General features: G+C 62.3%; 170 protein-coding genes, 4 tRNA genes and 1 pseudogene (1 of these 175 cut by a window edge). 101 read left to right on the top strand and 74 right to left on the bottom strand.

Features of this window, described 5'->3' with window-relative positions:
* The 4 genes from ACOY6C_RS16260 to ACOY6C_RS16245 form a co-directional block, all read left to right on the top strand.
* Positions 1-1,097, top strand: the 3' portion of a protein-coding gene (locus ACOY6C_RS16260; RefSeq protein WP_420906569.1) for a type II secretion system F family protein. It extends 124 nt beyond the left edge of the window; 1,097 of the gene's 1,221 nt are visible here — the last part of the coding sequence; its start codon lies beyond the left edge, outside the window; it ends in the stop codon at positions 1,095-1,097.
* Between the two features lie 5 nt (positions 1,098-1,102).
* A complete protein-coding gene (locus tag ACOY6C_RS16255) occupies positions 1,103-2,041 on the top strand; it encodes a prepilin-type N-terminal cleavage/methylation domain-containing protein (RefSeq protein WP_420906568.1) in 939 nt (312 codons plus the stop codon).
* 49 nt (positions 2,042-2,090) lie between these two features.
* On the top strand, positions 2,091-3,101 hold the full coding sequence (locus ACOY6C_RS16250) for a hypothetical protein (protein ID WP_420906567.1): 1,011 nt from the start codon (positions 2,091-2,093) through the stop codon (positions 3,099-3,101).
* A gap of 315 nt (positions 3,102-3,416) precedes the next feature.
* A tRNA-Gln gene (locus tag ACOY6C_RS16245) sits at positions 3,417-3,491 on the top strand.
* A gap of 265 nt (positions 3,492-3,756) precedes the next feature.
* Here ACOY6C_RS16245 and ACOY6C_RS16240 read toward each other — a convergent pair.
* Both ACOY6C_RS16240 and ACOY6C_RS16235 read right to left on the bottom strand, forming a co-directional pair.
* Positions 3,757-5,739, bottom strand: coding sequence for an ATP-binding protein (locus tag ACOY6C_RS16240; RefSeq protein WP_420906566.1), 1,983 nt, complete (start codon positions 5,737-5,739; stop codon positions 3,757-3,759).
* On the bottom strand, positions 5,726-6,139 hold the full coding sequence (locus ACOY6C_RS16235) for a hypothetical protein (protein ID WP_420906565.1): 414 nt from the start codon (positions 6,137-6,139) through the stop codon (positions 5,726-5,728). The genes ACOY6C_RS16240 and ACOY6C_RS16235 overlap by 14 nt, the downstream gene beginning before the upstream one ends.
* A gap of 32 nt (positions 6,140-6,171) precedes the next feature.
* Between ACOY6C_RS16235 and ACOY6C_RS16230 the strand changes: the two genes are divergently transcribed.
* Positions 6,172-7,062 carry a transglutaminase-like cysteine peptidase gene (locus ACOY6C_RS16230; RefSeq protein WP_420906564.1) on the top strand — a complete coding sequence of 297 codons (891 nt, stop codon included), beginning with the start codon at positions 6,172-6,174 and terminating at the stop codon, positions 7,060-7,062.
* 541 nt (positions 7,063-7,603) lie between these two features.
* Positions 7,604-8,317: an SDR family NAD(P)-dependent oxidoreductase gene (locus ACOY6C_RS16225; protein ID WP_420906563.1), complete on the top strand. Its 714-nt coding sequence runs from the start codon at positions 7,604-7,606 to the stop codon at positions 8,315-8,317.
* Between the two features lie 376 nt (positions 8,318-8,693).
* Here the strand turns inward: ACOY6C_RS16225 and ACOY6C_RS16220 are convergent, their stop codons facing one another.
* From ACOY6C_RS16220 to groES, 6 genes are all read right to left on the bottom strand, one after another.
* On the bottom strand, positions 8,694-9,446 hold the full coding sequence (locus ACOY6C_RS16220; RefSeq protein WP_420906562.1) for a methyltransferase: 753 nt from the start codon (positions 9,444-9,446) through the stop codon (positions 8,694-8,696).
* Positions 9,443-10,123: an alpha/beta fold hydrolase gene (locus ACOY6C_RS16215; protein WP_420906561.1), complete on the bottom strand. Its 681-nt coding sequence runs from the start codon at positions 10,121-10,123 to the stop codon at positions 9,443-9,445. The genes ACOY6C_RS16220 and ACOY6C_RS16215 overlap by 4 nt, the downstream gene beginning before the upstream one ends.
* A gap of 1 nt (position 10,124) precedes the next feature.
* Positions 10,125-11,276 carry a M24 family metallopeptidase gene (locus ACOY6C_RS16210; RefSeq protein ID WP_420906560.1) on the bottom strand — a complete coding sequence of 384 codons (1,152 nt, stop codon included), beginning with the start codon at positions 11,274-11,276 and terminating at the stop codon, positions 10,125-10,127.
* 5 nt (positions 11,277-11,281) lie between these two features.
* Positions 11,282-11,452, bottom strand: coding sequence for a hypothetical protein (locus ACOY6C_RS16205; RefSeq protein ID WP_420906559.1), 171 nt, complete (start codon positions 11,450-11,452; stop codon positions 11,282-11,284).
* 209 nt (positions 11,453-11,661) lie between these two features.
* Complete coding sequence (gene groL / locus ACOY6C_RS16200; protein ID WP_420906558.1) at positions 11,662-13,308, bottom strand: chaperonin GroEL; 1,647 nt, start codon at positions 13,306-13,308, stop codon at positions 11,662-11,664.
* Positions 13,309-13,383: 75 nt separating this feature from the next.
* On the bottom strand, positions 13,384-13,680 hold the full coding sequence (gene groES / locus ACOY6C_RS16195) for a co-chaperone GroES (protein ID WP_420906557.1): 297 nt from the start codon (positions 13,678-13,680) through the stop codon (positions 13,384-13,386).
* Positions 13,681-13,992: 312 nt separating this feature from the next.
* Here groES and ACOY6C_RS16190 point away from each other — a divergent pair, with 312 nt between their 5' ends.
* Complete coding sequence (locus tag ACOY6C_RS16190; protein WP_420906556.1) at positions 13,993-14,187, top strand: hypothetical protein; 195 nt, start codon at positions 13,993-13,995, stop codon at positions 14,185-14,187.
* Here the strand turns inward: ACOY6C_RS16190 and larE are convergent.
* Positions 14,112-15,014: an ATP-dependent sacrificial sulfur transferase LarE gene (gene larE, locus ACOY6C_RS16185; protein WP_420906555.1), complete on the bottom strand. Its 903-nt coding sequence runs from the start codon at positions 15,012-15,014 to the stop codon at positions 14,112-14,114. The two genes, ACOY6C_RS16190 and larE, sit on opposite strands and share 76 nt — an antisense overlap.
* A 328-nt stretch (positions 15,015-15,342) precedes the next feature.
* Here larE and ACOY6C_RS16180 point away from each other — a divergent pair, with 328 nt between their 5' ends.
* The 15 genes from ACOY6C_RS16180 (at position 15,343) to ACOY6C_RS16110 (ending at position 32,196) form a co-directional block, all read left to right on the top strand.
* Entirely contained in the window at positions 15,343-16,170 is an 828-nt protein-coding gene (locus ACOY6C_RS16180; RefSeq protein WP_420906554.1) for a TorF family putative porin, read from the top strand.
* 254 nt (positions 16,171-16,424) lie between these two features.
* Positions 16,425-17,495, top strand: coding sequence for a flagellar biosynthesis protein FlhB (flhB, locus tag ACOY6C_RS16175; RefSeq protein WP_420906553.1), 1,071 nt, complete (start codon positions 16,425-16,427; stop codon positions 17,493-17,495).
* Complete coding sequence (locus tag ACOY6C_RS16170; protein ID WP_420906552.1) at positions 17,492-18,019, top strand: regulatory protein RecX; 528 nt, start codon at positions 17,492-17,494, stop codon at positions 18,017-18,019. The genes flhB and ACOY6C_RS16170 overlap by 4 nt, the downstream gene beginning before the upstream one ends.
* 91 nt (positions 18,020-18,110) lie before the next feature.
* Positions 18,111-20,765, top strand: a complete 2,655-nt coding sequence (gene alaS / locus ACOY6C_RS16165; RefSeq protein ID WP_420906551.1) for an alanine--tRNA ligase — start codon at positions 18,111-18,113, stop codon at positions 20,763-20,765.
* Positions 20,762-21,064: a hypothetical protein gene (locus ACOY6C_RS16160; RefSeq protein WP_420906550.1), complete on the top strand. Its 303-nt coding sequence runs from the start codon at positions 20,762-20,764 to the stop codon at positions 21,062-21,064. The genes alaS and ACOY6C_RS16160 overlap by 4 nt, the downstream gene beginning before the upstream one ends.
* Before the next feature lie 235 nt (positions 21,065-21,299).
* Complete coding sequence (locus ACOY6C_RS16155) at positions 21,300-21,656, top strand: STAS-like domain-containing protein (protein WP_420906549.1); 357 nt, start codon at positions 21,300-21,302, stop codon at positions 21,654-21,656.
* A 152-nt stretch (positions 21,657-21,808) separates the two neighbouring features.
* Entirely contained in the window at positions 21,809-23,089 is a 1,281-nt protein-coding gene (gene purD, locus ACOY6C_RS16150; RefSeq protein ID WP_420906701.1) for a phosphoribosylamine--glycine ligase, read from the top strand.
* Positions 23,090-23,106: 17 nt separating this feature from the next.
* Entirely contained in the window at positions 23,107-23,625 is a 519-nt protein-coding gene (gene purE, locus ACOY6C_RS16145; RefSeq protein ID WP_420906548.1) for a 5-(carboxyamino)imidazole ribonucleotide mutase, read from the top strand.
* Between the two features lie 327 nt (positions 23,626-23,952).
* The gene (locus ACOY6C_RS16140; RefSeq protein ID WP_420906547.1) at positions 23,953-27,450 is read left to right on the top strand and encodes a PhnD/SsuA/transferrin family substrate-binding protein; all 3,498 of its coding nucleotides are present in this window, start codon (positions 23,953-23,955) and stop codon (positions 27,448-27,450) included.
* Entirely contained in the window at positions 27,447-27,842 is a 396-nt protein-coding gene (locus tag ACOY6C_RS16135; RefSeq protein WP_420906546.1) for a response regulator, read from the top strand. Before ACOY6C_RS16140 ends, ACOY6C_RS16135 begins: the two co-directional genes overlap by 4 nt.
* A 29-nt stretch (positions 27,843-27,871) precedes the next feature.
* Complete coding sequence (locus ACOY6C_RS16130) at positions 27,872-28,270, top strand: response regulator (RefSeq protein WP_420906545.1); 399 nt, start codon at positions 27,872-27,874, stop codon at positions 28,268-28,270.
* Between the two features lie 146 nt (positions 28,271-28,416).
* Complete coding sequence (locus ACOY6C_RS16125) at positions 28,417-28,602, top strand: DUF4351 domain-containing protein (protein WP_420906700.1); 186 nt, start codon at positions 28,417-28,419, stop codon at positions 28,600-28,602.
* A 44-nt stretch (positions 28,603-28,646) separates the two neighbouring features.
* On the top strand, positions 28,647-31,238 hold the full coding sequence (leuS, locus tag ACOY6C_RS16120) for a leucine--tRNA ligase (RefSeq protein WP_420906544.1): 2,592 nt from the start codon (positions 28,647-28,649) through the stop codon (positions 31,236-31,238).
* Positions 31,239-31,288: 50 nt separating this feature from the next.
* On the top strand, positions 31,289-31,867 hold the full coding sequence (locus tag ACOY6C_RS16115) for a hypothetical protein (protein WP_420906543.1): 579 nt from the start codon (positions 31,289-31,291) through the stop codon (positions 31,865-31,867).
* A 104-nt stretch (positions 31,868-31,971) separates the two neighbouring features.
* Positions 31,972-32,196: a PP0621 family protein gene (locus tag ACOY6C_RS16110; protein ID WP_420906542.1), complete on the top strand. Its 225-nt coding sequence runs from the start codon at positions 31,972-31,974 to the stop codon at positions 32,194-32,196.
* A 624-nt stretch (positions 32,197-32,820) separates the two neighbouring features.
* On the opposite strand, the gene ACOY6C_RS16105 is transcribed toward ACOY6C_RS16110, so the two are convergent.
* On the bottom strand, positions 32,821-33,312 hold the full coding sequence (locus tag ACOY6C_RS16105) for an RT0821/Lpp0805 family surface protein (protein ID WP_420906541.1): 492 nt from the start codon (positions 33,310-33,312) through the stop codon (positions 32,821-32,823).
* 212 nt (positions 33,313-33,524) lie between these two features.
* Here ACOY6C_RS16105 and ACOY6C_RS16100 point away from each other — a divergent pair, with 212 nt between their 5' ends.
* The 8 genes from ACOY6C_RS16100 to secB all read left to right on the top strand — a co-directional run bounded on the left by ACOY6C_RS16100 (position 33,525) and on the right by secB (position 43,255).
* On the top strand, positions 33,525-36,227 hold the full coding sequence (locus ACOY6C_RS16100) for a two-component system response regulator (RefSeq protein WP_420906540.1): 2,703 nt from the start codon (positions 33,525-33,527) through the stop codon (positions 36,225-36,227).
* 226 nt (positions 36,228-36,453) lie between these two features.
* Positions 36,454-36,879, top strand: a complete 426-nt coding sequence (locus ACOY6C_RS16095) for a c-type cytochrome domain-containing protein (RefSeq protein ID WP_420906539.1) — start codon at positions 36,454-36,456, stop codon at positions 36,877-36,879.
* Positions 36,879-37,787, top strand: coding sequence for a UTP--glucose-1-phosphate uridylyltransferase GalU (gene galU / locus ACOY6C_RS16090; RefSeq protein ID WP_420906538.1), 909 nt, complete (start codon positions 36,879-36,881; stop codon positions 37,785-37,787). Before ACOY6C_RS16095 ends, galU begins: the two co-directional genes overlap by 1 nt.
* Before the next feature lie 35 nt (positions 37,788-37,822).
* Positions 37,823-39,145 (top strand): UDP-glucose dehydrogenase family protein, encoded by a 1,323-nt coding sequence (locus tag ACOY6C_RS16085; RefSeq protein ID WP_420906537.1) that lies wholly within the window; start codon positions 37,823-37,825, stop codon positions 39,143-39,145.
* A gap of 6 nt (positions 39,146-39,151) precedes the next feature.
* Entirely contained in the window at positions 39,152-40,546 is a 1,395-nt protein-coding gene (locus tag ACOY6C_RS16080) for a phosphomannomutase/phosphoglucomutase (protein ID WP_420906536.1), read from the top strand.
* A gap of 144 nt (positions 40,547-40,690) precedes the next feature.
* Positions 40,691-41,617: a dihydroorotate dehydrogenase gene (locus tag ACOY6C_RS16075; protein ID WP_420906535.1), complete on the top strand. Its 927-nt coding sequence runs from the start codon at positions 40,691-40,693 to the stop codon at positions 41,615-41,617.
* Positions 41,618-41,755: 138 nt separating this feature from the next.
* Positions 41,756-42,691 carry a 4-hydroxy-3-methylbut-2-enyl diphosphate reductase gene (ispH, locus tag ACOY6C_RS16070; protein WP_420906534.1) on the top strand — a complete coding sequence of 312 codons (936 nt, stop codon included), beginning with the start codon at positions 41,756-41,758 and terminating at the stop codon, positions 42,689-42,691.
* A gap of 102 nt (positions 42,692-42,793) precedes the next feature.
* Complete coding sequence (gene secB / locus ACOY6C_RS16065; protein WP_420906533.1) at positions 42,794-43,255, top strand: protein-export chaperone SecB; 462 nt, start codon at positions 42,794-42,796, stop codon at positions 43,253-43,255.
* Positions 43,256-43,331: 76 nt separating this feature from the next.
* Here secB and queF read toward each other — a convergent pair whose 3' ends face one another.
* The gene (queF, locus tag ACOY6C_RS16060; protein ID WP_420906532.1) at positions 43,332-43,685 is read right to left on the bottom strand and encodes a preQ(1) synthase; all 354 of its coding nucleotides are present in this window, start codon (positions 43,683-43,685) and stop codon (positions 43,332-43,334) included.
* A 208-nt stretch (positions 43,686-43,893) separates the two neighbouring features.
* On the opposite strand from queF, the gene ACOY6C_RS16055 reads away from it, so the two are divergent.
* The 3 genes from ACOY6C_RS16055 to mutS all read left to right on the top strand — a co-directional run bounded on the left by ACOY6C_RS16055 (position 43,894) and on the right by mutS (position 48,626).
* Entirely contained in the window at positions 43,894-45,189 is a 1,296-nt protein-coding gene (locus ACOY6C_RS16055; protein ID WP_420906531.1) for a PEGA domain-containing protein, read from the top strand.
* A gap of 138 nt (positions 45,190-45,327) precedes the next feature.
* Entirely contained in the window at positions 45,328-45,978 is a 651-nt protein-coding gene (locus ACOY6C_RS16050; RefSeq protein WP_420906530.1) for a hypothetical protein, read from the top strand.
* The gene (gene mutS / locus ACOY6C_RS16045) at positions 45,975-48,626 is read left to right on the top strand and encodes a DNA mismatch repair protein MutS (RefSeq protein ID WP_420906529.1); all 2,652 of its coding nucleotides are present in this window, start codon (positions 45,975-45,977) and stop codon (positions 48,624-48,626) included. The genes ACOY6C_RS16050 and mutS overlap by 4 nt, the downstream gene beginning before the upstream one ends.
* A gap of 263 nt (positions 48,627-48,889) precedes the next feature.
* On the opposite strand, the gene ACOY6C_RS16040 is transcribed toward mutS, so the two are convergent.
* From ACOY6C_RS16040 to fliJ, 14 genes are all read right to left on the bottom strand, one after another.
* Positions 48,890-49,288 carry a flagellar protein FlaG gene (locus ACOY6C_RS16040; RefSeq protein WP_420906528.1) on the bottom strand — a complete coding sequence of 133 codons (399 nt, stop codon included), beginning with the start codon at positions 49,286-49,288 and terminating at the stop codon, positions 48,890-48,892.
* 15 nt (positions 49,289-49,303) lie between these two features.
* Positions 49,304-50,146, bottom strand: a complete 843-nt coding sequence (locus ACOY6C_RS16035; RefSeq protein ID WP_420906527.1) for a flagellin N-terminal helical domain-containing protein — start codon at positions 50,144-50,146, stop codon at positions 49,304-49,306.
* 379 nt (positions 50,147-50,525) lie between these two features.
* A complete protein-coding gene (locus tag ACOY6C_RS16030) occupies positions 50,526-51,368 on the bottom strand; it encodes a flagellin N-terminal helical domain-containing protein (protein WP_420906525.1) in 843 nt (280 codons plus the stop codon).
* Positions 51,369-51,502: 134 nt separating this feature from the next.
* The gene (locus ACOY6C_RS16025; protein ID WP_420906524.1) at positions 51,503-52,348 is read right to left on the bottom strand and encodes a flagellin N-terminal helical domain-containing protein; all 846 of its coding nucleotides are present in this window, start codon (positions 52,346-52,348) and stop codon (positions 51,503-51,505) included.
* Between the two features lie 877 nt (positions 52,349-53,225).
* Positions 53,226-54,068, bottom strand: a complete 843-nt coding sequence (locus tag ACOY6C_RS16020; protein ID WP_420906526.1) for a flagellin N-terminal helical domain-containing protein — start codon at positions 54,066-54,068, stop codon at positions 53,226-53,228.
* Positions 54,069-54,472: 404 nt separating this feature from the next.
* Positions 54,473-55,315 (bottom strand): flagellin N-terminal helical domain-containing protein, encoded by an 843-nt coding sequence (locus ACOY6C_RS16015; protein ID WP_420906525.1) that lies wholly within the window; start codon positions 55,313-55,315, stop codon positions 54,473-54,475.
* 134 nt (positions 55,316-55,449) lie between these two features.
* The gene (locus ACOY6C_RS16010; protein WP_420906524.1) at positions 55,450-56,295 is read right to left on the bottom strand and encodes a flagellin N-terminal helical domain-containing protein; all 846 of its coding nucleotides are present in this window, start codon (positions 56,293-56,295) and stop codon (positions 55,450-55,452) included.
* 667 nt (positions 56,296-56,962) lie between these two features.
* The gene (locus tag ACOY6C_RS16005; protein WP_420906523.1) at positions 56,963-57,139 is read right to left on the bottom strand and encodes a thioredoxin domain-containing protein; all 177 of its coding nucleotides are present in this window, start codon (positions 57,137-57,139) and stop codon (positions 56,963-56,965) included.
* Positions 57,140-57,306: 167 nt separating this feature from the next.
* Complete coding sequence (locus tag ACOY6C_RS16000; protein WP_420906522.1) at positions 57,307-58,149, bottom strand: flagellin N-terminal helical domain-containing protein; 843 nt, start codon at positions 58,147-58,149, stop codon at positions 57,307-57,309.
* Between the two features lie 165 nt (positions 58,150-58,314).
* Positions 58,315-59,157, bottom strand: coding sequence for a flagellin N-terminal helical domain-containing protein (locus ACOY6C_RS15995; protein WP_420906521.1), 843 nt, complete (start codon positions 59,155-59,157; stop codon positions 58,315-58,317).
* Between the two features lie 115 nt (positions 59,158-59,272).
* Positions 59,273-59,761, bottom strand: a complete 489-nt coding sequence (locus ACOY6C_RS15990) for a hypothetical protein (protein ID WP_420906520.1) — start codon at positions 59,759-59,761, stop codon at positions 59,273-59,275.
* 9 nt (positions 59,762-59,770) lie between these two features.
* Positions 59,771-60,613 carry a flagellin N-terminal helical domain-containing protein gene (locus ACOY6C_RS15985; protein ID WP_420906519.1) on the bottom strand — a complete coding sequence of 281 codons (843 nt, stop codon included), beginning with the start codon at positions 60,611-60,613 and terminating at the stop codon, positions 59,771-59,773.
* Positions 60,614-61,392: 779 nt separating this feature from the next.
* On the bottom strand, positions 61,393-62,091 hold the full coding sequence (locus ACOY6C_RS15980) for a MotE family protein (RefSeq protein ID WP_420906518.1): 699 nt from the start codon (positions 62,089-62,091) through the stop codon (positions 61,393-61,395).
* Positions 62,092-62,093: 2 nt separating this feature from the next.
* Positions 62,094-62,564, bottom strand: coding sequence for a flagellar export protein FliJ (fliJ, locus tag ACOY6C_RS15975; RefSeq protein ID WP_420906517.1), 471 nt, complete (start codon positions 62,562-62,564; stop codon positions 62,094-62,096).
* 179 nt (positions 62,565-62,743) lie between these two features.
* Here fliJ and ACOY6C_RS15970 point away from each other — a divergent pair, with 179 nt between their 5' ends.
* The gene (locus ACOY6C_RS15970) at positions 62,744-64,150 is read left to right on the top strand and encodes a M48 family metalloprotease (protein WP_420906516.1); all 1,407 of its coding nucleotides are present in this window, start codon (positions 62,744-62,746) and stop codon (positions 64,148-64,150) included.
* 522 nt (positions 64,151-64,672) lie between these two features.
* Here ACOY6C_RS15970 and panD read toward each other — a convergent pair.
* From panD to ACOY6C_RS15945, 5 genes are all read right to left on the bottom strand, one after another.
* Positions 64,673-65,050 (bottom strand): aspartate 1-decarboxylase, encoded by a 378-nt coding sequence (panD, locus tag ACOY6C_RS15965; protein WP_420906515.1) that lies wholly within the window; start codon positions 65,048-65,050, stop codon positions 64,673-64,675.
* A 32-nt stretch (positions 65,051-65,082) separates the two neighbouring features.
* A complete protein-coding gene (gene panC / locus ACOY6C_RS15960; protein WP_420906514.1) occupies positions 65,083-65,946 on the bottom strand; it encodes a pantoate--beta-alanine ligase in 864 nt (287 codons plus the stop codon).
* A 10-nt stretch (positions 65,947-65,956) separates the two neighbouring features.
* Entirely contained in the window at positions 65,957-66,760 is an 804-nt protein-coding gene (gene panB / locus ACOY6C_RS15955; RefSeq protein WP_420906513.1) for a 3-methyl-2-oxobutanoate hydroxymethyltransferase, read from the bottom strand.
* 205 nt (positions 66,761-66,965) lie between these two features.
* Positions 66,966-67,550, bottom strand: coding sequence for a 2-amino-4-hydroxy-6-hydroxymethyldihydropteridine diphosphokinase (gene folK, locus ACOY6C_RS15950; RefSeq protein WP_420906512.1), 585 nt, complete (start codon positions 67,548-67,550; stop codon positions 66,966-66,968).
* A gap of 38 nt (positions 67,551-67,588) precedes the next feature.
* Positions 67,589-68,491, bottom strand: a complete 903-nt coding sequence (locus tag ACOY6C_RS15945; protein ID WP_420906511.1) for a D-alanyl-D-alanine carboxypeptidase family protein — start codon at positions 68,489-68,491, stop codon at positions 67,589-67,591.
* Between the two features lie 325 nt (positions 68,492-68,816).
* Between ACOY6C_RS15945 and ACOY6C_RS15940 the strand changes: the two genes are divergently transcribed.
* The 3 genes from ACOY6C_RS15940 to dapD all read left to right on the top strand — a co-directional run bounded on the left by ACOY6C_RS15940 (position 68,817) and on the right by dapD (position 72,443).
* Entirely contained in the window at positions 68,817-69,899 is a 1,083-nt protein-coding gene (locus ACOY6C_RS15940) for a M14 family murein peptide amidase A (RefSeq protein WP_420906510.1), read from the top strand.
* The gene (gene dapC / locus ACOY6C_RS15935; protein WP_420906509.1) at positions 69,896-71,131 is read left to right on the top strand and encodes a succinyldiaminopimelate transaminase; all 1,236 of its coding nucleotides are present in this window, start codon (positions 69,896-69,898) and stop codon (positions 71,129-71,131) included. The genes ACOY6C_RS15940 and dapC overlap by 4 nt, the downstream gene beginning before the upstream one ends.
* A gap of 448 nt (positions 71,132-71,579) precedes the next feature.
* On the top strand, positions 71,580-72,443 hold the full coding sequence (gene dapD, locus ACOY6C_RS15930) for a 2,3,4,5-tetrahydropyridine-2,6-dicarboxylate N-succinyltransferase (protein WP_420906508.1): 864 nt from the start codon (positions 71,580-71,582) through the stop codon (positions 72,441-72,443).
* 290 nt (positions 72,444-72,733) lie between these two features.
* On the opposite strand, the gene ACOY6C_RS15925 is transcribed toward dapD, so the two are convergent.
* The 4 genes from ACOY6C_RS15925 to ACOY6C_RS15910 form a co-directional block, all read right to left on the bottom strand.
* Positions 72,734-74,017 (bottom strand): TRAP transporter large permease, encoded by a 1,284-nt coding sequence (locus tag ACOY6C_RS15925; protein WP_420906507.1) that lies wholly within the window; start codon positions 74,015-74,017, stop codon positions 72,734-72,736.
* Positions 74,014-74,565, bottom strand: coding sequence for a TRAP transporter small permease (locus tag ACOY6C_RS15920; protein WP_420906506.1), 552 nt, complete (start codon positions 74,563-74,565; stop codon positions 74,014-74,016). Before ACOY6C_RS15920 ends, ACOY6C_RS15925 begins: the two co-directional genes overlap by 4 nt.
* 16 nt (positions 74,566-74,581) lie before the next feature.
* Positions 74,582-75,595, bottom strand: coding sequence for a TRAP transporter substrate-binding protein (locus ACOY6C_RS15915; protein ID WP_420906505.1), 1,014 nt, complete (start codon positions 75,593-75,595; stop codon positions 74,582-74,584).
* A 93-nt stretch (positions 75,596-75,688) separates the two neighbouring features.
* Positions 75,689-76,618, bottom strand: coding sequence for an ATP-binding cassette domain-containing protein (locus ACOY6C_RS15910; RefSeq protein ID WP_420906504.1), 930 nt, complete (start codon positions 76,616-76,618; stop codon positions 75,689-75,691).
* A gap of 146 nt (positions 76,619-76,764) precedes the next feature.
* Between ACOY6C_RS15910 and ACOY6C_RS15905 the strand changes: the two genes are divergently transcribed.
* From ACOY6C_RS15905 to ACOY6C_RS15895, 3 genes are all read left to right on the top strand, one after another.
* Positions 76,765-78,342, top strand: coding sequence for an NAD(P)H-hydrate dehydratase (locus ACOY6C_RS15905; protein ID WP_420906503.1), 1,578 nt, complete (start codon positions 76,765-76,767; stop codon positions 78,340-78,342).
* Positions 78,343-78,346: 4 nt separating this feature from the next.
* A complete protein-coding gene (locus ACOY6C_RS15900; protein ID WP_420906502.1) occupies positions 78,347-79,504 on the top strand; it encodes an aldo/keto reductase in 1,158 nt (385 codons plus the stop codon).
* 68 nt (positions 79,505-79,572) lie between these two features.
* Positions 79,573-79,998, top strand: coding sequence for a hemerythrin domain-containing protein (locus ACOY6C_RS15895; RefSeq protein ID WP_420906501.1), 426 nt, complete (start codon positions 79,573-79,575; stop codon positions 79,996-79,998).
* An 81-nt stretch (positions 79,999-80,079) separates the two neighbouring features.
* Here ACOY6C_RS15895 and ACOY6C_RS15890 read toward each other — a convergent pair whose 3' ends face one another.
* Positions 80,080-80,982: a phytoene/squalene synthase family protein gene (locus ACOY6C_RS15890; protein WP_420906500.1), complete on the bottom strand. Its 903-nt coding sequence runs from the start codon at positions 80,980-80,982 to the stop codon at positions 80,080-80,082.
* Between the two features lie 127 nt (positions 80,983-81,109).
* On the opposite strand from ACOY6C_RS15890, the gene ACOY6C_RS15885 reads away from it, so the two are divergent.
* Positions 81,110-81,982, top strand: a complete 873-nt coding sequence (locus ACOY6C_RS15885; protein WP_420906499.1) for an outer membrane protein assembly factor BamD — start codon at positions 81,110-81,112, stop codon at positions 81,980-81,982.
* Between the two features lie 682 nt (positions 81,983-82,664).
* Here ACOY6C_RS15885 and ACOY6C_RS15880 read toward each other — a convergent pair.
* Complete coding sequence (locus ACOY6C_RS15880; protein ID WP_420906498.1) at positions 82,665-82,871, bottom strand: hypothetical protein; 207 nt, start codon at positions 82,869-82,871, stop codon at positions 82,665-82,667.
* Between the two features lie 84 nt (positions 82,872-82,955).
* A complete protein-coding gene (locus tag ACOY6C_RS15875) occupies positions 82,956-86,036 on the bottom strand; it encodes a hypothetical protein (protein WP_420906497.1) in 3,081 nt (1,026 codons plus the stop codon).
* Between ACOY6C_RS15875 and ACOY6C_RS15870 the strand changes: the two genes are divergently transcribed.
* A complete protein-coding gene (locus ACOY6C_RS15870; protein ID WP_420906496.1) occupies positions 85,969-89,766 on the top strand; it encodes a calcium-binding protein in 3,798 nt (1,265 codons plus the stop codon). The genes ACOY6C_RS15875 and ACOY6C_RS15870 overlap by 68 nt on opposite strands.
* A gap of 123 nt (positions 89,767-89,889) precedes the next feature.
* Entirely contained in the window at positions 89,890-91,596 is a 1,707-nt protein-coding gene (locus ACOY6C_RS15865) for a bifunctional serine/threonine-protein kinase/formylglycine-generating enzyme family protein (RefSeq protein ID WP_420906495.1), read from the top strand.
* Between the two features lie 31 nt (positions 91,597-91,627).
* On the opposite strand, the gene ACOY6C_RS15860 is transcribed toward ACOY6C_RS15865, so the two are convergent.
* Positions 91,628-92,527 (bottom strand): phytoene/squalene synthase family protein, encoded by a 900-nt coding sequence (locus ACOY6C_RS15860; protein WP_420906494.1) that lies wholly within the window; start codon positions 92,525-92,527, stop codon positions 91,628-91,630.
* Positions 92,528-92,555: 28 nt separating this feature from the next.
* The gene (prmB, locus tag ACOY6C_RS15855; protein WP_420906699.1) at positions 92,556-93,431 is read right to left on the bottom strand and encodes a 50S ribosomal protein L3 N(5)-glutamine methyltransferase; all 876 of its coding nucleotides are present in this window, start codon (positions 93,429-93,431) and stop codon (positions 92,556-92,558) included.
* 314 nt (positions 93,432-93,745) lie between these two features.
* Here prmB and ACOY6C_RS15850 point away from each other — a divergent pair, with 314 nt between their 5' ends.
* The 4 genes from ACOY6C_RS15850 to ACOY6C_RS15835 all read left to right on the top strand — a co-directional run bounded on the left by ACOY6C_RS15850 (position 93,746) and on the right by ACOY6C_RS15835 (position 100,007).
* Positions 93,746-94,918 (top strand): sigma-54 interaction domain-containing protein, encoded by a 1,173-nt coding sequence (locus tag ACOY6C_RS15850; RefSeq protein ID WP_420906493.1) that lies wholly within the window; start codon positions 93,746-93,748, stop codon positions 94,916-94,918.
* 131 nt (positions 94,919-95,049) lie between these two features.
* On the top strand, positions 95,050-98,016 hold the full coding sequence (locus ACOY6C_RS15845) for a tetratricopeptide repeat protein (protein WP_420906492.1): 2,967 nt from the start codon (positions 95,050-95,052) through the stop codon (positions 98,014-98,016).
* A gap of 19 nt (positions 98,017-98,035) precedes the next feature.
* The gene (locus ACOY6C_RS15840) at positions 98,036-99,460 is read left to right on the top strand and encodes a sigma-54 dependent transcriptional regulator (protein WP_420906491.1); all 1,425 of its coding nucleotides are present in this window, start codon (positions 98,036-98,038) and stop codon (positions 99,458-99,460) included.
* A gap of 127 nt (positions 99,461-99,587) precedes the next feature.
* Positions 99,588-100,007 (top strand): hypothetical protein, encoded by a 420-nt coding sequence (locus tag ACOY6C_RS15835; protein ID WP_420906490.1) that lies wholly within the window; start codon positions 99,588-99,590, stop codon positions 100,005-100,007.
* 526 nt (positions 100,008-100,533) lie between these two features.
* On the opposite strand, the gene ACOY6C_RS15830 is transcribed toward ACOY6C_RS15835, so the two are convergent.
* The 4 genes from ACOY6C_RS15830 to thiD form a co-directional block, all read right to left on the bottom strand.
* Entirely contained in the window at positions 100,534-104,487 is a 3,954-nt protein-coding gene (locus ACOY6C_RS15830; RefSeq protein WP_420906489.1) for a PAS domain S-box protein, read from the bottom strand.
* 396 nt (positions 104,488-104,883) lie between these two features.
* Positions 104,884-106,419, bottom strand: a complete 1,536-nt coding sequence (locus tag ACOY6C_RS15825; RefSeq protein WP_420906488.1) for a hypothetical protein — start codon at positions 106,417-106,419, stop codon at positions 104,884-104,886.
* Positions 106,420-106,425: 6 nt separating this feature from the next.
* Positions 106,426-107,823 (bottom strand): MBOAT family O-acyltransferase, encoded by a 1,398-nt coding sequence (locus tag ACOY6C_RS15820; RefSeq protein WP_420906487.1) that lies wholly within the window; start codon positions 107,821-107,823, stop codon positions 106,426-106,428.
* A 339-nt stretch (positions 107,824-108,162) separates the two neighbouring features.
* The gene (gene thiD, locus ACOY6C_RS15815; RefSeq protein ID WP_420906486.1) at positions 108,163-109,008 is read right to left on the bottom strand and encodes a bifunctional hydroxymethylpyrimidine kinase/phosphomethylpyrimidine kinase; all 846 of its coding nucleotides are present in this window, start codon (positions 109,006-109,008) and stop codon (positions 108,163-108,165) included.
* A 33-nt stretch (positions 109,009-109,041) separates the two neighbouring features.
* Here thiD and serA point away from each other — a divergent pair, with 33 nt between their 5' ends.
* From serA to lon, 11 genes are all read left to right on the top strand, one after another.
* Complete coding sequence (serA, locus tag ACOY6C_RS15810; protein ID WP_420906485.1) at positions 109,042-110,625, top strand: phosphoglycerate dehydrogenase; 1,584 nt, start codon at positions 109,042-109,044, stop codon at positions 110,623-110,625.
* A 150-nt stretch (positions 110,626-110,775) separates the two neighbouring features.
* Complete coding sequence (locus ACOY6C_RS15805; protein WP_420906484.1) at positions 110,776-111,573, top strand: hypothetical protein; 798 nt, start codon at positions 110,776-110,778, stop codon at positions 111,571-111,573.
* A 680-nt stretch (positions 111,574-112,253) separates the two neighbouring features.
* Complete coding sequence (locus ACOY6C_RS15800) at positions 112,254-113,105, top strand: 3'-5' exonuclease (protein WP_420906483.1); 852 nt, start codon at positions 112,254-112,256, stop codon at positions 113,103-113,105.
* 121 nt (positions 113,106-113,226) lie between these two features.
* Positions 113,227-114,825 carry an MORN repeat-containing protein gene (locus ACOY6C_RS15795; protein WP_420906482.1) on the top strand — a complete coding sequence of 533 codons (1,599 nt, stop codon included), beginning with the start codon at positions 113,227-113,229 and terminating at the stop codon, positions 114,823-114,825.
* 137 nt (positions 114,826-114,962) lie between these two features.
* Positions 114,963-115,916: an arsenosugar biosynthesis radical SAM (seleno)protein ArsS gene (arsS, locus tag ACOY6C_RS15790; protein ID WP_420906481.1), complete on the top strand. Its 954-nt coding sequence runs from the start codon at positions 114,963-114,965 to the stop codon at positions 115,914-115,916.
* A 14-nt stretch (positions 115,917-115,930) separates the two neighbouring features.
* A complete protein-coding gene (locus ACOY6C_RS15785) occupies positions 115,931-116,482 on the top strand; it encodes a hypothetical protein (RefSeq protein ID WP_420906480.1) in 552 nt (183 codons plus the stop codon).
* A 164-nt stretch (positions 116,483-116,646) separates the two neighbouring features.
* The gene (locus tag ACOY6C_RS15780; protein ID WP_420906479.1) at positions 116,647-117,381 is read left to right on the top strand and encodes a SapC family protein; all 735 of its coding nucleotides are present in this window, start codon (positions 116,647-116,649) and stop codon (positions 117,379-117,381) included.
* A gap of 216 nt (positions 117,382-117,597) precedes the next feature.
* The gene (gene tig / locus ACOY6C_RS15775; protein ID WP_420906478.1) at positions 117,598-118,923 is read left to right on the top strand and encodes a trigger factor; all 1,326 of its coding nucleotides are present in this window, start codon (positions 117,598-117,600) and stop codon (positions 118,921-118,923) included.
* A gap of 216 nt (positions 118,924-119,139) precedes the next feature.
* Positions 119,140-119,748, top strand: coding sequence for an ATP-dependent Clp endopeptidase proteolytic subunit ClpP (clpP, locus tag ACOY6C_RS15770; protein ID WP_420906477.1), 609 nt, complete (start codon positions 119,140-119,142; stop codon positions 119,746-119,748).
* A 162-nt stretch (positions 119,749-119,910) separates the two neighbouring features.
* Complete coding sequence (clpX, locus tag ACOY6C_RS15765) at positions 119,911-121,182, top strand: ATP-dependent Clp protease ATP-binding subunit ClpX (protein ID WP_420906476.1); 1,272 nt, start codon at positions 119,911-119,913, stop codon at positions 121,180-121,182.
* Positions 121,183-121,353: 171 nt separating this feature from the next.
* Positions 121,354-123,813 (top strand): endopeptidase La, encoded by a 2,460-nt coding sequence (gene lon, locus ACOY6C_RS15760; protein ID WP_420906475.1) that lies wholly within the window; start codon positions 121,354-121,356, stop codon positions 123,811-123,813.
* Between the two features lie 35 nt (positions 123,814-123,848).
* Here the strand turns inward: lon and ACOY6C_RS15755 are convergent, their stop codons facing one another.
* Entirely contained in the window at positions 123,849-124,190 is a 342-nt protein-coding gene (locus ACOY6C_RS15755) for a hypothetical protein (protein WP_420906474.1), read from the bottom strand.
* Between ACOY6C_RS15755 and ACOY6C_RS15750 the strand changes: the two are divergent.
* The 4 genes and pseudogenes from ACOY6C_RS15750 to ACOY6C_RS15735 form a co-directional block, all read left to right on the top strand.
* Positions 124,190-124,456, top strand: a pseudogene (locus ACOY6C_RS15750) (HU family DNA-binding protein); the annotation flags it as partial. The gene ACOY6C_RS15755 and the pseudogene ACOY6C_RS15750 sit on opposite strands and share 1 nt — an antisense overlap.
* Positions 124,457-124,819: 363 nt before the next feature.
* Positions 124,820-124,895, top strand: a tRNA-Val gene (locus ACOY6C_RS15745).
* A gap of 311 nt (positions 124,896-125,206) precedes the next feature.
* Positions 125,207-125,818, top strand: coding sequence for a fused MFS/spermidine synthase (locus ACOY6C_RS15740; RefSeq protein WP_420906473.1), 612 nt, complete (start codon positions 125,207-125,209; stop codon positions 125,816-125,818).
* 49 nt (positions 125,819-125,867) lie between these two features.
* Positions 125,868-126,707 carry a spermidine synthase gene (locus ACOY6C_RS15735; protein WP_420906472.1) on the top strand — a complete coding sequence of 280 codons (840 nt, stop codon included), beginning with the start codon at positions 125,868-125,870 and terminating at the stop codon, positions 126,705-126,707.
* Between the two features lie 70 nt (positions 126,708-126,777).
* Here the strand turns inward: ACOY6C_RS15735 and ACOY6C_RS15730 are convergent, their stop codons facing one another.
* Complete coding sequence (locus ACOY6C_RS15730) at positions 126,778-128,751, bottom strand: O-linked N-acetylglucosamine transferase, SPINDLY family protein (RefSeq protein ID WP_420906471.1); 1,974 nt, start codon at positions 128,749-128,751, stop codon at positions 126,778-126,780.
* A gap of 392 nt (positions 128,752-129,143) precedes the next feature.
* On the opposite strand from ACOY6C_RS15730, the gene ACOY6C_RS15725 reads away from it, so the two are divergent.
* The 4 genes from ACOY6C_RS15725 to ACOY6C_RS15710 all read left to right on the top strand — a co-directional run bounded on the left by ACOY6C_RS15725 (position 129,144) and on the right by ACOY6C_RS15710 (position 135,734).
* Positions 129,144-130,538 (top strand): SH3 domain-containing protein, encoded by a 1,395-nt coding sequence (locus ACOY6C_RS15725; RefSeq protein ID WP_420906470.1) that lies wholly within the window; start codon positions 129,144-129,146, stop codon positions 130,536-130,538.
* 69 nt (positions 130,539-130,607) lie between these two features.
* Positions 130,608-131,759, top strand: a complete 1,152-nt coding sequence (dapE, locus tag ACOY6C_RS15720; RefSeq protein WP_420906469.1) for a succinyl-diaminopimelate desuccinylase — start codon at positions 130,608-130,610, stop codon at positions 131,757-131,759.
* A gap of 57 nt (positions 131,760-131,816) precedes the next feature.
* Positions 131,817-133,664: a methyl-accepting chemotaxis protein gene (locus ACOY6C_RS15715; protein ID WP_420906468.1), complete on the top strand. Its 1,848-nt coding sequence runs from the start codon at positions 131,817-131,819 to the stop codon at positions 133,662-133,664.
* Positions 133,665-134,204: 540 nt separating this feature from the next.
* Positions 134,205-135,734, top strand: coding sequence for a hypothetical protein (locus tag ACOY6C_RS15710; protein ID WP_420906467.1), 1,530 nt, complete (start codon positions 134,205-134,207; stop codon positions 135,732-135,734).
* Positions 135,735-136,105: 371 nt separating this feature from the next.
* Here ACOY6C_RS15710 and hemC read toward each other — a convergent pair whose 3' ends face one another.
* A complete protein-coding gene (gene hemC / locus ACOY6C_RS15705) occupies positions 136,106-137,035 on the bottom strand; it encodes a hydroxymethylbilane synthase (RefSeq protein ID WP_420906466.1) in 930 nt (309 codons plus the stop codon).
* A 383-nt stretch (positions 137,036-137,418) separates the two neighbouring features.
* Between hemC and tsaD the strand changes: the two genes are divergently transcribed.
* From tsaD to ACOY6C_RS15680, 5 genes are all read left to right on the top strand, one after another.
* Positions 137,419-138,474, top strand: a complete 1,056-nt coding sequence (gene tsaD / locus ACOY6C_RS15700) for a tRNA (adenosine(37)-N6)-threonylcarbamoyltransferase complex transferase subunit TsaD (protein WP_420906465.1) — start codon at positions 137,419-137,421, stop codon at positions 138,472-138,474.
* A 63-nt stretch (positions 138,475-138,537) separates the two neighbouring features.
* The gene (locus tag ACOY6C_RS15695) at positions 138,538-139,560 is read left to right on the top strand and encodes an NAD(P)H-dependent glycerol-3-phosphate dehydrogenase (protein ID WP_420906464.1); all 1,023 of its coding nucleotides are present in this window, start codon (positions 138,538-138,540) and stop codon (positions 139,558-139,560) included.
* 5 nt (positions 139,561-139,565) lie between these two features.
* Positions 139,566-140,087: an ATP-dependent zinc protease family protein gene (locus ACOY6C_RS15690; RefSeq protein ID WP_420906463.1), complete on the top strand. Its 522-nt coding sequence runs from the start codon at positions 139,566-139,568 to the stop codon at positions 140,085-140,087.
* Entirely contained in the window at positions 140,084-140,986 is a 903-nt protein-coding gene (gene rimK / locus ACOY6C_RS15685) for a 30S ribosomal protein S6--L-glutamate ligase (protein ID WP_420906462.1), read from the top strand. The genes ACOY6C_RS15690 and rimK overlap by 4 nt, the downstream gene beginning before the upstream one ends.
* A gap of 18 nt (positions 140,987-141,004) precedes the next feature.
* Entirely contained in the window at positions 141,005-143,221 is a 2,217-nt protein-coding gene (locus ACOY6C_RS15680; protein ID WP_420906461.1) for a SulP family inorganic anion transporter, read from the top strand.
* A 303-nt stretch (positions 143,222-143,524) separates the two neighbouring features.
* On the opposite strand, the gene ACOY6C_RS15675 is transcribed toward ACOY6C_RS15680, so the two are convergent.
* Positions 143,525-143,671 carry a hypothetical protein gene (locus ACOY6C_RS15675; protein WP_420906460.1) on the bottom strand — a complete coding sequence of 49 codons (147 nt, stop codon included), beginning with the start codon at positions 143,669-143,671 and terminating at the stop codon, positions 143,525-143,527.
* A 314-nt stretch (positions 143,672-143,985) separates the two neighbouring features.
* On the opposite strand from ACOY6C_RS15675, the gene ACOY6C_RS15670 reads away from it, so the two are divergent.
* Together ACOY6C_RS15670 and ACOY6C_RS15665 are read left to right on the top strand one after the other, a co-directional pair.
* Positions 143,986-144,768 carry an OmpA family protein gene (locus tag ACOY6C_RS15670; protein ID WP_420906459.1) on the top strand — a complete coding sequence of 261 codons (783 nt, stop codon included), beginning with the start codon at positions 143,986-143,988 and terminating at the stop codon, positions 144,766-144,768.
* Positions 144,769-144,859: 91 nt separating this feature from the next.
* Positions 144,860-146,437, top strand: a complete 1,578-nt coding sequence (locus ACOY6C_RS15665) for an SPOR domain-containing protein (RefSeq protein ID WP_420906458.1) — start codon at positions 144,860-144,862, stop codon at positions 146,435-146,437.
* Between the two features lie 438 nt (positions 146,438-146,875).
* Here ACOY6C_RS15665 and ACOY6C_RS15660 read toward each other — a convergent pair whose 3' ends face one another.
* Together ACOY6C_RS15660 and ACOY6C_RS15655 are read right to left on the bottom strand one after the other, a co-directional pair.
* On the bottom strand, positions 146,876-147,511 hold the full coding sequence (locus ACOY6C_RS15660) for an MBL fold metallo-hydrolase (RefSeq protein WP_420906457.1): 636 nt from the start codon (positions 147,509-147,511) through the stop codon (positions 146,876-146,878).
* Positions 147,508-147,795: a WGR domain-containing protein gene (locus ACOY6C_RS15655; RefSeq protein WP_420906456.1), complete on the bottom strand. Its 288-nt coding sequence runs from the start codon at positions 147,793-147,795 to the stop codon at positions 147,508-147,510. Before ACOY6C_RS15655 ends, ACOY6C_RS15660 begins: the two co-directional genes overlap by 4 nt.
* Positions 147,796-147,993: 198 nt before the next feature.
* On the opposite strand from ACOY6C_RS15655, the gene ACOY6C_RS15650 reads away from it, so the two are divergent.
* Complete coding sequence (locus tag ACOY6C_RS15650; protein WP_420906455.1) at positions 147,994-148,395, top strand: M67 family metallopeptidase; 402 nt, start codon at positions 147,994-147,996, stop codon at positions 148,393-148,395.
* Positions 148,396-148,662: 267 nt separating this feature from the next.
* Positions 148,663-148,749: transfer RNA gene (locus ACOY6C_RS15645), tRNA-Leu, on the top strand.
* A gap of 415 nt (positions 148,750-149,164) precedes the next feature.
* Here ACOY6C_RS15645 and ACOY6C_RS15640 read toward each other — a convergent pair.
* The 6 genes from ACOY6C_RS15640 to ACOY6C_RS15615 form a co-directional block, all read right to left on the bottom strand.
* Positions 149,165-149,770: a DUF1318 domain-containing protein gene (locus ACOY6C_RS15640; RefSeq protein ID WP_420906454.1), complete on the bottom strand. Its 606-nt coding sequence runs from the start codon at positions 149,768-149,770 to the stop codon at positions 149,165-149,167.
* Complete coding sequence (locus ACOY6C_RS15635) at positions 149,751-153,473, bottom strand: AsmA family protein (RefSeq protein ID WP_420906453.1); 3,723 nt, start codon at positions 153,471-153,473, stop codon at positions 149,751-149,753. The genes ACOY6C_RS15640 and ACOY6C_RS15635 overlap by 20 nt, the downstream gene beginning before the upstream one ends.
* 67 nt (positions 153,474-153,540) lie before the next feature.
* The gene (locus ACOY6C_RS15630) at positions 153,541-153,765 is read right to left on the bottom strand and encodes a hypothetical protein (protein ID WP_420906452.1); all 225 of its coding nucleotides are present in this window, start codon (positions 153,763-153,765) and stop codon (positions 153,541-153,543) included.
* Positions 153,766-153,803: 38 nt separating this feature from the next.
* The gene (locus ACOY6C_RS15625) at positions 153,804-155,162 is read right to left on the bottom strand and encodes a cold shock domain-containing protein (protein WP_420906451.1); all 1,359 of its coding nucleotides are present in this window, start codon (positions 155,160-155,162) and stop codon (positions 153,804-153,806) included.
* On the bottom strand, positions 155,159-155,746 hold the full coding sequence (locus tag ACOY6C_RS15620; RefSeq protein ID WP_420906450.1) for a peptidylprolyl isomerase: 588 nt from the start codon (positions 155,744-155,746) through the stop codon (positions 155,159-155,161). Before ACOY6C_RS15620 ends, ACOY6C_RS15625 begins: the two co-directional genes overlap by 4 nt.
* A 160-nt stretch (positions 155,747-155,906) precedes the next feature.
* Positions 155,907-158,591, bottom strand: a complete 2,685-nt coding sequence (locus ACOY6C_RS15615) for an O-linked N-acetylglucosamine transferase, SPINDLY family protein (protein WP_420906449.1) — start codon at positions 158,589-158,591, stop codon at positions 155,907-155,909.
* Positions 158,592-159,031: 440 nt separating this feature from the next.
* Here ACOY6C_RS15615 and ACOY6C_RS15610 point away from each other — a divergent pair, with 440 nt between their 5' ends.
* Positions 159,032-159,571 carry a gamma carbonic anhydrase family protein gene (locus ACOY6C_RS15610; RefSeq protein ID WP_420906448.1) on the top strand — a complete coding sequence of 180 codons (540 nt, stop codon included), beginning with the start codon at positions 159,032-159,034 and terminating at the stop codon, positions 159,569-159,571.
* An 800-nt stretch (positions 159,572-160,371) separates the two neighbouring features.
* On the opposite strand, the gene ACOY6C_RS15605 is transcribed toward ACOY6C_RS15610, so the two are convergent.
* From ACOY6C_RS15605 to ACOY6C_RS15585, 5 genes are all read right to left on the bottom strand, one after another.
* Entirely contained in the window at positions 160,372-167,076 is a 6,705-nt protein-coding gene (locus ACOY6C_RS15605) for an ice nucleation protein (RefSeq protein ID WP_420906447.1), read from the bottom strand.
* Positions 167,077-167,584: 508 nt separating this feature from the next.
* A complete protein-coding gene (locus ACOY6C_RS15600; protein ID WP_420906446.1) occupies positions 167,585-169,054 on the bottom strand; it encodes an HlyD family type I secretion periplasmic adaptor subunit in 1,470 nt (489 codons plus the stop codon).
* A gap of 90 nt (positions 169,055-169,144) precedes the next feature.
* Complete coding sequence (locus tag ACOY6C_RS15595; RefSeq protein ID WP_420906698.1) at positions 169,145-171,295, bottom strand: peptidase domain-containing ABC transporter; 2,151 nt, start codon at positions 171,293-171,295, stop codon at positions 169,145-169,147.
* A 161-nt stretch (positions 171,296-171,456) separates the two neighbouring features.
* On the bottom strand, positions 171,457-171,645 hold the full coding sequence (locus tag ACOY6C_RS15590) for a type II toxin-antitoxin system HicB family antitoxin (RefSeq protein ID WP_420906445.1): 189 nt from the start codon (positions 171,643-171,645) through the stop codon (positions 171,457-171,459).
* An 82-nt stretch (positions 171,646-171,727) separates the two neighbouring features.
* Entirely contained in the window at positions 171,728-175,393 is a 3,666-nt protein-coding gene (locus tag ACOY6C_RS15585) for an ATP-binding protein (RefSeq protein WP_420906444.1), read from the bottom strand.
* A 706-nt stretch (positions 175,394-176,099) separates the two neighbouring features.
* On the opposite strand from ACOY6C_RS15585, the gene ACOY6C_RS15580 reads away from it, so the two are divergent.
* Together ACOY6C_RS15580 and ACOY6C_RS15575 are read left to right on the top strand one after the other, a co-directional pair.
* Positions 176,100-179,987: an O-linked N-acetylglucosamine transferase family protein gene (locus tag ACOY6C_RS15580; RefSeq protein ID WP_420906443.1), complete on the top strand. Its 3,888-nt coding sequence runs from the start codon at positions 176,100-176,102 to the stop codon at positions 179,985-179,987.
* 12 nt (positions 179,988-179,999) lie between these two features.
* A complete protein-coding gene (locus ACOY6C_RS15575; protein ID WP_420906442.1) occupies positions 180,000-181,496 on the top strand; it encodes a hypothetical protein in 1,497 nt (498 codons plus the stop codon).
* Between the two features lie 126 nt (positions 181,497-181,622).
* Here ACOY6C_RS15575 and ACOY6C_RS15570 read toward each other — a convergent pair whose 3' ends face one another.
* From ACOY6C_RS15570 to ACOY6C_RS15560, 3 genes are read right to left on the bottom strand one after another with little or no spacing between them, the layout of a single operon-like run.
* Positions 181,623-183,236 (bottom strand): Na/Pi symporter, encoded by a 1,614-nt coding sequence (locus ACOY6C_RS15570; protein WP_420906441.1) that lies wholly within the window; start codon positions 183,234-183,236, stop codon positions 181,623-181,625.
* Positions 183,233-184,882 carry an ABC transporter ATP-binding protein gene (locus ACOY6C_RS15565; protein WP_420906440.1) on the bottom strand — a complete coding sequence of 550 codons (1,650 nt, stop codon included), beginning with the start codon at positions 184,880-184,882 and terminating at the stop codon, positions 183,233-183,235. Before ACOY6C_RS15565 ends, ACOY6C_RS15570 begins: the two co-directional genes overlap by 4 nt.
* Positions 184,883-185,917, bottom strand: coding sequence for an ABC transporter permease (locus ACOY6C_RS15560; protein WP_420906439.1), 1,035 nt, complete (start codon positions 185,915-185,917; stop codon positions 184,883-184,885).
* A gap of 188 nt (positions 185,918-186,105) precedes the next feature.
* On the opposite strand from ACOY6C_RS15560, the gene ACOY6C_RS15555 reads away from it, so the two are divergent.
* The 5 genes from ACOY6C_RS15555 (at position 186,106) to ACOY6C_RS15535 (ending at position 190,343) form a co-directional block, all read left to right on the top strand.
* Positions 186,106-186,339 (top strand): hypothetical protein, encoded by a 234-nt coding sequence (locus tag ACOY6C_RS15555; protein ID WP_420906438.1) that lies wholly within the window; start codon positions 186,106-186,108, stop codon positions 186,337-186,339.
* Positions 186,340-186,429: 90 nt separating this feature from the next.
* The gene (gene rfbC / locus ACOY6C_RS15550; protein WP_420906437.1) at positions 186,430-186,984 is read left to right on the top strand and encodes a dTDP-4-dehydrorhamnose 3,5-epimerase; all 555 of its coding nucleotides are present in this window, start codon (positions 186,430-186,432) and stop codon (positions 186,982-186,984) included.
* A gap of 162 nt (positions 186,985-187,146) precedes the next feature.
* Complete coding sequence (locus ACOY6C_RS15545) at positions 187,147-188,283, top strand: GmrSD restriction endonuclease domain-containing protein (protein ID WP_420906436.1); 1,137 nt, start codon at positions 187,147-187,149, stop codon at positions 188,281-188,283.
* Positions 188,280-189,386 carry an AAA family ATPase gene (locus ACOY6C_RS15540; protein ID WP_420906435.1) on the top strand — a complete coding sequence of 369 codons (1,107 nt, stop codon included), beginning with the start codon at positions 188,280-188,282 and terminating at the stop codon, positions 189,384-189,386. Before ACOY6C_RS15545 ends, ACOY6C_RS15540 begins: the two co-directional genes overlap by 4 nt.
* 18 nt (positions 189,387-189,404) lie before the next feature.
* Positions 189,405-190,343 (top strand): hypothetical protein, encoded by a 939-nt coding sequence (locus ACOY6C_RS15535; RefSeq protein ID WP_420906434.1) that lies wholly within the window; start codon positions 189,405-189,407, stop codon positions 190,341-190,343.
* Positions 190,344-190,422: 79 nt separating this feature from the next.
* On the opposite strand, the gene ACOY6C_RS15530 is transcribed toward ACOY6C_RS15535, so the two are convergent.
* Entirely contained in the window at positions 190,423-191,313 is an 891-nt protein-coding gene (locus ACOY6C_RS15530; protein ID WP_420906433.1) for a cation diffusion facilitator family transporter, read from the bottom strand.
* 258 nt (positions 191,314-191,571) lie between these two features.
* Here ACOY6C_RS15530 and ACOY6C_RS15525 point away from each other — a divergent pair, with 258 nt between their 5' ends.
* The 5 genes from ACOY6C_RS15525 (at position 191,572) to ACOY6C_RS15505 (ending at position 197,301) form a co-directional block, all read left to right on the top strand.
* Positions 191,572-192,171 (top strand): LysE family translocator, encoded by a 600-nt coding sequence (locus ACOY6C_RS15525; RefSeq protein WP_420906432.1) that lies wholly within the window; start codon positions 191,572-191,574, stop codon positions 192,169-192,171.
* Between the two features lie 76 nt (positions 192,172-192,247).
* Positions 192,248-193,585 (top strand): class I SAM-dependent methyltransferase, encoded by a 1,338-nt coding sequence (locus ACOY6C_RS15520; protein ID WP_420906431.1) that lies wholly within the window; start codon positions 192,248-192,250, stop codon positions 193,583-193,585.
* Between the two features lie 152 nt (positions 193,586-193,737).
* Positions 193,738-195,354: a glycosyltransferase gene (locus ACOY6C_RS15515; RefSeq protein WP_420906430.1), complete on the top strand. Its 1,617-nt coding sequence runs from the start codon at positions 193,738-193,740 to the stop codon at positions 195,352-195,354.
* A gap of 28 nt (positions 195,355-195,382) precedes the next feature.
* Entirely contained in the window at positions 195,383-196,150 is a 768-nt protein-coding gene (locus ACOY6C_RS15510; protein WP_420906429.1) for a class I SAM-dependent methyltransferase, read from the top strand.
* Positions 196,147-197,301, top strand: coding sequence for a DegT/DnrJ/EryC1/StrS family aminotransferase (locus ACOY6C_RS15505; RefSeq protein WP_420906428.1), 1,155 nt, complete (start codon positions 196,147-196,149; stop codon positions 197,299-197,301). Before ACOY6C_RS15510 ends, ACOY6C_RS15505 begins: the two co-directional genes overlap by 4 nt.
* 520 nt (positions 197,302-197,821) lie before the next feature.
* Here the strand turns inward: ACOY6C_RS15505 and ACOY6C_RS15500 are convergent.
* The 5 genes from ACOY6C_RS15500 to ACOY6C_RS15480 all read right to left on the bottom strand — a co-directional run bounded on the left by ACOY6C_RS15500 (position 197,822) and on the right by ACOY6C_RS15480 (position 201,958).
* Positions 197,822-198,523 (bottom strand): DUF47 domain-containing protein, encoded by a 702-nt coding sequence (locus ACOY6C_RS15500; protein ID WP_420906427.1) that lies wholly within the window; start codon positions 198,521-198,523, stop codon positions 197,822-197,824.
* A 300-nt stretch (positions 198,524-198,823) separates the two neighbouring features.
* Positions 198,824-199,267 carry a GNAT family N-acetyltransferase gene (locus ACOY6C_RS15495; RefSeq protein WP_420906426.1) on the bottom strand — a complete coding sequence of 148 codons (444 nt, stop codon included), beginning with the start codon at positions 199,265-199,267 and terminating at the stop codon, positions 198,824-198,826.
* Complete coding sequence (locus ACOY6C_RS15490; protein WP_420906425.1) at positions 199,264-200,253, bottom strand: glycoside hydrolase family protein; 990 nt, start codon at positions 200,251-200,253, stop codon at positions 199,264-199,266. The genes ACOY6C_RS15495 and ACOY6C_RS15490 overlap by 4 nt, the downstream gene beginning before the upstream one ends.
* Entirely contained in the window at positions 200,246-201,211 is a 966-nt protein-coding gene (locus ACOY6C_RS15485; protein WP_420906424.1) for a glycoside hydrolase family protein, read from the bottom strand. The genes ACOY6C_RS15490 and ACOY6C_RS15485 overlap by 8 nt, the downstream gene beginning before the upstream one ends.
* A 48-nt stretch (positions 201,212-201,259) precedes the next feature.
* The gene (locus ACOY6C_RS15480) at positions 201,260-201,958 is read right to left on the bottom strand and encodes a WbqC family protein (protein ID WP_420906423.1); all 699 of its coding nucleotides are present in this window, start codon (positions 201,956-201,958) and stop codon (positions 201,260-201,262) included.
* Between the two features lie 262 nt (positions 201,959-202,220).
* Here ACOY6C_RS15480 and ACOY6C_RS15475 point away from each other — a divergent pair, with 262 nt between their 5' ends.
* Both ACOY6C_RS15475 and ACOY6C_RS15470 read left to right on the top strand, forming a co-directional pair.
* Positions 202,221-205,022: a PAS domain S-box protein gene (locus ACOY6C_RS15475; protein WP_420906422.1), complete on the top strand. Its 2,802-nt coding sequence runs from the start codon at positions 202,221-202,223 to the stop codon at positions 205,020-205,022.
* A 74-nt stretch (positions 205,023-205,096) separates the two neighbouring features.
* Positions 205,097-205,357: a hypothetical protein gene (locus ACOY6C_RS15470; RefSeq protein ID WP_420906421.1), complete on the top strand. Its 261-nt coding sequence runs from the start codon at positions 205,097-205,099 to the stop codon at positions 205,355-205,357.
* Between the two features lie 24 nt (positions 205,358-205,381).
* Here the strand turns inward: ACOY6C_RS15470 and ACOY6C_RS15465 are convergent, their stop codons facing one another.
* The 3 genes from ACOY6C_RS15465 to ACOY6C_RS15455 all read right to left on the bottom strand — a co-directional run bounded on the left by ACOY6C_RS15465 (position 205,382) and on the right by ACOY6C_RS15455 (position 209,767).
* Entirely contained in the window at positions 205,382-208,147 is a 2,766-nt protein-coding gene (locus ACOY6C_RS15465) for a CoA-binding protein (protein WP_420906420.1), read from the bottom strand.
* Between the two features lie 142 nt (positions 208,148-208,289).
* Complete coding sequence (locus ACOY6C_RS15460; RefSeq protein WP_420906419.1) at positions 208,290-209,561, bottom strand: ATP-grasp domain-containing protein; 1,272 nt, start codon at positions 209,559-209,561, stop codon at positions 208,290-208,292.
* A 129-nt stretch (positions 209,562-209,690) separates the two neighbouring features.
* Positions 209,691-209,767: transfer RNA gene (locus ACOY6C_RS15455), tRNA-Asp, on the bottom strand.
* A gap of 359 nt (positions 209,768-210,126) precedes the next feature.
* Here ACOY6C_RS15455 and ACOY6C_RS15450 point away from each other — a divergent pair.
* The gene (locus tag ACOY6C_RS15450) at positions 210,127-212,421 is read left to right on the top strand and encodes a methyltransferase domain-containing protein (protein ID WP_420906418.1); all 2,295 of its coding nucleotides are present in this window, start codon (positions 210,127-210,129) and stop codon (positions 212,419-212,421) included.
* Between the two features lie 190 nt (positions 212,422-212,611).
* On the opposite strand, the gene ACOY6C_RS15445 is transcribed toward ACOY6C_RS15450, so the two are convergent.
* A complete protein-coding gene (locus ACOY6C_RS15445) occupies positions 212,612-213,622 on the bottom strand; it encodes a bacteriohemerythrin (RefSeq protein ID WP_420906417.1) in 1,011 nt (336 codons plus the stop codon).
* A 612-nt stretch (positions 213,623-214,234) separates the two neighbouring features.
* On the opposite strand from ACOY6C_RS15445, the gene ACOY6C_RS15440 reads away from it, so the two are divergent.
* The 10 genes from ACOY6C_RS15440 to ACOY6C_RS15395 all read left to right on the top strand — a co-directional run bounded on the left by ACOY6C_RS15440 (position 214,235) and on the right by ACOY6C_RS15395 (position 221,289).
* A complete protein-coding gene (locus ACOY6C_RS15440; RefSeq protein ID WP_420906416.1) occupies positions 214,235-215,479 on the top strand; it encodes a tyrosine-type recombinase/integrase in 1,245 nt (414 codons plus the stop codon).
* A 30-nt stretch (positions 215,480-215,509) separates the two neighbouring features.
* The gene (locus ACOY6C_RS15435; RefSeq protein ID WP_420906415.1) at positions 215,510-215,698 is read left to right on the top strand and encodes a type II toxin-antitoxin system HicA family toxin; all 189 of its coding nucleotides are present in this window, start codon (positions 215,510-215,512) and stop codon (positions 215,696-215,698) included.
* Positions 215,699-215,702: 4 nt separating this feature from the next.
* Positions 215,703-216,095, top strand: a complete 393-nt coding sequence (locus ACOY6C_RS15430; RefSeq protein WP_420906414.1) for a type II toxin-antitoxin system HicB family antitoxin — start codon at positions 215,703-215,705, stop codon at positions 216,093-216,095.
* A 59-nt stretch (positions 216,096-216,154) separates the two neighbouring features.
* On the top strand, positions 216,155-216,445 hold the full coding sequence (locus tag ACOY6C_RS15425) for an XRE family transcriptional regulator (RefSeq protein ID WP_420906413.1): 291 nt from the start codon (positions 216,155-216,157) through the stop codon (positions 216,443-216,445).
* Between the two features lie 24 nt (positions 216,446-216,469).
* A complete protein-coding gene (locus tag ACOY6C_RS15420) occupies positions 216,470-216,679 on the top strand; it encodes a DUF2283 domain-containing protein (RefSeq protein WP_420906412.1) in 210 nt (69 codons plus the stop codon).
* Between the two features lie 77 nt (positions 216,680-216,756).
* Positions 216,757-217,023: a hypothetical protein gene (locus ACOY6C_RS15415; RefSeq protein ID WP_420906411.1), complete on the top strand. Its 267-nt coding sequence runs from the start codon at positions 216,757-216,759 to the stop codon at positions 217,021-217,023.
* 146 nt (positions 217,024-217,169) lie between these two features.
* Positions 217,170-217,661 (top strand): hypothetical protein, encoded by a 492-nt coding sequence (locus ACOY6C_RS15410; RefSeq protein ID WP_420906410.1) that lies wholly within the window; start codon positions 217,170-217,172, stop codon positions 217,659-217,661.
* Positions 217,662-217,801: 140 nt separating this feature from the next.
* On the top strand, positions 217,802-218,047 hold the full coding sequence (locus ACOY6C_RS15405; protein WP_420906409.1) for a helix-turn-helix transcriptional regulator: 246 nt from the start codon (positions 217,802-217,804) through the stop codon (positions 218,045-218,047).
* A 5-nt stretch (positions 218,048-218,052) separates the two neighbouring features.
* Positions 218,053-220,569, top strand: a complete 2,517-nt coding sequence (locus ACOY6C_RS15400; protein ID WP_420906408.1) for a hypothetical protein — start codon at positions 218,053-218,055, stop codon at positions 220,567-220,569.
* Between the two features lie 249 nt (positions 220,570-220,818).
* Positions 220,819-221,289, top strand: a complete 471-nt coding sequence (locus ACOY6C_RS15395; RefSeq protein ID WP_420906407.1) for a terminase small subunit-like protein — start codon at positions 220,819-220,821, stop codon at positions 221,287-221,289.
* 38 nt (positions 221,290-221,327) lie between these two features.
* Here the strand turns inward: ACOY6C_RS15395 and ACOY6C_RS15390 are convergent, their stop codons facing one another.
* Entirely contained in the window at positions 221,328-230,354 is a 9,027-nt protein-coding gene (locus ACOY6C_RS15390; protein WP_420906406.1) for a tandem-95 repeat protein, read from the bottom strand.
* Positions 230,355-230,686 lie beyond the last annotated feature (332 nt).

Below are 230,686 nucleotides of genomic sequence, written 5' to 3'. Positions count from 1 at the left end.
TCTTTGCCAATCCACTCCATCCATGGCTGGGAGCCACCTGGGGGGTGTTCGAACGGTTCTTCGAAACCCGGGTCAAGGTGTCCACCATGGCCGAGGCGTTGAACAACGCCTCCATCATGCTCAAAGGTGGCATCCCGGTGGTGGCGGCGATCCAGGATGCCCTGGCCGACCACGACAACCCCACCATCGCCATGGTGGGATGCGATCTGGTGAGCCGCATCCACGCCGGCTCCAGCCTTTCGGAAGCCGCCAGAAAATGGGATCGCCACTTTCCCGAAACCACGTTGTTTCTGATGCGCATCGGCGAGGAGACCGGCTCCCTGGACCGCACGATCCAGGATGCCGCCCGTCACATGATCAAGGTGGACAAAATCGTGCGCGAAACCAGGGGGGCCCTGCTCTATCCGGCCATCATGTTCACCGTGATCTTTCTGGCCATGGCCTTCTGGCTCTATGCGGTGGTGCCGATGGTGCTGCCGCTGCTCAAGGCTACCGGCAAGGAGCTGCCCGCCCTGACCCAAGGCATCATCGCCACCGCGAATTTCCTGCGCGATCATATCGGCACGCTTTTTCTCACCCTGTTTGGCCTGATCCTCGCCTTTCGCGGCGCCATGCGCCAGCTGCCGCCCTTCCGGCGCCAGATACACGCGCTGATGCTGAAACTGCCGATCATCGAAACGATCATCCATGCCTCGAATCTGGCCTTCATCACCGCCTATTTCAGCCTGCTGTTGAAAGCCGGCGTGGATGTGATCAAGAGCATCGATATTTTAAGCGCCTCGCTGTCGAACGAAATCTACCGGATGAAGATGCGCGAGGTGCGGGCCGGGCTGCTCAACGGTCTGGGACTGCGCGCCTCGTTTGCCGAGGCCAGGATCTTCCCCGCTTTCGTGGTGCGCCTGATCGGCATCGGCGAGGTGAGCGGCGCGTTGTCGGTGCAGCTTGATTTCGCCGCCGAAGAGTATGGCCGCCGCCTGGATGACGTGGTGAAAACCCTGGGAAAAAGCATCGAACCGATCGCCCTGGTGTTGGGTGGCGGACTGTTCGTGCTGCTGCTCGTTGGCATGTTCATGCCGCTCTACAGCATGGCAGGGTGAACGCGATGAAGAGCGCCACCCACACCGCCGAACGGTCCAGGAGCCTCCACCAGGCGGGATTCAGCCTGATCGAACTCTCCATCGTCATGATCATCATCGGGCTGATCATCGCCGGCGGGGTGGGCATCTACGAACCCTCGATGCGCCAGGCCCTGAAAAACAAGAACGAGACCATCGTCAGGCAGGCGGTCGAGACCCTGATCGGCTTTGCCGGAGCCCACAAGAGCCTGCCACGCGAGCTCCGTCACGCCGGGGTGGTGGGCGCAGTGCAGGATGCCCAGTTGAACCCGTTGCAATACGCCCTGGACGCCGCCCTGCTCGAGATGAACCAACTCTGTCGGCGCGATGACACCCCGTTGTCGGTCCAGGTGCTCAAAGCCGACGGGAGCGTGAACTTCGAGGTGATCAACGTCGCCTTCGTGGTGTGGAGCCGGGGCTACGACGGACGCACCGGCCCGGAGAAACCGACCGGGGCCATCGATGGCCAAACCCCCTACCCGGTGCCGCCGTATGCGGAGAACATGGCGGACGATCTGGTCGGTTGGGCCACCCTGGCGGAACTCCAGGCCGCCGCCGGCTGCGGCAGCCAGGGGTTGAAGATCCTGGTGAGCGCCCTGCCGGTGGCGCGCGTCGGCGCCCCTTACGGCACGGTGACCCTGACCCCGGAGGGTGGCAAGCCGCCGTATGGGTGGTGCGTGGCCTTTCCGGACCAGGAGCGCGCCGGCAAGCTCGCCTTCAAGGCCGATGGGGATCTGACCCCAGCCGACGCCTTCGATGGTTGCGGGGAGCGCCGGGTCGTCGGCGACACCCTGACCATGCACGGCCTGGCCCCCTTCGTGGCGACGGATCAAGGCGGACCGTATGATTTCGTGGTCCATCTGCAAGATGGCAATCGGCAGCCCCACCGGACCAGCAGGCGATTGAGCCTGTTCGTGCAGCCGTGAGAGGGGTGAGTTGCCCGGTCGTATCCCAACGGGGGAGAGCAGGCGCGCGATGCAGTCCGACAAATCCGCTGGTTTCAGCCTGATCAGCCTGGCGCTCTTTTTGATGGTGATCGGGGTGAGTCTCTCCACCCTGACCCTTTTGTGGCCCAATCTGGAGAGCGTGGGTCGCGAGAAGAGTGTGGCCGCGCTGCGGGCGGATCGCAACGCCCTGCTTGGTTTCGTGGCGGCCCAGGCCCGGCTCCCGGAGGCCGGCGAGATCGCCACACGGCTGCCCCGTCCGCTCGATGGCTTCCTCAATCCGATCCAATACGCCCATGATGCCGCTCTGACCGCGCCCAACGCCATCTGCGCGGCCACCACCACCCGCCTGGCGGTGGACAAACAGGCCAACATCGCCTTCACGCTCTGGAGTCACGGTCGCAATGGCCGGGTCAACCAGGTGGATGGCCAGCCGGACAAGCGACCCGGGGCCATCGAGGTGGCGACGCCCATCCCCAATCCCCCCTTTGACAATGGCGGCACGCCGGACGACATCACCGATGATCTGGATGATCTCCTGGAGTTCATGAGCCTGGATGCCCTGCGTGCCGTGGCCGGCTGTCAGGAGCGGGAGGGGTTCGAAGGGTTGTCCGTGGTGGTGGATCGGCTGCCGGCAGGATTCGAGGAGAGCGTTTACGGCAGTGTGACCTTTTTTGCGCACCAGGGCATCCCTCCCTATCGCTGGTGCGTGGAGAGCCGCGCCCTGGCGGCTGGCGGGGCGCTGAAGGACAAACTCCGGTTTGATCCCGACGGGATGGTGGGCGCTGGCTGCGACGGACCCTGGAGCAGCGAGCCGCGTCCGACGTTGACCCTGCGCGGGGAGGCGCCGTTCGTGCCCGGCGACGGGGCGGCCTGGGGACGTCGCCATCCCCTGCGCATCCATCTGGAGGATGGAAGCGGCGCGCGCGCCCAACGTCTCTTCGAGCTGGTGGTGTTGAGCCTGGAGACACCGGGCGCGGTGAAATTGAACGTCACCCCGCACTTGAGCAATCCCCCCGCCTCCCCGACGGAGAAGCGCTGACGCCTTCCGGTTGCAGGAAACCGCTCCACCCCGACAACCGGAAAAATGGCCCCTGCGCGCGGCTTCACCTCCCTTCCCCCTGAACCTGCCAGGCCAACGTGCCTGATGGGGGGAGAACCCCCTCACCCCCCGTACCGTGGACCTCCCTTCGGGAGTTCCACGGTAACTTGACAGGATGGGGGGAGAACCCCCTCACCCCCCGTACCGTGGACCTCCCTTCGGGAGTTCCACGGTAAAAAATTCCCCTCCCGTTCGCTCCAACGCACGTCCTCCCTTTTCCCGCGCGGTCGGATGGTGTAGGATGGCTTTCCATAATGGGCCGTCGCCAAGCGGTAAGGCCCCGGATTTTGATTCCGGTATCCCCAGGTTCGAATCCTGGCGGCCCAGCCACGCTTTTGTCTCTTCGCATGACGGGACACTCCCCCCAAAAAAACTCTGCGGATCCCCCCAAAAAAAATTCGTGTCCCCGTTCAGAACCCCCCTGCAATTTGGCGGGGTGGGCCCCTGCCCCCTGATGGAATCCAAGGGCAAAGCCTTTGGGACGCAAACATCCCATGCAATCGTGGGAAGCCTGAATCGTTACCAGGATGTCCGCTCATGCCATCACCGGCAACTGCCGGATCCAGGATGATTCAGAACTCGCCCGCTCCGTCAATCACCCCGCTCCCGCATTCGCGACCATCCAGCGTTCCAGCGCCTCCAGCGACCGTTTCGACAGGGCATCGAAGGCCGCGAGCCGCCCGCTTTGATCCTCGGGCATCCACTCCCCAAGCATCTCGATCCACGCTCCGGCATGCGCCACCAGCGCCTTCATGCCCAGATGGGCGGCACTGCCGCTGATCCGATGCAACACCCGACGCATGGCAGGCCAATCGGAGCGGGCCAGCGCCTCCGCCAACTCGATGCGTCCCCGCGCCTCGGTGTCGCCATACTGGACACAGATCGCCAGAAACCGCTCCCGACCCAGGGTTCGCGCTCCGGCATCGAGCAGGGCAGCATCCAACAAGACCGTCGGACACAACGGTGGATCCCCGCCGCCCGCCTGATCCGGCATCTTTTTCTGGATCCGCGCCAGGGCGGCACGCAGACCATCGGGAAGGAGCGGCTTGGTGAGCACCTCCCAGGCGCCCGCCTCCAGCGCCGCCTGATGCCGCTCCGGACGCGTATCGGCGGTCAACACCACGATCGGCACCCGCGCCAGCCGCGCATCCGGCAGGGCGCGCATGGCGCGGATGATCTCCACCCCATCCCGATCGTCCAGACGCAGATCGGTCAGCACCAGATCGATCGATTCTGCACCGAGCGCGGATAACGGATCCTGGCCGGAATCCCCGGACTCGACCACCCGATGCCCCTCGGCGACAAGCAGCTCACGCATGTAGGCGCGGCTCAGGCGATCATCCTCGATCAACAACAGGGTCATCGGCGCCACGACGAACGCCTCGGAGGACGGATCCGTCGCCCGGTCGGATCCGGACGCGATCGGACAGTCGAGGACAAAGGAGAAACAACTCCCCTCCCCCGGATGGCTGGTCACCTCGATCGCGCCGCCCATCGCCTCGACCAGGGCGCGGCTCAGGGCCAATCCCAACCCGTTGCCCCCCGTCGCGTCGCACCGACCTCCGGCACCCAGCACGAACGGTTCGAACAGGGTCTCCATCCGCTCGGCTGGAATGCCGCAACCGGTATCCTCCACCTGGAAACGCAACACCCGGCGCCCGGCATCCGCCGTCACCAGCTCAAGCGCAAGGGTGATCTCCCCCCGATCGGTGTGACGGTTGGCATTGGCCAGAAGGTTGAACAGCACCTGACGCAGACGCAACGGATCGGCCAGCACCGTGCCGATCCCCCCATCCACCCTCAGCTCCAGACGATTGCCCCGAACACGAGCCTCCGGCACGAACCAGATGGTCAGATCTTCCAGGAAACGGGCCGGTTCCAGCGGCTCGGGCCGGACCGTCACCAGACCCGCCTCGATGCGGGCCAGATCGAGCATCCGTTCCACCAGGCCGAACAGATGCTCGCCCGCCTCCTGGATGCGACGCAACTGACCCACCAGCGTATCGCGGTCGATCCCGGTCGCCTGCTCCCCGAGACGCTGACAAAGCCCGACCACCACATGCAACGGGGTGCGGATCTCGTGGCTGACATCGGCCAGAAAGCGGCTTTTGGCGCGATTGGCCTCGCGGGCGCGGCTTTCGGCGCGTTTGCGCAACGCGATCTCGGCGGTCAGGGACTGGTTCAGAGACCAGAGTTCACGCGCATGGGCGGCGATGCGTCGTTCGAAGGAGTCCCCGCGATCGGCCAGATGTTCCAGAAGGGCTGTCTGGGTCACCACGCCGATGAAACGTTCGCGTTCCACCACCGGCAGCACCGGCAGACGGTAACGCTTCATCAGTCCGAAAGCGCGTCGCAGCGACTCGCCGGGTCCAATGGTCGGCTTGGGACGCACACAGTCGATCACCAGGGTGTGACGCCACTCCAGAATGTCCTCGACCACGATCAGCCCCAGGAACGACGCGCCATCCATCACCACCAGAAAACCTTGCCGCAACAACAGCTCCTCCACGGCCTCGACCCCGGCGAAAGGTTCGACCACGCACGAATGGGAACGGATCAAGGGCTCAATGGTCGTCATCGGGCAGCAAGGTTCCCTCGATGCGGTAGTGACGCAGGCGAACATGAAAATCGATGCTCATGAGTTCGCCACGGGAGACGTAGGGAAAGACCCGGGCACGCAGAATATCGAGCACGGTTGACAAGGGCAGGCGTCTGGTGATCTGCTTGTTGATCAGGATCGCCTCGACCACCGGGTCTTCCACCTCGTGGAGTTCGAAGCCGTCCGGGGCGATCAGTCCCAGACACTTGCTGATGCCGATCATCCCCACCGGGCACTTCTTGGCCAGGATCAGGATATCCTTGAAGGGGGGCAGGGAGATCGCCTCGAACTCCAACGAGACGGTATAACCGAGCCCCACGCCCAGTTTCGGGCGTTGGGGTTCCGGGTGGAAGGTGACGGGTTGGGAATCGGCGCTCATCGCGAAAACCTCGGGTTCGGGTGGAGAATGCCATGGGGTGGCGTTCGGTCGTTTATGCACTTCTCATCGTCGCGGGTCTGCCGCTTCCCACATCCGAGGCGGGCGATCCGGAGAGGGGCTCATCGCTGATGCGGTTGTTCCAGGAGAGCGCCTCGCGCGCAGACGACAGCGGACGCAGCGAGAAATGGGCGCGGGTGTTCAACCGCCACGCCCAGGCCAAGCCCGCTTCGTGGGACGAGGATCTGGCCGAGGTGCGCGCCCTGCCCATGCCGGACCGCTTGCAGGCGGTTCAGGATCGGGTGAACCGCCGCATCCGTTATCAGGACGATCCGGAGAACATCTGGCTGGCCCCGGTCGATTCCTACCGCGACGGCGGGGACTGCGAGGATTACGCCATCGCCAAGATGTTGTTGCTCGACGAAAGCGGCTTTTCAGAAAAACATCTTCGCTTGGTGACACTGGCCCCCTCGCCCACCAACGCCGTTCATCATGTAATTTTGGTGGCCTGGTTGCAAGAGAAAATGGTTGTGCTGGACTCGCCGGGTCGCGTGGTCGGGGATCGGGTGGTGCGCTGGGAGGGGTATCGGGACGCGGGTCGTCCGTTGAACTGGGTCGGCTGGCGTGGTGGCGGGGTTTCGTCGGATGGCGGGGGAGAGCGGTTCGTCGGACAGGGGATCTGGGGTTCGGGCGGGAGAAAGATTCTCTCCTACCGGGAGTTCCCGATTCAGGAAAAGCTGGTGCGCATCGCCGCCGACTGGCTGGTGATCCATCCCTGGGAACCGCCGCTCACTCCGGCGGAGGTGGAGCGGTTGCGATTGCTGCGTGCCTACTACCACGATCCCACCCCGGAGAACGCCCGTTTGTTGTCGGCTTTCGAGGTGGGCAAACTCAACGAGTTGCGGCGCATTCGCAAGGCGTTGTGAGGCGCGCCCGGCGTGGCATGGCATGGGTTGCTTTCAAACCGCGCCCAGTTTGGAATGTGTTGTTTTTACCGTTAAAAAAAAAGAGAGAGTTTGGGAGATTCCTCTCCCAAGGTTTTGCTTTTTATCTTTAATCTTTTCGCTGTTGCTGTTGACTTTAAGCTTTTGGCGCGCTCTTCAAAAAAAGCGTTTTTTCGCGCTTTTTGCGAAAAAACGCTGCGCGCTGCCTTCGCCGCGGCAACGTTTCGCGCCTTTGGCGAAACGTTGCCGCGAACATGGCCCGGAATCAGGCCGACGGAGGCGACTCGTCTTCCGTGAGCGATTCGCCCCCTCCTTATGCCCTGGCGGGCATAAGGAGGGGGCACATGAGACCGCGCGCGTGCGCGATTTTTCGCAAACAACGCGAAAAAGCGCTTATCGTAAAAGCGCGCGCAAGGCAAAAGAAAAGTCCCAAGGGCTTTGCCCTTGGATCCCACCAGGGGCCATTGGCCCCTGGACCCCACCAGTTTGTGGGGATCCCGCGCTGTTGGAAGGGAGTCTTGAGATGTCGCTGGACAATCGCATCATCCTGATCACCGGGGCCGGATCCGGCCTGGGCCGGGCCGTCTCGATCGCCTGCGCGGGCGCCGGCGCGCGGGTTTTCCTGCTCGGCAGCCGCCAGAAACCGCTGAAACAAACCGACGATCTCATCCGCGCTGCGGGCGGCGAGGCCGGGATCGTCCCCCTGAACCTGGAAAGCGATCTGCATCGCGTGCCCGAAGTGGCCAAGGCGCTGTTCGAACGGTTCGGTCGGCTGGATGTGCTGATCAACGCGGCGGCCCAGATCGGACCGCGCACCCCCATGGAGCTGCACTGCCCGGCGGATTGGGAGACTGTGCTGCGGGTGAACGCCACCGCGCCGTTCTTCCTGACCCGCGAGATGATGCCCCTGCTCAAGAAGAGCGACGCCGGCGTGGTGATCCAGGTGATCTGTCGCGAGGCCACGGAGGCCACCCCGTTTCGCGGTTCGTATGCCGCCTCCAAGGCGGCCCTCTGGCAGATGACCCGTTGCTGGGCCGCCGAAACCCCCAACAGCCCGGTGCGCATGGTGGCGGTGGATCCCGGTCCCATGGCCACCGCGCTGCGCACCAAGGTCTTTCCCGGCGAAAACCCCGCCACACTCCCGACTCCGGAGAGCGTCACCGGGATTTTTCTCACCTTGTCCGCCGCCAACTCGCCTGCGGTCCACGGGGAGCTGTATCACGCCACGGCAACTTGAAATCCGGATAACTTGCCTGGGAGAATCCCCCCACCCCCGTACCATGGATCTCCCGAAAGGAGATCCATGGTAACGATTCAGGACCCTACTATTGCAGGGGACGGGGGACCGAAGGTCCCCGGCAGAGGTTCGGAGACGGAGTCTCCGAGGTTTGGCTTTTGACTGTGGCTTTTTAGCGCGCTCTTCAAAAAAAGCGTTTTTTCGCGTTTTTCGCGAAAAAACGCTGCGCGCCGCCTTGGCTGCGGCATCGTTTCGCGCCTTTGGCGAAACGATGCCACGAACATGGCCCGGAGTCATACCGCCCCGGAGGAGAAGCGAGCCATTGGCCCCTGGACCCCGCCAAATGCAGGGATCCTGAATCGTGACCCTATATTTATCAATACGATTGAATCAAAACATGCAGAAAATGATAACTTGACCGGAAACCGGCCTCTTGCCCGCGCAGCACCCGACGCAGGGCGCCAGCCGGGGCCGGTCGGTGGCCGCTGACCGGGGCCTGGGCGCCGATGGCGCGCAAGGCGCGCAGGAACGCCAGAGCGGAGGGATAGGTGGTGGGATGCCGCTCCTCGGTGATGAGGCATGGCGCGGGAAAACGGCTGCGCCACGCGGCCAGGCTCGGATAGTCGCGCAAACCGTGGGGCAGGCCGCGGACAGCGCAAAGAGCGCGCCACTCGGCGAAATTCGCCTCCCCGAGGGTGGAAAAAGCGAGCCATCCCCCCGGATTGAGCAAGGCCCGACAGCGCTCCACCGCCTCAAAGGGATCGAAAAACCACTGCCAGGCGAGATTGGCGGTGATCAGATCGAATCCACCACCTGCCGCGAGCCGCTCCCCATCCATGGCCGCAAAGGATATCCCCCCATGACCGGCCAGATTGGCGCGGGCCACGCGCAACATCGCCAGCGAACGGTCGGTGGCCAGAATCGTGGCCCTGGGGTCAAGACTCGCCAGGTGTCGGGTCAGAAATCCGGTCCCGCAGCCGATCTCCAGAATCCGCGGCGCCTCGGGCAAAGGGAGTTCCGACAGTCGCGCCGCCAGCCGCGCCGCCGCGTGGGCCTGGGGACCGGCATGCGCCTCATACCGGGAGGCCGCCGCGTCGAAGGCTCGGGTCACCGGACCGGCGCCGCTCATGACGCCCCATGGAGACGCGCGAAGGCATCGATGCGCGCGGCGATCCACTCGGGTCGGGTCAAGGGGAGCAGATGTCCACCCGCCTCGCACCACTCCAGGGTCGTGAACGCGCCGGGCTGAAACTGTTGCAGCACCATCTCCGGCGTCACCACCCGATCATCCCGGCTGGAGATCACCAGAAGCGGCTTGTTCCACGCCGGAAGCAGCGCGCGACTGTCCCACTCGGCCAACCAGGAGAGCCCCTGGGCCAGGGCGTGGGCATTCAGGGTGGCCGGCAGGTTCAGCGGGGTATCCAGCCCCCCCTGTCGTTGGAAATCGCTCAATACGGCCCGGGGATCGATCCCCAGACGAGAGACCATCCGTTCCAGGATACGCGGAGCCACACCCGCCGGAAAATCCAGGGAGCGCGCGAAGCGACAAAAACCATTGATCGCGATCAGACCACCACAGCGGGCGGCCAGATCCGGTTCGAGGAGCAGGTGTCGGGTCAGCCAGAGAAAACCCAGCGAATGGCCGATGGCGATGAAACCATCTTCAGTCGGGAACGCGGTCCGGGCCGGATGATAAAAGCCGAGATCCAGGGCGTGGGAGGAGCAGGCCTGGAGTCCGCGCCGCACCGGACGCCAGACCCCGGCACCGAAGCCCCAGCCGTGGACCAGAACGAGGGTCGAGGACAAATCAAACCTCGAGGAATTTTGGAAACCGCGTCAGATTGCGGCAGCCGTGGGCCTCGACCACCACCACATCCTCCAGCCGCGCCCCACCCAGATCCGGATAATAGAGCCCCGGCTCCACGGTGACCACATGACCGGTGAGCAGGGTTTGATCCTTGCCGCCGATGCGCGGGGCTTCGTGGATCTCCAACCCCAGACCGTGGCCGGTGCCATGAAAGAAACCGATCTGGCGTCCGGCCTCGTCGATGCCGGTGACGAAGCCGGCACGGGTCATCGAATCGGTCACCGCCTGATGTACGGCCAGACCCGAGACCTGATCGCCAATCCGCTCGAAAGCCAGCTCCTGGGCCGCCTTCACCGCGTCCCACAGGGCACGCAGCCGCTCCGGAGCCCGCCCCTTGCAGACCGTGCGGGTCATGTCGCCCCAGTAGCCGCTCTTCTCCATGCGCGGAAAGATGTCGAGGATGATCGATTGCGAGGCGCGCAACACCCCGTGTCCCTCCTCGTGGGGATCGGCCCCCTGGGGACCGCCAGCGACGATGGTGTGACGCGGCGAGGCCCCCTCGCGCACCAGCCGGGCATGGATCTCGCCACGCACCCGCTCGCTGGTCAGCGGCGCGCCGCCGGACCAGAGGATCCCGTCCGCGCCGATGGCCGCCCCGGCGATCATCTCGATGCCGGCCTGCATCCCCATCGCGGTCACCTCGAGGGCCGCCTCGATGTGGGCGATCTCCTCGGCGCTTTTGATGGCCCGTTCCGGCCAGAAGGGGCCGCTCTCCGGGATCAGTTCGATCCCGGCCTCGCGCAGCCGGTCGGCCATCAGCAAAGGGAAATCGTCGGGGGTGGCGAGCCGTTGGATGCCGAGTTCGGCCAGCAGGAACAGGGTCAGCGCCTCGGTGGTGGCGCTCTGGTCGGGATGCCGCTCCTGCCAGCGGGATTTGATCCGGCTCCACTCGTGGACCTGATCGACCCGCGCGGTGCGGCGGGCGCGATCCACCTCCAGGGCGGTGACCACGACGTGATCACGACCCGAAGGATCGCGCAGATAGAGAAACGGATCCGGAGCGAAGAACCGGGTGGCGTAATAGAGATCCGCCGACGATTCGCTGTCGGCGTAGATCATGCGGGCCGTGTCCATGGCGTGGGGAGTGGACACGCGGGTCACTTGAAGTTGGCGTTCGGAACCCCGAAGAAGTTGTGAAACTTCTTGCCGGTCTTGATCTTGACGGTCTGGAAATAGCGGTCCGTGGAGTCGTGCTTCATGCCGGCCCCGATGGCCTTGGCAAAGACCCAGACAACGAATCCGACGACGAGCAGATTGAAGATGGCCATCTTGAGGATTTCTCCGGTCAAGGGTGCTGGATACCCCGCGCGTCGCGCGTGGCGGTGCGTGGGGTTGGAAATGGGAACGGATAAAATAAAGCACCCCCGGCCAGGATGCAACCGGGGGTGCTTTATTTTTTGGCGGGGAACGCCCGGACGGACGTTCCCCGGAGATCCGCAGGGTACGGGGAGAACACCCCGCACCCGTCATGAACCCCTTACATCCCCATGTCACCCATACCGCCCATGCCACCGCCACCCGGCATGGCCGGCGCGGCATCCTTCTTGGGCAGCTCGGCGACCATCGCCTCGGTGGTGATCATCAGACCGGCCACGGAGGCCGCGGCTTGCAGGGCATGCCGGCTCACCTTGGTCGGATCGATCACGCCGCGGGCCACCAGATCGGTGTACTCATCCTTGGAGGCGTCGAAACCGAACGACGGACGATTGTTCTCCAGGATCTTGCTGACCACCACCGAACCCTCGGCACCGGCGTTCTCGGCGATGATGCGCACCGGCTCTTCCAGGGCGCGACGCACGATGGCCACACCCACCTTCTGATCGGCGTTGGCCACCTGGAGGTTCTCCAGGGCGGCGCGGGCGCGCAGCAGGGCCACGCCACCACCCGGCACGATCCCCTCTTCCACGGCGGCGCGGGTGGCATGCAGCGCATCCTCGACCCGATCCTTGCGCTCCTTCACCTCGACCTCGGTAGCGCCACCCACCTTCAACACCGCCACGCCACCGGCCAGCTTGGCCAGACGCTCTTGCAGCTTCTCGCGGTCGTAGTCGGAGGTGGTGTCTTCCATCTGGGCCTTGATCTGGCTGACACGGGCCTTGATATCCTGCTGGGAGCCGACGCCATCGACGATGGTGGTGTCATCCTTGGTGATGATGATCGACTTGGCGCTGCCCAGCATGTCCACGGAGACGTTCTCGAGCTTCACGCCCACATCCTCGGAGGCCACGGTGCCACCGGTGAGGATGGCGATATCCTCCAGCATCGCCTTGCGACGATCGCCGAAGCCGGGAGCCTTGACCGCGCACACTTTCAGGCCGCCGCGCAGCTTGTTGACCACCAGGGTGGCCAGGGCCTCGCCCTCGACATCCTCGGCGACGATCAAAAGCGGACGGGAGGATTGGACCACACCCTCGAGCACCGGGAGGATCTGTTGGAGATTGCTGACCTTCTTTTCGACCAGGAGGATGAGGGGATCTTCCATCTCCACCTGCATCTTCTCGGCGTTGGTGACGAAGTAGGGCGACAGGTAGCCGCGATCGAACTGCATCCCCTCGACCACCTCCAGGGTGGTTTCGAGCATCTTGTTCTCCTCGACGGTGATCACGCCCTGTTTGCCAACCTTGTCCATGGCCTCGGCGATCATCTTGCCGACTTCGACATCGTTGTTCGAGGAGATGGTGCCGACCTGGGCCACTTCCTCGGAGCTGGTGATCTCCTTGGAGGCATTCTTGAGCGCCACGACCACGGCCTCGACCGCCGCATCGATGCCGCGCTTGAGATCCATGGGGTTCATGCCCGCGGCCACGGCCTTCATCCCCTCGCGGATCAGGCTCTGGGCCAGGACGGTGGCGGTGGTGGTGCCGTCACCCGCCTCGTCGGAGGTCTTGGAGGCGACCTCCTTGAGCATCTGCGCGCCCATGTTCTCGAACTTGTCCTCGAGTTCGATCTCCTTGGCCACGCTCACGCCGTCCTTGGTGACGCGCGGGGCGCCCCAGGACTTGTCCAGCACCACGTTGCGGCCTTTGGGTCCGAGGGTCACCTTGACCGCGTTGGCCAGCACATTGACGCCGGCCAGAATTCTGGCACGGGCGTTTTCACCGAATTTCACATCTTTAGCCGCCATCTCTCGTTACCTTTCCAAAATAGGTGTGTCGTTGATGAAACTCGTTGGGTCGTCGAAATTCCGGGATCCCGAGGATCAACCGATGACGCCCATGATGTCGGTTTCGCGCATGATGAGAAGCTCTTCGCCATCGAGCTTCACCTCGGTACCGGCATACTTGGCGAACAGAACGATATCGCCCACCTTCACATCCATGGGACGATGCTTGCCGCTCTCCTGGATCGCACCCTTGCCCACGGCCAGGACTTCACCCTGGATCGGCTTTTCCTTGGCGGTATCCGGGATGATGATGCCACCGGCGGTTTTTTTCTCCTCTTCGGTGCGCTTGACGACGACGCGATCATGCAGCGGACGCAATTTCGATTTCAGCATGCTGATTTCTCCACAAAGACGTTATGACGGTTGTACCTTACGATAAATTTACAATAGCCGCGAGCATCCATCGACAAAGGCGCACGAGGCCGGGCTGAACAGCGCGGGGGAGTCCCGATCCTTGGCGAGATACGGTTTCGGTTCCTTCGGGATTCCGAGTGATATGTAAGCATTCGTCGGAAAGCGTCAAGAGGGCCAGGCAAAAAAAACTTCACATGCCGAGGTTGACAGGGTGCGCGTCTCCATGCTTAACCTTGCCCATGCGGAAACCATTCACGCACCGGACCGGCTTGAATTTCAGGAGAGAGAACCATGGGACATCTGCGGGTGCGTCACGTCGATGACGCGGTGGTGGAACGGTTGATGCGCCAGGCCGATGCCTTGGGCATGCCGGTCGAGGCGTATCTGTGCAAGGTGCTGACCGACGCGGCTCAGGAGCCGAACGACGAGGCGGCAGGCGGCGGGGCGGCGGAGTCCGGGGGCGACGACGACGCCTCCACGCGCTGAACGAGGGGGATCACCCGGTTGAGCTTGCCGCTCGAGAACCCCTCCAGATCCAGGGTGACGAACCCGAAGCCGCAACCGCGCACCAGACGGATCACCTCCTGGCGCGACGCCTCATCGAGCAGGCGCGGGATCTGGTCCACCGGCAGTTCGATGCGCGCGGTCTGTCCCTGTTTGCGCACCCGCAGGGTGGTGAATCCCAGGGTGCGCAGGCCATGCTCGGCGGTCTCCACCATGCGCAGGGACTCCGGAAGGATCGGCTCGCCGTAGGGGATGCGCGAGGAGAGGCACGGCGAGGCCGGCTTGTCCCAGGTGGGCAATCCCGCCGCGCGGGACAACGCCCGCACGTCCCCCTTGGAGAGACCGGCCTCCATGAGCGGACTGACCACGGCGTGGCGTTGTTTGGCCCGCATGCCGGGTCGGTAGTCGTTCAGATCGTCCAGGGTGCTGCCGTCCAGGACATGGGCAAACCCTTCCCGCACGGCCAGTTCGGTCAGGCGACCGAACAGATCGTTCTTGCAATGAAAGCAGCGGTCCGGCGCGTTGCGGGTGAACGCCGGGTCGTCCATCTCGCCGCTTTCGATCAGGCGGTGGCGCCAGCCGAACCGGCTCACCAGGGCCAGCGCATCCTCCAGGTCACGGGCCGGCATGGTGATCGAGTTGGCCGTGACCGCCACATAGGGGATCCCCGCCGCATGCACCGCCGCGACCAGATAGGCGCTGTCCACCCCGCCGGAGAAGGCCACCAGAACCCGTTCCAGACCGCGCAGCGCCTCGTCGAGCCGTTGCCGGCGGGCGAACAGATCGTCCGAAATGGGCAGGGAATTCATGTCGTCGCGATGCGCCTCCCGCGCAAACCTGGTGGCTCGGGTGGCTGATGCCTGGCCCGTTCGTTGTCTCGCGGTACATCCTAGCCTCTCCCCCTGCCTGAAGAAAACCTTTTTTTGCCACGGCCCGCCGCGCCGCCGCAACGCGCCACCGAAAAAATGACGGTTGTTTCCGTTCATGCCGATCTGGCATGGGCCATCCTGGCCCATGGATCGGAAAAAAACAGAACTGGCCCGAATTATGCATTTTCCAACACCAGACCATGCCCGGCCACTGCGCCGCAACGAATTTGGATCATCACTCTTTACCGTCATTCCAAGGAGATATCCCATGAACAACACATGGCTGCCCGTCCTGGGTGCCTGTCTGATGGTTGGCGCTGGATCCGCCGTGGCCGAGGAGCGAATCACCGCCCCCGGCAACGGCGCCCCCGCCGCCGAGGCGGAACCCTCCTCCACCGGCATCAAGCTCGGGTCGGGCCTGGTCCTGAACGCCAACGTGACGGCCTTGACCGACTATGTTTCCCGCGGGGTCTCCAACAACAAACACAATCCGGTCGTGCAAGCCACCGGCAAGATCACCCACGAGCCGAGCGGCATCTATGCCTCCCTGTTCGGAAGCAATGTCCGGTTCATCATGCCTCCCGGCACGGACAGCCCCTACATGGAACTCGACCCGGCCATCGGCTGGGCGCGCGCAATCCAGGGGGTCAACGTGGACCTGGGATTCGTCCACTACGCCTATCCGGGCGCGAACAAAAGCCTGAAACTCTACTACGACGAATACTATCTCGGCCTGGGATACACCCTCCCCGTCAAGCTGTCGCTCAACGGCAAGTACAGCTACTCGCCGAGCTTCGGCGGCTCCCTGCTGAGCAACTCCGCCTCCTACCTGGACCTCTCCGCCTCCTATCCGCTGCCATCTGATTTCAAGATCGCCGGACACTTCGGACGCTCCTGGGGCGATTATTTCGACAGCCCGGAGGGCGGATCGATCAAGTTCTACAACGATTACACCGTCTCCCTCTCCAAGGAGCTGCTCGGCATCAACGCCTCCCTGGCCTGGAGCACCTCCGATCACCGCGCCAAGGTGTGGCAGGCGGTCGATCCCGGACTGGCCCGCGACCAGGTTGTTCTCGGCCTGAGCAAGGATTTCTGATCCAGACCCCCGCGTGATCCCACGGGTTCAAGGCCGCGCCAGCCGGTCCTGAACCCGTGGTTGCCCCCATCGCCCCACCCCACCCCCCTTGATCGCCCACCCTTCCCAGACCAATCAATCCGGGTTACAATAATCCGTTGGTCGCGGTTTGTCCGCGGGCGCGCGACGGATGAATCCCACGGATCGATCCCGATGCCCGAATCCCCGAATCCCCGGCCAATCCTCGTCAAGCCTCCGTTCGGGAAGGGTCGTGCATGGCCGAAGACGCCGACAACGAATCAAAAACCGAAGACCCCACGGGCAAACGACTCGGCGATGCCCGCGACAAGGGCCAGGTGGCCAGCTCGCGCGAGGTCGGCACCGCCTTGCTGCTCCTGGGCGCCACCGGCGTTTTCTTTTTCCACGGCGAAACCCTCTGGAACGCCTTCCAGGAGAAGATGCGCTTCTTCCTGAGCGGCGCCATCAGCGACGATCTCACCCACCACGGACTCTCGGTGCTGCTCGATGGCGTACTGATCGGCATGCTGATCGATCTGGCCCCCTTCATGCTCGTTCTGGTGTTCATGGCCATCTTCGGCTCGCTGATCCAACACGGTTTTCTCTTCAGTTGGGAACCGTTGATGCCGAAATTCTCCAAGATCAACCCCTGGAGCGGCCTCAAGCGACTCTTCTCCAAACGCTCCCTGGTGGATCTGTTCAAATCCATCCTCAAGATGGGGGTGATCTCCCTGGTGGTCTATTATTCCATCAAGGGGAGCATGGAGGAGATCCTCGGCTGGTCCGCCACCTCCATCGAACAGATCACCTTTGCCCTGGGCAAGGAGTCCTTGTCGGTGCTGTGGAAGGTGTCGCTCGCCTTCCTGGCCTTCGCGCTGTTCGATTTCATGTATCAACGCTACGAACACATGAAATCCCTGCGCATGACCAAACAGGAGGTCAAGGACGAACTCAAGCAGATGGAAGGCGATCCGCTGGTCAAGAGCCGCATCCGGCAGATCCAGCGCGAAATGGCCCAGCGTCGCATGATGGCCGAAGTGCCCAAGGCGGATGTGGTGATCACCAACCCGACCCATGTGGCGGTGGCCCTGCTTTACCAGCAGGGCAAGATGGCCGCGCCCAAGGTGATCGCCAAGGGGCGCGGACACGTTGCCGAGCGGATCCGCGAAATGGCCAGGGGCCATCGGGTGCCGATCGTGGAGAACCCGCCGTTGGCCCGTTCGCTCTTCAAGGATGTGGATCTGGACCGGGTGATCCCCCATGATCTCTTCAAGGCCGTGGCCGAGGTGTTGGCCTATGTCTACGGCCTGCGCGGAATGCGGCGTTGAGCGGTGAGGAACCGGTTCGGGACGGGTGCGATGACGCGCCCTCTCCGGATGACGATCGAACAAGGTCCAGGCGCGGCGACGGGTATGGACTGGCCCTGAGGCTGCTGACCGGACGCTCTTACGGCACGATTGAACTCAGGCGCCGCCTGGAAAGAGAGGGGGTCGCGCCGGATGCCATCGAAACGACCCTGGCGCGCTGCCGCGATTTGGGGTATCTGGATGATCGGGCCTTCGCCGCTTCCCGCGCACGGGTGCGCCGCGAACGGGGTTGGGGCCCGTTGCGCATCCGCGCCGAACTGCACGGCCTGGGGGTGGAGGCCGAATGGATCGCGGCGGCGCTGCGCGATCCGGAGGAGCCGGACCGGGATCCGGTGGTCGAGGCCCGTCGGGTCATGGAGAAGAAATTCGGCGCGCAAACCGCATCAGACTGGCGCGACCGGCAAAAACGATACGCCTTTCTGCTGCGGCGCGGCTTCGAGCCGGAGGTGATCGCGGCAGCCCTGAACGAAGACGATCAAACATAGGTATGGCGCGCGCCCCTCGACAAAAAAGGGCGCGCTGATCATTTCATCAAGGATCATGCCGCCAGTTGGCATGGGATGGATCGAGGAAACCATGACGGCAGACGAAATTCGCGAGCGCTTCTTGGCGTTCTTTCAACGCAAGGGACACACGGTGGTGGCCTCCTCCAGCCTGCTGCCCGACAACGACCCGACCCTGTTGTTCACCAACGCCGGCATGAACCAGTTCAAGGCCACCTTTCTGGGCCAGGAACGGCGCGCCTACACGCGGGCGGTCAGCTCCCAGAAATGCGTGCGCGCCGGCGGCAAGCACAACGACCTGGAAAACGTCGGTCGCACCGCCCGTCACCACACCTTCTTCGAGATGCTCGGCAACTTCTCCTTCGGCGATTATTTCAAGGCGGAGGCGATCCCCCTGGCCTGGGAGTTCGTCACCGGCGAGCTGGGTCTGCCCCTCGAGCGGCTGCTGGTGACGGTCTACGCCGAAGACAACGAGGCGTATGCCATCTGGCACGAAAAACTCGGCCTGCCCGCGGAGCGGATCATCCGCATCGCCACCAGCGACAATTTCTGGTCCATGGGCCCGACCGGTCCCTGCGGCCCCTGCTCGGAGATCTTCTACGACCACGGCGACCACATTCCGGGCGGACCGCCCGGTTCGCCGGATCAGGATGGGGATCGCTTCGTGGAGATCTGGAATCTGGTCTTCATGCAGTTCGACCGGGCCGCGGACGGCACCATGACCCCCCTGCCCCGCCCCTGCATCGACACCGGGGCCGGGCTGGAGCGTCTGGCCGTGGTGATGCAGGGCCGGACCAACAACTACGATTCGGATCTGTTCCAACCCCTGATGCGGGCCGCGGCCACCCTCACCGGCCACCCGGTGGCCCCACCCGCCTCCGGGGGGGCGTCGGCCTGGTCGAAGGAGACCGTCTCGTTGCAGGTGATCGCGGACCACGTTCGCGCGGCGGGATTCCTGATCGCCGACGGGGTGTTGCCTTCCAACGAGGGACGCGGGTACGTCCTGCGCCGCATCATGCGCCGGGCGATGCGGCATGGTCGCCTGCTGGGCATGGAGGAGCCGTTCCTCCATCGCCTCGTCCCGGTCCTGGTGGAGCGGATGGGCACGATCTTCCCGGAGCTGAAGGCGCGCCGCGCGGCCATCGAGGCGGTGATCGAGAACGAGGAGCGGCGCTTCGTGTTGACCCTCGGTTCGGGGATGAAACTCCTGGATGGGGCCATGATCAACCTCTCAGCCGGCGACCGGCTCGACGGCGAGGTGGTCTTCACCCTCTACGACACCTACGGCTTCCCGGTGGATCTCACCGCCGACATCCTGCGCGATCGCGGCATCGAACTGGACATGGAGGGGTTCGAGGCGCGCATGGCGCGTCAGAAGGCCATGGCGCGGGCCGCCTGGGCCGGCTCCGGAGATGAAGGGGTGGCGGCGGTCTACCACGAGATCCTGGCCGACGGCGGCCCGGTGGATTTCGTCGGCCACGACCAGGAGAGCGCCTCGGGACGGATACGCGCCCTGGTGCGCGGCAAAGAACGGGTGTTGACCCTGGCAACCGGCGAAGAGGGGAGCGTGATCTGCGACGTCACCCCGTTCTACGGCGAGTCGGGCGGACAGACGGGGGATACCGGGGTGATCACGGTCGGCGAGTCGCGCGCTTCGGTCACCGACTGTCGCCGTCCGATTCCCGAACTGATCGTCCATGCCGCGCGGGTGGAGAGCGGCTCTCTGCATGTCGGCGATGCGGTCCATCTGGCCGTCGATGGCGCGCGCCGTCAGGCGACCCGCTGGCACCACTCGGCCACCCATCTGTTGCATCTGGCCCTGCGGCAGGTGCTCGGGGAGCACGTCAAGCAGGCCGGTTCGCTGGTGGGACCGGAACGGCTGCGCTTCGACTTCGCCCATTTCCAGGCCCTGACCAGCGACGAGATCGAACGGGTCGAGGGGCTGGTGAACGGCTGGATCCTGGCCAACGAGGCCGGCGTCACCGAGGTGATGAGTCCGGAGGAAGCGGTCGCCCAGGGAGCCACCGCCCTGTTCGGCGAAAAGTACGGCGATCGGGTGCGGGTGGTGCGGCTCGGCCCCTCGATGGAGCTGTGCGGCGGCACCCATGTGACCCGCACCGGAGATATCGGCCTGATGCGCATCGTCTCCGAGGCTGCGGTGGCTGCCGGGGTGCGGCGCATCGAGGCGGTGTGCGGCGCGGCGGCGCGGACGAGCTTCCAGTCCGATGCCCAGCTGCTGCGCAAGATCGCCAGCTTGTTGAAACTCCCACCCGGCGAGGCGTTGACCGGGGTCGAGAAACTCCTGGCCCGGCGCGCGGAGCTGGAACGGGAGCTGGAGAAATCCAAGGCCGCCCTGGCCGGCTCGACCGTGGACGAGCTGTTCGGCCAGGCCCGCGAGAAGAACGGCGTCCGCTATCTGGTGGCGCGGGTGAACGATGTGGATGCCAAGGGGTTGCGGGAGATGGCCGACCGGCTGCGCGACAAGCTCGGATCCGGCGCGCTCTTTCTGGGCCTGCCCGAAGAGGGCAAGGTGAGCCTGCTGGCCGGGGTGACCAAGGATCTGACCGGGCGGATCAAGGCCGGCGACTGGATGGGGGCGGTGGCGCCCAAGGTGGGTGGCAAGGGGGGAGGCCGTCCGGACATGGCGATGGGGGGCGGAACCCGCCCCGAAGCGCTCAACGAGGCCTTGGCATTCGCCACCGCCTGGATCGAGGAGAGAATCGGATGACCGCGGAAAGAAAAATCGGCCTGACCGCCTGCGACTGTCCCCACTGCGGGGTGGCGATGAAGAAATGGGCCGCTGCCGGCCATAATTTCTGTGGCGACGGCATGGGCTTCGTGAGCGACTTCATGTTCGTCTGCTTCAACGACGACTGCCCGATGTACGTCAAGGGGTGGAACAGTCTGTTCGAACGCTATGGCCGCGTCGGCTCGGTGCGCGCCTTCTACAACCCGGACGACGGCGAGGAGGGGGTGCTGCCCGTGGCCCACAAGATGGCCCTGCGCGGGGATATCCTCGAGGATTGATTCTTTACCGTGGCACTCCCGTCAGGGAGGTCCACGGTACGGGGGGTGAGGGGGCTCCCCCCATCATGCAAATTACAGGCGCGCCAGTTGGTTGGTTTCGGCAACCGGCGCACGGACCTTAGCATTATGACGGTTCCGAATCTTCCCGAATCTTTGTTCTTTCCGGAATCATTCTGTGGTCGATTTTGATTCCGTGCTCCATCATTTCAATTGGAATCTTCCCGAAGGTGATCCTTTGGTCGTTGATCACGCGCAAGAGCCTCGAGCACGCGGCGCCGGAGATGGCCAGAGCAACGCCTGCCACATCGTGATCAACAACGATTTTGGCCGCTACGCCGAAAACAAGCAGGAGGCGATCAACTTCAAGGATCGACGGCTGATGCCGGCGATTCACGAAGGCAAGGTGATCGTGTTCGATTTCGCGGATGTCGAATCCGCGCCGCACAGCTTTCTCAACGCCCTGCTGGCCGAGGGGGTGCGGGCGTTGGGACTCAAGGCCTTCAAGCGGCTCAAGTTCCGCAACACCACAACCAGCATCCGCGAAACGATCGACTACATCTTCGACGAGAACATCCCGGACACCGAAGGGTGATCCTCCCGTGCAATCCCCGCGCGTGAATGCTGGACTTCCAGCCCGGTTTTTGCGTTAATTCCGCTTTTCTCGTCTGGATGCCCGAAACCATCCGGGATCCGACCAGAAAAACCGGCACATTCCACAAATCGAAGCAGAGGCGCGACATGGGCATGAAGGTATTGCTGGTCGGGGGTGGCGGACGGGAACACGCCCTGGCGTGGAAGATCGCCCAATCCCCCCTGGTGGAGAAACTCTGGTGCGCGCCGGGCAATCCGGGCATCGCCCTGCACGCCGAATGCGTGCCGATCCAGGCCGAGGCGATCGACACCCTCACCGCCTTCGCCGTTGAGAAGGCCATCGACCTGGCGGTGATCGGTCCCGAAGCGCCCCTCACCCTGGGGCTCTCCGACCGGCTGCGCGAGCGTGGCATCGCGGTGTTCGGCCCGTCGATGGCCGCCGCCCGACTCGAGGGCTCCAAGGCTTTCATGAAGGATCTGCTCGACCGTCACGCCATCGCCACCGCCGCCTACCGCACCTTCCGCGACCCCGCCGAGGCCCATGCCTACGTGACGGCGCAGGGCGCGCCGATCGTGGTCAAGACCTCGGGTCTGGCCGCCGGCAAGGGGGCGATCGTCTGTTCGACCCTGGAGGAGGCCCACGCGGCCATCGACCGGATCATGGTGGAACGCGAATTCGGATCCGCGGGCGACGAGGTGGTGGTGGAGGGGTTCCTGAAGGGCGAGGAGGCATCGCTGCTGGCCTTCGTCGATGGGGAACGGGTGTTGCCGCTGGCCGGGGCCCAGGATCACAAGGCGATCTTCGATGGGGATCTCGGACCCAACACCGGCGGCATGGGGGCCTACTCCCCGGCGCCATGCCTGACCCCGGCCCTGGTGCGACGCGCGGTCGAAGAGATCATCCTGCCCACGGTGCGCGGCATGGCCGCCGAGGGGTATCCCTATCGCGGCATCCTCTACGCCGGCCTGATGATCGATGGGGATGATCTGCGCATCCTCGAATACAACGTTCGCTTCGGCGATCCGGAGTGTCAGCCGCTGCTGATGCGCATGCGCTCGGACATCATCCCGTATCTTCTGGCCTGCGCCAGCGGCTCCCTGGAGGGGATGTCCATCGACTGGGATCCGCGCGCCGCGTTGTGCGTGGTCATGGCGGCCCAGGGCTATCCCGGCGCCTATCCCAAGGGGGATGCGATCGCCGGACTCGACCGCGCCGCCGAGGTGACCGATACCATGGTGTTTCACGCCGGCACCCGCGGCCTGGAGGGACGGATCGTCACCGCCGGCGGACGGGTGCTGGGGGTGACCGCCCTGGGCGACGGGGTGGCCGCCGCCCAGCAGCGGGCCTACGAGGCGGTGACCCGGATCGACTGGTCCGGGGTGCAATACCGTCGTGACATCGGCTACCGCGCCGTGGCGCGGGAGCGTTCTTGAGGTTGAAGGATCACGCGATGATGCAGGACAACGCTCCCCTGGTGGGGATTCTCATGGGTTCGGACTCCGACTTCGAGGTGATGAAGGAGGCCGGCAAGGTGCTCAAGGAGTTCGGCATCAGCTTTGAGATGTCCGTCACTTCGGCCCATCGCACCCCGGCGCGCACCCACGATTACGCCCAGTCCGCCGCCGGACGCGGCCTCCGGGTGTTGATCGTCGGCGCGGGAGCCGCGGCCCATCTGGCCGGCGTGGTCGCCTCGATCACCGATCTGCCGGTGATCGGCGTGCCGTTGTCGGCCACCGAGTTGCAGGGCATGGATGCCTTGTTGGCCACGGTGCAGATGCCGGGCGGCATTCCGGTGGCCACCATGGCCATCGGCAAGGCCGGGGCCCGCAATGCGGCGTTGTTCGCGGCGCGGATTCTGGCCCTGGGGGATGCGGCGGTCGCGACCCGCTATCGGGCCCATGTGGCGCGGATGGCCGGCGAAGTGACCGCCAAGCACGAGGCGTTGCAGGTACGCCTGAAGGATTGGTGATCCCGCCCCAGCCCCTTGCCTGGACCAAGACCTTTCGCAAGCGCCTGGCCCGGCGCGCGTTGCACGCCACATCCCTCCATGTGTGGCGGACCGGATCGGCTTCCGATCCGAATGCAATTTCTATACCTCGTATCTTGCAAATTACGCCACCTTTCCCGAAAAATATGAAATAATCGCAATTGCACTTTGTTGGGATCTTGTCTATCCTCCTTTGACAATAGGGCTTATCATTCATATAAATAATAGACCCTATATTCGAACGTCCCTTTTCCGAATCGGACCGACCCCTGCCACCTTGAGCATGTCTCCCGACGCAATGGCCACATCATGGAAGGCAAGCAGACCCAACCATCCCGTTCTGCCCGTTCGATCGCCCAGCCACGCGCAACCGGTTGGGCCTGGCTGCTCCTGCTCATCCATCTGCTCGTCGGCTGCCAGACGGCCTGGGCCGACCGGCCCCTGACCATCGGCATCCTGGACCGGCGCTTCTCCTCGGGCGACTCGCACCCCTGGCAGCCCCTGGCCGACTATTTGACCACGCACGTCGGACTGTCCCAACCGATCGAGCTGGTGGTGGCCGATTACACGGAACTCAACCGACGCATTGCCGACGGCGCCCTGGACTTCCTGCTGACCAACCCTCTGCACTACATCCAACTCAGACAGCAATACACCCTCTCCAGCCCCCTGGCCACCCTGTCGGTCAAATCCCCACGCGGCGGCAGCAGCGCCCTGGGCGGCGTGATCCTGGCCCGCGCCGGACGAACCGATCTCAACACCCTGGCGGATCTGGCCGGAAAACGCATCGCCGCCCCCTTCCCGGAGTCCCTGGGTGGCTACATGGCCCCCATGTACGAACTCCACGAGGCCGGGATTCGCATCGATCCGGAACGTCAGATCCAGTTTGTGGGGGTCTATCCGGAACTGGGGATCACCCAGGTTCTGGAAGGGAAGGCCGATGTCGCCTTCACCCGCACCGGCATGCTGGAGGCCATGCTGAAGTCAGGAAAGCTGGCGGAGGGGCAACTCAAGGTGATCCATGGCCAGCAATGGCTCGAGGCGCCGTTCATCAGCTCCACGCGGCTCTATCCGGAATGGCCGTTCGTGGCCATTGCCCAACAGGAACAAAACCACCTGCACGAACAGATCGTCGCCGCCCTCCTGACGCTCGGCGAGCACCCGTTCCATCTCCCGGAAGGGGTGGCCGGCTTCGTGATGCCCGCGGATTATACCCTGGTCGATAAAGTGGCGCGCGTCCTGAAACTGCCGCCGTTCGAAAGCAACGGACCAATGAGCTGGAACGATCTGTGGAGCCAGTTTCACGGGATCATCATGACCACCATGCTGGCGGTGCTCGCCATCATCGCCCTGGCCATTCAGCTCTCCATCGCCAACCGCCGCCTGCGGCAGAGCGAAACCCGCTGGCATGCCCTGTTCAACCAGGCCCCGGATGCCATCTTCCTGGCCGATGCCAAGACCGGCCTCATCATCGATGCCAACCAGGCCGCCTGCCGGCTGATCGGCAAACCGCTGAAGGCGCTGCGCGGCGCCCATCATCGCCAGCTGCATCCAAACGACGAGAACAGCCAGACCATCTCGTGCGGCTTCGAAGAGCACGCACGCCAGACCGCCATCGACCCATTCCTGCCGATCAAGACCTGGATCGTGAATCAACAGGGCATGAACATCCCGGTCGAAGTCGCCGGCTGTCGCATCGATCTGGCCGGGCAGTCCATCGTGCAGGGGTTCTTCCGCGACATCTCCCACATCGAACGGATGCAACAGGAGATCCTCGCCCGCGAACACGCCTTCCGACAGGCGATCGAAACCACCCACGACGGCTATTGGGAGGTCGATCCGGCCACCGGGCGCCTGCTGGATGTGAACCACGCCTACGCCGAGCGTTCCGGCTACGATCGGGAGGAGCTGTTGCGCATGTCAATCCCGGATCTCGAGTCGCTGGAGGATGCCTGGGACGTTCGAACCCATATCGCCCGGATCGAACGGTACGGTAGGGACCGTTTCGAGACCTGGCACAAAACCAAGAACGGGAATCTCTGGCCGGTGGAGGTGTCGGTGAGCAGTTCGGGACCGGGTGGGCGCATGCTCTCCTTCGCCCGTGATCTCACCCTGCACAAGCGCGACGAGGCGATCATCCTGAAAGAAAAGGAGCTGCAAGAGATCCTGGCCGGATTGGGCAAGGAGCTGCTCGCCTTCCAGAAGATGACCATTCCATCGCTGGCCAAGAAGGTACTGGCCTTCTGTCTGGCGGTGACGCGCAGCTGCCAGGGGTACATCAACGAGGTCGATGCCCGGACCGGTCATGCCTGCAACCGCGCCATCATCTGGGATCTGCCGATCCTGTCCACCATGCGGCCACCGATTCTCTTCACCGAATACACCGACATCTGGGGCTGGGTGATCGAGCACCAGCGTCCCCTGCTGCTCAACACCCCCCAACGCACCTCCCACTTCTTTTCGCTGCCGATCGGACACGATCTGATCCTGGATCGATTCCTGGCCGTGCCGGTGATGCAGGGGGGCCGGGTGGTGGCCGAGATCGCAGTCGGCAACAGCGGACGGGACTACTCCCACGACGACATCACCGCCTTGGAACGGATCGCCGATCTGCTGGCCATCGCCCTGGATCGCGTGAAGCTGGAAGGACAGTTGCTGCATGCGAGCCGCATGGAGGCCATCGGCACCCTGGGCGCCGGCATCGCGCATGATTTCAACAACATCCTCGGCATCATCCTGGGATTCGCCGAACTCGGTCAAATCAAGAGCGCCGATCCGGCGGGGGTCTCCCACTGTCTGGGCGAGATCGCCATCGCCGGCAACCGTGCCAAGGGTCTGGTCGATCAACTGCTCACCTTCAGTCGGGGCAATCCGGTCGGTCGCGCCACCCTCAAACTGGCGCGCATCGTCCGCGAGGTCAGCCAGTTCCTGCGGATCTCCGTCCCCTCCTCCATCGCCATCATCACCGACATTCAAGCCGAGGAGATGATGATCCATGGCGATGGCAACCAGATCCACCAGATGCTGCTCAACCTCGGCACCAACGCCCGTCAGGCGATTCTCGGCGATCGGGGCCGGATCACCTTCACCCTCGACCAGGTTGATCTGACCGAAGGCCCCCTGCCGATCAAGGCGCTGACCCCCGGACACTACGCCCGGATCCAGGTGCGGGATACCGGCAACGGGATTCCCCAGGAGGTGATCGGACAGATCTTCGACCCTTTCTTCACCACCAAGGAGGTGGGCAAGGGAACCGGATTGGGACTGGCGGTGGTGCATGGGATCGCCACCAGCCACGGCGGCGCGGTGACCGTGGAGAGCGAATGGGGCAAGGGCTGTCTGTTTCAACTGTTTTTGCCGATGATCGACCCGGCGCGCGCCGAGCCGGAGTATCTGACGGAGATCCTGGTTCCCATCGCCGGTCGCGGCACCCTGTTGATCGTGGACGATGAACCGCAACTGCTGTCGCTTCTGGAGGGGATGCTCTCCGGGCTGGGGTATCGGGTGCAGCCGGAAACGGATCCGTACCAGGCCCTGGCCAACTTTGCCGCCCATGCGGACCGTTTCCAGGCCGTGATCACCGATTACGCCATGCCGGGCATGACCGGGGTGGAGCTGGCCACCCGCATCCGCGCCATTCGGCCCGATCTCCCGGTGATCCTCCTGACCGGCATGGACAGCGGCGCAATGCAGGAGGATCCGGAAAGACGGGTCATCGACCGGATCGTGTACAAACCAACCCCCATCCGTCCCTTGAGCGAAGCGCTCAACACCTTGATACGACCGCATTCGGGAGACAAACCATGAAACGCATTCTTGTGATCGACGACGATCCGCAATTTCTGCGTATGCTGACCGAAATGCTCGGCGAGGCGGGATACGCGATCCGCTCCGTGGACAACGGCGGGACGGCCCTGGAACTTTTGAAGAATCAGGGTCCCTGGGACATGGTGTTGTGTGATATCCTGATGCCACGACCCGACGGAATCGAGACCATCATCAAAATCCGCCAATGGAACCAGACCCAGAGCATCATCGCCATGACCGGCGGCGGTCGTTATCTGGATGCGGATCAGGTGCAACGCATGGTTCAGGATTTCGGCGTTCCGGAGGTGTTGCGCAAACCCTTTTCCATGGCGCAACTCATCGAGGCCATGGAACAATGCCCGACACCAGAGCCGCTCTCCAACCCCGAATGACCATTCCACCCCCCCCAAAGGAGCCCGCCATGCCCACCATTCTGGTCATCGAGGACGATCCACAGGTTCTCCGACTGCTCGAGGAGGTCTTGCGCTCTCTGGGCACCGTCCTCACCGCCCCGGATGGTCAGGTGGGGTATGAGATCATCCATCATCATCGCGGCATCGATCTGGTGATCACCGACGTTCTCATGCCCAACCGCGAGGGGTTGAGCGTGGTGCGGGATCTGCGGGAGTGGGATCCGCATGTCAAGATCATGGTGATCACCGGCGGGGACCGGGTCTTTCCAGCCGACATCCTGGTGGATGTGGCCAAGATCAGCGGCGCGGACATCACGCTCAAAAAGCCCTTCTCCATCGAGAAACTGCGCTCCGAGGTGACCCGCCTGCTCGACGAACGGCACAAGGAGATGGCCGGAAAGGGATAGGCTCGCCTTTCGGCCCCCAATCCTGCCAGAAACCTCTGGCCACCGGTCGCCCGCAAAAACAGGAGTCCGGAAATGCCGTTTGCCGCGACACGCCGATTCGTGATACCCTGGAAACCTGAAAATGTCGCTTTCCAGGACGTGTTGACCTGGGAAGGCAGCGAGTCTTCAGACAAGGGGCGGTCGCTCTGCCGCCGCGTCTGATGAAACGCCGCTTTGCTCCAATACCGGAGTGGGCGCGCGAGAAGATCGAACAAGCCGATCTGGAGCGTCTCGAACGGCTGAGCGAACGGCTCCTCGATGCCGGCTCGATCGGGAAACGCCTCGCCGATTGAGCGCCCGTGACGCCCCATTCATCTCCAATCGAAATCGAGAAGTCATGAAAAAGTACAATCCCCAGGCCGTGGAAGCCAAATGGCAGCGCATTTGGGAGGATGAACGGAGCTTTCGGGCCGACGAACGCGCGGAGCGGGAGAAGTATTACCTGCTGGTGATGTTCCCCTACCCGTCCGGACGGATCCACATGGGCCATGTGCGCAACTACGCCATCGGCGATGCGATGGCCCGTCACAAACGGCTGTCGGGTTGCGAGGTGCTGCAACCCATGGGATGGGATGCCTTCGGCATGCCGGCGGAAAACGCCGCCATCGCCCAGAAACGCCACCCCAAGGCCTGGACCCACGACAACATCGCCACCATGCGCAACGAGTTGAAATCCATGGGGCTGGCCTACGACTGGTCACGCGAGTTCGCCACCTGCGATCCGGATTACGCCCACTGGGAGCAGGTGCTGTTCCTCAAGCTGTACGAAAAAGGTCTGATCGATCGCAAGCTCTCCTTCGTCAACTGGGATCCGGTGGATCAGACGGTGCTGGCCAACGAGCAGGTGATCGACGGCAAGGGGTGGCGCAGCGGCGCGGTGGTGCAGCGCAAGGAGCTTTCCCAATGGTTTCTGCGCATCACCCGGTACGCGGATGAGCTGTTGGAGGGGATCGCCACCCTGCCCGGCTGGCCGGAGACCGTGCGCACCATGCAGACCAACTGGATCGGCAAGAGCCACGGGGTGGAGTTCGCCTTTGCCATCGACGGCGAGGAGGGTACCCTGCCGGTCTACACCACCCGTCCGGACACCATCATGGGGGTGACCTTCTGCTCCATCGCGCCGGAACACCCGCTGGCCGCGCGGGTGGCGGAACGGAATCCCCAGGCTGCGGCCTTCATCGCCGAGTGCCAGCAGACCGGCACCAGCGAGGAGGCCCTGGAGCGTCTCGAAAAGAAGGGGTTCTTCACCGGTCTGCATGCCATTCATCCGCTGACGGGTGAAAAAGTACCGATCTTCATCGCCAACTTCGTGCTGATGAGCTACGGCACCGGCGCGGTGATGGCGGTGCCGGCCCACGACCAGCGGGACTTCGAGTTCGCCCGCGCCCACGACGTGCCGATCCGGGTGGTGATCCAACCCGTGGGCGCCCCCCTCGATCCGGACACCATGACCGAAGCCTGGACCGGTCCCGGCTGGCTCGTCAACTCCGGCGAATTCACCGATCTCGAGAACGAAGTCGCCAAAAAAACGGTCGCCGAACGGTTCGAGGCGTTGGGAATCGGACGGGCCACGGTGCAATATCGGCTGCGCGACTGGGGCATCTCCCGACAACGCTACTGGGGCAATCCGATCCCCTTCATCCACTGCCCGTCGTGCGGCGTGGTGCCGGTGCCGGTCGCCGATCTGCCGGTGCCCCTGCCCGAGGATATCCTCGACCTCCTCGGCCAGCCGGGCAACCCCCTGGAGCGACACCCCACCTGGAAACAGGTCTCCTGTCCCACCTGCGGCCAGGCGGCGCGACGCGAAACCGACACCATGGACACCTTCATGGAGTCCTCCTGGTATTTTCTGCGCTACTGCTCCCCGGACCTCAAGACCGCCCCCCTGGATACCGCCCGCGTCAACCACTGGATGCCGGTGGATCAATACGTCGGCGGCGTGGAACACGCGGTGCTCCATCTCCTGTACGCCCGCTTCTTCCACAAGGCGCTGCGCGACGTGGGCGAGGTAGCCTGCGACGAACCCTTCACCCGCCTGCTCACCCAGGGGATGGTGCGCAAGGATACCCACCGCTGCCCGGAACACGGCTGGCGCTATCCGCGCGAGACCCTCGAACGCGAGGGTCGTCTGCTCTGCGCCGAATGCGAAGCGCCCATCGTCATCGGTCGCAACGAAAAGATGTCGAAAAGCAAGCACAACGTGGTCGATCCCAACGACCTCATCCAGGGGTACGGGGCCGATACCGCGCGGGTGTTCATGCTCTTCGCCGCCCCCCCGGAACAGGATCTGGAGTGGAACGACAGCGGCGTGGATGGAGCCTGGCGGTTCCTCAACCGCATCTGGCGCGTGGTGTGGCAGATCGTCGAACGGGCCCCCGGAGTCCCGCCGGCCCGCGCCATGCCCGAGGCTCCGGCGGCCCGCGCCCTGCGCGGCAAGATCCACGAGACCATCGACAAGGTGACCCGCGACATGGGACGCCATCAGTTCAACACCGCCATCGCCGCGGTGATGGAGTTGATCAATGCCGGCAGCCTGTTCCTCAACCAGGCCGGCGAAGGGGCCCTCTCCTCCGAGGAGGCCGCCACCCTGCGCGAGATGGCCGAAACCGTGGTGATCCTGATGAACCCCTTTGCCCCGCACCTCACCGCCGAGTTGTGGGAAGAGGCGTTGGCCATGCCGGGCCGGTTGCACGCGGCACGCTGGCCGATGGTCGATCCCGAGGCGCTGGTGCGCGAGACGGTCACCGTGGTGGTTCAGGTGAATGGCAAGCTGCGGGCCCGCATCGCCATGCCCGCCGACGCCCCGAGCGCCGAACAGGAGCGGCTCGCCCTGGCGGATCCCAACGTCCAACCCCATCTGGCGGACAAGACGGTGGTCAAGATGGTCACCCTGCCCGGCAAGCTGATCAACATCGTGGTCAAGCCATGAACCGGGATCACACCACGGACCCCATGGACACCCAGGGAGAGAACCCCAGCATGAACCGCCTGTCCCACGCCCGCGCCGGCCTGACCGCCGCGCTGCTCGCCCTCTCCCTGCTCGCCGGATGCGGCTACCGCTTTCCCGGCGAACGGCTCGCCAACACCGAACAGGGTCGCTGGACCCGGACCGTGCTGGTGGTGGAGGATGTCAGCCCCGCCAAAGACAAGGAGAAACTCAAGGTCAAATCCCGCTCCGACGCGGTTCTGACCCGCATCCTGCACGAAAACCTCACCACCCGCATGGGTCCGTTTGCCGCGGGATCCTCCAGCGCGGAGGGTTCCAAACGGTTGCGGGTGCAACTGGATGCGGTCAGCCGCGATCTGGTGCTCGAGGACAGTTCGGGTCGCGCCAATCAGTATCGGGTCATGATCACCGCCCACCCGGTCCTCGAGGTGGACGGCAAACCGAGCGAGCCGGGTTATCCGTCGGTCAAGGGGGTGGCCACCTACTACGAGCCAAGCTCCGGCACGGCCAGCCACGCGGCGCGCATGCGCGCCGAAACCGAGGCCATGAACCAGCTCGCCGACGCCCTGGTGGCGTTGCTGGCCGAGGATTTTCAACCAAAGAAACGCTAACCGCCCATGCCGAGCAGGTTCCAGGTTGTCCGTGTCATCCACTCCGCCCGCGACATCCCTCGGCGCGCCGGACCGTCTTATCCATTGAATTTCAAGGAGATCGCATGCTACTGCTCCGTTTTCTTCTGGCCATCGCCGCCGGTTACCTGATCTATCGACTGGTGCGTCGTTTCATCGCCCCGGCCAACGATACGCTCAACGCCCCGCCCGCAGGAAGCGGTTCGAAGCTGGTGCGCTGCGAACGCTGCGCCACCCTGATCCCGCCGGAAAACGCCCTGGTGCGCGGTGACCATCTCTTCTGCTCCGAGCAGTGTCGCACCGCTTCCTGACGGCGGATGCGACGGATGGGGAACGCTCCTTTCGTTTATTATATAAATTATGGAAATGGAGACAAAAAAACCGTATCACGCCGGAACGTGACACGGTTCTTCATGGATTCACCACGACCAGGGGAGGATGGTTCGGCGGGGGGGGTGAGGGGGATTCCCCCATCACAAACCCGCGAAAAATCGCGCAAGCGCGCGGTCTCAAGTGGGCCTCCTCCGGCGCCAGCCAATGGAGGCACTGGCTCGCGCGTCGCCTTCCGGTACTTGCCAACGGGGGGGCACTGGTTCGCGCGTCGCCTCCGGTGGCCTGATTCCGGGCCATGTTCGCGGCATCGTTTCGCCAAAGACGCGAAACGATGCCGCAGCCAAGGCAGCGCGCAGCGTTTTTTCGCAAAAGGCGCGAAAAAACGCTTTTTTTGAAGAGCGCGCTCAAAAGCTAAAGTCAAAAACAAAGTCAAAAGCAAAGACAGAACCTCGGAGGCTCTGCCTCCGAACCTCCGCCGGGGACCTTCGGTCCCCCGTCCCCTGCACTCGTGGGGGTCTGAACAGTTACCGTGGAACTCCCGCCAGGGGAGCTCCACGGTACGGGACGCGCGAAGGGTGCGGGGGGTCTCCCCCGCGGACGATTCAAATCTCCCAGCGACCATCCGGGCGACGGCAGGCGGTTTTGACGACCGTCTCGCGCTTGCCGTTGATCACCGAGGAGATCTCGGCCTGACGGCAGTCGCGGCCATCAACCTGATAAGGGGCCTGCGGAGTGACGGCGTATTCGGCGCGGGTATCCGGGTTGACCCAGGTGGTGGTCTGACGGGTGGGCATGGTCTCCAGGGCGTTGTTGAGACGGGCCTTGTCGTTCTTGTCCATTTCGTTGCCGACCGTGTAGCCGATGAGACCGCCAATGGCCGCGCCGATCAAGGCGTTCTGTTCCTTGTTCTTGGAGGGGCCGATCAGACTGCCGGCCAGACCGCCACCCAGCGCGCCGATTCCAGCTCCCTGCTGGGCACGGCTGTCCATGCAGCCAGACATCAGCGGCGCAACAAACAGCATGGCCGCCAGAGAGAGGATCCAGGGCCGACCGGCCCGCGCGACGCGACGCTTGACAGACGAAAAAACGGTCATAATGAGTTCCCCATTCCACAGATGATGTTCACACCGGTATCGCGCGATCGCCGATCGCCGGATTCTCGAAAGTATGAAAATTATCGAAAATGCTCGCGCATATACTTGCAAAAGTCAAATCAAATTTGTAAAAAATGGTATTTGGCCGTATACTCCGAATTGAGACCCGTTCCCAATTCGTGGAACTGTTCAGCCATGACCGATCGGCCTTCATGCAACACGTCGCGATCGAAAAAAATCGACCCGATTCACTGGGTGACAAGGCATTCATGACCGACCGGCATCCCATCGAGCTGTTGCTTTCCGACCCGACGAAGCATCCGACACCGGCCCCCTGTACCCAGGATCCCGGTCCGCGTCGCGCCCAGGGGCCATGGACGGTTCTGATCGTCGATGACGATACCGACATCCACGCCCTCACCCGCATGGTGCTGCGCGATCTGACCTTCGCCGGCGCGGGTCTGACCTTTGCCAGCGCCCACTCCGCCGCCGAGGCGATTCCGATTCTCGAAGCCAATCCGGAAATCGCGGTGATGCTGCTCGACGTGGTGATGGAGACCGATCAGGCCGGCCTCGATCTGGTGCGCCATGTGCGCGAGGTGATGAAAAACGGCTTCGTGCGCATCATCCTGCGCACCGGGCAGGCCGGACAGGCCCCGGAACCGCGGGTGATCACCGAGTACGACATCAACGACTACCGCGACAAAAGCGATCTGACCAGCCAAAAACTGATCACCGCGGTGACCGTGGCCCTGCGCGCCTGGCGCGATCTCAAAACCATCGAACATCTGGTCCATTCGCTGCGCCGCGAACGGGAGAGTCTGGCGCGGGCGCAACGCATCGCCCATCTGGGCAACTGGGAGTGGGACATCGCCCGCGACGCGATGATCTGCTCGGAGGAGGCGCGCCGCATCGTCGGCATTCCCTTGCACTCCGACATTCACGGCGTCCTGGAGACCTTTCTCTCCATCTCCCACCCCGAGGACCGGGCACGGGTCGAACAGACCATCCAACACGCGCTGCTTGAACTCACCCCCTTCGAGTTCGATCACCGGATCTTGCGTCCGAACGGCGAAATCCGCTGGGTCCACGAGATGGGCGAGGTGATCCGCGACGCCGACGGCAAGCCGATGCGCATGGCCGGCACCATGCACGACCGCACCGAGCAGCGCGAGGCCGAACAGCGTCTGAAAATCGCCGCCTCGGTCTTCGAGGGGGCGATGGAAGAGGCCGAATCCCACATGCTGCTCACCGCCAAGGTGTTCGAGAACGCGGTCGAGGGGGTGATGGTCACCGACCGGAGCGGACGGATCGTCTCGGTGAATCCGGCCTTTTCGGTGATCACCGGCTTCGACGCGGACGACGCGCTGGGCAACACCCCGGCCATGCTCCAATCCGGGATCCACGACGAACTCTTCTATTCCCGTCTGTGGCACGACCTGCTCGGCGAGACCAGCTCCTGGCGCGGCGAGATCTGGAACCGTCGCAAAAACGGCGAGGCCCATCCGGTATGGGAGACGATCACCGCCATCCGCGACCGCACCCAGACCATCACCCATTTCGTGGCCGTGTTCCAGGATCTGACCGCCATCAAGCGCAGCGAGGAGGCGTTGCACTTCCGCACCTACCACGACAGCCTCACCGGACTCCCCAATCGCGCCCTTTTCCACGACCGTCTGCGGCAGGCAATCGGCCAATCCGGGCGCAGCGACGACAAGGTGATGGTGCTGATCTTCGATCTGGATCTGTTCAAGAACCTCAACAACAGCCTGGGTCACACGGTCGGCGACCGTCTGCTCAAGGGGGTGGCCGAACGTCTGCGCCACTTCGTGCGCGAGGGGGACACGGTGAGCCGTCTGGCCGGGGACACCTTCGGCTTCATCCTGCGCGGCATCCGCAACTCCCAGGATGTGGGCGTGGTGGTGCGCAAGCTGGCCGACGCCCTGGCCAAACCCTTCTACATCGACGAGCAGGAACTGTTCGTCACCGCCAGCATGGGGGTCACCCTCTGTCCGGAAGATGGGGACGAGGCGGATCTTCTGATCCGCAACGCCGACATGGCGGTGGCCCGCGCCAAGACCGCCGGACGCGACAACTGTCAATACTACGCCCCGGCCATGGGCGCCGAGGCGGAACGGCGTCTGGCGCTCGAAAACAGCCTGCGCCAGGGTCTGGAACGGGACGAATTCCTGCTGCACTACCAACCCAAGGTCGATCTGCGCACCGAACGCATCTCCGGCATGGAGGCTCTGGTGCGCTGGCGTCACCCCAGGGATGGAATGATCTCGCCGGCGGAATTCATCCCCGTGGCCGAGGAGAGCGGGTTGATCCTGCCGTTGGGATCGCGGGTGCTCAAGCAGGCCTGCCTGCAAACCAAAAAATGGCACGATGCCGGCTTCGAACATCTGCGGGTGGCGGTGAATCTGTCGATCCGCCAGTTCCGGCAGGCCGATCTCCTGGACGACGTGCGCGCCGCCCTCGAAGAGAGCGGACTCCCTCCCGATGCCCTGGAACTCGAAGTGACCGAAACCCTGATGATGGAGAATCTCGACGACATCGTGGCCATTCTGACCCGTCTGAAGGCCCTGGGCCCGACCATCGCCGTGGACGACTTCGGGGTGGGTCACTCCTCTCTCACCTACCTGAAAAAACTCCCCATCGACGTGTTGAAGATCGACCAGTCGTTCGTGCGCGATCTGACCCTCGACTCCGACGACGCGGCCATCGTCACGGCGATCCTCGCCCTGGGTCGCAGCCTGCGGCTCAAGGTGGTGGCCGAGGGGGTCGAAACCCCGGAACAACTCGCCTTTCTGCGCAACGAGGGGTGCGATCAGTTCCAGGGGTATCTCTTCAGCCGTCCGCTCGAGATCGAGGCCTTTTCCTGCCGGCTCGCGGAGAGCTTTCCCGCCCCGTGACGCGCGGCCCAAGCCGCGAAAAACACCCTCCGGTCCGTACAAATGCCGTCGCGCGAACGCGCAAACCATGCTAGTATTTCACCCATGGATCACCACAGGGCGTTTCACGGATGGCGGTGAGTCGGGAGCCCCGCCATCGGGATCGACGAGATGCGGTCCCATGCAAGCCCCGTGCATCGATCGAAGCGGCATAGCCTTCAACCAAACCAATTGATAGGGGATTACCATGCGCACGCGTACTCGATTCACCCTCTGGTCGGTCGCCGCCCTGCTCGGCTTGGGCATGACCTTGGCCAATCCGTCCCAGGCGGCTGCTCCGGGTGGCGCGGCGGCCAACGCGCCGGGCGGGGGCGGTCGGGTCAGTTTCGCCGAGGATGTCTTCCCCATTCTCCAGAACCGCTGCCTGGAGTGCCACAAGGCCGGCGCGCCGGGTCTGGCTTTCTCGGGTCTCAACCTCGAAACCTACGAAGGGTTGATGCAGGGAACCCGCTTCGGACCCGTGGTGGTGCCGGGCAATGCCATGGTCAGCAACCTCAACGTCCTGGTCGAAGGACGGGCCGGCATCCGCATGCCCCACAACCGCAAACGACTCACCGCCTGCGAAATCGAGATCCTGCGCAACTGGGTCAATCAGGGAGCCAAGAACAACTGATGATGAAACTTCGTACCGTCGTGATTCCGGTGGCGGGCCTGGGAACCCGTTTTCTGCCCGCCACCAAGACCATGCCCAAGGAGATGCTCCCGGTCGTGGACAAGCCGTTGATCCAGTACGCGGTCGAGGAGGCCTGGGCCGCGGGCATGGAACGAATCGTCTTCATCACCGGTCGCGGCAAAAAAATCCTCGAGGATCACTTCGACCACTCCCCGGAACTGGAAGAGACCCTGACCGCACGCGGCAAGCTGGACCTGCTGGCCGAAGCCAAATCCACCATCCCCGCAGCGGCGGGCAACCTGCTCTTCACGCGCCAGAACCGTCCCCTGGGTCTGGGACACGCGGTGTGGTGCGGTCGCAACGTGGTCGGCGACGAGCCGTTCGCCGTGATCCTCCCGGACGACCTGATCGATGTCGCGGATGGCGAACCGGTGCTGCGGCAGATGGCCCGCCAGTTCGAACAGCGTCAATCCTCCATCGTGGCGGTGATGCCGGTCGATTCCGATCAAACCAACAAGTACGGCATCGTCGCGCCGCTCGACAAGGAGCTGGATACCCGTTCCGAGGCCAACCGCTGCTTCCAGGTGACCGGACTGGTGGAAAAACCCCTCGCCGCCGCCGCACCCTCCAACCTGGCGGTCATCGGACGCTACATCCTCACCCCGGAGATCTTCAACTACCTGGAGCGGCGCCATCAGGGGGTGGGCGGCGAAATCCAGCTCACCGACGCCATCGCCGGTCTTCTGGAGCAGCAATCCGTCTTCGCCTTCCGCTTCCGCGGCATCCGCTACGACTGCGGCGACAAGGTGGGCTTCCAAATGGCCAACACCGCCCTCTCCCTGCAATGTCCGCAACTGCGCGAACGGCTGCTGCCCTTCCTGCGCGATCTGGTCGCGAGTCAGGGGTGACACCTCTTCAAACCAAGCAAGGATCCTAAATCACCATGCGCATCACCATGATCGGCGCCGGATATGTGGGTTTGGTCTCCGGGGCCTGTTTTTCCGAATTCGGGGTACACGTCACCTGTGTCGATTCCGACGAAGGGAAGATCCAACGCCTGCGGGAAGGGACCATTCCGATCTTCGAACCCGGTCTCGACCGGCTGGTGCAACGCAACACCGTGGCAGGACGGTTGAGTTTCACCACCGACCTGGGCAAGGCGGTCGCGGAGAGCGAAGCGGTCTTCATCGCGGTGGGCACCCCGGAGCGGCGTGGCGACGGCGCGGCGGATCTTCAGTTCGTGTTCGCGGCGGCCAGGGAGATCGCCCGATACATCCAGGGGTTCACGGTGGTGGTGACCAAATCCACGGTGCCGGTGGGCACTGGCGCGCGCATCGCCGAGCTGATCCGTCAGGAGAACCCCGAGGCGGATTTCGCCATGGCCTCGAATCCGGAGTTTCTGCGCGAGGGGTCGGCCATCGAGGATTTCATGCGTCCGGACCGGGTGGTGATCGGTGTGGAGGACGAACGGGCGGTGGAGGTGCTCAAGAGTCTCTACCGTCCCTTGTACCTGATCGAAACGCCGATCCTGATCACCAACATCCCCACCGCCGAGTTGACCAAATACGCCTCGAACGCCTTTCTGGCCACCAAGATCATGTTCATCAACCAGATCGCCAACCTGTGCGAATCGGTGGGCGCGGATGTGCATCATGTGGCCAAGGGGATGGGTTTGGATCGCCGCATCGGCGGCAAGTTCCTGCATCCCGGACCAGGTTACGGCGGCTCCTGTTTTCCCAAGGACACCCAGGCCCTGGTGCGCACCGCCGCGGATCATCAGGAGCCGATGACCATCGTCGAGGCGGTGATCGAGGCCAACACCCAACAGAAGCATCGCATGGTGGACAAGGTGGTCAAGGCGGTGGACGGTGAGCTGGCCGGTCTGACCATCGGCGTGCTCGGTCTCACCTTCAAGCCCAACACCGACGACATGCGCGACTCCCCCTCGCGGGTGATCGTGCCGGAGCTGGCGCGACTGGGGGCGCAAATGGTCGCCTTTGATCCGGAGATCCGCGGCACCGCCGAGGAGAACTTCCCCGGTGGCAGGGTGCGTTTCGCGACCAGCGCCTACGCGGCCTGCCAGGGGGTGGATCTGGTGCTGATCCTGACCGAATGGAACCAGTTCCGCAACCTGGATCTCAACGCCATCCGCGCCGGGATGCGCGCCCGTCCGGACGGACGGTATCTGTTCTGTGATTTTCGCAACATCTACGATCCGTCCGCGATGCGTCGGGCGGGTTTCCATTACGTCTGCGTGGGACGCTAGGGCAACATGATCGTCGTCAATCCATTCATTTTTCGGGAGTATGACATTCGCGGCGTGATGGGCAAGGATCTGTCGCCCGAGCTGTTCCGCGATCTGGGTCGGACCTTTGCCGCGCATCTGCGCGCCGAGGGACGACAGGCCAATCTGACCGTCGCCGTGGGTCGGGACGGTCGAATCTCCTCGCCGGTTCTGGCCCAGGGGCTGATCGACGGGTTGGTGTTGGGCGGGATGCGGGTGATCGACGTGGGGCTGACCCCCACGCCGGGACTGTATTTCGCGGCGCACCATTTCAAGGCCGACGCCGGCATCATGATCACCGGCAGTCACAACCCGCCGGATCACAACGGCATCAAGATGATGCGCGCCGGACGTCCGGTCTACGGCGTGGAGATCCAGGCGCTCAAGCGTCGTCTGGAGGCGCGGGACTTTCCGGCCCTTCCCGGTGGTTCCTCCGAAAAGCAGGAGATCCTGGCCACCTATGTGGACCGGATCTGTCGGGATTTTCATCCCGGTCGCCCCTTGAAGGTGATCTTCGACTGTGGCAACGGCGCCACCGGCGTGGTGGCCGGCGAGATCCTGCGGCGTCTGCCGGGGATTCACGGCGAGGTGTTGTTCGCCGAGGTGGACGGCACCTTCCCGAACCACCATCCGGATCCGACCGAGCCGAAGAATCTGGAGATGATGGCCGCGCGCATGCGGGAGACCGGCGCGGAGCTGGGGATTGCCTTTGACGGCGACGGGGATCGCATTGGCGCCATGGATGCCCAGGGTCGTATTCTGTGGGGCGACATGTTGATGATTCTGTTTGCCAGGGACATTCTGGCCCGGGATCGGGGTGCGGCGGTGATTGGGGATGTGAAGTGTTCGCAGCGTCTGTTCGACGCCGTGGCCAAGGCGGGTGGCGAGCCGATCATGTGGAAGACCGGGCATTCGCTGATCAAGAGCAAGATGCGGGAGACGGGTGCGCCGTTGGCTGGCGAGATGAGCGGCCATCTCTTTTTCGCGGACCGTTATTATGGTTTTGACGACGCCTTGTATGCCGCGATGCGGTTGTTGGAGCTGGCGGTGGCGCGTGAGGGGTTGTTGTTGGAGGAGTTGAACGATCTGCCGGTCATGCATGCCTCGCCGGAGTTGCGCATTCCGTGTCCGGACGAGCAGAAGTTTGTGATCATGGAGCGTGTATTGACCCGTTTGCGGGATGCTGGCGCGGCCTTGTCGGACATGGATGGCGCGCGGGTGCGGGTGGCGGACGGATGGTGGTTGTTGCGGGTATCGAACACGCAACCGATTCTGGTGGCGCGTGCCGAGGCGACGAGTCAGGCGCGGCTGGAAGAAATTCTGGGAGATTTGGCGGTGTTGTTGAACAAGGAGGGGGTGGTGTTTCAGGTTGGGCACGGCTGAGGGTCGTGGGTCGGGGCGGAGCCCCGGAAAGGCCTGAAAACCGTTGCCGGGGAGCGGGGACGGGGAACCGAAGGTCCCCGGCTCCACCCCGCAACGTGATGCGATATCTCCTGTCCTGACCACGCCTTGCAACGAGGATCTTCCATGGAACCCACTCTCCAGGTCACCCTCGCCGGCATGACCCTCGCCAATCCGTTGCTGCTGCTCTCCGGCTGCGCCGGCTTCGGCGAAGAACTGACCCGCATCGACGGGTTCGACTTCACCTCGGTCGGCGCGATCTGCCTGAAAGGCACCACCCTGAACCCCAAGGAGGGCAACCCTCCCCCACGGGTGGCCGAAACCCCAGCCGGCATGCTCAACGCCATCGGCCTGCAAAACCCCGGCGCCCGCCACGTCGTGGATGCCATCCTGCCACGCATCCACAACCTCCCCACCCGCTTCATCGCCAACATCGCCGGCTCGACGGTGGAAGAGTACGCCGAAGTGGCCAGAATTTTCGACAACTCGCCCGTGGCCGCCATCGAAATCAACATCTCCTGCCCGAACGTCAAAGAGGGAGGCGTGGCCTTCGGCTCGGATGCAATCATGGCCGCACGGGTGGTCCAGGCCGTCCGCCAGGCGACCAGCAAACCGCTGATCACCAAACTCTCCCCCAACGTCACCGATATCCGCATCATCGCCCGCGCGGTGATCGACTCCGGCACCAACATGCTCTCGGCAGTCAACACCTACATGGGCATGGCCGTGGATTGGCACTCAGGCGAACCGATCCTCGGCAACGTGCAAGGGGGACTCTCCGGCCCGGCGATCAAACCGGCAGCCCTGCTGCAAGTGTGGCGGGTCCACGAAGTCGCGGCGCCGCACGCCATCCCGATCATCGGCCAGGGCGGGATCGCCTCGGCACGCGACGCGGTGGAGTTCATGCTGGTCGGCGCCTCGGCGGTCGGCGTGGGCACGGCCCTGTTCCACAAACCCCTGATCGCAGGCGAGATCATCGCGGGATTGAAGGATTACCTGGTCACCCGCGGACTCGACAACCCGTCCCGCCTGACCGGAAGGCTGAAAACATGAACGACGATCACGGGACAGAACCGCCGCCGCCCGAGCCTCGGAGGGTCGTCCAGGTGCCACGCACCCCGACTGCCCAACCCAATCCGCCACCCGTCAAAAGGTGATCCCCATGCCATCCACCGCTCGCGGATACCCCCCATGATCGTCCTGCTCGCCGAACCCCGCGGCTTCTGCGCCGGCGTGGAGAGGGCCATCGCCATCGTCGAGAAGGCGCTGGAGACCTTTTCGCCACCGATCTACGTACGCCACGAGATCGTCCATAACCGCTGGGTGGTGGAGTCCCTGCGGGCCAAGGGGGCGGTGTTCGTGCATGAACTCGACGAGATCCCGGATGGCGCGGTGGCGATCTTCTCCGCGCACGGGGTCTCCAAGGCGGTGGAGTCCGAGGGGAACCGTCGCCCGCTGCGCATCCTGGACGCCACCTGCCCCCTGGTCTCCAAGGTGCATCGCGAGGCGGAACGGCGCGACCACGAGGGACGACACGTCATCCTCATCGGTCACAAGGGCCATCCGGAGGTGGAAGGAACCCTGGGTCAAATCCCGGAGGGGCGGATGTCGGTGATCAGCCGCGTCGAGGAGATCGACGCCCTCCCCCTGGAACCGGCCACGCCCACGGCCTACGTCACCCAGACCACCCTGTCGATGGACGAAACCGCCGGGGTGATCGAAGCGCTCAAGAACCGCTTTCCGGACATTCTGGGACCAACCCGCGAAGATATCTGCTACGCCACCCAGAATCGTCAGAACGCGGTCAAATCCCTGGCCGAACGGTGCGACCTGATCCTGGTGCTGGGCGCGCCCAACAGCAGCAACTCCAACCGGCTGCGCGAGGTGGCGGAGCGGTGCGGCACGCGAGCGCATCTGATCGAATCGGTTCGGGACGTGCAAGAGGCGTGGCTGGAGGGGGTGGAACGGCTGGGGGTGACCGCCGGGGCCTCGGCCCCGGAGATTCTCATCGATGAACTGCTCGAACATTTGAAAGAACGCATCGACCGGGTGGAGACCCTGGCGGTCTCCCGCGAGCATCTCGCCTTTCCCCTGCCCAAGGAGCTTCAAGGTGCCGGGAACTCTTGACTTGCGATCATACGACGCTCATAAGTGGGGCCGGTTCTCAACCCAGTCGATCCCCAGACATCCCAAAGGATCCATCACCCCTAACGCAAGGCAGAAACATTCATGTCGGACGAATCCACCCAAACCCCGCCCGCCGGTCAACCGGTTTTTCGCGTCGAGAAGCTCTATCTGAAGGATCTCTCCTTCGAAAACCCCAACGCGCCGGAGAGCTTCCGCGACCCCGGCGAGCCGCGCACCGAGTACCAACTGGAGAGCAATGCCACCCAGAAGGGGCCGGAGCACTTCGAAGCGACCCTGCACATCACCGTCAAGGTGCTGGTGGGCGAGGTGACCCTGTTTCTGGTCGATGTCACCTATGCCGGTCTGTTCCTGATGCGCAACATCCCCCGTGAGCACATCGCTCCCATGCTGGGGATCGAGTGTCCCAACATCATCTTCCCGTTTGCGCGTCAGGTGGTGGCCAGCCTGGTGACCGAGGGAGGTTACACGCCGGTGGTGTTGGATCCGATCAACTTCATGGCGTTGTATCAGCAGCAGTTGCAGCAGCGCCAGCAGGAGGCGTGATCCGAACCCGCCCAGCCGTTTTTCAGGCACGAACGGGGAGCTGCGGCTCCCCGTTTTCTTGAACAACCCAAGGAGATCAGAACTGGAACGACCCCATGGACGCGCCGTGGTGGGCGGTGACCACGGTGGTGATGCCGCCGCGCACGTTGAAAGCGCCGGTGACGGTCATGGCGCGCGGAGCGACCGCAGCCACCAGATCATCCAGGATCCGATTGGTGACCGCTTCGTGGAAGGCTCCCTGATCCCGATAGCCCCACAGATAGATCTTCAAGGACTTCAACTCCACGCACAAAGCATCCGGGATGTAGGCGATGCGGATTTCGGCGAAATCCGGCTGACCGGTCTTGGGGCAGACGCAGGTGAACTCCGGACAGGTCATGTCGATCCGGTAGTCGCGTTGTGGGCAGGGATTGGGAAATGTATCGATCATTCTGGAAACCTTTTTTTCGACAATTGGCTCTGAATCTCCATGGAACCCATTCAAAATAGCCGATTATTGACACCCACGCCACGCCCCATGCGCGATTCTTTTTGAATTCATAAAAAATTTCCTGACATTTCATTGAAATCCCGTTATGTTAGACAGGATGGCACACCCTTGGCATGAGAGGTTCGATCAACAGGGGAAGGATCCAACCATGAACGCCATGATACGACGCATACTCACACTCTCTCTCGCGCGGTTATCGTTTGTGACCGGTTTGCGCGCGCGTCTGTTTTCGATGAGCGGCGGCGCGATGCTCGCCGCCATGACCCTGTGGCTGGCGGTCGCGACCCCTCCGATGGCGGCCCCCTCCTCCCCGTCCGACTCCCCCGTTGGCGCGGCCATGCCCATCGGCGCCGAAGCCGCCGTACCCATGGCGAATCTGCCCGCGCCTCCGTCTCCGGAAACCGAGGGCAACCCCTCCGAAACCCTGCTTCTGCGCATCGAAACCAAACCTCCCGGCGCCACCATCTTCCTCGACGGACAGAAACTTGGCACCACCCCGTTCACCGTGGGTCGCGTCAAGATCGGCATGCATGCCCTGCGCCTGGAAAAAGAGCATTTCAGCCCGGTCTCGTATGACCTGGAGCTTAACGAGGACACGGTGGTCGATCTGACCCTCGACAGCCTGCCCACGCCACCCCCACCTCCCACGGCTCTGCGCAAGGGCGCGGCGGCGGGCGAAAAAAGCGGCGTCACCGACGCGCAACCCGCCAGCAAGACACACGAACTGGTGGCCTCCCTGACCACCCACGTCACCTCGGACGTGGCGCCGTCGGAACGTCACGCCACGCCAACCCCGGCCAGGGATGCGGAATCAAGGGAGAGCCCCGTCAAGGAGCCCGAGTCCAAGTCAGTCGCCACCAGGGAGGCGAAATCCAGGGAGTCGGCAGTCAAGGAGGCGGATCCCAAGGAGCTGTCCGCCCTCGAGCGTCAGGCCAAGCGCGCCCAGTTGCAAAAACAGCGCGAGGAAAAAGAGTTGATGCGCGATGCCGAGGACCACTTCAAGGAGGATCGCCTGACCCGTCCCAAGGGGAGCAATGCCCTGGAGCTCTATCAAAAGCTCCTGCAATCCGAAACCCTGAACGCCGAGGCCGCCGCCCGGATCCGGCAGATCGTCGCCCGTCTTCTGGAGCTGGGGCGCGCGGATCTCGACGAATGGCGCCTGATCCAACCCAAGGAGGGCAACGCCCTGGGACGGTTCCGGGCGGTGCTGGAGATCGAGCCGGAGAATGCCGACGCCAAGGCGGGGCTGGAGGAGATCGTGGACCGGTTCCTGAGTCTGGCGAAACGTTTCGGCAACGATCCGGACAAGGCGCGGGAGTACATCCGTCAGGCCGAATCGATTCTGCCCGGTCGCCCGCACATCGCTGATGTGCGCGCCGCCCTGTTCCCCAAAGAAGCGGAGAAGGCCGACCCCCGCGACGCCTCCCGGACCGCCCGACCTTGAACGAACCGCCTTTTTGCGGGAGAGACTGGCAGTGCGGATCGGAAAGGATTAGATTATGGTCAACGGCGTGTCGCATTGTCCGCCGCGAACTTAAAGATTGATGGGTGGAGTTTCCTCTCCCCCACCCGTGGAACGACCATGCTGACGCTCCACGGCAACCCTGGTCAGGATGCCAACGTGAACCAACTGCGACTCCTGTTATTGACGGCCATGGCCGTTTTTCTCATCCTGGGACTGTTGAACCAGCGCGAGAGCGAGAATTTTACCTCGGACCTGCTCTTCACGCTGGCCTTCTTCGCCTACATCTGGCATGTGCTGCGCCGCAACCGTGGTGCCGCGCCACCAACGCAACCGCCGCCTGCCGATGCCCCCAGGGAACGAACCCCCGCGCCCCCGCCGGCAGCCTCGCCCGCACCACCAACCCAGGCCGCGCCGCCCAGACATCCCGCAACCCCGAAACCGCGTCCTCCGGCCAATCCGCAACCCGCGCCCGGAGCGCAACCCATGGCCGGTGAACCGGCCAAAACGCTCTTCTCCACCAAACCGGCCCGTCCGAATGGTCGCATCATCCTGCACAAACTCCCCTGGACGATCGTCGAACAGGGCAAACCGGTGGGGCAGTTCCGTCACGTCCCCATTCCGGCCTGGATCCGCACCCCGGACAACCGCTTTGCCGATTATGCCGGCATCGCCCTCACCCCGCCCCCCGAAGGGTGCGTCTGTCTGGAGATCCCCGACCAGGCCGAACTGATCCTGCCGCCCGGATTGATCTACGCCATCCGCACATGACCACCCCCCCGCACACGCCCGCGATGGCCCAATACTGGGCCATCAAGGCCGACTATCCGGATACCCTGCTCTTCTACCGGATGGGGGATTTTTACGAACTCTTCTACGACGACGCCAAAAAGGCCGCCCCCATCCTGGATGTGACGCTGACCCAGCGCGGGGTGTCGGCGGGAGAACCGATCCCCATGGCCGGCGTGCCGGCGCGGGCCGTGGACGACTACCTCAAAAAGGCGATCCTGGCCGGCTGCCGGGTGGCCATCTGCGAACAGATGGAACCCCCCGGCGCCAACAAGGGTCCGCTGCGGCGCGAAGTGGTGCGCGTGGTGACGCGCGGCACCCTCACCGAGGAGAATCTCCTCTCCCCGCGTCTGGACAATTTTCTGGTGGCCATCGCCCCAGCCGCGCCACGTCAAAAGGGCGGACCGGGCATCGCGGCCCTCGAACTCTCCACCGGTCAGTTCCAGGTGGGCGCGCCCGGCTCGTGGGATGCCGCGGCGGCGGCGCTCTCGGCCCTCGATCCGGCGGAGATCCTGCTGCCACGCGGCTGGGAGCCTCCCGAGGAGCTGAACCTGCCACCCGAACGGATCACCCGGCGCGCCGAATGGGAGTTCGAACCGTACCAGGCCGCCGATCTGCTGAAAGAACATTTCGGCACCCTCACCCTGGAAGGTTTCGGCATCGCCGACTCTCCGGTCTGCACCACGGCGGCGGGGGCGCTGATCCGCTACTGCCAGGAGACCCAGAAGGCCGCCCTGGCCCATGTCACCGGCCTGACCCGCACCCGCTCCGGGGAGCACATGATCCTGGACGACACCTGTCGCCGGAATCTCGAGATCATGGCCACCCTGCGCCACGGCGAGCGCCGCGGCAGTCTGATCGGCGCCCTCGACCAGACCGTGACCGCCATGGGGGGACGCCTGCTCGCCCAGTGGCTCAACCATCCGTTGCAGGATCCAACCCGCATCCGCGCCCGTCAGGCCGGGGTGACCTGGCTGATCGCCCGCGCCACCGCCCGCGAGGCGCTCCGCGATGAACTCAAGGGAATTTCCGATCTGGAGCGGCTGATCGGTCGGGTGGCCATGGGACGGGCATCCCCCCGCGATCTGGCGGCGTTGCGCGATTCGCTGGAACGCCTCCCCCGCTTGAGCGCCACCCTGCGCGATACCGCAGAGCCCCTTCCGCCCCGTCTGGCGGAGATCGCCCAGCGACTGGCCGGTCATGAGGCGCTCCTGAACCGCCTGACCACCACCTTAAGCGACGATCCGCCCCTGCGTCTCATCGATGGGGGGGTGATCCGCGCCGGGGTGCATGCCGAACTCGACGCCTGCCGCGCTTTGAGCGTGGATGCCAAGGGGGTGCTCGGGGAGATGGAACAGCGCGAGCGCGAACGGTTGGGCATCGGTTCGCTCAAGATCAAATACCATCAGAGTTTCGGCTACACCCTGGAAGTGCCGCGCACCCAGACCGCCAAAATCCCCTACGACTACCGCATCCAGCAGACCATGACCAACACGGTGCGTTACGTCACCCCGGAGTTGAAAGAGCTGGAGGAGCAGATCCTCAACGCCGAGGAGCGCGCCGTCTTTTTGGAGTCGGCGCTGTTCACCGAACTGCTGGGCTCGGTGGCTGCCGATACCCCGCACCTGCAACACACCGCCCAGGCCCTGGCCGCCCTCGACGTGCTGACCGCCTTCGCCGATCGGGCCGATCGCTTCGGCTACTGCTGTCCGGAGATCAACTCCGGCACCGGCATCCACATCCGTCGCGGTCGCCATCCGGTGATCGAGGGGCTGACCGGTCTGGACCGCTTCACCCCCAACGATACCGATCTGGAGGCCGAGGAGAACCGCCTCGCCCTGATCACCGGTCCCAACATGGGCGGCAAATCCACCTTCATGCGTCAGACCGCCCTGATCACCCTGTTGGCCCATGTCGGCGCGTTCGTGCCGGCGGACGAGGCGCGCATCGGTCTGACCGATCGCATCTTCACCCGGGTCGGCGCCGCCGACGATCTGGCCGCCGGACAATCCACCTTCATGGTGGAGATGACCGAAACCGCCTACATCCTCAACCACGCCACCGAACGGTCCCTGGTGATCCTGGACGAGATCGGACGGGGCACCTCGACCCGGGATGGTCTGGCGATCGCCCAGGCGGTGATCGAACGGCTGCACTCCGCCATCCGCTGTCGCGCCCTGTTCGCCACCCACTTCCATGAACTGACCGAGCTGGAACGGCCATTGACCGGACTGTTCAACCTGACCGTGACGGTCAAGGAGGAGAAGGGGGAGATCCTGTTTCTGCACGCCATCGCGCCGGGCGCGGCGGACCGCTCCTACGGCATCCACGTCGCCCAGCTGGCCGGTCTGCCCCGGTCGGTGACGCGACGCGCCACCGAGATCCTCACCCACCTCGAAGCCTCCCAGGAGGCTCCGGAAGGAGGAAACCCCGATGCGCGTGGCGCACCGGTCGCCAGCTCATCGACCCGCAAACGAACCCCGACCCGCACCCCCGAGCCGTCGCGTCAGTTGAGTCTGTTCGCCGAGACCGATCCGCCGGTCGTCGTCGAACTGCAAACCCTCGATGTCGATGCCCTGTCGCCGCGTCAGGCGCTGGAGATGTTGTACCGGTTGAAAAAGATGGTGTGATCCTGATAAGCCATACCATCTCCAGGGGATCCTGTTTTCATGGGATACCCAGAAAGAATTGAAAAATCAAAAAAATATCTTATCCCCTTCCGAAGGGCCTGCGAAACCTTTTTCGATCCGTTCCTGCACGCCGTAAAACCCTCACAAAAAAACACCGGCAACGCCAATTCCTTGGCCTTGCCGGTGCGTTCGGGCTCTTGCGGGGAACGCCCGACCGGCGTTCCCCGCACAAGGGGTGAGGAAGGCTCCCCCCGTCAGACGGATCAGACCGCGCCGCCGAAGAGCATCCCCTCCAGATCGCGCATCTGCTTGACCAGATCCACCATGCGGTCGCCCGGAATCTGCCGGACCACGTTGTCGGTGCCCTGATCGACCACCTTGACCACCACCTGCTTGAGATCCCGATCCATGCCGAATCTCAAGTTGTTGAATCCGGTCAAGGATTGGGTGATCTCCTCGGCAAGGCTCTTGAGAGAGACCTTGCGCGACTCTTCGGCACGCGGCTCGACTGCGGCGCGTGCCTGCTCCACCTCCTGGAGCGTTTTGTCGAACGACGCGCCGGACGCCCGGAAGCGACCGGGTGGCGCGGTGCCGGAACGCATTCCGCCCTCCACGCGCTCTCTTGACGTACCCACGTCAAGCAGGTTGACCACACTGTCCATGGCGCTCCCCCATCACTACTTGAGCAGTTGCAGGGCGATGGACGGCTGCTGATTGGCCTGGGCCAAAATCGCGGTGCCAGCCTGTTGCAGGATCGAGTTGCGGGTCAGGTTGGCCGATTCAGCCGCGATGTCCGCATCCATGATCCGCGAACGGGACGCCGAGGTGTTCTCGGAGACGTTCCCCAGGTTGGCGATCACCGCCTCGAAACGGTTCTGGAACGCACCCAGATTGGCACGGATGTCCGAAACCGAATCCAGGGCCCGGTCGATGCGCGCGATGGTGGCATTGGCGCTCGCCTGGGTGCTCACATTGATCGCGCCGGCGGCACCCACCGCGGTCATCGACAACAGCGAGGTCGTGGTGGTGCGATCCACGGTCATGCTGATCATCTGACCGGCTTCCGCGCCCACCTGAAACACCTTGGCCGTCTCCCAGCCACCGCTCAACAACACCTGATTGTTGAACTCGGTATGCACCGCGATGCGATCGATCTCATTCAGGAGCTGGTTGATCTCATCCTGAATCGCCAGACGATCCGCGCCCACCAGCGTGTCGTTGGCCGCCTGCACCGACAGTTCACGAATCCGTTGCAGGGCATTCGACGTCTCGTCCAGGGCTCCCTCGGCCACCTGCATCATCGAGATGCCATCGTTGGCGTTGCGCATCGCCTGGTTGATGCCGCGAATCTGCGCGGTCATGCGGGTGGCGATGGTCAAACCGGCGGCATCGTCCTTGGCGCTGTTGATCCGCAAACCGGAAGAAAGACGCTGGAACGTGGTGCTCAGAACGTTCGTGGTCCCGGTCAGCTTGCGTTGGGCGTTCAACGAGGCCAGATTGGTATTGATGCTCAAAGACATGGTTTCCTCCTTGGAAACGAAATCGCTTTCGTCCCCTTCCAAAAAAACATTCCACCATCCATGGCAAAACAGTGAGCCATTCGTTTAGGCGGATTGGCCCAATCCGCATGCCCGTTCATGGATCCATGCCCCTTTTGGGGAGGCACGCCCCTGCCATCGTCCGTGCGGACACGGGGTGGGAGTGGGAGCGCGACTGCCCGGCGGAGCGCGGAGCACGCTGAAAGGAGGTTATCCCGAGCGGATCTCGTGTGCCGCAGGGCGCACGGATCCGCAACCAGTTTTTTTCAACGGTTTGCCAGGCCGCATGGCCTTTCGCGCCGGGCCGGGGAGCCTCACCCTCGGGGCTCCCCGGCATGCGCCGGACCAGCGGCCACCGCGCCTACTTCAACAGTTGCAGCGCGATCGACGGCTGTTGGTTGGCCTGGGCCAGAATCGCCGTGCCAGCCTGTTGCAGGATCGAGTTGCGGGTCAGGTCCGCGCTCTCGGCGGCGATGTCGGCGTCCATGATCCGCGAACGGGCCGCCGAGGTGTTCTCCACCACGTTGGAGAGGTTCGCGATCACCATTTCAAACCGGTTCTGATAGGCGCCCAGGCTGGCGCGGATGTCCGACACCGAATCCAGGGCACGGTCCAGACGGGCCAGGGTGGCATTGGCGCTCGCCTGGGTGCTCACGTTGATGGCCCCGGCAGCCCCCACCGCGGTCATCGACAGCAACGAGGTGGTGGTGGTGCGATCCACATTCACCAGAATGGTCTGGTTCTGATCCGCGCCCACCTGGAACACCTTGTTGTTCTCCCAGCCGCCGCTCAACAACACCTGGTTGTTGAACTCGGTCTGGGTCGCGATCCGGTCGATCTCGGAGAGAAGTTGATTGATCTCTTTCTGCAACGCCGTCCGATCGGTCGCGGTCATCGTGTCGTTGGCCGCCTCGACCGACAGTTCACGGATCCGCTGCAACGCATTGGTGGTCTCGTCCAGCGCACCCTCGGCCACCTGCATCATCGAAATGCCATCGTTGGCATTGCGGATCGCCTGGTTCAAACCACGAATCTGCGCGGTCATCCGGGTCGAAATCGACATACCGGCGGCATCATCCTTGGCGCTGTTGATGCGCAACCCAGAGGAGAGACGCTGATAGGTGGTGCCCAGGGCGCTCGTGGACTTCATCAGGTTGCGTTGGGCGTTGATGGCGAAAAGATTGGTGGCGATCGAAAAGCTCATGGTCGTTCTCCTGTCCTTGGCGGGGGCCTTGCCGGCCCCCATTGATCTGAAATGGCCATCCCTGGCGAGACTTGGGTCACTCTTGCTTTCCGGGGCCGACCCGACCCCCATCCCTTGTCAAGAAGGGGGTGTCATCATTTGCCCAGCAGTTGCAGCGCGATCTGCGGTTGCTGATTGGCCTGCGCCAGCACTGCGGTACCGGCCTGCTGGAGAATCGCGTTGCGGGTCAGGTCCGCGCTCTCGGCGGCGATGTCCGCATCCACGATCCGCGAACGGGCCGCCGAGGTGTTCTCCACCACGTTGGAGAGGTTCGCGATCACCATTTCAAACCGGTTCTGATAGGCGCCCAGACTGGCGCGGATGTCCGACACCGAATCCAGGGCACGGTCCAGACGGGCCAGGGTGGCATTGGCGCTCGCCTGGGTGCTCACGTTGATGGCCCCGGCAGCCCCCACCGCGGTCATCGACAGCAACGAGGTGGTGGTGGTGCGATCCACATTCACCAGAATGGTCTGGTTCTGATCCGCGCCCACCTGGAACACCTTGTTGGTCTCCCAGCCGCCGCTCAACAACACCTGGTTGTTGAATTCGGTCTGGGTCGCGATCCGGTCGATCTCGGAGAGCAGTTGATCGATCTCTTTCTGCAACGCCAACCGGTCGGTCGGGTTCATCGTATCGTTGGCCGCCTCGACCGACAGTTCACGAATCCGCTGCAACGCATTGGTGGTCTCGTCCAGCGCACCCTCGGCCACCTGCATCATCGAAATGCCATCGTTGGCATTGCGGACCGCCTGGTTCAAACCACGAATCTGCGCGGTCATCCGGGTCGAAATCGACATACCGGCGGCATCATCCTTGGCGCTGTTGATGCGCAATCCCGAGGAGAGGCGCTTGTAGGTGGTTCCCAGGGCATTCGTCGAACGCATCAGGTTGCGTTGGGCGTTGATGGCGAAAAGATTGGTTGAGATAGAAAGAGACATGTTATAATCCTCCGTGAACGAATCTCATAGGTGAGATCCATAAAAATCATCCATCCCTGGTCACGACTGAACCGTTCGTTGGCAAGGCGGGTTGGTCCGAACCCGCCGGACGGGGCGTTCCATGAAGAAAATCCTTCCGGAACACCAAGGACCGTCCTTATGTAAAAATCACGCAATCAATGAGTTGGCTTTAAAGCAGGTATGTCGCGGCCTCCACGAGACCATCACGATCCCTGGGCGCAAGCATGGAATGAGTCGTTCCCGACCCGGTGAAACGAGGATTTGCAACGCGGTCGTACATGGTGAAGTAGCCTCCCGAATCCGTGGAGCCAACCGGCCCGACGTTTCGTGATCATCCTTGACTGGAGGTGGGTTGCTCGTTTTGAAGGGTCAACCCTACCCTTTCGAGGGTTCCGGACCATCGTGGCCTGGAACCGATCTCTTGAAGCCGACCACTCCGGGTGGGCTTGTTTATCTTATCGTCAGGATCGCGGAGAGAGTTGAGCACTTTTTTTCGGGTCACTCTCTTTTTTTCGAAAGGGGCACTCCCTGCCTCTCCCGTAACCGCATTTCACCGTGCGATGAGAAACTTATCGGCGCATCGTCGCTGGACTTGAAGAAAAAATCGCAGCAAAAACGGTAACCATCCAGAACCCCCAAGTTGGCGGGGTCCAAAGGCAAACTGGACCTCCCTTCGGGAGTTCCACGGTAAAGTCAAAAGCAAAGGCAAGGGCAAAGTTCCGGAGGCTCTGCCTCCAGATCTCCGCCGGGGACCTTCGGTCCCCCGTCCCTGCGACAGCGGAGGTCCTGAATGGGTACCATGGAACTCCCGAAGGAGCTCCATGGTACGGGGGTTAAGGGGGTTCTCCCTCCATCACTACTTGAGCAGTTGCAGGGCGATGGACGGCTGCTGATTGGCCTGGGCCAGAATCGCGGTGCCGGCCTGTTGCAGGATCGAGTTGCGGGTCAGGTTGGCCGATTCAGCCGCGATGTCCGCATCCATGATCCGCGAACGGGACGCCGAGGTGTTCTCGGAGACGCTCCCCAGGTTGGCGATCACCGCCTCGAAACGGTTCTGGAATGCACCCAGATTGGCACGGATGTCCGAAACCGAATCCAGGGCCCGGTCGATGCGCGCGATGGTGGCATTGGCGCTCGCCTGGGTGCTCACGTTGATCGCGCCGGCGGCACCCACCGCGGTCATCGACAACAGCGAGGTGGTGGTGGTGCGATCCACGGTCATGGTGATCATCTGACCGGCTTCCGCGCCCACCTGAAACACCTTGGCCGTCTCCCAGCCACCGCTCAACAACACCTGATTGTTGAACTCGGTATGCACCGAAATGCGATCGATCTCATTCAGGAGCTGGTTGATCTCCTTCTGGATCGCCGTGCGGTCCGCCGCCACCAGCGTGTCGTTGGCCGCCTGCACCGACAGTTCACGAATCCGTTGCAGGGCATTCGACGTCTCGTCCAGGGCGCCCTCGGCCACCTGCATCATCGAGATGCCGTCGTTGGCGTTGCGCATCGCCTGGTTGATGCCGCGAATCTGCGCGGTCATGCGGGTGGCGATGGTCAAACCGGCGGCATCGTCCTTGGCGCTGTTGATCCGCAAACCGGAAGAAAGACGCTGGAACGTGGTGCTCAGAGCGTTCGTGGTCCCGGTCAGCTTGCGTTGGGCGTTCAACGAGGCCAGATTGGTATTGATGCTCAAAGACATGGTTTCCTCCTTGGAAACGAAATCGCTTTCGTCCCCTTCCAAAAAAACATTCCACCATCCATGGCAAAACAGTGAGCCATTCGTTTAATCGGACCGGCCCAGTCCGCTTACCCGTGCGTCGTGATCCCCGCTCCATGGCGGAGATCTCGGCTCGGACGGGTGGTTCATCCGGAGCGATGTCTTTTCTCCCCGATCCGGAGAGACGTCCATCGACAGACCCGGTATGGTTGCTGCGCGGGCCATTGCCAACGCGCATCAAGGCACGATGTTCATCCCAGGCGGATCCGCCTTCTGTTCCTGTCACCCCGGTCGGGCGTGACCGGGATGGGATGGAAAAGCTCCCCCCATCCCGCTGCTTGGTCAGGCACATCGATCCGCAACCTGAATCCCCGGCTCGATCAGGCCTACTTCAACAGTTGCAGCGCGATCGACGGCTGTTGGTTGGCCTGGGCCAGGATCGCCGTGCCGGCCTGTTGCAGGATCGAGTTGCGGGTCAGGTCCGCGCTCTCGGCGGCGATGTCGGCATCCATGATCCGCGAACGGGCCGCCGAGGTGTTCTCCACCACGTTGGAGAGGTTCGCGATCACCATTTCGAACCGGTTCTGATAGGCGCCCAGGCTGGCGCGGATGTCCGACACCGAATCCAGGGCACGGTCCAGACGGGCCAGGGTGGCATTGGCGCTCGCCTGGGTGCTCACGTTGATGGCCCCGGCAGCCCCCACCGCGGTCATCGACAGCAACGAGGTGGTGGTGGTGCGATCCACATTCACCAGAATGGTCTGGTTCTGATCCGCGCCCACCTGGAACACCTTGTTGTTCTCCCAGCCGCCGCTCAACAACACCTGGTTGTTGAACTCGGTCTGGGTCGCGATCCGGTCGATCTCGGAGAGAAGTTGATTGATCTCTTTCTGCAACGCCGTCCGATCGGTCGCGGTCATCGTGTCGTTGGCCGCCTCGACCGACAGTTCACGGATCCGCTGCAACGCATTGGTGGTCTCGTCCAGCGCACCCTCGGCCACCTGCATCATCGAAATGCCATCGTTGGCATTGCGGATCGCCTGGTTCAAACCACGAATCTGCGCGGTCATCCGGGTCGAAATCGACATACCGGCGGCATCATCCTTGGCGCTGTTGATGCGCAACCCAGAGGAGAGACGCTGATAGGTGGTGCCCAGGGCGCTCGTGGACTTCATCAGGTTGCGTTGGGCGTTGATGGCGAAAAGATTGGTGGCGATCGAAAAGCTCATGGTCGTTCTCCTGTCCTTGGCGGGGGCCTTGCCGGCCCCCATTGATCTGAAATGGCCATCCCTGGCGAGACTTGGGTCACTCTTGCTTTCCGGGGCCGACCCGACCCCCATCCCTTGTCAAGAAGGGGGTGTCATCATTTGCCCAGCAGTTGCAGCGCGATCTGCGGTTGCTGATTGGCCTGCGCCAGCACTGCGGTACCGGCCTGCTGGAGAATCGCGTTGCGGGTCAGGTCCGCGCTCTCGGCGGCGATGTCCGCATCCACGATCCGCGAACGGGCCGCCGAGGTGTTCTCCACCACGTTGGAGAGGTTCGCGATCACCATTTCAAACCGGTTCTGATAGGCGCCCAGACTGGCGCGGATGTCCGACACCGAATCCAGGGCACGGTCCAGACGGGCCAGGGTGGCATTGGCGCTCGCCTGGGTGCTCACGTTGATGGCCCCGGCAGCCCCCACCGCGGTCATCGACAGCAACGAGGTGGTGGTGGTGCGATCCACATTCACCAGAATGGTCTGGTTCTGATCCGCGCCCACCTGGAACACCTTGTTGGTCTCCCAGCCGCCGCTCAACAACACCTGGTTGTTGAATTCGGTCTGGGTCGCGATCCGGTCGATCTCGGAGAGCAGTTGATCGATCTCTTTCTGCAACGCCAACCGGTCGGTCGGGTTCATCGTATCGTTGGCCGCCTCGACCGACAGTTCACGAATCCGCTGCAACGCATTGGTGGTCTCGTCCAGCGCACCCTCGGCCACCTGCATCATCGAAATGCCATCGTTGGCATTGCGGACCGCCTGGTTCAAACCACGAATCTGCGCGGTCATCCGGGTCGAAATCGACATACCGGCGGCATCATCCTTGGCGCTGTTGATGCGCAATCCCGAGGAGAGGCGCTTGTAGGTGGTTCCCAGGGCATTCGTCGAACGCATCAGGTTGCGTTGGGCGTTGATGGCGAAAAGATTGGTGGAGATAGAAAGAGACATGTTATAATCCTCCGTGAACGAATCTCATAGGTGAGATCCATAAAAATCATCCATCCCTGGTCACGACTGAACCGTTCGTTGGCAAGGCGGGTTGGTCCGAACCCGCCGGACGGCGCGTTCCATGAAGAAAATCCTTCCGGAACACCAAGGACCGTCCTTATGTAAAAATCACATAATCTATGATTCCAAGCTCAAGGCCTGGCGATGAGGCGTCCTCCGCGCCGGATGCGAATCCTGCGGGTACGCACTGGGGTCGAGTCGTTGCCGACCCGGTGAGATGAGGGGGTTTGACGCAGCTTGAACATGGTGAAGTAGCCTCCCGAATCCGTGGAGCCAACCGGCCCGACGTTTCGTGATCATCCTTGACTGGAGGTGGGTTGCTCGTTTTAAGGGTCGAACCCGAACCCTGATCCATCGCTTGTTGCCGATCCATCCATGATCAGCCAGTATGTGAATCTTATCGGTGCGGAGCTTGTGAATCTTGAGAACTTTTTCTTGGGGGAACGTGCGTTTGACCCGTATCACCCCTGCCCTGCACCTTCTCTCGAAGTTAAAAGAGGTATCGGGTCGAATGGGGTGCGGGTTGAGTGGTTTTTCATGCCGGGGAGACGGATTCCGCACTGGAATCCGCCCCCCCCGGACGCGATGAAACTTCCTTGCCGTGGTATCAACTCTTGTGGTTGTAGATCAAATTCTCAAGATCGTACATTTCTCCCATAAGATCAAACATATAATCCTTTGAAACCAGGCGGACGACCGTTTGGTTGTTGTTATCCAAACCTCCCATCGCGATCATCCTGCCCATGCGGTCGATCCCGAAACGCAGGCCGTTGAAGTCGGTCAAGGAGTGGATGGCATCCTCGGCTAGGGTCGTGAGTTTTGACTTGCGCGTATTCCTCCGCCTGAAACCCTTGTTCTTTGCCGCTTTATCCTTGACCGTACTCTCATCCCGCCTGTCGGTCGTGTCTGCCGCCGGGCGACTCTCCAGAGCATCACGTCCGTCCGACAGGCTTACTTCAAAAGCTGTAACGCGATCGACGGCTGCTGGTTGGCCTGGGCGAGTACTGCAGTCCCAGCCTGTTGCAGAATCGAATTGCGCGTCAGATCCGCCGATTCGGAGGCGATGTCGGCATCCACGATGCGCGAACGGGCCGCCGCCGTGTTCTCGGCGATGTTGCTCAGATTGGCGATCACCGCCTCGAACCGGTTCTGGAACGCGCCCAGATTGGCGCGGATGTCCGAAACCGACTCCAGGGCCCGGTCGAGACGCGCGATGGTGGCATTGGCGCTCGCCTGGGTGCTCACATTGATCGCGCCAGCCGCACCCACTGCGGTCATCGACAACAGCGAGGTGGTGGTGGTGCGATTCACGGTCATGCTGATCATCTGACCGGCTTCCGCGCCCACCTGAAACACTTTGGCCGTCTCCCAGCCACCGCTCAACAACACCTGATTGTTGAACTCGGTATGCACCGCGATGCGATCGATTTCATTCAGGAGTTGATCGATCTCCTTCTGAAGCGACAAGCGATCCGCGGCCACCAGCGTGTCGTTGGCCGCCTGCACCGACAATTCACGAATCCGTTGCAGGGCATTGGTGGTCTCGTCCAACGCCCCCTCGGCCACCTGCGCCATGGAGATGGCGTCGTTGGCATTGCGGGCCGCCTGGTTGAGGCCGCGAATCTGCGCGGTCATGCGGGTGGCGATGGCCAGGCCGGCAGCGTCATCCTTGGCGCTGTTGATCCGCAAACCTGAAGAGAGGCGTTGGAACGTCACGCTCAGGTCATTGGTGGTGCCGGCCAGCTTGCGCTGGGCATTCAAGGATGCAAGGTTGGTACTGATGCTTAAAGCCATGTTCAACTCTCCCTCGATGAAACGAAACGTTCGTTTCTCTCGACAGCATATCCATCCCTGGCGAAAACATGAGCCGATCCATTAGCCGGGCCGGCCCGGCCCGTGCGCTCGGGCGAGCCATGTGGCGGGGCTCTCCTGGGCCGCCGCCACATGGGGGACCTGGCGTTAACGCAACAGTTGCAGGGCAATCTGCGGCTGCTGATTGGCCTGGGCCAAAATCGCGGTGCCAGCCTGTTGCAGGATCGAGTTGCGGGTCAGGTTGGCCGATTCAGCCGCGATGTCCGCATCCATGATCCGCGAACGGGACGCCGAGGTGTTCTCGGAGACGTTCCCCAGGTTGGCGATCACCGCCTCGAAACGGTTCTGGAACGCACCCAGATTGGCACGGATGTCCGAAACCGAATCCAGGGCCCGGTCGATGCGCGCGATGGTGGCATTGGCGCTCGCCTGGGTGCTCACATTGATCGCGCCGGCGGCACCCACCGCGGTCATCGACAACAGCGAGGTCGTGGTGGTGCGATCCACGGTCATGCTGATCATCTGACCGGCTTCCGCGCCCACCTGAAACACCTTGGCCGTCTCCCAGCCACCGCTCAACAACACCTGATTGTTGAACTCGGTATGCACCGCGATGCGATCGATCTCATTCAGGAGCTGGTTGATCTCATCCTGAATCGCCAGACGATCCGCGCCCACCAGCGTGTCGTTGGCCGCCTGCACCGACAATTCACGAATCCGTTGCAGGGCATTCGACGTCTCGTCCAGGGCTCCCTCGGCCACCTGCATCATCGAGATGCCATCGTTGGCGTTGCGCATCGCCTGGTTGATGCCGCGAATCTGCGCGGTCATGCGGGTGGCGATGGTCAAACCGGCGGCATCGTCCTTGGCGCTGTTGATCCGCAAACCGGAAGAGAGACGCTGGAACGTGGTGCTCAGAACGTTCGTGGTCCCGGTCAGCTTGCGTTGGGCGTTCAACGAGGCCAGATTGGTATTGATGCTCAAAGACATGGTTTCCTCCTTGGAAACGAAATCGCTTTCGTCCCCTTCCAAAAAAACATTCCACCATCCATGGCAAAACAGTGAGCCATTCGTTTAGGCGGATTGGCCCAATCCGCATGCCCGTTCATGGATCCATGCCCCTTTTGGGGAGGCACGCCCCTGCCATCGTCCGTGCGGACACGGGGTGGGAGTGGGAGCGCGACTGCCCGGCGGAGCGCGGAGCACGCTGAAAGGAGGTTATCCCGAGCGGATCTCGTGTGCCGCAGGGCGCACGGATCCGCAACCAGTTTTTTTCAACGGTTTGCCAGGCCGCATGGCCTTTCGCGCCGGGCCGGGGAGCCTCACCCTCGGGGCTCCCCGGCATGCGCCGGACCAGCGGCCACCGCGCCTGCTTCAACAGTTGCAGCGCGATCGGCAATCCCCGCGCCTGCTTCAACAGTTGCAGCGCGATCGGCAATCCCCGCGCCTGCTTCAACAGTTGCAGCGCGATCGGCAATCCCCGCGCCTGCTTCAACAGTTGCAGCGCGATCGGCAATCCCCGCGCCTGCTTCAACAGTTGCAGCGCGATCGGCAATCCCCGCGCCTGCTTCAACAGTTGCAGCGCGATCGGCAATCCCCGCGCCTACTTCAACAGTTGCAGCGCGATCGACGGCTGTTGGTTGGCCTGGGCCAGGATCGCCGTGCCGGCCTGTTGCAGGATCGAATTGCGGGTCAGGTCCGCGCTCTCGGCGGCGATGTCCGCATCCACGATCCGCGAACGGGCCGCCGAGGTGTTCTCCACCACGTTGGAGAGGTTCGCGATCACCATCTCGAACCGGTTCTGATAGGCGCCCAGGCTGGCGCGGATGTCCGACACCGAATCCAGGGCACGGTCCAGACGGGCCAGGGTGGCATTGGCGCTCGCCTGGGTGCTCACGTTGATGGCCCCGGCAGCCCCCACCGCGGTCATCGACAGCAACGAGGTGGTGGTGGTGCGATCCACATTCACCAGAATGGTCTGGTTCTGATCCGCGCCCACCTGGAACACCTTGTTGTTCTCCCAGCCGCCGCTCAACAACACCTGGTTGTTGAACTCGGTCTGGGTCGCGATCCGGTCGATCTCGGAGAGAAGTTGATCGATCTCTTTCTGCAACGCCAACCGGTCGGTCGGGTTCATCGTGTCGTTGGCCGCCTCGACCGACAGTTCACGGATCCGCTGCAACGCATTGGTGGTCTCGTCCAGCGCACCCTCGGCCACCTGCATCATCGAAATGCCATCGTTGGCATTGCGGACCGCCTGGTTCAAACCACGAATCTGCGCGGTCATCCGGGTCGAAATCGACATACCGGCGGCATCATCCTTGGCGCTGTTGATGCGCAATCCCGAGGAGAGGCGCTTGTAGGTGGTTCCCAGGGCATTCGTCGAACGCATCAGGTTGCGTTGGGCGTTGATGGCGAAAAGATTGGTGGAGATAGAAAGAGACATGTTATAATCCTCCCTGAACCGATCCCAACAAGGGATCGCCTGATATCGTCACCCATCCCTGGTGTATTGTTGAACCGTTCATTCGCGAGCAGGCCGGTCCGAGCCTGACATTTCAATCCACCGCGACGGCTTCACCCACGAAGCGCCAACGGAGCAAGAAGCACGTTCTCTCCCCATCGCACCCTTCCGGTCGCAACCGAATGGGGGCAAGATTTCTCCACACCGCATCTCTCCGGTCCAGCCGGTGGCAGGATCATCCCGTATCACGCAAAGCGCGGCGGACGGATCCGGAGATCAGGATGGGTTGTCAGTCAGAACACGAGGTCTGGATGTATGATCCGGCCAGATGGCGGCCCAGGGAATGCGTGATGCAAGGCAGATGTGAGACATGATGCGTGGCCTCCTGACTCGGTACCATTCCTGGTTGCCGTATCGTGATCGTCCCTGACTGGAGATGGGTTGTTCATTTCAAGGGCCAACCCCGCCCTCTTGGCGACCTTAGTTTCCGAGTCGCCGACCGGTTCATCCTGAACCAGTTGCTTTACTGCATTGATCGGTTGTTCGCCTTGGGGAGTTTAATCTTTTTGCTTGATTTTTCTCTCCCCCGCCGTTCCATCGGCCCGGCGCGTCACCGCTTGAAGAGATGTATCGGCGGCCCGCGTGGAAGGGTTTAGTCCCTTTTTCGCGGGCCGGATCGAACTGGAACGGCGGAGGGTGGAATGGTCATGAACGGTTGCCGTGGCACGCCCCTCGGGACTCCGCGAGCCAGGTTCACGCCGTCAGAAGGCCTGCTGGATCGGGGTGCCCTGGGGCGGCGGGAGCTTGGCGTTTTTGACGCTCTTGTCGGGCATGGCCGGAGGCATGGGGGCGGACTCCTGGGCCTGGGGCGCGTCGGCGCCCCTGCCGGCGGATTGGGGTTGCGGAGCCTCGTCCTGCTCCACGCCGCGCCGGGCGGAAATCGGCACGCCGATCGCCTCGGAGAGCTGTACCGCGTCGGCGATGTCCATGCGGTTCAAGATCTTGGCGGCCACCTTCTCGGGCACCGCCTTGAGCGCCTTGACCGCGGTGTCGCGATCCATGGCCATCAGGCTCGAGGCGGCCTGCTTGGGTTTCATGCCGGAGTAGATCTTGGCGAGCCGCTTGATGTTGGCATCATCGGCCTCCTTTTCGCGATCCAGATCGGCGCGGATGGTATCGCGCAACTGCTCCAGGGCGGTGATGCGCTTCTGCATCTTCTCCTCGAGCCTCTTGAGATCGGCCTCGCGCAACTCCAGCATCTTCTCGCGCTCGTCCATGGCCAGACGCCGCTTCTCCAGCGACTCCAACAACGCGATCGGATCGCGAACCAGGCCGGAATCCGCCGCCTTGCTGCTCTTGGACTTCTCCTCGTGGTCCGCGACCCAGGCCGGAACCGCGCCGGCGATCAATACGACGAACAACGCCGCGATACTCACGATCCAACGGGTACGCCTGGTCATGTTCACGCCAAATTCCTCCTCGTTTGATACTGTCCTGCCGGATCACGCCCGACCCGGTTGATTGCCACCAAATCCATCTCCTTGAACTCCTGACGCTTCGCCTCGTGCTGCAAACGGGCGCCCTCCTTTTCGGCCAGCTTCTCCGACTGTTGCAAGCGCATGCGCGCTTCGTGCCAGGCCACGCGGGCCTGTTCGGAGTCGTGTCGGGCCCGTTGCAACATATGCTCCAATCTCTGCCGCCGCCACGCCTGACCGGCCAAAAACGACTGCATCAATCCTGCGTCGGTGCGTTCGGCGTCGGGATCGGCCAACGCTTCGATGGCGGCGCGCCGCTCCTCGGCGGTCTGCCGGTCCAGCTCGGCGATGTGACGCGTCAACTCCTCGATGCTCACCAGGGTGCGCGCGAAGGCCTGGCCCGCCGCCTCCTCCTGAAGACCACGCAGCTCCTCCAAACGCGAAAAGCGATTGCCCACCTTATTTGGACTCTCCTTGTCGAAGAATGTACCCGGCAACGGGCAAAGCCCGGCAAAAAAAAATCATGACAGCGCGTGATTGGGACTCGCCATTCGGGTCCGGTTATCGCAGACTGATGGCGTGGGTCGGTTATCACAACTCATCATACACCCTATCCGCAAGGATATCTGCAACTATCATGCCCACCATAACACTCTTGACACGCGCCCTGTTTTCGCTCCTCTCCCTTGTTGCGCTCCTCATCCTGGCCACGCCCGCCACCGCGCGCGAGAAGGATCTGATCGTCCTGGCCGTGGGTCCAGAGACCACCGAAATCCTGCGCCGTCTGGGCGAACCCCTGGCGCGCGCTGCGGATCTTCCTCCAGAGGAGGTTCGGTTCCATGTGGTGCTCAACCCGGCCCTCAACGCCTTTGCCCTGCCCAACCGCAACATCGTTTTCAACAGCGGTCTGATGCTGGCGGTGCGGGACCGCGACGAGTTGGCCGGGGTGATGGCGCACGAGATCGGCCATTTGAAGGCCGGTCATCACTTGCAGCTCGAGGCGCTCACCAAGCGGCTATCGATCCAGACCATGATTTCGGCTGCTGCGGGCATGATCGCCGCCATGGCCTCGCGCAACGGACAGGTCGGTCAGGCGGTGATCACCGGTGGGGCTGGTTCCGCGCAACTCGACATGCTCGAAGCGATCCGCAACAAGGAGTCCCAATCCGATCGGATCGCCGTCACGCTGCTGGCCAAGGCGGGGTTCAACCCCGAAGGATTGGCCAGTTTCATGAACCGACTGGTGCAGCAGCAGCGCATCTCCACCCTGCCGCCCCCCTATCTCCTGACGCATCCGATCTCCACCGAACGTCTGCTCGACTCCAAGCGCATGGCTGCCGAGGAGCCGCGTCCCACGCCACGCAAGGGGGATCAGGCGGACAATCTTTTGTTGGCACGGGCCAGGGCGGTACTCGAGGCCGAATCCAGCGAGTTCCCGGAGGAGAGCATCGTCCGGTTTCAATCCCGTTTGCGGCTCGAACCGGACGATCTGGCTTTGGAGCAGGGGTTGGCCGAGGCGCTGCGTGCCGCCGGGCGGCTGCCCGAAGCCGAGGCGCTCTGGAACAAGCTGATCAAGAATCATCCGGGGGATCCCCATTTGTTGCGCCATCGCGGGGTGACGCGCACCGAGTTGGGTCATTTCGCGGAAGCGGCCCAGGATCTCGAGGAGGCGAGCTTGCAACTGCCCGATCAGCCGGATCTTCGTTTTCGCCAGGCATTTGCCTTGAAGGAGTTGAAAAAGCCGCAAGAGGCGATTCGCATCCTGCGCAAGCTCGCCTCGAAGGAGCCAGACGAGCCGAGGTACTGGTATTTGCTGGGGCTGGTCGAGAGTGATGCCGGGCATGCTGGTGAGGGGCATCTGGCCATGGGGCGGTATCATGCTTTGATTCTGGAGCGCAACAACGCCCTGTGGCATTTTCAGGAGGCGATTCGTTTGTTGCCGAACGGATCCACCGGGCAATCGATCGCGCGGGAGGAGTTGAAGCAGGCGCGCAAGATCGAGGTCAAGCGGGAGCCGGAGGAGGGGGAGCGCAAGCGGCGCTGAGGGGGAGCGCCTGCCATCTCGAACAATCTGATTTGACTGTTAAAAAAAAAGAGAGAGTCTGGGAGATTCTTCTCCCAGGGTTCTATCCTTTGTCTTTAGATTCTTGTCTTTAATCCTTTGTCTTTAGCGCGCTCTACAAAAAAGCGATTTTTCGCGCCTTTTGCGAAAAATCGCTGCGCGCAGCCTTGGTTCCTGGTGACGTTTTGCGCCTTTGCAAAACGTCACCAGGAACCATCGCCAGAACTGGCAGCCGAAGGCGGCTTATGTGCCGACATGCCATTCGCCCCCTCCTTATGCCCTGACGGGCAACGGAGGGGGCACATGAGACGGCGCGCGCTTGCGCCTTTTTTCGCAAAAGACGCGAAAAAAGGCTTATCGTGAAAAGCGCGCGAAAGGAAAAAGTCATAAAGAACAAAAATCCAAACCTCAGGGCTTCGCCCCGAACCCCACCAGGGGCCATTGGCCCCTGGACCCCGCCGGTTTTCCTGCCGGTTTTCCCACCGGTTTTCCCGCCAGTCTCCCCTACCCCTGCACCGGAATCTCCCGACTCACCCGCACCACCCGGTTCCCTTCGCCCACATACACCAACGTCGGCGCAAACCGCCCGGCCTCTTCCGGAGTCATGGAGACAAACGCGGCAATGATCAGAATATCCCCGTTACTGGCCTTGTGGGCCGCCGAACCATTCACCGAAATCGTCCCACTGCCGCGCGCGGCGCGAATCGCATAGGTGGTCAACCTCTCACCGTTGGTCACGTTCCATAAATGGATCTGCTCGAACTCCCGCAATCCGGCGCTCTCCATCAGATCTTCGTCAATGGCACACGAACCCTCGTAATCCACCTGCGTCTCCGTGACCGTGGCCCGGTGCAGCTTGCACTTGAGAAGCGTGATCTCCATCCCCCTACCCTCGCCTGATTCCGAATGGTCCCCTACGCGCCATCCTCGCGTGACAACACCATGTTGTCAATCAAGCGGGCACTGCCCAGCCGCACCGCCAGCAACATCACCGGATCCTCGTCATCCGTGACCGTCGCGACTTTCAGCAAGGTTCGTGCCGCTCGTACCGCCACATACTCCACACGCTCAATACCCGCCGCGTGCAGTACCTCCCTGGCGACCCCCTCCAACAACTCCGGACTCCCCTCCCCCGCACGACGCAAATCCCGCGCAGCCAACAAAGCCCGATACAACGCCCCGGCACGCTGACGCTCCTCCGGGTTCAAATAACGGTTGCGACTCGACATGGCCAAACCATCCGACTCGCGCACCGTCGGCACGCCGACCACCCGCAAGGGCATGGCCAGATCGGTCACCAACCGCTCGATCAACAAAAACTGCTGATAATCCTTCAGACCGAAAAACGCCACATCCGGTTGCACCCGGTTCAACAAAATCGTCACCACCAGGGCCACGCCATCGAAATGACCAGGCCGCACCGCACCGCACAGCCCGGCAGAGATCTCCGGAAGCTGAATGCGAGTCTGGAACCCCTCGGGATAGATCTCCCTCACCTCCGGCAGATACAACGCATCGCAACCGGCAGCGGTCAACATGGCCTGATCGGCCTCCAGAGTGCGCGGATAGCGGGAGAAATCCTCGTTGGGTCCGAACTGGGTGGGATTGACGAAAATCGAGGCCACCACATGGGCACACTGCTGACGCGCGGCGTGGATCAGGGCGATGTGACCGGCATGCAGCGCTCCCATGGTCGGCACAAAGCCGATTCCACCCCCCGAGGCGCGACGTGCGCGACTCCAACGGGTCAGGGCCTGGGCATCGGTGAGCAACTCCATGGATTCCTCGTTACGGATCAAAGCCGTGCTCAGGGCCCGGAAAGGCTCCGGTACGCACCTCGTCGGCAAAACGGTTCACCGCCGAAACGATCGCCTGGCCACCCTCCAGATAGTGCTTGACAAACCGGGGGCGCACGCCGTCGAACATCCCAAGCAGGTCGTAACCCACCAAAACCTGGCCATCGCAGGCCGGACCCGCGCCGATGCCAATGGTGGGAATGGTCAGCCGTTCGGTGATCGCGGTGGCCAACGGGGTGGGCATCCCTTCGAGAATCACGGCAAAAGCGCCGGCCTCCTGCACGGCCAGGGCATCCTCAAGCACCCCAGCCGCCGCATCGCCCCGTCCCTGCACCTTGAATCCACCAAAGGCATGCACCGATTGCGGCGTGAGCCCCACATGGGCCATGACCGGGATGTGATGGTCGGCCAGATAACGGATGGTCTCGACCATGCGCCGTCCACCCTCAAGCTTCACCGCCTGACAGCCGCTCTCCTTGAGAATGCGTACCGCGGCATCCATGACCCGATCCCCGGCACCATGACAGACCCCGAAAGGCATGTCGCACACCACCAGGGCGCGACTCGAACCGCGCACCACCGCCGTGGCGTGGTGGATCATCTGATCCAGGGTGACGGGCAGGGTGGTGTCATGGCCGAGAATCACCATGCCCAGAGAGTCGCCCACCAGCAGGATATCCACGCCGGCGCTCTCGAACAAACGGGCGAAGGTGTAGTCGTAGGCGGTCACGCAGACGATCCGGCGACCCGATCGTTTCATGCGATCGAGTTCCGGCACGGTGACGCGAGCGCTCATGACCGTTTCCCGTCTCGTGGAAACGGCGCGCGCGAAAGGCTCGCCAGGATTGTCGTTTGGGGGAGATCGATTTGTTTCATGAATGTCCGTCCCGGTCCCCGCGAAGGTGATCCAGGCGTCCCAGTATGAGTTCGGGTTGACGGGATTGCCCGCGAACGGGGCCTGCCCGATGTTCATGCATCCTCATAAAGAATCCGGATTCGGGTCACGGCTCCCTGATCAGTCGCTCGGAGTCCACGCCCATCCGTCCCAGTCGGATGATCCGGGCGGTATCATCGACCTCATCGAGCAGTCTGTCAATGGTTTTGCCGCATGTCGGATGGATCCACCCCGGCGCGAGATCCGCCAGGGGGCGCAGCACAAAACGGCGTGCATGCAGACGCGGATGGGGCAAAATCAACGACCTGGAGCGAATCACCCGCCCGCCGAAGAACAGAAGATCCAAATCCAAAGGGCGCGGACCCCAATGGATTTCATGGCCACGATCCCGTCCCGCCTCCCGTTCGAGGCGTTGCAACAGGCGCAACAGAGCGCGCGGACCGCTCGTCCGGCAGGCCAGCGCGGCCACGCCGTTCCAGAACCACGGCTGATGCCGGATCGGTCCGACCGGCTCGGTGCGGTAGAGCGGGGAGAAAGCCAGAAGGGTCAGGCCGGCGTGTCGATCCAACCGGACCAGGGCGCGACGCATCCGCGACAGGGTATCCGGATGGTTCCCGCCCAGACCGATCCAGGCCAAACGCGTGGCGGAAACGGTGGAAAAGGGGTTGGCCTCCGGGTCGTGGGCGGTCATGCGGACGAATCGGGATGCATGGACGACCGGCTGGGGATCTAGATCCGTCCGACGCTGTCGGCCTGGAAATTGACCTTGATGTGCCAGGGTTCGAAACGGACGCCGAGCAGATTGTCGCGGGGATAGCGCAGCCGCAGGTAGCCCAGGTCGCGCAGGCGCTTGAAAACCGGCGTGGTGATGAACCGTTCGGTGAAATTGAAAGCGCCGTAACCGGCCTGCCCCACATCGAAATCGCTCACGCCGTGGTAGGAGTAGCCCGGCGGCGCCAGGGAACGGGAGGCACGGGAGAGATTGCCATCGCTCTCCGACACCTTGGTGAGGAAGAGCTGGAACTGCTTGATCACGCTGCGCACGCCGGAGGTGAGCACCACCTGATCGCCCAACTCCTTGCGCAGGTGCTGATAGATCGCCTCGGGCTGGCCGCGGAAAAGGTAATTGCCGGTTCCGGAGAGTTTGACCACCTCGTTGATCGGCACGCGATCGGTCAGATTGCGCAGCGGCTTGTCGCCGTAAAAGCCGTAATCCGAGGCGCTGGCGTAGAAAAGCTGTTCTAGGAAGTTGAGCTCCTCGACCGTGAAGGGTTCGATTTCGGTCTGGGTACGGGCCAGATAGACCGCCTGATCGAAATCGATCACGTAGAAGTTGCCGAAGCCGATCAGTTTCTGGATGCGGTTGAAACGCCGAAGCGCGGAGTTGAGCAGGTCGAGCTGCTCTTCCTTGAGGTAGACGTCATCCGGATGGTCTTCGTTGAAGTAACGGACCTTGTGGAGATAGCTGTCCAGATCGTCGTCCCGGGAGTCCTGGGAGACACGATTTTTTTTGGGCAAACCGGTGGCACGGCGTTCGGCGGACGCAGCCAGGGCTTCGGATCCGAACGGATTCGAGGCCATCACACCTGCGGCACCCGCAGTGATTATTTTCAGAAAACCCCGTCTGTTCATGGTTTTCTTCGTCCGATGTCCTGTCTAGTTGGAACCAGGGGGTTCCAGCCGATCATTACCCTCAGGATGGTATCGATCAAATCATAGCACGCATCCAGGCACGAATGCCATGGGTGAATGCAACCGACGTGCGACCCAGCCGTTGCATTCGTGATAAGCAATTCTTTTGCCAGTTTATGTACATTCGCATCGAAATCGAAATAAACGCACACTCTTACCGCTTCTTGCGCGTATTTCGCTTTGACGCGCCCTGGCCATTGGGGTACAAAGGACAGTTGCACTGGCCCAGGGCCGTCCCCGATTCCTCCAACGCTGCCACCGTTTCATGCCCGCGACGCCACCGCACCGCCAGCCCATCGACGCACAACCCGCGCGACCCGCGACCGGGACCGGCTGGCCCATGGTCGCGATCCGTCGCATCCGGTGCATTCTGACGCTGGGGGTGGGGGTGTTGCTGGGTCTGTCGCCATGGACCGCCTGGAGCGCAGATCCGTCGAATCTCTCTGCCCACGAGGCCCTGGAGGCGATCGCCCAGGATGCGGTTAAGGGAAATCATATACCTGGGGTCGATAAAAAAACAGAAAAATCGCCGCCTCAGCTCTCCATGCCCGAGATGTGCGCCAAAATTGGCGCCAAGCTGCGTAGCGTCGATCCCTTGACCTGCCAGAAATTCAACCTGCAACGCACGGGTGCCGCCTCGGTCAACGGTCTGCCCATTCTCCTCAAGGAGTACCCACCCCACCCCGATCGCCCACCCCAGGCGCGCATCCTGCTGTTGGGCGGCATCCACGGGGATGAGTACTCCTCGATCAGCATCGTCTTCAAGTGGCTGGAGATCCTCGAAGCGCACCACTCCGGGCTTTTCCACTGGCGGGTCGCCCCCCTGGTGAATCCGGATGGTCTCTTGCGCGACCGGTCCCAGCGCACCAACATCCACGGCGTGGATCTGAACCGCAACTTTCCCACCACCGACTGGCATCGGGAGAGTCGTGAATACTGGGTCAACAAAACCCACAGCGATCCGCGTCGTTTTCCCGGTCCCGCCCCCTTGAGCGAACCCGAATCCCGTTGGGTCGCCGAGGAGATCGAGCGGTTCCGACCCAATGTCGTCATCTCGGTGCATGCCCCATTCGGTCTGCTCGACTTTGACGGTCCTCCCACCACGCCACCCGAGCGCCTTGGCGCCCTTTACCTGACCCTGCTCGGCACCTATCCCGGTTCCCTGGGTCGTTACGCCGGCATTCAAAAAAAACTGCCGATCATCACCATCGAACTCCCCTTGTCGGGCGCTCTACCCAACACCACGGAAATCGCCACCATGTGGTCTGACATGGTACGCTGGATCCGTGGCAACGTGCGCGATCGGGGGCCCAAACGCACCTACCTGACGGAACGTCCACTGCCATGAATCCACGCCTGAACCATCTGGAGCCTTATCCGTTCGAAAAGTTGGCCACGCTGTTGGCCAACACCACCCCGGAGACCAGCCTCGTGCCGATCAATCTGTCGATCGGCGAGCCGAAACATCCGCCCGCGCCCTTTCTTTTGGATGCGATGCGCGATTCGCTCATCGAGGTCTCCAAATATCCCTCGACCGCCGGCATGCCGGAGTTGCGTCGCGCCGCCTGTCAGTGGGCCGAAAAACGCTACGGTCTGGATGCCGGGGCGCTCGATCCGGAACGCAATCTGCTGCCGGTCAACGGCACCCGCGAGGCGCTTTTTTCCATCGTGCAGGCCGTGGTCGATCCGGCGCCCAAGAATCGATCCAAGCCGGTGGTGCTGATGCCCAACCCCTTCTATCAGATCTATGAGGGTGCGGCGATCATGGCCCATGCCGAGCCGGTCTACATGAACGCCAGCGAGGTTGAGGGGTTCCTGCCCGATTTCGGCGCCCTGCCCCCCTCCCTGCTCGATCGGGTGCAGCTTCTGTATCTCTGCACCCCCTCCAATCCCACCGGCGCCGCCTTCTCGTTGGAGCGTCTCCAGACCTTGATCCAACTCGCGGACCGTCATGATTTCGTCATCATCTCGGATGAGTGTTACTCGGAAATCTGGTATCAAACCCCGCCTCCCGGCATTCTCGAGGCGGCCTGGCGCGCGGGTCGCCGGGACTTTTCCCGGTGTCTTTCGTTCCAGTCGCTCTCCAAGCGTTCCAACCTGCCTGGCGCGCGCAGCGGTTTCGTGGCCGGGGATGCCTCGATCCTGAAAAAATATCTGCAACTGCGCACCTATACCGGCTGTTCCACCCCGCCGTTCATCCAGCGCGCCGCCATCGCCGCCTGGCTTGACGAGTCCCATGTGGAGGACAATCGGGTGATTTACCGTCAGAAACTGGCCGAGGCGTTGGAGATCCTTTCCCCGGTGTTGCCGGTCAAGGCGCCGGATGCCGGATTTTATCTCTGGCTCAAGGTGCCATCGGGTGGAGAACGGTTTGCCCATCGGCTTTACGAGCGGTACAATGTGACGGTGTTGCCGGGGGCCTATTTGAGTCGCGCCAACGGGCTTGCCACCCATCCGTCCGCTGCCGGGAATCCGGGTGAGGCGTGTGTGCGGGTGGCGATGGTGGCGTCGGTGGAGGAAAATCGCGAGGCGATGCAGCGGATCGCGGCGTGTGCCAGGGAGTTGCAGGCGGGCAATTGACGGATAAAACAGACAGGATCCAGGGGCCACACCCTTGCAGGGGACGGGGACCGAAAAAGTCCCCGGCTTAAGTGCGGAGACAGAGCCTCCGAGGTTTTGTTTTTGACTTGGCTTTTGAGCGCGCTCTTCAAAAAACGTTTTGCGCGCTTTTTGCGAAAAAACGCGCCGCGCCGCCATGTTCGCGGCATCGTTTCGCGCCTTTGGCAAAACGATGCCGCGAACATGGCCCGGCGTCATACCGCCGGAGGCGACACGTCTTCCACAGTCTCATGAGACCGCGCGCTTGCGCCCGTTTTCGCAAAAGGTGCGAAAACGGGCGGATCGTGAAGCGTGCGCGAAAGACAAAAGACGACAGTCGCGGGGCTCCGCCCCGCCCCTGCCGGAGGCGATCATCGCCCCCGGACCCCCTGATCTTTTTTTCCACCCCCCACCCAAGGAGTCACCCACCGTGTCGGATCTTCGCCCCCTCATCGAAGAGGCCTGGCAAAATCGCGCCAACATCGGCCCGGATTGCGATCCCACCCTGCGCCAGGCCATCCTGCAAGTCATCGACGCCCTGGACGCAGGCCAACTGCGCGTGGCCGAACCGGTCCCGGCTGACGCCCCAATCCCGGACGACGCCACCCACGGCTGGATGGTCAATCAATGGGTCAAAAAAGCCGTGCTGCTGTTTTTCAAGATCCATGACAACGGACCCATGAACGCCGGCGAGGCCCGCTGGTTCGACAAAGTGCCGCTCAAGTTCTCGAAATGGAAGAAAAAACAGTTCCGTGAAGCCGGCATCCGCGTCGTTCCCTCGGCCATCGCCCGCAAAGGGAGCTACCTGGCCCCCAAAGTGGTGCTCATGCCCTCCTACGTCAACATCGGCGCCTACGTCGATTCCGGCACCATGGTCGATACCTGGTCCACCGTCGGCTCCTGCGCCCAGATCGGCAAAAACGTCCACCTCTCCGGCGGCGTCGGCATCGGCGGAGTGCTCGAACCGCTGCAAGCCAACCCGGTGATCATCGAGGATGAGTGTTTCATCGGCGCCCGCGCCGAAGTGGCCGAAGGGGTGATCGTCGGTCGCGGCTCGGTGATCTCCATGGGGGTCTATCTCGGCGCCTCGACCCGCATCGTCAACCGCGCCACGGGAGAAATTCACTTAGGTTATGTTCCGCCCTACTCGGTGGTGGTCTCCGGCACCATGCCCGGCAAACCCCTGCCCGACGGCCAGCCCGGTCCGAACCTCTACTGCGCGGTGATCGTGAAGACCGTGGACGAGCGCACCCGCTCCAAGACCGGCATCAACGAGCTGTTGCGGGAGTTCTGATCAACGCCTGACCCTGGAGGTCCGTGGTGAACATTCACCCACGGACCTCCGTCCCCATGACGCGCGCATCAGATCCCATGACGATGCGCGCTGACATACTCGCGCAAAAACAGTCCCGCACGCCGCTGCCAACCCACGCCCGTTGACTCGAAAATCCACCACTTCCGGATCCAGTTGCAACGACACGGGCGCCAGTACCGGCTCGATGGCCCCTGGTGGGATCCAAAGGCAAAGCCCCAACCCTTGGGACTTTGCCGTTCGGTCCCCGGACCGTGCGACAGTTTGCCCCCCTACAACATCCCCAGAACCCCCGGCAGCCACAGGGAGATGGCCGGCACGTAGGTGACCAGCAGCAGAAAAACCACCATGACCATCATCCACGGCAGACAGGCGACGGTCACCTCGGAGAGCCCCTTGTGGGTGATGCCGCTGGCGATATACAGGTTGAGCCCCACGGGCGGGGTCACCATGCCGATCTCCATGTTGACGGTGAGGATTATGCCGAAGTGGATCGGATGGATGCCCAGCCGCATGGCCACCGGATAGAGCAACGGAGCCATGATGAGGATGATGGACGAGGGTTCCATGAAATCCCCGGCCAGGATCAGCAGCAGGTTGACCGCCAGAAGGAACATGATCGGTCCGAAGCCCTGATCGAGCATCCAGGCGCTCAAGGTCTGGGGGATGTTCTCATAGGTCAAGAGGAACGAGAAAAGGATCGCGTTGGTGATGATGTAGAGCAGCATGGCGCTCATGTTGGCCGATTCGAGCAACACGCGCGGCACGTCGGAGAGTTTCAGGTCGCGGTAGACGAACACGGCGACGAAGAACGAATAGACCGCGCTGACGGCGGCGGCCTCGGTGGGGGTGAACAGCCCCGAGTAGATCCCCCCCATGACCACGACGATGAGCGACAACCCCCATACGCTGTCGCGGAAGGCGGCGCCGCGCTCGGCCCAGGAGGCCTTGGGTTGACGGGGATAATCGTGCCGCCAGGCGCGGAACCAGGTGAGCAGAGCGAGCAGGATCGCCAGCAGGATGCCCGGCACCACCCCGGCCATGAACATCGCCCCCACCGAAGTGCTGGTGGAAACCGAGTACATGACCATGACGATCGAGGGTGGAATGAGGATGCCCAACGCGCCGGAAGTGCTGATGACGCCGGTGCCGAACTCCCAGGGAAAGCCGGCGCGCACCATGGCCGGCATGAGGATCGAGCCGATGGCCACCACGGTGGCCGGCGAGGAGCCGGAGATGGCGGCGAACAGGGCGCAGGCGAGCACGGCGGAGAGGCCGAGGCCACCGGGAAGGTGCCCCACCATGTCGGTGGCGAAGCGGATCATGCGTCGGGCGACGCCGCCGTGGGTGAGGAAGCTGCCCGCCAGCACGAAGAACGGGATGGCCATGATCTCGAACCGTTCGATGCCGGTGAACAGCTTGAGCGCCACGGCTTCGATGGGCACGTTGGTCAGGGCGACCATGTAGAGAAGCACGGTCAAGCCGAGGGCGATGGAGATCGGCATGCCGGTGATCAGCAGCACGGCCAGCAGGCTGAAGATGATGATCGAGGTCATGCCTTGGCCTCCTCGGTCTCGATGCCGGCCACATGGGCATGATCGACATGCGGCATCCGCCCGGTTTTCTGATAGGCGAAGGCCACCTGCACGAACCGGAAGCACATGAGATAGGAGCCGAGGGGGATGCAGAGATAGATGATCCACATGGGGAGTTCCATGTCCGGGGAGGTCTGATCGGTGCGGCTCATCAGCAGGACGAAATGGGCGCCGAGGGTGCCGATGATCCCGGTGAAGGCGACGCCGCTCATCAGGCCGAAAATCACCACCTTGTGTTTGAGTCGCTCCTCGAGCCGGTTGACCAGCACGTCCACGCCGACGTGGATGCCGGTGCGCACCCCGTAGGCGGCGCCGAACTTGGCCATCCAGATGAACAGATAGATGCAGAGTTCCTGCGCCCAGCTGGTGCTGAATCCGGCCATGAAGTCGTGCAGGAACGAAACGCCCAGGGCATAGCGGTGGACCACCGCCACGAAGACGATCAGCGTGGCGGCGGCCATGAGGATGGTGATGATGGCCTCTTCGAGGTGATCGAGAAGTTTCAGCATGTCGCGGTCGATCCGCTCACGGCTTGGACGGATCGAAACCGGTGGCCATGTGGATCGACTGGATCAGCTCCGCGCCGATGCGGTTGGCCATCTCCTGATGGACCTTGACCAGCGCCTTTTTCCAGGCGGCGCGCTGCTCGTTGGTCAGCAGGACGACCTGGGTCTTGCCGGACTGGCGGACCGCCTCGATGGCGCCGTCATTCTCTTGTTTGGCGATCTGGTTGGCGTAGACCGTGGCATCGGCCAGGGCGCGATCGAGCTGGGTACGCACTTCGGGGGGCAGACCTTCCCAGAACGCCTTGTTGACGATCACCGCGTAGCCGAGGTAGCCGTGATCGGAGAGGGTCATGTGTTTCTGCACCTCGTGCATCTTCTGGGTGTAGAAGTTGGAGGCGGGATTTTCGGTGCCGTCCACGACGCCGGTCTGGAGCGCCTGATAGACTTCGGAGAAGGCCATGACCTGGGGATTGCCGCCCAGGGCGCGCATCTGGGCATCGAGCACCTTGGAGGATTGGATGCGCAGCTTGAGACCCTTGAAATCCTCGACGTTCTTCAAGGGCTTGTTGGCGCTCATCTGCTTGAAGCCGTTATCCCAATAGGTGAGACCCAGGATCCCCTTGGAGGAGAGCTTGGCGAGCAGGGCCTGACCGATCGGGCCGTAGGTGATTTTGTGGAGCTGTTCGTAGTTGTCGAACAGGAAGGGGAGGTCGAAGACCTCGAACTCCTTGACCCCCAGGGGACCGAATTTGGCCAGGGAGGGGGCGAGCATCTGCACCGTGCCCATCTGCACGGCTTCCAGCTCCTCTTTGTCCTTGAAGAGCTGACTGTTGGGGTAGACCTCGACCTTGACCCGATCCTTGGTGTAGCTGGCGGCGAGTTCCGCGAATTTGTCCGCGGCCTTGCCCTTGGGGGTATCCTTGGCCACGACGTGGCTGAATTTGATGGAGATTTGATCTCCGGCCCAAGCCGTTCCGCCCAGGACGACCCACGTCAAGGCCATGATCCCAATGCCGATGCGCCAAATTTTCATAGTGATGAGATCCTCGCGTCAGGGGAAGGGTAAAGATAAAATTCTACGTGGCCAGCATAAAGGAAAGCAAGCGCACGTCAAGGAAAGCGCGGCTCAATCCCGCAATTCCCGCCCGGTCAGGCGCAGAAAAACATCCTCCAGGCTGGCCGGTCGGGAGAGACAGACCAGCTCGTGGCGACCGCGCAGCCGGGAGATCACCTCCGCGCCATCGTCGCTGTGGCAGTGCAGCGCATCGCCCACCCGCTCCAGGCGTCCGGGCAGATGGGAGAAGGCGTCCGGATCCAGGGGCGCGCCGAGGCCGCGGATCTCCACCACCTCGGGTTCGACGTGAGCGCGGATCAGGGCAGCCGGTGAATCCATGGCCAGGATGCGCCCCTGATCGATGATCATCAGCCGGTCGCAGAGTCGGGCCGCCTCTTCCATGTAATGGGTGGTGAGAAAGAGGGTGGTGCCCTGATTCTTCAGCGCGGCGAGTCGCTGCCAGATCAGATGGCGCGCCTGGGGGTCGAGGCCGGTGGTCGGTTCGTCGAGGATGAGGAGTTCCGGTTCGTTCACCAGCGCACGCGCGATCACCAGACGGCGTTTCATCCCCCCGGAGAGGGTACGCACCGCATGATCGCGTCGTTCGGAGAGCTGGGCAACCTCCAGCAGAGGATTGATCCGCTCGCGGGCGGCACGGTCCGAAAGTCCGAAGTAGCGTCCATAGACCAGCAGATTTTCGGCCACGGTCAGATCGTCATCGAGGTTGTCCTCCTGGGGAACCACCCCGATGCGGCGATGGGCCTCGCCCCGATTTCGGTCGGCATGGGCCTCGAACAGAAACAGCTCACCCCCTTCCAGGGGGGTCAGGCCGGTGATCAGACGCAGGGTGGTGGTTTTGCCCGCGCCGTTGGGACCGAGCATGCCGAAACACTCCCCGGCGCGCACCTCGAAGTCGATCTCGGCGACCACGGCGCGGCCTTGATAGCTTTTTCGCAGATTTTTGGCTCGAATCAACGCCCGTACCATGGTTTGACGTTTCATCCTCGTTTGATTTATGGAAAAATGGCGCTGTCATCAGTCCATGAACGCCCATCCAGGCCGTTTTGCGGCTGGGAGGAGATCGCTCCTCCTCCATCCCGCCAATCTTCAGGTTCGAAAGTTATGCAACATCGCATGGGAGGCGTGCAATGGCCCACGACTTGGAACGCGTCGCTTCACACCGCTTGCTGACCAGCGCGCAAATGCGCGAGGCAGACCGCCGCACCATCGAAAACCTGGGTCTGCCTGGGGTGGTGCTGATGGAAAATGCCGGTGCCGCAGCCTGCCGGATCCTGAAAACCCGCATGCCGGAGTGGCGTGAACGGGTGGTGGTGATTCTGGCCGGCCAGGGCAACAACGGAGGCGACGGCTTCGTGGTGGGGCGATGGCTGCTGCAATCCGGTGGCCGGGTGGTGGTGTTGCTGCTTGGACGGGGGGCGGATCTGAAAGGGGATGCCCGCATCCATCACGGGGCGTTCGTGGGACAAGGAGGGGTGGTGCGGGAGCTTTTGCCCGGCGTGGAACTGGCCGACGTGCTCCATCCCCTGCTGCTCCATTGCAGCGTGGTGGTGGATGCGATCTTCGGCACCGGTCTGGCCCGCTCCGTCGAGGGGCTGGCCGCCGAGCTGATCCGCCTGGTGGCACGAAGCGGCAAACCGGTTCTGGCGGTGGACATCCCCTCCGGAGTGTGCGCGGATACGGGACGCATTCTGGGGTGCGCCCTGCCGGCACGCTGGACCGTCACCTTCGCGGCGGAAAAACGGGGCCATCGTCTGTATCCGGGCGCCGGGCTCGTCGGCGAACTGATCGTGGCGCCGATCGGCATTCCCGAGAGCTTTCTGAACATCCCCGAACATGACGTGGCCCTCAACGTCACGGAAGATCTGGTGATTCCCAAACGCTCCCCGGATGCCCACAAGGGGGATTGCGGTCGTCTGCTGGTCGTGGCCGGCGGGGTCGGCATGGAGGGCGCGGCGATCCTGGTGGCCCAGGGGGCGGCACGGGTGGGAGCGGGTCTGATCACCGTGGCCACCCCGGCAGCGGCGCAACCGGTGGTCACCGCCGGCCTGACCGAGGCCATGACCCTGCCGTTGCCGCTGCGCGCCTCGGGCGAACCTCTGTTGGACATCATTACCAAAGGCCGTTTTCAACCCGACGTGCTGGCCATCGGGCCGGGTCTGGGGGAGAACGAACAGACCTGGGAACTGGTCACCGCGATGATGGCCTGGAAAGAGCTTCCCACCCTGCTGGACGCGGATGCCTTGAACGTATTGGCCGGCCAGGGGGAACGAATCCGCCACTGGAGCATCGGACGACGCACACCGTTGATCCTCACCCCCCATCCCGGCGAAATGGCCCGGTTGTGGGGCATGGAGGTCAACGACGTGCGGGGGGACCGGCTGGCGATCGCGCGCCGCACTGCCCGTGACTGGGGGGTATGGGTGGTTCTCAAGGGGGCGGGCTCGGTGATCGCCGCGCCGGACGGACGCGCCTGGATCAACGCCACCGGCAATCCGGGTCTGGCCGCCGGCGGCAGCGGGGATCTTCTGACCGGCATCATCGCCGGCCTTCTGGCCCAGGACTGGCCGGTGGAGAGCGCGGTACGCGCCGGGGTGTGGCTGCACGGCGCGGCGGCGGATGCCTGCGCCGCCGAACAGGGCATGGTCGGCATGCTGGCCGGCGATCTGCTTCCCCATACCCGCCGACTGCGCAACGGCCTCGGCTAGCGCCATGGAACGACGTCGCTTCGGCAAGACCGGCCTGGATGTCTCGGTGTTGACCCTCGGGACCATGCGCCTGCCGCGCGGCTGGGAGACGCCCCACGATCATCTGCCGGAAGAGAGCCTGGAATCGACCTTCGCGATCGTCTCCACCGCCCTGTCCGCCGGGATCAACCTGATCGAAACCGCACGCGGCTACGGCAAGAGCGAACGACTGCTCGGCGCGGTGCTGCCCCGGGTCGGGGTGCCCCGCGAACGCTACCACATCATGACCAAAGCCCCGCCCGCCCCCACCGCGCGGGAGATGCGCCAGTGGATCGACGATTCCATCACCCGTCTGGGGTGTGATCGCATCGATCTGTTCGCCCTGCACGGCCTGAACCGCGAAACGCACCTTCAGGCCCTCGGCGCCAGAAACGGGGTGATGACCGCCCTTCATCAGGCCCGCGACGAAGGGTTGATCGGCGCCATCGGCTTCTCCGGCCACGCGGCGCCACCGCTGTTGCTGAGAATCCTCGCCACCGGCCATTTCGATTTCGTCAATCTCCACTATTACCGGTTCCGACGCGCCAACCACGCCGCCGTGGCCCTGGCCAACGCCCTGGGCATGGGAGTTCTGATCATCTCGCCCAACGACAAGGGCGGACGACTCTACGATCCGCCGGAACGGCTGCGTCTGTTGACCGCCCCCTTGCAGCCGGCGCAGTTCAACGAACGATGGCTGCTGGCCCAGAACGGAATCCACACCCTGAGCATCGGCCTGAGCGATCCGACCCAACTGCCCCTGCATCTGGACGGGTTGCGGCATGCGCCCGCCTGGGGAGATGCCGAACGGGAGATCGCCTGGCGTCTGGCGGCGGCGGAATCCCGCTCCGCGCTCAACGACTGCGGACAGGGGTGTTTCGCTTGCCTGCCCTGTCCCCAGGGGATCGAAATCCCGGAGATCCTGCGCATGGATCATTTGATTCACTGTTTTGACATGACGCATTTCGCCCGCTATCGTTACGACATGATGCGTCCCGGCGATCACTGGGTGCCTGGCGCCCGACTGGAAACCTGCGACCGCTGCGGCGACTGTCTGCCGCGCTGTCCGCGTGGCCTGCCGATTCCCGAGCTTCTGGCCGGGGCGCGTCGGCGCATGGACCCGGAGGGGGAGTCCTGCTCATGACCGACAAGATTCACGAGATACCCACTTCCGGGGTGCGTTCCATCGTGGCTCAACAAGGGAGAAAGGCCATGGCCGTAGTGATCCTCGCCCACAACAAAAAACTCACCTTCAAATGGCTGCGCTTTCCGGTGACCGGGATCGAGGGGTTGGACCGACAGCATCAGGAACTGTTGGATCAACTCAACGACTTGAAGGGGCTTTTGACCGAAGGGTGTGATCCGACCATCGTCGCCGAGCGGCTGCGGGGATTGCATGGCTGGTTCGACAGGCACTTCGAGGCGGAAAACCAGCTCATGCGGACACGCGACCTTTCCGACGCGGCGGCGCATATCGCCGCCCACCAGGCGTTGCTGGAGGGGCCGATGTTCCAGACCACCTTTGCCGCCGATGGTCAGGAGGGGTTCGACATCGACGCGCTCTTCACCTGGGAGGCCCAACACATCAACCATTTCGACCGTCCCCTGGCCGAGTTTCTCCTGACGCGGGAGTCGTGACCCGCGCAGCGATTCGACGCGGGCCGGGGCATCACGCGCCACCAGGCCCATCCAACGAGTCGGGCGAATCGTCCGGGGGGGTTACAAATACCGAAGAGGATTTTCGATCAACTGGAGGTGCAGCGCGCGGTATTTGTTGAGCAGGCGGTCGAGGATCCACCGCTCCAGGGTGCGCAACGGCAGACGGGCGATGGGGTCGAGTCCGGTGGCGAGCCGTTCCGACGCGCGGTCGGTCAGGGCGCGGATCAACGGGATCAGGGAGGCCTTGCGGTCGAGTCCGGCGGCCAGGGTATCGCGACCGAATCCGGCCTCGGCGAGCATCCCGGTGGGAATGGTGATCAACTGGCGGTCCTTGCGGGCATCCTTGGCCAGGTCACGGGCAATGTGGATCAGATAGCAGAAGATCGCCATGTCGCGCACCTGGTCGCGACAGAAGGGGTCGGGCCGGTTCAATCGATAGTGACCGTCCTGAACCTCGCAGGCGAGGATATAGGCGAAGGTGGCCGCCGGAGAGACGGTCGCCCCCTCACAGTAGGCGAGAAAATCCTCCCAGGTGACGATCTCCTGCTCGTGGACATCGTGACGCATGGCATCGGCCAGGGCATCCCAAGGCCAATCGCCCAGATCGCTCTGACCGATGGTCTCGTTGAGGGCAAGAAAAACATCCGGATGAAAGGAGTCCGCGCGCGGGGTGAAGGCGTGTCGGCTGGCGGCACGGGCCTGGAGACGCCAGGTTTCGATCTTCTCGAGAACCCGCTCCCGTTGGCCGGGACGCTGCTCCCTGGGGAGGGCGAGAAAATTCTCATCCACCAGATCATCGATCACCCGCATGGCGGCGTAGGCGCTGATGAACAGGCGCCGCTTGGCCCCTCCCAGCAGTCGCGACACCAGAAACAGCGGCGAACCGTTGCGTTGGGCGATGGCGTGGCAGACGGCATCGGGCGACGGGCGGTCCGGAGACGCGGTGGATGGGATCAGGATCATGATGGCTTTTTGAAAATATGCGGGTGGGTCGCGCGAGCGCTTTCGCGGGGAGACGCTTTTCCTTTATTCTGTCAAGATCGGTTGCGTGTCGCAACCCTTCCGTCCACTTGAATACTGGAATTTCATCATGGGTAATCGTTTTTGGATCGCTTGCGTGTTGTGGATGATGGTGCTGACGGGTGGCTGTTCCAGCGGACCGGAGATCGCGCCGACCAAACCACCGGAAGAGCTGTACCAGGAGGGGATGCTCGGACTGAAGAACGAGCGGTTCAAGGCGGCGGCGGACCGGTTCCAGCAGATCGATCAAAAACACCCCTTCTCCCCTTATGCCACGCGGGCACAGCTGAATCTGATCTATGCCCAATACAAGAACGGCGATTACGAGGAGACGGTGGGATCGGCCTTGCGGTTCATCCGTCTGCATCCGCGCCATCGGCATGTGGCGTATGCGTTCTACATGCGCGGATTGGCCCACTATCAACGCATCGCCGACTCCTATCGGGATCAGAACCGTACCCGCGAGGCGGTGACGGCGTTTCGCGAGCTGATCACCCGTTTTCCGAAGTCCGATTATGCCTTCGAGGCACAGCGGATGCTGCGGTTGTGCGTGAATCGTCTCGCCGAACAGGAGATGGTGGTGGCGCGGTTCTATCTGGACCGGGAGGAGTATATCGCGGCGGTCAACCGGTTCATACAGGTGGCCCACCATCCGGAATTCCAGACCACCCCGTTCGCCGAGGAGGCGTTGTTCAGTCTGGTCCTGGCCTCGCAGCGGCTGGGACTGCCCGAAGAGGCGCGCAACCATGCGGCGGTGCTGGGACATAACTTCCCCGAGGGCGCGTTCTACAAGGCGGCGGTACGCCTGTTGGACAAAAAGGGGGACGTGAGCCGATCGGAGCTGGCCGAGTTGCGGCGCGGCGTGGACGAGGGATCGGTTTTCAGTCGGTTTTTCCAAGGTTTGGCCCCCACCCTTCTGCCCACGCAAACCCAGTCTCGCTGACACCCCCCACGCGCGCCCGAACGGCATTCCGGGCGCGCGTCCCTCCTTGCCCAACGTTGGTATAGCCAATGGTATAGATCTGCATTTTTGCGCTATCCTGCCTCACGGCAAGGGGATATCGTATATCCACGTCGAAAATGTTGCTTTATGCCCGCATACGTTATCATGGAACGCTCGAAGGGAGGTCCATGGTACGGAGGGTGAGGGGAATCTCCCCCCATCATGCAAGTTACCGGGCAGACGACGTGGCAGCCAAAAACCGGTTGGATGCGGCGAGGCCAAGGCTGGCAGATTTTTTCTTTGCAATCATTTGAGTAAATTTTTCGCTTGATCGATTCATATTGGTTAAGAGTTCACCCCTGTTTCAACCCGCCTGATCGCACCGCGCAGGCCTTTTGACGAGGACGAAGACCATGGCCGAGGAGACCGAAAACCGCAATCCCGCTCCGGTGGTGGATGAGGAGGAGGAGTCCCGTCAAACATTGGACGACCTGACGGTGTTGCAGCAGACCCGGACCGTGGACATGTCCGCCGAGGCCTCGTCGTTCACCGATCAGGGGAACTCGAACGAAGATCTGCAAGCTCTGGGATCGATCCAGATGGGCAGTGGCCTGGAGATCAAGGATGGCCTGTCCGAGACCCAGGAGACCGAGGGAATTTTTGCCGAGGATGACAAGCCGGTTCAGGGTGACGTGACCCCTCCCCCATCTGGAGCGGAGAAGGCGGCGGCCCAAGCCCCGACCGAAGAGGTGACGCAACAGTCTGGAGCCGAGGAGCCGGCGCAGCCGGTGCCGAGCGCCGAGGATGCGCAGGTGGCGCCGGAGGAACCGGTGATCGACACCACGTCGCCGACCACGCCGACCACGCCGACCGCACCGACCACGGCCACAACGCCGACCAGCCCGACCGCGCCCGTGCAGGCCGCCGAGCCGGCAGCGCCAGCGATTCCCTCTGCTCCGACCCTGGCACAGATTCAGGCAACTGCCGGTGTGACGTCCCCAACGACGCCGACCACCGTGACGTCCCCGACCACGCCGACCACCGTGACGTCCCCGACCACGCCGACCACCGTGACGTCCCCAACGACGCCGACCACCGTGACGTCCCCAACGACGCCGACCACCGTGACGTCCCCAACGACGCCGACCACCGTGACGTCCCCAACGACGCCGACCACCGTGACGTCCCCAACGACGCCGACCACCGTGACGTCCCCAACGACGCCGACCACCGTGACGTCCCCAACGACGCCGACCACCGTGACCAGCGCCACAACGCCGACCACGGTGACCTCGGCCACAACGCCGACCACCGTGACCAGCGCCACAACGCCGACCACCGTCACCTCGGCCACAACGCCGACCACCGTGACGTCCCCAACGACGCCAACCACGGTCACCTCGGCCACAACGCCGACCACCGTGACCAGCGCCACAACGCCGACCACGGTCACCTCGGCCACAACGCCGACCACCGTGACCAGCGCCACAACGCCGACCACCGTCACCTCGGCCACAACGCCGACCACCGTGACGTCCCCGACCACGCCGACCACCGTGACCAGCGCCACAACGCCGACCACCGTCACCTCGGCCACAACGCCGACCACCGTGACCAGCGCCACAACGCCGACCACGGTCACCTCGGCCACAACGCCGACCACCGTGACCAGCGCGACCACACCGACCACGGTCACCTCGGCCACAACGCCGACCACCGTGACGTCCCCGACGACGCCGACCACCGTGACCAGCGCCACAACGCCGACCACCGTGACCAGCGCGACCACGCCAACCACGGTCACCTCGGCCACAACGCCGACCACCGTGACCAGCGCCACAACGCCGACCACCGTCACCTCGGCCACAACGCCGACCACCGTCACCTCGGCCACAACGCCGACCACCGTGACCAGCGCCACAACGCCGACCACCGTCACCTCGGCCACAACGCCGACCACCGTGACCAGCGCCACAACGCCGACCACCGTCACCTCGGCCACAACGCCGACCACCGTGACCAGCGCCACAACGCCGACCACCGTCACCTCGGCCACAACGCCGACCACCGTGACCAGCGCCACAACGCCGACCACCGTCACCTCGGCCACAACGCCGACCACCGTGACCAGCGCGACCACACCAACCACGGTCACCTCGGCCACAACGCCGACCACCGTGACGTCCCCGACCACGCCGACCACCGTGACCAGCGCCACAACGCCGACCACCGTGACCAGCGCGACCACGCCGACCACGGTCACCTCGGCCACAACGCCGACCACCGTGACGTCCCCGACCACGCCGACCACCGTGACCAGCGCCACAACGCCGACCACCGTCACCTCGGCCACAACGCCGACCACCGTCACCTCGGCCACAACGCCGACCACCGTGACCAGCGCCACAACGCCGACCACCGTCACCTCGGCCACAACGCCGACCACCGTCACCTCGGCCACAACGCCGACCACCGTGACGTCCCCGACCACGCCGACCACCGTGACCAGCGCCACAACGCCGACCACCGTCACCTCGGCCACAACGCCGACCACCGTCACCTCGGCCACAACGCCGACCACCGTGACCAGCGCCACAACGCCGACCACCGTCACCTCGGCCACAACGCCGACCACCGTGACCAGCGCCACAACGCCGACCACCGTCACCTCGGCCACAACGCCGACCACCGTGACCAGCGCCACAACGCCGACCACCGTGACCAGCGCGACCACACCGACCACCGTGACCAGCGCCACAACGCCGACCACGGTCACCTCGGCCACAACGCCGACCACCGTGACCAGCGCGACCACGCCGACCACGGTCACCTCGGCCACAACGCCGACCACCGTGACCAGCGCGACCACGCCGACCACGGTCACCTCGGCCACAACGCCGACCACCGTGACCAGCGCGACCACGCCGACCACGGTCACCTCGGCCACAACGCCGACCACCGTGACGTCCCCAACGACGCCGACCACCGTGACCAGCGCCACAACGCCGACCACCGTGACGTCCCCAACGACGCCGACCACCGTGACCAGCGCCACAACGCCGACCACCGTGACCAGCGCGACCACACCGACCACCGTGACCAGCGCCACAACGCCGACCACGGTCACCTCGGCCACAACGCCGACCACCGTGACCAGCGCCACAACGCCGACCACGGTCACCTCGGCCACAACGCCGACCACCGTGACCAGCGCGACCACACCGACCACGGTCACCTCGGCCACAACGCCGACCACCGTGACCAGCGCCACAACGCCGACCACGGTCACCTCGGCCACAACGCCGACCACCGTGACCAGCGCGACCACACCGACCACGGTCACCTCGGCCACAACGCCGACCACCGTGACCAGCGCCACAACGCCGACCACGGTCACCTCGGCCACAACGCCGACCACCGTGACCAGCGCGACCACACCGACCACGGTCACCTCGGCCACAACGCCGACCACCGTGACCAGCGCCACAACGCCGACCACGGTCACCTCGGCCACAACGCCGACCACCGTGACCAGCGCGACCACACCGACCACGGTCACCTCGGCCACAACGCCGACCACCGTGACCAGCGCCACAACGCCGACCACGGTCACCTCGGCCACAACGCCGACCACCGTGACCAGCGCCACAACGCCGACCACGGTCACCTCGGCCACAACGCCGACCACCGTGACCAGCGCCACAACGCCGACCACGGTCACCTCGGCCACAACGCCGACCACCGTGACCAGCGCCACAACGCCGACCACAGTCACCTCGGCCACAACGCCGACCACCGTGACCAGCGCCACAACGCCGACCACGGTCACCTCGGCCACAACGCCGACCACCGTGACCAGCGCCACAACGCCGACCACGGTCACCTCGGCCACAACGCCGACCACCGTGACGTCCCCAACGACGCCGACCACCGTGACCAGCGCCACAACGCCGACCACCGTGACGTCCCCAACGACGCCGACCACCGTGACCAGCGCCACAACGCCGACCACGGTGACCTCGGCCACAACGCCGACCACGGTGACCTCGCCCACCAGCCCGACGGCTCCAGAGCCGCCAGTGTTGGAAACGCCGGATGCGGCAGGCAACGAAGATCAACCCATTCCTCTGGAGATCAGTTTTGCCCTCCAGGATGACAACAGCTCGGAAACGTTGTCGGGCGACATCGTGCTCACGGATATTCCGGATGGCGCCATGCTGAACATCGGCAGCGCGGGTCCGGACAACACCTGGATCATCCCGCAGGAAGCCCTGCATGTGACCGAAACCAATGCGGCGGGCAACCCGGTTGCCTGGGAAGTTCCTGGTCTGACGATCACACCGCCGGCGAACAGTGATGCTGAATTCTCGGTGGGTGTGCGCGTCACCACGATGGAAGATGGTCAACCGTTGGTCACTGAAGGAACCATCGATGTCACGGTCGAGGCCGTGGCGGATGATATCTCCTTTACTACCAATTCCCACACCCCGGCTTCGGATGGCAACTCCAAGGGTGGCGGCTCCAAAGGCGGCGGATCCAAGGGTGGCGGATCCAAGGGTGGTTCGGGTAAAGAGCATGACGACAACGGCCACGGGAACGATCCGGGCAAGGTCGATCCGAGCAATCCAGGCGCTTCCAAGGACGGCGCTTCCAAGGGCGGCGCTTCCAAGGGCGGCGGCTCCAAGGGCGGCGGCTCCAAGGGCGGCGGCTCCAAGGGCGGCGGCTCCAAGGGCGGCGCTTCCAAGGGCGGCGCTTCCAAGGGCGGCGCTTCCAAGGGCGGCGCTTCCAAGGGCGGCGCTTCCAAGGGCGGCGCTTCCAAGGGCGGCGCTTCCAAGGGAGCAGGCGCTTCCAAGGGCGGCGGCTCCAAGGGCGGCGGTGGTTCGCATGGTGGCGGTGGTTCCAAGGGGGGTGGAAGCCACGGTGGAGCCTCGCAGGGTGGTCATGATGCCGGTTCGGGTGAACATGGCGAAGTGGTGCTGGAAATCGGTTTTGCCCTGCACGACACCGATGGCTCCGAGAAATTGGCGGGCGACATCGTATTGACGAACGTCCCCGAAGGAGCAACATTGAGTGTTGGCAGTGCTGGAGAACAACCAGGAACATGGATCATCCCGAAAGCCGATCTGGCTGAAACCGGGCATAATGCCGCTGGTCAACCGATTGCCTGGACCATCCCGAACCTGACGATCACCCCGCCGGAAGGAAGCACGGCTGATTTCAACCTCGGCATTCAGGTGACCACCGAGGATGATGGACACATGCACACGGCCAACGGTTCAATCACCGTGGATGTGGCAGAGTCTAAAGCGGCTTCCAAGGGCGGCGGCTCCAAGGATGCAAATCATGTGACCGGCGCTTCCAAGGGTGGCGGCGGCTCCAAGGGCGGCGGCTCCAAGGGTGCCGGCGCTTCCAAGGGTGGCGGTGCTTCCAAGGGTGGCGGCGGCTCCAAGGGCGGCGGCTCCAAGGGTGCCGGCGCTTCCAAGGGTGGCGGTGCTTCCAAGGGTGGCGGCGGCTCCAAGGGCGGCGGCTCCAAGGGTGCCGGCGCTTCCAAGGGTGGCGGTGCTTCCAAGGGCGGCGGCTCCAAGGGTGCCGGCGCTTCCAAGGGTGGTGCCAAGGAACATGACGACAATGGCCACGGGAACGATCCGGGCAAGGTCGATCCGAGCAATCCAGGTGCCTCCAAGGGTGGCTCCCAAGGCGGCGGCTCCAAGGGTGGCGGGGCCAAGGGCGGGTCGGCAGGCGGCGGTTCCAAGGGTGGCAGCGCCATGGTTGGCGGTGCCAAGGGCGGATCGGCGGGCGGCGGTTCCAAGGGCGGTGGCGCTTCCAAGAGTGGCGGCGCTTCCAAGGGCGGCGGCTCCAAGGGTGCCGGCGCTTCCAAGGGTGGTGCCAAGGAACATGACGACAATGGCCACGGGAACGATCCGGGCAAGGTCGATCCGAGCAATCCAGGTGCCTCCAAGGGTGGCTCCCAAGGCGGCGGCTCCAAGGGTGGCGGGGCCAAAGGCGGATCGGCGGGCGGCGGCTCCAAGGGTGGCAGCGCCATGGTTGGCGGGGCCAAGGGTGGGTCGGCGGGCGGCGGTTCCAAGGGTGGCAGCGCCATGGTTGGCGGGGCCAAGGGCGGATCGGCGGGCGGCGGCTCCAAGGGTGCCGGCGCTTCCAAGGGTGGCGGTGCTTCCAAGGGCGGTGCTTCCAAGGGCGGCGGCTCCAAGGGTGCCGGCGCTTCCAAGGGTGGTGCCAAGGAACATGACGACAATGGCCACGGGAACGATCCGGGCAAGGTCGATCCGAGCAATCCAGGTGCCTCCAAGGGTGGCTCCCAAGGCGGCGGCTCCAAGGGTGGCGGGGCCAAGGGCGGATCGGCGGGCGGCGGCTCCAAGGGTGGCAGCGCCATGGTTGGCGGGGCCAAGGGCGGGTCGGCGGGCGGCGGCTCCAAGGGTGGCAGCGCCATGGTTGGCGGGGCCAAGGGCGGGTCGGCGGGCGGCGGCTCCAAGGGTGGCAGCGCCATGGTTGGCGGGGCCAAGGGCGGGTCGGCAGGCGGCGGCTCCAAGGGTGGCAGCGCCATGGTTGGCGGGGCCAAGGGCGGGTCGGCGGGCGGCGGCTCCAAGGGTGGCAGCGCCATGGTTGGCGGGGCCAAGGGCGGGTCGGCGGGCGGCGGCTCCAAGGGTGGCAGCGCCATGGTTGGCGGGGCCAAGGGCGGGTCGGCGGGCGGCGGCTCCAAGGGTGGCAGCGCCATGGTGGGCGGGGCCAAGGGCGGATCGGCGGGCGGCGGTTCCAAGGGTGGCAGCGCCATGGTTGGCGGGGCCAAGGGCGGGTCGGCGGGCGGCGGCTCCAAGGGGGCAGGCGCTTCCAAGGGTGGTGCCAAGGAACATGACGACAATGGCCACGGGAACGATCCGGGCAAGGTCGATCCGAGCAATCCAGGTGCCTCCAAGGGTGGCTCCCAGGGCGGCGGCTCCAAGGGTGGCAGCGCCCAGGACGGTTCGGCGGACGGCGGCTCCAAGGGTGGCGGGGCCAAGGGCGGGTCGGCGGGTGGCGGCTCCAAGGGTGGCAGCGCCCAAAGTGGTTCGGCGGGCGATGGCGCCCAGGGCGATCACGACAAGGGCCACGGCAACGATGCCGACGGCGTGGATGACGACAATCCGGGCAAGGGGGGTGGTCAGCAAGAGGCCCAGCCGGCTCATCCCGACTACAGCGACATCAAGGGGACCCACGACTACACCGAGACCAAGGTCAGCTATGACAAGACCACCTCGGGCAGCAACAAAGCCGACGAATTGACCGGTACGAGCAAGAACGACCAGATGGACGGCGGCAAGGGCGATGACAAGCTCTCCGGCGGCGACGGCAATGACAAACTGCTCGGCGGCGACGGCAACGATACGCTCGACGGCGGCAAGGGGAACGACATCCTCGATGGTGGTGCCGGCAACGACACCATGGTCGGCGGCGATGGCAACGATGTCTTCCATGCCGGCGCCGGAAACGACACCATGGATGGCGGTTCGGGGAATGATCTCTTCCTCTTCGGCTCCAAGGATGGCGTGGATTCCGCCAACGGTGGCGTGGGTGGCGGCTGGACCGACACCATCAATCTGGAGGATGCGGGCGGTGGTCCATCCCACGCGCTCGAGCACACCGGGGATTGGACCTTGCAGACCGATGCCGAATACACGGTGCACAGCGATGGCAGCATCGACTTCACCGATGGCGATGCCTCCGGGACCATCACCCTGTACGATGGTTCGGTGCTGGAGTTCCACAACATGGAGCGCATCGAGTGGTAAGAATCGAACCGGATTCGTCCGGACGGACCGGATGACCGGCACGTTGTCACAGTAACCAGAAAAACCGTCTCTTCATTCGAGGAGGCGGTTTTTCTGCTTTGATCGGGGTTGATCGGGAAGACCATGGCATTGATGCTACAGGCCCGCGCGGTTGGGCCCTCCCTGCCGGCGCTCGGGACGGGGCGTTATCGGCTGATCGAGCGGATTGGTGCCGGTTCTTTCGCGGACGTTTATCTCGCGACTTCCCTGGAAAGCGCGGAGCGATTCGCCATCAAGCATGCCACGACGGAGGTGGGCAAGCGGGTGCTCGGCTGGGAGGAGGAGAATCTGCGCCGCATGGTGGAGTGTCCGTTCGTGTTGCCCATGCGTGACTACTGGATCGAAGCCGACGGGAGCGCCTGTCTGGTCACCCCGTATCTGGACGGTGGGGATCTGAAACATTTTGTGCGCGCCCGTGGTGGACTCCCCATGGACGAATCCCTGGCGATCCTGCACCGCGCGGTCCTGGCCATGATCCATGCCCACGCCCTGAGACCCCCTCTCGTGCATCGGGACATCAAGCCGGACAACATCCTTGGCCGTATCGAAGCCGATGGCGGACTGACCTGGTTGCTGGCCGACTGGGGGCTGGCCGAATCCTGGTTCGGGGAGCATGCCCCACGTTTTTCCGGCACCTCCCGTTACACGGCTCCGGAGGTGTGGAAAAAACGACGCTATCTGGTCTCGGATGTCTACTCCCTGGGCATGACCCTCTATTTCATGTTGTTCGGCCAGCCGGCCTACAACGGCGAATCGCTGAAGGTGGCGCGGGGACAGCGTTCTCCGGAGCCGGTCGTGATCCCCGAGGGGTGTCCGGAACCGTTGCGCGAACTTCTGACCGGCATGCTCGCCAAAAATCACGTCAAGCGTTGGCCATTGGCGCGGGTGTTGGAACGGCTGGAAGAGCGTCGCACGGGTCTGGCTTTGCTGGAAAATTCGACCCCCCCGCAGAGCTGGACCGCCCGTTACCGCGGGTTTGCCATGGCGTTCGTCTGGATCGAGCCGGGTGTATTTCACATGGGTATGGCCGAGGCCGGAGATGCCCATCCGGATCGGCTCCTGCAACCCTCGGACAAGCGCGCCACTCCGCGCCATCGGGTGCGGGTGGACGGATTCTGGATGGCCCGTTTTCCGGTGACGCGCGGGCAGTTCCGGTTTTTTCTGCGGGATTCGGGCTACAAGACCAGCGCGGATCGGGATGGTTGGGCCAATCCGTATATTCCGGAGTCGGGCCGCTTCGAGCGGCGCGACGGGAGCAACTGGGAGCGTCCCGGTTTTTCGCAAACCGATGACCATCCGGTGGTCAACGTCTCCCATGAGGATGCCATGGCATTTGCCGAGTGGTTATCCTGGCGATGTCATCGTCTGGTGCGTCTGCCCACCGAGGCCGAATGGGAGCGGGCCTGTCGGGCGGATGGGGAGAGTCGGTACGCGGGCGGGGACGAAATCACCCCGGATGAGGCCAATTACGCCCGGATGCGGGGTGGCACGGTTCCGGTGGGCTCCCATCCGCCCAACCGGTTCGGCCTGCATGACATGCACGGGCAGGTGCATGAGTGGGTGCGGGATTGGTTTCTCGCCGATTTCTACACGCGCTCCCCGGAGATCAATCCGTATTGCGACGCCGCCGAGAGTGGCGAGCGGGTGTTGCGGGGCGGGTCGTGGCACGCGTCCGAGGGACGCATCCGGAGCGCGGCGCGGGATCGTTATCATCCTGGGCGGTCGGATGGGGATATCGGCTTTCGTCTTTCCGCCCTGGCCTATCCCTGGGAGGGGCGGTGGGGAACATGATCCCCCACCCGTGATGGCGGAGAATCCCCCCTCAATTCGACACCCGCCCCATGGCCCGCCACAAGCAGATCATCCGCTCCCACTGACTCAGCGTCGGACGGTTGCGCAAGGTATTCCCACCCAGCTCTTCGATCCGCTCCAGCAGCAGCATCCCCCGCTCCACGGCATACGCCAACTCCATGCGCAGCGGACGATCCACCTCCTCGATCAACGGCGAACCGGCCAAAAAGCGCGCCCGCGTCTCCTCGATCAGATGCAGCATCAAACTCCCCACCATGGGGGTGAAGCGCCGCTGCAACACCATCTCCTCGGCCACCCCAAACGAACCCATTTCCATCTCGGGCAGATACAACGGCCCCTCCCCGCGCGAGTCGTAACCGAGGTCCCGCCAGAAGCCGGTCCACGACAAGGCGGTCCACAAGGCGTCGGAGTGACGCAACTTGTCGATCAGCCGCACGTCGGCGGACTCTTCCATCTCCTGATGGAGATGCAACAACAGATGACCCAACGGCGCCGAGGCGAACCGTCCATACTCGTCCAGCTCCTCGAGCGTACCGTGACGCCGATTGGTCACATCCATCCGGCAGGCGATCAACAGCGCATGCATCGGCGCTTCCGGCATGCCGGTCACCGCGAACAGATGGGCCATGGCGCGAAAGATGGGGTGATCCGGCTGTCCGGAGCGGGCCTGTTCCAGACGACGCGCCCAGTCGTCGATCAGTTGCAGCTTGAGGTCGTCGTCGCTGCCACGCAGCCGGGTGAAATCCCGCGCGGTCCAGAAGAAGGCGCAGATCACATACCAATAGGGTTTGAGCCGCCGCGTGAGAAACCGTCCCCCGAGGGGCGACTCCTCGGCGCGTGCCACGGCGATGTCGCGACAATAGGCGAAATCAGGGGCCAAATGGGCAGGGATGGAGTCGATGCGCTTCATGATGGATTACTGTAACCAAGAATGCGGCTCAAGGGAAGTGCTGCTGACACCACGTCGCAAGCAATTCCCGCGTGACGGCGAACACCCCGCTCCCCCCGAAATGGAACGGCAACCATTCGACCGGCAGATCCGGCCAACGTCGCATGAGGATCTCCTGCACGTCATCGCCGGTCTCGCAGATCAAAAGACCACCCGGATTCAGATGATCCGGGGCCTGTTCGAGGATCGGTCCGATCAACGCCAACCCATCCTCTCCGGCGACCAGGGCCATGGCCGGCTCGCGGTGATACTCGGGCGGCAGGGCGTCGAAGTCGGCCTGGGGCACGTAGGGGGGATTGGTGACGATCAGGTCGTAACGATCCCCTTTCAAGGCGGCGAAGAGATCCGAGGCGATCAGGCGCACCCGATCGCGCAGACCGAAGCGTTCCCGATTCAGTCGGGCGACCTCCAGGGCATCTCCGGAGAGATCGACCCCATCCACCTTGGCATGAGGCAGGAGCAGCGCCAGGGCGATGGCCAGACAGCCACTGCCGGTACACAGGTCGAGGATGCGGCGTGGCGGTCCCTTGGGGAACCAGGGCGAAAAGCCGCGCGGGTCATCGAGGATGTTTTCGATGCGCGAGCGGGGGATCAGCACCCGCGCATCGACGAGAAAGCGGTGTCCGGCGAAGAAGGCCTCGCCGGTGACATAGGGAGCGGGTTGGCGCTGGTGGACGCGCAACTCCAACAGACGCCGCACCCGCGCCTCGGCATCGGCGGGCGGTGACGGACGTTTGACGGGCCTGGTATCGAGCGGAATGGAAAAGGCATGCAAGACAAGGTACTCGGCTTCCAGGTATGGTTCTTGCATTCCATTGGCATGGCAGAGTTGCGCCGCCTCCAGCCGGCGTGCCACCCATCGAATCCACCCGGCGACGTCGTGCGGGCACGGATCAGGCGAAGGATCGCCATGCGGGCCACGCCTCCTGGATCGGCCAGGGGGCGTGGTATTTTTGTCGGAGTCAAGGATATGACCACTCATGGCAATGAAAAATTGGCGCTGAAGGTTGTGATGACTTGGCATCGGGCCCAAATTAACGTACTCTCTCGTTGGATTTTTGACGCATGACTCTCCGCGCTCCCCATGCATGGGATCCCAGGGGTCGGCGGATCCCTGGCGATCATTGTGAAAGCCTGACTCTGACCCGCGGCAACCCAAAAGATCGAGTTGACGATACCATGTACGGAATCATCGGAAAATCCTCGTGTATGCTGAAACTGTTCAAGATGATCGAACGGGTCGCCTCGGCCAATTCGACCATCCTGATCCAGGGCGAGAGCGGCACGGGCAAGGAGTTGATCGCACGGGCGGTGCATAACCTGTCGCCACGCAAGGATCAACCCCTGGTACCGGTCAACTGCGGGGCCATTCCCGAGGACCTGCTGGAGTCCGAACTCTTCGGCCATGTGCGCGGCGCCTTCACCGGCGCGGCCAACACCCGCGTCGGACGCTTCGAGCTGGCCAATGGCGGCACCCTGTTTCTGGACGAAATCGGCGACATGAGCCCCAAGCTCCAGGTCAAGATGCTGCGCGTCTTGCAAGAGAAGATCGTCGAACCGGTCGGCGCCGTCAAGCCGGTGCGTGTCGATGTACGGGTGATCGCCGCCACCCACAAGGATCTCGAAAAGGAGGTCGCGGAAAAACGGTTCCGCGAAGATCTTTTCTACCGTCTGAACGTGGTGCCCATCCACGTCCCGGCCCTGCGCGAGCGCCATGGCGACATTCCTCTGCTGGTCAACCACTTCCTGGAACGCTCCATCAAACTCCATGAACGCCCGCGCGTCAACGTGGAACGGGAGATCATGGAGATCTTTCAGCACTACCCCTGGCCAGGCAACGTGCGCGAACTGGAAAATCTCATCGAACGGCTGACCATCCTCTCGGATGGGAGTGTCCAATACGATGATCTGCCGCCCAAGATCCGTTCGTCCGTCCCCGCCGGCGCCGAAGCTCGGGGGCGCGAGGCGGACAAGGAGTTCCCGTTCCAGGAACGTCCCATCCTCACCCCTGCCCCGCTGCCGGAAACCGATGCCGACGCCGATCGCGATGGCGAGTCCGACGGCGATGGCGAAACCGATGGCGGTCTCGAGGCGGTCTCGCGCATGATCGCCGCCTCGACCCAGGATCTGAGCCAGAAGATCCTCCAGGGGCTCGACTTCAACGGGGCGGTGGCCTCGTTCGAAAATCAGCTCATCCTCTCGGCCCTCGACAGCACCGGCTGGAACAAGAACAAAGCGGCCCGGCTGCTCAATCTCAACCGCACCACCCTGGTGGAGAAGATCAAGAAAAAGGGACTGGAACGCCTGGAAAAGGCGGATCACGCCGAGATGGCGGAACGGATGGAGGAGTGAGCAACGTGGCCGGATCTAGCCTGCGTTCCGTTTGGACACACTTGCTTCCTGGGGGTGGAACCCCGACGTTTCCCAACCGCGCATCGCCCTTCGGGCGTTCCACGATCCTGCGATGGCCGGCATGGCTCGCGTTGTGTTGCGCCCTGATGCTGCTCGGCCTGCCCGGCGAGGCGCGCGCCTTCTTCACCACCCTCAAATACAAAACCGAGGATCAAGGCAAGCGGGAGATCCTCTCCTTCATGATCCCGCCCGGCGCGACGCGTCCGTCGGTGCGCATGCTCGACGCGGTGACCATGCGGGTGATCGTGCCCGGCGTGCTCGCCCTGCCGACCAACGAACTCAAACTGGACCGCTCCCGCTGGATCAAGGAGTTCCGGATGAACGACGTGCCGCGCGGCGAGGAGATGGGGTTGCAGCTCACCCTGGTCCTCAAGGACGCCAACGTCAACTTCCGCGACTCGGTGACCGAACGCGATCTGAACGAAGGTTCGCTCTATCAGCTCGAATTCGACCCCCCGGTGGCCCCTTCCGCCTCCGGACCGTCGCAACTGCTCGAAGGGCGGGTGCTGGCCGGTCGCGACGGCACCTTGCTTCTCATCAGCCACACCGGCAACAGCCAGGTTGAGACCAATCTCGACCTCGGCGCCCATGTGGCCAAGCTCGAATGGCAGGGCGCCACCTTGAGCCCGACCTGGCGCAACGTCTCTCCCGCCGGTCTGGCGGAAAAGGTCCATGCCTACGAGTTCAAGGGCAAGGTGGAGCTGGAGATCAATCTGCACGACTCCACCAGCCATGTGAATTTCCTCAACGACCCGGCAGCCGGACTCTACATCGTCTCCATCCGCGCCAAGGATGGGATCGGTCGTCAGGAAGAGGCGGAAAAGATCCTCACCCAACGCCGCAAACAGGTGGCGGACAAAAAAATCATTCCGCTGCGTCGCGTGGCCACCTCCCCCTACGAGCCGCAACCCGACGAGAAGATCCGTCTGAACGAAAAGGAGATCGACGAGTCCCATTATCTGGAAGGGGCCAAGGGGGCGGAACGGGATCGTCAATATCCGAGCGCGCGCGGCTGGATCGACCGGCTGTTCGAGCTGTTCCCGAAGACCAGGAACCGGGAGTTCCTCGATTTCTACAAGTTCGACCTGGCGCGCAAGATGGCGTGGAAAGCCGGGTGGCTCTTGACCGAACTGACCACCCTGATCGCCCGCTATCCCAACACCGCCGAGTATCCGGATCTGCGACTGACCCAGTTGGCGCTGCTCAACCGCTCCGGTCATTTCCAGGAGGCCTCGGCGATTCTCTGGGATCCCAACCTGCCCAAGGATGAGCATCGCACCTGGCTGGAACGGGCCCACACCGTGATCGGTCTGATCCAGTCGCGCATCAGCCCGGACGAGGCGAGCAGCCTCAAAGAGGGCGAAGCCTATCTGAAAAAGGTGATCGACATCACCCGCGACATGGGACCAGGCGCGGCGGAGGCCCATTTCCTGCTGGCCCAGCTGGCCAAGGTGGCGGGCAATCAGGACCAGGCGATCCGCATGCTCGACGCCATGACCCCGGAACAGATGGCCTTCGTGGCCAACAACCCGGAACAGCTCATGGAGACCGCGGACACCTATTACAAATACCGTCGCTATCCGGATGCGGTGAAGTACTACGCGCAGGTGTTGAGCCACTACCCCACCCATGCCACCATCGGACCCTGGGCGCTGTTGCGCGCCGCCGAGTCCCACCGTCAGCTCGGTCAGACCGCGGATGCCACCCGTCTGTTCGAGCGACTCAAGAAAAACCATCCGGAGTCCGACGCCACGGTCTGGGGTCGGATCTTCCTGATGCAGCTTGAAAAGAATCGTGACATCCAGGAGAGTCTCGAAGAGCTGGACAAGATCCTGCACGCCCTGAACCTCCCCAAGGAGCAGGCCGAATCCTTCAAGGAGCGGGTGCGCAAGCTGCTGGTGGAGACCAACCGTCATTGGGATGTCAAAAAGACCCTCGACGAACTGGCCGCCTTGAAAAAGGACTATCCGAAGATCTCCCCCGAGGTGTGGGAGCGGATTCCGGCGTTGCAGACCAAGATGGAGCAGAACTTCAAGGATCGCATCACCCGGCTGGATACGCTGATCCAGGAGATCGCCCTGCCCGAGGCCCTCGCCGAGGCCTACCTGACCAAGGCCGAGATGCTCGGCGAGGCGGGACGTCACAAGGAAGTCCTCGAAACCCTCAACAAGCTCATGACCATCAGCTCCCGCGAGAACATGGTGGCCCGCGCCAGAGAGATCAAACGGCTCTATCTGCTCGATGGCATGGCCAAGGCGTTGGAGAACGGTCGTCCGGAGTACGCGGCGATTCTCGCCGAGATCCACGGCGAGGACTGGCGTGACGATCCGTCCTTCATCCCGGCCAAGATCCATCTGGCCGAGGCGCTGATGCGCATGGGACTCCACGAGGATGCCCTGAAACTCCTCGACGGTCTGCGCCACGATTCGGCGGCGGCCTTGACCAAACTCGGAGCCGCCCTGTCGCGGGAGAGTCTCCTGGAACAGGGAACCGACGCCAAAGGGGCCGGCAAGGGGATCAAGGAGAGCGTCTCACCCGATGCGGCGCGGGTCCGGCTGGATGAGGCGGGACGCCTGGCGCGCAAACAGGATTGGGAAGGGGTGATGCTGCTGCTCGAGAACCTGCCGGAAAATCTGCTCACCCCCGGCGATCGGGTGGAACGGTGGCGGATCCTGGCCAAGGCCGAGGCCGGCCTGGAGCGCTTTCCGCAGGCGGTGCAGCACATGGAGGATCTGCTTTTCGGACGCCCGGTGGGTGACGGAATGGACTACTACTGGTATGCCAGCATCCTCCACAAGTGGAAGGGGGATGACAAGGCCCTGCCGGCCTTCAAGCGGGTGTCCAGCGAGGCGGGCAACAAGGAGATCCAGGCCTTGGCGCGGATCCGCGTGGGTGATATCCTGCAACGGCAAGGCAAGTTCAAGGAGGCCAAGGAGCTGTTCTCCGGGGTGCCGGCGCTCGCGCCCTCCACCCCCTGGTCGAAGATCTCGGCGGAGAACGCCTCCCAGTTGGGCATGTCCCTGGATGTACGACCCTGACCCTTTTTTCGAATGAGACATGACCACTCCCACGCCACGTCGTGAAGCGCTGTTGATCGGAGGTCGCCAGGATCCGGAACGGACCCGGTTCGTCGCGCAACTCAACGCCGCCGGACTGGATACCACCCGTGTATCGGGCATCGCCGAAGCCAAGGAGCAGCTGGCGCGCGCCCGGTTCAGTCTGGTGGTGGTGGCCATGGAAGGGAGCGAGGACGCCCTGGAGCGGATTCGCGAACTGACCTTCCTGTTTCGGGGTCTGCCGATTCTGGCCACGGCGATCCGGGGCAGTGTGAGCGAAGCCCGCGAGGTGATCGGAGCGGGCGCCGCCGATTATCTGCTCCTGCCGGTGGAAGACGACAAGATCACGACCCTGGTGCGCACCTTTGCGGACCAGTACTTCGACCCGGAACTCGGTCGCGGACGCCGTTTCATTACCGCCGACAACGGGATGCGCCGTCTGTTGCAACAGGTGCGGCGCGTGGCCCGTTCCATGGCCACGGTGCTCATTCAGGGCGAAAGCGGCACCGGCAAGGAGTTGATCGCCCGCTTCGTCCATCAGGTCTCGGATCGCAGCCAGGGCCCTTTCATCGCCATCAACTGTGCGGCCCTGCCGGAAAACCTCCTGGAGTCCGAACTCTTCGGACATGCCAAGGGGGCTTTCACCGGCGCCCTGGCCGATCGCAAGGGCAAATTCCAACAGGCCAACGGCGGCGCGATCTTTCTGGACGAGATCTCCGAGATGTCGTTGAACCTCCAGGCCAAACTGCTGCGTGTGCTCCAGGAACGGGAGGTCGATCCAGTGGGCGGTCGCTCGCCGATTCCGCTGGATGTGCGCGTGCTCGCCTCCACCAACCGCGATCTCAAGGCCTGGGCCGAATCGGGCCGGTTCCGCGAGGATCTCTATTACCGGTTGAACGTCTTCCCGGTGCGTCTGCCCACCTTGCGCCAGCGAACCAAGGATATCCCCCTGCTGGCCGAGCATTTCCGGGTCCGTTTCGTCGAGGAGTTGGGACGCAACGCCATCCCCTTCTCTTCCGCCGCGTTGTCCACCCTGGGCCGTTACGGCTGGCCGGGCAACGTTCGGGAGTTGGAGAACGTGATCCATCGCGCGCTGCTGGTGGCCGAGGGGGAGGAGATCGAGCCGTGGGATCTGATGATCGACGTTCCCCCCGCGCCTCCCGGCGCATCACCGGAGCCCGATGATCTGGCCGATGAAGACGAGGCGGACGAGGAGTCCTACTCCCACGCGGATCTCCCCAGGCCGGAGCTGGAGAACAGCGATCAGATCCGTCTGCCGGTGGGCACGACGGTGCGGCAGATGGAGGAGTTTTTGATCCACCGCACCCTCGACGAGGTGAAGGGGAACCGGACGCGCGCGGCGGAACTGCTGGGAATTTCCATCCGCACGCTGCGCAACAAGCTGAACGAGTATGCGGCCCGCTGACCTCACCTTCCCGACATGGCACCCACGCGACCGGGAGGTGAAAACGGCTGTCGCGGGGGATCGCTCCCCACGTCGCCAGGGCGGCGGGTTGCGCGGTTGGACGGACAGATGGCGGATCGCCTTGTGGATGATCCCGTTGCTGGTGTTGTGGGGCTGTTCGGAGAGCGCCACCGATCCGATGCTGGCGAATCTGACCGCCAAGGATGGCATGCTCGACACCCTGGAGCGGCTGGTTCGTCCCACGCGCTACTGGACACGCAAGGTGGCCGGGCTGGAGAGCGAGGTCGAGGCGTTGCGCACCCAGTTCCAGTCCCGCACCGACGCCTATCATGCCGGTCTGCTGCATCGCCGTGAGGCGGTGCGCGAGGCGGTGCGCGAGGCCAAGGAGCGTCAGGAGGAGACCCAGGAGGCGCGCATCGAGGCGATCCAGAAGCACCGCAACGAGCTGGCCCGTTCCCGTGACGAAGCCAAGGAGGCCGGACGCATCCTGCGCGTCCAGATGGCTCTGCTGCGCAAGGCGCGCGAGCAGTTGGAGCAGCATCGTTAAGTGCGTGGCAAGTGGGGGGGCGACCAATAGATTGCCACGGGAGACAAGTCAACGGGGTCCAGGGGCCAATGGCCCCTGGTGGGGTTCGGGGCGAAGCCCTGAGGTCTTGACTCTTCCTTTGTGACTTTGACTTTGATTCTCGCGCGCTTTTCACGATAAGCGGTTTTTCGCGCCTTTTGCGAAAAACCGCGCAAGCGCGCGCCGTCTCATGTGCCCCCCTCCGTTGCCCGTAAGGGCATAAGGAGGGGACGAATTGCCTGTCAGCACAACAAGCCGCTTCCGGCGGCCTGTTCGAGGCAAGGCGAAGATGAGTCGTTTTGCCAAAACCGCAAAACGACTCATCTTCCAAGGCAGCGCGCAGCGTTTTTTTCGCAAAAGGCGCGAAAAAAACGCTTTTTTGTAGAGCGCGCTAAAAACAAAGATAAAAGATAAAAGATAAAACCTCGGAGGCTCTGCCTCCGAACCTCCGCCGGGGGCCTTCGGCCCCCGGTCCCCCGCGACGGTTCCCCCCCTACCCCTCCACACCCTACCTCACCACATGCCCGCCCGGGCTGGACACAAAACGTCCGATCATCTCCAACAACAACTTCTTCTTGAGCGGCTTGGCCAAATGAGCATCACAGCCAGCCTCGAGACACTGGGCGACATCCTCCTGCATGGCATGGGCAGTCAAGGCGATGATCGGCAACCGCTCCCAACCCTGCTCCCGCTCCATCCTTCGCCAGGCGCGGGTCGCCGAGTAACCATCCATCACCGGCATGCGCATATCCATGAAGACCAGATCGAATCGCTCCTTTCGCATCGCCTCCAAAGCAAGCATGCCATTCTCGGCCATGCGCAGCTCAATGGCCGATCCGGCCAGATAAGCCCCAACCAACATGCGGTTCTCCTCGGAGTCATCCACCAACAGGATGCGTCGCCTGGTTTGACCATCCGGAACCGGATCCTCCAACGGAAGAAGCAAACGTTCCCGCATCTCTTCCAATCCCAACGCCTGACGCACGGTACGGATCAGATCCCCGCGACGCACCGGCTTGAGCAGATAATGGCTCACCCCCAGAGTCTGACACTGTTGCAACACCTGCTCGTGATAGACGGAGTTGAGCATCAGGATCGGCAACACCGCGTTGTTCGTGGCGCGCCAGCACTCCGCCATGCGCGGACCGTCCAGGGTGGGCATGTTGACATCCAACAGCACCAGACGATAGGGCCGCTGACCGGCCTGGGCCGCCTCCAGCATGCGCAACCCCTCAAGGCCGTCCACAGCCTCGTCCACCTCGGCGTGGAATGGCTCCAGATACTCCCGGAATACCAGTCGGTTGTCCGCGTGATCATCCACCACCAGAATGCGCACCCCGCTCAACTCCGGAAGCGGCGACTCGCTGCGCACCGCACCAACCTGAAAGGGGATGGTGCAAATGAAGGTCGTGCCATGGCCGGCACAACTCTCCACCGCGATTCCACCGCCCATCTTCTCCACCAATCGCTTGACGATCGCCAATCCAAGACCCGTGCCCCCGAAACGACGGGTGATGGAAGAGTCCGCTTGCACGAAATTGTCGAAAATATGCTCCAGCCGATCCCTGGGAATGCCGATGCCGGTATCGATCACCCGAAAGGCGATCCATGCCCGATCGTCCTGGCCGCTCCCCTCGGGTGGGGGCACAGGCAACGCCTCGAGCCGGATGGAACCCCGTTCGGTGAACTTGACCGCGTTGCTCAGCAGATTGAGAAAGATCTGCCGCAAACGGGTGGGATCGCCGGATAGCCACTCCGGAACCTCCGGATGGATGTGTTGCACCAGGTGCAACCCCTTGGCATTGACCCGTGGCGACAGAATGTCGCACACCACGTTCATCTCCTCGGCCAACTCGAAGGGGATGTTCTCCAGGGTGAGCTGGCCGGCCTCGATCTTGGCCAGATCCAGAACATCGTTGATGATCCCCAGCAAATTCTCGCCCGCCGAACGGAATACCTGCACGAACTTGCGTTGACCGGGTTGCAGCTCGCTCTCCCACAGCAGATCCGCCATGCCGAGAATGGCGTTCATCGGCGTGCGGATTTCATGGCTCATGTTGGCCAGAAAGTCGCTTTTGGCCAGGTTGGCGGCCTCGGCGGCGTTCTTGGCATGACGCAACTCCTCCTCCATGCGCTTGCGTTCGGTAATGTCCCGATTGCTGGCCCGGCGTCCGAGAAACTCCCCACCCGCTCCGAACACCGGACGACAGCCATGGCTGATCCAGCGGATCGATCCATCCGCGTGGATGATCCGATAGTCGATATAGCCCTCCTCCGGGCTGTCGATCCACGCATGATGGGCGATCATCCGCTCCACATCCTCGGGATGGATGATGGAGGTCAACAGCGTCGGATCCGCCATGAAACGGGCGGCGGAGTAGCCGGTCATGGTCTCGCAGGAGGGAGACATGAAGACGATGCGATGCGCGGAATCGACCCAGTACTCCCAGTCGTAGGTGAAATCCAGAACCGTGCGGAACATCTGCTCGCTCTGGCGCAGCCGCTCCTCGGCCTGTTTGCGTTCGCTGATATCCCGCCACGCCACCAGCAGAGCCTGACGGTCCTCGAGGTCGATCCGGGAGACGGTCACCTCGGCCCAGAAATCCACGCCATCCAGCCGGCGGTGCAGCCATTCGAAGCGGTGTTCTCCCCGCTCCAGGCTCTCGCGAATCACCTGGGCCGCAGCCTCTCGCGAGGTGCGACCGTCCGGTTGATGATCCGGGGAGAGCTGATCCGGCCTCTTGCCGAGGATCTGCTCGCAGGTGCCATGCAGCATCCGTTCCGCGGCCCTGTTGCAGTCCGAAATGAACCCTCCATCCAACTCCATGATCAGATAGGCATCCGGGGAGCTGTCGAAAAGCCGTTGATAGCGTTTCTTGACCCCTTCCAGAACCTGTTGCTGTTCCTGCAACGCCTTTTCGATGGCAAGCCGGTCGGTCACGTCGGTGCAGGAGCCGATGAAGCCGGCGAAACTCCCCCGTTCATCGTAGCGGGGCGCGCCATTGTCCATCAGCCAACGCCAGGCGCCGTCGTGACGCCGCAGCCGGTAGAGCATGGAGAAGGGTTCGCGCCGCTGGAAATGGGCCGTATAGATCTCCATGCAGCGCTCCAGGTCATCGGGATGAACCCCCTTCACCCACCCGTCGCCGCACTCCTCTTCCAGGGTGCGTCCGGTGAAATCCAGCCAGCGCTGGTTGAACCAGTCGCACCCCATGTCCAGACCCGACACCCAGATCAACACCGGCGCGGAGTTGGCCACGACCCGGAAGCGGGCTTCGCTCTCCTCGAGCCGGGAGCGCAGCTGACGAAGGGCGGTGATGTTCTCGATGGCCGCGACCATGAAATCGGGTTCGCCACCCACTCCTGGGATCTGGCTGACATTCAGCCGACCCCACACCTCCCCACCATCCCGGGTGTGATACCGTTTTTCCAACTGATAGGTCGTGATCAGATGGTCACGCAGCTTCTCGATAAAAGTCTGGTTGACCGCCATGTCATCGGGATGGGAGAGCGTGGCGATGGCAACGCCGCGCAGCTCTTCGGGGTTGACATACCCGAGCATGTCGGCAAAGGCGCGGTTGGCCTCCAGGATGCGCGACTCGCGCGGGTCGGCCCGCACCAGGCCAATGCCCGCATGATCGAACATGGCGCGGAATTTGGTTTCGCTCAAGCGCAACGCCTCGCTGGCCCGTTGCTGGTCGGCCAGCCGGTGCCGCACCGACCGGTAGTAAAGCAGCAGCAATCCGAGCATGGCGCCGAGAAAGAAAACGTGATCGATCCAGATGTGACGAACCGCGTCCGTCTCGTGTTCCCGATAGGGGCGCAGCGGCAGACGCACGCCGATGCCGCCGCGCACATCCCCCACCCGGTAGCCTTGCCAGGCATGGCACTTCAAGCACCCCTCCTGGGTGATCATCGGTCGCATCAGACGCAACGTGGCGTCCAACCCCTCGCCCAGAATCGCCACGACCTCCTGTTCCCCCTGTTCGAAGGCGCGCAGCGCCTCGGCCTCCCAGGCATCGGGGCGGTTATCCGGATTGAGCGGCCTGTCGGAGACGAGTCGCCCCTGGATGCCGTAGAGATCGGCGTATTCGCCCATCAACTGGCGCAGCATGTAGGCCGGATTCATCAGGGTGAGCCGGCGCCCGGAGGGGGTGACGACATCCCGTTCCGGGATGTGGGAGAGATAGGGATTGGCCGGGGTGCGTGCGTCCTCGGGCACGTAGACGCCGCCATGGCGGGTGGCCCACTGACGAAAAGCCAGATCTTTGGCAAAGTTGGCGCGGGCGGTTTGGATGGCCAGCTCCATGCTCTGTTGTTGCGCATGGTGGATCGCCGAAGACAGGGAGACGAGCGTGCCGATGGTCAACAGCAGGCCCAACACGACCACCCAGAAGGTGAAACTCTCCTGAATGCGCTCCGATACCTTCGATCTGATGATCCGCGCCAGCGTTGGGATCATGCCACGCTCTCCACCTGAACAGTCGATGCCACGCTTGCCTCAAGTCTGGCGTAGTCCGGATGGTTTTCCCCCATCCCACCCCCCCCTGACAGCTTTCCAGAATGACCACGACTACCGTAGCAGTGTGCCTTGTTGCTACTCAATTTGCAAGATCGATCTTGCCTTCTTCATCCAATCAGAAAAGAATGCCTGTTTTGCAAGAATCCGCCACCCTCTTGAACGCGGGGCCCGCCTCACAGATCGCCATCCCTGGGAAACCCCTGCAAACCCAGGTTGGATCCTCCAGATTTCGATGGAAGTTGAACATGAAAATCAAGAAAATACAGCAAATCGTTTATATACGCTCACGCACACCTGTCCACACCATCCGTCAAAGCTCCGAAAAATCGTCCGACCTCACGGTCTGCGGATACTCCAATCGATGCGATCCTGAGAAACCGCCCGTGCATCGACACCAGCAGCCGATGCGCTTCTCTCCAGATGCGCGCGGAAATGGTTCAACCGTTCGGCATGCTTGCGATACTCGTCATGCAGAATCTCCGGCCACACCCCCTGGAAACTCGCGGGACAGTCTGGATCGGGTGGTGGCGGCTCCCGCATCCAGAAATCCAACCGGGCCAGGGTCTGCTCCAACAGGGTTCTGCCACGGGGCGAGTCCCAGCCCGCCCTGGTCCACTGTCCCAACAGATGCGACGCCACGGAGGGATCCATGACGTCATAGCGACGATAGGCCCGCCCTCCCGAGGTATCCACCTCCCGCAACGCCCGACGGTAATCGTCGGGAATGGCCGGCTCCTGGGCGAAAATCATTCCGCGCATCCGCTCCGGCGGCGGAGCGTCGCGCCACCAGCCGGATTCGGCCATCAGCAAGACCAGATGGGCCGCGTGCAGACGCGCGCCGGTCCAGGTCGGATGCAACGGATCGTAGGTGGTGAAGGCGACCGGGAAGCACGCCTGATAGTCGGTATAGCGCAGCGCGGAGGAGAAGATGGCGGCCAGCTCGCCTCGGAACCTGGCAAAATCGGCGTCGTTTCGTTCGGCCCTGGTGTAGCGTTTGTCGAAATCGATGGGCAGATTGGCGCCGATGACCGGCATCCGGGCCTTGTTCAGAATCCCGATCAGATCGCGCAGGTCGGCCAGGTGACCGTCGCGACCCTGGGCATAGAGCGACCAGTCGAACAGCGTCGGATCAAAGCCGGCGGGCATGGCCATCATCCGGTTTTTGTCCACATGGAGGATGCGGCTGGGTCGGGAGCCGCTCAGCGGCTCGACCAGCTCGAGCAGCGGGGTCTCCCACAGACCGCGCAGTTCGTTACGGTAGAGGGTCAGACGCAGGAAACGGTTCACCAGGTGATCGGCAAACATGCCCACATCGTAGTTGCGCCACCAGAACCCCCAGGGAAGACGTTCGAAGATGCCCGGACGGAAGAAATGTTCCGCGTGGAAATCCTGTAGAGCCAGCTTGAAGCGGTCGGAAAAACTGATGTAGGCGACCTGGAGCACCACCAGATCGACCTCCATCTCCATGGCCAGCATGGCGCGTTGCAGGATGCTCGAGGCGACGATGCCCGGCGTGGAGAGATCGAGCACCTCGAAGCGACCCGGCGCGAGGGCCTCGAGCATGCCCCGCAGATGGCGGGAAACCCGTCCGCCGGTGGTGGCGTGGGAGTTGGAGAGATAAAGAATCCGTGCCACGCCCGGTGGTTTGGGCGGCACCGGCGTTTGACCCGAATAGTCCTTGAGCAGTTGCGCCAGGGGAATCCGTTCGAAAGCGCGCGTTTCGAGCGGGCGACGGTTTTCGCCCTCCAACCGTGCGCCGAGGGTGATTTCCAACCAGGCCAGCACCCCGATCAGGAGCAGGGCGCCGACGATCCGGAGCCTTTCATGCAGACCATCCCGCTTGCCGAACCGGTTGATCGAGGTCACATCCATGGCGGCTCAAAACTGGAAGTAGATGAATTGGGCGATCTGGGGAATGTTGAGCAGGGCCGCCAGGGCCACGCCCAGCAGCAGGGTGGATTCCCACCAGCCGGCGCTGCCCGGCCACCGCTGGGCGGCATTGGGCAGAAGCAGGGTTCCGGCCATGACCAACACCAGAAAGCCGCCATCGATCGGCGACACCGCGCCGTTGTCCAGACCATGCCCGCCGATCATCCCCTTGAGCACGACCAGGATCTTTTCCGGATCGTGCAGCCGGAACCAGACCCAGCAGACATGCACCACGACCAGGGTCAGGGCGATCGCCACCACCCGCGGCATGCGGGTGACGAGGCGCGTGCCGCGCATCAGGGTATAACCGCCCACCAACGCGCCGTGCAGTCCACCCCAAACGATGAAGTTCCACCCGGCTCCATGCCACAATCCGCACAGCAGAAAGGTGACCAGCAGGTTGAACACGGTACGGATCCGCCCCTTGCGACTGCCGCCCAGGGGAAAATAGAGATAATCCTTGAACCAGGTGGACAGGGAGAGGTGCCAACGTCGCCAGAACTCCTGGATGTTGGGCGCCTGGTAGGGCGACAGGAAGTTCTCGGCGAGTTCCACCCCCATCAACAACCCCAGGCCGATGGCGATGTGGGTGTAGGCAGCGAAATCGAAGTAGATCTGCAGGCCGAAGCCAAAGGCAAAGGTCCAGCTGGAGACCAGACTGTCGAAGCGCCCTTGATCGGCGATGGCGTTGACGATCAGTCCACAATGATCGGCGATGAGCAGTTTCTGGATCACCCCCAGGGCGATGCGATCCAGGCCGGCGCTCCAGTTGGGACGGGTTTTGCCTTCCACCAGGGCGTGCAGCTGGGCGCTCAAATGGGCATAACGTTCGATGGGGCCGGCGATGAGCTGCGGCAGATAGGCCAGGTAATTGAGGAAACTGAGATAATTCCGCTCGGGTCGCACATGGCCGCGGTAGACGTCGATCGAATAGGCCATGGACTGGAAGGTGTAGAAGCTGATGCCCGGTGGCAGCACGAGCGATCTGAGCAGCTCCGGATCCGGCATGGGCAGCCCCAGCCAATCGCCCAGGGGCGCCAATTTCGGCAACAGCATCTTGCCGTATTTGAAGAAACCCAACAATCCGAGATTCAGGCACAGGGTGACGATCAGCCAGCCCCGTCTCCCCCAGGGGGTGACGGCCCGGTCGATGCGCAAGGCGGTGAAAAAGTCGAGGGTGGAGGAGAGCAGCAGCAGGACCAGAAAGAACGGCTCGTTGCCGGAGTAGAACAGATAGGAGAAGAAGAAGATCACCAGACCCCGCGCCGTGCCAGGAGGCGCGAGACGCAGACTCACCAGGAACAGGGGCAGGAGGACGAACAGAAAGCCAATGGACTGGAACAGCATGGCCGGGTTGGATACCTGGAAAGATTGGTGTCGATAATCGGATGATTGTTTCTTCTTACCCTGGAACTCCCGAAGGGAGGTCCAGGGTACGGGGGATGAGGGGAGTCTCCCTCATCATGTCAGTTTACCCTGGAACTCCCAAAGGGAGGTCCAGGGTACGGGGGGTGAGGGGGTTCTCTCCCCAGCATAAGTTTACCCTGGAACTCCTGAAGGAAGGTCCAGGATACGGGGGTTGAGGGGGTTCTCTCTCCCCCCTATCATGTAAGTTTCAGGGAACCGTGTCAACGACTGGACTCGAGTACTTCGACGTTGCCGGAAGGGGTACGCCGCGCCGCCCTCTCAGCCGTGCCACAGCAGACGCTGCCCGCCTCCCAGCGCCAGACTCCCGACCATCGCCGCACGCAACCAGGCGCGCGCCCGTTCGATCGCCTCGTCCAGCCCCAGGCCCTGGGCCAGACCGGTGGCGATCGCCGAGGCCAGAGTGCAGCCGGTGCCGTGGAAGCCGGTTCCGGGCAGACGGGCATCCTCGAACCAGCGGCGGGCGGTATCGCTCTCCAGCCAGTCCCGCGCCATCCCGCCCGCCAGATGGCCCCCCTTGAGGAGCACCGCGCCCGCGCCCAGATCCCGCAGCGCGCGTGCCGCCTCCCGCATCTGCTCGGGAGTCTCCACCGTCAGGCCGGTCAGGGCCGCCGCCTCGGGCAGATTCGGGGTCAACAGGGTGACGCGGGGCAGCAGTTCTTTTCGATACTGCTCCAGCCCTCCGGCCTCCAACAGAATCCCCCCGCCCGTGCCGGCCAGGACCGGATCGGCCACCAGCGGCAGACCGGGATGGTCGGCCAGCACCGCGACCACCGCGCGGACGATGGCCCGGTTGGCGAGCATGCCCAGTTTGACGCAATCGGCGCCGACGTCCGCCAGGCAGGCGCGCATCTGCGCGGCGACCAGTTCCGGATCCAGCGGCACCACGTCTCCCACCGCGCGGGTATCCTGAACCGTGATCGCGGTGACTGCGGTCATGGCATACCCGCCCAAGGCGGTCACCACCTTCAGATCCCCCTGCAATCCGGCTCCGGCCACCGGGTCCGAGCCGGCCACGATCAATACCCGCGCGACTCCGGGAGCCGGCTTGTCAGGCTCCGGGCGCCATGTTAGACTGGAGGGGTTTGGTTTTGGATCGATTTTCAATGGACTTTTTCGCCACTCGCAAGGAACCGCCACATGCCCAAGGTACTCATTTCCGACAAGATGTCCTCCGAAGCCGAAGCCGCGCTCAAGGCACGCGGCGTGGACGTGGATTATAAACCGGGTCTGAGTCCCGAGGAACTGAAATCCATTCTTCCCGCCTACGACGGCATCGCCATCCGTTCGGCCACCAAGCTCACCGCCGACCTCATCGACGCGGCCACCAACCTCAAGGTGATCGGACGCGCCGGCATCGGCGTGGACAACGTGGACATCCCGACCGCCTCCAAGCGTGGCGTCATCGTGATGAACGCCCCATTCGGCAACGCCGCCACCACCGCCGAATTGACCGTGGCCCTGGCTCTGGCCGCCGCGCGTCACATCCCGGCGGCCACCGCCTCGACCCGTCTGGGCAAGTGGGAGAAAAACGGTTTCATGGGTCGGGAGTTGTGCGGCAAAGTGCTCGGCATCATCGGCACCGGCAACATCGGTTCGTTGGTCGTGGAGCGGTTTCTGGGCTTGAAAATGCGGGTGCTGGCGTTCGATCCTTTCATCAGCAAGCAGCGCGCCGAGGATCTGGGGGTCTCCCTCTGCCCGACGTTGGACGAATTCTGGCCTCAGATCGATGTGTTGACCGTCCACACCCCGCTGATTCCGGCCACGCGGCACATCGTGAATGCCGCCGCCTTCGAACGGATGAAAAAGGGGGTGATCATCGTCAACTGCGCCCGCGGCGGCATCATCGACGAAGCGGCCCTGTACGAGGCCCTGAAATCCGGCAAGGTGTTCGCCGCCGGCCTGGATGTCTTCGAGGTGGAGCCGGCCCGTTCCAATCCGTTGTTCGAGCTGGACAACGTGGTCTTCACCCCCCATCTCGGCGCCTCGACCCACGAGGCCCAGGTCAAGGTGGCGGTGCAGATCGCCGAGCAGATCGCCGATTATCTTCTCAAGGGCACGGTGCAGAACGCGCTGAACATTCCGGCGGTCTCCGAAGGTGAACTCGTCACCCTGCGTCCTTATCTGAACCTTGCCGACAAGCTCGGCACCACCCTCGGTCAGCTCAACGAATCGGGCATCAAGCGCATCGAGGTGCTCTTCGAAGGGGAAGTCGCCGCCTTGAGTCGCAAGCCGATCACCAACATGGTGTTGAACAGTCTGCTCAAGCCGATGCTTTCCGGCGTCAATCTGGTCAACGCCCCGTTGATCGCCGAGGAGCGTGGCATCGAGGTGGTCGAGGCGGTGCGTCGTCACTCCAACAAGGGGTTCACCTCGGCCCTCGGGGTCACCATCACCACCGAGGACCGGGAGCGGTGCATCACCGGCACGCTGCTTTACGGCAAGGAGCCGCGCATCGTGGCCATGAACAACATCCCCATCGAGGCCACCCCGGAGGGGAGTTTGTTGTTCGTGGCCAACAACGACGCGCCGGGTCTGATCGGGCGGGTGGGCACCATCCTTGGCGAAGCCCAGATCAACATCGCCAACTTCCATCTGGGTCGCAAGGAGATCGGCGGACGGGCGATCGCCTTCATCAACGTGGATCAGGACGTGCCCCGGGAGGTGATGGAAAAATTGACCAGCGTGCCCAATGTGATCGAGGTCAAGCTGGTGCGGTATTGAGTTCTTGCACCCCGTTTCCCGGTTCTCCGTGTCGTCAGGTGCTTGGAGAACCGGGAATTCTTATCGTCTTCCCGCTTCGACAAAAATCGGCACTCTCCTTGCATAACATCTCAGTGATGACAATGCAATCACCTGCAAGGGGAAACAAACATGAAGAACTGGCAAGCGTCCATGTTGATCGCGTTGGGGTTGATGAGTGCCCCCGTGGTTGGCGAGACTGCGATTCACCGCAAGGCGTGCGAAACCCCCTCCCAGGGGGTGAGTGTCTGTTGGGATGCGCTCTCCGAGGAGAACGTCACCGAACTGCCCGTCCCCTATCCCAAGTTGCATTTGTTGCCGATCGCCCGGCAGGTGGCGGGACAGCCAGAGGTTTTGGTTGACTTCAGCCGCACCATTTTCCGGCAATTGTTGCCTGGTCAGTTGGCCGAGCAGCTGATTCCGGAGTGGAGTCCGGTTTATCATCTGGAAGGGGCGTTGGCCATGAGTCAGAGTTCCGGCTGGCCGGCGTTGTTATGGATTTCGCCGCGTGAGATGCGCAGCAGTTCGCCCTCCTCGCCGGGGTTGTTCGACATGGACGCCTATCTGATCTCCAAGGGCAAGCTGCTTCGCACGGTACGGATTCGGGTGGAGTCGCAGCCCAATCGCAAGCATGACGGGGTGGAGCGCGCTGCCGTGGCGGGTACGTTGTTGGCGGCCACGGGTTCTTTGGTGAGCGAGCCATTGGGTTCGCTGGTGGGGATTGGCACGGCGTATGGCATGGGTCAATCGCAGCCGCCGGAGGCGGGTCAGCCGTTGGAGTTGTTGAGTGAGTTTGCCATGCGGCAATTGATGTTCGTGTTTCAGCAGCCGATGGAGTATCTCCCTTCCGCGCCGACCGAGACGGGGGGTGATCCATGGAGTCGGGAGAATGTTTCGAATCTGATCAAGCGTCCGTTTGCGGGCAAATAAGTCATATGGTGTTCAGGGTGTTGTGTGTTTGAGTTGCCGGGGGAGTGATCCCCCGGTTTTTTTGTCTCCGAGGTTGGGATTGACACTTTGGTTGCCGGGGACCGGGGGCCGAAGATCCCCGGCGGAGCTTCCGAGGTGTTGTTTTTGTTATTGCGGGGGACCGGGGGCCGAAGGTCCCCGGCGGAGGTTCGGAGGCGGAGCCTCCGAGGTTTGGTCTTTAGTCTTTGGCGCGCTCTACAAAAAAGCGTTTTTTTCGCGCCTTTTGCGAAAAAAACGCTGCGCGCCGCCTTGGTTCCAAAGAGGTGTTTTGCGGTGTTTGCAAAACACCTCTTTGGAACCCTTGCCAGAACAGGCCGCCGGAGGCGGCTTGGGGACTGCCATGCCATTCGCCACGCATCGTTGCCGGAAGGCGGCAACGATGCGTGGCACATAAGACCACGCGCTTGCGCACTTTTTCGCAAAAAACGCGAAAAAGTGCTTATCGTGAAAAGCGCGCGAAAAACAAAAGAAAAAACAAAAGAAAATGAACCAGGAAACGTCAAAAACCAAACCTCAGGGCTTCGCCCCGAACCCCACCAGGGGCCATTGGCCCCTGGACCCCGCCAGTTGACCACACCCGTTAACCCACCTTGCACTCAATTGGTCCCCAATCCACACTTCAGAAAAGGTGACTCCACCCCATGTTCAAACAAATCCATAAACTGGTCTGGGCCTTCGACGCCGAATGGATGCCCAATCCCACCGCCGGACGCCTGCTCCATAACCTCCCGGAAGAGGCGGATGACCTCGAGGTCATGGAAACCATGTGGCAAAAAGGCGGAGCCACGGACGAAAATCCCCGCCCCTTTCTCAAAACGATCCTCTGCCGCATGCTCTCCATCGCCGCCGTGCAACGCCAGCAACACGCCGATGGACGGGTGAGCCTCTCCCTGCTCTCCCTGCCCCGCGATCCAAACGCCCCACACGACGAAAAAGAGATCGTGTGGCGCTTTCTGAACGCCATCGGCGAACGCCACCCGCAACTGGTGGGATACAACTCCCTGGCCGCAGATCTGCGCATTCTCGTGCAACGCGGCATCTGCCTGGGAATCCAGGCCCCACGGTTCGCCCTGCGACCCAACAAACCCTGGGAAGGGGTGGACTACTTCGCCAAGGGAAGCGATTGGCACATCGACCTGCGCGATTACGCCACACCAGGCTGGGGATCGGGAACCCCGTCCCTGCATGAACTGGCCGTGCTCTCCGGCATTCCCGGCAAAATGGACGCCAGCGGCGAAGATGTGCCTCGCATGTGGCTCGAAGGTCAACTGGATCGCATCATCGCCTACAACGAACGAGATGCCCTGACCACCTACCTGGTCTGGCTGCGCATGGCCCATTTCGGCGGATTGTTCAACCCGGAAGGATACCTTCAGGAACAACAACGGGTGCGCGAACTGATCGTGGCCGAGTCCGCCAACAAACCGCACCTGCATGACTACCTGGCCGCCTGGGAACGACTGTCACCCGACCTGTTCCGCACGGAGGGGTGATGAGAACCGGAATCGTGACCCACAAGCGGCGCAATTGTTGCATATTTTTCATGAAGACTCCTAAAGCGCCCTCTTCCAGGATATTCCGGCCCGATCATCTGACGGCTTCGAGGTCACGGCAATGCCCCACGCCACCTGCTCCCAATGCGGCTTTCCCCAATCCGCGGATACCCCATCACCCACCTGCCGCCAGTGCGGCGCACCACTCGAACACGCCGGACCGATTCAAACCTCCATGGCCCTGGAGATCTATCTGGACCACGCCCGCGAAAACGATCCCCACCACTACCTGGGATTCGACGCGGCACGGGTGCGCCATTTCGAATCCTATCTGCGCGGTCGCGGAATCTCGCCCCGCTCGGCACGACCGGAAGGGGTTCACGGCTTCTTGAAACAGGTTCGCGAACGGCTCGGTCCGGATGGCGAACGGGGCTATGAGTCCACCCTCACCGAATTCTTCAAGGCCCTGACCCTCAAAGGTCTGATTCCCACCAATCCAATGGCGCGCGAAGAACGGGAGGTGTATGCCCCCATGGACACGCGCGGCTTTTCCGAAGAGTTGGTCACCTTCGTCACCCACCAGGAAGGGACCGGATTCACCGAAAATCTCTACTTCGATGCGCGACGCATTCAGGTTCTGGAAGGGTTTTTGGCGCGCCGTGACAAGGTGGTGCGTCAGGCCGATGACAAGGATCTGAACGATTTCATGGTCATGGCACGCAAGAATTTCACCACCAAACAGGCGTGCGGCCTGGCCTTGACCATCGAGGAGTTCTACCGCGTGCTGGTGGCATCCGAATTGATGGCACGAGCCCCGGCATGCATGGCGGTGCATGCCTGCCGGGACAGCCTGGAAAAACTGCTGCCAACCGAAGAGATCCTGGAAAAAAACGGAGAACGTTTCAAGCCCATGCCCGATTCCCATTCATTCCTGGCCGGCAGACGACGCCTGCTGTTCTTCGTGGGCACCGGCCTCCTGGCGCTGCTGGTGATCGGCGTGCTGCTCTGGCAGTTGCTGGCCGGACGCCCACAACCCGGCACCCTCTCCCATGAGCTGCGCCAAAAGGTCAAGGAGATCAAAACCGGCACGTCGCCGGACGCACCGACCCGCCCCTCGATCACGGGCGTGGATGGCAAGACGCCGTTCGCACCACCTCCCCAGGCCGTGCCCACCACCCCGCCCGGCACGCCCAGGCTGGAGGCCAAAGGCGTCGTCGCCCCACAGCCCGCACCCGCTGGCGTCGTCGCCCCACCGCCCGCACCCGCTGGCGCCGTCGCCCCACCGCCCGGCACGCCCAGGCTGGAGGCCAAAGGCGTCGTCGCCCCACCGCCCGGCACGCCCAGGCTGGAGGCCAAAGGCACCGTCGCCCCACCGCCCGCACCCGCTGGCGTCGTCGCCCCACCGCCCCCGCCGACTGGTGCGGTCGCGCCCCCCCTGCCCGGCATGCCCGCTCCGGGCGTGGCCGCACCGCCACAACCCGGCACACCAAAACCCGATACGCGTGGGAAACCCGGCGAGACCAGCCAACCAACCCGCCTGATCGGCTGCGTGGAGGGGAACTGTCAGAACGGCACCGGCACCTTTGTCCATGACGACGGCGCCCGCTACATCGGCCAGTGGCGCAACGGCAAAAAACATGGTCCAGGTGAATTCCGCTTCTCCACCGGCGGCGGCTATCGCGGCACCTGGCAGAACGGCCATGTGACCCGCATTGAGTGACCGCCGTTTCCCGGAATCGCCGTGCCGGGTGGACGCGCCCCTCGGGTTGTGCTAGAGTGATGACTTCCCGAATCCAAGAAAGTCAGGAACGCCCCACAAAGGGGGTTCCACCGCGCCCAGCTTGTCACGGATCCCCGATGAACGATTTTCTGCGCCAGGTGGCGAGCCAAACCGGCACCACGCAACTGCACGGCCAGGATCTGGAGACGATTCAGATCAATCTGGGCCCACGCTGCACCCTGGAGTGCCGTCACTGCCATATCGGCGCCTCGCCGCGCCGCGCCGAATTCATGACGCAGGATATTATCGAAAGCCTGCTGCAACAACTGCCCAACACCGCCTGCCACACGGTGGAGCTGACCGGTGGCGCGCCGGAACTCCACCCCGCTTTTCAACGGCTGGTGGAAGCGCTCCTGTCGCTCTCCCTGCGCGTGAGCGTGCGCACCAACCTGACCATCCACCAGGATCCCGGAATGGAGGCCGTCGCCCCGTTCCTGCGCGATCGGCGGGTGGCGCTGACCGGCTCCCTGCCCTGCTACCTGGAAGCCAACGTCGATCGCCAGCGCGGTCCCGGCACCTTCGTCCGCGCCATCGCCGCGCTGCGCCGCCTGAACGACCTGGGCTACGGCATCACCCCCGAACTGCCCCTCGATCTGGTCTACAATCCGGATGGCGCCTCCCTGCCGCCGGATCAAACCCGGCTGGAGGAGAGCTACCGGCAACGGCTGCGCGCCGATCACGGGGTGGAGTTCTCCCGTCTTTTGACCATCACCAACATGCCGATCGGTCGTTTTCGCGCCGATCTGCGCCGTCAGGGGGCCGAGGAGCGCTATTTCGCCCTCTTGAAAGAGTCCTTCAATCCCCGTACCCTGGATCGGCTCATGTGTCGCCACCAGATCAGCATCCGCTGGGATGGGCGGCTGTTCGACTGCGATTTCAACCTGGCCCTGAACCTGCCGGTGACCACCGACCATCCCGATGTGAGCGCCCTGGCCACCACGCCGGTCACCCGTCGCATCGCCACCGGAGATCACTGTCTGGGTTGCACCGCCGGCGCCGGCTCCTCATGCGCCGGCGCCCTGGCCGCTTGAGGGAGATCCACGTCATGGGAACCGCGGTGAAGATCCATCAATTGCAGGCAGCCTACGCACCTGCGGAGGATCGTCTTCTGTTGCGTCTGAACACCACGGATCGCCGGGAGTTCCGTTTTTGGCTGACGCGCCGTTTCGTGCAGCGTCTGTGGCCGGCATTGCGTCAATCCCTGGAGTCGCAACCCGAGGTGGCCGGCTATCTGGATCAGGCCACCCGCTCGGCCATGCTCGGTTTCATGCACGAAAACGCCACGGCGGGAGCCGATTTCCAGGCCCCGTTCCAGGATCCTCCCGGCGGCGCCCTGCTGCCTCTGGGCGCGGCTCCGATTCTGGCGGTACACGCACGCATCGCCCTGGTGCCGGGTCACGAGTCGTTGCGCCAGATCCAGATCCACCCGGAACGCGGCCATGGCATCGAGGTCACCATGGACATGACGCTCCTGCACGCTTTTTGCAAACTGCTCGCGGATGCCGTCTCCGCCGCGGATTGGCAGATGGAACTGAACCTGACCGCAGGGCTCCCACCCACGGTCACCACCCTGGAAAGGGGTCGCGTTCTGCATTGACTGCCGGCAACCCGGCATCCGAAAACCCATGTGTCGTTGACCGTGGCACCCCCGCATGGGAGATCCACGGTCGGGGAGTGAGGGGGAACTTCCCCGATCATGCCTGTTCATGAACCTTCGATGGCCAGCCATCGTCCACAATTTTAACCACAGGATGTGAAATAATGCCACAAGTCATGTTTTACGACCACCCGGAACCCCTCAACAAGGAGCGCCATCGCGCCCTGAAACTGGATGCCACACGGGCGAATCCGGGCTTTGCCGCCAAAACCAACTCGGTGCCGTTGGCAGGCATGGAGTTTCAACACGCGGCCAAGGAGTTTCCGATCGTCTTTTTGCAGGTGAACGACGGGGTGGTGCTGGCCGCCGCGCTGCTGGGGGTACGCACGGACGAGAACCTCTACCTGGGCCATGACGGACGCTGGAGCAGCGCCTACGTGCCGGCCTTCGTGCGGCGTTATCCTTTCATCCTGGCCGAGAATCCCAGCCAGCCCGATCAGTGGACCGTCTGCCTGGATGTGGCATTCCCCGGTTTCAACACCGAGACCGGCGAGGCCCTGTTCGGCGAAGATGGCGAGCCCACCCCGCTGATGAACAACACGATCCGTTTCCTGCAAGAGTATCAGGAGGGGTTCCGCCGCACCGCGCAATTCATCGAGCGGTTGCAAAAGCTGGGGCTGCTCACCACCATGACCGCGCAGGTGGAGGTCGCGGGTGGTCAAAAATTCGCCCTGCAGGGGCTGATGACCGTCGATGAGCAGAAACTGCTGGCCCTGGAAGAGTCCCAGGCCATGGAGCTGTTCCGTTCCGGCGAGATGGGCTGGATCTATGCCCACCTGATCTCCCTGGGCAACATCAACCGTCTGGCCACGCTCCTTTCCACGCGGGATCGAGGGTAACGCCGGCCCGAGGCCTGTCGGCCCCCCCCGACAGTCAGCCGATCCAGGTTAAATTCCCCCCGTCCGGCGCCAAGGATTGCGTTTCACCCCGGACGGGAGGTATCTTTTCTCTTTTTACCGAGAATCCCCTGTCCGACAGCTCCACGATCGGGGGGTGAGGGGGGGTTCCCCCACGCAGGCAAGCATTCAAACCAGCAACCAATTATCGGGGATGTCATGGAAGTCACTGTCGAGCAAACCGGCGCCCTGGAGCGTACCATCACGGTGCGCGTGGCCGCCGATCAGGTCAATGCCCGTCTGGAAGCGGAAATTTCGCAACTGGCCGCGACCATCAAGCTGCCCGGCTTCCGTCCGGGCAAGGCGCCGAAGAAACATCTGGAAAACCGTTTCAAGGATCATCTCTCCCAGACCATCATGGAACAGCTGATGCAAGAGGGGATGGGCAAGGCCGTTCAGGAGCATGCGCTGCGCACCGTGGGAAACCCGGAATTGCACCTGGAAGCCCCGGTGACCCGCGATCAACCGTTCGGTTTCACGGCCAAGGTGCAGATCATGCCGGATGTGAAACCGCAAGGCTACCAGGGGATGACCCTGACGCGCCGCGTGGCCGAGGTGACCGACGCCGATATCGACACCGCCCTGGAACAACGCCGCGAACGCCATGCCGGCTACGAGACCCGTGAGGGTCGCCAGGCGGCTTCCGGCGATCAGATCGTGTTGAACTTCAAGGGTTTCGTCGATGGCGAGGCCTTCGAGGGCGGCTCTGCCGAAGGGTATGTGCTGGAACTGGGCGGCGGTCGTTTCATCCCCGGCTTCGAGGATCAGCTGATCGGTCTGGCGGTGGGCGAGGAGCGGACCGTGAAGGTCACCTTCCCGGAAAACTACGGCGCCCCCCATCTGGCCGGCAAGGCGGCGGAGTTCCAGTGTTCGCTCTCCGAGGTGCGCGAGCGGGTTCTGCCCGGCATCGACGACGCCCTGGCCGAGGCCGAGGGGGTCAAGGAGGGTGGACTGGAGGCTCTCAAGACCCGCATCCGTCAGGATCTCGACCGTCGGGCCGCCAGCGCGATGGAAAAGCAACTGCAACGCCGGATCCATGACGGCCTGGTGGAGGCCAACGCCTTCGATCTGCCGAGCAAGATGGTCGATCGCGAGGTCGAGGCCATGATCGAGCAGTTCAAGGAGGATACGGTCGCCCGCGGCATGACCCCGGATCAGCATGGCCTGACCGATGACGTGCTGGCCAACGAATTCAAGCCCACCGCCGAAAAACGGCTCCGTCTGGGTCTGGTGCTCGGCGCGATCGCCAAGCAGGAGGGTCTGGAGGTCAACGACGAACGGGTGGATGCCCATCTGAACAAGCTGGCCGAGGTGTACGGCGGTCGGGCCGCGGAGTTCAAACGCTGGGCGCGCGAGGACGAAAGCCGCATGGACGGGATTCGCGGCGCGGTGCTCGAAGAGATGGTCAACGACTGGATCAAGGCGCATGGCGTGATCACCGACGAGTCCGTGACCCTGGATGCGCTGCTGGCGGAAAACGCCTGATCCGAAAAGATGGGCGTCATCCCCGCATCGGGGATGGGGATTCGGGTTCCAGCCCGGTCGGGTGGCGCGGTCGCGATCCCCGCTCCGGGGATGCATTCGCTTTCCGGAGGGTGAGGGAGGCGTTTCCCGGCAACAACAGCCCGGCTGCCCGGTCGGGTGGCGCGGTCGTTTCATGAAGTCGGATGGATCTCAACACAGGGGGTTGAAGGTATTGCCATGAATCTGGTTCCCATGGTGGTCGAGTCCACCAATCGCGGCGAACGGGCCTACGACATCTACTCCCGACTGCTCAAGGAGCGGGTGGTGTTCCTGGTGGGACCGGTGGATGACCACTCGGCCAACCTGGTCGTCGCCCAACTGCTCTTTCTCGAATCGGAAAACCCGGAGAAGGATATCCATCTCTACATCAACAGCCCCGGCGGTCACGTCACCGCCGGGCTGGCCATCTACGACACCATGCAGTTCATCCGACCGGATGTCAGCACGCTGTGCATCGGTCAGGCGGCCAGCATGGGCGCGGTGCTCCTGGCCGCCGGCGCCAAGGGGAAACGGTTGCTCCTCCCCAACGCCCGGGTGATGATCCATCAACCCTCCGGCGGGTATCAGGGTCAGGCCGAGGATATCCAGATCCACGCCAAGGAGATCCTGCGCATCCGCGACCGGCTCAATCAGATCCTCGCCCACCACACCGGTCAACCGGTGAAACGAATCAGCCGCGACATGGATCGCGACTACTTCATGGAGGCCCCCGAGGCGTGCGCCTATGGCCTGGCCGACCGGATGATCGACAAGCGCGACCTGCCGGTCGAAAACGAGGAGCAGTGATCGCGGCTGCAGGGTTTCGAATCGCGACGATCGCGCGCCGGATCCCCGCATCCCGGCGCCCCTGTTAAAGAAAAATGCTGAGGGGAACCCCCCATCCCCACCCATGAACCCTTTGCGAGAGGGGGCCGTGGGAAAGAACGATGCAAGGAACGAGTCACATTCATGGCCAAGAAAATCACGGATAGCGGTCCGCTGCTGCACTGCAACTTCTGCGGCAAGACCCAGCACGAGGTGCGCAAGCTGATCGCCGGCCCCTCGGTGTTCATCTGCAACGAATGCGTGGATCTGTGCCGCGACATTCTCAAGGAAGACAAGGCCGAAAACGGTCCGCTGCGCAAACGGGCCGGCATTCCGGCCCCGCGCGAAATCAAGTCGATCCTGGACGAGTACGTCATCGGCCAGGAGAAGGCCAAGCGGATCCTGTCGGTGGCGGTCTACAACCACTACAAGCGTCTGGAGAGCCGCGGCTCCGAAGAGCACGCCGATGTGGAGATCGCCAAGAGCAACGTGCTCCTGATCGGTCCGACCGGCTGCGGCAAGACCCTTCTGGCCCAGACCCTGGCGCGCATCCTGGATGTCCCCTTCACGATCACCGACGCCACCACCCTCACCGAGGCCGGCTACGTGGGCGAGGATGTGGAGAACATCATCCTGCGTCTGCTCCAGGCCGCGGACAACGACGTGGAGAAGGCCCAGCGGGGCATCGTCTTCATCGACGAGATCGACAAGATCTCCCGCAAGTCGGAAAACCCCTCGATCACCCGCGACGTCTCGGGCGAAGGGGTGCAGCAGGCGCTCTTGAAGATCATCGAGGGGACCATCGCCAGCGTGCCGCCCCAGGGAGGACGCAAGCATCCCCAACAGGAGTATCTCCAGGTCGATACCACCAACATCCTGATCATCTGCGGTGGGGCCTTCAACGGACTGGAGAAGATCATCGAACGGCGTTCCAACAAACATCACGGCATCGGCTTCGGCGCCGAGGTGAAGAGCAAGGATGCCGATGGCAAGGTGAACGAGCTGCTGGCCATGCTCGAACCCGAGGATCTGTTGCAGTTCGGGCTGATTCCGGAGTTCGTGGGCCGTCTGCCGGTGATCGCCACCCTGGAGGAGCTGGACCAGGAGGCGTTGGTCAAGATCATGCGCGAGCCGCGCAACGCGCTCCTGAAGCAGTATGCCAAGCTGCTGTACATGGAGGGGGTGAAGCTGACCTTCACCGACGAGGCGGTACGCGCCGTGGCCCGCAAGGCGATCAAGCGCAAGACCGGCGCCCGCGGACTGCGTGCCATTCTCGAGGCCGTGCTGCTGGGAATCATGTTCGACATCCCCTCCATGGGGGATGTCACCGAGGTGGTGATCAATCAGGAGTGCATCGAAAACGACTCCGAGCCCCTGTTGATTCACGAGGAGTCGCAACGGGCCGCCCAGGCCTGAGCCTATCGTTGTCACGATCCCGGAGCAGCGCGCCGGGGAAGCTGGGAAGGCACCCCGAGGAACCATCGGAGCCGCCCCCTTCCCCGGTGACGCCGAAACTCCGCGAGTTGCCTTTTCCAAGAAAATCTCTACTTAAAGCACCAGAAAAATTTCCAAGAGGATTCCTGCCACATGGCCATTCTGAAGGATCCGTTCGGTTTGCAGTCGATGCGCATTCCCGCCCTGCCGCTGCGGGATATCGTGGTATTCCCCCATATGATCGTGCCGTTGTTCGTGGGTCGGGACCGTTCGATCCGCGCCCTGGAGGCGGTGACCGGTCGCGAGGAGAGCCGGTTGATTCTGCTGGTGGCCCAGAAGGTGGCCACCAACGACAATCCGGAGCAGGAGGAGATCTATTCGGTCGGCGTGGTGGGGAGCATTCTCCAGGTGCTCAAGCTCCCGGACGGCACCGTGAAGGTGCTGGTGGAGGGCGGACGGCGCATGCAGATCAAGCGCTACATCCAGAAGGACCCCTATTATCTGGTCGAGGGGCGCTATCTGGAGGACGAACCCTCGGATGCCACCGAGTGCCAGGCAATGATGCGCACGGTGGTCGAACAGTTCGACAACTACGCGAAGCTCAACAAGAAAATCGCCCCCGAGGTGCTCCAGACCCTGCAATCGGTCCACGATCCGAGTCGTCTGGCCGACGTCGCCGCCACCCATGTGGCCCTGAAGGTGACCGAAAAGCAGGAGCTTCTGGAACTGCCTACGGTGAGTTCCCGTCTGGAGCGGCTGCTGCTGGTGCTCGAGCAGGAGATCGATGTCCTCCAGGTGGAAAAGCGGGTGCGCGGTCGCGTCAAGCGGCAGATGGAGAAGAGTCACCGGGACTACTATCTGAACGAACAGATGAAGGCGATCCAGAAGGAGCTGGGCGACCGGGACGACGAAAAGGACGAGATCAACGAGCTGGCCGAAAAGATCGCCTCGGTGGGCATGACCGAGGAGGCCCGCAAAAAGGCCGAATCGGAGCTGAAAAAACTCAAGCAGATGGCCCCCATGTCCGCCGAGGCCACGGTGGTGCGCAACTACGTGGACTGGCTGGTGAGCCTGCCCTGGAACAAAACCACCGAACTCAAACACGACCTCACCCGCGCCGAGGAGATCCTGGAGGAGGATCACTGGGGACTCGAGAAGGTCAAGGAACGGATTCTCGAACAGCTGGCCGTGCAATTGAAGGTCGAAAAGATCAAGGGTCCGATCCTCTGCCTGGTGGGACCGCCCGGCGTGGGCAAGACCTCCCTGGCCAAGTCGATCGCCAGGGCCTCGGGGCGCGAATATGTGCGCATGTCGCTGGGCGGCATCCGCGACGAGGCGGAGATCCGCGGCCATCGCCGCACCTACATCGGTTCGCTGCCGGGCAAGATCATCCAGTCGATGAAGAAGGCCGGCTCGAACAATCCCCTCTTTCTGCTCGACGAGATCGACAAGGTGGGTTCGGATTTTCGCGGCGATCCCTCCTCGGCCCTGCTCGAGGTGCTCGATCCGGAACAGAACGCCACCTTCAACGACCACTACCTGGAGGTGGATTACGACCTTTCCAAGGTGATGTTCATCACCACGGCCAACAGCCTCAACATCCCGCGCCCCCTGCTCGACCGCATGGAGATCATCCGTCTGGCCGGCTACACCGAACAGGAGAAGATGCGCATCGCCACCCGCTATCTGATCCCCAAGGAGATGGAGACCCATGGCCTCAAGGAGGGGGAGTTCACCCTCTCTTCCGGCGCATTGCAGGACATCATCCGCTACTACACCCGTGAATCCGGGGTGCGCGGTCTGGATCGCGAGATCGCCAGCCTGTGCCGCAAATCGGCGCGGGCGATCCTCACCGATCCGAAGAACGAACGGATCTCGATCGGCTCCAAGAGTCTGGGCAAATTCCTGGGGGTGCGACGCTACCGCTTCGGCCTGGCCGAGGATGAGGATCTGGTGGGCGTGGCCACGGGTCTGGCCTGGACCGAAGTGGGCGGGGAGCTTCTGACCATCGAGAGCATCCACATCGAAGGCAAGGGGAAGTTGACCACCACCGGCAAGTTGGGCGACGTGATGCAGGAGTCGGCCCAGGCGGCCCTCACCTATGCCCGCTCCCGTGCCCGCGAGTGGGGCATGGAGGCCGAGGAGTTCTTCCAGAAACACGACATCCACATCCATGTCCCGGAGGGGGCCACGCCCAAGGATGGTCCATCGGCGGGCATCGCCATGTGTACCGCCCTGGTGAGCGCCCTGTATGGCATCCCGGTGCGCAAGGACGTGGCCATGACCGGCGAGATCACCCTGCGGGGTCGGGTGTTGATCATCGGCGGACTCAAGGAAAAGCTGCTCGCCGCCCATCGCGCCGGCATCAAGCACATCATCATTCCGGAGGAGAACGTCAAGGATCTCAAGGAGATCTCCTTGAGCATCCTCAAGGATCTGGAGATCCATCCGGTCACCCACATGGATCAGGTGCTCAAACTGGCCCTGCGCGGAGAGCTGAAAATGCTCGACAAGGTGGCCAACACGGTGGATCTCTCCCTGGAGAAAACCGATCCGGCGCTGCTGTTGCCCCACGAGGAGGATCACGAGGACGCCCCCTCTCTCACCCATTGACGCGGGGCGCGGTCGAGGCGAAACATGGCAACCATTCAGGCCCCCTGCATCTGCGGGGTCCAGGGGGCCATGGCCCCTTGCAGGTGAGATCCAAGGGCAACGCCCTTGGGACGCTTCTTTTGTCTTTTGCGCGCTTTTACGATCAGCAAAAGCGCGCAAAAACCCTTTTTTTGAAGCGCGCGCCAACTTGCATGCTGGGGTGAGGAGGGGCTTCCCCCAGCATGCAAGTTACGCAGAATGTAAGCCAGGAAGCGAGAAAATCGCTTGACAGCAAGGATTCGCAACGTATAGTAACCCCGGAAGAACACCATGGGCGCGCGCTCACGCAAGGCGCCCGCCAGGTTAACCGGAACGTCTTGCCAGGGGAGAACTTCCATTGAACAAATCCGAACTCGTTGATGCCGTTGCCGCGGGAACCAATTTGACCAAGATCCAGGCATCCGAAGCCATCGATGCCGTGATTCATGCCATCCAGAACGCCTTGAAGGGTGGACAGCAGGTGAATCTGGTTGGTTTCGGCTCCTTCATGGTCACCGAACGGGCCGCACGCACGGGCCGCAATCCGCGCACCGGCGCCGAGATCAACATTCCCGCCGCAAACCTTCCGAAATTCAAGCCCGGCAAGGGTCTCAAGGATGCGGTCACCCCGCCCCAGCCTGCTCCGGCGCCCGCCGCCAAGCCCGCGCCCGCCGCCAAAAAGCCGGCCCCGGCTCCCGTTGCGCCCGCTCCCGCTCCCACGGCTGAACCCAAGAAATCCGTCAAGAAAAAGAAATAACCTCTTTTATTGACCCGCGCGCCACAACCCTCTCCCCATGGCGTGGCAACCCACGCATGGCGGTAACCGGTTGCAAGGCAAACGTACTCCCCGCCCGCGGATTCCTGTGTAACGCTCGTCCGGGCGTTGCAGGGTCCGGGGGGCATGGGGCGGCTTCCTGGAAGTCATCTCCAAATGGCCCGCGCGATCGCCCGTCACCCATGGGAACGATCGGCTTTTGGGGCATTGCCCGGGCGGATAGCTCAGCCGGGAGAGCATCGGCCTTACAAGCCGAGGGTCACGGGTTCGAACCCTGTTCCGCCCACCAATCAATCGTTCCAAGACGTGACAGGAAGCGACAAAGCCCGTAGAATCAACATTTACGGGCTATTTTGCGTGCAAGGAGACGCAAGGAAGTTCGTTGACATCCGCGCCATTCCCGGGTAACCATTCAAAAGACGCATGTCCCCGATCTGCCTTGCCCGTCAACTTGGGTTGCCCGTTTTGTGTGGGGCCCAAACCCACGAAACGGGATTGGCCGAATTCTGCCGACCTGATCATTCCAGATCCGGCGGATGGGGTGACCGATTCATCCACGTCTTGCCAGGATCACGGACGAGAGAAAGAAGCCCCATGAACATGAAAACCATGCTTGTCTATCTGATCGCCGGTTGGTCGGGTTACTACGTGATGGCGGTGGAACTGTTGGGAGGTCGCGCCCTCTCCCCCTTCTTCGGCACCGGGATCTATGTCTGGGGGGCCATCATCGCCCTGTTCATGCTGGCCCTCTCCATCGGTTATCTGATTGGAGGCCAGTTTTCGACCCGTCAACCCAGTCTGCGCAAATTGAGTCTGTTGTTGGGCCTGGCCACGCTCACCTCCCTGCCCTGCGCCAGCTTTTCCACGCCCATTCTGGAGATGGTGTTCGAACGGGTGCCGGATCCCCGCTACGGGGCTCTGCTCTCCTCCTTTTTGCTGTTTTTCCTGCCCGTCACCATCTCGGGGACCATTTCACCCTATGCCATCCGTCTGTTGGTGCATGGACTCGGGGATTCGGGTCAGGTGGCTGGAAAGGTCTTTTTCATTTCCACGTTCGGCAGCACGGCGGGGACGCTGCTCACCTCGTTCTATCTGGTTTTGCTGTTTGAATTGAATCAGATCATCGACGGCATGTTGGCCATCTCGTTCGCGGTAGCCACGATTGGCGTGCTCGCCGATCGCACGAAATCGGAGCCGAACAATGGCGCATAAATTCTGGATCGCGTGGGTTCTGATTCTGACTGGATGGATAGCGACTCCCGTGCAGGCCAAGGTGATCGTGGAGGAGAAGTCGCTGTACCGCAACGTCCTGGTTTACGAAGAGAACGGCTTGCGTTGCATGAAGTTCGGGAAGCATGACAATGGACGTCAGGCTTGCATCGCGCTGGACAATCCGGAGGCCATTGTCTTCAACTCCCCGAAAATGCAATTGGGGGCGTTGTATCTGAACCCATCCCCCAGAAACGCGCTGATCATTGGTCTGGGAGGCGGGATCGTCACGGTCGCTTTGCAGAAAATGTATCCGGACATCCAGATTGACAATGTTGAAATCGATCCAGCCGTGGTCAAGGTTTCGCAACAGTTTTTCCATTTCACGCCGAGCAGGAACACCCGCATTTATACGGATGATGGTCGGGTTTTCGTCAAGCAGGCGCTACGCAAGAAATTGCAATACGACATGATCTTTCTGGACGCCTTTGATCACCTCTCGGTGCCAGAGCACATGACCACCCGTGAGTATCTCCTTGAACTCAAGGCACTCCTGGCGCCCGACGGCGTGATGGCGGCCAACACCTTCTCCTCCGGTCAGCTGCATGCCGCAGAGTCGGCGACCTATGCCGATGTGTTCGGACCCTATTACAACCTCCAGGTTCACAATCGGGTGATCCTGACCAGGCTGGGCGGTCTGCCCGGCATGGATCAGATCCGTCAGAACGCCGCGCGGATGAAAGAGAGATTCGATCAGCTCTCGATCGACGCCAACTGGCTGGTCCCGCTTTTTGCGACCGATGCGCGCTGGCCGGCGGGGACGCGACTGCTCACCGACCAGTACTCTCCCTCGAATCTGTTGAATGGTCGGCCCCTGGAGCAGACGCCGTAGGGGGAAAAACCCCCCTCACCCCGTACCATGACCAGGATGTCAAAGGCGCGCCCACACACGCCTGCACACCTTAATCACGCGCCTCGGGAGTCCACCAACGCCCGTCGTGCCGCACACGTTCCAACCGGTCCCGCGCGCGCAAGGCCGCCTGATAGGCCACGCGCAACGCCTCCAGAGTTCCGCGCCACCCCCCCGCGTCCGGATCCAAACCAATGCCGATCTCCTGATAGAGGGCCAGATTGGCCAGATCCGGACGGGGCACCCGATCGACGAGAAAATCGGCGCGCATCCCGTGATAGAGCCCTTCCAGATGGCGGGCGAGCTTCACCATGTCGAACAGCACGCAGCTCGACCGGCCCGCCTCCAGCCGACTCCGCAACGCGGCCAGCGCCTCCCGGTCGTTGCCCAGGGCCACGGCGCGCGCCACATACCCGTCCACCGTATCGCACACCAGCTCCCCCAACCCCGCCGCGCGCACCAGACTCCCGCACACCCGCGACGGGAACGACAATCCGGCCAGCGTCAGGATCGGCACCCCCATCCACAACGCATCGGAGGCGGTGGTGTGGGCGCCGTAGGGAAAACAGTCCAACACCAGATCCACCAGCGGATAACGGGCCAGATGGTCGGCATTGGCCACCATGGGGGCAAAGAAGATCCGTTCCGGAGCGATGCCGCGCTCGGCGAACAGCGCCCGCAACCGCTCGGTGGCCGCGTCGTTTTCATGCAGCAGCCACATGACGCTCCCCGGCACCCGCGCCATCACCCGGCACCACATCTCCAGGGTCAAGGCGGTGATCTTGCGCACGCCGTTGAAACAGCAGAACACCACCCCCTCCTCGGGCAATCCGAGATCCTGACGGGTGGGACGGTACTCCGCCACCCGCCGGCGCGAGTCGTTGGGTTGATAACAGGGAAGGCGCAAGACTCTTTCGCTGAAAAAGATCTCGTGTTCCGGCGGAAGCACGAACGGATCGGCGATGAGGTAGTGGTGATACGGAGAGCCCATGCTGCCCGGATAGCCGAGCCAGTTGACGATCACCGGCGCCGGTCGCATCGAGAGCATCTTCAGACGGGCCGCGAAGGTGTAACCGTTGATGTCCACCAGGATCTCGATGCGATCGTCCAGGATCCGCCGGGCCGCCGCCTCGTCGGAGAGCGGGGCCAGATCGCGCCAGTTGGGGGCCGCGGCGCGGATGCGCTCGTGCTGGGTATCGTTCTCCACCGGCTGTCCGGTGTAGTAGAAATAGAGATCGATGGCGTTGGGATCGTGGCGTTCGAACAGCTCCGCCATCAGAAAGCCGATGGCGTGCATGCGCAGATCCGAGGAGAGATACCCCACCCGCGGACGCGGGCCGGGATTGGCGCGCAACGCCTGGTGTTCGTGGATGAAATCCTGGGAGGCATGTCCGATGTCCACCCGGTTGTACTGGGCGGCGTTGGCCAGTTGCAGCATCGGATCGTCGCTGTAGGCCGCCAGGGAGAGGGGCGCGAATCCGGTCATCAAATGGGCCTTGGAGCAGCGCGCGAAGGGTTCGACCACCGGCCACAGACACAGCTGCTGGCGGGCGCTCAACCAGTGTTCCATGGCGTCGTGCTGATGGGGATCGATCTCCAACGCCTGACGCAGCGCCCACTCCGTGCCGGCGGAGTCGGCCACGCGCCCGATCTGTTTGAAGGCCGCGTTGCGAAAGTTGATGTTTTCGACGTTCAGCCACGCCAGTTTATCCACCAGCTGGCGCCAGCAGTCGGCGGCGGCGGTTGGCGAACCTTGCTGTTCCAGGATGTTGCCGAGGTTGATGTAACTCGGCGGGAAGTGGTCGTTGCCGTGCAACGACGCCTCATAGGCCGCGCGGGCGCCATGGAGATCCCCCTGGGCTTGCAGGGAGACCGCCAGGTTGTAGCAGATCAGATGCAGATAGGGGTGGGCGGGATTGGCGGCGATCCACTCCCGGTACAGGGCGATCGCGCGCGCCCCTTCTCCGGCCTGGATCAAGGCGTCCGTCTCACCGATCAATCGGGGAATGTCCCATGCAGCGACCATCTGAACTCTCTTGGTTGGTTGTGACCTGACATGACGGGGAATCCCCCACCGTGAACCCGTCTCGCGGGCGTTTCACGCCAGGGATCGTCCTGGGCGCAAGTCGGGAACCTTGCGGTCCCCTGCCCTCTGCGATCGTGGGGATCCTGAATCGTGACGCGAGTCTTTCATGAAAAACGCAAATCGGGGTTGGATGCAAGGCCCAATGCCACGCGATCCAGGAAAAGGGTTGGCGGGATTGAACGCGGATTGGCGACTTTCATCAGCCAAGATTCCTGGCCTTGCAGGCAAACGCCGGTTATAGTGTCACGAGGGCATCTCATTTCTTGGACGTATGAATCCATGGCGTTCGTTTGGTTCCAATCCGAAAAATCCACGCGGTCAGGAGCGCGAGGATGAGTGCAGCATCGACCGAACCGGTGGAACTGACCGATGCCCAGTTGCAGGCCGTGGATGCGTTGCGGCGGCACACCACCTATCTCTGGAAATCCTTTGCCGCGCTGACGGGTGAGAAGAAATCGTTCACCTGTCCGATCCGCCAGGCGACCTACCAGAAAGTTCGCAAGAATCTCAACACACTATGCGAGGCCGGTTTTTTTGAATTCAACCTGATTCACGAAGCCTCAGGCGGGAGTGGCTCGGTCATTCAACTCGAGATCTCCCACATCAGCGACGGGTTCAAGGCGCGGATCCAGGCGCTGCCACCGGACGCCCCGGTCGCCGAGACCGACCTCCCCAAACTCCAACCCACGCGCCCGGTCAAGGTGGTCCGCAAAAGCTCCTCCACCCGGCCATTGACCGAAATGACCGCGCCGCGTCCCGACTCCGTATCCCTGTTCTCCCGGTTCAACCCGGTTTCATCCAACGGGAGGGTGGCGCGACTCGCGGGTCGCGTGGGCGGCATGCGTCTCGGGGTGATCGTGGTCGGCGCGCTGTTGGTGTTGGCCGGCTTTCAAAGGCTCTTCCACACCTCAACCCCGACCACGGGCGACACGCTGCTGGCCCATTTGGAGCCCAGAACCCCGACCGAACCCCTGAAAGTCCAATTTGCACCGCCCAAGCCCGCGCCCGAGCCCCCCAAACCCGCGCCCGAACCCCCCAAACCCGCGCCCGAACCCCCCAAACCCGCGCCCGAGCCCCCCAAACCCGCGCCCGAGCCCCCCAAACCCGCGCCCGAACCCCCCAAACCCGCGCCCGAGCCCCCCAAACCCGCGCCCGAGCCCCCCAAGCCCGCGCCCGAGCCCCCCAAGCCCGCGCCCGAGCCCCCCAAGCCCGCGCCCGAGCCCCCCAAGCCCGCGCCCGAACCGCCCAAGCCCGCGCCCGAGCCCCCCAAGCCCGCGCCCGAGCCCCCCAAGCCCGCGCCCGAACCGCCCAAACCCGCGCCGGTCGAACCGGTTGCCACCGAACCGGTGGCCGTCACACCGGTCTCGGCACCCGCCGCTTCACCGCCGCGCCAGCTCGTGACGCCAGCGCTCTTCGCCCGTCAGGCCATCCGCTTTCCGCTGGAGCACGACGAATCCCCGGTCAAGCCCGTGGCCGCGGTCAAACCGGCCAGGGTGGTGGTGGATGTGCCGGTGTTGAACCTGCATCCCCTGCCCGCCTTGCAAGGGGAACCGATCAAGGCCGTGCCCCAGGGAAGTGAACTGCAGGTGCTGTGGAACGAAAACGGCTGGTTGCGGGTGACGGATACCACCGAGGCCATCGGTTGGGTGCTCGCATATGGAACCCGCGATATCAACAATCGACAACGCCTATCGATTCTTGATACCCTTTCCAATGGAAGTGATTAACATTCCATCGATACGCCCGGTCCTGCCATTCCCCAGTCAGGACACTCGTTCCAATCAAGGATCTCTTGCATGGCAAACGATCAACAGACTCCGACCACGGATCTGACCGCCCAACTGGTGCGGGTTCCGTCGATCACGCCAACGGATGCCGGCTGTCAGAAAATCGTGGCCGAGCGGTTGCGTGCGGCTGGATTCACGATCCACGAACTCCGCTTCGGACAGGTGGAAAACCTCTACGCCCGTTATGGCACCTCGGGCAAGCATCTCTGTCTGGCCGGCCACACCGACGTGGTGTCTCCAGGTGATCCGGCCCAATGGCAGTGCGATCCTTTTGCCGGGGAGATCCACGACGGACGCCTGATCGGGCGGGGCGTGGCCGACATGAAGGGCGGGGTGGCGGCCCTGGTGGTGGCCGTGGAGCGCTATCTCACGGCCCATCCCGATTTCGCCCATTCGATCTCGTTTCTGATCACCGGCGACGAGGAGGGCGAGGCGGTCGATGGAACGGTGAGGGTGCTGGAGTGGCTGAAAGCGCGCGGGGAGCGGCTCGATTTCTGCCTGGTGGGCGAGCCGACCAGCGACATGACCCTGGGCGATCAGTACAAGAATGGCCGACGCGGCTCCCTGAACGGCGAGATCCGCATTCCGGGACGCCAGGGCCATGTGGCCCATCCCCATCTGGCGGACAACCCCATCCATCGGGCCATGCCGCTGTTGGCCCGGCTGGTGGGGCTGCGCCTGGACAACGGCAGCGCCGATTTCCCGCCCACCTCGCTGCAACTGACCACCATCCACGCCGGCGAAGCCACCACCAACAACGTCATTCCCGGCCTGCTGATCGCCCGCTTCAACATCCGCTTCGGCACGGCCAACACCCCGGAATCCCTGGAAAAAGCGATTCGAGGCGTGCTCGATGCCGATGGCCACCCCTACGAGTTGCGCCTGGAACTCTCCGGCCTGCCGTTCCTGACCGAATCGGGGCTGCTGGCCGATTGTCTGCGCCAGGCCACCCAGGAGGTTCTCGGCATCACCGCCCGTCCCTCGACCGGTGGCGGCACCTCGGATGCCCGCTTCATCTCCCGCGACTGCCCGCAAACGTTGGAACTGGGCCTGGTCGGAAAAACCATCCACAAGGTGAACGAATCCACCCCGGTGGAAGATCTGGAGATGTTGAGTCGTGTTTATGAACGTTTGCTGGAACGACTCTTCGCGGCGTCATGATCGCGTCGCATGCCTGGCCAGACAACCTGAATCCACCTGAACCCAAAAGGGATTGCCATGGAATTTCTCAACCGCATGAATTTTGGCACCAAAATCATCATCAGCACGGTGCTGTTGGTCACGATCGGCATCGCGTTGATCTTCACGCTCGTCAAGAGCCGCATCGAACAAGACGCCATGAATGCCATCATCCAACAGGCGCAAGCGATCACGGCTCAGTCCGAGGGCGGGCGCACCTTCATCGCCTCGCTGGGCGTGGCGGGCAGCTTCGACCCGGGTCTGCTCAAGGAGGCCCAGGAGGAGATCGCCAAAAAGAACCCCAAAACCACGCAGGAGATCATCGAAGCGGCCCGGCAGACCCGTTTTTACAACACCATCCCCATCGTGGCTTCGTGGACCATCGGCATGAGCCGGGCCAAGGATGCCAACTATGAATTCCGCGTGCCGCGCATCGGCGCCCGCAACCCCAAGAACGAAGCCACCCCTTTGGAGAAGTCCATGCTCGAGAAGATGGACAAGGGGAACCTGAACGAATTGTGGCAGGTGGACGATGCGACCAACACGCTGCGTTACATGCGTCCGATCGTGATGAAAAAGGGGTGTCTTCTCTGTCACGGCACCGACCAGGATTACCCGGCTGGCAAGGGGCTTGATCCGCTCGGCATCAAGATGGAGGGGTGGAAGGAGGGCGATCAGCGCGGCGCCTTCGAGATCATCGCCGACTTGAAGCCCATGCAATCGGCGGTGCGGGATGCGATGGTCAAGATCTTCACCCTGGCCGCCGCCATTCTGTTGGTGACCGGGATCATCATCTATTTCTTGATCAAGCGTCTGGCCATGGAGCCGGTGCGGGTGATCCGCAACCTGGTGGGCCATGTGGCCAAAGGGGATCTGACCGTGGATCTTCCCAAGGCCACCACCCAGGATGACATCGGCCAGGCCCTGACCGCCACCGGAAAAATGGTCGAGGAGCTGCGCGCCATCGTGCTGCGGGTGCAGGATGCCGCGACCCATGTGACCGACGGGAGTCTGTCGTTGACCGACAGCTCGCAGCAGATCTCCCAGGGCGCCACGGAGCAGGCCGCCTCCATCGAGGAGACCTCGGCGGCCATGGAAGAGATGACCTCCAACATCCAGCAGAACACCGACAACGCCTCCCAAACCGAATCGATCGCCCTGAAGGCCTCGAGCGATGCCCAGGAGGGTGGCGGGGCGGTATCGGCGGCGGTGAAGGCGATGAAGGAGATCGCCAGCAAGATCAACATCATCGAGGAGATCGCCCGTCAGACCAACCTGCTGGCCCTGAACGCGGCCATCGAGGCGGCCCGTGCCGGGGATCACGGCAAGGGGTTCGCGGTGGTGGCCGCCGAGGTGCGCAAGCTGGCCGAAAGAAGTCAGATCGCCGCCGGGGAGATCACCCAGCTGGCCGGTTCGAGCGTGGAGGTGGCGGAACGGGCGGGGATTCTGTTGACCCAGCTGGTGCCGGACATCCAGAAGACCGCCGAGCTGGTGCAGGGGATTTCGGTGGCCAGCCGCGAGCAGACCCAGGGGGCCAGCCAGATCAACAGCGCCATCCAGCAGTTGGATCAGGTGATCCAGCAGAATGCCGGCGCCTCGGAGAAGATGGCCACGACGGCCAATCAGCTCTCGGATCAGGCCCAGCTGCTCCAGGAGGCGATCGGCTTCTTCCATGTGGCGGGTGGATCCGCGGCCCGAAGCGTGGCCCGCCAACCCGCCACCACCCTGCCCGCGCCGACTCCGGCGCGCAAGGCGGCGGCGCCTGCCACCTCCTCCACCGCCGCGCGGCGCGCCCTGCCCGCGCCCAAGACCGCCGCCGGGGGGGGCGTGCACCTGGACATGGGGAGCGGCCATTCGGCCTCGGATGACGAGTTCGAACGGTTCTGAACCGCACTCGGTTGGGAAGGTGTGGCGCTTTCCGTTGAAAAAAGAGAGCGTCTGAAAGATTCCTCTCCCAGGGTTACAAAGAAGCATTTTTCGCCTCTTTTGCGAAAAATGCGCCGCGCGCGGCCTGTGCGAGCGTCGTTTCCGATTGTTGGAAACGACGCTCGTATCTTGCACGGCAGCCTCGCAGAAAACGACGCCTCCCAAGAATTGTGGTTTGGAAACCGATCACCCGCGTCGTAAACGCGACGCGGGCAGGCCCTTCGCAGGCACGCCTTTCGCGGACCGGGGAGCGTTCGAAGGCGCGTTCCCCGTCCCCATCCTCCCCCGCATGACCGGCCTGGCAGCCCCCGAGGCCAGCCATTCCATCCGACGCCCCGCGCTCCCCGTGCGCCGACCTGTCATCCCCCGTATTGCCACCCGATGAGAATTTGCATCCCCAATCCTGGGCATTATCCGGATTGCCCTTGACGTCAGCCTGCCTGGAACGGCATCTTTACGAACGTCCGTTCACAACATGGATGCTCAGCCCAGGCAATCGACATGGTGTTCCAGCGACTCCCCTCCCCAGACACGGTTGAAGACACCTCGGATCGTGCCGCCTGTCGGGCCGACGCCCTGGAGTTGTTGAAGATCGCCACGTCGCTTGCGTCGAACCAGGGGGAATGGGAGGCGGAGCTGGCCCCGTGGCGCGTGAAGATCAACGCGCTTCTGGCCGATCCGGAGCTGGAGACCCTGCGTGGCGAACAGCAACTGGAGTCGCTATCCCTGGAGTTGCGCAGCCGCTGGATCCGCATGGCCCGGTCGGTGGTCGAACCCTTGTTGAGATCCCCGTTGCAAAACCAGCCGGTCTGCTTCCCGATCAGCAACAGCGTCAATCTGGTCTACGAACGGGTTTTCAATTCCAGACACATCGAAAGAAAGATCGCCCGTTGTTGTCCGGAGATTCCCGACTGGTCGAGCCATGTCGCGGCGTTTGGCAGCGGCATGGCGGCGGTGACCGCGTTGATCCTCACCCTGGGTCATTACCGGAAAAGCTACCAACGGACGGATGGTCATACGTTGCGTCTGGATTGGCTGGGCGGCTACTACGAGATGCAACGGCTGGTGGCCCTGCTGGACAATCCCGGCATCTATGCGCGCCGGATTCCCGAATTCGCCATGCTGCTGGAGCGGTTGAAGAGCGGCAAGACCGACATTCTGTTTCTGGAGCCGGTGCTCTACGACTGGACCCAGACCATCGCCGATCCCCACGCCTTGATCGAAGCGATCCAGGCCCGTCCTGCGGATCGACCATGGATCCTGATGACCGACTCCACCTTGCTGGGCGCCACCTTCGATCTGGGAGAGTTCTTGACCGCCTGCGGGAACCGCCGCCCCTTGCTGGCCCTGGATGTCCGATCCGGGTTGAAGCTGGATCAGCACGGTCTGGAGTTTTCCAATCTGGGCATGGTTCGGATCTGCACCCATCGGGATCTGGATGAGACGCGCCACCCCTCCGCGGAGCGCTTCCGCGAGCGGTTGACGCGCAATCGCGCGGTGTTGGGCAGTGGCTTGAGTCTGGAGGAGGCGGCGATCCTGGAGTTGCCGACCATCCTGCATCCGGAGTGGCGGACCGCCTATCCGCACCGGATCTTCGCCAACAATCGGGAGGTGGCCCTGGCCCTGAACGGGATTCCCGGCCTGTTCCGACGGGTCAACCATCCGGCCCTGGGACCCCATCGCCATCTGAACTGGGCGGAATCGCCGTTCGTGGTGCTGGAGTTCCATCAGCATGAGGACACCCGGGAGAATCATGCCCTGTTGCTGCGCATCGTCGAAAACGAGGCCAGGGAACGGGGCGTGGCTTTTTATCTCGGGGTGAGTTTCGGCTTTCGTCACCACCGCTGCGAGGTGGTGGTCTCGGAGAACAGCTTTCCCTATCCGGACGGGCAGATGCGCGGCTTTTTCAAGGTGGCGGCAGGTTCCAGGCGTGGCCCCTCCCTGGCGGGCATGCTGGCACTGCTCCAAGAGTTGGCGGCCTGCGCGGATTTCGCGGCGTTGCGCCAGGCCTATCCGCGCTGGGTATCCTGAACCGCTTTCCGATCCGCCCTGGCGTGCATGCGCATGCCCTTGGATTCGGCACCTTAAGGAATGGGCATGCACTTGTTGGTTATAGATTATAATATATAATCTTGTCGAAGTTGGTTCTCTACGTTACCTATGGAACTCCCGAAGGGGAGATCCATGGTACGGGGGTGAGGGGCTCTCCCCCATCATGCCGTGGAACAAACCCTGGATGCCAGCTTCTTTGAGAAGAGCGCGCCAAAAGCCAAAATCAAAAGCAGAACCCTGGGAGAGAAATCTCCCGGACGCTCTCTTTTTTTCAACGGTCAAAGCGATCCATTCCCAGCCGGGTACGGATCAACTCCCCATCATCGGCGCGGCCAGCAGCCGGGTACGGATCAACTCCCCATCATCGGCGCGGCCAGCAGACGATCGGCGCCCAGGACGATCAACGCGCGGGCCAGGGCGCGACCCAGCGCCTCCGGCTCCTCGGGGTCACCGCTCACGTCTCGGGTGATCAACTCCCGGCCATCCAACGAGCCGACCCGACCGGCCATCACCAGACGCTCCCCCTCCAGCCGCGCGAAGCCGGCGATCGGCACCTGACACCCCCCCTCCAGCTCATGCAGGAAAGCCCGCTCGGCCCGCACCGCGGTACGGGTCTCCGGATGGTTCAACGGCTCAAGCCACCGCCGGGTGGCCGCGTCGTTCAGACGGCACTCGATCCCCACCGCGCCCTGACCATTGGCGGGAATGATCCGCTCCGGCGCGAAATACTCCACCACCCGCTCCAGAAGTCCCAACCGCTTCACCCCGGCGGCAGCCAGCACGATGGCTTCGAACTGGCCGGATTCGAGTTTGGCGATGCGGGTGTTGACATTGCCGCGCAGGGATTCGATCCGCAAATCCGGGCGTTCGTGCAGCAATTGGCACTGACGACGCAACGACGAGGAGCCGACCCGCGCCCCATGGGGCAGATCGCTCAAGCCCGCGTAACGCACCGACAGCAGCACGTCGCGGGGATCCTCGCGTTCCAGAATCGCGGCAATGCCCAACCCCTCGGGAAACTCCGCCGGCACATCCTTCATCGAGTGGACCGCCAGATCGACGCGCCCATCGAGCAGCGCCTCTTCCAGCTCCTTGACGAACAGCCCCTTGCCGCCGACCTTGGCCAGCGGCACATCCAGAATGATATCGCCCCGGGTTTTGATGATGACCAGCTCCGCCTTGAGACCCGGATGGGTGGACTCCAGCCGGGACTGGACCCAGCGGGCCTGCCAAAGCGCCAGGGCACTGCCGCGCGTGCCGATCTTGAGGGTGGTATTCATGTTTCCGCTCGCATCTTTCGATCCCAACACATGGCATCGATGGTGAAAAGGTGACGTCGCGACATGGGGGGAGAACCCCCTCGCCCCCCACCGGGGATGTCTCTTGCGAGACATCCCCGGAAGATTGGCGACTTGGGGGGAGAACCCCCTCGCCCCCCACCGGGGATGTCTCTTGCGAGACATCCCCGGAAGATTGGCGACTTGGGGGGAGAACCCCCTCGCCCCCCACCGGGGATGTCTCTTGCGAGACATCCCCGGAAGATTGGCGACATGGGGGGAGAACCCCCTCGCCCCCCACCGGGGAAGTCTCTTACGAGACATCCCCGGTAAAAGGGAGTATCCTTGATCACCATGGCATAAAACAGGTCACAAGGACAAGGATCATGCGGATTCTGGGCATCGAAAGCAGTTGCGACGAGACCGCCGCCGCCGTGGTGGAGCTGGATGGGATGGGGGCGACGACGCGTCCGCGCCTGCTCTCCAACGTGGTGCATGGTCAGGTGGAGGTGCATGCCCGTTACGGCGGGGTGGTGCCGGAGCTGGCCAGTCGCGCCCACATCCGCAACATTCAACCGGTGATCGATCAGGCGTTGCGCCTGGCCGGGATTGAACCTTCCGCCCTGGACTGCGTGGCGGTGACCGCCGGACCGGGACTGATCGGGGGCTTGTTGACCGGCATGGCCGCGGCCAAGGGTCTGGCCATGGCCCTGGATCGCCCGCTGGTCGGCGTACACCACATGGAAGGGCATCTGATGAGCCCGTTTCTGGATCCGAACGCGGGTGACATGGATTTTCCCTTTGTGGCGCTGCTGGTGTCGGGCGGCCATACGTTGCTGGTACACGCGCGCGGGTTCGGGGATTACCGGGTTCTGGGTCGCACCCGCGACGATGCAGTGGGCGAGGCCTTCGACAAGGGGGCCCGACTGCTGGGACTGGGCTATCCGGGCGGACCGGCGATCGCCGCGCTGGCCGAGGGCGGGAATCGGTCCGCCATCCCCTTTCCCCGCGCCATGCCGGGACGCACGCAGCTGGATCTCTCCTTCTCCGGCTTGAAGACCGCGCTGCGCACCTTTCTGGGCCACCATCCGGACAAGCAGACGGACGCGGGATGGCGGCGCGACGTGGCCGCCTCGTATCAGGAGGCGATCGTCGAGGTGCTGGTCACCAAATCGCTGGCCGCCTGTCGGGAGAGCGGAGAACGCCGCCTGATCGTGGCCGGGGGAGTGGGGGCCAACCGACGGTTGCGCGACATGCTGGCGGAACGGGCCGAAAGGCAAGCGGTGCGCGTCTACTTCCCGCCGCTGGCGCTCTGCACCGACAACGGCGCGATGATCGGCCTGGCCGGGGCGCGCCGGTTCCTGGCCGGGCAGCGGGATGGATGGATGTTGAACGCGCGTGCGCGTTGGCCCATCGAAGGGTTGGCGGACCAAAGGGATTGAGGGACGGGGAAGCACGGCTGTTCGCGGTCCGCCGGGCGTGGGTTCTGAATGGGATGGTGAATCATGGATACGACATCAACAGCGGTCATCGGCGCGGGATCCTGGGGCACAGCCCTGGCCACGGTGCTGGCCAGCAAGCTGCCGCGCGTCACCCTCTGGTGCCACGAGCCGGAGGTGGCCGAAGGGATCAACCGCAACCAGCGCAATCCGCTCTTTCTGCCGGAGTTCCAACTGCCGGGCAACATCGTCGCCACCACGGATCTGCACCAGACGGCCCGAGAACACGCCATTCTGGTGATGGTGGTGCCGACCCAGTTCACGCGGGGTATCCTGACCGCGTTGCGGGAGTCGGTCACCCCGGAGACCCTGTTCGTCTCGGCCAGCAAGGGGGTCGAGGCGGCCACCATGACCCTGTTGTCCGAGATTCATGTGGACATTCTGGGCGCGGAACTGGGCGGCAAGAGCTGCTTTTTGTCCGGACCGTCGTTCGCCCGTGACACCATCATGCGTCTTCCGGCGGCGGTGGCCATCGCCGGCGGGGATCCCGAACGGGTGGAACGGGTGCAGAAGCTCTTCCATACCCCGTGGTTTCGCACCTACTCCACCGAGGACGTGATCGGTCTGGAGCTGGGTGGGGCGTTGAAGAACGTCATGGCGCTCGCGGCGGGGATCTCCGACGGACTCGGCATGGGACACAGCGCCCGCGCGGCGCTGATCACCCGCGGCTTGAACGAAATGCTGCGCCTGGGCATCAAACTCGGCGCCCGCCCCGAGACCTTCGCCGGACTCTCCGGACTCGGCGACCTGCTCCTGACCGCCACCTCGGACCTCTCCCGCAACCGGAGCGTGGGGGTGCGCATCGGACGCGGCGAAACGCTGGAGTCGATTCAGCGCGGAACCCACGAAATCGCTGAAGGGGTGCGCACCGTGGAAGGGGTGCGCCGTTTGGCCGAGAAACTCGATCTCGACCTGCCGATCACCCGCGCGGTGCATGGCATCCTGTACGAGGGACGCGCCCCGCTCGACGCGGTGCGCGATCTGATGGAACGGGATCTGAAGCCCGAACATGGTGGTTTCGAGGGGTGATGGCCATGGCCACCGCGCGCAAACTCCACGCCCCGTGCGTCAAGAAGCCGCAAATCATCGGCTGGCGCGAGTGGGTCGCCCTGCCGGAGATGGGGGTGGAGCGGATCAAATGCAAGATCGACACCGGCGCCCGCACCTCGGCGTTGCACGCCCTGGATCCCCACCTCGTCGAACGGCCCGAAGGGGCCTTCGTCCGCTTCAAGCTCCATCCGGTGCAGCGCAAAAGCAAGCCGGAGATCCTCTGCGAAGCCCCGCTGGTGGACTCCCGCACCGTGGTCAGCTCCGGCGGCCACACCGAACAACGCTTCGTGATCCGCACCCGTGTCCAGCTCGGCGAACGGGATTGCGAGGTGGAAATCACCCTCACCGATCGCGCGCCCATGGGTTTTCGCATGCTGATCGGGCGTACCGCGGTGCGCGGCAAGTTCCTGGTGGATCCGGGCTGCTCGTTCCTTTTGTCGCGTAACCCGCACGATGGGGGAAAAACCCCCTCGCCCCCCGACCGTAACAAGGAGGCGGAACCATGAAAATCGCCATCCTGGCCCGCAATCCCAACCTCTACTCCCACAGGCGGCTGGTGGAGGCGGCGCGCGAACGCGGTCACGAGGTGGAGATCATCGACACCTTGAAGATCTACATGAACATCTGCCCCAATCAGCCGCGCATCCGTTACGGAGGCAAGGAGTTGACCGGCTTCGACGCGGTGATCCCGCGCATCGGCGCCTCGATCACCTTCTACGGGCTGGCGGTGCTCAATCAACTGGAAATGATGGGAGTCTATCCCCTCAACGGCAGCGAATCGATCGCCAAATCCCGCGACAAGCTGCGCTGTCTGCAACTGCTGGCCGGGGCCGGCATCGGACTGCCGGTGACCGGCTTCGCCCACGCCACCCAGTTCACCGATGACCTGATCCAGATGGTCGGCGGCGCGCCGGTGGTGATCAAGCTGCTCGAAGGGACCCAGGGGATCGGCGTGGTGCTGGCCGAAACCCACCGTTCCGCCAAAAGCATGATCGAGGCCTTTCGCGGCATGGATGCCAACATCCTGGTCCAGGAGTACATCCAGGAGGCCAAAGCCGCCGACATCCGCTGTCTGGTGGTGGGCGAACGGGTGGTGGCCTCGATGATGCGTCAGGGCAATGGCGAGGATTTCCGCTCCAACCTCCACCGGGGCGGCCAGGCCCTGCCGATCCGCATCACCCCGCAAGAGCGCCAGACCGCCGTGCGCGCCGCCCGCCTGATGGGGCTGAATGTGGCCGGCGTGGACCTGTTGCGCTCCAACCGCGGCCCGCTGGTCATGGAGATCAACTCCTCCCCCGGCCTCGAGGGGGTCGAAAAAGCCACGGGCATCGACGTGGCCGGCAAGATCATTCAGTTCCTGGAACACAAACTGCGTCCCGTCCGTTCTCGCAAACCCAAAGCCTGATTCAAGGAGATTCCGATCATGGCAACGACCAACAAACTCGCGGGAGATATCTGGGGCGGTCTGGCCGCCATGCTGGTGGCCCTGCCGTCCGCCATCGCCTACGGCGTGGTGAGCTTCACCCCGCTCGGCGGCAGCTACCTTGGGGTCGGCGCCATGGCCGGGGTGATCGGCACCGTGATCCTCGGCCTGGTGGCCCCGGCCATCGGCGGCGCGCCACGCCTGATCACCGCACCCTGCGCCCCCGCCGCCGCCGTGCTCTCGGCCCTGTGCGTGGAGCTGCTGGCCGGCAACCAGAATCTCTCGGCCCTCGCCCCGGAACAGATCCTGCTGCTCATCGCCATCGTCGGCCTGCTCTCCGGCGTGCTCCAGGTGCTCTTCGGGGTGCTCGGCGGCGGCAAGGTGATCAAATTCATCCCCTACCCCGTGGTCTCGGGTTACTTAAGCGGCGTGGGCATGCTGATCTTTCTGAGCCAGATCCCGAAACTGTTCGGCCTGCCCAAGGGAACCCCGGTCATGCAGGGGCTCTTCGATCCCTCGCTCTGGCAGTGGACCGGCATCGTCGTCGGCATCGTCACCATCATCGGCATGAGCCAGGCGGCACGCATCACCAAGGTGATCCCTGCCCCGATCATCGGCCTGATGGCCGGCATGATCACCTATTTCGTCATTGCCCTGGCCCGTCCGGAACTCCTGCAACTGACCGACAACAAACTCCTCATCGGTCCCATCGACGTCGATTTCACCGCCATGAGCCACGGCATGGAGGAGCGCTGGAACGCGGTCGGAAAAATGGGCTTCAAGGATTTCGCCGCCATCCTCGTCCCGGCCATCACCCTGTCGGTGCTGCTCTCCATCGACACCCTGAAAACCTGCGTGGTGGTCGATGCCCTCACCCGCACCCGGCATGACTCCAACCGCACCCTGATCGGTCAGGGAGTCGGCAACCTTTTGACCGCCGTGGTCGGCGGCATGCCCGGCGCCGGCACCATGGGCGCCACCCTGGTCAGCATCAACAGCGGCGGTCAGACCCGCCTGTCGGGTCTGCTGGAAGGGGTGTTCTCCCTGATCGTGCTGCTGCTGTTCGCCAAACTGATCGGCTGGGTGCCGATCGCCGCCCTGGCCGGCATCCTGATGGTGGTCGCCTACCGCATGGTTGACTGGCACAGTCTTGCGCTGCTCAAACAGCGCTCCACGGTGCTCGACTTCTTCGTGATCCTGGCGGTGGTGGTGGTGGCGGTGGCCTTCAACCTCATCGCCGCCGCCGGGGCCGGCATCGGCTTCGCGGTGGTGCTGTTCCTGCGTGAACAGGTGCGCAGCTCGGTGGTGCGGCGCCGTCGCCACGGGGATCGGGTCTCCTCCAAACGGGTCCGCCTGCTGGAAGAGAAGGAGATCCTCGCCGCCAACGGCACGGTGAGCACCATCGTCGAGTTGCAGGGAAATCTCTTCTTCGGCACCACGGACCAGCTGTTCACCAGCCTCGAGGGCGACATCAAAAGCTGTCGCTTCCTGATCCTCGACATGCGTCATGTGCAGTCGGTGGATTTCACCGGCATCCGTATGCTCACCCAGATCGGCGCCATGCTCAAAGAGCGGGATGCCTACCTGATCTTCAGCGAACTGCCCACCTCCCTGCCCACCGGGCTGGATCTGGGCACCTACTTCGAACAGACCGGATTGCTCTCCCATGGCGACAACATCAAGCTCTATCCGGATCTGGACGCGGCCATGGAGTGGGTGGAAGATTATCTGATCGAGGAGAACCGCAAACTCAAGACCGGCGAAACCCGGATGATGAATCTGAACGATATCCCGCTGTTGCGCGGTCTGCTCGACGAGGGGAGCCTGGAGATCCTCTCCTCCTTCACCGAGGAGCGCAGCTACGACGCGGGCGACAAGGTGTTCAACCGCGGCGACGAAGGGGACGAGATCTATCTGATCCGGCGCGGCCAGGTGCGCATGGTGCTGCCGTTGCCGAGCGGCAAAATCCTCACCCTGGCGGTGTTCGGGCGTGGACATTTCTTCGGTGACATGGCGTTCCTGGATCGCGGTCACCGCTCCACGGACGCGGTGGTCGATACGCCGACCGAGTTGTACATCATCTCGCGCAAGCGTTTCGAGGAGGTGGCCAAGAGCCATCCGGTGTTGGGACACCACGTTTTCAGCCGTCTGGCGCGGGCGTTGTCGCACCGGCTGCGTTATGCCAATGCCGAGTTGATGGCCTTGAAGGATGCGTGAGGGGATGGCGGCGAGGACGGGAGCGCGAGGCGTCCGGACGCGGCGTGATGGCCGGATCCGGACGCCCGCCACCAGGAAATTCACGGGCAAACCACGTCAAACCCCACGTTTTCCGGGATTGTGACCCGTGCGCCAGCCGACCTGGACGACTCCCTGCCTGGTCAGAAGGTACGTCATGACCCATCTGAATGTTTAAGGATGACCCAAAACCATGGGAGCTTGACGTGGATTTTGATAAGTGATAGATCTGTCATGAATGAAAAAAAGATGAACCGTATTATGAATGACTGTTCAGAAATTGTTTCAAAAGGTTGTACACAACCCTTCATGCGCGCGCACGGCCTGATGTGATTCGGCAGCCTGTCCCGCATGTTCAAGAAAAGTGCGTGACGCGAAACCCTGGAACCGGCTTTGACCGATCCATGGCGATTCCGGCGTCTTGATCTCCATGCTTTCCATATCCGCCACCATGAAGGTGACGGCAACACCTTGTCCATGTCTGCGCGGTTTGCCGCATCCAAAGATGGCACGGAGAATTATAAGGGTTTGCTGATATTGTATGCACGACAAATCAATAGATTGCTTGTACTAAATGAAATATATAATGTTGAAATGTGTGCCTTTTACCAATCCCTCTCGGGATTCGGTTGTTGTTTTTGTCTTTGGCACAGCAGCGCAGGATCAACCGTGACTCACAAACAAACATGGAGGATTCAATGAACTTGAAAGCAGTCGCAACCTTGACGGCATTGGGAGGATTTCTCTTGTCTGCCGGCTCCGCCATGGCGCACGAGAGCCATTCCTACACCTGGCACAAGGGATGGCATCATGTCGGTTTCTATTGCCAAGCACCTTCCGTGCCAAACACCCCGGTAGACCGCTACGGCTGCGCTGCCGTCCCCGACGCCGACAATGACGGTGTGGCCGATGTCAACGATCGCTGCTCCGACACCCCTGCCCTGGCCAAAGTTGACATGCACGGCTGCCCCCTGGATTCCGACCGGGACGGCGTGCCGGACTACAAGGATGACTGCGCGAACACCCCCGCCGGCGTGCCGGTGGACTCCTTCGGCTGCCCGATGGACAAGGACTCCGATGGCGTGATCGATGGCGCGGACAAGTGCCAGGCCACCCCGAGGGGCGACAAGGTGGATATGGCCGGATGCAGCCTGACCGCCAAGACGATGGTCACCTTCGCGCACGGCAGCGCGGTCATCGGCACGGCCCAGGCCAAAGCCCTCAAGGAGTTGGCCGCGGTCATCAAGGCCCATGGCGGCGTGCGCTTCCAGATCCAGGGCCATGCCGACGAAAGCGGTACTGCCGCCGGCAATGTCGCGCTCTCCAACCGTCGCGCTCAGGAAGTGCGTGCCTTCCTGCTGCGTCAGGGCATCAAACCGGCCCAGTTGAACACCGTCGGATATGGCGCCACCCGCCCCGTCGCTTACAATCTGATTCAGAGCAAGAATCGTCAGGAGTCCAACCGGCGGGTGGAGATCCATGCGCTCTCCGGCCATTACACCATCCGGGAGAGCGATACCATTCGCTGATCTCCATGGCATGATCTGCCAGGGCAGTCGTTCATTCAACATCCTGGAGCCTGCGGGTTTCCGGTTCAAGTCAGAATTTTAGGAGAAATCGATGGAACTTACGAAATCGACCGTCAAAAAATCCTTGTATGGTGTGGCCATGCTGCTGTTGCTCGGCGGCTGCGGCACGAATCCTCCGGCGGGTCATGCCCTGAATCATCACGACTCCATGGAGCGGACCCTGGTCAGCACCCATGAGAACACCGAATTCCTCATCAAGATGGATGTCGGCTCCTTTTGTCACGCCGGTGACTTCTGGGGCGCCAAACTGCGCAACAGCAACGGCAACATGCATGGCAAGCACCAGGTGAATCCGGAGTTCGTCCAGTTCCTGCGCACCGGGGAGATGAATGCCTCGACCCAGCCCACCCCGTTGGGACGTTTCTATTTCGGCGTGACCCAGGAGCTGCGCACCAAGTTCAACTCCTGCTTCCGGACCAGCTATGCCCGGCTCGACGCGGATGACGTTCTGGGTTATCACGTCTCGACCGCCGCCGGTGAAATTGGCCGCGAAATCGGCGTCGGCTATGCCCAGTGGCCCAAAAAGTTCTTCCAGATCAATCTGGATCGTTCCGGTTCCTACCAGGGCAAGTTCGACACCCTCCTCAAGGAGACCAATGCCCACGCCGTGGCGATGCTGGAACTGTTCGAAGAGCTGCTGATCACCGGTTCACCGGCGGATCGTCAATCCTTCCAGAACGGCTTCGTCTGCGGCTATCGCGAGTCCATGAAACGGACCCTGGCCGAAATGGCCAAGGAGATGCCCGCCGTGAGCCAGAAGCATGTGGCCTCCTCGGAGGATCTGGCCAAGACGGTGATCTGCCCGAACGCCCCCATCACCGGTTACGAGCTTTCCTACACCCGGACCGACAACTTCATGACCAAGGAGCTGGAAGGTCAGTTCTACGCCAACCATGCCAGCGAGGCCTCGGATACCGACAAGCTGGCGTTCCGGATCTTTTCCGCCGAGGAGATCTATCTGCGCAACTATCGCCGGGCGCTGCAAGCCGTCGGCTTCAAGGTGGGCAAGGCCCTGTTCCATGGTCTCAAGGAGCGCAACGACGGCGTGGAGTATCTGCGCAATCTCTCCCTGGCCGTGGACAAGAGCGAGGATCTCCAGCGCTACATGGCCCCCGGCTTCCTGGCGGGCTTCGAGCACAACGGCGAAAAGTATCTCAACGACATGCTCGGACAGCTGAATCTGCCCCGCGCCAGCGCCGCCGGGAAGCCTGCCGCCCAGGCGGACAAGCCTGCCGCGGCTCCGGCCAAGACCAGCAAAAGCGAAGCGCAACCCGCCGCCACCCTCTCCAAGAGCGCAGCCAAGCCTGACGTGCAACCGGTCTCCGCCACCACCAAGGATGCGGTTTCCGCCCGGAGCGGCACCTGCTTCGTGCATGTGGGCTCCTTCCAGAAAGAGCACAATGTCCATTCCGCCCAGGACGCGCTGAAGAAGAACGGTATCGACAACGTTTCCGTGAAGTCGGTGCCCGCCAAGCAGAACGACACCACCGTCGAACTGCTTCAGGTTCGGGTGGGGCCCTTCGCGACCCATGAGATGGCGCAGAGCGAGCGTCCCCGCGTTTCCCAGATCATTGGCAGCGCCATCGGTGGCGTGGTTTGCGACATCTGAGAGGCTGTTGGGTGCGTGCCGGAGTTCGATGTGGGCCATGGATGGCCCATTCGTTTACCGTGGACCGCCCGCGAGGGAGGGCCACGGTCAGGGGGTGAGGGGAGACTCCCCGGAAAAAGCGGCTCGGAACGAACCGTTGAGAAACGGATTGGCCCGCCGCTCCCGTCCCAGGGGTGAGGGGAGACTCCCCGGCAAAAGCGGCTCGGAACGAACCGTTGAGAAACGGATTGGCCCGCCGCTCCCGTCCCAGGGGTGAGGGGAGACTCCCCGGAAAAAGCGGCTCGGAACGAACCGTTGAGAAACGGATTGGCCCGCCGCTCCCGTCCCAGGGGTGAGGGGAGACTCCCCGGCAAAAGCGGCTCGGAACGAACCGTTGAGAAACGGATGTTCCGCCGCTCCCGTCCCAGGGGTGAGGGGAGACTCCCCGGCAAAAGCGGCTCAGAACGAACCGTTGAGAAACGGATTGGCCCGCCGCTCCCGTCCCAGAGTGGTCGAGGGGCCGTGACCGGGGTGACACTTCAGGCCGTCGTCGAGGGAGAGCAGACGATTCTGGAGGGAGTCCATCAACGTGTCGTAATCACCGCCGGGCAGATCGGTACGTCCGATGGAGCCGGCAAAGAGCGTATCCCCGACGATCAGATCCCCACCGCAGCGAAAACAGACCCCACCCGGCGTATGACCCGGCGTATGGATCACCTCCAGGGAGAGGCCGGCGATGGTCAGGGTCTGGCCATCGGCGAAGGAGCCATCGACGGTCGGCACCGGTCCGAAAGGCAAGCCCCAGGTGGCGGCATGTCGGGCCGCGCCTTCGACCAACGGTCGATCCTCGTCGTGGATCCAGAAGGCGGCGCCGGTGAGTTGTTTGAGTTCGCTCACGCCGCCGATGTGGTCGAAATGGCCGTGGGTGGCGAGGATGTGGGTGATTTTAAGCTTCAACGCCTGGGCACGGGCCAGGATACGTTTGGCATCCCCGCCCGGATCCACGACCAGGGCCTCGCCTCGGGTCGGATCGCCAAGAATCTGACAGTTGACCTGAAGCGGACCGGTTTCCAGGATCTCATGCACACGCGTCATCGATCGGACTCCCTGTTGGACAACAATCCCGCCATGGCCAGGCTCATCCCTTCGCGCATCATGACCCGATAGCCCTTGTCGAGCAGTTCGGATTCCAGGGCGAGCATGGCTTCCATGGCCAGTTCATAAGCATTGTAAGGGGTTTGACGCAACGTGCCCGACGCGCCGGAACGTCCCCATTCGCGCATGACGTGCCAGCGGCCCAGAAGGTCGCGCTGGATCTGGAGCGAATAGAAGAGCACCACGCCCGTGATCGGATTGGGTCGTTGCAGATAGACTTTCATGAAACGTCGCGAAACCCCATCATGCCGGAAAGACTCAAGCATACGGCTTGGCGGACCGGCGGTTGATTTTTTCATCAGGTTACACTATTTTACCCAGGAAGTCTCGTAAGAGAGTTCCCCGGTCGGGGGGGCGGTCTGTGTTCCTCCCATTATATCATTTTCTTTATGAATGGTCACCTGGACCGCACGCACTCGACGATGTGGATCATCTCCCGACCTCTGGTCAACAAAGTGTTCGCCCATGCGCAGCGCATGCTGCCGAAGGAGTGTGTGGGCGTGCTCTCCGGCCAGGGACGGGAGGCGACGGCGTGGCATCCGCTGACCAACATCGCCGGGGACGACCGGAGTTTTCTGGCGAATCCCGAGGAGCAGATCCGACTGTTTCGGAGCCTGCGCGAGCAGGGCCGGGAGGTGGTGGCCATCTACCACAGCCATCCGCGCGGCCCGGCGCAACCTTCATCGCTGGATCGGGAGTTGGCCACCTATCCGGATGCCCTGCTGTTGATCGTCGGCATGCAGACCGACGGACGGCTGGAGATCAACGGCTTTCTGGCCCATGATGGCCGCATGGAACAACAGGAGTTGACGATCCGCGATTAGCTTCCGGATGGTCCGGAATCCCAATCTCCCCGATCGTCCGGGAAGATTCGAATCGCCTGGAAAAGATTGTCCCGCCGTAACTTGCATGATGGAGGGGGAGATAACCCCCTCACCCCCCGTACCATGGACCTCCCTTCGGGAGCGCCATGGTCAAAGTCCCAAGGGCTGTGCCCTTGGATCCCACCCGGGGCCAGTGGCCCCCGAACCCCGCCAAAAGTAGGGGTTCTGAAATCGTTACGTCCCGCCCAAGATGCGGGAACACGCCTTGCCCGCGTGGCGGAACAGGTAGACGCATCGGACTTAAAATCCGCTGGCCGTAAGGCCGTCCCGGTTCGATTCCGGGCGCGGGCACCACATTTGGTTCCAAAGAGTGCCAAAAGAATTCAATAAGCCAGCAAAATTAAATGGTTGCTGGCTTTTTTGTTTCCAAGGCGTTCCAAAGGTGTGTCTAGACATTAATCTCTTCCGATTCCATCAAAACGACGCTGGTGTCGTTTTGGCAGAGAACGGAAAGAAGTTTTTCATCGGGGAGACTGCCACGAAGTTGGGTCTTGACCGTCGGACAATTGAACGGGCGGTGCGGCGTCGGAGATGATTGACCCGGAGGTCAAGGAGGCGATCCTGATCACCGCGCCGGAGGGGAAGCGGGCAAGCGCATCTCCTGGGCCGGTGGTGGGGTTTGACAGACCGGCGCGACCTGATGGGGCAGGCCCACCTCGACCGTGAACCTCCTTTTCGGCATGCCACGGCCCGGATTTCAACACCACCCTCAAGGCCCAGGCGCGCGCTCCGGCTCGTTCCCGGCCCCCTCCTTCATCCGCCAACCCCCATCCGGCAGCTGGATCCACGCCCCTGGGCTGGCCTGGTCGCGGTTCATCGCCGCGAAGATCCCCCGCACCCTGGGCAGATCCGCCTCCACCAGCCCCTCCTCGGCCAGAATCAACCGCTCCCAGATGGCCGCGCGATCCTGATTCTCCTCCTCCACCAAACGCCGCGCGAGAGTCCGGGCCTCGGCGGGGAGCTGCTCCACCTCCCGCACCGTCACCCCACCCTGATTGTTCTCGCCGATCACGCCGATCTTGCGGAAGTGATCCAGGTCATCGCGGTTGAAAGCCTGACGCTGCAAGGCGCGCAACACCGCCCGATACTCTGGGGTACGGGGGATCTGTCGCGCCAACCGCCCCTGGGGATCGATGGCGCGCACCGAGGTCAACAGCATCACCTCGCGCTGCAACTCGGCATAACTGCCAAGCACCTGATTCTCCAACGCGGTGCGCTCGTCCACCACCGTTACCTCGAGCAACGGTCCGCCGCAACCGGTCACCAACAGCGACCAGCCCAACATCAACCACACTTTACGGCGCGGTGGCTTCACGGGTTTCCACCTCCAGATGGGTCATGCCGATCCACTCCAACAGACGTGCCAGATTCTCCACCGGGGCCAGATCCTGCTGGATCTGCTCGAACTGGCCGAGCACGCCCAACGGAATCCGCTCCAGATTCAGGCTCGAGACCATCCCCTCGCGAAAATCGATCTTGAGCTTGATGGTTCCCTTGGCCAATTGCAAGTTCATTTGCGACGGATTGGCATACGACACCTTGGATCGGGCATTGCTCAAAGCGGGATTGCTCTCCTTGGGATCAAGAAAACGCAACAGCCGATCCAACGCCTCCTTGCCGATGCGGGTGAACAGAATACCCGCCTCGCTGCGTCCCAGATCCAACCTGCCACTCTCCTTGTCGAAACGCAACGCCAGCCGGGCGATGAAATCGACCTGACCATCCCCCACGATCCCCGCCTCGGCAGGCAGCAGACGGTTCAGATCCACCTCCACGCCTTCGAGCAGGGCATCCATGCGCGCCGGCTTGCTCCCCTCCAGGAGAACATTCCCGGCAATGGTGCCGCCCAGGAGATCCAGCCGCAGGTTCTGACCGCGCAACTGCCCCTCCTGGTAGCTCAGCTCCATGGTGATCTTCTCGGCGCGCACCCCGGCCAGCTCCAGTCGCTCGATGTTCAGCCGCCGTCCCTCGATACCGCTGGTCAAGGGGGAGGCGATCCGTTCCAAGGCGAAGGCCCGTCGTGCCTTCGTCTTCACCGGCACCTGCTTGGGATCGGTCCAGGTACTTTTGTTCGCGATCAGGGTTCCGGTCATGCCGCTCAGAACCAGATCCCCCCGCGTCACCCCCAGCTCCCGAGGCGAAACCAGAAAACGGGTGATGAAGGGGCCATTGACCGCCTTGAACAGACTCCACTCCAGCTCTCCGCGCCCGGTTCCGCGCGTTTCCAGCGTGGCCAGCACCGGATTGGCCCGTTCCAGATCGGCCCGCGCCCGTCCGGTCAGATCCACGAACAATCCGGCCAGACGTTCGGGAAGGCGCATCTCGCGGGGATCGAGCAGACCCGAAAGCCCGGACACCTCGCCATGCAGCTCCGCCTCCAGACCGGGCAACCCCCCCTTGAGACGGTTCAGCCGCCAGTGATCCGGATCCCGTCCCACCAGCTCGAACTCCAAACGGGCCTGTTCCAGCGCAATGCCGTGGAACTCCCGCCAGGGAGCGCCTGGATCGAGGGGTGCGGGGGGTTTTCCCCCATTTTGAACATGCGCCGGGGCCTCGGGCCGCTCCCAGCGCCCGGCGTGCAGATCCGCGCGCAGGGTCACACCCTGTCCCGGCTCCGGGGCGAAACGGAGGTTCACGTTCCCCTTGCCCCCGGTCAACCGCGCGTTTCCCCAGCGTCCCTCCACCCCGGAGGCCGAGGCGGTCAACGCCAGCCGCAGCGGCGGAGGCGCCTCGCGACTCCACCCCTTGAGCGACCCCGGACTCCCCTCCAGATCGACCTTCACCGCCACGTTCCCCGAAAACGGCTGATGCGTGGCCCCGGCTCCCCCCTCGTCGCTGGCCAGCAGAGCCAACCGACCCAACTCCAGCCGCTCCAGGCCCCCGGTCAGCCGCAGAAAATCCTCCTCGCTCCGATACTCTCCGCTCAGGCGCGCCGTCAGCGCCCCTTCGGCATCGATCGCGAGAGAGTCGAGCCGATGCAACCCGCTGTTCAGCTCGCTCGAGGCGCGCGCCGACCAGTGAAAATCGGGCCACAGCCACTGGTAATCCCCATCCCGAACCGACGCCTTCCGACCAACCCCGCTCCAGGATTGACTCACCACCGCATCCCCAAAGGGCGCATCGGGCGTGAAGGTGCCCCTGGCCTCGGTCTCCAGCACGCCGGTGAACCGATCCATGCGGATATCCGCCGCGAAGACCGGTTTCTCCAGATGCCCATCGAACCGCGCCCGACCCTCCCAGGCTCCGCTCTCCGGCAGCAGCCGACCCCGACCCGCGAGGGTGATTTCGGCCTCCTCGCTGGTCAGATCGGCTCCCGCGCGCGGTTCCGCGAGGCTGAGCGTCCCCTTCACCACCCCCTCGATCGGACCATCCACCACGGGCCGGTGCGCCTTCCAGGCCAATTTCAACCGCTCGAGCCGACCCCCCACCCCGGTCTCGTCGTCCGACCAGGCCACGGGCGCCAGATCGACCAGACCACCCAGGGCGATGCGACGCGGCAGACGGTTGGCCATCAACGTGGCGCGACCGTGCAGGGAGAGACGGCTCTCCCCAGGCGAAACCGACAACGTAACCCCGCCCGGCAGCAGACGGGCCAGGGCTACGGCCAGCTTGCGACCATCCACCGTCGCGGAAAAGGTTCCGGAGAGGCTCTGTTCCCCGTCGGTCTGGTCGTCCGGGGTCAATTCCAACCTGCCGCCGATACGGGCGATGTCGTCGAGTCGCACCAGCAGCCGGTCGATGGAGAAGCGTTCCCGTTCCGGATCGAAGGCGGCCAACAGCTTGGTCTCAAAGTGCACCGGACGGCCACCCTCTCCCTCCCCACCGACAAGCAACCGCTCCACCTTGAGGCGTCCGTGGCCGGCCAGCGACCCATCCGCACGGTGTTCGGCCCCCATCAACAGCGACCCTTTCCCGACCTGGACCTCGGGGATGACCAGCCGCTCGGCGGTCCCATGCAGCTCCGACCGCATCCCCTGCCAGGCTCCCGCCTGAATCCGCATCCCGGAGATGGTCAACCGCGCCGTGCCGCGCTCCAACACCCGTTCCCGATCGCCGGGAAGCCGGGCATCCAGATCGGTGAGTTCCAACGCCCCCTCCCCGGAACCGCTCAACCCGTCGTCGTCGCGCACCCCCTGAAACCGCCATGCGCCGCCCCCCTTGCCGGTCAGCCGCGCCGCGCGCCAGTCGTCCGGCAGCCACGGTTTCACCAGAGCCAACAGCGGGGCCAGCTCCACCGGTTCGGCCCGCAACAACAGATCGATCTCGGCGGGATGCCGGTTGAGGGTCAGCCGCGCATCCAGCGGCACGGTGAGCAGCTTCCCCAACCGCAGGGTGGAGCGCCGCGCCCCTTGCCCGCTCTCGTTGCCCAGATCCATCTCGAGGCTCACCGGCAGATGCACCGAGCCGTTCCCGTCCGCATAGGCCAGATCGTCGATGGTGATCTTACCGGTCAGATCCATGCCTTGCCGGTCAACGCGCAGGGCGGCCCGCATGGCCAGCTGTCGCACGCTTAAGCGCGCGCCGGGCATGGGTTCATAGGCCAGGTCGATATCCTCCACCACGAAGGATTGCATGGCGAGTCGCAACGGCAGGGTGGTGGCGACCCAGGCCGGGGCCAGCACCGGATGGGGGGTGGGCGGGGTGGACTCCTCGGATGGCGACTCCGGCTCCCCGGTCAGATGCGCGGCGGAGAGATCCAGACGTCCCCCATGGATGCGCACTTCGCGGATCGTGAGTCGCCCGAGCAGGAGATCCGGCCAGTCGATGGCCAGGTTGATCCCCTGGAGCTGGAACAGGGTGCGCTCTTCGAGTCGCCAGGCGATCTGGCGGGCTTGCAGACCGGTGACATAATCGAGGGTGAGCGCATCGATGGTGATCGCGCCGGGGAGATCGTGACCAAGAACGGCGATCAGATGGCGCTTGAACGGCTCCGAGGAGACGATGGTCTGCAACGAGGCCACCACCGACAGCAGGGCCATGGCCAGGATCCAGGCGCCGATTTTCAGGATGCGCCGCATGCGAGGGTCTCCCCGGATGGAACTGGAGGGTCAGCCGGCGCGGATCGGCTGCGCGACTCCGGCACAATCAGCCGCGCGGGCTCTCCCCGGTGCGCCGTTCCGGGGGATGGATCCCCTCCCCGCTGTCGTGTCCGGGATCCGGTTCATCCTGCGGTGGTCTGGCGATCGATTGGGGCTCCGCCCGACCCTTGTTGACCGTGCGCGGTTGCCGCTCCTGGCCGGCTGGGGGCCTGGACGACAGCGGATCGGGTTCCGCCCGCCCCGACGTGGGAAGCAGCAGGCCCAGTATCAACCAACCCGCGATCCGGTGGCGCGCACGCGGCGGCTGGATCACAGATCCAGACCCTTTTTCTTGACCAACCGCACGTTGTTGGCCCGATAGGTCTCGTTGCGGCCCGGATAGACCTCGAACTCGATGTGGTCGCCGGGTCCGGGGACATGTTCGGGATCGGTCAGCTCCGAAACGTGGATGTAAACGCTGTTGCGCTTGCACTTGGCGAAGCCATACCCCTTTTCCGGGAAATAGACGGTCACCACCGCCTGTTCGATCGAGCCGATCACCAGCGCCTCGCCCACATCGCCGGGTTGCGGGTTGGCCTCGCCGAGCTTGGTGATCTGCAAGGCGATCAACCCTTCGGATTCGGAACCCGATCCGGCGGTGAACTCCACGATGTCATCGACCCGCAACCGCTCGTAGAGCACCTCCTGGGAGAGGGCGAAGAAACGGATCGATTTGCCCTCCTGATCGCGGATCGAGATGTGGCCGCAGCCATCTTCCTGGCACGATTCGACCCGCCCCTGCAGACGACTCCCCATCACCAGCACCGAACAGGCCTGGGGACGCCCCTCCTTCCCCGGCTTGATGACGAAGAGCACATGATCGTTCTCGAAGACCGGCACCTGATGAATCACGTAGGTCATGTGGAAATAGATTTCCTGGTACTCGTGATTCTCGGCGTAGTACTGGATGAAGCCGAAACCGCGCTCCTTCTTGAAGGCCGACACCTTGCCGAAGTAGGGACGCTCCTGGGCGGGATCCTCTTCCAGGGTACCCCGCACCGGTTCGATGGGCGAGGCGGCCAGGTATTCGCCGGGGTTGGACTGCCAGTGGATGGCGAAGCGTCGGGCGGGCCCGTTCATGCCGGCAACGCGGAAGGAGGGCAGCTCGAGGTAATAGTCGCTCCGCGCGCGGGAGACCAGCTCTCCGGCCTTGGAGCGGATCGGGAAATCCGGCGGATCGTGGGGATCCGGGTGGTGCAGCAGGATGGCGTTCCCCCTGGCCTGTTCGCTCAGGAACAGGGCCAGGTCACTGGCCAGACCGAGATAATCGCTCCGTTTGTGCTCGGTGAGGTGCAGGGCGAAGACCTCGCCGGTGGCGATGCCGATGCCGCAGGCCAGACCGTGCAGGGGGTAACGCCGTTTTTCCTGCAACTGCTCCTGGATGTCGATGGCGGCCTGGAGCGCGTCGCCGGGGTGACGAAAGGCGCACATCACCCCGGACGTCAGACAGCGGACGAACTTGCCGTTATGCCGGGTGGCCTGGGCAATGATCGCGGCGTAGAAGCCGGCGTACAGCTCGGCCCACTCGCGGGTCGGCCTGCCCTCCTTGTAGGAGTCGGCATTGTGGATGCGGACGCACAGGAAGCTCTTGACGACCGTTTCCAGACCGCTCCCCCGCGCCTGGGTCATGAACGCGACGCCTTGACGATGATCACCGATTCGATCGGCACATCGCCATGGCCTTTGTTCATGCCGGTTTTGACCTTGGCGATCTTGTCGGCCACATCCATGCCCGAGACCACCTTGCCGAAGACCGCGTAGCCGAAGTCGCGCTTGCCGTGGTTGAGGAAGGTGTTGTCCACCAGGTTGATGAAGAATTGCGAGGTGGCGCTGTCCACGATCTGGGTACGGGCCATGGCGATGGTGCCACGGGCATTGAGCAGGCCGTTGTCGGCCTCGTTCTTGATGGGGGCGTTGTTGGGTTTTTCCTTCATGTCCGGGGTCATGCCGCCGCCCTGGACCATGAAACCGGGGATGACCCGATGGAAGATCAATCCGTCGTAGAACCCGGCGTCCACGTAATCGAGAAAGTTCTTGACCGTGATCGGGGCCTTGGCTTCGTCGAGCTCGAGTACGATGTCGCCGTGATTCGTGGAAAGGGTCACCATGGGATGCGCTCCGGATTTGGATGGTTTGGGAACGTCGGCGGCTTGGACCGTGCCGGCCAACAGAAATACAAAAAGCAGTAAAGTGTAATAAATCCGCCCGGTCATGGTCAATGGCTCCTCCCAGATAACGACCTGTTGGTAAAAAACAAGCACCTTTCCAGCATGAAAGGTGAACCAGAACTTACCCTGAAATCTTCACCTTCCCCGCGCATGCAAGTCAAGGTGCGCGATGCCGGGCCCCATCGATCCATCCGGCCCGCCCTGATCAAACCAGCATCACCCTGGCGCGTGCCTCCCCGAGCAGGGCCAGCAGACGCCCGGCGGGCTCCCCGCCCAGACCCGAGACCGCAGCCAGGACCGGATCGATCACCTGGGCGACCAGATAGCGTTGCTGCTCCACGGGCATGGCCAGCAGCAGGGACAACAGGTCACGGGTGCCCCGTTCCATCTCCTCGGGATTGTGGAACACCACCCCGCCCACGCCCAACGCCAGCGACAGCACCACATGGGCATGTCCGGCGTTGGCGAGCAGCATGCCGATCACGTAGGCGACCCGCACCCGACCTGCGGCCAGAGCCTGGGCCACCACCAGCAACCAGACGCCGGGATCGACCGACTCCTGGTTGACGCGGGCGATCATTCCATCCAGATCGTCCGCCGCGTCCAGGGCCAACACCTGATCGAATAAACTGGACTCTGAAGGCGGGGCGACGACCGGAGACGGGGCGACGACCGGAGACGGGGCGACGACCGGAGACGGGGCGACGACCGGAGACGGGGCGACGACCGCAGGCGGGGCGACGACCGGAGACGGGGCGACGACCGCAGGCGGGGCGACGACCGCAGGCGGGGCGACGACCGCAGGCGGGGCGACGACCGCAGGCGGGGCGACGACCGGAGACAGGGCGACCGGGTGAGGGGCGGGCATGGCGAGCGCCGTGGGGGGCAGTTCGCCGCGCCAGCCGGGGATGGTTCGGGTGACCTCGCCGGAAAAGCGGGCGCGCGCCTCGGATGACCAGAGCCGATCATCCTCGGGGATCCGGGCCAGGCGATCCCGCGCGGTCAGTTTTTCCAGATAGGCGGCGGCCATCCGTTCCACCGAACCGAACCACACCCCGTTGGCATCCAGCTCGATGCCGATCTCCTGATAAAGCTCCAGGTTGGTCAGATCCGGGCGGGGCAGCCGCTCCTCCAGGAAGGCGGCCCGCATTTCGAAGAAGAGCCCTTCCAATCGTTTCACCAACAGCGGCGTATCGAACAGCGCGCAGGTATCCCGTCCGGCGACCAGGCGGGCGCGGAAACCCTCGAGCAGGGCGCGGTCGGCGCCAAGTTCCACGGCTCTGGCCACGAATTCGTCCGGCGTGGCGCAGACCAGCTCCGGCAGGCCCGCCGCGCGCACCAGACTGCCGCACACCCGGGCCGGAAACGAAATCCCGGCCAGGGTCAGGATCGGCACCCCCATCCACAGCGCGTCCGAGGCGGTGGTGTGGGCGCCGTAGGGGGTGGAATCGAGCATCAGGTCCACCAGCGGATAGCGGGCCATGTGTTCGTGGTTGGGTTTGCGCGGCGCGAACAGGATCCGTTCCCGATGGATGCCGCGTTGTTCGGCCATGGCCCGCAACCGTTCGCAGGCCGGCTCGTTCTCGAACAGCAGCCACAGCACGCTCGCCGGCACCCGTTCGAGCACCCGCATCCACAACTCCCAGGTGACGGCGGTGATCTTCTTGACCCCGTTGAAACAGCCATACACCATCACCCCCTCAGGCAGACCCGCCTCGGCGCGACTGGGACGGTGGTCATCCACATGGCGCTTGCGGTCGTTGGGCTGATAGCAGGGCAGACGCATCACCTTCTCCGAGTAGCAGAACGCCAGCTCCTCGGGAATGATGAACGCATCGCTGATGATGTGGGTGTGGTACGGCGATCCCATGGTGCCGGGATAGCCCAGCCAGTTGACGATCACCGGAGCCGGACGCATGGCCAGCATCTTGGTGCGGGCGCTGTGGGTGTAGCCATTGACGTCGATCAGGATCTCGATCCCATCCGCCACGATCTGTTCGGCGGCCTGGGCGTCGTTGAAGCCGTGCAGATCGCGCCAGTGTTCCACCGCCCCCTGGATGCGCCGTTTGAGGGGATCATCCGCCTGAATACCCATGGCATACACGAAGATCTCCACCTGATCGCGATCGTGCAGCTCGAAAATTTCCGCCATCAGATAACCGATGGCGTGGATGCGCAGATCCGACGACAGATACCCCACCCGTGGCCGTCTGGGTGGTGCGATGCGCAGGGCGGCATGGGTATCGTGACAGACCGGCTGTGGCTGACCGATCTCGGAGCGGTGGAACATGGCCGCGTTGGCGAGTTGAAAGAGCGGATCGTCCGTGTAGACCCCCAGCGAGAGGGGGGCGAACCCTTTCATCAAATGGCTCCGGTCGCAGCGTTCGAACGGCACGATCACCGGCCAGATGCACTGTACCTGGCGCCAGTTGATCCAGTGTTCGATCGCCTCGTGCTGATGGGGATCGATCTCCAGGCTCAGTCGCAGGGCCGCCTCGGCCTGATCCATGCCGAGCACCCGGGCGATCTGCTTCAACGCCGAGGTCTTGTAGCCGATATTCTCGCCGGTCACCCCTGGCAACCGCTCCGTCAGGGCACGCCAGCATCCTGCCGCCGCCACCGGACCTTCGATCCGTTCCAGGATGTTGCCCAGATTGATGTAGGGCGGATAAAAATCCGGTTGCAGGCGGATCGCCTCCTCGAACGCCTGGCGCGCGCCGATCGGATCGTTCATGTTGAGCAGCACCACGCCCAGATTATACAAGGCGAAATGGCTCTGGGGCTCTGCCGGGTGGTCCGTCAGCCATGCCCGGTACAGTGCGGCCACCGGTTCGTTCTGACCGGTTTGCAGCAGTGGTTCGGCCTGGGCGATCAACTCCACCAGATTCATGGTAAACCTCCTGTAACGATTCATGACCCCTGCATTTGGCGGGGTCCAGGGGCCAATGGCCCCTGGTGGGATCCAAAAGCAACGTTTCCGTTCATCATTTTTCGCGCGCTTTTATGAGAAGCGATTTTTCGCATTTTTTGCGAAAGATCGCGCAAGCGCGCGGTCTCATGTGCCCTCTCCGTTGCCCGCCAGGGCCATGGAGGGAACGAATGGCTGCGGAATCGGCTGGGCGTTCAAAGGAAAAAAATGATGCTTGCGCCCTGAAAAGTCAAATGAAATGTCCAGTTCTGGCCCAGCAGGGCGGCAAGCGGGATGCGGGATCCCCGCCAAGGGTCACCGCGGGTTGGCCACCGTCGGGAGAGGCGGGTTGTCAAGGGTGGCGCGGCCCGGTAACATGGGCAGGTTTCCATCCCATTTCTCAAGCCACGCGGGGGAATAAAATGCCGATCCGACCCTTTGAGGGGATTTTTCCGACCATCGATCCGACCGCCTTCGTCCATCCGGATGCCGTCGTGATCGGGGATGTGGTGATTGGCGCGGAGAGTTCCATCTGGCCAGGTGCGATCGTTCGGGGGGATGTCAATCCGATCCGCATCGGAGCGCGCAGCAACATTCAGGATGGATCGGTGTTGCATGTCAACCGGGCCACGGCGCGTTATCCGAACGGTGTGCCATTGATCATCGGGGATGATGTGATCGTGGGGCATAACGTCAATCTGCACGCCTGCACCCTGGAGCATGGCTGCATGATCGGGATTGGGGCCATCGTGCTGGATGGCGCGGTGATCGAGTCCGGGTCCATGGTGGGGGCCGGATCGTTGGTGGCGCCCCACAAACGGGTGGCGGCGGGTCAGTTATGGATGGGATCTCCGGCCAAGGCGTTGCGGGATCTCACTCCCGAAGAGCGGGAGAGCATGCGACTCACGGTGGAGAGTTATCGAACGCTCGCCCGGCGGCATGCGGAGTCGTTGGGAAGTTGAGGGAGGACAAGGAGGAAAACGTCACAGGGGACGGGGGACCGAAGGTCCCCAGCAGAGGTTCGGAGACGGAGTCTCCGAGGTTTGGTTTTTGACTTTGCTTTTTAGCGCGCTCTACAAAAAAGCGTTTTTTCGCGCCTTTTGCGAAAAAACGCTGCCGCCTTGGTTCCAAGGAGCTGTTTTGCGCTGTTTGCAAAACAGCTCCTTGGAACCCTTGCCAGAAGTCGGAGGCGGCTTGGGTGATGACGTGCAATTCGCCCTGGGTCGTTGCCCAAAACCGGCAACGACCCAGGGCACAAGAGACCGCGCGCTTGCGCCCTTTTTCGCAAAAGACGCGAAAAAGGGCTTATCGTGAAAAGCGCGCGAAAGTCAAAGTCACAAAGGCAACAGTCACAAAGGCAAGGTCTTAAAGGCAAGGTCACAAGCAAACCTCAGGGCTTCGCCCCGAACCCCACCAGGGGCCATTGGCCCCTGGACCCCGCCAGTTTTCCGCGCCTCCCACCTCCACCTCCCACCTCCACCGCCCGCACCCTACCCCGCTCAACCCGTTCACATACTCCGCCAACGCCCCCTCAAGCACCAGGCATGCATCTCCACACGGGGCCAATGACCCCTGGTGAAAATCCAAGGGCACAACCCTTGGAACGGTGCCGTTCATCTTTTCGCGCGCTTTCGGTCCCCCCTTCCCCTGCAATCGTAGGATCCTGAATCGTTACAAAAAAAACCGGCCAGACCCGCCCCAACCTCTCCGGAGCGGACCTGGCCGGTGGCCAGAATTACCTACTTGTCAAAGGGCTTATCGATCAGCCCAACACCCCCAGAACCGCACTCAACTGGGACGAGTTCAACGAACCAAGCTGCGTCGTGGTCAAACCGCCATACTGTACACCACCCAAGGTCACACCATTCACCTGCGTCGAGGTGAGACCCGCCAACGCGGTCGTGGTCAGGACCGAAATGTTGGTGGTGGTCAGGTACGAGATGTCGATATACTCCAGTCCACGCACCTGCGTCGAGGTCAACGAGGCCACCTGGGTGGTGGTCAACACCGACACCTGGGTCGAGGTCAACGCGGTCATCTGCGCCGAGTTGATTCCACCGAACTGCGTCGCCGTCAGATAACGCAGATCCGTGGTGGAAAGGGCACCCACCGAGGTGGTGGTCAGCGAACCCAACTGGGTGGCCGTCAGAATGCCCATCTGGGTCGTGGTCAGATAGGCCACGTCCGTGGACTCCAGACCGCCCATCTGCGTGGCCGTCAGACCGCTCATCTGCGTGGTCGTCATGGCCGCCACCTGGATGGTGCTCAACGCCGCCACCTGGGTGGATTTCAAACCGCCCAGCTGGGTCGTGTTCAACACCTTGAGACCCGTGGTGGTCAGCGCGTTCAACTGCGTCTGACTCAACACGCTCAACTGCGTGGCCACCAGACCACCGATATTCGTGGTGGTCATCACGCCGATCATCGTGGTGGTCAAACCACTCAGAGTCGTCGCGGTGATGCCGCCCAACTGCGTGCTGGTCATGCCGTTCACCTGGGTGGTGCTCATCGCTCCCAACTGGGTCGAGGTCAAACCGCGCAACTGCGTGGTGCTCATGACCGCGATGCCGGTGGTGGTCAGACCCGTCAACTGCGTGGTGGACAAGGCATTCAGATGCGTGGACTTGATACCCGTCAACTGGGTGGTGGTCAACGCCTTGAGCTCGGTCGTGGTCAGACTGCCCGCCTGAACCGTGGACAGACCGGCCACCTGGGTGGTGTTCAACGCACCCAACTGGGTCGTCGTCATCACCTGAATCTCGGTGGTCGAGATGCCGCCCACCTGCGTCGCACTCATCGAAGCGATCTGCGTCGTGGTGATGATCGCAAACTGCGTCGTGGTGAAGGCGCCGATCTGCGTGGACTTCAGACCACCCACCTGCGTGGTGGTCAACACCTTCAGATCGGTGGTGGTCATCACCCGCATCTGGGTCGTGGTCAGCCCACCCACCTGGGTCGAGGTCAAACCACCCACCTGGGTCGTGGAGAACAGCGCAATCACCGTGGTGGTCAGCCCGCCCATCTGCACCGCAGAGAGCGAACCCATCTGGGTGGCGGTCAGATTGCCCAACTGCGTGGTCGTCATGCCACCCATGGTGGTGCTGGTCAAACCCGCGATCTGCGTCGTGTTCAGAGACACCAGACCCGTGGTGGTCAACGACTGCATCTGGGTGACCGACAAGGCACCCAACTGCGTGGACTTGATACCCGTCAACTGGGTGGTGGTCAACGCCTTGATCTCGGTCGTGGTCAACCCACCGGTCTGGGTCGTGGAAAGCGCCCCGATCTGCGTGGTGTTGAACGCACCCAACTGGGTCGTGGTCAGGCTGCTCAGCTGGGTCGTGTTCAGACCCGTCACCTGCGCCGACGCCAGCGAACCGATCTGCGTGGTGGTCAGAATGCCGGTCATGGTGGTGGTCAGAGCCGCCAGCTGCGAACTCTTCAGACCGCCGATCTGGGTCGTGGAGAGCGCCTTGAGACCGGTCGTGGTCAGAGCATTGCCCTGGGTGGTGGTCAGGCTGCCCAACTGCGTCGAGGTCATGCCCGACAACTGCGTCGTGGTCATGCCGGCGATCGCGGTGGTGGTCACACCCCCCACCTGGGCCGAGGTCAATGCGCCCAACAGGGTGGTGGTCAGCACCGAGAACTGCGTGGTGGTCAACGCACCCATCCCGGTCGAGGTCAAACCGCCGATCTGGGTCGTGGAGAGCGCCTTGAGACCGGTGGTGGTCATGCTCTTGAGCTGGGTCGTGGTCAGACCGCCCAACTGGGTGGACTTGATCCCGGTCAGCTGCGTGGTGCTCAACGTAGCCACGTTCGAGGTGGTCAGACCCGCCAACTGGGCCAAGGCGAGACCGCTCAGGGCCGTGGAGGTCAGATTGCCGACCTGGGTCGTGGTCATCACCCCAAGCTGCGTGGTGGTCAAACCACCCACCTGGGTCGAGGTGAACTCACGCACCTGGGTCGTCGTCAACGTGCCGGTCTGAGTGGTGGTCATCACCGCCAGCTGCGCGGACTTGAGACCGCCAATCTGGGTCGTGGTCAACGACTTGACCTGCGTCGTGGTCATGATCGCGGTCTGCGTGGCCGTCAACGAACCCAACTGGCTCGAGGTCAGGCCACCCAACAACGTCGTGGTCAGACTGGTCAGGCCGGTCGTGGTGAGGCTGGCCACCTGGGTGGCGTTCAAACCACCGATCTGCGTGGTCTTCAGGCTGCCCAACTGGGTCGTGGAGATGCCGCGCATCTGGGTGGCGGTCAAACCGCCGAGCTGCGTGGTGCTCAACGAGGCCAGACCCGTGGTGGTCAGCGACAACAGCTGCGTGGTGCTCAACGCCGCCAGTTGCGAGGACTTGAAGCCGCCCAGCAACGTGGTGGAAAGCGTGGCCATGCCGGTGGTGCTCATGCCGCCCAGCTGGGTCGCCGTCATCGCACCGAGTTGCTGGGTGCTCATGTTGGCGATCTGCGTGGTGCTCATTGAACCGATGCCCGCCGCGCCCAACCCGCCCAACTGGGTCGAGGAGAGCCCGCCCAACTGCGTGGTGCCAAGACCACGGAACTGGGTGGTGGTCAGACCCGCCAGTTGCGTGCTCTTCAGACCCGCCAACTGCATGGTGGTCAGGGTGTTGAGACCCGTGGTGGTCAACACCAGCATCTGCGTGGTGGAGAGCGCCCCCACCGAGGTCGAAGAGAGCCCCTTCAACTGGGTGGTGGTCAACGCGGCCACGCTCGTGGTGGTCATGCCGCCCACCTGGGTGGCGTTCAGAGCGCCGACCAGGGTCGTGGTCAGAGCCGAGAACTGGGTCGTGGACATCGCGCCCATGTCGGTGCTGGTGAGGCCGCCGATCTGGATCGTGGAGAGCGCAGCCAGGCCGGTGGTCGTCAGCGAACGCACCTGGGTGGTGGTCAGCGCGGCCAACTGCGTGGATTTCACACCCGAAAGCTGCGTGGTGTTCAAGGCGCCCACATGGGTGGTCGTGAGACTGCGCGCCTGGACCGTGGAGAGTCCGGCGATCTGGGTCGCGGTCAGGGACGACAACTGGGTCGTGGTCAGAACGCTCACCGCCGTCGTGGTCAGACCACCGAGCTGGGCGATGCTCAACACCCCGACCTGCGTGGTGGAGAGATTGCCGCTCTGGGTGGTGGTCAGGGTCGCCAGCTGCGTGGACTTCACCCCCGCGATCTGGGTCGTGGTCATGGCGCGCAGATCGGTGGTGGTCATCACACCCACCTGGGTGGTGGTGAGACCGCCCAACTGGGTCGAGGTCATGCCGCCAAGCTGCGTGGTGGTCAACCGCGCCATCTGCGTGGTGGAGATGCCCGTCACCTGAACCGCGGTCAACGCACCGAGCTGGGTGGCGGTCAGATACCCGAACTGGGTCGTCGAGAAGGCCATCATCTCGGTCGAGGTCAGACCGCCGATCTGCGTGGTCGAGAACGACGCCAGACCCGTGGTGGTCAGACCCGACAACTGGGTCGTGGTCAAGGCGCCCAACTGCGTGGATTTCACGCCGGAAAGCTGCGTGGTGCTCATCGTCGCAAGCTGGGTGGTGGACAGACCACGCACCTGGGTGACGCTCAACGCACCCATCTGGGTCGTGCCGAAGCCGGACATCTGCGTCGTGGTCAAGGTGCCCAGATTCGTGGTGGTCAGACCGCCCACCTGGGTCGCGTTCATCGTGCCGAGCTGCGTGGTGGTCAGAACCCGCGCCTGGGTGGTGGTGAGCACCGCCAGCTGGGTGGTCTTGAGACCCCCGATCTGGGTGGTGTTCAAGGCGCCGAGCTTGGTGGTGGTCAGGGCCAGGGCCTGGGTCGTGGTCATGGCGCCGATCTGCGTCGAGTTCAGACCGCTCATCTGCGTGGTGCTGATCGCGTTGAGCACCGTGGTGCTCAGAGAAGCCACCTGCGTCGCGTTCAAGCCACCCAACTGCGTGGTGGTCAGGATGTTCCCCTGGGTCGTGGAGAGACCCGCCACCTGGGTCGCCTTCAGGCCACCGATCTGCGTCGTGTTGAGCGCCGCGATCTTGGTGGTGGTCAGGGTGCTGATCTGCGTCGTGGAGAGCGACGCGAAATCGGTGGCGCTCAGACCGCCCAACTGGGTGGTGGAGAGCGCATTCATCATGGTGGTGCTCATCACCCCCATCTGCGTCTCGGTCAGGGCGCCCACCTGGGCCGCCGACAGGCCGGAGAGCTGCGTGGTGGTGAGGTTACGGAACGCCGTGGTCGAAAGACTGGCCACCTGGGCGGTCGCAAGACCACCAAGCTGCGTGGTGGAGAGAATCCCGGCCTGGGTCGTGGTCAGCGCAGCCAGCTGCGTGGTCTTGACACCCGCCAGCTGGGTCGTGGAGAGGCTCTGGAGCCCGGTGGTGGTCAACACGCCGACCTGGGTCAGCGAGAGCGCGGCCAACTGGGTCGCGGTGACGCCGGTTATCTGCGTGGTGGTCAACTGCGCCAGTCCGGTCGTGGTGAGGGCGCCTACCTGGGTGGAACTCAACCCGCGAATCTGCGTGGTGGAGAAGGCGCGCAGCATGGTGGTGGTCAGAGCACCCACCTCGGTGGAGGTCAGACCGGCCAACTGGACGGTGGACAGGGAGGACAGGCCGGTGGTGGTCAGAGCACGCAACTGCGTGGTGGTCAACGCGCCAAGCTGGGTCGCCTTGACGCCGGTCAGCTGCGTGGTGTTCAACGTGCCGACCGCGGTGGTGGTCATGCCGGCCAGCTGGGTCACGGTGAGGGCGCCCACCTGGGTCGTGCCCATGCCACCCACCTGGGTCGTGGTCATGGAGGAGATCTGCGTCGTGGTCAGGCCGATCACCTGGGTCGCGGAGAGCGAACCCACCTGGGTGGTGGTCAGGCTGGTGACCTTGGTGGTGGTCAGCACCGCGATGGTCGTGGACTTCAATCCGGCCAGCTGCGTCGTGGTCAGGGCACGCAGTTCGGTCGTGGTCAGCACGCCGGCCTGGGTGGTGGTCAATGCACCCACCTGGGTGGCGGTCAGACCCGACAGCACGGTCGTGGTCATGGAGGCCAGACCCGTGGTGGAGATGGCGGCCACCTGCGTGGCGTTCAATGCGCCCAAGGAGGTGGTGACAAACGAATTCAACTGGGTGGTGGTCAATGCCGCCAGCCCCAGGGTGGACAAGCCGCCCACCTGCCCGCTGGAGAGCGAGGCGATCTCGGTGGTGGTGAGGCCGCGCAGCTGGGTGGTGGACATGCCGGCCAACTGGGTGGATTTGACACCCGACAGTTGAGTCGTGGTCAGGGCCGCCAGCTTGGTGGTGGTGAGCACGCCGATCTGGGTCACCGTCAGGGTGCCGATCTGGGTGGTGTTCATGACCCCCATCTGGGTGGTGGTCATCGCCGAGAGCTGGGTGGTGTTCAGACCGCCCACCTGGGCCGCGGAGAGCGTGCGGATCTGGGTGGTGGACAAAATCCCGGTCTGGGTGGTGCTCATCGCCGCGATGTTGGTGGATTTCAAGCCCGCCAACTGCGTGGTGGAGAGGGTGCCGATCCCGGTGGTGGTCAGAGCCGAGGATTGCGTGACGCTCAGCAGACCGATCTGCGTGGCGGTGATCCCGGTCACCTGGGTGGTGGTCAGGGCCACGACATTGGTGGTGGTCAGGGCGGACAACTGGGTCGCATTCAGCGTGGCGACGCTGGTCGAGGTCAGGGAGCGCACCTGGGTGGTGGTCAGGGCGGCAATGCCCGACGTGCTCAATCCACCCACCTGCGTGGAACTCAAGGAGCCGATCTTGGTGGTGGAGAGAACACCCACCTGCGTGGTGGTGAAGGCCGCGATCTGGGTCGATTTCACCCCGCTCATCTGCGTGGTGGAGAGCGAATTGATCTGCGTGGTGGTCAGACCACCCACCTGGGTGACCGTGATCCCGCCGATCTGGGTGGTGGAAAGCCCGCTCACCTGGGTGGTGGAGAGGGTGCGGACCCCGGTGGTGGTCAACGCGCCGAGCTGGGTGGCGGTCAGGGAGCCGAGCTGGGTGGTGTTCAGGATGCCCACCTGGGTGGTGGAGAGCCCGCTCACCTGGGTGGTCTTGAGGCCGCCCAACTGCGTGGTGGTCAGAACCGCGATGCGGGTGGTGTTGAGCACCCCCAGCTGCGTCGCCGTCAAGGCCCCGACCTGGGTGCTCTTGAGACCGGTCACCTGGGTGGTGGTCAGGGCGGCCACGTTGGTGGTGGTCAGGGCGGGCATCTGGGTGGCGGTCAATGCGCCGGCCAGGGTGGAGGTGAGCGCCGATACCTGGGTGGTGCTCAAAACCCCCACATGCGTGACGGTGAACCCGCCGATCTGCGAGGTGCTCAGGTTGGCGATGCTGGTGGTCTTGAGATAACTGACCTGGGTGGTGGTCAGATAGCTCAGCTCGGTCGCGGAGAATGTGGCCAGGGAGGTGGTGGTCAGATTGCCGATCTGAGTGGTGGACAACATCTGAATGATGGTCGATGTGGCAGCCATGTCGTTTTTAAACTCCTCTTTGAGCGTCCCCGCGGCAACCGTAATCTGTGAGCACCATGCCGCAATCAGGCGCGACAGAAAAAAATATCATATGGGTAACAAAAAAGAATATTCGAGAAATGCCGAAGCACAATTCCTTGACGCAATATCACACATTTGACACCACGGTCAATTGAAATCAACCGCGCGCCCTTGCCAAGCGTCAGAAATCCGGCATTTCGCAACAACCATTCACAGCGTGATTGACACCTCAGGCGCACCCCAGGGGGGCGATGTCGCAGGGAAAAAAGAGTCCACAATTCGCCTTATCGGCACCCCTGCATCAGACTTGACCCATTTTTTCACGATTTTCACACTCTTGCCATTTTTTACTTACTATAAACGAAAAGCAAGTTTCATTCCAGGCACAAAATGAACCCGAAATCATCCCCTCACCCCTGCTTTCGACCGGTTCGGGTGGATCGTTTTTGCCGCGCGGTGGCCACGACCCGCAAAAATTGCCGCGCGCTCAGCGCTCCTTGAGACTCTCATCCATCATGCTCGTAAACGTATAGAGAAAATAGGAGATCAACCGTCTGGAGCCCACCTTGATATCTGCGGTCAGGGTCATGCCGCGGATCAGACGGGCCCCTTCCGGCAGATGTTCCAGATCGGTCTTGGTCAGTTTCACCCGTCCCACATGGAACGCGCCGCCCGCGCTGCGCACCGCGTTCCCCTGCCCCTCGCCCCCGAATCCCTGAAAGGATTCTTGACTCACGAATTGCAGCTTGCCTTCCAACACCCCGTGACGTTGATAGGGAAAGGCATGCACCTTGAGCACCACCCGGTCGTCGGTACGCACATAACCGACATCGATGGAGTCGAGCATGATCTCGGCAATGAACACCGCGTCCGCGGGCACGATGGTGATCAAAAGTTCCGCCGGGTTCAACACCGAACCCGTGGCCCGCTTGGCCACATCCAGCACCACCCCATCCACCGGCGAGGTCATCACCTCCATCTCGCTCATGCGGCGCGCCTTGATCACCTGTTCGTTGAGCTTGGAGAGATCCGACCGGGCCGTGATCAGATAATCGAGAAGCTGACGGGTCCACTCCTCCACGAAGGTCTGCCGCTCCGCCCGCTTGGAGGCCAGATTGTGACGCAGTTGAATCAGCCGGTTGGCCGCGTCCTGATGGGACTGTTCGGTGCGCACCCGCGCCACCTTGGAGTCCTGATACTGCAACTGGCTGCCGGTTCCGCTCTTCTGCAAGGTATCGCGCATCCCCTCCACGTCCTTGTAGATCTTGAGCAGCGTGGTGAGATAGCCGCGCTCATCCTCGGTGGAGTGGATGGCGGTCTGGATCCGCTCGATCTCCTCGTCGTACATCGACAGACGCGACCGGTGCTCGGCCTGGCGCTGCCCGAAAAGCGCGTACTCCAGCCGTTCGTCGGCGTTCGGAGAGGAGCCGATCTCGAAGGGGGTGGCATTGATCTCGTGTTCCAGACGCCGGATGCGCGCCTGGGAAGCCTGCTGCTGCGCGAGAATCGACGCCAGATCCGCATGGGCGAAGGTGGCGTCGAAGGTGGCCAGGATCTGACCCTTGGTCACCTGATCCCCGGCCTTGACCTTGAGTTCGCGGATGATCGCCCGATCCATGGGTTGGAGCTGCAACGGCGGGGCATCGGTGGTCAGACGACCGGTGGCCATCACCAGCATGTCCACCTCGACCAGCGAGGCGATCAGAAGTCCCAAAGACAACATGCCGATCATCAGATAGAAGACCGACATCAACAGAAACGAGGGATTCTCCGCGATGATGACGTCGATCCCCACCTGAAAGGGGATGGCATCCGGAACCACGCGCCCCGATCCACCCTCGAAAATATGGGTGAAGCCGCGACGCAGCAGCGCGAGCGGATGATATTTCCAGCGCGCGCGGGGAGTTCCGGTCGCCTCGTTGGCCCCGGTCTGGGGTGTTTGGTCCGCGTTGGTCATACGTTATGATTCCTTGCCCATCGACCCGAACTCGCGAGAATGGCTTGAACCGCTTCAAAGCACGCAACAACCATGCCGGCTGACGGCGTTTCAGTGTTCCTTGCCCACCATGGCCAATCCGGCCTGCTGATCCCACAGATGGCGATAGATCTCGCACCGCTCCAGCAGCTCCTCGTGGGTGGCGCAGTCGATCACCTCTCCCTTGTCGAGCACCAGGATCGCATCCGCGGCCACCAGCGAAGAGAGCCGGTGGGAGACGATGATCATGGTCCGGCCTTCGGAGATCTTCTCCAGGCTCTGGCGGATGATCATTTCGCTCTCCGGATCCAGGGCGCTGGTCGCCTCGTCGAAGATCAACAGACGGGGACTAAGTAGAAGCGCGCGCGCAATGGCGATCCGTTGCCGCTGACCGCCCGAGAAGTTCGACGCGCCCTCCTCGACCCAGGTCTCGTAGGAGTGGGGCAGACGGTCGATGAACTCGTCCGCGCCGGCCAGACGGGCCGCCTCGATCACCTCCACCAGCGTGGCCTCGGGCCGCCCGGCGGCGATGTTCTCGCGGATCGTGCCGCGGAAAAGGATGTTGTCCTGCAACACCACGCCGATGCTGCGCCGCAGATGGGCGAGGTCGAAATGGCGGATGTCGTGGCCATTGAGGTGGATCAACCCCTCCTGGGCGGTATGGATCCCCTGGATCAGACGGGTGATGGTGGTCTTGCCAGAGCCGGAGCGACCCACCACGCCGATCACTTTCCCCTCTTCCACCTTGAAGGAGATGCGCTTCAAGGCCGGCAACACCGACTTCTCGTAGCGGAAGGTGACGTTGGAGAATTCGATCTCGCCGGTGATCGGCATGCGGATGCCCTTCTGGCTCGGATCCCGTTCCGGCGGATGGTTCATCACCGAACCGAGCATGCGCACCGCCAGAGCGGTCTGCTGATACTCGTTGATCAGCCCCACCAGCTGCACCAGCGGTCCGGAGACCCGCCCGTAGAGCATGTTGAAGGCCACCAGCGCGCCGAGGCTCATGGTATTGTCGAACACCTCCAGGGCGCCGACCGCGATGATGGCGATCTGCATGCCGGACTGCAATGCGCCGATCAAGACCGACGCCTTGATCCCCATGCCGCCCACCCGGGCGCGATTCAGGATCGACACCGCCACCTTGCGATCCCAGGAGGCCTTGCGCAACGGTTCCAGGGCCATGGACTTGACCGCGCGCATGCCGTGGATGGTCTCGACCAGATCGGCCTGGCGCAACCCTTCGGCGTTGTAGAGCCCCTCCAGGTAGTGACGGAAGGTGGGAAGCATCACCGCGATGACGACGGCGATGGCCAGGGTGAAGCCGAGCACCAGCAGGGTGAGCTTGAAGCTGTACATGGCCAGTCCGACCAGCACCAGCGGCAGGGTCACCACGTCGAGCAGGGTGTGGAACAGGGTGCCGGTCAAGAAGTTGCGCACCACCTCGGCCTGCTGCATGTGACGGATCAGCACGCCGGTGGTGGAGTTCTCGAAAAAGGGCATCGGCAGATGCAGCAGATGATGGAACGAACGGGACAACAGCCGGGCATCGATCTTGTTGGTGGCCACCAGCATCAGATGCTGACGCACGAAGTTGAACAGCCCCTCGAAGGTCATCACCAGAAAGAGGATCATGGTGAGGGTGATGAGGGTCTGATGGCTCTGATGGGGAATCACCCGGTCGATCATGATGTTGAAGAACATCGGCATCGCCAGGCTCAGGATGCTGGTCAGAAGCGCGGCGATGGCCACGTTGCGCAGCAGCTTGCGCTGTTTCATGATCTCGGGCATGAACCAGCTCAATCCGAACGGCTTGTTTTCCAGCTCCGGCTCGTGGTCGCGCTTGCAGAGCAATAAATTGCCGCTCCAGTCCGCCTCGAACTCCTTGCGGGTCAGAACCAGGGTGCCGGCATGCTCGGTGCGCGGATCCATGACGGTGGCACTCGGCACGCCGTCGGCGGCGACCGTCACGCGACTGACGATCAGCCAGTGGCCGCCACGGGTTTCGGCCATCACCGGATAGGCGTTGCCCAATCCGCTCAGATCCTTCCACTTGCGGTTGGCCAGAAGCGCCCCTTTCAGCCCCACCTCCTGCATCAAACGCAGCACGGAACCCACGATATCCGCCTCGCGGGCGCCCAGAAGCTGCTCCGGCGTCACATCGACGCCGTGATGACGACAGACCAGGAACAGACAGCGCAAGGCCGACAGAAACGGGGAGATATTCGTCAACGGGGCGGTCAAGGCTCACTCGGGGGCACGCGGATCCCCCCCTCTTCTGGCTGGATGGATGAACCCAAAAGGGACTATCGTGATCCAGCAAGCATCATCCGTGCCGAGACGAAAGGTTGACCGGTTGGATCACACGCGTGTCACGCGGCAGGTCAGGCAAACATCAGCCGCCCTTTCGGCTCCAGGATGGGACGGCCCAAGGAGCGGGCGGTCTCGATCCAGGTCTCAATCACCTGTTCCACCTGCGACATCGCCTCCAGTCGGCTGGCCCCATCCGCCATACAGCCCGGCAACTCCGGCACTTCGGCGATGAAGGCCTGGTCTGCATCACGCCAGTACACGATGGTTTCATATCCGGTTCACCGGGAATTCGATGACTCGTCCGTTTCAATGGCCAAAGGGGCTGACAAAGAATAAACCGGCTTAAACATCTTCATCCTCCTCCATGGCAAGATCATTGCGGCTTGTATGTTCGATCTTTCGCTTCGCCTTATCACCAATGGATTTGTAAAGCCGGTATGCTGGCTCCGACCTGTTGAGTCGGGGAAGGATGTCCTGCGCATGCTCCTGGAGTGCCACATCCTCCTGAAAAGGTTTCCCTATCTCGCGGAATCGGGCTCTGTCAAGGGCTGAGGCCGTCAATGCCTGGATAACATCGTCCACGGCTTGCCAGTCAATCAGCTCTGCCTGATCCAAAACTTTACGTACAAAATCCGTTTTGTCGATCACAAATTTTTGATGCACGACGCGCAACACGCTTGCCACAACGTGCGCATGCGACAGCGTGCCCCCTTTCAACAATTCAAGCAGCAATTCGAGCAACTCCGGACTGTATTCCCCACACAGTGCGGAGACGCTGGGGCCAATCTCCATCGGCCTTCCGCGATCGTTCCGGGCATACACCGCCCATGCGAGAAACGCCTTCAGCAGCCGAAGTCCGTCCAGATGCGAAAGAAGTTCCAGGCTTTTGTCCCGACAATCTTCTTCCATTGCCCTGGACATGAAATGAAACGCGCCCTGTTGCAGCCTCCTTTTCAGCATTTCGATGACATCCGCAGGCACAACCGCGACAGCCCTCTTGAGGAATGCGAATACCCAATGATCCTCCAGATCAGGTAATGGCGTGAGACGGTTAACCAGTGTCTGCCATTGTTCAATCTGGATGACCTCCTCAGGAATCATCTCGCGATTCACCAGACACAGAAAGGAATCATGGGTGATGCGAGATTCGATGGTCATGTCTGCAAGACAGATCAACTCAACCGCCAGAGCCGGTTTCTGTTTGGCAATATTTCGTGCGATCCATGGTGCTTTCAACAAGATGGCAGGATCTTTTGACTGAAAAATGTGTTGCAGGTTGGGCATGTCATCATCCGTGAACTGCTCCGTCTGCATATAGGCTGCCGCGACCAGGGGCCATGCCTTTACCGGGTCAAATTGCAGCAGCTTGGCAATGCGTTCTTGACGCTCTTGAGGTGCGAAAAGCACCCCGAGAGAAATACCCGCGAAATCGCTCAAAGGGGATTGAGCATCGAAACACCTGCTCAGGATTGCCTCGGCCAGGTCAGGCCGATTCGGCAGCAATCGATGGATCATGACATCTGGAGTTCCCCATCCCTGGCCGGCAACCGCTTTGATTTCGTTCAGCCACTTCTCAAGAAACCCATGCAGTTGCTCTGCATCCGGAAATTCAATGGAAAGCGATTCCAGGAAGCGCGCGGCATCTGCCGTATACGCTGTCATCATATGCGAATCGTCATCCTCCCAAGTGTCTTGCCCATAGGCATCGGCCATGAATCGGATCAGGCGTGTCGGGAGATCGCGATCCAACAGCGCCAGAATGGATTGCGCCAGAGAGCTACATTCAGAATTTGGGTTGTAGAAGGCATGCCAACTGACCGAGCGTGCTGCCTCCATGAGTACCACAGGATGCATGGCCGGGTTGACAAGCGCAGTGTGTACCCGCCCGAGCAGCTCGGCATGGGCGGCATTCCATGCTTGCGTGTCATAAGGGCCATGAATTGGGCTATCCAGTGCCTCCTCAAGCAACTGGGCTGCAAGAAACCCTTTGCGCGGGTCATCTCCCTGAATGGCGTTGATGATGGTATCCATTACCCGCGCCCGCACACCCTTGGCCAGTTCGTAAGGGAGTTGATAGCGTGAAAAGGTCACTGTCCGGTTTTTGTATGTCCTCTCTTCCATATTGGTCCGCAACGCCCCTTCCAGGATGGTGAAGGGGGTGTAACAGCCTCGCAAAGAGATGGGGCGATCCAACAGAGAAATGGCAAAATTGACAACCCGCTCCACGCATTCCACGGGTTTCTGGGGTGCGAATTCTGCCAGCTCTTGCAAGATTCGGATACCATGCTCCGGGCACTGGTGAAGTACGCGCGCATCGTCCTTGCCGGCACGCCATAAGAGAACGCAACCCTCTTCCAGATACTCTGGATTGTAGACGGCATTGCGCACCATTTCGCAGACACCGGGCACGTTGCCATGCTGCTGTTTAATGAGTCGCTCAGCGAAATCAAGTGCCAGCCGTGGTTGATAATAGGCCACGGCTGCAACGGCCTGGATGTGGGGATTATGGTAATCATTGTGCCAGCGGAGCTTTGGAGCAATTCTGGCCAAAAGCATGCTGCCCTCGGTGTTGCCCTCGCGCCGACGCCAATCAAGACGCCCCAGATTGACCAGCAGATGCTTCAGATAATCCCCTTCGGCGATGTCGAATACTTCTTCAACCTTGTCGGTCACCGAGCCGTTGGTGACGAAAAAGTCTCGCTTGATGATGACATCTGCCAGCAGGTCAGGCGCAAGGCGGTAGAGAAGACCGCGCCTGAACAACACGCCAACCTCGCCCATGCGTTGTAAGAGGCGTTGGGTGTCTTCTTGTGTCAGTTTTTCCACTGCAAGCAGAATATCCAAAAAATTCCGGTCATTTGGGGCAACCGGTTGCAACAAGGCAACCATCCGCAAGAGCGCTTGCAGCTTGGGTTTGTCCTGCGGATCAGGCAGGATTTCACCCATCATGATTTTCTCATACCTGGCGAGGAGGTAATTATGGGAATCCCTGCTGTTGCCGATCAGAGCCAATGGCCTTTTTTCTTTGGCGACCACCTGCGCCGCCAGCACGGTCATAAGGGGTGTCAGGTGGGTCAATTCGGCGATTGCAGATGCGGCCTGCACAGGACCACCTGAGGCGTCCAGAACCATTCTTGCAAGCGCCAGGGCATTCCCTCTCGACCAGGATGGCAGGTCTATGATGTTGATTTGACAACTGTCTATGGCTGCACATGCAGCCTGTTGTTCCACCCGTGCACGACCATAAGAACGCAACGACAGCAGCAGCCTGCCTCTGTTGTCAGCCACCGACACATACCGCAGCAGTTGTGCGAGGTCATCACGGTCGTGGGCATCATCGACGATCAACAGTTTTGCGCCGGTGCCCAACTCTTCCAGATGGTGGGCCTTGATCTCTTCTGTTGGCGACGAGACAAAGCAAACCGCAAGATCGGGTCGCTGACGGCGCACCGTTTCGACCACCGCGCGCAGTAACCGCGACTTCCCGCTGCCTGGAGCACCCTGGAGCATGGTGACCAGAACATTGTCATCAAGAAGGCTCGTGGTCAGTTGCTCCAGCTCGATTTCACGGCCAACCAGTTGCCAGCAATGATTGAAAAAGCCGCTTGGCTTCAAGTACTGCTTGAAAAACGCCTCTGCTGTTTGAAAAGGCCCAGACTCAGGCACACCCAAAAGGGCTTGTCGCTGATGTCGAAAAAAAATATCCACCAGCTTCCGGCGATCAACCATGGGTAGACCGCGAAACTTCGAGGAGATATCCTCCTGATCCCACAATTCCCAGCCTGGGTGCTTTGCGATGGCCGTGCGGGCACCAGTCGAGGCATTGCGGCTCAACAGAATGTGTTTCCGATGAGAAACGAAGGTGTGCGCGGCCACTGCTGCATCAACATCGCCCGGCCCGAACCCCTTTACTTGTTTGCACTGAAAGGAATAAACCCCGAAATCTCCGCGTGCCTCAATATCGATGCCCTCCTGCTTGCTGCCAGGCCCACCGAATTGATTCACCACGCCACTTTGATCCTGGTAATAGATGCTCAGAAATTCGCAACAGAAGCGTTGAAAACTCTCCCATGGAAGGGATCTCAGTGGCAGAGGCGTATCATACGTTGGTGCGCCAATGGGGATGGACTTTGCGTTGGCGGATGGTCTCTTGGGCATCTTCACTCTTGGTCTGTTGATTGTTCTGGACGAATCTTGTGATCCGATATTGCCTGACTGAATATTATTGGATTAATTTATATTGATAGCCTACAGAATAGGCCATGTCAATTATTAATGATATAAGAAAATTTTCAGTGCGTTGTTCATGGTAATCACAGGCCATTGAATACAAAATTTCGTGCGCACATGGCCTTGTTCACGAACACCCTTGGACATGCGTTCTTGGATAGGCCCACGCGCGCTTGCGCCATTTTCCGCAAAAATCGCGGAAAATGGCTTATCGTGAAAAGCGCGCGAAAGGCAAGGTCAAAGTCACAAAATCAAAACCTCAGGGCTTCGCCCCGAACCCGACCAGGGGTCATTGACCCCTGGACCCCGCTGACTGGACCCTGCTGACTATCAGGAGTCCTGAATCATTACCATCGGCAAAAAGAATTCCCAATCCCCGCGAAATCGGCTAGCATGCGTCGAGATCTTAACGCAACGATGCATCGAAAGCGGTCGTGGCGTTGACACCATTCGTCCCCTCCTTTGCCACGCGAAGGTCATGGCCATGAAATCAGGCAAATCCAAGCATTCCGCCCCCGCCGCCGCCCGCTCCGTGCCGGTCGCGCCGGTCCACAAGGCCCTGGAGCTGCATCACGCCAACCGCCTCGCCGAGGCCGAGGCCCTCTATCGCCAGATCCTGCGCGAAACCCCACGCCATCAGGATGCCTTGAACCTGCTCGGCTATCTGCTCCACCAACGCGGGGAGCGCGACGAGGCCATCGCCCTGATCAAAAAGGCCATCGCCATCGATCCCAACCAACCGCTCTTCCACAACAACCTCGGCATCGTGCTCCAGAACCACGGTCAGCCCGAGGCCGCCCTGGCCGCCTATGACAAGGCCTTGCAGCTCGATCCGAACTATCAGGCCGCCATGAGCAACCTGGGCACCCTCCATCAGGCCCTGGGACAGTACGACGAGGCGATCGCCTGTCAGGAGCGGGCCTTGAAGATCCAGCCGAACTTCTTCGAAGCCTATGCCAACATGGGCAACATCCGCTGCGAGCAGAAACGGTTTGACGAGGCGATCGCCTGTTACGAACAATCGCTGGCCATCTACCCCGAGTACGTCAGCGCCATGCACAACCTGGCCTATGTGCTCCAGAAGCTCGAACGCCACGAAGAGGCCCTGGTCTGGCTGGAACGGGCGTTGGAGCTGCGTCCCGACTATCTGGAGGCGCTCAACTGCAAGGGGAACGTGTTGCAGGATCTGGGACGCTGGAGCGAGGCGATCGCCTGTTACGAACAGGCCCTGGCCATCAACCCGCTCTATTACGAGGCGCTCTGCAACATGGGCAACGTGCTCTGCGATCAGGGCCGGCTCGACGAATCGATCGCCTGTCACCAGCGCGCCCTGGCCATCAAACCGGATCTGCACGAATCCTACACCCACATGGGCAACGCCTTGCAGCTGCAAGAGCGGCTCGACGAGGCGATCGCCTGCTACCGAAAAGCCCTCGAGATCCGACCCGACGACCAGACCGCCCTGGAGAATCTCGGCGTGGCCTGCAACGTGCGGGGGGATCTGGAAGGGGCCATCGACTGCGCCCGGCGGCTGATCGCACAGAAACGGGACGATCCCAACACCTTCGCCACCCTGTTGAACCTGTTGAAACAGATCTGCGACTGGCGCGACCTGGACGACCTCTTCTCGGAGATGATGCAGCTCTTCAACGCCGGCAACAAGCTGATCAACCCGTTCGTGTTTCTCACCCTGCCGACCACCCCCGCCGAGCAGCTGGCCTGCGCCACCCACTACATGGACCGCAAATACCGCGCCCGGCGCGATCTGGCCGCCACGCCGACCCACGATCCCCACCCCAGGCGGTTGAAGATCGGTTACCTCTCCTGCGATTTCCTCAATCACGCCACCGCGATCCTGATGGCCGAGCTGATCAAGCTGCACGACCGGGAGCGGTTCGAAATCATCCTCTACTCCTACAGCGACGACGACGGCAAGGAGATGCGCCAGCGCATGGTCGAGGCGAGCGACCGGTTCGTGGATCTGCTGCGGGTGGATCACGACAGCGCGGCGCGCACGATTCACGAGGATGGCATCCATGTTCTGGTGGAGCTGAAAGGATTCACCAAGGGGGCGCGCCTGGAGATCGCCACCCAGCGACCGGCTCCGCTCCAGGTGAGCTGGCTCGGCTATCCGGGCACCATGGGCGCCGGGCACATCGACTACATCGTCGCCGACCCGTTCCTCATCCCTGCGGGCGAGGAGATCCACTACAGCGAAAAGGTGGTGCGTCTCCCCCACTGCTACCAGCCCAACGACCGGTTGCGCGCCCTGCCGGAGTCCGGCCCCACCCGCGCCGAATGCGGTCTGCCGGCGCGCGGATTGATCTTTTCCAACTTCAACCAGACCTACAAGATCACCCCGGAGATCTTCGCGGTCTGGATGGAGGTGCTGCATCACACCCCGGAGGCCATCCTCTGGCTGCTGGAGTCCAACCCGCTGGTGGCCGACAACCTCCGTCAGGCCGCCGCCGGCCACGGCATCGATCCGGCCCGGCTGCACTTCGCCCCCAAACTGGCGGTGGCCGAGCATCTGGCCCGCTACCACCTGGTGGACCTGGTGCTCGACACCTATCCGGTCACCTCCCACACCACCGCCAGCGATGCGTTGTGGATCGGCTGTCCGCTCCTCACCATCGCCGGCGACACCTTCGTGTCGCGGGTGGCCGGCAGTCTGCTGGTCACCATGGACGCGCCGGAGCTGGTCGCCACCACGCTTGCCGACTACCAGGCCAAGGCCCTGGAGCTGGCCCGCGCCCCGGAGCGGCTCACCGGGCTGCGCGCCCGTCTGATCGCCAACCGCGCCACCACCCCGCTCTTCGACACCCCGCGTTTCACCCGCGATCTGGAGTCGGTCTACGAGGCGATCTGGCAACGCCATGCCGCCGGTCTGCCGCCGGAACACCTGGATATCGCCCCCTCGTTCCCCACCCCCGACCAGCCGATCCAGCCGCATCCGACCGCTTCGGCGGCAGCGACAACGCCCGTTCCGCCGCCCGTCGCCCCGCCGATCCAGCCGCGTCCGACCGCTTCGGTGGCAGCGACAACGCCCGTTCCGCCGCCCGTCGTCCCGCTCCCGGCCCTCCACATCCCGCCCCAGGCCCCGGCAACCGACCGACCGGTCGAGCTTTCCATCTGCATCACCACCGCCTCGGGACGGGCCTGGCTGGCCCACACGTTGGAGCAACTTCGCTGGGTCGCCACCTCGGGACGCGCCATCGAGGTGGTGGTGGTCGATCTGCCGGAGGCCAACCAGGGGAACGCCGCGCCCGGTCAACCGGGCGCCGGTCTGCCGCTCCACCGGCATGTGACCCTCCCCCGGCCCCTCGCCGGCCAGGCGTTGATCCAGGCCGCGTTGCGCGTGGGTCGCGGGCGCTTTCTGGTCCATCTGGCGTGCGGGGATCGGCTGCTCCCGGAAACGCTGCTCGCCGAACTCGATCTCATGCTCAAACGCGACGACATCGCCGTCTCCCACGCGCCGTGGCAGCTCTGGAACGACTCCACCGCCACCGACATGGGGTTGTTCTATCCGTTGGAAGGGGAGCACCTGTTCGACACGAGCCGTACCGCCGATCTGTTCAACTTCATCGCCCTCAACCACATCTTCCCGGAGAACGCCCTGTATCGCGCCGATGCGCTGGCCCGCGTCTCCTTTGATCTGGAGGCCACCCACACGCCGCTGGTCACCACCTTCCGCACCCTGTCTTACGGCGCGGTGCGTTTTCAACCCAACCCGTTCCTGGTCTCGGTGCTGCGCAATCCGGGCGTGGGCGCGGCGCAACGAAACGAAGGCATGGAGGTGCTCGCCCATCTCGACCACTACCGTTCCGGTCTGGAGCTGGCCGCCTCGCTGGCCCTGGCCAGCCTCGGCATGAACGATTTCGATCCCGGCAACCGCGCCGTGGTGCTCGAACTGATCAACGATTTCGTGGTGCGGCGCATCCTGGTGGCCGCCAACCTCGCCCAGGCCAGCGGCGATTACATCGCGGCGGGGCTCTGTTTGAAACGGGCTCTGCTGTGGGTCAAGAGCGAGGAGGATCGTGCGCTGATCCGCGCCATGGAGCCGAACGTCATGACCGGCTCGGCCTATCAGGCGATGCGCGACCGCTTCTTCGCCCTGCCCGATGCCAAAGCCCTGGTCGCCTGCCGGATCAGCAATCCCGAGGTGATCCGCGCCAGCCTGCACCAGATCGCGCCCACCATCCCGTTCGAAATCCGCGATCCGGAGTCCCTGGCCCAATCCCCGGAGCGGTTCACCGCCCTCTGTCTCACCGAGGACGAAGCCACCCGCGGCCTGTTGATCGCCAGCGGTCTGCCGGCGGGTCAGGTGCTGTTGACCTCGGATCTGCTCGGCATGTTCCGGGTCACCGGGTAGGATCGCCGGCACATGACACCCACCCCCTTTCGCATCGTCCTGATCTCCCCGCCCGGCTACGACCACGCCGAAGCGTTGCGCGAGGTGGTCGAAACCCTCCATTTCGGTCTGCGCGCCCTGGGCCATCCGGTCACCATGGCCATCAACGACTTCGATCCGGCGGCGCGCAACATCCTGGTGGGCGGCAACCTCATGCCGGTCGAATGGATCGAACGGGTACCATCCGGCACGATCCTTTACAATCTGGAACAGTGGCAATCGAGCTGGATCGGCAACGAGGCGTTGCCCGCCCTCATGGCCCGCTGCGAGACCTGGGACTACGATGCCCACAATCTGGACCGGCTGCGCGAGGCGGGTCTGGTAGGACCGAGCCGCCATGTTCCCATCGGCTATGTGCCGGAACTGACGCGCATCCCGGTCGAGACCGAAACCATCGACGTGCTTTTTTATGGCAGTCTCAACGAGCGGCGACGGCGGATCCTGGTGGAGCTGGAGGAGGCCGGTCTGGCGGTGCAGCTGTTGTTCGGACTGTATGGCCAGGCGCGGGACGCGGTGATCGCCCGTTCCAGGATCATCCTCAACATCCACTATTACGATACCAAGATCTTCGAGATCGCCCGCATCTCCTACCTGTTGGCCAACGCCAAGGCGGTGGTCACGGAAAAAGATCCCGAAACCCGCATCGATCCGGCCCTGGACGATGCCATGGCCGCCGTGCCGTATGACCAGCTGGTCGCCACCTGCATCGCGTTGATTCGCGACGAGCCGCGACGTCAGGCCATGGCCCGCGCCGGGTTCGAGCGTTTTTCCGCCCGGCTCGAACGCGACATTCTGCGCGAGGCGCTTGGCGACCCGCGTGATGATCTTTCACATCCGCCATCCGGAGAGCGTCCCGTGTCCGACTCCCAGACCCAGTTGCCGACCATCCTGAACATCGGCAGTGGCAAGAACTTTCGCGCGGAGTGTCTGAACCTCGACATTCACGACGGTTGGCAACCGGATCTGATCGCCGATCTGAACCACCCCCTCCCCCTGCCGGACGATCCGCTCCATCCGACCCGGCGTTTCGGGCCGATCCGTCTGCCGAGGGGATATTTCGAGCAGATCCTGGCGTTTGATGTGTTCGAGCACGTTCAGGATCTGATCACGGCCATGACCAGTTGCTTGAACCTGTTGCGGGTGGGCGGCACGTTGCACATCGTGGTTCCCTATGACCTCTCCCTGGGCGCCTGGCAGGATCCGACCCATGTACGCGCTTTCAACGAGAACAGCTGGCAGTATTACACCGACTGGTTCTGGTATCTGGGCTGGCGCGAGAGTCGTTTCGTGTTGCGGGTGCTCAATTACAATTTAAGCCCCCTGGGCATGCGGATGAACCAGAACGGCGAGACGGTCGAAACCATCATCCGCACCCCGCGGGCGGTGGATGCCATGGAGGTGGTGTTGGAGAAGGTGGTGTTGAGCGAGGCGGATCGGGAGGCGTCGCGGCAGTTCCGGCCAGGGGGGTGACAGCGGAAACCGGTCAACCGGCACGGGGGACCGGGGGCCGAAGGTTTCCGGCGGAGGGGTGAGGGGGGGGTATCCCCCCCATCATGTCAAGTTATGCCGTTTGCAGAACGATGCCGCGAACCTGGCCTACACCCCGGCCACCACCTTGGCGATGCGCTTGGCGTGGTAGTAGATCCGCTTGTAGTTCTCATACAGATCCATGAAAAGACTGTAGGCGACGAAATCCTTTTCACCGCTGCGCAAGGCGCGCATCTGCTCCTGCCTGGCCTGGGCATCCAACGCGCTCACCGACTCCTTTTGCGCCATCACCGCCCGCGCCAACGCCGGATCCGCGCTCAAGAAGGCGTCCGCCGCCTGCCGAAACGCGGTGATCACCAGCTGGTGATACCCCTCGAGGGCAACCCGGCTCTCCTCGGACAGGGCCACCCGCTCGTCCAGGCTGGCTTCGGCCAGATGGGCGAAATTGTTCTCGATCACATCCCCGATCGACTCCAACTCGTTGCTGACGGTCATGGCGGCCATCAGCTCGTCGGCCACATGGGCCGAAAGCCGCGACCCGCCGATGCCGGCCAGATAGCGGGTGACCGCGCGGTGGATCTCGTCCACCCGATCGTCCATCTTGCGCAACTTCACGATGGTGTTGGCATCCCCCTGAAACAGCGCCTCGGGCACCAGGGCCAGCATCTCCTCGATCAGGGCGGCGATCAGCCCGGTCTCGCGACGCGCCATGGCCAGGGCCAGCGGCGGGGTGGGCAACAGATCCTCGTCCAGATAGCGCGGCCAATACCGCTCGGTGAACTCCAACGACTCGACCTCGGTGCCGAAGGGGTCGGGCAGCAGCTTGTGGGCGAGCTGCACCAGCGGACGCAGGGGGAGAAGACCGATCAGGGCGATGAGGAGGTTGAAGGCGATGTGAAACACCACCAGCCGCCACCCCTCGGAAAAGGGCAGCCAGGCAAGACCCGCGGCGATCCGCTCCGGCCAGGGGGCCACCAGCAGCAATCCCGGAATCACGAACACCAGTTGCGCCAGCAACAGACGGTCGAGCTGGGCGCTGCTCTCCTTGAGCAGGGTGGCCAGCGGCAGGGCGGCGCCGAGATTGGCGGCCAGGATCATCAGGACCGCGGTCGATCCCGACAACCCCTCCATGCCGGCCAAAGGCAACATGAGCCCCACCACGGCGGTGGCCGAGCCCAGCAGCGAGGCGATCAGGGCGGCCAGCGGCAGGGCGAGCCAGGGGATATCCAGGGTCGCGGCCACGCCAGGCAGACGCGGCAGGGTATCGGCGAGGGTCGCCATGCCGAGAAAGAGCAGGCCGAGTCCGAGCAACAGATGGCCATGCAGACGCCAACGGGATTCGGAGATGGCATAAAGGAGCAGCAATCCGGCCACCAGGGGGGCAACGGCGATGCCGGGCGGAATGGCGGCGAGCGGGATCGCGGGCAGGGCGGTGCCGATGAGACTGGCCAGGAGCATCAGCAGGGTCTGACGACAGGCCAGAAGATCGATGGCGGCCAACTCGCTCAACCGCTCCTGGATGACGCGGTTGCACCAGAGCAGAAGACCGGTGAGGATACCGGCCAGCCAGCCGCGCGGGTCGTGATCCGGGAGCGCGCCGAGCCGTTGTTTGAGCGGTTCGGCGTGCAGAAGCCCGAGGGCGAAAAAACTTTTTTCGACCCCGTAGAGATAGAGCGCCACACCGGTGACCGCCTCGGCGGCGAGAATCCAGCTCTGGCTCATGGCGTGGACACCTCCGGGGTATCGCTCCCGCCGGTGGAGAGATCGAGGGCCGCAGCCAGCAGACGGCGGGTGTAGGGGTGACGCGGGGCGGCGAAGAGTTCCGCGGTGGGACCGACCTCGACCACGCGCCCGTTCTGCATCACCATCACCTCGTGGGACATGGCGCGGATCACGCGCAGATCGTGGGAGACAAACAGATAGGCCAGACCATGATCGTGCTGGAGTTTTTTCAAGAGTTTCAGGATCTGGGCCTGCACCGACAGATCGAGCGCGCTGGTGGGTTCATCGAGCACGAGAAGTTCGGGCTTGAGGATCATGACGCGGGCAATGGCGATGCGTTGGCGCTGTCCGCCGGAGAATTGATGCGGATAGCGATCCAGGGCCTCGGGGTCGATGCCGACCTCGGCGAGAATCGCCAATGCCGCCTGACGGCGCTTGTCCGGATCGGGTTCCAGATCGTGGATCATCAACCCCTCGGCCAGGATCTCGCCCACGGTCATGCGCGGGGAGAGGGAGGAGAAGGGATCCTGAAACACCACCTGCATGCGCCGACGCAGCGTTCGTTGCCATTCGCGCTTGCCGGTCATGAGATCCAATCCGTCGAAAACAATCTCCCCGCCGCCGTCGTTCAACCGCAGGATGGTCTCGCCGAGCGTGGTCTTGCCGCTGCCCGACTCCCCCACCACGCCCAGGGTTTCGCCTTTGCGCAGGGTGAAACTCACCTCGTCCACGGCCTTGATCCAGCCGACGGTTCGTTTGAAGAGCCCTTTCTTGATCGGGAAGTGGCATTTCACCTGGTTGGCGGCGAGCAGCACCGGCGCGTTTTCGGGACGACGCGGCGGGTTGGCGTCCGGGAGGGCGGCCAGCAGCGCGCGGGTGTAGGGGTGACGCGGCGCGGCGAAGAGGGTCTCCGTCGGTCCCTGCTCGACGATCACCCCCTGCCGCATCACATAGACCCGATCCGCGCATTTGCGCACCATGGGCAGATCGTGGGTGATCAGCAGCATGGCCATGTTGAGTTCGCGGCGCAGCCGGGTGAGGAGTTCCAGGATCTGGGCCTGGATGGTCACATCCAGGGCGGTGGTCGGCTCGTCGGCGATCAGAAGCGACGGCTTGCGCGCCAGAGCCATGGCGATCAGAACCCGTTGGCGTTGTCCGCCGGAGAGCTGATGGGGATAGGATTGCAGCCGGGTTTCGGGATCCGGGATGCCGGTCCAGGCCAGAAGCTCGACAGCGCGGGCCAAGAGGGCCACCGGGTCGGTATCGGCCTCGGGATCGAGCGAGATGGCCTCGATGAGCTGGGTGGCGATGGGTTGCACCGGATTGAGGGCGGTCATCGGTTCCTGGAATACCAGACCGATCTCGCCCCCGCGCAGTTTGCGCATTTGCGACTCGCCGAGGGTGGTGGTCTGGCGACCCCGGTAGTAGATCCCCTCGGCGGTGACCAGGGCGGACGGGGGGAGCAGGCGCAGCATCGACAGGGCGGCGACACTCTTGCCGCTGCCGGATTCACCCACCAGGGCCACGGTTTCGCCCGGCGCGATGAAGAAGGAGATCCCCTGGACCGCCTCGACAACGCCCGTTTCCCCCTCGAAGCGCACCCGGAGATTCTCGACGGCGAGCAGTGGTTTGACCGGGGTAGCCATCTATTCCTTGCGGGGATCCATGGCGTCGCGCAGGGCCTCGCCGATGAAATTGAGCAGAAGCATCATGACCACCAGGGTCACGAAGGCCGAAAGCGACAGCCACCAGGCTTCGATGTTGCCCTTGCCCTGACGGAGCAGTTCGCCGAGGCTGGGTGTGGTGGGAGGAACGCCGAGGCCCAGGAAATCGAGGCTGGTCAGGGCGAGGATGGCCCCGGAGATGCGAAACGGCAGAAAGGTGATCACCGGGGTCATGGCGTTGGGGAGCAGATGACGGAACATGATGGCCCGGTCCGAGGCTCCTAGGGCGCGGGCCGCCTTGATGTAGACCAGATTGCGGGCGCGCAGGAACTCGGCGCGCACGTAGTCCGCCAGGTGCATCCAGCCAAAGAGCGACAACAGGAGCAGGAGCAGCGGAATGCCGGGATTGAAGATGCCGGCGAAGATGATCAGAAGATACAGTTCCGGCATGCTGCCCCAGATCTCCATGAACCGTTGCAGCCAGAGATCGGTTTTTCCACCGAAATAACCCTGGACCGCGCCGGCGACAATCCCGATGGCGACCCCGATGATGGTCAGAGCCAGAGCGAAGAGAACCGACAGCCGGAAGCCGTAGATCAGACGCGCCAGGACATCCCGGGCGCGGTCGTCGGTGCCGAGCAGGTGGCCATCGCCGGGACTGGCGGGCGCGGGTCGGGTGGCGTGCAGATCGATGGTGGCGTAGCCGTGGGGATTGAGGGGAAAGATCACCCAGTTGGATCCCTGGCGCAGATTTTTGAGGATCTCGGGATCCTTGTAATCGGCTTCGGTGGCGAAGTCACCGCCAAAGGTGGTCTCCGGATAGGCGGCCAGCAGAGGGAAATAGAAGCTCCCCTGGTAGTGGATGATCAGGGGTTTGTCGTTGGAGATCAGCTCCGCGCCGAGGGAGAGGAGAAAGAGCGCGGCGAAAAACCACAGGGAGACGCGACCGCGGGTGTTGGCGTTGAAACGCCGCCAGCGGCGAAGGGCGATCGGTGAGAGTGTGGGCAGCCTCGGCATGGCGTGGCAGTATACGCCAATCCCCCTTGGCCCGCAAGTTGCGAATCCTCGGGCGATTGCGTCCGGCATGCCCGCTCATTCAGGCTGTGGTTGCGAAAGCCTCCCCAGGTTGGGGATTGGGGCTCCTTTCCCCTTTCGGTGACTCCGGGGTGCAATCGATGCGCGGTTGATCTATCATGGAGGTTGGAATGTCTGGTGTTCGGGAGCACTGGGAGGATGGGCTGGTGGCCGGCGGACCACTCCCCCCGGTTATCGGGGAGGGAGAACCGGACGAGGCGTTGTCCTGTCCCCTGGCTGATGAGGAGGAGCGCGTCCCGCCGGAGGTGGTGTTGGCGCCGCTCTCCCTCGACACGGTTTTGACGCCCGAGGATCTGCGGCGTCTGCTGAAAATCGTCTCCCACACCAAACGCGGCCTTTTGTGAGGCTCGGTCCAGCCCTCCCCGATCCGATGGTCACGGGGGATCGTCGGCATCCGCCGGATCCGGGCTCCATCATTTGGGTGAATCCCTGCCATGAAAATCGTACGAACCCTGTTGCATGACGTGTTGCTGCTGCGGCCCCGGATTCCGTCGGAGGGGGGCCGGGAGCTGACCATCGACCGTTCGGAGCTGGAACGGGTCGGCATCGTCCAACCGTTCGTGCAGGACAACCACTCCCGTTCGACCCGCAACGTGTTGCGCGGCCTGCACTACCAGATCGAGCATGCCCAGGGCAAGCTGGTGCGGGTGATTCGCGGCGAAATCTTCGACGTGGTGGTCGATCTGCGCCTCGGCTCCCCGACGTTTGGCCAATCCGCCGCCCTGCACCTGCTGGCCGGGGAGGGCCTGCTCCTCTGGATTCCGCCCGGATATGCCCACGGCTTCCAGGTGTTGAGCGCGGAGGCCGATTTTCTCTACAGCGTCACCGATTACCGCTTTCCCGAGCACGAACGGATCCTGCTCTGGTCGGATCCGGCCCTGGCCATCCCCTGGCCCGTGCGCGATGTCGAACCCATCCTCTCCCCCAAGGACCAACAAGGCACCCCCTTCGCCGCCACCGTCGCCATGCTCGAGGCGAAAAGGCCGTAACCCCCAGATCATATCGATCTGACACACCACCGAAGTGCTGTCGGAAGCAAAATCATCTTGTATGATCCCGCCTAGACCCCATGATCTGTATATGATATTATTTACTTCGCATCATCCTCGCAATTTTGGATCTTGTTCCACTCCAATCCTAAAGGCCTGTTCATGAGTCATTTCGAATCCGATGAATCCTTAGAGGCAGAGGATATGCTTGATTCAGGCGTGGAACCCGAGGAAATCGGCATCAACAAACCTTTTGACCCGACAAAAATCAATGTCCAGACCAAGCAAATGAGTCTGGACACCTTGGTGAAGCGAATCAATGAGAATGAGATCGATCTTTCGCCCGATTTCCAACGCAACGAGGTCTGGAAGAAACCAGCCAAGTGTCGCTTGATCGAATCGCTGCTGATCCGTATCCCCCTGCCCGCCTTCTACATGGATGCCACCGATGAAGGGCACTGGCTGGTGGTCGATGGTCTGCAAAGGCTCTCCACCTTGCGCGATTTTATCCTCCACAAATCGCTGGATCTGAGCGATCTGGAGTTCCTGAAGGATGTGGAGGGAAAAAGATTCAATGAACTGCCAAGAAACTACCAAAGGCGCATCGAAGAGACGCAAGTCACGGTCTATCTGATCGAAAAGGGCACCCCACCGGATGTGAAATTTAACATTTTCAAGCGCATCAACACCGGTGGCATGCCCCTTTCCGCCCAGGAGATCCGCCACGCCTTGCATCAAGGACCCGCAACCGAACGCATCAAGGTGCTCGCCGAATCCCAGGCGTTCCTGAAAGCAACGGCCAATGGTATGAAGAATCAGCGAATGGCGGATCGCGAATGCGTGCTGCGCTTCTTGGCTTTCAGCCTGACGCCCTATCCAAAGTACCCGGATGATGATTTCGACGCTTTCCTCAGTAACGCCATGTCGCGGCTCAATACCATGGCTCCAGCGCAGCTCAACGTGTTGGAAATGCGTTTCAAACGCGCCATGGAGCTGGCAACCAGAATTTTCGGGAATCGTGCCTTTCGCAAGGAGTCAAGGAACACATCAGCGCGCTCGCAAATCAACAAGGCACTGTTCGAGGCGTGGTCGATCAATTTAGCCTCTTTGGATGATGAAGCGCAAGAGCGGATCGTGGATAGAAAAACCATTCTGAGGAATAAATTCCTGGATCTCATGGACAATGACACCTTCTTCAACGCGGTCACCCAGGGCACCGGCTCTTGGCAGCGTGTCCAGAAACGCTTTCAGGCCATCCACGATATCATCCAGGCGACCCTTGAGGAGCCGCAACCATGATCACTGGCATTCGATTGCGAAATTTCAAGTGCTTTGCAAAGCTGGATCTGCCACTCGCCAACCTGACGTTGTTGACCGGCCTGAACGGCATGGGTAAATCCACCGTCATTCAGAGTCTTCTGGTGCTGCGGCAGTCGCATCTGCAGGGACTCTTCCCGAATCGTGGCCTGGCCTTGAACGGTGACCTGATCACCCTTGGAACCGCCCGATCGGTTTTGTACGAATATGCCGATCGGGACGAAATTGCCATCGGCCTGCGCAGTCAACAGAACGAGCTGTGGTCGGAATTCCTGTTCAAGTACAATCAATATGCCGATTTTCTGGAGTTGGATTCGGCTTCCAGACAGCAATTTTCGCTCGATCAATGCCTGTTCAAGGACCGCTTCCAATATATACAGGCGGACCGCCTGGGACCACGCGCCATGTTTCCGGTATCGCACCATGCGGTCCGCGAGCACCTCTCCTTGGGAGCGCACGGAGAGTACGCCAGTTACTTCCTGGATCTGTTCGGCTCGCAACCGGTCCTTCTCAGCCACATCCGGCATGAAGAGGCACGCTCGGATCAACTGCTCCATCAGGTTGCTGCCTGGCTGGGCGAGATCAGCCCCGGAGTGGACCTGCATCTTCTGACCCATGAAAACATGGATGTCGTCAACCTGGAATACTCCTTCGCGGCCACCGAGGGCCGACGCTTCCGCACCACCAGTGTCGGCTTCGGCATCACCTATAGCATGCCGATCATCGTGGCCATCCTCTCTGCCCAACCCGACGATCTGCTAATCCTGGAAAACCCGGAGGCCCATCTACATCCCCAAGGACAGGTGCGCATCGGCGAATTGATCGCCCGCGCCGCCCATGCAGGCATCCAGTTGATCGTCGAGACTCACAGCGATCACATTCTCAACGGTATGCGCATCGCGGTCCGCCAGGGCAGGTGCGCTCCGAATCGGGTTGCCATGCATTTTTTTTCGCGTCCAAGACAGGCCCAACCGCCCTATCAAACCCGTATCATCTCCCCCACGATCGACGAAAATGGCCGCATCGATCCCTGGCCGGACGGTTTCTTCGACGAATGGGAAAAGTCACTGGAGTGTCTCTTCTAAGGATGGCGAGGCCCAACGATGGAGCTGATCTTTAATGAATTGAGTCTGCTTCCCTTGGCGGTGAGCCCGGAGAACGCCCGTGAAAAAATCGAACAGTTCCTGAAAACAGTTCGGAGCGCCTGTCAAAAGGGGGTGAGCCGACAATTGCGCACACAAGAGGAGATACGCAACGTCACCCTCGCCCCAGAATACACTTGGCGGGATTGGCAACGGGACACCAAGGTTCCACGCGAACAGCGTCAATATTTTCTTGGCCTAGCCACCCGGAGCCCCTTGCTGGATGGCTTGGATGAACTCCGGAAGAAGGAGCCCGAATTCGAATTCCACCATGCCGATCAACCCGCTTTCGGGCTTGGCGTCGCCTATTTGAGCCATAATCTGGCCGTGAGCCTGCTTTCGGAGGAACGGTGGGATGGGCAATGGGTGGATCTGGATGTCAAACAGTTGGGCGATGATAGCGAGATTCATCCCTTCCACACCCGGATACCCCATGCCAGCCGTCCGGATCACATCGAATTCCATGATCGGGAGGTGATTCAACCGCGTTTGCGGGGCGACATCACCTCGGGCACCGACTTGTGGAACCAAGCCTCGGTACTCTTTCCCTCCCTGCTCTTTTGTACTGCGGTCGAAAATCAGATGCATGATCTGCCGCGCGAGGCGCTTGGACCGATCTTGCGCGGCCTGTTCTGCCTGGAAAGGTACTGCCAGAGGTGGCATCAAGGGGGATTCAATCAAAGCGCCCTGGGTTGCGCATCGACCTCGGAATCCGAGGGGACCAAGGGGCAATTCGCCGCCGAACGAACCTTTGTCTGCCCGGATGGCAAGACGAGGCTCTTTCTTTATCATGTCAAGCCGGGACAGCCCTGGCGCATCCATTATGAGCCATCTGTCGGACCAGGCAAAATGTTCATCGGCTACGTAGGAAAACATCTGCCCACGGTGCGTCACCACTGATCAACGCCTTCGCGCCTGATCATCCAGATTGCCAGCGCGACACCACACCGCCGGAGAACCTGGCGATGCGGAGCGAGGCTCACCCCGGTTCGACATGCACCGCCACGAAGGTGACGCCGGGAACCTCGTGCAGGGCGTGCTGAATCGCCTCGTCGATGGCGTGGCCGTGCAGCACATCCAGGTGGCCATCCACCGTCACATGCACCGCCAGATGGATTTCGGTGCCGATGTACTGGATGCGCAGTTCATGGAAATCGAGGATCCGGCCCGCATCCCGCATGGCGGTCAACCGGTCGTGAATCCCCTTCAGGGTGTCGCTGTCCGGCAGATGACCGATCAGGCGTTCCACGTTCTCCGCGCCGAGTTGATACCCGGTCCAGGCGATCCAGACGGCGATCAGCAGCGAGGCGGCCCCATCCAGCCAGTTCAGCCGCAAGCTCTCGCCGGCCAGGCTCCCCAGGGCCATCAGACTGATCACCACATCCATCCGCGCATCCACCGCCGCCGCCTTCAGGGCCGCGCTCCCCTGCCGGCCCATGCGACCCGCCACCCGCCAGATCCCCCCCTTGACCGCGATCACCGCCACGAGCATCATCACCGGTACCCAGCCGGATTGGGGCAGGCTCCCCTCATACACGCGCCCCACCGCCTCGCGGGCCACCTCGGTGGCCAGCATGCAGGTCAATACCGCCACCGTGAAGGCGGCCATCGGTTCGATGCGGGCATGTCCGAACGGGTGTTCCCGATCCGCCGGTTTGGCCGACTCCCGCACCGCCACCAGAATGATCACCGAGGTCACCACATCGGTGAGCGAATTGCCGGCATCGGAGAGAATCGCCAGCGAGTCATAACGCCAGCCGACGATGGTCTTGGCCACCAGCAGCAGGGCGTTCAACAGGATCAACACCACCGCCGCGCGCCTGGAACGGGTGGCAAGATCCGGAGTTGGGGTGGTCGGTTCGTCTGCCATGGTGTCGCTCCTCGACTCGGCTGTCTGGATGGGTGGGACCGGTTTGCCCCCGCGTCCCGCATCGATTACCATGGAACTCCCGAAGGAAGCTCCATGGCAAGGGGGGTGATGGGGGGATCCCCCCATCATGCCAAGTTGCAGCATACTCCATAACCGATGAATCGAGCCTGAATCGTGACCCTGAATCCTTGATTTCGGCGACCCGGACCCATCAAACCCCGCGCGCCAACCACCCGGACTTCCACAACAAGAGACGCCATGCTCGAATATCTTCTCGCCGCTCTGGCCTTCGGTCTCTCCGCCGGAGTGCAACCCGGTCCGCTCACCGTGGTCATCCTCCACCAGACCCTCACCCATGGCCTGTCCGCGGGGTTGCGCGCCTGTCTGGCCCCGCTCTTCACCGATGGACCGATCATCCTTGTCACCACTCTGGCCCTGCCCCACCTGGAATCCCTCTCCGGATTCACCACCGGCTTGAACCTGATTGGCGGGATCTACCTGCTGGTCATCGCCCGTTCCATGTTCCGCGCCCCGGTGCATCCTGTGCAAGGTGCCAGCGGTCCGGTGGTCGGCTCGCTTAAAACCGCCATCCGCATCAATCTCCTGAACCCCAACCCCTACCTCTTCTGGTTCACCGTCGGGGGCGGCTACATCCTGCGCGGCAGCCACGCCCAGGCGCTCCTGTTCATCGTCATCGCCATCACCACCCTCATCGCCACCAAAATGGGGGTGGCCCTGCTGGCCTCCCACTGCCAGCCGCTCCTCTCCGACCACGCCCATCGGCTGGTGATGCGTTTCCTGGCCGCTTCCCTGGCCCTGTTCGGCCTGCTGGCCATCGCGCGCGCCTTTCCCGCGTGACGGCCTTGCATGCAGGAATCAGAACCACCATCATGCTGTCTGGCGCGACTGTTCAACCCCTGCCCGGATCCCCACCATGCCCACGCCCTCCCGTCTCGACCCGCATCTTGTCGCCCTGCTCGGCAACCATCTGCCGACCGGCCCAGCCCGCATCCTGGAGATCGGCTGCGGCACCGGCCATTTGGGCGCATTCGCCAAGGCCAGGGATCCCAACCTCATCTGGCACGGCATCGAGGCCGACGCCCCGCTGGCCTGGCAGGCCAAAAGCCGGCTGGATCGACTGTTCACCCTGGATATCGAACGGGATGGCCCTCCGGACCTCGACGCCCCCTACGACTGCATCCTCCTCAACGACACCCTGACCCGTCTGGTGGATCCCCTGGCTTGTCTTACCCGTCTGCGCCCGTGGCTGCAACCCCAGGGTCACCTGCTCGCCGTTTTCCCCAACACCCAGCACCATGCCACCCTGACCGCTCTGCTGGCCGGCGAGTTCCCGCCCCGCGACCCGGATCCAACCCCCTCGACCATCCGTCACCGTTTCACCTTTGCCAGCGCCATCCGGCTGCTGCTCGACGCCGGCCTGCTGCCCCTGCTCGCCGAAGCACCCCTCGACAAACCCGACGACGGCCTGATCCTGGCGCTCCAGCACGCCTTCAACCACGTCAAGATGGATCCCATGCGCGGAGTCTATTATCTTTCCGCCAGCCACTTTCTCTTCAAGGGGTTGATCAATTCCACCTTCCCGGAGCAGCCCACAGCCCCGTCACCCTTGAGCTTCATCGTGCCCACCAACCAGCCCGCGGTGCTCAAAGAGAATTTTCTCGCCTCCCCGATCTTTCAGGGCCACCATCCCCATCAGCTCATCCTCCTGGAAGGACAACCTTCCGCCTCGGATGCGATCCGCACCGGACTGGGACAGGCGCGCCACGACCAGGTGATCTACGCCCATCAAGATGTCTATCTGCCCACCGGCTGGGACCGGCAGTACCTCGCCGGCGTTGCCCGGGCCCGCGCCCTGGACCCGCATGCCGGCGTGTTCGGGGTGTACGGCGTAGCCACCCATCCGGACGGGGAGCAGCACCACGGCGTGGTGGTCGATCGCCACTGGCTGCGGGTGAGCGGCGGACCCTTCCCGACGGAGGTTCACTCCTTCGACGAACTGTTGATCGGCTTCGATCGCCTGGGCTTTCCGGGCACCGATCCGCGTCTCGGATATCACCTGTACGGCACCGACATCGTGTGCGCCTACCGGGAGCGGGGAATGCGCGCCTGGGCGCTGCACGCCCCCTGTTTCCACAACTCCGGACTGGGGCTCTCCAATCCGCCGGAACTGCTCCGTTCGGCGGAAATTTTTCAACAGTCGAACTGGAAAAGGTTCTTTCCGTTGGCCACCACCTGTCTGCGCTTCGGTTGACGGCCCACCTGCCCCGCCAGCGTTGACGCCAGGGCGCGCGACGGTGTATCCTGAGGTTTATCGTAAGCATCAGCAAAACCCCAGGACCAGAAACCCCGGCCCGCGCGTCGCGTGGTTTCTCCCCTGTCCCCCCATTCGCCGGAGTCTTGCCCGTGCCACGCGTCAGCATCATCATGGCCTCTTACAACCATGCCCCCTACGTTGGCGCGGCCATCTCGAGCATTCTCAACCAGACCTGTCAGGATTTCGAGATCATCGCCACCGACGACGGCTCCTCGGACGGCACTGCGGATGTGATCGCCAGTTTCAACGATCCACGCATCAAGCTGGTGCGGTTTCCGACCAATCGCGGTTCCTGCTGCGCGGTCAACGACGCCATCCGCCGCGCCTCGGGGGAGTTTCTGGCCCCGCTCAACTCCGATGACATGTTCCTGCCGGACAAGCTCGAAATCCAGGTCGATTATCTGGACCAGAATCCCCAGGTGGGCGCGGTTTTCGGCTATCCGGCTTTCGTGGACGAGGCCAACAACCCCATCCCGGCGGATCAGACCTTCGCCAACCAGATCTTCTACGTCCCCAATCGCAGTCAGGCCGACTGGTTGCGGCAGTTCTTCTTTGCCAGCAACTGCCTCTGCTACCCCACCGTGATGGTGCGTCGCGCCTGTTACGACACCATCGGTCTTTACGACGAGCGGCTCTCCCAGGTCGGCGATTTCGACACCTGGGTGCGGCTGGTGAGCCACTATCCGATCCACATCATCGAGGGGCGTTTTCTGACCGCCTATCGGGTGCTGACCAACAACCAGAACATCAGCGCGCCGCGGGTCGATTCCCACCGGCGGCTTCTGTGGGAGCTGCCCCATGTGCTGCGTCACTACCTGGCCCTGCCGCAACCGCTCTTCGAGGAGACCTTCGCCCCGGAACTGCGCGAGCTGGGCCTGAATCCCAACGGCAACCGGGCGGTGCTGCTTGGTCTGATCTCGTTGCGCACCGGCAACATCTCCACCGTCCGCTTCGGCATGGAGGCGATGTTCCAGGGTCTGCCGGCCCAGTTCGATTTTGCCGCTCTGCCGTGCGGTCTGCAACCCAACACGGTCAAGGATCTCACCGGCCAGATCGACCTCTACCAGGCCGTGGCCATGCCGGAGAGCGCCCCGCCCCCACCGGCGACCCCGGCGCCCACCGGAGCGATTGCCGCCCCGCCTCCCCACGACGTCACCCCCCACCCGGCCCCCATGCCGGTCAACGGTCTGCGGCTCCATCTGGGGTGCGGCAAAAACATCCTGCCCGGCTGGATCAACATCGATCTGGAGCCTGCGCCCGAGGTCTTCTGTCACAACCTGGAAAACCCCTTGCCGTTTCTGGAAAACAGCGTTCTGTATGTCTACTCCGAGCACTTTCTGGAGCATCTGAGCGCCGACGGCATCATGACCCTGCTGGGCGAGATTCACCGCGTGCTGCTGCCGGGTGGGGTGCTGCGTCTTTCCACGCCGGATCTGCGGGTGCTGATCGACATGTATCTGCGCAAGGATCTCGGCGAGTTCGCGGCCTTGGGGTGGTCCCCCTGCGAGCTGATGAACGAGGGGATGCGCGCCTGGGGCCATCGCTACGTGATGGATGCCGAGGAGCTGGCGCGGAGATTGAACGCGGCGGGCTTTCCTCTGGTCAAGTGGCTGCCGTGGCGTCAAAGCTCGCTGGCCGAGTTGAACAATCTGGAACAGCGACCCTTTCACGGCGAATTGATCTGCGAAGTGCAGAAGCTCCCGTGACTTTCCATCCAACCGTATGGCGACCCCCATGACCACCCGCGATCACAACCAGGAGTACCAGGATCACGCCGACAGGCTCTATGCCTACGACTTTGACGGCATCATCCGCCACTATCTGCTCAAGCGGCTCGCGCCCCATTTCACCAACCGGTCGAGCGCGTTGGAGCTGGGCTGCTATCTGGGGGACATGACCGCCCAGTTGCTCGATTACTTTGACGCCATGACCGTGATCGAGGCGGCCAGCGACCTGGCCGACCAGGTACGCGCCCGGTTCCCGGCGCGGGTCGAGGTGATCACCGCCACCTTTGCCGAGTCCCGTTTCGAACGCACCTTCGATCAGGTGTTCCTGATCCACACCCTGGAGCATCTCGACGACCCGGTGGGAGATCTCAAGCGGATGCGCGACTGGCTGACCCCGAACGGTCGGCTGTTCGTGGCGGTGCCCAACGCCCGCGCCCTCTCCCGCCAGATCGCCACCGAAATGGGCTTGATCGACCACCACACCGCCGTCACCCCTGCCGAGGCCCAGCACGGCCATCGCCGCACCTACAGCCAGGATACCTTTCTGCTGCATCTGCGTCAGGCCGGTTATCGGATTCTCGACCACGGCGGGATTCTGGTCAAACCCTTCGCGAATTATCAATTCGATCAGGCCATGGCCCAGGGGATCATCACGCCCGCCTATCTGGAGGCCTGTCATGTCCTGGCCAAGAGCCATCCGGAGCTGTCCGCCTCGCTTTACGCGGTCTGCGCCCGGCCCGATCATGCGCCACTCTCTTCTGGATCCCCCGCATGAGCCAAGAACGTCCGATCTACGTCACCCGGCCCTATCTGCCGCCCCTGGAATCGTTCGTGCCCATGTTGGAGGAGATCTGGGAGAATCAGATTCTCACCAACTGCGGACCTTTCCACCAGAAATTCGAGACTGCGCTGCGCGAGCACCTGGGTGTCGAGCACATCGCCTTGTTTGCCAACGGCACCATCGCCCTGGTGGTGGCGCTCCAGGCATTGCGCATCACCGGCGAGGTGATCACCACCCCCTTTTCCTTCGTGGCCACCGCCCATTCGCTGCTCTGGAACGGCATCAAGCCGGTCTTCGTGGACATCGATCCCGAGACCCTCAACCTCGATCCCGAGCGCATCGAGGTGGCCATCACCCCACACACCACCGCCATCCTGCCGGTCCACTGTTACGGCACCCCGTGTGATGTGGCCAACATCGGTCGCATCGCCGATCTGTACAATCTGCGGGTGATCTACGATGCGGCCCACGCCTTCGGGGTCCGTCATCAGGGGCAGAGTCTGTTGCGGCATGGGGATCTGTCGGTGTTGAGTTTTCATGCCACCAAGATTTTCCACACCTTCGAGGGGGGTGCCATCGTCTGTCCGGACGAAAAGACCAAGCAGCGTATCGATCATCTCAAGAATTTCGGTTTCGCCGATGAGGTGACCGTGGTGGCACCGGGCATCAACGGCAAGCTCAACGAGGTGAGTTCCGCCTTTGGTCTGCTCTCTCTCGAGCATCTTCATCTGGCCCAGGCGCGTCGTCAGGCGATCGACGCCCGTTATCGTCGCGAGCTGGCGGAGATTCCCGGCATCCGGCTCATATCGATTCGTGCCGGCGCGGAGCACAACCATCCGCACTTCCCCATTCTGATCGGACCCGAGTACCCGTTGAGCCGCGACGCGTTGAATCTTGAGATGCGCGCTCACGGCATCATCACCCGGCGTTATTTCTATCCGTTGATCTCCAACATGCCGATGTATCGCAATCTGCCCTCCGCCAGTCCGGCGAATCTGCCGGTGGCCAACGAAATCGCGCTCAAGGTGTTGTGTCTGCCGATCTATCCGGAGTTGAGTGACGCGGATCAGACGCGGATCATCGGGCTGGTGCGGGATGCGGGAAGAGCGGGAAGAGCGGAGAAAAACGGGACGGCACAAAACTGATGGGGTCCAGGGGCCAATGGCCCCTGGTAGGGTTCGGGGCGAAGCCCTGAGGTTTTGATTTTTTCCTTTGTGACTTTGCCTTTCGCGCGCTTTTCACGAGAAGCCCTTTTTCGCGTTTTTTGCGAAAAAGGGCGCAGCGCGCGGGTCTCATGTGCCGTGAGTCGTTGCCGGTTTTGGGCAACGACTCACGGCGAATTGCTCGGGGGCGGGGCGGCTCGGGGCGGGGCGGCGTCACCGGCGCCCGGAGTTTTTGGGCCATGTTCGCGGGAACGTTTCGCCAAAAGCGCGAAACGTTCCCGCAGCCAAGGCAGCGCGCAGCGTTTTTTCGCCAAAGGCGCGAAAAAACGCTTTTTTGTAGAGCGCGCCAAAGTCAAAAACAAAACCTCGGAGGCTCTGCCTCCGAACCTCCGCCGGGGACCTTGCGGTCCCCGGTCCCCTGCAACACTTGGAACGAATGGATCCCCCCCACCTGGAACGAATGGCCCCCCCACCCGGAACGAATGGTCCCCCCTCTTGACAATCAGGAAATCTGCACCACGATATCTTGCAGCACCGAACCAGCCTTGGCCAACTGATCCGCACAGTTGGACATGTGACGATACACCTCGCGACGCTTGAACATGTCCATCACCTGCATCATCGCCTTGGGCGCAGCATGGACCGGATTTGCATCCAACGCCTGCATGAAAGCGTCATCCGCATGGAACAACGAAACAAGCGCCTTGCGATAACACTTCTCGGTGGTGCGCTCCGCTTTCTTGGCCGCCATGGCATCCTCGGTGGCCGCCAGGGGCGTGGTGGCGAGCTTCTTGAAACCGGCATTCAGCGCGACCACGCCATCACGCATGATCTGCGCCATCTCCAGAGTATAAGCGTCCGGAGTCAGTTCCAAAACCTCCATTTCACGCACCGTGGTCTTGGCGTAGTTGATGATCTGATCGATGGCCACCACCGCACGGTAAATGTCCTCGCGATCCAACGGCGTGGCAAAAGCCTGATTCAACACCGCCATGTTGCGCGCCTTGATCTCGTCGCCCTTCTTCTCCAACTCGCGAACCTGAATGCCCTGTTGAACGTCGTGAGTCTCCATGAAACCCACCAGGGCATGCATGGATTGCAAACACACCTCACTATGCTCGACAAGCATGCCAAAAAAATCCGGCACAGTCGGAAAAACGTTCTCAAGGATTCTTTCGGTCAACGTTTTGGCATTGCCACTCATGATCAGACCTCCCTCTGGAATGATTGAACATCCTTCTTTGGTAATCTTGACAAAGCCGGTCAGGATTACGCACCGGCTTTGTCCGTTGGGAGGCATGCTAGCGAAAGAATGTGAAGGGGATGCGAGTGGTGTGTAAATTAATGATGAACAATTGATGAAAGCTTTAATTTCAATGTGTTGTCCGAACAGGCAAGATCATCCGACTCCCCATGAACGACCAATCCGGACCCATTTTCCCCATCCGGAAGCACTCTGTTAAAAATCCATGCACCGTCTGAAGCGCGCCCGACAACGGTCGCGTCACGGGTTCCAGATCAAGCGGACCATCCCCGCGCGGCTCCCCGTCTCCCCGGTGGCCACGAATCCCGCCCCCCGATAGAGCCGCAAGGCCGGTTCGGACCCCTCCCCCACCTCCAGCTCGATCGACGCCGCCCCGCGCCGACGGGCCTGGTCCAGCACCTGGTCCAGCAATGCCGACCCCACGCCGCGACCGGCCCAATCCGCCTCGACACTGACATTGGTGATGTAGCCGGAAGTCTCGTTCCAGTAGATCGCCACCAGCCCCACCAGCCGTTCCCCATCCCACGCCTCGACGGTCATGGCGCGCGCGCGCAGTTTGTCGGCATAGGCGGGGATCGCCACCCGGCTGCTCAACGGGGGGACGAACCGGTCATCGCAGACGGTCAGATGGCGCCGGATCTCCGCGGATGGGGCGGTGTCGATCCGAAGCGCGGGCCCGGTCATGGTTCCAGCAAAACGGCGGCGCCAAACCCGTGCCGGCCAAAGGCGTTGCCGTTGTAAAGGAGAAACACCCGCCCGTCGCGGGCGAACAGATGGGGATAACACTGCATCTCCCCATCCCACCCGCCGGCATCCCCCTCGAGGGTGCCCAGCTCGTCGGCCCGCTGCCAGTCGCGCCCGTTTTCGGACCAGGCATGGCCGATCCGATAGCCGCGACTCCGGTTCTGACGGAAATCGTCCGCGTGGCGGTAACAAAAAAGCATGTGATACAACCCGCCATGCTCGAGCACGCTCGGCAGGGCCTGACACTCATCCGGACCCAGCCGGTCCGGGATCAACTGGCGACCCGCCTCGGACCGCTCCCAGATGAGGCCATCCTTCGAGACCGCATGCCCGATCTTGTAGATCCGATCCGGAGGGGCGTCCGGGGCGATCCGTTTCCAGCCGGTGCCGAAGATGTACCACATGTGAAACAGCCCATCGAGCACCCGCACGAAACCGTCGCACACCAGACAGGGCTCCTGGGGCGCGGCGGAAAGCACCGGTCCCGTGCCGACCCGCTCGAAGGTGGCCCCCTGGTCGTGGCTGACCACCAGACCGATGGCGGTCTCCACCGACACCGCCACCCGCCGGCTCCAGCCGCTCGTGTAACCGAACACCTTGTCCTGGTGGGCGAGGATGTTGATCGGAAAGATGCCGTGCTCGTCGAAGCAACCCAATCCCCCCAGCGGCAGCACGGTGTGATCGGCGACCCCGAGGATCTCTCCCAGATCCGGGGTGAAATCCACATAGGCCACGCGGCTGAAGAACTTGCCGTTGCCCGGATCCACCGAACGGGTGGAAAAGTAGATGCGCGTCCGGTCCGGCAGAAGCAGGGTCTGGGGGGATTGGGCAAACTCGACGCACCCATCCGGCAGGGAATGTTCCCTGGGATCGAAGATTTTTCCCAGTTTGCGCCACGACAAACCCGGACCACGCTTTTCAGTCATCGAGATCTCCTTGCAGTTCCGCCAGGCCAAAACCGTATCGACCCACCTGATTGCCCAGATAGGCCATGTAGACCTTGCCATCCAGGGCGAAGACATGCGGATAGCTGATCATCTCGTCATCCCAGCCGCTCGGGGAGATGTCGATGCCGGCCCGGTCGTCGTGGCGCCGCCAGTTGACCAGATCGTCGCTCACCGCATAGCCGATCCGATAGCCCCGCTCCCGCCCGCGATAGCCGGTGCTGTAACGATAGCAAAAGAACATGTGATAGCGGCCACCACTGAAAAAAACGTCCGGGCTGGCCTGGGCCTCGTCCGGCTCGACCCGCGACGGAAGCAGATCCTGGTTGTGACGGATCCAGTGGATTCCATCCTCGGAGTGGGCCATGCGGATCTTGTAGACCGGTTCGGCCCGACCATCGGCCAGAATCCACTTGCGACCCGCGATGTAGAACAGATAATAACGGTCGTTGAAACGCCGGATCTTCGGACCGCTCAACACGAACGGCTCGTCCGGAGAGGCGGAAAGGATCGGTCCAGAACCGAACCGGGTGAAGGTCTCCCCGCCGTCGCGGCTGATCGCCAGTCCGATGGCCACATCAAACGGCACCGATTCGCAGCGGGTCCAGCCGCCGTAATAGGCCCACACCTCCTCATGGCGCCGGATCACCGAAACCGGATAGACGCCGAACTCATCGAACATCCCCAACCCCCCCAAAGGCAGGATCGGCGCCTCGGCCACCCGCACGATCCGGAACGGATCCCGACGATCCAGCTCCACGAAGGACGAATAGCTCACATAACGCCCCTGCTCGTCCGCCGGCGGACGGCAGGAGAAGTAGACCCGCACCGTCCGATCCTGGATCAGCACCGCCGGTCCCTGGGCGAACTCCTTGAGCCAGGGACGTCCGGTCACCTCTTGCGGGTTGAAGAGTTTTCCGAGTTTTTTCCAGGTGAACATCGATGATCCATCCTCTTTTCCAGACGGGTAATGATCGGACGCCACGCGTCAGAGCAGGGTGTAACCGGGGAGAAACCGTTGCTGGATCTCCTCCACGGTATTGAACATCATCACATCGAGAATCGACAGCCACGGCACGAACTCCGCGTCGAACTGCCGGTATTCCACCGGGTCGGCCTGAAGAAAACGCAGCTCGATCCCCTCCTCCGCGAACGCGGCGCGCTCGTAGAGCGACTGGCCGCCGATGGGATTGACATAAAGATCCGTGCCCACCGCCCGGCACAGGGCGATCACCTTCTCCTGGGCTTTCAGGTCGTGATCGATCGGCACCCGCGACGAAACCACCCATTCGGTCTGGATGCCGAGATGGTCGCACACCCGATGCAGACCATACTCGAGAAACGCGAACAGATTGGGATCCGGGTGACGCAGAATCCCCTCGGCAAGCTGATAGACCGCCTCGAAGCAGGGCGCGCGCCGGTAGGTGCCGTGCAGGCGGTTCAAGAGCGATTCGGGCTTGAAATCGCTTGCCAGGTAGCGCGCGCCGATATCCAACCCATCGGAACCGGCCATCAGAGGCAGGGAGAACCAAACCGGCGCGCCATTTTGCAGAATGCGGTTGCGATTGATCCACCCCTTTTTCGTATATTTGATGTTATCATAGACGACGAAGCGATCCACGGACCGGATCAGCTGGAAATAGCCGATGTAGGGAAAAAAATAGGGCTGCATGATCGCGGTGCGCACGCTTGATCGACTCCGGTTTCCGATTGCCATGTTCGACTATGCGATCATAGACCGTTTCCACGCCGAAGCCCAGACCGCTCGGGAACGTGCCTGGAGCCTTGCCAGCGGCCAGGCCACCCGGTCACGCATCGACAACACGCCCATGGGGGCTCCACGGTTCCAGGCCGGATCGAGGGTTGACCTTGCTAACGATCGATGTCACGCCTGGTTCGAATGATCATGAACACCGTTCCACCCAGGTTGGAAGGAAAGGAAAGCGACGATGGGCGGGTTTGACTCCCGTATTCTGGTGGTGGACGACAAACCGGCCAATCTGCTGGCCATGCGCCGACTGCTGGCGCCGTTGCGCATCGAGATCCTCGATGCCGCTGACGGCGAAGCGGCCCTGGCCCAGGCGCTGCACCGGGATCTGGCCCTGATCCTGCTGGACGTGGACATGCCGGGCATGGATGGCTACGAGGTGGCCCAGGCCTTGAAAGGATTCGAGGGCACGCGCCACATTCCGATCATCTTTCTGACCGCGGCCTTCAAGGATCATCCGCACCTGCTGCGCGCCTACCAGTTCGGCGGGGTGGACTATCTGGAAAAACCCTTCGACGAGCGGATCCTGATCGCCAAGATCGAGGTCTTTCTGGAGCTGCATCGCGCCCGCCTCGCCCAAAAACATGCCATGGATCTGCTCGCCCAGAGCGAGGCAAAGTTCCGGGCCATGGTCGATCACGTCGGCATCGGCCTGATCCGGCTCGACACGGAGTATGGACAGCTCCTCGAGGCCAACCAGGCCTTTGCTGCCATGCTCGGCCACGAATCCGCCGACGAACTGCTCGGCACCACCATCATGGAGGTGACCCACCCGGACGACCTGGAGTCGAGCCGCGACGCCATCTTGCAACTGCGCGACGGACAGCTCACCTCGACCCGCTTCGAAAAACGCTACCTCACACGGGATCAAGCGGTGATCTGGGCCAGGGTGACCGCCTCCCTGCTGCCCGGTCCGGAACCGAACCGCACCTTCATCGTTTCGGCCATCGAGGATATCACCGAAAACAAGCGTCTCGATCAACGCCTGCGCGAGCAGAACGAGATGTTGAGCCACTTCTACAATCTCCCCTTCATCGGCATGGCCATCACCAGCCCGGAAACCAAACAGTGGTTATCCGTCAACGATGCCCTGTGCCAGATGCTCGGCTACAGCCGGGACGAGCTGTTTGCCATGAACTGGGCCGAGCTGACCCATCCCGAGGATCTGGACAAGGATCTCCAACAATACCAACAGGTGATCAACGGCACGATCGACGGCTACGTGCTCGACAAACGCTTCGTTCGCAAGGATGGCCGGGTCGTGGAGACACAGCTCGATGTGAAGTGTCTGCGCGGACCAGATAACCGGGTGGAACGCATCGTGGTCACGCTTCTGGATATCAGCGAGCGCAAGCACACCGAAATAACCCTGCGCAAATTGACCGCGGAGCTGGATCGATTCTTCACCATGTCCCTGGATCTGCTCTGCATCGCCGACATGCAGGGTCGCTTTCTGCGTCTGAACCGCGCCTGGGAGCAGACGCTCGGCTATCCCCTCGAAGAGTTGCAAGGGAGCTTCTTTCTGGATTATGTCCACCCCGAAGACCGGAAATCCACTCTGGAGGCGATGAATTCCCTGGAGAAGGGGAACCGGATCCTCAACTTCACCAACCGCTACCTCTGCCGGGATGGAGGTCACCGCTGGATCGAGTGGCGCTCCACCCCCTACCAGAACAATCTGATCTATGCCGTGGCCCGTGACATCACCGAGCGCAAACAGCTCGAAGAGGCGCTGCGCCACGCCAAACAGAGCGCCGAGGAGGCCAGCCAGGCGAAAAGCGCGTTTCTGGCCAACATGAGCCATGAAATCCGCACGCCAATGAACGTGGTGCTGGGCATGGCCGAGATGCTGCTGGACACCGAGTTGACCGATCGGCAGCGTCTGTTCGCACAGACCATGCACAACTCCGGCAAGACCCTTTTGGGGGTGATCAACGACGTGCTCGACTTCTCGCGCATCGAGTCGGGTCGGTTTTCCCTCAGCCATCTCCCTTACGCGCCCGGTCGGGTGACCGAGGAGATCGTCCATCTGATGCGTCTGACCGCAGAGAAGAAAGGTGTGACGATGAGCCTGGAGCTGGCCGACGATCTGCCTGGGGCCATGCTGGGAGACGAAAGCCGGGTGCGGCAGATTCTGATCAACCTGCTGGGCAATGCCCTGAAATTCACCGACCGGGGCCACATCCACGTCCGGGTGCGACGGGATCCGGAAACCCCGGATCAGCTGCGCGTCACGGTCGAGGATACCGGCATCGGCATTTCGCCCGAGCAGCAGCGGTTGATCTTCGAGCAGTTCATGCAGGCCGATGTCGGGGTGACGCGCCGGTTTGGCGGAACGGGTCTGGGGTTGTCGATCTCACGCCGCCTGGTGGAGTTGATGGGAGGGCGCATCTGGGTGGAGAGTCGTCTGGGCGAAGGGAGTTCCTTTCATTTCATCCTGCCCATCCAGGAGGTGGCACCGCCCGAGCAGAGGTGCGTCAGCGAACACCCGGTGGACGAATCATGCGCTCCAGCGCTCAAGATTCTCTTGGCCGAGGATGTCGAGGAGAACCGTATCCTGTTCGAAAACTACCTGCTGAACACCCCGCACCAGCTGGTGATGGTCGCCGATGGGATCGAAGCCGTGGAGCGAATCCAGGCCGAGCGGTTCGATGTGGTGTTCATGGATGTGCGCATGCCACGCCTGGACGGCTACGAGGCGGCGCGGCGCATTCGCGACTGGGAACGTGCAACCGCGCTTCCTCGGGTCACCATCATCACCCTGTCGGCCCACGCCATGGAGGGGGAGCGGGAGCGAAGCCTGGCAGCCGGGTGTGACCACTATCTTTCCAAGCCGATTGGCAAGAAGGCGTTGCTGGCGGCGTTGAACGCCATCGCCGCAGATGGAGGGAGATCCCGCAAGCCTGCCGGGGAGCCCGCGTCCCCCGATGGGATCGCACCTTCCGGCGTGCCGTCAAACCCCACCCTGGAGACGCGATCATGAACCCCACACTGGAGACGCGATCATGAACCCCACACTGGAGACGCGATCATGAACCCCACACTGAAGACGCGATCATGAACCCCACACTGGATGCCATCCTGCTCGGTGCGATCCTGCTGGGTTGTCTGGTCTACATCGCCCGACGCCTGCGCCGGATGTTCGCATCCAGCGGCAAACGTTCGGGATGTCAGGGGTGCGCCAAACCGACCGGATGCGCCGCCCGCCGGCCCGAGGAAATCGTCCTGATGCCTGTTGGCCGCAAACCAACAAGCAAAGACAGGATCAAAGGAGACGTCCCGGAGGCGCTGCCTCCGGACCTCCGCCGGGGGCGGTAACCGCCCCCGGTAATGACTTGAAACTTACGACACGTAGGAACAGGCGCTCGCCGCAGTGCGGGTATCCATGTCGCGACCGCGATTGGTGTGGTCGTCCACCTCGGCGGCGGTGCCGATCATGCGCCCGAACAGGAAGGTGATGAAGGCCGCGCTCTCCATGGACTCGGCGCTCACCTCGCCACGCGCATACGGCTTCCAGAGCATCTTCAACAACAGAACCGCGATCACCGCGTCCACGTTCACGCAGTAGATCTCCCGGCTGATGCCGCTCTTGTGCAGCGCATGCACCAACTGGTGGTAGAAATCCTGGAACACGTTATACGAGCCGCGCTGTTTGAAGAGGTTGTCCACGAACACCTCGCGCGGATCGAAATTCTCCGGCTTGCCCTTGAACACCGGATGGTTGACGCACGGAATCTTGGCGTAATCCATGCTCCCGGCGCCCTTGGCCTTGACCTTGTACGCCTTGTATTCGGCGGCATAGGCCATGGCCATGGCCATCAGATCCAGGCCATGATTCGGATCGCCCGGATCGGCGAGACCGGAATCCTTGAACCGCTCCATCAAAAAGGCGATCGCCTCGTAGCCGTTGCCGCCGTGGGCGAAACCGGTGTGGGAGAGGAAGCCCAGATAGGCCTTGTTGATCTGGATCCGCTCCGGAGCCATCGGGCCGTCGGCGCTGACCGCGCCCTTCGGGCCCTGGGCGGAGATGGTGCCCGGTCCGTTGGTGACCAGAAGTCCCACGAGCACCGAGAAACTGAACAGCTCCTCCTCGTTGGGGCGACGGTTGAACAGAGACAGGAAGGCGGTCTCGGTGAAGCTCCAGGATTCCAGCAGCTCGGTGTTGTCCACGCCCGAGAAGCTCTTCTTGTCCTGACGGACCGACGGCACGACGCAGCCCACCAGGGAGCTGAAAATGCGGAAGTGCCACGGCATGGCCAGCAGGGTGGTCACCGACAGACGACGACGCGCCAGGGCGCGCCAGGCCAGATGGCAGCAGATGGCAGCCAGCACCGTGCTGTCGCGCACCCCGTCGCTACCCGCGCCCAACGCCTTGACGAACTCGATGAAGACCGATTTGCAGCCGCGCGCCTCCAGGGCGCTCAACATCGACTTGCCACGCTTGCCGCTCTTCGGGGAGATCAGCACGTCGCGCGCGCCGCTCTCGGTGGCCTGGGCGAGTTGGGCCTGGAAGTCGAATTCCAGATTGTTCGGATCGGTCAGGCCGGAGTGGCCGAACAGATCGATGAGGGCCTGCACCGCCTCCCGCGCCGGCTTGATCTCGTTGGGTCCGAGCATGGCCAGACCGGTGGAGAGCACCACGTTCGGGCTGCTGCCCGCCTCGCGGGCGGCGTCGGCGGCCAGGATGCCCGGCAGACCGAAGTGATTCACGAAGGCGTTCAAGGCGATGTTGGCCATGGCGCGACCCGTGGTATCCGGATACTCCCGGATCAGCGACATCACCAGATTCTCTTCCAGGGTGTGGGTGGAGGCATCGAGCACGCTCACGCCATGCACCTGGGAGACCTGGGTTTTGGGATCCATGCGCGAGGCGCCGGAGCAATCCTTCATCGCCTGACGCGGGAAGATGGCGCCCACCTGCTTGCCCTGTGCGGCGATCTGCTCGTTGTAGGGGGCGAGCGCCTCGACCACCGGAAGCTGCAACTCCTTGGGCAGGGCGATATCCTGGCTGGAGAAGAACCAGCACTTGAGCGACAGATCACCGCGCGGCTCGAAATCGGGCTTGATGCCGTTCATCATCATCACGGCGGTCATGGCCTGGGGGATGTGGGCGATGTTGGTCACCACCGCGCCCTTGGCCGAGCAGGCCGGGGTTTCGGGGGTGAAGATCGCCCGGACCCCGAACTTCTCCATGAACCAGCGCTCCTTGGAGGCTGCGTCGTCGCCGGATCCGGCGATGGCGCCGGCGTGACCGCAGGAGCGGGTCAGCTTGGCCTTCCAGCGGCCCACCACACAGGCCACCACCGGCTTGCGGAACACCAGATCGCGTTCGTAGTATCCACCCGGCTCGATGTACATCACGGCGGCCTTGGTACGGTCGTCGTTGTGCATGGCATGGGTGAACTCCGGGGCAGCGAAATGGATGTAGACATCCTTGCCCGACGACACCGACACCGTGGTACCCCAACCGGCGGTGAGCAGGTAGGTGGCGATGGTGGTGGTGAAGTTGCCGGAGTTGGAGTAGAGGCCCACCGATCCGGGAACCAGCGACTCATGGGGAGCGTTGCCGCCCAGGGCGCCGCCGATGCGCACATGGTTGTGGGCATCGCCCAGTCCCAGGCAGTTGGCGCCGAAGACATCCACACCACGCCACTGGCAGTATTGACGGATCATGCGGGCGTGCTTGACCTTCACCTTCTCGGTGAGGATCACCACCTTCTTGAGGTCCGGGTTGACGCGCACCGCCTCGATCACCGCGTCCTTCACCCCGTCCGGTGGGACATAGACCACGGCGACGTTGAATTTCTTGCCGTCGTTGAGGGCCTCGAGCACGTTGTTGTAGACCGGAATGTCGCCGATCTTGGTTTTCAGCACCGCGCCGGAACGGCCCGGCATGACGCCGCAGACGATGTTGCCGCCGGAATACTCATGGCTGATCGGCGTGACCGTGGTGCTTTCGCCGCCCAGGATGTTGAGCACGCAAACCCGATCCTCCTTGGTGGCCAGATCGGCCAGGGAGTGGATGCCGACGAAGTAGGGAAACTCTTTTTCGCCCTTCGGATGCAGAAAATTTTGCCCCATGGCGGGCATGGTATCGATCAATGGCATGGATGACCTCGTTGTCCTTATGAAAGCGCGTGGGATCGCGAGTTTGACGAGAGTTGCACGATGGGGGGAGGCCCCCCGCCCCCCCACCCGTGGAACGCCCGGTCGGGAGTTCCACGGCAAATGCCGTTTTGTCCCGAACGGGTTACCTGACCCCCATCTTCTGGGCGATCACCTGACGGCCACCGTTCTTCATCCAGGTGTCCACGGCCACGGCGTAGTTGATCACCTCGCTCATGGCGGAGTCGTAACCGAACATGGCATGCGGGATCCCCAGGGAGTCCAGGGTATCCTTGAGATAGCTCAGACCCTGCACCAGATTGGGACCGCCGCGTCCCACCACCACGAACAGCGGCGTGGGACCGCGCTCGTTGAAGTAGGAGCGCAACCCGTCGCCCATGGCGCGGAAGGTCTCGTAGATGTCGGTATTGTTGGCCTTGCCACCGATCAGGAAGAGCACGTTGGTTTGGCCGAGCCAGTGCTTGTAGGTGATGTCGCTGATCTGCTTCATCTTCGCGTAGGGCGGATTGCCCCCGAAGTCCGAGGAGATGGTGGCCAGATCGCCCAGCAGTTCGGTCACCAGGGCGTTGGCGCCACCGCCGAAGGTCATGGCGGTGATGGTGCCGGCGGGATTGATCACATACACATCCGACTGGCCCTGATAGGTACGCAGTTGGTTGACCTCGAGTTCGTAGTCCGAAAGATGGATGCTGTCGAGGGTCGCGGGCAGGTTGAGACGTCTGGCGTTGCGGTCGTCGCCGTCGAAGGAGCACTTGAAGTCGCAGGCGATCGGGACCAGGCGACCGTTCGGATCGCGCCAGATGCGGATCGGGTTGATCTCCAGGGTGGTCATGCCGTAGTTGTTGAACAGATCCCACAGCTTGGTGATGTTCTGCACCAGCGGGCTCAGGATTTCGTTCGGGGCATTCATCTTGTCCAGGGCGTTGGAGATGACGAACCCTTTCAAACCGGTCAGGGGATCGAACGGCACCACCGCGATCTGGCTGGGGGGCAACTCTTCGATGTCCATGCCGCCGTGGTGGGTGATGGTCAGGGTGGGCGCGCGGTAGACGGTGTTGTCGGTCAGGGAGACGTAGATCTCGTGCTCGGCCTTGACGAACCCCTCGAAGGTGACCCCCTCGGATTTGGAGGATTGGTTGCCGTGGGTGTGCTCGGCAAAATAGAGACGCTCCTTTTCCTTGAGCGCGGTGCGAACATCCGTGGCCTTGCCAACCAGACCCGCCTTGCCTTTCTTGCCGATTCCGCCTTTGAAGATGGGTTTGATCAGGCATCCCCCCCATTTGTCGATCAGGGCCTTGATCTCATCGGGCGTCGCTTCCGGCCCGAGAACCTCGGCGCAGGGAAAATCGACGTATTTGAGTAATTTGGCCCCCCATTTCATGCCGGTGATTTGCATCGGTGCGGTACCTCACTCTTTTTGTGACATTGATTGAAAAATGGATCCCCCCGGATGATGCCACAACAAAAAACGGGTAAATTCGACACCGCTTGGTGCCTTCATTACCCGTTCCTTGAGCATCGTGCATGGCGGGAGCGACGGGGCTCGAACCCGCGACCTCCGGCGTGACAGGCCGGCATTCTAACCGACTGAACTACGCCCCCGTAACATGATTATGTGCGTTGCGACAGAGTTGATTCTGGATTCAACCGATACCAGTGTGTTGTCGCGGGGAGGGATTATCCACATATTGCCAGGGGGCGTCAAGGAGGATTGTGCGTGTTTTTTTCCGGCCCCTCCTGCGGGAAACCTGGGCGCCGGGTCGGGAAATCATCACGGCGTTCGCCTGGCCCGCATGCAGGATTGGTTCCTTTCCCGAACAAAGAGTTGTTGTCCCTTTCCGAAGCAGGCGGGAACCGTTATCCTCGAAATGGATGCGGAGCCGGGATCGACTGAGCGACCGGCTCGCAATCGAAAACGGGTCGGATCTTACCATTAGAATATTTCCCGGATGACACGCCACATGAATGGGCTCACCCTGCCAACGGCTCTTGCCGAGCTTCCCAGACCCGTCACCCTGGAGACCTTTCTCCCCTTTCTGTGCTGTCCCAACTGCCAGGAAGATCTCCAGCTCTCCCGTCCCACCGACAAACCCTGGACCGAAGCCCTGACCTGCGACACATGCGGGGCCGGTTTTCCAGTCATCGAGGGCATCCCGGTACTCTTTCCGGGCAACCGCCAGGAGAGCCTCGACGACCTCTTCCAGCGCTATTGGGACTCTGCCGAAAAGGCGCATCTCTACGATGCCAAGGTGGAGGGCGGTGACGACCCGTTCGGAGTCTACAACCACCACTCCGAAATCCATGCCATGGCCGTCCATTACACCACCCGCCCACCCCGCGCGCTGCTCGATGCCGGCTGCGGCAACGGTCGGTTCCTCACCACCTTTCCAAACAATACCCTCAAGGTGGGGGTGGACGCTTCGCTGAACCTGTTGCGCATCGCCCGCGGCAAGGGTCGCGGCGATTTTCACGTCTGCTGCGAGCTGGAGTCCCTGCCCTTCAAGAACGCGCTGTTCGATACCGTGATCAGCTGTCGCGTGCTCCAACATCTCAAGGAACAGGAGCGCGCGGTTGGCGAACTGGCCCGGATCACCGAACCCAACGGACGGCTGATCCTGGAGATCTACAACACCTGGAACCTGAAAACCCTCTACAAACAGATCCGCATGTCGCCCATTCGGGAGGTGTTCAACGCCCCGTTCCGTCTGCTGTTCCGCTCCATGTCCCCCTTTGCGGACTGGGGGCTGAATCATGACCGCTACAACAGCTGGTGGGAGATCAAACGGTGGATGCGCCGCGCCGGCGTGGGTCGCATCGAAGGACGTGGCGCGGGGTTCGGGTTTCACAAGTATCTTTTTCAACCGTTTTACATCGACGCCGTTCTGCGCAAACACGCCCCGCACTTCCTGCGCCGTTATTACGACGCCTGCTTCGCCCTGGAAAAACGGATCGGCGGTTGGCCCGTCCTGCGCCATACCCTGGAAAAATTCGTCCTGTGCGGCACCATCGGTCCCAAACCCGCCTGGAGCGCCTTCGGCGAACGGCTCTTCAAAACCCTCCGTCACGCCTGGATCTCCTCTCCCCTGGTGAGCGCGCGCGCCGTCAATGCCTGGATCCGCGAGCGCCAACCTTACGATACCCTGCCGGTGCAGAATGTCACCACGCATCTGCGCGAAGGGGTGCTCTGGCTGTGCCGCGCCCAGGACGCCACTCCGGATCACGGGGTGAGTCGGGCCTTTGCCGCGGGTTGGAGCCCACAATTTCGGGGTGGCGGCTGGCAACCCTCCTATCCGGAGACCACCGGATACATCATCCCCACCCTCTATCGGGCGGCGGCTCTGGTCCCGGAGGCCGAGGCCCGAAGCCGCGCCGCGCGCATGGCCGACTGGGAGATCGCCATGCAGCTCCCCAACGGCGCGGTGATGGGCGGCACGGTCGATCAGAAGCGGTCACCCGCAGTGTTCAACACCGGGCAGGTGCTCTTCGGCTGGCTGCGCGCCCACGCCGAGACCGGTGATGGACGTCACCTGGAGGCTGCCATGCGTGCCGGGGCGTACCTGTTGCGTGTCCAGTCGCCGGAAGGGGATTGGCGTCAGGGCAACTCCCGGTACGCCAAGGCCGAAAGCACCACCTACAACAGCCGCGTGGGGTGGGCGTTGATCCGTCTGGGCATCGAAACCGGGGAGACGCAATACCGGGATGCCGGGATCAGGAACATCCGTCACGTCCTCGGGCGTCAGCAGGAGAACGGCTGGTTTGCCGACAACTGTCTCTCCGATCCGTCCGCGCCGTTGTTGCATACCATCTGCTATGCCATGGAGGGCGTCGCCGGCGCGGCGATCTCCCTGGACGAGCCGGCCTGGTTGCGACGGGTGGAGTTGGCTGGTCGGGCTCTGCTTGGCTGTCAATCTCCCCTGGGGCGGATCCCCGGACGTTTGGACGGGCAGTGGCGTGGCGTGGTGGATTGGGACTGTCTGACCGGCAGTGCGCAATTGGCCGGGTTGTGGCTGGTATTGGCGGAACGGTGCGGGGATGACGGCTTCCATGCAGCGGCGCGGCGCACCTTGGGATTCTTGAAGCGGGTGCAGCGGTGTGACGGGGTGGATGACGCGATACGTGGCGGGATGCCGGGTTCTTATCCGTTTGGGGGTGGCTATGGTCGGCATGAGGTGTTGAACTGGGCCACGAAGTTCTATCTGGATGCGTTGTTGCTGGAAATGGGCGTCGAGAATGCCGAGGGGTGGGCCAGGGGATGAGGTGAGACCCGGAGGATGGTTGTTTACCGTGGAACGCCCGCCAGGGAGGTCCACGGTACGGGGGGTGAGGGGGTTCTCCCCCCATCATGCAAGTGACCGTGGAACGCCCGCCAGGGAGGTCCACGGTACGGCCATAACATGTTCCACCTCAAACCTTCATCCCCCGCAACAAGCAACGACAGATCCCGGATCAAACAAGCTTCCGACTTCTGGCAAACTCCCCATAAAGAGCATCGGACCGGATCGTATGGGTCAAGAACCACTCGCTGATGAACAAATTCATGTCCACGATGAAGTAGACATTCCGGTCCTGGGTCAAACGGCCCGCCAACTCCTTGAGTCGGACCAACAAACGATTATGCTCCTGGGCATGCTCGGCCCGTTTCGGATAACCCACCTCGATCATCCACGATTCCTCACCGGCAAAATGCGTGCTGCAATATCCCAGCAAGAACGCCACCGCCTGATCGATCTCCTCCCAATCCCTGGCGGTCGGAGGACGCAAGATCAATTTTCCGGCCAGAGTGTTGATGTGGACGATCCGGTTCATCAACTCCAGATGCTCTCGATCGAATGAATCGATGCCGGTCTTGCGCAGCCTGAGACGCATCGACTCGCGAAACGACAACTCCCGCCCGGATTTCGAACTGTCGGAACCCATCTCGCGCGACGCGGCGGAAACGACGTGCGGAGACGCTTCGGTGCATGCCTTGGGAGACTCCCAACCCTTGGAGAAACGGGCATACCCCATGTCCAACTGGTTGATGTGCTGAAACAACCACCCCACCACCAGATAAAGCAGATCGACCACGAAGGAGATCGACTCCCGCCAGATGCGCGCTTCGAGATCCAACAACGTCTTGACGAATACCCGATGCGCTTCGACATGGGCGGCCACGCCTGGATAGTGGATCCGGTGCATGAACGCCTCCTCCTCCTGGAAGTGGCGGGTCGCATAGCTCTTGAGTTCCTGGAGCGTGCCGCGCAGGGAAGCGACCGACTCCGGATCCGGAGTCTCCTTCTGCAGCTTGCGCACCTCGCCGTAGAGACGCACGATCAACTCCACCAACCGTTCATGCTGACCGTGCAGGGCTGGAATCTCCACATCCTTGAGCCGGGCGCGCATGTTGGCGCGGAACTCATCCAGCGAGAAATGGCGTTGGAAACCATCCACCTGTGGCGCCTGATCCGACGTATGCATGCTTGAGCCCTCCTGACCCGACGACGTGCTCGGCCTGACTCTTGACGAATCGCATTTCCCCCGTGGCCCTTCTTTTCGCATGTTCCACGGTGGGGGGGTGAGATGGTCCCATTCTACGCCACCTTCTCCTCCCGAAAAAGCCAAAATTCCGGGTGAATCGCTCCTGAATGGCCAACGCCGCCAGGTGAACGGACAGTCTCCGTTTCACACCACGCATGTGCGCCAAGTGACATTGCCATGGGGCGTCCGCCATCCTGTTGTCTGGCGTGGCGCGTTTTGATCTGATGTGGGTGAACAAAAAAAGCCACCTTGCGAGTGGCTTTAACTTGTTCATTTTTGGTACGCGGTATTGGATTCGAACCAACGACCTTTGGCTTCGGAGGGTAAACAAAGCCGTTTTCTCGCGTTTCCGTGTGTAGTATGAACCCATAAAAATCAACGTTCTATGTTTCTTGACGTTTCCGGGAATTTCCTCTATTTTGATTCCTGCTGGGTACTATGTGGGTACTGGAATTTTCATTTTGACCTTTACCCTTATGCGTTTAGGTGCCGTTCTGGGTACTGGTTTCCAGTACCCAACAGGGATCAATCCCATCCGAGGGGGAGTAAATTATGGCCGTCAAGCTGATCAAACGCATCGTGGACGCTATCCAGCCAGGGGATAAAGACGTCTTCCTGTTCGATGAGGATCTGATCGGTTTTGGTCTCAAGATTACTCCCGCCGGTCGCAAAGTCTATCTGGTCCAATACCGCATCCGAGGTATAAAAAAACGGGTCATGATCGGTGTACATGGTTCTCCATGGACCCCTGACTTGGCACGCAAGGAGGCTGCAAGAGTGCTTGGCATGGTGACTGACGGGCAGGATCCAGCCGACCTGAAAGCCCAAGCCAAAGTGGCTTCCACCGTGGCGGAACTATGCGCGCTCTATTTAGAGGAAGGAACGGCGCACAAGAAGTCCTCCACCCTCTATGTGGATCGGGGCAGGATCGAACGGCATATCATCCCCTTGCTTGGCAAAAAAAAGGTGTGTGATGTGACACGGGCCGACTGTGAGCGGTTCTTGAATGCGGTTTCCGATGGAAAAACGGCAACCGATGAAAAGACCAAATCCAGAGGACGTGCCATCGTATCCGGTGGCCCCATTACGGCCAACCGGGCCTTGGGCTTGTTTGGGGCCATCATGACCTTTGCCGTGAATCGTGGCCTGCGTGCTGACAATCCGGTCCATGGTCTACGCAAGTTCCGCGAGAATCGGAGAGATCGTTTCTTGAGCCAGGAGGAACTCACCCGCCTGGGGGATGCTCTGGTTAAGGTCGAGTCCGAGGGGGGGAACCCCGTTGCCTTGGCGGTGATTCGTGCCCTGATCCTGACCGGTTGCCGCAAGGGTGAAATTCTCTGTCTGCAATGGTCACAGGTGAATTTCGAGCAAGGGTGTCTCTTGCTGCCTGACTCCAAGACCGGCACCAAGGTGGTGGTGATGGGCGCGCCTGCCATGCAACTGCTGGCCGGACTCCAGCGCATTCAGGGTAACCCGTTCTGTTTCCCTGGATGGAAAGAGGGATTATCCATTGTCGGTGTGCCGAAGGTCTGGGAGCGGGTGCGTACATTGGCGGGTTTGACCGACGTGACCTTGCACGGACTGCGCCATGCCTTTGCCAGCGTGGGGGTGAATGCCGGGTTGAGCCTGCCTGTCGTGGGCGCTCTGCTGGGCCATTCGAGCGAGAGCATGACCGCGCGTTATGGGCACCTGGCATCCGATCCGATACGCCAGGCGGCTGATCGCATCTCCGGCCAGATCGCCGCCGCTCTGGATGGCAACAAGGCCGAGGTGGTGCCGATCAAAAAGGCTCTGTAATCCTCTTGTTGGATGTGTAACAATACACAAATGAACAGCTCAGATCTCATCAAGAGGTTGCTTGCCGATGGATGGAATTTGGTGGGCGGCAAAGGTAGCCACCAGAAATTCAAACATCCAGGCAAACCCGGTCATGTGGTGATTCCTCACCCTCGCAAAGATATTCCTCCTGGAACGCTACGCAACATTTTTCGTCAGGCTGGATGGGAATGGAGTTAGAACAATGCTTTATCCGATTTATATCCACCCAGGGGATGACACGCACGCACACGGTATCGTCATTCCAGATTTTCCGGGTTGCTTCTCGGCAGCGGATGACTGGACCGACATTCCCGCAATGGTTCAAGAGGCTGCGGAAGTCTATTACGACGGTGAATCCAATGATATCCCATCTCCTAGCCCGTTGGAGGTGTTGACGCAACGGGACGAATATCAGGACGGAATCTGGATGCTTGTTGATATCGATACGTCACGCATCCGCCCCAAAGCGCTGAGATTGAATATTTCACTACCCGAACCGTTGGTACGTCGCATCGATGATTATGCCAAGGCACATCATTTAAGCCGATCTGGTTTTCTGGCTCGTGCGGCTGAAACGGCGTTGCGTCCAGGCTGAGCGTTCGCAGAATTCGATGGAGCGGCAAGACGGTAACTGCGGTGATGTGAGCGTGATCTATGACCAATCCCCATATAGGCAGTGATTTCGATGCTTTCCTGATCGACGAGGGGTTGCTTGCCGAGGTTGAGGCCGTGGCCGTGAAACGGGTGTTCGCCTTCCAGGTGGCACGCATGATGGAGGAGCAAAACCTTTCCAAGTCCGAAATGGCGCGCCGGATGAAGACAAGCCGTGCCGCTCTGGATCGCCTGCTTGACCCTGAGAATCGATCCATCACGCTCCAGACCATGGAGGGGGCCGCTGCGGCCATGGGCGCGCGTCTGCATGTGGAACCGGTGCCTGCCGCTTGATGGGTTGCAACTGCTGGAAGCACCATGAATATCGAGTATGACGAACCAGACGACATCATGTTCATCCGTTTCAGTGATGAACCGGTTGAGAGAGATCTTTCTTATGGCTGGAATGTCCATGTGGGCATGACCGCTAACGGAATCGGGCAGATCACTATCCTGGATGCCAAGGCCGATGGCCTGTTGCCCGTCAAGATTCCGAAAGAAATTCTGCAACAGGCTGTTGTTGGATAATCGGCACTGCCGTGAACGGTATTCATAAAGTCGAGGTAGTACCCATCAACCTGCGTATCCGCCAAGGAGGATGACCCATGCAAAACCCCGTAGCCATCCCGGATGATGTGGCAGAGCCTTTGACAGGGGAAAGCAAGACAAAGATTCTCACCCGAGAGCAAGCGCGAGACATGGTTAGGGAAAATTTTGATTGGTGGTATGTAGAACACGCCATATTAAAATTCAACGACATTGAATTTGATGATGATACTGACATATATGGATATTTACAACACAGTTCGGATGGAATGATGAAAATACAATACTTGAATCCGTATATCATGAAACTGAAAAATATAGCCTAGACGGTGATGACAATATCAAAGAGCAGATTCCAGATTGGTTCCACAATACCGAGATCGGCATTATTGTTCACCTGCCAAAATTTGCACTATTTCTTGTCCGGGAAAAGTTCATACCAGGAGAGAACTTTGTGGAGTATTGCAAGAGGATGAAATTTTATGATGTTGGCTCAGAAAGTGTTAGAACATCATCAATGCCAAGAGAGTTTTTCTTAAGGGTAGACTATCTTCGCGAAGAAAAGGCTAGTCAGAATAGGAATCTTTCGCCGACAGAACGTAAGACGGCCAGGGAATCTATGATGGATTTTAATAAACAATTACAGGCGATTGGAGCTATCCCTTTTGATACTGACGGAGAAATCAATATTTCCAACCCATCCTCAGAATCGACGACCAGTTCTGTGGATTTGAACCAATCCTCAATCATTGCTGACGAAACCCGTTGTAAAAAATGGCTTATAACTATCATGAGAGACAAAAACGGCAAAATAATAAAGCCTGACAGCAATAAAAAATCGTACTTTCTAGAGGCAAAGAAGAAATTTTCTAATCTAACATGTCGTGGTTTTGATCGGGCGTGGAGCAACGCTATAGAGGAAACCAGTAATACATTTTTTTCTCAGCCTGGCCGTAAATCATAGCGATATCATCGCACCCGTATCGATACGCCAATATATCGTGTCGGCTATTTCTTCTCAAGAATCCATCCTAGAGTCATCCAACGTTTCGAGACGTTTCTAGCTGGCAGACTGATCATCTGCCAGCAACACGAACCGATGGGATGATATCCATGAAGACTCCAATCAGTACATCACCACCTGAACAGCATTTCATACGTACCCGCGCCGCTGCTCACTACTTGTCGATTGGGAAATCTACTCTCGACAAGTACCGATTGACAGGGGAGGGACCAAGGTTCAGTAAGCTTGGCCGGTCTGTTGTCTACGCCTTGGCTGACTTGGACTCTTGGGCCGCTTCACGGGCTGTCAGTTCAACATCTGAAGCTGATGCACGGCTGAGGAGGTGATCGATATGAACGCAATCGAACCTCTCGATGAAACGACACTTTTGCCGGATGGTCCGGAAGAAACCCGGAAATCCGACAAAAGCGATTCAGTCAGCAACAACCAATTCCTCGCGGCGCTGTTCGGGAATGCCAACCCCGACCACCGCCCAATCTTGGTAAGCTTTCCTGGCAATCCTAACGAGGTGGCAGGGAGCGCATGGTCTGGCAAGGCTTGGGAAAAGGGTTCCGCCAAACTGCCCGATGCCAACAACAACTATTTCAGCTTGGCCGTGTTCCGTCCTGACGAGGCGGGGATCTACCGGCGACTGAAAGCCCGTTTCGTGGCCCTGCACGCGGTGATGCTGGATGATGTAGGCAGCAAGGTGACTATGGAACGAGTGACCTTGCCCCCCTCCTGGCTGCTGGAAACATCGAAAGAAAACTTTCAGGCGGGCTTCATATTGAAAGAGCCTATTACTAATGGCCCCGCAGCCGACCGGTTGATGGAGGCCATTGTGACCGCCGGATTATGCGATCCAGGTGCAAACGGTCCTCGCACCCGTCTTGCTCGTTTGCCCGTAGCCGTGAATGGCAAGTACGAACCAGCCTTCCCATGTCGCATGGAGACATGGAATCCGGATCTGCGCTACACGGTCGAAGATCTGGTGGATGGACTGCAACTGGATATGACCACAACAGGGAATAAACGTCGTGCCCGCTCTCCGGATAATCATGAACGGCATGTGGACGGTGACCCGGTTTGGCTGCCGCGCCCGGATGAAAACGCAGTCCTGGCTGGGCTTCGCGACAGAGGGCTCTACAAAGGCCCGCTTGGCGATGGAAAACATGACATCACCTGCCCGTGGGTGGAAGAGCACACCGACAACCGTGACGGCGGAACCGCCTATTTCGAGCCTGACGACAATTGGCCCATCGGTGGATTCAAATGTTTGCATGGCCATTGTGCCCACCGGCATATGCACGCACTGCTCCAATTTTTGGGTGTCGATGCGCATGCCGCACGCATGAAGCCGGTTATCCGCGTGGTGCCTGGAGAAATTCACAGGGTAGTGGACGCCGCCGAACGAGGACTGGCGCAATCACACCGCCATTATCAGCGGGGAGGGCTGATCGTCACCGTCACTACGGATCCAGGTACCCATGAAACCCGTGTCCAGGACATCAGCCAACCGGCTTTGGTGCGTGCCTTGGCAGGGGTCGCAACATGGGAACGATACGACGCCCGTTCAGAGGCATGGGTGCGGACCGATCCACCGTCACGGCATAGCGGGGTGTTGTTCGATTCCCAAGGATATGCCCACCTGCCGGTGCTCAATGGTTTGACCCGTCAACCTTATCTTCGGCCTGACGGTAGTTTGATGAGCCGGGCAGGATATGATGCGGCCACCGGCATTTTCGGCGTGTTCAATGAGCGGGCTTTTGCCATTCCCGATCACCCGACCCGCGATGAAGCAGACGAGGCGGCCAAGCTGTTGAATGGGCTGTTGTCGGAATTCCACTTTGCCGATGATCATGATCTGGCGGCAGCCTTGTCTGCGATCCTCACAGCCGTTGTCCGGCCCAGCCTGCCCCATGCGCCGATGTTCCATGTAAAAGCGCATGTGGTTGGATCAGGAAAAAGCTACCTATGCGAACTGATCACAGCCTTTGCCACGCCACAACGGGGCACACCAACCACCTTTCCAAAGGAAGATGAAGAGTGCCGGAAATTGCTCCTGGCCGAATTGCTCAGGGCTCCGGCAGTGATCGAGTTCGACAATCTGACCAGTGACCTGCTGGCGCATAAGAGCCTTTGCACCGCTCTGACGGCGGAGTTCATGACCGGGCGGATTCTCGGGGTATCGAAAACCGCCACGGTCAATACGCGGACCTTGTTCCTTTCCAGCGGCAACAACGTTGGACCTGTTCAAGACATGGCGCGGCGTTGCATTACCATCAGCCTGGATCCTCGTATAGAGACACCTGCGGCGCGGTCCTTCGAGAGGCCCGATCTGGTTCGGGATGTACTGGCGGAACGGGGGCGCTATGTGTCGGCGGCGTTGACCATTGTTCGCGCGTGGATTGACGCGGGCAGGCCCAAGAGCGAATGCAAGGGGCTGGCGAGTTATGGCGATTGGTCAAATCTGTGTCGGCAGCCGCTCATGTGGTTGGGCTTCGCTGACCCCACCAACGCCACCTTTGAATCCATGGACGATGATCCGGACCGGGAGATTCTGGATCGCCTGCTAAAGGCTTGGCATGCGGAATTTGGCAATACTCCCACCATGGTTCGTGACGCGATCAAACGGGCGAGTTGCTCGTTTGATCCAGAGAACACGAATAGCCAGGGAGAATTGAAAGAGGTGCTGCATGACATCGCCTTGGAGCGCGGGGAGATCAACCGCAGGCGGCTGGGATGGTGGATCAAGCGTCATGCGGGTCGCATCGTCAATGGCTTGAAATTCGTTCGCGCCAGTGGCAACCGGTCGGCGGAAGCCTGGAAGGTTGAATCGGTTGTGTCGTTTTCTCCGGATGATTTCTGACGACATCTGAAAACTGTCAACGAACGATGGATCCATAAGAGGTGCAGGCATCATCATGGCCAAGCAAGAAACCGTGGTGGTGCCTGTGCTTCAACCATACAAGGTTCATCGGTATCCTTGGGACGGTGAAACCTGGAGCTGAGAAAAGGCTGTTCAAAGTTCATTATCTATACATATTGCTATCCTTATTGATATCAGTCTGTCATAATCATTCATATTACACATATGGGTTGATATAGAGGTTGGTCGATGCGTAACCACTCCACAGATATCGAGATTCAACACCGTGGGCAATGGGTTTCCTCTCAAGCCCGAGATGCCGCCATCCGCACCATTTGTGAACGTGTGGCGGAAGGAGCGAGTTTGAAGGCTGTCTGCCTTGCTGATCCACAGCTACCCTCGCCAGGACTTGTGTACGTATGGTGCGACCATTACCCCAAATACTCCAGCCAGATGCGTGCCGCCCACCTGGCCAAGGGTGACGTACTGGCCGACCGGATCCTTGAGGTAGCCGAAGATGAATCCCTGGAACCTGCTGCCCGGAGTGTGCGGATCGGGGCTTACAGGTGGCTGGCAGGAAAACTCAACCCGGATCGATGGGGCGAGGTCCGCAGAGTCGATATCACGAGTTCGGTATCCTCGCTCACGGATGATGAACTGACGATCCGGATCGAGCAACTCCAGAAACTGGTGTACAAGCCGCCATCGGGTGAGGAATAGGCCGCGCCCTGGTGCTGTCACGCCGCGCGAGATGACCATCAATTCAACTGCAACTCCACCGTTGTTGCCGGATTGGTTGCGTTGGCCGTGCCTTCGCAATAACCTGACGATGTGCTCCAGTTGCCAGCTTTGAGATTGTTCGATCCGAACACCTTGATGGTGTAGTTCGTACCAACCGTCAGACCGTCCAGGGTGCAGCTGCCGCTCCCCTGGTCGGTCACGCAACGTTCTTTCTCCACGCCCTGCTCATAGGCCAACACCAGCGCGTTGCCCGCCACCGCATTCCCTTGCTCGGTCATCTTGACGAGGATCGCACCGCTTGCCTTGGTCACCACCAGATTCACAGCGGAGACATCGGCACCGTTCACAGTCACGCTGTTATTGCTCGCCGAACCATCCGGTGTCCAGACATCGACCCGATAGGTGGCGTTCGGCAAGCCCTTGACCGTGAACTCACCCTTCGAGTTGGTCACCGCGCTGCCGCCCACGTTGTCCGCATCCGACCAGATATTCACCAGCACGCCATCGACAGCGGCACCGCTTCGGGTCACGGTTCCCTTGAGCGCATATCCCTTGCTCAGGGCTACGTTCAGGCCGGTTGTATCCTGGGTCAACGCCACGGTCCCCACGCTCTTCCAACTTGCGGTCCACCTGATTTGAGTGACGACGCCATTGGCAACTGTCACGCCCCCCGTCCGTTGTGGCGCATAACCAGTCGAAGTGACCTCCACCGTGTAGTTACCGCTCGGCAGCCCCTCCAGCTTGAAGCTGCCGTTGCCGGTCAAGCTCGTCGTCGCACCCGCCTTGTCTGACCAGGCATGAATCTCCACCATCTGATCCGCACTCAACCCACTTACCGTACCGGAAAGCGTGAAGAAGAGACTATTGGCCGCGCTCAAATCAAAATCGATTCCCGTGGTGGCGGTGACTCCCGAAACCGATACCGGGGTGTGCTCCGACCACGACGGCGTGACACCGCTCCGCGCAAAATATATTCCCTTGTTGCCGCGCCACAGGCTCACCGCATAATCATCCGCCGTCGGCACCCCCTTCAAGATATAACTGCCCGTGCCATTGGCATCTGCCGTCACGCCACCGGTAAGCAGATGATTACCGCCCGGTGACCAGGCATCCACCCGTGCCCACTCGTTGGCATTCAATCCCTTCACCGCGCTGATGATCGAGCCTCCGGTCGATGCGGTGAAGTTCACACCTGTTGCATTGGCCGTGGTGGTATCAACGTTGCTCTGTGACTGCGGCAGATAGGCATCGGCATTGAAGCTCACCTTGAAGTCACTTGCCAGACCGACACCCTGAATGGCGTAGCTCTCGGAACCGGTGCTGCCCGCCTTGAGCGACGTACCGCTCCACGACCAGGTGGACTCCGACCAGGCATCGATCCGGGCCGTATCATTGCTCTTCAAGCCGCTCACCGTACCCGAAATCGTTTTGCCGGTCGTGACCGAAAAAGTGATTGCGCCATCGCCCTGCGACAGATCCACCAATTCCGCCTTGTCCCATGCTCCGAGCGACTTGCCAACTCCGGCATAGGTACCGCCCAGAATCTGCTCACCCCAGATCGATACCCGGTAGTCATCCGCAGCGTCCAGACCTTTGAGAACCACCTGGTCGCTCGTACCGTTGCCGTAGACAACCGATCCCCCCGTATGCGCGCCGGTAGTCTCGGATATTGCATCCACCCACGCCTTCTGGCCCGAGGCGAGCCCGGTAACCGTCACGGTCAACGTGTAACCCGTGGAAACCGCCACCTTCACATAACGGTCGTTCGCCATGTCAAGCAGCGTGGCACGATCCCAACCCACCAGCGTGCCTGCTTGGGTGGGATAGGTCGTGGTGCCGCTCTCGCCGTTGAAGGTGCCCACCTTGAACGCCGTCTCTGGACCGCCGATGAAAAGACGATAATCATCGCCGCTGGCATCCAGACCCTTGATCTCAAAGGTGGCACTGCCTGATCCATCCGCCTGCACCCGTTTCCAGCGACCGTTATCGAGTTTCTCGGACCAGGCATTGGCATCCACCCATGCATTGGCCGGAAGTCCCGTCACCTGAACATGCAGGCTCTTGCCAGTCACTTTCGCCAGATCGATCCCCACACCCGTTACGTTGCCGTTGGTGGTGTTGAGACGTGTCGCCTTCTCCCAACCTACGGGACCGACTGACGTGCCGCTGGTCGGAGTGCCGCCGTAGTAGCCGTTGGGAATCTCTTCACTACTGCCACGCCAATCCAGGCGATAGTCGCTTGCCGGAACCAGACCCGCGATCTCGAAGGTTCTCGGTGTCGTGCCATCCCCCGTGCCGGTCACCTCCGCGCCCCCCATACTGCCCGTGCTCTCGGACCAGACGCTGACCCGAATTTTCTCGCCACTTGCCAGACCAGCGACCGTGCCACTGACCTTGGCTCCGGCGTCGAGCATGAAATCAATGTTGCCCACATCGTTTGTGCCGACTGCGATCAACGTGGTTTCGGACTCTTTGACCGCATTCCGGTAGAAAGTGGTGCGGTACTGGCCCTTTCCACCCCAGATCACGCCTATATAGTTTTGCGATGGAGCCACGGTCAGGCTGTAGTTGCCGTTCTCATCGCTGAAGGTTCCATAATACTTGCTGCCGTCCTGGGTGTGGAAATCGATCCATATCCAAGGCATCCCCTGACCTGCCGCATCGGTCAACCGGCCAGATATTTTCGTGCCACTGGTCACCGCAAAATCAACCGTCGTGGCTGTGCCAATCTGCGATCCAGCAACCGGCTTGTACATCCCGTTCGCATCGACCGACTTGATGGGGTCAATCGAATACACCCCGGTTATACCGGTTGCGGTCACACGCACCATTACGGGATCCGGCAACAGATATTGATCGCTCCACGGTGCGACTTCATACCAAACCGTTACACCTGAAAGGGGTGCCGGAATGGGGATGGTAAAAGTGCCATCGCTCTTGCTGGAAACACCCACACTCACCGCGCCGTCTATTGCGTGGGCGTTCACCCAGATGTTGGCAACACCGTTCAAGCTGGATTGAATCGAGCCCTGAAGCAGAATTTTTCTGCCCACCGCGATCTTCAATCCTTTTTTGTCCGCATCTCCCAACGCCTGATCGGGCCATGAGGTCAGGAATGTTGCGGTGGTGGGATCATGGGTCAGAGTGAATCCAGAGGCAACATCGCCGGTCACATCTCCGCCGGTAAAGGCTGTACCCGGTATCCATTCATGGTTAACAGGATCCTCGTGACCACCTGGATAGATCGACAGCTTGAATCCACTTGGCAGGCTGCCCGAGGGGACGGTCAGAGTGAAGGTGCCGTTGGCATCGGTCGGCACTCCCCCCACCGGACTTTCCACCCAGGCGAAGGCCATGCCTTCACCCGAGCCATCCACCACGCGACCGGTTACCTTTTGCCCGAGGTCCACCTTGACGGCTAAGACCAGTGCGCCATCAGCTTTGAGCTTGGTTGCCTTGTCGTCATCACCAGGGGTCACGGTGCCGTTGCGCGTCTCCCCGGTCGTGCCAGATTGCACCCACTGTCCGCCCAGGAAATCAACCCAAGCCGTGCCACACCCTTGCGCAGTATCGGTGTTGCTGGACTCACAAAAGGCTGGCAACACCTGTACCCGGTATTCCAGACCCAAACGTACCTGCGAAGAGAAGGATCCGTCGCTTGCAGACTTGACGTTGGCCACCACACTCCAGTCGAGATTGTGAATCATCAGTATGGCACCGACCACCGGCTTGTTGTCGTTGGTCTTGACTGTGCCAGATATCATCACCCCGGCATAAAGCGTGGTCTTGAGTTCGGTGGTATCCGCCAGTTGCAACACGTTGGCTGCATCCTGACTGTTGACCACACCGCCCGCACCATTCGCAAATCCACCTATAATATTTCCTGGCAGTGTGGTGAGTCTGTTGAAGCGGTCACGGTAGGAGGTCAAAAATTCCAACCGGTAAAGTCCCTGCTTGGCGATGAAACGATAGCGACCGGAAGAGTCGGTGAGTGTCTCCAACGAGTCACCCGTGGTACCGTTCACCGGGTCGGACACAGGCAACAGACGCACCAGGACATTGGCGATACCTGTGCCTGAGGCATTCGTGATCACGCCGGAGAGTTGCTCCGTACCGGTGGGGATGTCCAATTCAACAGTCAGGGTAAAGCTTTTGGATACAGGCTCCGTCACCCCGTCACTCACCGTCAGGGTAATGACCGCTGAACCGGCACGACCGATTTTTGGAATGATCACCAACCGGGTCGGCGTACTCGTCATCACCTGAATGTTGGCATCCGGCACGAGATCGTTGTTCAACGACTTGACCATGAAGGTCAAATTGCTGGTCGTCGTCTTGGCGGTCGTCACCGTGAAAGGTACGGTGACCGGGGTGTTGTTGCTGAGGCTGGCTTTGACTGAGACGTTCGGGATGTCCGCCAGAGTGAGCGCGGTATTGACCGCCTGGACCTGAACATTCACACCCGTTGCAGAAGAAGTGAGCTTGCCGTCAGATGCCGAAAACTGGAAAGAGTCGGTTCCAGACCAGCCGCTGGTGGAAACGTAGATGACCTTGCCAGACGAGTTCGAGAGTTGTGTTCCCGTTGCGGTGATTTCAGCGCCCCGCGCGAGGCCATCTGCGGTCTGATACAATTGACCATGGCCTGGCAACGATTCGATGATGAACTTGAGTGGATCCTCTTCGCGATCCGTGCCGGTCAAGGTGATGGATTGGTCGCTTCCTGAAAGAGCGGTGGATGTGATGCCGCTGGTGGCTGCTGGTGCCGTGTTGTTGCGTGTGATCGTGACGCTTACCACGGCAGTGTTGGAATCCGCCTGTCCATCGTTGACCTGGAACGTGATCGTGTCCGTGCCATAGGCCAGGGCATTCGGCACGTAACTGTAAGCCCCGGTGGTCGCGTTGGTGATCGTCGCCGTACCCTTGCCGCCATTGGCAACGATGCTGTAGGTCAATACATCCCCATCCACGTCACTGGCCAGGAGCGTCCCTGTAATAGCGGTCTCTTCACGGGTGGCCAAGGTGCCATTTTGTGCCACCGGTGGATCATTGACTGGCGCGACGATGATCGTGATCGTGGCCACATTCGAGTCGCGTTTGCCATCGTTGACCTTGAAACTGATCGTGTCCGTGCCATGTGCGTTGGCGTTCGGCACATAGCGGAAGGATCCGGTCGCCGCATCGGTGATCGTCGCCGTACCCTTGGTGCCATTGCTGGTGATCGTGTAGGTCAGGGCATCCCCATCCACATCCGAGGCAAGCAAGTCACCCGTTGTCGTGGTATCTTCATGGGTGGTTATTGTCATATCCTGAGCCACAGGAACATCGTTCACCGGGTTGATGGTGACCGAAATGGTGGCTGTGTTGGAATCGAGTTTGCCGTCGTTGATTTTGAAGGTGAAACTGTCCGTACCGTTCGCATCAGCCATCGGCGTATAACTGTAAGCCCCGGTGGTCGCGTTGGTGATCGTCGCCGTACCCTTGGTGCCATTGGCGACGATGCTGTAGGTCAACGCATCCCCATCCACGTCGGTGGTCAACAACGTTCCCGTAGCAGCAGTGTCTTCGTTAGTGGCCAAGGTGCCATTTTGTGCTACCGGCGCATCATTAATCGCTTGTATCGTCACCGTAATCGTGGCTGGATTGGAATCGAGTTTGCCGTCGTTGACCTTGAAAGTGAAGCTGTCCGAGCCATTCACATCGGCCTTCGGGGTGTAGGTGTAGGCTCCTGTCGCGGCGTTGGTCACGACAGCCGTGCCTTTGGTGCCATTGGCAACCACGGCATAGGTCAATGGATCCCCGTTGGCGTCGCTTCCTGTGAGGATGCCGGATGCGATGGTTTCTTCAGTGGCGTTCAAGGTGCCGCTGTTGGCAATGGGCATATCCTCCGACTCGTTGATGGTAATCGTGACGGTCGCTACGTTGGAATCATCCGTCCCATCGTTCGCCTTGAAGGTGAAACTGTCGGTGCCGGTCTCCCCGGTATTCGGGGTATAGGTAAAGGCTCCGGTCGCAGCATTGGTGATGGTAGCCGTACCTTTGCTTCCGGTCGTCACCAGTGTATAGGTCAGGCTGGTATTGTCCACATCGCTGGCCGACAGGGTGCCAGAACCGCTTTTGTTCTTGTTCACGGACAACGTGCCGTTGCTGGAAACCGGCGCATCGTTCACCGGGGTGATGGTGATCGTGATGGTCGCGGTATTGGAATCCGTCGTGCCATCATTGACTTTGAAGGTGAAGCTGTCCGTCCCGCTGGCATTGGAATACGGCATATAGGTGTAGGCACCGGTCGCTGCGTTGGTGATGATCGCCACCCCATTGGAGCCGTTGGAAACAATGCTGTAGGTCAAGGCATCGTCATCCGCGTCAGTCGCTGCAAGCGTTCCTGAAGTCGCAGCGTCTTCTGTGGTCGTCACTGAACCATCTTGGGCTGCGGGCGTATGATTGGTCTGGACCGTTGCGGGCATGATTTGTACAGGGGTGGTACGATTCGTGGTCGTTCCATCACCTAACTGGCCATGATGATTATAACCACACGCCCAGAGTGAATTATCTGATTTAAGTATGACAGTATGATAATATCCAAGAGATAAAAAACTAGAATTCTCCATGCCGTAAATTCTTGTTGGGCGTGAACGCCCAGAAATAATACCTCCATTGCAAAGTTGACCATAAAGATTATCTCCCCATGAAAATACCGTTTTATCAGAGTTTATGGTTAGAGTATGGTACGGTCCGGCATATATGGAAGTGATCCCGTCAAGATCTTGAACTTGAAAAGGACTCGGAAAACTTGTATTAATTTCACCTGCTCCCAATTCTCCTCGATAGTTAAAGCCCCACGCAAACAAGGTTCCATCACTTCTTAGAGATAAGGTATGGTAATCATTGGCAGCAATAGCAACAACGTTGCTTTGGTCTGTAATTTGAACCGGTCGAAGGCTATCTATCTCGTTCCCTGTGCCTAATTGACCAAAAGCATTAGATCCCCATGCAACAACAATTCCATCGTTTCTTAATGCTACTGAATGGGTGAATCCGGCTGAAATTGCAGAAATTTTATTCAAATTAAGAACTTGTACCGGTGATAGGCGACTCGTAAGAGTTCCATCCCCAAGTTCCCCAGAGAGATTAGAACCCCAAGAATATACTTTTGTATTTGATTTTATGGCTAAACTATGCATATTAGCAGCAATAGCAATAATATCAGTCAAACCGGTAACCTGTACAGGGGTTGAACGATTATTGCTTGTGCCGTCACCAAGAGCCCCGAATAAATTAGAACCCCATGCCCAAACCGTACCGTCAGATTTCAATGCGAGCGAATAGTTTTGCCCAACTGCAATGTCTTTGATATCCCTAAGGTTTGATGCCTGGACAGGAGAGGTGCTATCAATGGTAGTGCTATCGCCAAGTTGTCCGTGCATATTACTTCCCCAAGCCCAAACCGTACCATCAGCATACAGAATAACAGTATGAGTATTGGAAGCTGCAACTTTTGCAATAGTCATATTTTTTGACTTGATGGTGATAGACATGGTAGCGGTGTTGGAATAGGCAGAACCATCGAACACCTTGAAGGTGAAACTGTCAGATCCCTTTGCGTTGGGCGTATAGGTAAAGGCGCCTGTAGCCGTATTGGTAATGGTGACGGTTCCTTTGGAAGGGGGGGTGACAATAGAGAACTCCAGTACGTTTCCTTCCGGATCATACGCAGACAGTATCCCGGTATAGGTCCGATCTTCATTGATGTTGAAAGAGTGGCTCATGGCCGTGGGTGCGTCTTGAACCGCCGTGACCGTGACTTGTTTGGTGCCGGTTACGGCAGGTGCCACGCCATCGCTGACTGAGGTAGAGATCGTGAAACTCTTGTCCCAATCCTCTGCCGGGGTGAAAGTCAAACCAGCCAGAAGTGTATTGACGTTGGCTACGGGTCCACTGGCACTCCACATCTTTCCATCGAACGTGGATGTAACCGTCCCAGAGGTGGCTGTGGACAGTGTTCCTGCGTAGTCCGAAAGGGTCAAGGTGGCGGTTACGGTCGCACTGTCTGGATCCGTAATCACAATATCGGTAAGGCTGAAGGCGGCTGCATCTTCTGTGAAAGCTTCTGGTGCGCTGAGGTTGGTGGCTTTCGGGGCGGTGTTTAACGGGGTATCGTCAAAAATTGAAGAGTAGAATGTGCAAACAGAATCAATGGCTGCCAAGGAGATACCATACAGTTTATATGGATTGTTGGTTAAATAACCTATGAATAGTTGATTCTTGAAAATTGCAGGTGGGTATAATGCGGAACTGTTCATGGCGCTATAACTTCCATAACTGCTGCCATAGTTGCTCCAGGTCGTTCTTACGCTTGTGCTGCTGAAGGTGCTGCCATAGGTGCCGATTGAATTATTGATTGATCCAGACGCTACAGCGTTACCAAAGAAACCCAAATAAACTTGAGGTGATTCTTGCGAGAACAGATACGCCCCATCAAGATCAGCGCACGTTATACTGAAAGCGTCCGAAACCGGCGGGACCGTGACCGTAACCTGTTTGGTTCCGGTTACTGCGGCTGCCACGCCATCGCTGACTGAGGTAGAGATCGTGAAACTATTATCCCAATCCTCTGCCGGGGTAAATTTTACGGATGCAAGCAAGGCATTGACGTTGGCCACTGCTCCACTGGCGCTCCACGTCTTTCCGTAGAAAGTGGATGTCACCGTCCCGGAAGTGGCTGTGGAAAGGGTTCCAGCGTAATCAGATAGGGTCAGGGTGGCGGTTACGGTCGAACTGTCCAGATCCGTGATCACAATATCAGTCAGGCTGAAGGCGGCTGCATTTTTAATAAAAGATTCAGGAGCGCTAAGGTTGGTGGCTGTAGGGGTGATGTTTAACGGAGGATTGTTTTTGGATTTCGAGTAAAACGTACAATTTGCAACAATAAAATCTAACGATATACCATTATATATATATTTATTGTTGGTTAGATATCCAATTTCTCTTTCGTTTTTCTTAATTATTGGTGGTGTACGCGTATTATTATTTGTTGCACTATACATAAAAAACGGACCTCCATAAAATGAATCTGGATTTCTGACACTTTTAATAGCACTAGAACTTCCATACAAACCTGCACTATTATTTATTGACTCTAATGCTTCGCTAGTACCAAAAAAACCCAAATAAACTGGGGGTGATTCTTGAGAGTCTAGGTATGCTCCATCAAGATCGGAACAAGTAATGCTGAATGCATTGGATATCCATGCCGGATATAGCAATACAGAGAAAATCAATCTTAACAGAAAGCGTCCTGGCATATTGAACGCCATAATTCACCTTGAGTCGGGCTATGGAGTTTCGTTATTGATAGCTTGAGACAATAACACTAGAG

This window comes from Candidatus Magnetaquiglobus chichijimensis, from assembly GCF_045865675.1.
Lineage (GTDB): Bacteria > Pseudomonadota > Magnetococcia > Magnetococcales > Magnetaquicoccaceae > Magnetaquiglobus > Magnetaquiglobus chichijimensis.
This window is presented reverse-complemented; position numbering and strand designations above follow the sequence as displayed.

Coding starts and splice junctions, on each gene's coding strand:
- ACOY6C_RS16255 (WP_420906568.1), top strand. CDS start 1,103: ATGAAGAGCGCCACCCACACCGCCGAACGGTCCAGGAGCCTCCACCAG.
- ACOY6C_RS16250 (WP_420906567.1), top strand. CDS start 2,091: ATGCAGTCCGACAAATCCGCTGGTTTCAGCCTGATCAGCCTGGCGCTC.
- ACOY6C_RS16240 (WP_420906566.1), bottom strand. CDS start 5,739: ATGACGACCATTGAGCCCTTGATCCGTTCCCATTCGTGCGTGGTCGAA.
- ACOY6C_RS16235 (WP_420906565.1), bottom strand. CDS start 6,139: ATGAGCGCCGATTCCCAACCCGTCACCTTCCACCCGGAACCCCAACGC.
- ACOY6C_RS16230 (WP_420906564.1), top strand. CDS start 6,172: ATGGGGTGGCGTTCGGTCGTTTATGCACTTCTCATCGTCGCGGGTCTG.
- ACOY6C_RS16225 (WP_420906563.1), top strand. CDS start 7,604: ATGTCGCTGGACAATCGCATCATCCTGATCACCGGGGCCGGATCCGGC.
- ACOY6C_RS16220 (WP_420906562.1), bottom strand. CDS start 9,446: ATGAGCGGCGCCGGTCCGGTGACCCGAGCCTTCGACGCGGCGGCCTCC.
- ACOY6C_RS16205 (WP_420906559.1), bottom strand. CDS start 11,452: ATGGCCATCTTCAATCTGCTCGTCGTCGGATTCGTTGTCTGGGTCTTT.
- groL (WP_420906558.1), bottom strand. CDS start 13,308: ATGGCGGCTAAAGATGTGAAATTCGGTGAAAACGCCCGTGCCAGAATT.
- groES (WP_420906557.1), bottom strand. CDS start 13,680: ATGCTGAAATCGAAATTGCGTCCGCTGCATGATCGCGTCGTCGTCAAG.
- ACOY6C_RS16190 (WP_420906556.1), top strand. CDS start 13,993: ATGGGACATCTGCGGGTGCGTCACGTCGATGACGCGGTGGTGGAACGG.
- larE (WP_420906555.1), bottom strand. CDS start 15,014: ATGAATTCCCTGCCCATTTCGGACGATCTGTTCGCCCGCCGGCAACGG.
- ACOY6C_RS16180 (WP_420906554.1), top strand. CDS start 15,343: ATGAACAACACATGGCTGCCCGTCCTGGGTGCCTGTCTGATGGTTGGC.
- flhB (WP_420906553.1), top strand. CDS start 16,425: ATGGCCGAAGACGCCGACAACGAATCAAAAACCGAAGACCCCACGGGC.
- alaS (WP_420906551.1), top strand. CDS start 18,111: ATGACGGCAGACGAAATTCGCGAGCGCTTCTTGGCGTTCTTTCAACGC.
- ACOY6C_RS16160 (WP_420906550.1), top strand. CDS start 20,762: ATGACCGCGGAAAGAAAAATCGGCCTGACCGCCTGCGACTGTCCCCAC.
- purD (WP_420906701.1), top strand. CDS start 21,809: ATGAAGGTATTGCTGGTCGGGGGTGGCGGACGGGAACACGCCCTGGCG.
- purE (WP_420906548.1), top strand. CDS start 23,107: ATGATGCAGGACAACGCTCCCCTGGTGGGGATTCTCATGGGTTCGGAC.
- ACOY6C_RS16140 (WP_420906547.1), top strand. CDS start 23,953: ATGGAAGGCAAGCAGACCCAACCATCCCGTTCTGCCCGTTCGATCGCC.
- ACOY6C_RS16135 (WP_420906546.1), top strand. CDS start 27,447: ATGAAACGCATTCTTGTGATCGACGACGATCCGCAATTTCTGCGTATG.
- ACOY6C_RS16130 (WP_420906545.1), top strand. CDS start 27,872: ATGCCCACCATTCTGGTCATCGAGGACGATCCACAGGTTCTCCGACTG.
- leuS (WP_420906544.1), top strand. CDS start 28,647: ATGAAAAAGTACAATCCCCAGGCCGTGGAAGCCAAATGGCAGCGCATT.
- ACOY6C_RS16115 (WP_420906543.1), top strand. CDS start 31,289: ATGAACCGCCTGTCCCACGCCCGCGCCGGCCTGACCGCCGCGCTGCTC.
- ACOY6C_RS16110 (WP_420906542.1), top strand. CDS start 31,972: ATGCTACTGCTCCGTTTTCTTCTGGCCATCGCCGCCGGTTACCTGATC.
- ACOY6C_RS16105 (WP_420906541.1), bottom strand. CDS start 33,312: ATGACCGTTTTTTCGTCTGTCAAGCGTCGCGTCGCGCGGGCCGGTCGG.
- ACOY6C_RS16100 (WP_420906540.1), top strand. CDS start 33,525: ATGCAACACGTCGCGATCGAAAAAAATCGACCCGATTCACTGGGTGAC.
- ACOY6C_RS16095 (WP_420906539.1), top strand. CDS start 36,454: ATGCGCACGCGTACTCGATTCACCCTCTGGTCGGTCGCCGCCCTGCTC.
- galU (WP_420906538.1), top strand. CDS start 36,879: ATGATGAAACTTCGTACCGTCGTGATTCCGGTGGCGGGCCTGGGAACC.
- ACOY6C_RS16085 (WP_420906537.1), top strand. CDS start 37,823: ATGCGCATCACCATGATCGGCGCCGGATATGTGGGTTTGGTCTCCGGG.
- ACOY6C_RS16080 (WP_420906536.1), top strand. CDS start 39,152: ATGATCGTCGTCAATCCATTCATTTTTCGGGAGTATGACATTCGCGGC.
- ACOY6C_RS16075 (WP_420906535.1), top strand. CDS start 40,691: ATGGAACCCACTCTCCAGGTCACCCTCGCCGGCATGACCCTCGCCAAT.
- ispH (WP_420906534.1), top strand. CDS start 41,756: ATGATCGTCCTGCTCGCCGAACCCCGCGGCTTCTGCGCCGGCGTGGAG.
- secB (WP_420906533.1), top strand. CDS start 42,794: ATGTCGGACGAATCCACCCAAACCCCGCCCGCCGGTCAACCGGTTTTT.
- queF (WP_420906532.1), bottom strand. CDS start 43,685: ATGATCGATACATTTCCCAATCCCTGCCCACAACGCGACTACCGGATC.
- ACOY6C_RS16055 (WP_420906531.1), top strand. CDS start 43,894: ATGAACGCCATGATACGACGCATACTCACACTCTCTCTCGCGCGGTTA.
- ACOY6C_RS16050 (WP_420906530.1), top strand. CDS start 45,328: ATGCTGACGCTCCACGGCAACCCTGGTCAGGATGCCAACGTGAACCAA.
- mutS (WP_420906529.1), top strand. CDS start 45,975: ATGACCACCCCCCCGCACACGCCCGCGATGGCCCAATACTGGGCCATC.
- ACOY6C_RS16040 (WP_420906528.1), bottom strand. CDS start 49,288: ATGGACAGTGTGGTCAACCTGCTTGACGTGGGTACGTCAAGAGAGCGC.
- ACOY6C_RS16035 (WP_420906527.1), bottom strand. CDS start 50,146: ATGTCTTTGAGCATCAATACCAATCTGGCCTCGTTGAACGCCCAACGC.
- ACOY6C_RS16030 (WP_420906525.1), bottom strand. CDS start 51,368: ATGAGCTTTTCGATCGCCACCAATCTTTTCGCCATCAACGCCCAACGC.
- ACOY6C_RS16025 (WP_420906524.1), bottom strand. CDS start 52,348: ATGTCTCTTTCTATCTCAACCAATCTTTTCGCCATCAACGCCCAACGC.
- ACOY6C_RS16020 (WP_420906526.1), bottom strand. CDS start 54,068: ATGTCTTTGAGCATCAATACCAATCTGGCCTCGTTGAACGCCCAACGC.
- ACOY6C_RS16015 (WP_420906525.1), bottom strand. CDS start 55,315: ATGAGCTTTTCGATCGCCACCAATCTTTTCGCCATCAACGCCCAACGC.
- ACOY6C_RS16010 (WP_420906524.1), bottom strand. CDS start 56,295: ATGTCTCTTTCTATCTCCACCAATCTTTTCGCCATCAACGCCCAACGC.
- ACOY6C_RS16000 (WP_420906522.1), bottom strand. CDS start 58,149: ATGGCTTTAAGCATCAGTACCAACCTTGCATCCTTGAATGCCCAGCGC.
- ACOY6C_RS15995 (WP_420906521.1), bottom strand. CDS start 59,157: ATGTCTTTGAGCATCAATACCAATCTGGCCTCGTTGAACGCCCAACGC.
- ACOY6C_RS15985 (WP_420906519.1), bottom strand. CDS start 60,613: ATGTCTCTTTCTATCTCCACCAATCTTTTCGCCATCAACGCCCAACGC.
- ACOY6C_RS15980 (WP_420906518.1), bottom strand. CDS start 62,091: ATGACCAGGCGTACCCGTTGGATCGTGAGTATCGCGGCGTTGTTCGTC.
- ACOY6C_RS15970 (WP_420906516.1), top strand. CDS start 62,744: ATGCCCACCATAACACTCTTGACACGCGCCCTGTTTTCGCTCCTCTCC.
- panD (WP_420906515.1), bottom strand. CDS start 65,050: ATGGAGATCACGCTTCTCAAGTGCAAGCTGCACCGGGCCACGGTCACG.
- panC (WP_420906514.1), bottom strand. CDS start 65,946: ATGGAGTTGCTCACCGATGCCCAGGCCCTGACCCGTTGGAGTCGCGCA.
- panB (WP_420906513.1), bottom strand. CDS start 66,760: ATGAGCGCTCGCGTCACCGTGCCGGAACTCGATCGCATGAAACGATCG.
- folK (WP_420906512.1), bottom strand. CDS start 67,550: ATGACCGCCCACGACCCGGAGGCCAACCCCTTTTCCACCGTTTCCGCC.
- ACOY6C_RS15945 (WP_420906511.1), bottom strand. CDS start 68,491: ATGAACAGACGGGGTTTTCTGAAAATAATCACTGCGGGTGCCGCAGGT.
- ACOY6C_RS15940 (WP_420906510.1), top strand. CDS start 68,817: ATGCCCGCGACGCCACCGCACCGCCAGCCCATCGACGCACAACCCGCG.
- dapC (WP_420906509.1), top strand. CDS start 69,896: ATGAATCCACGCCTGAACCATCTGGAGCCTTATCCGTTCGAAAAGTTG.
- ACOY6C_RS15925 (WP_420906507.1), bottom strand. CDS start 74,017: ATGACCTCGATCATCATCTTCAGCCTGCTGGCCGTGCTGCTGATCACC.
- ACOY6C_RS15920 (WP_420906506.1), bottom strand. CDS start 74,565: ATGCTGAAACTTCTCGATCACCTCGAAGAGGCCATCATCACCATCCTC.
- ACOY6C_RS15915 (WP_420906505.1), bottom strand. CDS start 75,595: ATGAAAATTTGGCGCATCGGCATTGGGATCATGGCCTTGACGTGGGTC.
- ACOY6C_RS15910 (WP_420906504.1), bottom strand. CDS start 76,618: ATGAAACGTCAAACCATGGTACGGGCGTTGATTCGAGCCAAAAATCTG.
- ACOY6C_RS15905 (WP_420906503.1), top strand. CDS start 76,765: ATGGCCCACGACTTGGAACGCGTCGCTTCACACCGCTTGCTGACCAGC.
- ACOY6C_RS15900 (WP_420906502.1), top strand. CDS start 78,347: ATGGAACGACGTCGCTTCGGCAAGACCGGCCTGGATGTCTCGGTGTTG.
- ACOY6C_RS15895 (WP_420906501.1), top strand. CDS start 79,573: ATGGCCGTAGTGATCCTCGCCCACAACAAAAAACTCACCTTCAAATGG.
- ACOY6C_RS15890 (WP_420906500.1), bottom strand. CDS start 80,982: ATGATCCTGATCCCATCCACCGCGTCTCCGGACCGCCCGTCGCCCGAT.
- ACOY6C_RS15885 (WP_420906499.1), top strand. CDS start 81,110: ATGGGTAATCGTTTTTGGATCGCTTGCGTGTTGTGGATGATGGTGCTG.
- ACOY6C_RS15865 (WP_420906495.1), top strand. CDS start 89,890: ATGGCATTGATGCTACAGGCCCGCGCGGTTGGGCCCTCCCTGCCGGCG.
- ACOY6C_RS15860 (WP_420906494.1), bottom strand. CDS start 92,527: ATGAAGCGCATCGACTCCATCCCTGCCCATTTGGCCCCTGATTTCGCC.
- ACOY6C_RS15850 (WP_420906493.1), top strand. CDS start 93,746: ATGTACGGAATCATCGGAAAATCCTCGTGTATGCTGAAACTGTTCAAG.
- ACOY6C_RS15840 (WP_420906491.1), top strand. CDS start 98,036: ATGACCACTCCCACGCCACGTCGTGAAGCGCTGTTGATCGGAGGTCGC.
- ACOY6C_RS15835 (WP_420906490.1), top strand. CDS start 99,588: ATGATCCCGTTGCTGGTGTTGTGGGGCTGTTCGGAGAGCGCCACCGAT.
- ACOY6C_RS15830 (WP_420906489.1), bottom strand. CDS start 104,487: ATGATCCCAACGCTGGCGCGGATCATCAGATCGAAGGTATCGGAGCGC.
- ACOY6C_RS15825 (WP_420906488.1), bottom strand. CDS start 106,419: ATGGATGTGACCTCGATCAACCGGTTCGGCAAGCGGGATGGTCTGCAT.
- ACOY6C_RS15820 (WP_420906487.1), bottom strand. CDS start 107,823: ATGCTGTTCCAGTCCATTGGCTTTCTGTTCGTCCTCCTGCCCCTGTTC.
- serA (WP_420906485.1), top strand. CDS start 109,042: ATGCCCAAGGTACTCATTTCCGACAAGATGTCCTCCGAAGCCGAAGCC.
- ACOY6C_RS15805 (WP_420906484.1), top strand. CDS start 110,776: ATGAAGAACTGGCAAGCGTCCATGTTGATCGCGTTGGGGTTGATGAGT.
- ACOY6C_RS15800 (WP_420906483.1), top strand. CDS start 112,254: ATGTTCAAACAAATCCATAAACTGGTCTGGGCCTTCGACGCCGAATGG.
- ACOY6C_RS15795 (WP_420906482.1), top strand. CDS start 113,227: ATGCCCCACGCCACCTGCTCCCAATGCGGCTTTCCCCAATCCGCGGAT.
- arsS (WP_420906481.1), top strand. CDS start 114,963: ATGAACGATTTTCTGCGCCAGGTGGCGAGCCAAACCGGCACCACGCAA.
- ACOY6C_RS15785 (WP_420906480.1), top strand. CDS start 115,931: ATGGGAACCGCGGTGAAGATCCATCAATTGCAGGCAGCCTACGCACCT.
- ACOY6C_RS15780 (WP_420906479.1), top strand. CDS start 116,647: ATGCCACAAGTCATGTTTTACGACCACCCGGAACCCCTCAACAAGGAG.
- tig (WP_420906478.1), top strand. CDS start 117,598: ATGGAAGTCACTGTCGAGCAAACCGGCGCCCTGGAGCGTACCATCACG.
- clpP (WP_420906477.1), top strand. CDS start 119,140: ATGAATCTGGTTCCCATGGTGGTCGAGTCCACCAATCGCGGCGAACGG.
- clpX (WP_420906476.1), top strand. CDS start 119,911: ATGGCCAAGAAAATCACGGATAGCGGTCCGCTGCTGCACTGCAACTTC.
- lon (WP_420906475.1), top strand. CDS start 121,354: ATGGCCATTCTGAAGGATCCGTTCGGTTTGCAGTCGATGCGCATTCCC.
- ACOY6C_RS15755 (WP_420906474.1), bottom strand. CDS start 124,190: ATGGAAGTTCTCCCCTGGCAAGACGTTCCGGTTAACCTGGCGGGCGCC.
- ACOY6C_RS15740 (WP_420906473.1), top strand. CDS start 125,207: ATGAAAACCATGCTTGTCTATCTGATCGCCGGTTGGTCGGGTTACTAC.
- ACOY6C_RS15730 (WP_420906471.1), bottom strand. CDS start 128,751: ATGGTCGCTGCATGGGACATTCCCCGATTGATCGGTGAGACGGACGCC.
- ACOY6C_RS15725 (WP_420906470.1), top strand. CDS start 129,144: ATGAGTGCAGCATCGACCGAACCGGTGGAACTGACCGATGCCCAGTTG.
- dapE (WP_420906469.1), top strand. CDS start 130,608: ATGGCAAACGATCAACAGACTCCGACCACGGATCTGACCGCCCAACTG.
- ACOY6C_RS15715 (WP_420906468.1), top strand. CDS start 131,817: ATGGAATTTCTCAACCGCATGAATTTTGGCACCAAAATCATCATCAGC.
- ACOY6C_RS15710 (WP_420906467.1), top strand. CDS start 134,205: ATGGTGTTCCAGCGACTCCCCTCCCCAGACACGGTTGAAGACACCTCG.
- hemC (WP_420906466.1), bottom strand. CDS start 137,035: ATGAATACCACCCTCAAGATCGGCACGCGCGGCAGTGCCCTGGCGCTT.
- tsaD (WP_420906465.1), top strand. CDS start 137,419: ATGCGGATTCTGGGCATCGAAAGCAGTTGCGACGAGACCGCCGCCGCC.
- ACOY6C_RS15695 (WP_420906464.1), top strand. CDS start 138,538: ATGGATACGACATCAACAGCGGTCATCGGCGCGGGATCCTGGGGCACA.
- ACOY6C_RS15690 (WP_420906463.1), top strand. CDS start 139,566: ATGGCCACCGCGCGCAAACTCCACGCCCCGTGCGTCAAGAAGCCGCAA.
- rimK (WP_420906462.1), top strand. CDS start 140,084: ATGAAAATCGCCATCCTGGCCCGCAATCCCAACCTCTACTCCCACAGG.
- ACOY6C_RS15680 (WP_420906461.1), top strand. CDS start 141,005: ATGGCAACGACCAACAAACTCGCGGGAGATATCTGGGGCGGTCTGGCC.
- ACOY6C_RS15675 (WP_420906460.1), bottom strand. CDS start 143,671: ATGGAGATCAAGACGCCGGAATCGCCATGGATCGGTCAAAGCCGGTTC.
- ACOY6C_RS15665 (WP_420906458.1), top strand. CDS start 144,860: ATGGAACTTACGAAATCGACCGTCAAAAAATCCTTGTATGGTGTGGCC.
- ACOY6C_RS15660 (WP_420906457.1), bottom strand. CDS start 147,511: ATGACGCGTGTGCATGAGATCCTGGAAACCGGTCCGCTTCAGGTCAAC.
- ACOY6C_RS15655 (WP_420906456.1), bottom strand. CDS start 147,795: ATGAAAGTCTATCTGCAACGACCCAATCCGATCACGGGCGTGGTGCTC.
- ACOY6C_RS15650 (WP_420906455.1), top strand. CDS start 147,994: ATGTGGATCATCTCCCGACCTCTGGTCAACAAAGTGTTCGCCCATGCG.
- ACOY6C_RS15635 (WP_420906453.1), bottom strand. CDS start 153,473: ATGCGGCGCATCCTGAAAATCGGCGCCTGGATCCTGGCCATGGCCCTG.
- ACOY6C_RS15625 (WP_420906451.1), bottom strand. CDS start 155,162: ATGACCCAGGCGCGGGGGAGCGGTCTGGAAACGGTCGTCAAGAGCTTC.
- ACOY6C_RS15620 (WP_420906450.1), bottom strand. CDS start 155,746: ATGACCGGGCGGATTTATTACACTTTACTGCTTTTTGTATTTCTGTTG.
- ACOY6C_RS15615 (WP_420906449.1), bottom strand. CDS start 158,591: ATGAATCTGGTGGAGTTGATCGCCCAGGCCGAACCACTGCTGCAAACC.
- ACOY6C_RS15610 (WP_420906448.1), top strand. CDS start 159,032: ATGCCGATCCGACCCTTTGAGGGGATTTTTCCGACCATCGATCCGACC.
- ACOY6C_RS15605 (WP_420906447.1), bottom strand. CDS start 167,076: ATGGCTGCCACATCGACCATCATTCAGATGTTGTCCACCACTCAGATC.
- ACOY6C_RS15600 (WP_420906446.1), bottom strand. CDS start 169,054: ATGACCAACGCGGACCAAACACCCCAGACCGGGGCCAACGAGGCGACC.
- ACOY6C_RS15580 (WP_420906443.1), top strand. CDS start 176,100: ATGAAATCAGGCAAATCCAAGCATTCCGCCCCCGCCGCCGCCCGCTCC.
- ACOY6C_RS15575 (WP_420906442.1), top strand. CDS start 180,000: ATGACACCCACCCCCTTTCGCATCGTCCTGATCTCCCCGCCCGGCTAC.
- ACOY6C_RS15570 (WP_420906441.1), bottom strand. CDS start 183,236: ATGAGCCAGAGCTGGATTCTCGCCGCCGAGGCGGTCACCGGTGTGGCG.
- ACOY6C_RS15565 (WP_420906440.1), bottom strand. CDS start 184,882: ATGGCTACCCCGGTCAAACCACTGCTCGCCGTCGAGAATCTCCGGGTG.
- ACOY6C_RS15560 (WP_420906439.1), bottom strand. CDS start 185,917: ATGCCGAGGCTGCCCACACTCTCACCGATCGCCCTTCGCCGCTGGCGG.
- ACOY6C_RS15555 (WP_420906438.1), top strand. CDS start 186,106: ATGTCTGGTGTTCGGGAGCACTGGGAGGATGGGCTGGTGGCCGGCGGA.
- rfbC (WP_420906437.1), top strand. CDS start 186,430: ATGAAAATCGTACGAACCCTGTTGCATGACGTGTTGCTGCTGCGGCCC.
- ACOY6C_RS15545 (WP_420906436.1), top strand. CDS start 187,147: ATGAGTCATTTCGAATCCGATGAATCCTTAGAGGCAGAGGATATGCTT.
- ACOY6C_RS15540 (WP_420906435.1), top strand. CDS start 188,280: ATGATCACTGGCATTCGATTGCGAAATTTCAAGTGCTTTGCAAAGCTG.
- ACOY6C_RS15535 (WP_420906434.1), top strand. CDS start 189,405: ATGGAGCTGATCTTTAATGAATTGAGTCTGCTTCCCTTGGCGGTGAGC.
- ACOY6C_RS15530 (WP_420906433.1), bottom strand. CDS start 191,313: ATGGCAGACGAACCGACCACCCCAACTCCGGATCTTGCCACCCGTTCC.
- ACOY6C_RS15525 (WP_420906432.1), top strand. CDS start 191,572: ATGCTCGAATATCTTCTCGCCGCTCTGGCCTTCGGTCTCTCCGCCGGA.
- ACOY6C_RS15520 (WP_420906431.1), top strand. CDS start 192,248: ATGCCCACGCCCTCCCGTCTCGACCCGCATCTTGTCGCCCTGCTCGGC.
- ACOY6C_RS15510 (WP_420906429.1), top strand. CDS start 195,383: ATGACCACCCGCGATCACAACCAGGAGTACCAGGATCACGCCGACAGG.
- ACOY6C_RS15505 (WP_420906428.1), top strand. CDS start 196,147: ATGAGCCAAGAACGTCCGATCTACGTCACCCGGCCCTATCTGCCGCCC.
- ACOY6C_RS15500 (WP_420906427.1), bottom strand. CDS start 198,523: ATGAGTGGCAATGCCAAAACGTTGACCGAAAGAATCCTTGAGAACGTT.
- ACOY6C_RS15495 (WP_420906426.1), bottom strand. CDS start 199,267: ATGACCGGGCCCGCGCTTCGGATCGACACCGCCCCATCCGCGGAGATC.
- ACOY6C_RS15490 (WP_420906425.1), bottom strand. CDS start 200,253: ATGACTGAAAAGCGTGGTCCGGGTTTGTCGTGGCGCAAACTGGGAAAA.
- ACOY6C_RS15485 (WP_420906424.1), bottom strand. CDS start 201,211: ATGTTCACCTGGAAAAAACTCGGAAAACTCTTCAACCCGCAAGAGGTG.
- ACOY6C_RS15475 (WP_420906422.1), top strand. CDS start 202,221: ATGGGCGGGTTTGACTCCCGTATTCTGGTGGTGGACGACAAACCGGCC.
- ACOY6C_RS15470 (WP_420906421.1), top strand. CDS start 205,097: ATGAACCCCACACTGGATGCCATCCTGCTCGGTGCGATCCTGCTGGGT.
- ACOY6C_RS15465 (WP_420906420.1), bottom strand. CDS start 208,147: ATGCCATTGATCGATACCATGCCCGCCATGGGGCAAAATTTTCTGCAT.
- ACOY6C_RS15460 (WP_420906419.1), bottom strand. CDS start 209,561: ATGCAAATCACCGGCATGAAATGGGGGGCCAAATTACTCAAATACGTC.
- ACOY6C_RS15450 (WP_420906418.1), top strand. CDS start 210,127: ATGAATGGGCTCACCCTGCCAACGGCTCTTGCCGAGCTTCCCAGACCC.
- ACOY6C_RS15445 (WP_420906417.1), bottom strand. CDS start 213,622: ATGCATACGTCGGATCAGGCGCCACAGGTGGATGGTTTCCAACGCCAT.
- ACOY6C_RS15440 (WP_420906416.1), top strand. CDS start 214,235: ATGGCCGTCAAGCTGATCAAACGCATCGTGGACGCTATCCAGCCAGGG.
- ACOY6C_RS15435 (WP_420906415.1), top strand. CDS start 215,510: ATGAACAGCTCAGATCTCATCAAGAGGTTGCTTGCCGATGGATGGAAT.
- ACOY6C_RS15430 (WP_420906414.1), top strand. CDS start 215,703: ATGCTTTATCCGATTTATATCCACCCAGGGGATGACACGCACGCACAC.
- ACOY6C_RS15425 (WP_420906413.1), top strand. CDS start 216,155: ATGACCAATCCCCATATAGGCAGTGATTTCGATGCTTTCCTGATCGAC.
- ACOY6C_RS15420 (WP_420906412.1), top strand. CDS start 216,470: ATGAATATCGAGTATGACGAACCAGACGACATCATGTTCATCCGTTTC.
- ACOY6C_RS15415 (WP_420906411.1), top strand. CDS start 216,757: ATGCAAAACCCCGTAGCCATCCCGGATGATGTGGCAGAGCCTTTGACA.
- ACOY6C_RS15410 (WP_420906410.1), top strand. CDS start 217,170: ATGAAATTTTATGATGTTGGCTCAGAAAGTGTTAGAACATCATCAATG.
- ACOY6C_RS15405 (WP_420906409.1), top strand. CDS start 217,802: ATGATATCCATGAAGACTCCAATCAGTACATCACCACCTGAACAGCAT.
- ACOY6C_RS15400 (WP_420906408.1), top strand. CDS start 218,053: ATGAACGCAATCGAACCTCTCGATGAAACGACACTTTTGCCGGATGGT.
- ACOY6C_RS15395 (WP_420906407.1), top strand. CDS start 220,819: ATGCGTAACCACTCCACAGATATCGAGATTCAACACCGTGGGCAATGG.
- ACOY6C_RS15390 (WP_420906406.1), bottom strand. CDS start 230,354: ATGTATAGTGCAACAAATAATAATACGCGTACACCACCAATAATTAAG.